General features: G+C 49.4%; 225 protein-coding genes, 6 tRNA genes, 1 pseudogene and 1 CRISPR repeat array (1 of these 233 only partly in view). Of the genes and pseudogenes, 112 read left to right on the top strand and 120 right to left on the bottom strand.

Translation table 11 applies throughout. The annotated features are described in order from the left end of the window. Positions 1-295: 295 nt before the first annotated feature. Positions 296-2,077, top strand: coding sequence for a DUF4062 domain-containing protein (locus tag MLAB_RS04505; RefSeq protein ID WP_011833231.1), 1,782 nt, complete (start codon positions 296-298; stop codon positions 2,075-2,077). Positions 2,078-2,484: 407 nt separating this feature from the next. Here MLAB_RS04505 and MLAB_RS04500 read toward each other — a convergent pair whose 3' ends face one another. Then, complete coding sequence (locus MLAB_RS04500; protein ID WP_011833230.1) at positions 2,485-3,897, bottom strand: DHA2 family efflux MFS transporter permease subunit; 1,413 nt, start codon at positions 3,895-3,897, stop codon at positions 2,485-2,487. Between the two features lie 168 nt (positions 3,898-4,065). Between MLAB_RS04500 and MLAB_RS04495 the strand changes: the two genes are divergently transcribed. Genes MLAB_RS04495 through MLAB_RS09830 form a run of 3 tightly spaced genes read left to right on the top strand, consistent with a single transcriptional unit; the run spans position 4,066 to position 6,408 of the window. Continuing rightward, complete coding sequence (locus MLAB_RS04495) at positions 4,066-4,311, top strand: FeoA family protein (RefSeq protein ID WP_011833229.1); 246 nt, start codon at positions 4,066-4,068, stop codon at positions 4,309-4,311. Next, the gene (feoB, locus tag MLAB_RS04490) at positions 4,308-6,257 is read left to right on the top strand and encodes a ferrous iron transport protein B (protein ID WP_011833228.1); all 1,950 of its coding nucleotides are present in this window, start codon (positions 4,308-4,310) and stop codon (positions 6,255-6,257) included. The genes MLAB_RS04495 and feoB overlap by 4 nt, the downstream gene beginning before the upstream one ends. Then, complete coding sequence (locus tag MLAB_RS09830; RefSeq protein WP_187146139.1) at positions 6,244-6,408, top strand: hypothetical protein; 165 nt, start codon at positions 6,244-6,246, stop codon at positions 6,406-6,408. The genes feoB and MLAB_RS09830 overlap by 14 nt, the downstream gene beginning before the upstream one ends. A gap of 233 nt (positions 6,409-6,641) precedes the next feature. Here the strand turns inward: MLAB_RS09830 and MLAB_RS04485 are convergent, their stop codons facing one another. The 5 genes from MLAB_RS04485 to cas4 all read right to left on the bottom strand — a co-directional run bounded on the left by MLAB_RS04485 (position 6,642) and on the right by cas4 (position 11,629). Further along, entirely contained in the window at positions 6,642-7,079 is a 438-nt protein-coding gene (locus tag MLAB_RS04485; RefSeq protein WP_011833227.1) for a GxxExxY protein, read from the bottom strand. Positions 7,080-7,427: 348 nt separating this feature from the next. Next, positions 7,428-7,832, bottom strand: coding sequence for a metal-dependent transcriptional regulator (locus MLAB_RS04480; protein ID WP_011833226.1), 405 nt, complete (start codon positions 7,830-7,832; stop codon positions 7,428-7,430). A 406-nt stretch (positions 7,833-8,238) separates the two neighbouring features. After that, positions 8,239-8,924: a CRISPR direct-repeat array (repeat unit 32 nt; unit sequence ATTTCAATCCACGTGCCCACGGGGGGCACGAC). 718 nt (positions 8,925-9,642) lie between these two features. Further along, entirely contained in the window at positions 9,643-9,933 is a 291-nt protein-coding gene (cas2, locus tag MLAB_RS04475) for a CRISPR-associated endonuclease Cas2 (protein WP_011833225.1), read from the bottom strand. A 3-nt stretch (positions 9,934-9,936) separates the two neighbouring features. Next, entirely contained in the window at positions 9,937-10,971 is a 1,035-nt protein-coding gene (cas1c, locus tag MLAB_RS04470; protein WP_011833224.1) for a type I-C CRISPR-associated endonuclease Cas1c, read from the bottom strand. Beyond that, complete coding sequence (cas4, locus tag MLAB_RS04465; RefSeq protein ID WP_011833223.1) at positions 10,955-11,629, bottom strand: CRISPR-associated protein Cas4; 675 nt, start codon at positions 11,627-11,629, stop codon at positions 10,955-10,957. The genes cas1c and cas4 overlap by 17 nt, the downstream gene beginning before the upstream one ends. A 103-nt stretch (positions 11,630-11,732) precedes the next feature. Between cas4 and MLAB_RS04460 the strand changes: the two genes are divergently transcribed. The 4 genes from MLAB_RS04460 to cas7c are packed head-to-tail and all read left to right on the top strand — an operon-like array spanning position 11,733 to position 17,850. Further along, complete coding sequence (locus MLAB_RS04460) at positions 11,733-14,237, top strand: CRISPR-associated helicase/endonuclease Cas3 (protein ID WP_011833222.1); 2,505 nt, start codon at positions 11,733-11,735, stop codon at positions 14,235-14,237. 28 nt (positions 14,238-14,265) lie between these two features. Further along, positions 14,266-14,979, top strand: a complete 714-nt coding sequence (gene cas5c / locus MLAB_RS04455) for a type I-C CRISPR-associated protein Cas5c (RefSeq protein ID WP_011833221.1) — start codon at positions 14,266-14,268, stop codon at positions 14,977-14,979. Beyond that, positions 14,976-16,925: a type I-C CRISPR-associated protein Cas8c/Csd1 gene (cas8c, locus tag MLAB_RS04450; protein ID WP_011833220.1), complete on the top strand. Its 1,950-nt coding sequence runs from the start codon at positions 14,976-14,978 to the stop codon at positions 16,923-16,925. The genes cas5c and cas8c overlap by 4 nt, the downstream gene beginning before the upstream one ends. Position 16,926: 1 nt before the next feature. Continuing rightward, positions 16,927-17,850, top strand: coding sequence for a type I-C CRISPR-associated protein Cas7/Csd2 (cas7c, locus tag MLAB_RS04445; RefSeq protein ID WP_011833219.1), 924 nt, complete (start codon positions 16,927-16,929; stop codon positions 17,848-17,850). A 599-nt stretch (positions 17,851-18,449) separates the two neighbouring features. On the opposite strand, the gene MLAB_RS04440 is transcribed toward cas7c, so the two are convergent. Continuing rightward, positions 18,450-19,766, bottom strand: coding sequence for an AIR synthase-related protein (locus MLAB_RS04440; protein WP_011833218.1), 1,317 nt, complete (start codon positions 19,764-19,766; stop codon positions 18,450-18,452). A gap of 91 nt (positions 19,767-19,857) precedes the next feature. Between MLAB_RS04440 and thiD the strand changes: the two genes are divergently transcribed. Together thiD and MLAB_RS04430 are read left to right on the top strand one after the other, a co-directional pair. Continuing rightward, on the top strand, positions 19,858-20,679 hold the full coding sequence (gene thiD / locus MLAB_RS04435) for a bifunctional hydroxymethylpyrimidine kinase/phosphomethylpyrimidine kinase (protein ID WP_052288979.1): 822 nt from the start codon (positions 19,858-19,860) through the stop codon (positions 20,677-20,679). Positions 20,680-20,747: 68 nt separating this feature from the next. Beyond that, positions 20,748-22,508, top strand: a complete 1,761-nt coding sequence (locus tag MLAB_RS04430) for an AMP-binding protein (RefSeq protein WP_011833216.1) — start codon at positions 20,748-20,750, stop codon at positions 22,506-22,508. 380 nt (positions 22,509-22,888) lie between these two features. Here MLAB_RS04430 and MLAB_RS04425 read toward each other — a convergent pair whose 3' ends face one another. The 5 genes from MLAB_RS04425 to MLAB_RS04405 form a co-directional block, all read right to left on the bottom strand. Further along, positions 22,889-25,840 (bottom strand): type I restriction endonuclease subunit R, encoded by a 2,952-nt coding sequence (locus MLAB_RS04425; protein ID WP_011833215.1) that lies wholly within the window; start codon positions 25,838-25,840, stop codon positions 22,889-22,891. Between the two features lie 70 nt (positions 25,841-25,910). Further along, positions 25,911-27,251, bottom strand: coding sequence for a restriction endonuclease subunit S (locus MLAB_RS09400; protein ID WP_011833214.1), 1,341 nt, complete (start codon positions 27,249-27,251; stop codon positions 25,911-25,913). Positions 27,252-27,255: 4 nt separating this feature from the next. Continuing rightward, entirely contained in the window at positions 27,256-29,082 is a 1,827-nt protein-coding gene (locus tag MLAB_RS04415; RefSeq protein ID WP_011833213.1) for a type I restriction-modification system subunit M, read from the bottom strand. A gap of 399 nt (positions 29,083-29,481) precedes the next feature. Further along, positions 29,482-30,198, bottom strand: a complete 717-nt coding sequence (locus MLAB_RS04410; RefSeq protein WP_011833212.1) for an epoxyqueuosine reductase — start codon at positions 30,196-30,198, stop codon at positions 29,482-29,484. Positions 30,199-30,202: 4 nt separating this feature from the next. Continuing rightward, a complete protein-coding gene (locus MLAB_RS04405) occupies positions 30,203-31,366 on the bottom strand; it encodes a cofactor-independent phosphoglycerate mutase (protein ID WP_011833211.1) in 1,164 nt (387 codons plus the stop codon). A gap of 107 nt (positions 31,367-31,473) precedes the next feature. Here MLAB_RS04405 and MLAB_RS04400 point away from each other — a divergent pair, with 107 nt between their 5' ends. Then, on the top strand, positions 31,474-32,349 hold the full coding sequence (locus MLAB_RS04400; RefSeq protein ID WP_222702368.1) for a DUF368 domain-containing protein: 876 nt from the start codon (positions 31,474-31,476) through the stop codon (positions 32,347-32,349). A gap of 270 nt (positions 32,350-32,619) precedes the next feature. Here the strand turns inward: MLAB_RS04400 and MLAB_RS04395 are convergent, their stop codons facing one another. Further along, positions 32,620-33,546, bottom strand: a complete 927-nt coding sequence (locus MLAB_RS04395; RefSeq protein ID WP_011833209.1) for an NAD-dependent epimerase/dehydratase family protein — start codon at positions 33,544-33,546, stop codon at positions 32,620-32,622. A gap of 123 nt (positions 33,547-33,669) precedes the next feature. On the opposite strand from MLAB_RS04395, the gene MLAB_RS04390 reads away from it, so the two are divergent. Beyond that, complete coding sequence (locus MLAB_RS04390) at positions 33,670-34,104, top strand: hypothetical protein (protein ID WP_048062027.1); 435 nt, start codon at positions 33,670-33,672, stop codon at positions 34,102-34,104. Between the two features lie 31 nt (positions 34,105-34,135). Here the strand turns inward: MLAB_RS04390 and MLAB_RS04385 are convergent, their stop codons facing one another. From MLAB_RS04385 to MLAB_RS04355, 7 genes are all read right to left on the bottom strand, one after another. Continuing rightward, the gene (locus tag MLAB_RS04385) at positions 34,136-34,423 is read right to left on the bottom strand and encodes an OadG family protein (RefSeq protein ID WP_011833207.1); all 288 of its coding nucleotides are present in this window, start codon (positions 34,421-34,423) and stop codon (positions 34,136-34,138) included. Positions 34,424-34,450: 27 nt separating this feature from the next. Further along, the gene (locus MLAB_RS04380; protein ID WP_011833206.1) at positions 34,451-35,410 is read right to left on the bottom strand and encodes an asparagine synthase C-terminal domain-containing protein; all 960 of its coding nucleotides are present in this window, start codon (positions 35,408-35,410) and stop codon (positions 34,451-34,453) included. Next, positions 35,411-35,611, bottom strand: coding sequence for a hypothetical protein (locus MLAB_RS04375; RefSeq protein WP_048062026.1), 201 nt, complete (start codon positions 35,609-35,611; stop codon positions 35,411-35,413). Positions 35,612-36,114: 503 nt separating this feature from the next. After that, the gene (locus MLAB_RS04370) at positions 36,115-36,936 is read right to left on the bottom strand and encodes a TatD family hydrolase (protein ID WP_011833204.1); all 822 of its coding nucleotides are present in this window, start codon (positions 36,934-36,936) and stop codon (positions 36,115-36,117) included. Beyond that, a complete protein-coding gene (locus tag MLAB_RS04365; protein ID WP_011833203.1) occupies positions 36,936-37,259 on the bottom strand; it encodes a dihydroneopterin aldolase family protein in 324 nt (107 codons plus the stop codon). Before MLAB_RS04365 ends, MLAB_RS04370 begins: the two co-directional genes overlap by 1 nt. Before the next feature lie 5 nt (positions 37,260-37,264). Next, the gene (locus MLAB_RS04360) at positions 37,265-39,418 is read right to left on the bottom strand and encodes a minichromosome maintenance protein MCM (RefSeq protein WP_011833202.1); all 2,154 of its coding nucleotides are present in this window, start codon (positions 39,416-39,418) and stop codon (positions 37,265-37,267) included. A 416-nt stretch (positions 39,419-39,834) separates the two neighbouring features. After that, a complete protein-coding gene (locus tag MLAB_RS04355) occupies positions 39,835-40,251 on the bottom strand; it encodes a PaaI family thioesterase (RefSeq protein WP_011833201.1) in 417 nt (138 codons plus the stop codon). 89 nt (positions 40,252-40,340) lie between these two features. Between MLAB_RS04355 and MLAB_RS04350 the strand changes: the two genes are divergently transcribed. Then, on the top strand, positions 40,341-41,708 hold the full coding sequence (locus MLAB_RS04350; protein ID WP_011833200.1) for an aldehyde dehydrogenase family protein: 1,368 nt from the start codon (positions 40,341-40,343) through the stop codon (positions 41,706-41,708). A gap of 452 nt (positions 41,709-42,160) precedes the next feature. Here the strand turns inward: MLAB_RS04350 and MLAB_RS04345 are convergent, their stop codons facing one another. After that, entirely contained in the window at positions 42,161-43,885 is a 1,725-nt protein-coding gene (locus tag MLAB_RS04345) for a hypothetical protein (protein ID WP_011833199.1), read from the bottom strand. Positions 43,886-44,582: 697 nt separating this feature from the next. Beyond that, positions 44,583-45,377, bottom strand: coding sequence for a TrmB family transcriptional regulator (locus tag MLAB_RS04340; RefSeq protein WP_011833198.1), 795 nt, complete (start codon positions 45,375-45,377; stop codon positions 44,583-44,585). Between the two features lie 245 nt (positions 45,378-45,622). Between MLAB_RS04340 and MLAB_RS04335 the strand changes: the two genes are divergently transcribed. Beyond that, positions 45,623-46,399 carry an SDR family NAD(P)-dependent oxidoreductase gene (locus tag MLAB_RS04335; protein WP_011833197.1) on the top strand — a complete coding sequence of 259 codons (777 nt, stop codon included), beginning with the start codon at positions 45,623-45,625 and terminating at the stop codon, positions 46,397-46,399. Between the two features lie 35 nt (positions 46,400-46,434). Here the strand turns inward: MLAB_RS04335 and MLAB_RS04330 are convergent, their stop codons facing one another. Next, a complete protein-coding gene (locus MLAB_RS04330; RefSeq protein WP_011833196.1) occupies positions 46,435-47,190 on the bottom strand; it encodes a winged helix-turn-helix domain-containing protein in 756 nt (251 codons plus the stop codon). Between the two features lie 143 nt (positions 47,191-47,333). Here MLAB_RS04330 and MLAB_RS09955 point away from each other — a divergent pair, with 143 nt between their 5' ends. The 9 genes from MLAB_RS09955 to arsB all read left to right on the top strand — a co-directional run bounded on the left by MLAB_RS09955 (position 47,334) and on the right by arsB (position 52,983). Then, on the top strand, positions 47,334-47,735 hold the full coding sequence (locus tag MLAB_RS09955) for an MTH865 family protein (RefSeq protein WP_245525983.1): 402 nt from the start codon (positions 47,334-47,336) through the stop codon (positions 47,733-47,735). Positions 47,736-47,877: 142 nt separating this feature from the next. Beyond that, a complete protein-coding gene (locus tag MLAB_RS04320; RefSeq protein WP_342606842.1) occupies positions 47,878-49,425 on the top strand; it encodes a serine hydrolase in 1,548 nt (515 codons plus the stop codon). Between the two features lie 46 nt (positions 49,426-49,471). Then, positions 49,472-49,708: a hypothetical protein gene (locus tag MLAB_RS04315; RefSeq protein ID WP_048062024.1), complete on the top strand. Its 237-nt coding sequence runs from the start codon at positions 49,472-49,474 to the stop codon at positions 49,706-49,708. A gap of 114 nt (positions 49,709-49,822) precedes the next feature. Beyond that, positions 49,823-50,152, top strand: coding sequence for an arsenic metallochaperone ArsD family protein (locus MLAB_RS04310; RefSeq protein WP_083755051.1), 330 nt, complete (start codon positions 49,823-49,825; stop codon positions 50,150-50,152). Continuing rightward, the gene (locus MLAB_RS04305) at positions 50,145-50,498 is read left to right on the top strand and encodes an ArsR/SmtB family transcription factor (protein WP_048062023.1); all 354 of its coding nucleotides are present in this window, start codon (positions 50,145-50,147) and stop codon (positions 50,496-50,498) included. Before MLAB_RS04310 ends, MLAB_RS04305 begins: the two co-directional genes overlap by 8 nt. After that, positions 50,495-50,668: a hypothetical protein gene (locus tag MLAB_RS09825; RefSeq protein ID WP_187146138.1), complete on the top strand. Its 174-nt coding sequence runs from the start codon at positions 50,495-50,497 to the stop codon at positions 50,666-50,668. Before MLAB_RS04305 ends, MLAB_RS09825 begins: the two co-directional genes overlap by 4 nt. Then, entirely contained in the window at positions 50,665-51,546 is an 882-nt protein-coding gene (locus MLAB_RS04300; RefSeq protein WP_011833192.1) for a permease, read from the top strand. Before MLAB_RS09825 ends, MLAB_RS04300 begins: the two co-directional genes overlap by 4 nt. Further along, a complete protein-coding gene (locus MLAB_RS04295) occupies positions 51,543-51,920 on the top strand; it encodes an arsenate reductase ArsC (protein ID WP_011833191.1) in 378 nt (125 codons plus the stop codon). Before MLAB_RS04300 ends, MLAB_RS04295 begins: the two co-directional genes overlap by 4 nt. Before the next feature lie 4 nt (positions 51,921-51,924). Beyond that, positions 51,925-52,983: an ACR3 family arsenite efflux transporter gene (gene arsB, locus MLAB_RS04290; protein WP_011833190.1), complete on the top strand. Its 1,059-nt coding sequence runs from the start codon at positions 51,925-51,927 to the stop codon at positions 52,981-52,983. A 1-nt stretch (position 52,984) separates the two neighbouring features. On the opposite strand, the gene MLAB_RS04285 is transcribed toward arsB, so the two are convergent. Then, positions 52,985-53,383: an ArsR/SmtB family transcription factor gene (locus tag MLAB_RS04285; RefSeq protein WP_011833189.1), complete on the bottom strand. Its 399-nt coding sequence runs from the start codon at positions 53,381-53,383 to the stop codon at positions 52,985-52,987. 99 nt (positions 53,384-53,482) lie between these two features. On the opposite strand from MLAB_RS04285, the gene MLAB_RS04280 reads away from it, so the two are divergent. The 6 genes from MLAB_RS04280 (at position 53,483) to MLAB_RS04255 (ending at position 57,386) form a co-directional block, all read left to right on the top strand. Further along, positions 53,483-54,556, top strand: a complete 1,074-nt coding sequence (locus MLAB_RS04280; protein ID WP_011833188.1) for a permease — start codon at positions 53,483-53,485, stop codon at positions 54,554-54,556. A gap of 57 nt (positions 54,557-54,613) precedes the next feature. After that, a complete protein-coding gene (locus MLAB_RS04275; RefSeq protein WP_011833187.1) occupies positions 54,614-54,850 on the top strand; it encodes a thioredoxin family protein in 237 nt (78 codons plus the stop codon). Between the two features lie 7 nt (positions 54,851-54,857). Continuing rightward, a complete protein-coding gene (locus MLAB_RS04270) occupies positions 54,858-55,307 on the top strand; it encodes a putative zinc-binding protein (protein WP_011833186.1) in 450 nt (149 codons plus the stop codon). Positions 55,308-55,323: 16 nt separating this feature from the next. Further along, positions 55,324-55,665 (top strand): putative zinc-binding protein, encoded by a 342-nt coding sequence (locus tag MLAB_RS04265; RefSeq protein WP_048062022.1) that lies wholly within the window; start codon positions 55,324-55,326, stop codon positions 55,663-55,665. Continuing rightward, on the top strand, positions 55,665-56,063 hold the full coding sequence (locus MLAB_RS04260) for a DUF2703 domain-containing protein (RefSeq protein WP_011833184.1): 399 nt from the start codon (positions 55,665-55,667) through the stop codon (positions 56,061-56,063). Before MLAB_RS04265 ends, MLAB_RS04260 begins: the two co-directional genes overlap by 1 nt. 117 nt (positions 56,064-56,180) lie before the next feature. Next, positions 56,181-57,386 carry a lysophospholipid acyltransferase family protein gene (locus MLAB_RS04255; RefSeq protein WP_011833183.1) on the top strand — a complete coding sequence of 402 codons (1,206 nt, stop codon included), beginning with the start codon at positions 56,181-56,183 and terminating at the stop codon, positions 57,384-57,386. A gap of 16 nt (positions 57,387-57,402) precedes the next feature. Here the strand turns inward: MLAB_RS04255 and MLAB_RS04250 are convergent, their stop codons facing one another. Both MLAB_RS04250 and MLAB_RS04245 read right to left on the bottom strand, forming a co-directional pair. Next, positions 57,403-57,984 (bottom strand): hypothetical protein, encoded by a 582-nt coding sequence (locus tag MLAB_RS04250; protein ID WP_011833182.1) that lies wholly within the window; start codon positions 57,982-57,984, stop codon positions 57,403-57,405. A gap of 4 nt (positions 57,985-57,988) precedes the next feature. Continuing rightward, complete coding sequence (locus MLAB_RS04245; protein ID WP_048062020.1) at positions 57,989-58,732, bottom strand: hypothetical protein; 744 nt, start codon at positions 58,730-58,732, stop codon at positions 57,989-57,991. Between the two features lie 170 nt (positions 58,733-58,902). Between MLAB_RS04245 and MLAB_RS04240 the strand changes: the two genes are divergently transcribed. Together MLAB_RS04240 and MLAB_RS04235 are read left to right on the top strand one after the other, a co-directional pair. Next, positions 58,903-59,541 (top strand): type 1 glutamine amidotransferase family protein, encoded by a 639-nt coding sequence (locus MLAB_RS04240; protein ID WP_011833180.1) that lies wholly within the window; start codon positions 58,903-58,905, stop codon positions 59,539-59,541. A 159-nt stretch (positions 59,542-59,700) separates the two neighbouring features. Then, positions 59,701-60,204 carry a DUF7000 family protein gene (locus tag MLAB_RS04235; protein WP_011833179.1) on the top strand — a complete coding sequence of 168 codons (504 nt, stop codon included), beginning with the start codon at positions 59,701-59,703 and terminating at the stop codon, positions 60,202-60,204. Between the two features lie 131 nt (positions 60,205-60,335). Here MLAB_RS04235 and MLAB_RS04230 read toward each other — a convergent pair whose 3' ends face one another. Next, the gene (locus MLAB_RS04230) at positions 60,336-61,340 is read right to left on the bottom strand and encodes a D-isomer specific 2-hydroxyacid dehydrogenase family protein (RefSeq protein ID WP_011833178.1); all 1,005 of its coding nucleotides are present in this window, start codon (positions 61,338-61,340) and stop codon (positions 60,336-60,338) included. A 1,410-nt stretch (positions 61,341-62,750) separates the two neighbouring features. Then, positions 62,751-63,788 carry a hypothetical protein gene (locus MLAB_RS04220; RefSeq protein ID WP_011833177.1) on the bottom strand — a complete coding sequence of 346 codons (1,038 nt, stop codon included), beginning with the start codon at positions 63,786-63,788 and terminating at the stop codon, positions 62,751-62,753. Positions 63,789-63,836: 48 nt separating this feature from the next. Between MLAB_RS04220 and pth2 the strand changes: the two genes are divergently transcribed. From pth2 to MLAB_RS04205, 3 genes are all read left to right on the top strand, one after another. Beyond that, positions 63,837-64,202, top strand: a complete 366-nt coding sequence (gene pth2, locus MLAB_RS04215; RefSeq protein ID WP_011833176.1) for a peptidyl-tRNA hydrolase Pth2 — start codon at positions 63,837-63,839, stop codon at positions 64,200-64,202. Between the two features lies 1 nt (position 64,203). Next, on the top strand, positions 64,204-65,472 hold the full coding sequence (truD, locus tag MLAB_RS04210; protein WP_011833175.1) for a tRNA pseudouridine(13) synthase TruD: 1,269 nt from the start codon (positions 64,204-64,206) through the stop codon (positions 65,470-65,472). An 85-nt stretch (positions 65,473-65,557) separates the two neighbouring features. Then, a complete protein-coding gene (locus tag MLAB_RS04205) occupies positions 65,558-65,992 on the top strand; it encodes a hypothetical protein (protein ID WP_011833174.1) in 435 nt (144 codons plus the stop codon). On the opposite strand, the gene MLAB_RS04200 is transcribed toward MLAB_RS04205, so the two are convergent. After that, a complete protein-coding gene (locus tag MLAB_RS04200; RefSeq protein ID WP_011833173.1) occupies positions 65,989-67,089 on the bottom strand; it encodes a TIGR04013 family B12-binding domain/radical SAM domain-containing protein in 1,101 nt (366 codons plus the stop codon). The genes MLAB_RS04205 and MLAB_RS04200 overlap by 4 nt on opposite strands. Continuing rightward, entirely contained in the window at positions 67,080-67,475 is a 396-nt protein-coding gene (locus MLAB_RS04195) for a DUF126 domain-containing protein (protein ID WP_011833172.1), read from the bottom strand. Before MLAB_RS04195 ends, MLAB_RS04200 begins: the two co-directional genes overlap by 10 nt. A gap of 640 nt (positions 67,476-68,115) precedes the next feature. Here MLAB_RS04195 and MLAB_RS04185 point away from each other — a divergent pair. Continuing rightward, complete coding sequence (locus tag MLAB_RS04185; RefSeq protein WP_011833171.1) at positions 68,116-68,748, top strand: formate dehydrogenase accessory sulfurtransferase FdhD; 633 nt, start codon at positions 68,116-68,118, stop codon at positions 68,746-68,748. A gap of 450 nt (positions 68,749-69,198) precedes the next feature. Here MLAB_RS04185 and MLAB_RS04180 read toward each other — a convergent pair whose 3' ends face one another. From MLAB_RS04180 to MLAB_RS04170, 3 genes are all read right to left on the bottom strand, one after another. Then, a complete protein-coding gene (locus MLAB_RS04180) occupies positions 69,199-69,768 on the bottom strand; it encodes a flavodoxin family protein (protein ID WP_011833169.1) in 570 nt (189 codons plus the stop codon). Positions 69,769-69,820: 52 nt separating this feature from the next. After that, positions 69,821-70,231: a hypothetical protein gene (locus tag MLAB_RS04175; RefSeq protein ID WP_011833168.1), complete on the bottom strand. Its 411-nt coding sequence runs from the start codon at positions 70,229-70,231 to the stop codon at positions 69,821-69,823. Positions 70,232-70,298: 67 nt separating this feature from the next. Continuing rightward, positions 70,299-71,147, bottom strand: a complete 849-nt coding sequence (locus MLAB_RS04170) for a geranylgeranylglycerol-phosphate geranylgeranyltransferase (RefSeq protein ID WP_011833167.1) — start codon at positions 71,145-71,147, stop codon at positions 70,299-70,301. Between the two features lie 70 nt (positions 71,148-71,217). Between MLAB_RS04170 and MLAB_RS04165 the strand changes: the two genes are divergently transcribed. Together MLAB_RS04165 and MLAB_RS04160 are read left to right on the top strand one after the other, a co-directional pair. After that, positions 71,218-71,292: transfer RNA gene (locus MLAB_RS04165), tRNA-Arg, on the top strand. A 22-nt stretch (positions 71,293-71,314) separates the two neighbouring features. Then, positions 71,315-72,454: a tRNA (guanine(10)-N(2))-dimethyltransferase gene (locus tag MLAB_RS04160; protein ID WP_011833166.1), complete on the top strand. Its 1,140-nt coding sequence runs from the start codon at positions 71,315-71,317 to the stop codon at positions 72,452-72,454. Here the strand turns inward: MLAB_RS04160 and pyrI are convergent. The 6 genes from pyrI to MLAB_RS04130 all read right to left on the bottom strand — a co-directional run bounded on the left by pyrI (position 72,445) and on the right by MLAB_RS04130 (position 77,513). Continuing rightward, positions 72,445-72,912 (bottom strand): aspartate carbamoyltransferase regulatory subunit, encoded by a 468-nt coding sequence (gene pyrI / locus MLAB_RS04155; RefSeq protein WP_011833165.1) that lies wholly within the window; start codon positions 72,910-72,912, stop codon positions 72,445-72,447. The two genes, MLAB_RS04160 and pyrI, sit on opposite strands and share 10 nt — an antisense overlap. Beyond that, the gene (gene pyrB / locus MLAB_RS04150; protein ID WP_011833164.1) at positions 72,912-73,823 is read right to left on the bottom strand and encodes an aspartate carbamoyltransferase; all 912 of its coding nucleotides are present in this window, start codon (positions 73,821-73,823) and stop codon (positions 72,912-72,914) included. Before pyrB ends, pyrI begins: the two co-directional genes overlap by 1 nt. Before the next feature lie 70 nt (positions 73,824-73,893). Beyond that, complete coding sequence (locus tag MLAB_RS09820; RefSeq protein ID WP_048062017.1) at positions 73,894-74,577, bottom strand: hypothetical protein; 684 nt, start codon at positions 74,575-74,577, stop codon at positions 73,894-73,896. A gap of 52 nt (positions 74,578-74,629) precedes the next feature. Next, positions 74,630-75,379 carry a hypothetical protein gene (locus MLAB_RS04140; protein ID WP_011833162.1) on the bottom strand — a complete coding sequence of 250 codons (750 nt, stop codon included), beginning with the start codon at positions 75,377-75,379 and terminating at the stop codon, positions 74,630-74,632. A 204-nt stretch (positions 75,380-75,583) separates the two neighbouring features. After that, positions 75,584-76,363 carry a hypothetical protein gene (locus tag MLAB_RS04135; RefSeq protein WP_011833161.1) on the bottom strand — a complete coding sequence of 260 codons (780 nt, stop codon included), beginning with the start codon at positions 76,361-76,363 and terminating at the stop codon, positions 75,584-75,586. 70 nt (positions 76,364-76,433) lie between these two features. Beyond that, positions 76,434-77,513 (bottom strand): GHMP family kinase ATP-binding protein, encoded by a 1,080-nt coding sequence (locus MLAB_RS04130; protein WP_011833160.1) that lies wholly within the window; start codon positions 77,511-77,513, stop codon positions 76,434-76,436. A gap of 893 nt (positions 77,514-78,406) precedes the next feature. On the opposite strand from MLAB_RS04130, the gene xerA reads away from it, so the two are divergent. From xerA to glmM, 3 genes are all read left to right on the top strand, one after another. Beyond that, on the top strand, positions 78,407-79,321 hold the full coding sequence (xerA, locus tag MLAB_RS04125; RefSeq protein ID WP_048062016.1) for a site-specific tyrosine recombinase/integron integrase: 915 nt from the start codon (positions 78,407-78,409) through the stop codon (positions 79,319-79,321). 177 nt (positions 79,322-79,498) lie between these two features. Then, entirely contained in the window at positions 79,499-80,104 is a 606-nt protein-coding gene (locus MLAB_RS04120) for a DUF5806 family protein (protein WP_011833158.1), read from the top strand. Between the two features lie 73 nt (positions 80,105-80,177). Further along, on the top strand, positions 80,178-81,554 hold the full coding sequence (gene glmM, locus MLAB_RS04115; RefSeq protein ID WP_011833157.1) for a phosphoglucosamine mutase: 1,377 nt from the start codon (positions 80,178-80,180) through the stop codon (positions 81,552-81,554). Positions 81,555-81,594: 40 nt separating this feature from the next. On the opposite strand, the gene MLAB_RS04110 is transcribed toward glmM, so the two are convergent. Next, positions 81,595-83,187, bottom strand: a complete 1,593-nt coding sequence (locus tag MLAB_RS04110; RefSeq protein WP_011833156.1) for a hypothetical protein — start codon at positions 83,185-83,187, stop codon at positions 81,595-81,597. Between the two features lie 147 nt (positions 83,188-83,334). Between MLAB_RS04110 and MLAB_RS04105 the strand changes: the two genes are divergently transcribed. Beyond that, positions 83,335-83,589 (top strand): hypothetical protein, encoded by a 255-nt coding sequence (locus tag MLAB_RS04105; protein ID WP_011833155.1) that lies wholly within the window; start codon positions 83,335-83,337, stop codon positions 83,587-83,589. Between the two features lie 7 nt (positions 83,590-83,596). On the opposite strand, the gene MLAB_RS04100 is transcribed toward MLAB_RS04105, so the two are convergent. From MLAB_RS04100 to lonB, 7 genes are all read right to left on the bottom strand, one after another. Further along, positions 83,597-84,343, bottom strand: a complete 747-nt coding sequence (locus tag MLAB_RS04100; protein ID WP_048062015.1) for a hypothetical protein — start codon at positions 84,341-84,343, stop codon at positions 83,597-83,599. A gap of 72 nt (positions 84,344-84,415) precedes the next feature. Further along, positions 84,416-85,132 carry a KaiC domain-containing protein gene (locus tag MLAB_RS04095; protein ID WP_011833153.1) on the bottom strand — a complete coding sequence of 239 codons (717 nt, stop codon included), beginning with the start codon at positions 85,130-85,132 and terminating at the stop codon, positions 84,416-84,418. Position 85,133: 1 nt separating this feature from the next. Then, positions 85,134-85,994, bottom strand: a complete 861-nt coding sequence (locus MLAB_RS04090) for an RAD55 family ATPase (protein WP_011833152.1) — start codon at positions 85,992-85,994, stop codon at positions 85,134-85,136. 50 nt (positions 85,995-86,044) lie between these two features. After that, positions 86,045-87,337: a TldD/PmbA family protein gene (locus tag MLAB_RS04085; protein WP_011833151.1), complete on the bottom strand. Its 1,293-nt coding sequence runs from the start codon at positions 87,335-87,337 to the stop codon at positions 86,045-86,047. Next, positions 87,330-88,667 (bottom strand): TldD/PmbA family protein, encoded by a 1,338-nt coding sequence (locus MLAB_RS04080; RefSeq protein ID WP_011833150.1) that lies wholly within the window; start codon positions 88,665-88,667, stop codon positions 87,330-87,332. Before MLAB_RS04080 ends, MLAB_RS04085 begins: the two co-directional genes overlap by 8 nt. An 87-nt stretch (positions 88,668-88,754) precedes the next feature. Next, positions 88,755-89,333 carry a hypothetical protein gene (locus tag MLAB_RS04075; protein WP_011833149.1) on the bottom strand — a complete coding sequence of 193 codons (579 nt, stop codon included), beginning with the start codon at positions 89,331-89,333 and terminating at the stop codon, positions 88,755-88,757. Positions 89,334-89,507: 174 nt separating this feature from the next. Continuing rightward, entirely contained in the window at positions 89,508-91,529 is a 2,022-nt protein-coding gene (gene lonB / locus MLAB_RS04070; protein ID WP_245525982.1) for an ATP-dependent protease LonB, read from the bottom strand. Positions 91,530-91,621: 92 nt separating this feature from the next. Here lonB and MLAB_RS04065 point away from each other — a divergent pair, with 92 nt between their 5' ends. Both MLAB_RS04065 and MLAB_RS04060 read left to right on the top strand, forming a co-directional pair. After that, a complete protein-coding gene (locus MLAB_RS04065; RefSeq protein ID WP_011833147.1) occupies positions 91,622-92,467 on the top strand; it encodes a ribose-phosphate diphosphokinase in 846 nt (281 codons plus the stop codon). After that, positions 92,464-92,940 carry an NOB1 family endonuclease gene (locus tag MLAB_RS04060; RefSeq protein WP_011833146.1) on the top strand — a complete coding sequence of 159 codons (477 nt, stop codon included), beginning with the start codon at positions 92,464-92,466 and terminating at the stop codon, positions 92,938-92,940. Before MLAB_RS04065 ends, MLAB_RS04060 begins: the two co-directional genes overlap by 4 nt. Positions 92,941-92,948: 8 nt before the next feature. On the opposite strand, the gene MLAB_RS04055 is transcribed toward MLAB_RS04060, so the two are convergent. Then, the gene (locus MLAB_RS04055) at positions 92,949-94,010 is read right to left on the bottom strand and encodes an MBL fold metallo-hydrolase (protein ID WP_187146137.1); all 1,062 of its coding nucleotides are present in this window, start codon (positions 94,008-94,010) and stop codon (positions 92,949-92,951) included. 164 nt (positions 94,011-94,174) lie between these two features. Here MLAB_RS04055 and MLAB_RS04050 point away from each other — a divergent pair, with 164 nt between their 5' ends. From MLAB_RS04050 to MLAB_RS04025, 6 genes are all read left to right on the top strand, one after another. Further along, entirely contained in the window at positions 94,175-94,771 is a 597-nt protein-coding gene (locus tag MLAB_RS04050; protein WP_011833144.1) for an orotate phosphoribosyltransferase-like protein, read from the top strand. A gap of 80 nt (positions 94,772-94,851) precedes the next feature. Next, entirely contained in the window at positions 94,852-96,438 is a 1,587-nt protein-coding gene (gene thsA / locus MLAB_RS04045; RefSeq protein WP_011833143.1) for a thermosome subunit alpha, read from the top strand. 84 nt (positions 96,439-96,522) lie between these two features. Continuing rightward, positions 96,523-96,606 (top strand) — tRNA-Ser (locus tag MLAB_RS04040). 208 nt (positions 96,607-96,814) lie between these two features. After that, complete coding sequence (locus MLAB_RS04035) at positions 96,815-97,075, top strand: hypothetical protein (protein WP_011833142.1); 261 nt, start codon at positions 96,815-96,817, stop codon at positions 97,073-97,075. A gap of 74 nt (positions 97,076-97,149) precedes the next feature. Next, on the top strand, positions 97,150-97,584 hold the full coding sequence (locus tag MLAB_RS04030; protein WP_011833141.1) for an FKBP-type peptidyl-prolyl cis-trans isomerase: 435 nt from the start codon (positions 97,150-97,152) through the stop codon (positions 97,582-97,584). Continuing rightward, complete coding sequence (locus MLAB_RS04025; RefSeq protein ID WP_048062014.1) at positions 97,577-98,392, top strand: DNA-methyltransferase; 816 nt, start codon at positions 97,577-97,579, stop codon at positions 98,390-98,392. Before MLAB_RS04030 ends, MLAB_RS04025 begins: the two co-directional genes overlap by 8 nt. Before the next feature lie 22 nt (positions 98,393-98,414). On the opposite strand, the gene MLAB_RS04020 is transcribed toward MLAB_RS04025, so the two are convergent. The 8 genes from MLAB_RS04020 to MLAB_RS03985 all read right to left on the bottom strand — a co-directional run bounded on the left by MLAB_RS04020 (position 98,415) and on the right by MLAB_RS03985 (position 106,652). Further along, positions 98,415-99,014 carry a nicotinamide-nucleotide adenylyltransferase gene (locus MLAB_RS04020; protein WP_011833139.1) on the bottom strand — a complete coding sequence of 200 codons (600 nt, stop codon included), beginning with the start codon at positions 99,012-99,014 and terminating at the stop codon, positions 98,415-98,417. After that, positions 99,011-99,766, bottom strand: coding sequence for an aspartate dehydrogenase (nadX, locus tag MLAB_RS04015; RefSeq protein ID WP_048062013.1), 756 nt, complete (start codon positions 99,764-99,766; stop codon positions 99,011-99,013). The genes MLAB_RS04020 and nadX overlap by 4 nt, the downstream gene beginning before the upstream one ends. A gap of 153 nt (positions 99,767-99,919) precedes the next feature. Then, positions 99,920-100,591: an NADPH-dependent F420 reductase gene (npdG, locus tag MLAB_RS04010; RefSeq protein ID WP_011833137.1), complete on the bottom strand. Its 672-nt coding sequence runs from the start codon at positions 100,589-100,591 to the stop codon at positions 99,920-99,922. 85 nt (positions 100,592-100,676) lie between these two features. Continuing rightward, entirely contained in the window at positions 100,677-101,750 is a 1,074-nt protein-coding gene (locus MLAB_RS04005; protein WP_011833136.1) for an NAD(P)-dependent alcohol dehydrogenase, read from the bottom strand. 276 nt (positions 101,751-102,026) lie between these two features. Next, on the bottom strand, positions 102,027-102,314 hold the full coding sequence (locus tag MLAB_RS04000; RefSeq protein WP_011833135.1) for a putative quinol monooxygenase: 288 nt from the start codon (positions 102,312-102,314) through the stop codon (positions 102,027-102,029). Between the two features lie 645 nt (positions 102,315-102,959). Continuing rightward, positions 102,960-103,730: a TrmB family transcriptional regulator gene (locus MLAB_RS09395; protein WP_011833134.1), complete on the bottom strand. Its 771-nt coding sequence runs from the start codon at positions 103,728-103,730 to the stop codon at positions 102,960-102,962. A 430-nt stretch (positions 103,731-104,160) separates the two neighbouring features. Beyond that, positions 104,161-106,293, bottom strand: a complete 2,133-nt coding sequence (locus tag MLAB_RS03990; RefSeq protein WP_011833133.1) for a DEAD/DEAH box helicase — start codon at positions 106,291-106,293, stop codon at positions 104,161-104,163. After that, positions 106,290-106,652: a thioredoxin family protein gene (locus tag MLAB_RS03985; RefSeq protein ID WP_011833132.1), complete on the bottom strand. Its 363-nt coding sequence runs from the start codon at positions 106,650-106,652 to the stop codon at positions 106,290-106,292. Before MLAB_RS03985 ends, MLAB_RS03990 begins: the two co-directional genes overlap by 4 nt. A 119-nt stretch (positions 106,653-106,771) precedes the next feature. On the opposite strand from MLAB_RS03985, the gene MLAB_RS03980 reads away from it, so the two are divergent. Continuing rightward, a tRNA-Met gene (locus MLAB_RS03980) sits at positions 106,772-106,846 on the top strand. Positions 106,847-106,922: 76 nt separating this feature from the next. Here MLAB_RS03980 and MLAB_RS03975 read toward each other — a convergent pair. Continuing rightward, a complete protein-coding gene (locus MLAB_RS03975) occupies positions 106,923-107,645 on the bottom strand; it encodes a tRNA(His) guanylyltransferase Thg1 family protein (RefSeq protein WP_011833131.1) in 723 nt (240 codons plus the stop codon). A 9-nt stretch (positions 107,646-107,654) separates the two neighbouring features. Next, positions 107,655-107,927: a PRC-barrel domain-containing protein gene (locus MLAB_RS03970; protein WP_011833130.1), complete on the bottom strand. Its 273-nt coding sequence runs from the start codon at positions 107,925-107,927 to the stop codon at positions 107,655-107,657. Positions 107,928-108,029: 102 nt separating this feature from the next. Between MLAB_RS03970 and MLAB_RS03965 the strand changes: the two genes are divergently transcribed. Further along, positions 108,030-108,485, top strand: a complete 456-nt coding sequence (locus tag MLAB_RS03965) for a GNAT family N-acetyltransferase (RefSeq protein ID WP_011833129.1) — start codon at positions 108,030-108,032, stop codon at positions 108,483-108,485. Here the strand turns inward: MLAB_RS03965 and MLAB_RS03960 are convergent. The 3 genes from MLAB_RS03960 to MLAB_RS03950 are packed head-to-tail and all read right to left on the bottom strand — an operon-like array spanning position 108,482 to position 112,239. Next, on the bottom strand, positions 108,482-110,137 hold the full coding sequence (locus tag MLAB_RS03960; protein ID WP_011833128.1) for a radical SAM protein: 1,656 nt from the start codon (positions 110,135-110,137) through the stop codon (positions 108,482-108,484). The genes MLAB_RS03965 and MLAB_RS03960 overlap by 4 nt on opposite strands. Continuing rightward, positions 110,127-110,756 carry a 6-hydroxymethylpterin diphosphokinase MptE-like protein gene (locus tag MLAB_RS03955; protein ID WP_011833127.1) on the bottom strand — a complete coding sequence of 210 codons (630 nt, stop codon included), beginning with the start codon at positions 110,754-110,756 and terminating at the stop codon, positions 110,127-110,129. Before MLAB_RS03955 ends, MLAB_RS03960 begins: the two co-directional genes overlap by 11 nt. Further along, the gene (locus tag MLAB_RS03950; protein WP_011833126.1) at positions 110,746-112,239 is read right to left on the bottom strand and encodes a DHH family phosphoesterase; all 1,494 of its coding nucleotides are present in this window, start codon (positions 112,237-112,239) and stop codon (positions 110,746-110,748) included. Before MLAB_RS03950 ends, MLAB_RS03955 begins: the two co-directional genes overlap by 11 nt. A 124-nt stretch (positions 112,240-112,363) precedes the next feature. On the opposite strand from MLAB_RS03950, the gene MLAB_RS03945 reads away from it, so the two are divergent. Beyond that, positions 112,364-112,437 (top strand) — tRNA-Lys (locus MLAB_RS03945). Positions 112,438-112,555: 118 nt separating this feature from the next. Here the strand turns inward: MLAB_RS03945 and MLAB_RS03940 are convergent. From MLAB_RS03940 to MLAB_RS03930, 3 genes are read right to left on the bottom strand one after another with little or no spacing between them, the layout of a single operon-like run. Beyond that, the gene (locus MLAB_RS03940) at positions 112,556-112,948 is read right to left on the bottom strand and encodes a Zn-ribbon domain-containing protein (RefSeq protein WP_011833125.1); all 393 of its coding nucleotides are present in this window, start codon (positions 112,946-112,948) and stop codon (positions 112,556-112,558) included. 3 nt (positions 112,949-112,951) lie between these two features. After that, positions 112,952-113,320 carry a DUF2073 domain-containing protein gene (locus MLAB_RS03935; protein WP_011833124.1) on the bottom strand — a complete coding sequence of 123 codons (369 nt, stop codon included), beginning with the start codon at positions 113,318-113,320 and terminating at the stop codon, positions 112,952-112,954. A gap of 5 nt (positions 113,321-113,325) precedes the next feature. Continuing rightward, positions 113,326-113,952 carry an Era-like GTP-binding protein gene (locus MLAB_RS03930; RefSeq protein WP_011833123.1) on the bottom strand — a complete coding sequence of 209 codons (627 nt, stop codon included), beginning with the start codon at positions 113,950-113,952 and terminating at the stop codon, positions 113,326-113,328. A gap of 304 nt (positions 113,953-114,256) precedes the next feature. Between MLAB_RS03930 and MLAB_RS03925 the strand changes: the two genes are divergently transcribed. Both MLAB_RS03925 and MLAB_RS03920 read left to right on the top strand, forming a co-directional pair. Beyond that, entirely contained in the window at positions 114,257-115,132 is an 876-nt protein-coding gene (locus MLAB_RS03925) for a CBS domain-containing protein (RefSeq protein ID WP_011833122.1), read from the top strand. A 147-nt stretch (positions 115,133-115,279) separates the two neighbouring features. Then, on the top strand, positions 115,280-116,053 hold the full coding sequence (locus MLAB_RS03920) for a CBS domain-containing protein (protein WP_011833121.1): 774 nt from the start codon (positions 115,280-115,282) through the stop codon (positions 116,051-116,053). A 42-nt stretch (positions 116,054-116,095) separates the two neighbouring features. Here MLAB_RS03920 and MLAB_RS03915 read toward each other — a convergent pair whose 3' ends face one another. The 4 genes from MLAB_RS03915 to MLAB_RS03900 form a co-directional block, all read right to left on the bottom strand. Next, positions 116,096-116,749: a hypothetical protein gene (locus MLAB_RS03915; RefSeq protein WP_011833120.1), complete on the bottom strand. Its 654-nt coding sequence runs from the start codon at positions 116,747-116,749 to the stop codon at positions 116,096-116,098. Further along, positions 116,749-118,431 carry a glutamate--tRNA ligase gene (locus MLAB_RS03910; protein WP_011833119.1) on the bottom strand — a complete coding sequence of 561 codons (1,683 nt, stop codon included), beginning with the start codon at positions 118,429-118,431 and terminating at the stop codon, positions 116,749-116,751. Before MLAB_RS03910 ends, MLAB_RS03915 begins: the two co-directional genes overlap by 1 nt. A gap of 74 nt (positions 118,432-118,505) precedes the next feature. Further along, positions 118,506-119,108 carry an NTP transferase domain-containing protein gene (locus MLAB_RS03905; protein WP_011833118.1) on the bottom strand — a complete coding sequence of 201 codons (603 nt, stop codon included), beginning with the start codon at positions 119,106-119,108 and terminating at the stop codon, positions 118,506-118,508. After that, positions 119,096-120,091 (bottom strand): pyridoxal phosphate-dependent aminotransferase, encoded by a 996-nt coding sequence (locus MLAB_RS03900; RefSeq protein WP_011833117.1) that lies wholly within the window; start codon positions 120,089-120,091, stop codon positions 119,096-119,098. The genes MLAB_RS03905 and MLAB_RS03900 overlap by 13 nt, the downstream gene beginning before the upstream one ends. A gap of 203 nt (positions 120,092-120,294) precedes the next feature. Here MLAB_RS03900 and MLAB_RS03895 point away from each other — a divergent pair, with 203 nt between their 5' ends. From MLAB_RS03895 to MLAB_RS03880, 4 genes are all read left to right on the top strand, one after another. After that, positions 120,295-120,480, top strand: a complete 186-nt coding sequence (locus MLAB_RS03895; RefSeq protein WP_011833116.1) for a ribbon-helix-helix domain-containing protein — start codon at positions 120,295-120,297, stop codon at positions 120,478-120,480. 28 nt (positions 120,481-120,508) lie between these two features. Then, on the top strand, positions 120,509-121,666 hold the full coding sequence (gene ftsZ, locus MLAB_RS03890; protein WP_011833115.1) for a cell division protein FtsZ: 1,158 nt from the start codon (positions 120,509-120,511) through the stop codon (positions 121,664-121,666). A 420-nt stretch (positions 121,667-122,086) separates the two neighbouring features. Beyond that, positions 122,087-122,968 carry a coiled-coil protein gene (locus MLAB_RS03885; protein ID WP_011833114.1) on the top strand — a complete coding sequence of 294 codons (882 nt, stop codon included), beginning with the start codon at positions 122,087-122,089 and terminating at the stop codon, positions 122,966-122,968. A gap of 77 nt (positions 122,969-123,045) precedes the next feature. Continuing rightward, on the top strand, positions 123,046-124,227 hold the full coding sequence (locus MLAB_RS03880) for a DUF373 family protein (protein ID WP_011833113.1): 1,182 nt from the start codon (positions 123,046-123,048) through the stop codon (positions 124,225-124,227). 868 nt (positions 124,228-125,095) lie between these two features. On the opposite strand, the gene MLAB_RS03875 is transcribed toward MLAB_RS03880, so the two are convergent. The 12 genes from MLAB_RS03875 to MLAB_RS03830 all read right to left on the bottom strand — a co-directional run bounded on the left by MLAB_RS03875 (position 125,096) and on the right by MLAB_RS03830 (position 134,836). Beyond that, a complete protein-coding gene (locus MLAB_RS03875) occupies positions 125,096-125,647 on the bottom strand; it encodes a hypothetical protein (RefSeq protein WP_011833112.1) in 552 nt (183 codons plus the stop codon). A 39-nt stretch (positions 125,648-125,686) separates the two neighbouring features. Continuing rightward, complete coding sequence (locus MLAB_RS09950; protein ID WP_245525981.1) at positions 125,687-126,682, bottom strand: adenine deaminase C-terminal domain-containing protein; 996 nt, start codon at positions 126,680-126,682, stop codon at positions 125,687-125,689. Next, positions 126,577-127,290, bottom strand: coding sequence for an amidohydrolase family protein (locus MLAB_RS09945; protein ID WP_245525980.1), 714 nt, complete (start codon positions 127,288-127,290; stop codon positions 126,577-126,579). The genes MLAB_RS09950 and MLAB_RS09945 overlap by 106 nt, the downstream gene beginning before the upstream one ends. Then, positions 127,287-127,673 carry a hypothetical protein gene (locus MLAB_RS03865; RefSeq protein WP_011833111.1) on the bottom strand — a complete coding sequence of 129 codons (387 nt, stop codon included), beginning with the start codon at positions 127,671-127,673 and terminating at the stop codon, positions 127,287-127,289. The genes MLAB_RS09945 and MLAB_RS03865 overlap by 4 nt, the downstream gene beginning before the upstream one ends. Before the next feature lie 8 nt (positions 127,674-127,681). Then, the gene (locus MLAB_RS09815; RefSeq protein WP_011833110.1) at positions 127,682-127,858 is read right to left on the bottom strand and encodes a hypothetical protein; all 177 of its coding nucleotides are present in this window, start codon (positions 127,856-127,858) and stop codon (positions 127,682-127,684) included. A gap of 83 nt (positions 127,859-127,941) precedes the next feature. Beyond that, positions 127,942-128,199, bottom strand: coding sequence for a DUF7123 family protein (locus MLAB_RS03860; RefSeq protein ID WP_011833109.1), 258 nt, complete (start codon positions 128,197-128,199; stop codon positions 127,942-127,944). A gap of 102 nt (positions 128,200-128,301) precedes the next feature. Then, complete coding sequence (locus tag MLAB_RS03855; protein ID WP_011833108.1) at positions 128,302-130,140, bottom strand: DHH family phosphoesterase; 1,839 nt, start codon at positions 130,138-130,140, stop codon at positions 128,302-128,304. Positions 130,141-130,144: 4 nt separating this feature from the next. After that, complete coding sequence (locus MLAB_RS03850; protein ID WP_011833107.1) at positions 130,145-131,353, bottom strand: potassium channel family protein; 1,209 nt, start codon at positions 131,351-131,353, stop codon at positions 130,145-130,147. 133 nt (positions 131,354-131,486) lie between these two features. Further along, complete coding sequence (locus MLAB_RS03845; RefSeq protein WP_011833106.1) at positions 131,487-132,377, bottom strand: hypothetical protein; 891 nt, start codon at positions 132,375-132,377, stop codon at positions 131,487-131,489. A 43-nt stretch (positions 132,378-132,420) separates the two neighbouring features. Next, positions 132,421-133,206 carry a hypothetical protein gene (locus tag MLAB_RS03840; protein ID WP_011833105.1) on the bottom strand — a complete coding sequence of 262 codons (786 nt, stop codon included), beginning with the start codon at positions 133,204-133,206 and terminating at the stop codon, positions 132,421-132,423. Between the two features lie 55 nt (positions 133,207-133,261). Continuing rightward, positions 133,262-134,134, bottom strand: a complete 873-nt coding sequence (locus MLAB_RS03835; protein ID WP_011833104.1) for an Mrp/NBP35 family ATP-binding protein — start codon at positions 134,132-134,134, stop codon at positions 133,262-133,264. A gap of 327 nt (positions 134,135-134,461) precedes the next feature. Beyond that, positions 134,462-134,836 carry a DUF134 domain-containing protein gene (locus tag MLAB_RS03830; protein WP_011833103.1) on the bottom strand — a complete coding sequence of 125 codons (375 nt, stop codon included), beginning with the start codon at positions 134,834-134,836 and terminating at the stop codon, positions 134,462-134,464. Positions 134,837-135,002: 166 nt separating this feature from the next. Here MLAB_RS03830 and atwA point away from each other — a divergent pair, with 166 nt between their 5' ends. The 5 genes from atwA to MLAB_RS03805 all read left to right on the top strand — a co-directional run bounded on the left by atwA (position 135,003) and on the right by MLAB_RS03805 (position 148,110). Continuing rightward, positions 135,003-136,640, top strand: a complete 1,638-nt coding sequence (gene atwA / locus MLAB_RS03825; RefSeq protein WP_011833102.1) for a methyl coenzyme M reductase system, component A2 — start codon at positions 135,003-135,005, stop codon at positions 136,638-136,640. 567 nt (positions 136,641-137,207) lie between these two features. Continuing rightward, the gene (locus MLAB_RS03820; RefSeq protein WP_011833101.1) at positions 137,208-137,546 is read left to right on the top strand and encodes a cupin domain-containing protein; all 339 of its coding nucleotides are present in this window, start codon (positions 137,208-137,210) and stop codon (positions 137,544-137,546) included. A gap of 1,117 nt (positions 137,547-138,663) precedes the next feature. Beyond that, positions 138,664-142,377 (top strand): tetratricopeptide repeat protein, encoded by a 3,714-nt coding sequence (locus MLAB_RS03815; protein ID WP_187146136.1) that lies wholly within the window; start codon positions 138,664-138,666, stop codon positions 142,375-142,377. Positions 142,378-143,222: 845 nt separating this feature from the next. Beyond that, the gene (gene metG / locus MLAB_RS03810) at positions 143,223-145,244 is read left to right on the top strand and encodes a methionine--tRNA ligase (RefSeq protein WP_011833099.1); all 2,022 of its coding nucleotides are present in this window, start codon (positions 143,223-143,225) and stop codon (positions 145,242-145,244) included. Positions 145,245-145,449: 205 nt separating this feature from the next. Beyond that, the gene (locus MLAB_RS03805; RefSeq protein ID WP_011833098.1) at positions 145,450-148,110 is read left to right on the top strand and encodes a cation-translocating P-type ATPase; all 2,661 of its coding nucleotides are present in this window, start codon (positions 145,450-145,452) and stop codon (positions 148,108-148,110) included. 927 nt (positions 148,111-149,037) lie between these two features. Here MLAB_RS03805 and MLAB_RS10000 read toward each other — a convergent pair. Further along, positions 149,038-149,172 (bottom strand): hypothetical protein, encoded by a 135-nt coding sequence (locus MLAB_RS10000; RefSeq protein WP_281034015.1) that lies wholly within the window; start codon positions 149,170-149,172, stop codon positions 149,038-149,040. 80 nt (positions 149,173-149,252) lie between these two features. Next, entirely contained in the window at positions 149,253-150,473 is a 1,221-nt protein-coding gene (locus MLAB_RS03800; protein WP_011833097.1) for an MFS transporter, read from the bottom strand. A 121-nt stretch (positions 150,474-150,594) separates the two neighbouring features. Here MLAB_RS03800 and MLAB_RS03795 point away from each other — a divergent pair, with 121 nt between their 5' ends. The 9 genes from MLAB_RS03795 to MLAB_RS03755 all read left to right on the top strand — a co-directional run bounded on the left by MLAB_RS03795 (position 150,595) and on the right by MLAB_RS03755 (position 159,624). Continuing rightward, complete coding sequence (locus tag MLAB_RS03795; protein ID WP_011833096.1) at positions 150,595-152,178, top strand: ABC transporter substrate-binding protein; 1,584 nt, start codon at positions 150,595-150,597, stop codon at positions 152,176-152,178. A 146-nt stretch (positions 152,179-152,324) separates the two neighbouring features. Further along, positions 152,325-153,893, top strand: coding sequence for an ABC transporter substrate-binding protein (locus MLAB_RS03790; protein ID WP_011833095.1), 1,569 nt, complete (start codon positions 152,325-152,327; stop codon positions 153,891-153,893). A gap of 5 nt (positions 153,894-153,898) precedes the next feature. Continuing rightward, positions 153,899-154,576, top strand: coding sequence for a class I SAM-dependent methyltransferase (locus tag MLAB_RS03785; protein ID WP_011833094.1), 678 nt, complete (start codon positions 153,899-153,901; stop codon positions 154,574-154,576). Beyond that, the gene (locus MLAB_RS03780; protein ID WP_011833093.1) at positions 154,573-155,277 is read left to right on the top strand and encodes a class I SAM-dependent methyltransferase; all 705 of its coding nucleotides are present in this window, start codon (positions 154,573-154,575) and stop codon (positions 155,275-155,277) included. The genes MLAB_RS03785 and MLAB_RS03780 overlap by 4 nt, the downstream gene beginning before the upstream one ends. Then, a complete protein-coding gene (gene nikB / locus MLAB_RS03775; RefSeq protein ID WP_011833092.1) occupies positions 155,271-156,221 on the top strand; it encodes a nickel ABC transporter permease in 951 nt (316 codons plus the stop codon). The genes MLAB_RS03780 and nikB overlap by 7 nt, the downstream gene beginning before the upstream one ends. Next, positions 156,205-157,053, top strand: coding sequence for a nickel transporter permease (gene nikC, locus MLAB_RS03770; RefSeq protein ID WP_011833091.1), 849 nt, complete (start codon positions 156,205-156,207; stop codon positions 157,051-157,053). The genes nikB and nikC overlap by 17 nt, the downstream gene beginning before the upstream one ends. Continuing rightward, the gene (locus tag MLAB_RS03765) at positions 157,050-157,988 is read left to right on the top strand and encodes an ABC transporter ATP-binding protein (RefSeq protein WP_011833090.1); all 939 of its coding nucleotides are present in this window, start codon (positions 157,050-157,052) and stop codon (positions 157,986-157,988) included. The genes nikC and MLAB_RS03765 overlap by 4 nt, the downstream gene beginning before the upstream one ends. Further along, complete coding sequence (locus tag MLAB_RS03760) at positions 157,981-158,898, top strand: ABC transporter ATP-binding protein (protein ID WP_011833089.1); 918 nt, start codon at positions 157,981-157,983, stop codon at positions 158,896-158,898. The genes MLAB_RS03765 and MLAB_RS03760 overlap by 8 nt, the downstream gene beginning before the upstream one ends. Before the next feature lie 186 nt (positions 158,899-159,084). Beyond that, on the top strand, positions 159,085-159,624 hold the full coding sequence (locus MLAB_RS03755; RefSeq protein WP_048062012.1) for a hypothetical protein: 540 nt from the start codon (positions 159,085-159,087) through the stop codon (positions 159,622-159,624). A 79-nt stretch (positions 159,625-159,703) separates the two neighbouring features. Here MLAB_RS03755 and MLAB_RS03750 read toward each other — a convergent pair whose 3' ends face one another. The 5 genes from MLAB_RS03750 to serS form a co-directional block, all read right to left on the bottom strand. Next, positions 159,704-160,936: an ArsB/NhaD family transporter gene (locus MLAB_RS03750; protein ID WP_011833087.1), complete on the bottom strand. Its 1,233-nt coding sequence runs from the start codon at positions 160,934-160,936 to the stop codon at positions 159,704-159,706. A gap of 6 nt (positions 160,937-160,942) precedes the next feature. Then, positions 160,943-161,212 (bottom strand): DNA-binding protein Alba, encoded by a 270-nt coding sequence (gene albA / locus MLAB_RS03745; RefSeq protein ID WP_011833086.1) that lies wholly within the window; start codon positions 161,210-161,212, stop codon positions 160,943-160,945. 22 nt (positions 161,213-161,234) lie between these two features. Continuing rightward, positions 161,235-162,251: an aspartate-semialdehyde dehydrogenase gene (asd, locus tag MLAB_RS03740; RefSeq protein WP_011833085.1), complete on the bottom strand. Its 1,017-nt coding sequence runs from the start codon at positions 162,249-162,251 to the stop codon at positions 161,235-161,237. A 459-nt stretch (positions 162,252-162,710) separates the two neighbouring features. Then, on the bottom strand, positions 162,711-163,415 hold the full coding sequence (locus MLAB_RS03735) for an endonuclease/exonuclease/phosphatase family protein (RefSeq protein WP_048062011.1): 705 nt from the start codon (positions 163,413-163,415) through the stop codon (positions 162,711-162,713). Positions 163,416-164,158: 743 nt separating this feature from the next. Then, positions 164,159-165,436, bottom strand: a complete 1,278-nt coding sequence (gene serS, locus MLAB_RS03730) for a serine--tRNA ligase (protein ID WP_011833083.1) — start codon at positions 165,434-165,436, stop codon at positions 164,159-164,161. A gap of 107 nt (positions 165,437-165,543) precedes the next feature. On the opposite strand from serS, the gene MLAB_RS03725 reads away from it, so the two are divergent. The 4 genes from MLAB_RS03725 (at position 165,544) to MLAB_RS03710 (ending at position 168,772) form a co-directional block, all read left to right on the top strand. Further along, positions 165,544-165,816, top strand: coding sequence for an acylphosphatase (locus tag MLAB_RS03725; RefSeq protein WP_011833082.1), 273 nt, complete (start codon positions 165,544-165,546; stop codon positions 165,814-165,816). A 4-nt stretch (positions 165,817-165,820) separates the two neighbouring features. Beyond that, the gene (locus MLAB_RS03720; protein ID WP_011833081.1) at positions 165,821-166,408 is read left to right on the top strand and encodes a pyruvate kinase alpha/beta domain-containing protein; all 588 of its coding nucleotides are present in this window, start codon (positions 165,821-165,823) and stop codon (positions 166,406-166,408) included. Position 166,409: 1 nt separating this feature from the next. Beyond that, positions 166,410-167,258: a hypothetical protein gene (locus tag MLAB_RS03715; RefSeq protein ID WP_011833080.1), complete on the top strand. Its 849-nt coding sequence runs from the start codon at positions 166,410-166,412 to the stop codon at positions 167,256-167,258. A gap of 263 nt (positions 167,259-167,521) precedes the next feature. Further along, positions 167,522-168,772, top strand: a complete 1,251-nt coding sequence (locus MLAB_RS03710; protein WP_011833079.1) for a Glu/Leu/Phe/Val family dehydrogenase — start codon at positions 167,522-167,524, stop codon at positions 168,770-168,772. Positions 168,773-169,034: 262 nt separating this feature from the next. On the opposite strand, the gene MLAB_RS03705 is transcribed toward MLAB_RS03710, so the two are convergent. Continuing rightward, positions 169,035-169,925, bottom strand: a complete 891-nt coding sequence (locus MLAB_RS03705; protein WP_011833078.1) for an adenosylcobinamide amidohydrolase — start codon at positions 169,923-169,925, stop codon at positions 169,035-169,037. 498 nt (positions 169,926-170,423) lie between these two features. Between MLAB_RS03705 and MLAB_RS03700 the strand changes: the two genes are divergently transcribed. The 4 genes from MLAB_RS03700 (at position 170,424) to MLAB_RS03685 (ending at position 176,222) form a co-directional block, all read left to right on the top strand. Beyond that, positions 170,424-172,085 carry a cache domain-containing protein gene (locus tag MLAB_RS03700; RefSeq protein WP_011833077.1) on the top strand — a complete coding sequence of 554 codons (1,662 nt, stop codon included), beginning with the start codon at positions 170,424-170,426 and terminating at the stop codon, positions 172,083-172,085. Between the two features lie 3 nt (positions 172,086-172,088). Further along, entirely contained in the window at positions 172,089-172,520 is a 432-nt protein-coding gene (locus MLAB_RS03695) for a hypothetical protein (RefSeq protein ID WP_011833076.1), read from the top strand. A gap of 180 nt (positions 172,521-172,700) precedes the next feature. After that, positions 172,701-174,395 (top strand): cache domain-containing protein, encoded by a 1,695-nt coding sequence (locus MLAB_RS09390; protein WP_011833075.1) that lies wholly within the window; start codon positions 172,701-172,703, stop codon positions 174,393-174,395. Between the two features lie 129 nt (positions 174,396-174,524). Then, positions 174,525-176,222: a cache domain-containing protein gene (locus tag MLAB_RS03685; protein ID WP_011833074.1), complete on the top strand. Its 1,698-nt coding sequence runs from the start codon at positions 174,525-174,527 to the stop codon at positions 176,220-176,222. A 440-nt stretch (positions 176,223-176,662) separates the two neighbouring features. On the opposite strand, the gene MLAB_RS03680 is transcribed toward MLAB_RS03685, so the two are convergent. The 11 genes from MLAB_RS03680 to MLAB_RS03640 all read right to left on the bottom strand — a co-directional run bounded on the left by MLAB_RS03680 (position 176,663) and on the right by MLAB_RS03640 (position 181,829). Continuing rightward, positions 176,663-176,941 carry a hypothetical protein gene (locus tag MLAB_RS03680; RefSeq protein WP_011833073.1) on the bottom strand — a complete coding sequence of 93 codons (279 nt, stop codon included), beginning with the start codon at positions 176,939-176,941 and terminating at the stop codon, positions 176,663-176,665. A gap of 5 nt (positions 176,942-176,946) precedes the next feature. Further along, positions 176,947-177,312: a cupin domain-containing protein gene (locus tag MLAB_RS03675; protein WP_011833072.1), complete on the bottom strand. Its 366-nt coding sequence runs from the start codon at positions 177,310-177,312 to the stop codon at positions 176,947-176,949. Between the two features lie 449 nt (positions 177,313-177,761). Then, a complete protein-coding gene (locus tag MLAB_RS03670; RefSeq protein ID WP_083755085.1) occupies positions 177,762-178,253 on the bottom strand; it encodes a glycerol permease in 492 nt (163 codons plus the stop codon). A 367-nt stretch (positions 178,254-178,620) separates the two neighbouring features. Continuing rightward, complete coding sequence (locus tag MLAB_RS09685) at positions 178,621-178,806, bottom strand: hypothetical protein (protein ID WP_143702767.1); 186 nt, start codon at positions 178,804-178,806, stop codon at positions 178,621-178,623. A gap of 3 nt (positions 178,807-178,809) precedes the next feature. Further along, entirely contained in the window at positions 178,810-179,310 is a 501-nt protein-coding gene (locus MLAB_RS03665) for a hypothetical protein (RefSeq protein WP_011833070.1), read from the bottom strand. Further along, positions 179,297-179,557 (bottom strand): hypothetical protein, encoded by a 261-nt coding sequence (locus MLAB_RS03660; protein ID WP_011833069.1) that lies wholly within the window; start codon positions 179,555-179,557, stop codon positions 179,297-179,299. Before MLAB_RS03660 ends, MLAB_RS03665 begins: the two co-directional genes overlap by 14 nt. Continuing rightward, positions 179,554-180,081, bottom strand: a complete 528-nt coding sequence (locus MLAB_RS03655) for an HNH endonuclease (RefSeq protein WP_011833068.1) — start codon at positions 180,079-180,081, stop codon at positions 179,554-179,556. Before MLAB_RS03655 ends, MLAB_RS03660 begins: the two co-directional genes overlap by 4 nt. Continuing rightward, positions 180,078-180,332 (bottom strand): hypothetical protein, encoded by a 255-nt coding sequence (locus tag MLAB_RS03650; RefSeq protein WP_011833067.1) that lies wholly within the window; start codon positions 180,330-180,332, stop codon positions 180,078-180,080. The genes MLAB_RS03655 and MLAB_RS03650 overlap by 4 nt, the downstream gene beginning before the upstream one ends. 109 nt (positions 180,333-180,441) lie before the next feature. After that, complete coding sequence (locus MLAB_RS03645; protein WP_011833066.1) at positions 180,442-180,807, bottom strand: hypothetical protein; 366 nt, start codon at positions 180,805-180,807, stop codon at positions 180,442-180,444. Further along, a complete protein-coding gene (locus tag MLAB_RS09810; protein ID WP_187146135.1) occupies positions 180,800-180,949 on the bottom strand; it encodes a hypothetical protein in 150 nt (49 codons plus the stop codon). Before MLAB_RS09810 ends, MLAB_RS03645 begins: the two co-directional genes overlap by 8 nt. Positions 180,950-181,634: 685 nt before the next feature. Continuing rightward, positions 181,635-181,829, bottom strand: a complete 195-nt coding sequence (locus MLAB_RS03640; RefSeq protein WP_048062007.1) for a hypothetical protein — start codon at positions 181,827-181,829, stop codon at positions 181,635-181,637. 931 nt (positions 181,830-182,760) lie between these two features. Between MLAB_RS03640 and MLAB_RS09385 the strand changes: the two genes are divergently transcribed. The 3 genes from MLAB_RS09385 to MLAB_RS03620 all read left to right on the top strand — a co-directional run bounded on the left by MLAB_RS09385 (position 182,761) and on the right by MLAB_RS03620 (position 186,688). Beyond that, positions 182,761-184,455, top strand: coding sequence for a cache domain-containing protein (locus MLAB_RS09385; RefSeq protein WP_011833064.1), 1,695 nt, complete (start codon positions 182,761-182,763; stop codon positions 184,453-184,455). A gap of 112 nt (positions 184,456-184,567) precedes the next feature. After that, the gene (locus MLAB_RS03625) at positions 184,568-186,265 is read left to right on the top strand and encodes a cache domain-containing protein (protein ID WP_245525979.1); all 1,698 of its coding nucleotides are present in this window, start codon (positions 184,568-184,570) and stop codon (positions 186,263-186,265) included. 54 nt (positions 186,266-186,319) lie between these two features. Further along, positions 186,320-186,688, top strand: coding sequence for a hypothetical protein (locus tag MLAB_RS03620; protein WP_143702766.1), 369 nt, complete (start codon positions 186,320-186,322; stop codon positions 186,686-186,688). A gap of 70 nt (positions 186,689-186,758) precedes the next feature. Here the strand turns inward: MLAB_RS03620 and MLAB_RS03615 are convergent, their stop codons facing one another. Together MLAB_RS03615 and MLAB_RS03610 are read right to left on the bottom strand one after the other, a co-directional pair. Beyond that, positions 186,759-187,580, bottom strand: coding sequence for an amino acid kinase family protein (locus MLAB_RS03615; protein WP_011833061.1), 822 nt, complete (start codon positions 187,578-187,580; stop codon positions 186,759-186,761). A gap of 17 nt (positions 187,581-187,597) precedes the next feature. Beyond that, positions 187,598-187,825, bottom strand: a complete 228-nt coding sequence (locus MLAB_RS03610) for a hypothetical protein (protein WP_048062005.1) — start codon at positions 187,823-187,825, stop codon at positions 187,598-187,600. A gap of 119 nt (positions 187,826-187,944) precedes the next feature. On the opposite strand from MLAB_RS03610, the gene MLAB_RS03605 reads away from it, so the two are divergent. After that, positions 187,945-188,124 (top strand): hypothetical protein, encoded by a 180-nt coding sequence (locus MLAB_RS03605; RefSeq protein WP_048062004.1) that lies wholly within the window; start codon positions 187,945-187,947, stop codon positions 188,122-188,124. Positions 188,125-188,144: 20 nt separating this feature from the next. Here the strand turns inward: MLAB_RS03605 and MLAB_RS03600 are convergent, their stop codons facing one another. The 8 genes from MLAB_RS03600 to nifB all read right to left on the bottom strand — a co-directional run bounded on the left by MLAB_RS03600 (position 188,145) and on the right by nifB (position 196,949). Then, complete coding sequence (locus tag MLAB_RS03600; RefSeq protein WP_011833059.1) at positions 188,145-189,374, bottom strand: ornithine cyclodeaminase; 1,230 nt, start codon at positions 189,372-189,374, stop codon at positions 188,145-188,147. 570 nt (positions 189,375-189,944) lie between these two features. Then, complete coding sequence (locus MLAB_RS03595; RefSeq protein ID WP_011833058.1) at positions 189,945-190,913, bottom strand: polyprenyl synthetase family protein; 969 nt, start codon at positions 190,911-190,913, stop codon at positions 189,945-189,947. 9 nt (positions 190,914-190,922) lie between these two features. After that, complete coding sequence (locus MLAB_RS03590) at positions 190,923-192,266, bottom strand: RNase J family beta-CASP ribonuclease (RefSeq protein ID WP_011833057.1); 1,344 nt, start codon at positions 192,264-192,266, stop codon at positions 190,923-190,925. Between the two features lie 19 nt (positions 192,267-192,285). After that, entirely contained in the window at positions 192,286-193,353 is a 1,068-nt protein-coding gene (fni, locus tag MLAB_RS03585) for a type 2 isopentenyl-diphosphate Delta-isomerase (protein ID WP_011833056.1), read from the bottom strand. Beyond that, complete coding sequence (locus MLAB_RS03580; RefSeq protein WP_011833055.1) at positions 193,350-194,105, bottom strand: isopentenyl phosphate kinase; 756 nt, start codon at positions 194,103-194,105, stop codon at positions 193,350-193,352. The genes fni and MLAB_RS03580 overlap by 4 nt, the downstream gene beginning before the upstream one ends. Beyond that, positions 194,098-194,970 carry a mevalonate kinase gene (mvk, locus tag MLAB_RS03575; RefSeq protein ID WP_011833054.1) on the bottom strand — a complete coding sequence of 291 codons (873 nt, stop codon included), beginning with the start codon at positions 194,968-194,970 and terminating at the stop codon, positions 194,098-194,100. The genes MLAB_RS03580 and mvk overlap by 8 nt, the downstream gene beginning before the upstream one ends. 1 nt (position 194,971) lies before the next feature. Further along, positions 194,972-195,811, bottom strand: coding sequence for an AmmeMemoRadiSam system protein B (gene amrB, locus MLAB_RS03570; protein ID WP_011833053.1), 840 nt, complete (start codon positions 195,809-195,811; stop codon positions 194,972-194,974). A 205-nt stretch (positions 195,812-196,016) separates the two neighbouring features. Continuing rightward, entirely contained in the window at positions 196,017-196,949 is a 933-nt protein-coding gene (nifB, locus tag MLAB_RS03565; protein ID WP_011833052.1) for a nitrogenase cofactor biosynthesis protein NifB, read from the bottom strand. 118 nt (positions 196,950-197,067) lie between these two features. On the opposite strand from nifB, the gene MLAB_RS03560 reads away from it, so the two are divergent. The 4 genes from MLAB_RS03560 to MLAB_RS03545 all read left to right on the top strand — a co-directional run bounded on the left by MLAB_RS03560 (position 197,068) and on the right by MLAB_RS03545 (position 202,314). Continuing rightward, positions 197,068-200,289, top strand: a complete 3,222-nt coding sequence (locus MLAB_RS03560; RefSeq protein WP_011833051.1) for a tetratricopeptide repeat protein — start codon at positions 197,068-197,070, stop codon at positions 200,287-200,289. Then, positions 200,290-200,766 (top strand): 23S rRNA (pseudouridine(1915)-N(3))-methyltransferase RlmH, encoded by a 477-nt coding sequence (gene rlmH, locus MLAB_RS03555; protein WP_011833050.1) that lies wholly within the window; start codon positions 200,290-200,292, stop codon positions 200,764-200,766. A 73-nt stretch (positions 200,767-200,839) separates the two neighbouring features. Further along, positions 200,840-201,520, top strand: a complete 681-nt coding sequence (locus MLAB_RS03550) for a phosphoribosylaminoimidazolesuccinocarboxamide synthase (protein ID WP_011833049.1) — start codon at positions 200,840-200,842, stop codon at positions 201,518-201,520. Between the two features lie 53 nt (positions 201,521-201,573). Then, positions 201,574-202,314, top strand: a complete 741-nt coding sequence (locus tag MLAB_RS03545; protein WP_011833048.1) for a protease inhibitor I42 family protein — start codon at positions 201,574-201,576, stop codon at positions 202,312-202,314. A 38-nt stretch (positions 202,315-202,352) separates the two neighbouring features. Here MLAB_RS03545 and MLAB_RS03540 read toward each other — a convergent pair whose 3' ends face one another. The 5 genes and pseudogenes from MLAB_RS03540 to MLAB_RS09805 form a co-directional block, all read right to left on the bottom strand. Then, on the bottom strand, positions 202,353-202,646 hold the full coding sequence (locus tag MLAB_RS03540; RefSeq protein WP_011833047.1) for a hypothetical protein: 294 nt from the start codon (positions 202,644-202,646) through the stop codon (positions 202,353-202,355). A gap of 14 nt (positions 202,647-202,660) precedes the next feature. Then, complete coding sequence (locus MLAB_RS03535) at positions 202,661-204,877, bottom strand: DEAD/DEAH box helicase (protein WP_011833046.1); 2,217 nt, start codon at positions 204,875-204,877, stop codon at positions 202,661-202,663. After that, on the bottom strand, positions 204,870-205,067 hold the full coding sequence (locus MLAB_RS10070; RefSeq protein ID WP_394295756.1) for a ribonuclease H-like domain-containing protein: 198 nt from the start codon (positions 205,065-205,067) through the stop codon (positions 204,870-204,872). Before MLAB_RS10070 ends, MLAB_RS03535 begins: the two co-directional genes overlap by 8 nt. A 44-nt stretch (positions 205,068-205,111) precedes the next feature. Continuing rightward, positions 205,112-205,627 (bottom strand): annotated as a pseudogene (locus MLAB_RS10065) (ribonuclease H-like domain-containing protein); the annotation flags it as partial. Between the two features lie 195 nt (positions 205,628-205,822). Then, positions 205,823-205,975, bottom strand: coding sequence for a hypothetical protein (locus MLAB_RS09805; protein ID WP_187146134.1), 153 nt, complete (start codon positions 205,973-205,975; stop codon positions 205,823-205,825). A 240-nt stretch (positions 205,976-206,215) separates the two neighbouring features. On the opposite strand from MLAB_RS09805, the gene MLAB_RS03525 reads away from it, so the two are divergent. The 8 genes from MLAB_RS03525 to glmS are packed head-to-tail and all read left to right on the top strand — an operon-like array spanning position 206,216 to position 214,528. Next, entirely contained in the window at positions 206,216-206,944 is a 729-nt protein-coding gene (locus MLAB_RS03525) for an ABC transporter ATP-binding protein (RefSeq protein ID WP_011833044.1), read from the top strand. Beyond that, entirely contained in the window at positions 206,932-208,041 is a 1,110-nt protein-coding gene (locus MLAB_RS03520; protein WP_011833043.1) for a SufB/SufD family protein, read from the top strand. Before MLAB_RS03525 ends, MLAB_RS03520 begins: the two co-directional genes overlap by 13 nt. Then, the gene (locus MLAB_RS03515; protein WP_011833042.1) at positions 208,042-208,572 is read left to right on the top strand and encodes a cyclase family protein; all 531 of its coding nucleotides are present in this window, start codon (positions 208,042-208,044) and stop codon (positions 208,570-208,572) included. After that, positions 208,569-209,159 carry a hypothetical protein gene (locus tag MLAB_RS03510; RefSeq protein ID WP_011833041.1) on the top strand — a complete coding sequence of 197 codons (591 nt, stop codon included), beginning with the start codon at positions 208,569-208,571 and terminating at the stop codon, positions 209,157-209,159. The genes MLAB_RS03515 and MLAB_RS03510 overlap by 4 nt, the downstream gene beginning before the upstream one ends. A gap of 36 nt (positions 209,160-209,195) precedes the next feature. Next, positions 209,196-210,455 carry a phosphopentomutase/phosphoglucosamine mutase gene (locus MLAB_RS03505; RefSeq protein WP_011833040.1) on the top strand — a complete coding sequence of 420 codons (1,260 nt, stop codon included), beginning with the start codon at positions 209,196-209,198 and terminating at the stop codon, positions 210,453-210,455. 3 nt (positions 210,456-210,458) lie between these two features. Further along, positions 210,459-211,658: a bifunctional sugar-1-phosphate nucleotidylyltransferase/acetyltransferase gene (gene glmU / locus MLAB_RS03500; RefSeq protein WP_011833039.1), complete on the top strand. Its 1,200-nt coding sequence runs from the start codon at positions 210,459-210,461 to the stop codon at positions 211,656-211,658. A 1-nt stretch (position 211,659) separates the two neighbouring features. After that, positions 211,660-212,784 (top strand): sugar phosphate nucleotidyltransferase, encoded by a 1,125-nt coding sequence (locus tag MLAB_RS03495; RefSeq protein WP_011833038.1) that lies wholly within the window; start codon positions 211,660-211,662, stop codon positions 212,782-212,784. Position 212,785: 1 nt separating this feature from the next. Beyond that, positions 212,786-214,528 (top strand): glutamine--fructose-6-phosphate transaminase (isomerizing), encoded by a 1,743-nt coding sequence (gene glmS / locus MLAB_RS03490; protein WP_011833037.1) that lies wholly within the window; start codon positions 212,786-212,788, stop codon positions 214,526-214,528. Positions 214,529-214,530: 2 nt separating this feature from the next. Here glmS and MLAB_RS03485 read toward each other — a convergent pair whose 3' ends face one another. Then, a complete protein-coding gene (locus tag MLAB_RS03485) occupies positions 214,531-215,556 on the bottom strand; it encodes a glycosyltransferase (RefSeq protein WP_187146133.1) in 1,026 nt (341 codons plus the stop codon). Positions 215,557-215,785: 229 nt separating this feature from the next. On the opposite strand from MLAB_RS03485, the gene MLAB_RS03480 reads away from it, so the two are divergent. From MLAB_RS03480 to MLAB_RS03425, 13 genes are all read left to right on the top strand, one after another. After that, the gene (locus MLAB_RS03480; protein WP_011833035.1) at positions 215,786-218,392 is read left to right on the top strand and encodes an oligosaccharyl transferase, archaeosortase A system-associated; all 2,607 of its coding nucleotides are present in this window, start codon (positions 215,786-215,788) and stop codon (positions 218,390-218,392) included. Between the two features lie 50 nt (positions 218,393-218,442). Next, positions 218,443-218,718, top strand: a complete 276-nt coding sequence (locus MLAB_RS03475) for a DUF2098 domain-containing protein (RefSeq protein ID WP_011833034.1) — start codon at positions 218,443-218,445, stop codon at positions 218,716-218,718. Positions 218,719-218,786: 68 nt separating this feature from the next. Further along, positions 218,787-220,022, top strand: a complete 1,236-nt coding sequence (locus tag MLAB_RS03470; protein WP_011833033.1) for a translation initiation factor IF-2 subunit gamma — start codon at positions 218,787-218,789, stop codon at positions 220,020-220,022. Further along, on the top strand, positions 219,986-220,399 hold the full coding sequence (locus MLAB_RS03465; RefSeq protein WP_048062002.1) for a type II toxin-antitoxin system VapC family toxin: 414 nt from the start codon (positions 219,986-219,988) through the stop codon (positions 220,397-220,399). Before MLAB_RS03470 ends, MLAB_RS03465 begins: the two co-directional genes overlap by 37 nt. A gap of 24 nt (positions 220,400-220,423) precedes the next feature. After that, positions 220,424-220,996, top strand: a complete 573-nt coding sequence (locus MLAB_RS03460) for a DNA-directed RNA polymerase (RefSeq protein ID WP_011833032.1) — start codon at positions 220,424-220,426, stop codon at positions 220,994-220,996. After that, positions 220,996-221,214, top strand: a complete 219-nt coding sequence (gene spt4 / locus MLAB_RS03455) for a transcription elongation factor subunit Spt4 (RefSeq protein ID WP_011833031.1) — start codon at positions 220,996-220,998, stop codon at positions 221,212-221,214. Before MLAB_RS03460 ends, spt4 begins: the two co-directional genes overlap by 1 nt. Beyond that, positions 221,215-221,700 carry a GTP-dependent dephospho-CoA kinase family protein gene (locus MLAB_RS03450; RefSeq protein WP_011833030.1) on the top strand — a complete coding sequence of 162 codons (486 nt, stop codon included), beginning with the start codon at positions 221,215-221,217 and terminating at the stop codon, positions 221,698-221,700. 44 nt (positions 221,701-221,744) lie between these two features. After that, a complete protein-coding gene (locus MLAB_RS03445) occupies positions 221,745-222,038 on the top strand; it encodes a 30S ribosomal protein S24e (protein ID WP_011833029.1) in 294 nt (97 codons plus the stop codon). 2 nt (positions 222,039-222,040) lie between these two features. After that, positions 222,041-222,223 carry a 30S ribosomal protein S27ae gene (locus tag MLAB_RS03440; RefSeq protein WP_011833028.1) on the top strand — a complete coding sequence of 61 codons (183 nt, stop codon included), beginning with the start codon at positions 222,041-222,043 and terminating at the stop codon, positions 222,221-222,223. A gap of 12 nt (positions 222,224-222,235) precedes the next feature. After that, positions 222,236-223,813, top strand: coding sequence for a bifunctional N(6)-L-threonylcarbamoyladenine synthase/serine/threonine protein kinase (locus MLAB_RS03435; RefSeq protein ID WP_011833027.1), 1,578 nt, complete (start codon positions 222,236-222,238; stop codon positions 223,811-223,813). Continuing rightward, on the top strand, positions 223,810-224,367 hold the full coding sequence (locus MLAB_RS03430; protein ID WP_011833026.1) for an XTP/dITP diphosphatase: 558 nt from the start codon (positions 223,810-223,812) through the stop codon (positions 224,365-224,367). Before MLAB_RS03435 ends, MLAB_RS03430 begins: the two co-directional genes overlap by 4 nt. Positions 224,368-224,417: 50 nt before the next feature. Next, positions 224,418-224,561: a 50S ribosomal protein L40e gene (locus MLAB_RS09565; RefSeq protein WP_011833025.1), complete on the top strand. Its 144-nt coding sequence runs from the start codon at positions 224,418-224,420 to the stop codon at positions 224,559-224,561. An 86-nt stretch (positions 224,562-224,647) separates the two neighbouring features. Beyond that, on the top strand, positions 224,648-225,196 hold the full coding sequence (locus MLAB_RS03425; protein WP_011833024.1) for a hypothetical protein: 549 nt from the start codon (positions 224,648-224,650) through the stop codon (positions 225,194-225,196). Here MLAB_RS03425 and MLAB_RS03420 read toward each other — a convergent pair. Next, positions 225,184-225,858 (bottom strand): putative phosphothreonine lyase domain-containing protein, encoded by a 675-nt coding sequence (locus tag MLAB_RS03420; RefSeq protein ID WP_011833023.1) that lies wholly within the window; start codon positions 225,856-225,858, stop codon positions 225,184-225,186. The genes MLAB_RS03425 and MLAB_RS03420 overlap by 13 nt on opposite strands. Positions 225,859-225,952: 94 nt before the next feature. Between MLAB_RS03420 and htpX the strand changes: the two genes are divergently transcribed. From htpX to MLAB_RS03405, 3 genes are all read left to right on the top strand, one after another. Next, entirely contained in the window at positions 225,953-226,867 is a 915-nt protein-coding gene (gene htpX, locus MLAB_RS03415) for a zinc metalloprotease HtpX (protein ID WP_011833022.1), read from the top strand. A gap of 63 nt (positions 226,868-226,930) precedes the next feature. Next, positions 226,931-227,001 (top strand) — tRNA-Gly (locus MLAB_RS03410). Positions 227,002-227,020: 19 nt separating this feature from the next. Then, positions 227,021-227,092 (top strand) — tRNA-Val (locus tag MLAB_RS03405). A 120-nt stretch (positions 227,093-227,212) separates the two neighbouring features. On the opposite strand, the gene MLAB_RS03400 is transcribed toward MLAB_RS03405, so the two are convergent. The 4 genes in view from MLAB_RS03400 to MLAB_RS03385 are tightly spaced (at most 49 nt apart) and all read right to left on the bottom strand, a layout consistent with a single transcriptional unit that may run on beyond the window. Beyond that, positions 227,213-228,052 (bottom strand): hypothetical protein, encoded by an 840-nt coding sequence (locus MLAB_RS03400; RefSeq protein WP_011833021.1) that lies wholly within the window; start codon positions 228,050-228,052, stop codon positions 227,213-227,215. Next, positions 228,053-229,114, bottom strand: coding sequence for a polymer-forming cytoskeletal protein (locus MLAB_RS03395; protein WP_245525978.1), 1,062 nt, complete (start codon positions 229,112-229,114; stop codon positions 228,053-228,055). Between the two features lie 26 nt (positions 229,115-229,140). Beyond that, a complete protein-coding gene (locus tag MLAB_RS03390) occupies positions 229,141-230,361 on the bottom strand; it encodes a 2,3-bisphosphoglycerate-independent phosphoglycerate mutase (protein ID WP_011833019.1) in 1,221 nt (406 codons plus the stop codon). Between the two features lie 49 nt (positions 230,362-230,410). After that, positions 230,411-230,686 carry the 3' portion of a peroxiredoxin gene (locus tag MLAB_RS03385; protein ID WP_011833018.1) on the bottom strand. The gene runs 192 nt beyond the window's last position, so the window shows 276 of its 468 coding nt (coding positions 193-468); its start codon lies off the right edge, out of view — the gene reads right to left on this strand; it ends in the stop codon at positions 230,411-230,413.

Here is a 230,686-nt window from a genome sequence, read left to right as displayed (position 1 = left end):
TGAACAAGTCACCCCGCTCAACAAATGTAAGTTTGAATGTAAATGAGGGCTTGTATTGTTTTGAGTACGTAGAGATTTATATAAACAACTCTGTTTAGAATTTGGGCAATGAAGGTGCATCTGGGATTTTATAGTGTATCTTTGATGCACCTTATGATAGCATAACCGAAAAATCATATTTTTTGTAATAAGGGGAATTATTATCAAATTTTGATTCATAGCAAGTAGTTTTATCATATTTCCCAACCAAAATAGAAAATACAACTTCTCGCATTCAAGTTTTGACCAGTAAAAGATGATGATTAATAGTAATAATCTAAATATAAAGCAAGAAGCAGAAGAAACAATCGAAGATTACATACGAAATACCGTGGGTGATAATAAATTTGACAACCTCTCCATTCCAGTATTTCTCAGTTCCACGAAAGATGATCTTCAAAGTGAAAGATTTGCAATAACTCTTCTCATTCAGCAGATGGGATTAATCCCAATTGCAATGGAAGAATTCGGAGCCAGACCTGAATCACCCTTGGATACATGTCTTGGAGAATTAGATGAAGCAAAAATATTTGTTTTAGTCATTGGGATGCGATATGGTTCGCCATATATCAGTGATAACGGAAATAATGGTGAACTCAATGGAAAATCATATACAGAAATCGAATATGATAATGCATTAAAAAACGAAAAAATTCGTATTCTTGCTTATTGCATTGATGAAGAAAAGGCAGTGATACATCCAATATATGTTGATAAAGATGTTAATGCTAAAAAACTCATCAAATTCAAAGCTAAAATCAAAAAGAATCATCATATTAAAAAATATGCCAATACACAGGAATTGGTTTCTGCAGTATTCCATGACATATCATATCAGATTAAATTATTAACAAGAGATAGTAGCACTCCAATTTCATCACAGCAAACAGAAATATTAAAGCAACTAACGATAGCTGGGAACACTGATAATCTCTATACTCATGAGACGCTTCAGATAAATGGAACGTCAACTTATTTAGATAGTGATTCTGTTTACTTGTATCTCACGAAAAACGGGAGCACTAATACACCATTGACTCAAAATGAGTTTCTCCCTATTGGTAAGCATGGGGAAAAATTCCTTCAGATACCAGTTCTTAATGATTTTTCATGGGCGACCCTTTGGAATCCACGAGATACATTCACTGATCGTGATGTGAGAAATAGATTGGTGCATGAAGGAGGGATATTAAAATTCATCGTTTCTCCTTATCCGATTAACACACAACCATTTCATGATTATAAAACGTTCTTAATAACGCTAAAAACACCATTCCTTACCGCAACAAGCAATACATCACCTCTAATTCCAGGGGTTCAAACATATGTTCGGGGAAATGCACTAACAAAGCAGCCATCATTACTCGCTTGGTTATGTACAAAAGATAAATTAATAGATTATTTTCCAATTTCCATCCAAAATGATGATTATATTTATACCTTCCCATATGAACTCTTAAAATCTCTTGAAGTAGGAATGACGTATTTATTAATTCTTCAGATGCCAAGTACATCTAAGTATGGAGATGTAAGACAATTCTACTACTCACCGACTCAACATGGCATTGGGAAAGTAAGTACGGATAATTTGGACAAAATAGAATCTGAATCAATGATACTGCTTGATGCAAACAATTCAACACCCGGAATTGTGGACAAAATATGCAATCTTATTGACTCTACAGAAAATGATATTTATGTGAGATTAGCCTTTGTTCGTCAGGATCCTGAAATAAATAATTTTATAATAAAGCAGAAAGCTGGTAAACTAGAAATCTCGGGTCAAACAAATTTACCAATAGATACGCAACTTTCTGTAGAAATAACTACAAAGGAAATTCCACAAAGAGCAATATTTGCATTTAATCAACTTCGTAACCCACGTATATTTTCCACAATGAAAGTAATTAGATCGGGGGGAAGGAATGGTTTTTCCGTTATTATTGCTACGCCAAGAATACTAGTAGGTGAATACACGGTAGTGTTAACTCTCTTAACAACTGGTAAAAAGGTATTTGAAAAGTCAATTAATTTATGAAGTGATTCTATAATCTTATTTTATAATGGATACGAGTGTGTCCAATATTCCTCGAATGCTTTCGTTGAATATGCTATGAATAGTTATTCCATTTCCCAATAACATTCATCATCAATGATAATTCCAGATTGGTTAATTGAATCATCTGATTTGAAAACATATCATCAGTCTTATGAGCAAAAATTATAATGATCAAAGAAAAACCCGCACGCGGGTTTTTCCGTCAGCATTTTTCCAGACGGCGTGCGATTCCTGCGCAGGCGATCAGACGGAGCAGAGCACGACGGCGCAAGAATAATGCGATTCGCGTTAATTCGCGGAGATTCGCGGTTCAGTATTTCATGTGTCCATATCCAACCTTACCCTTCCAGTATTGAATCCACCTCAACAACGCGTAAGTGCTTGTTCTATTTGGCCCGCGGCGGATCTTTTACGACGGCCGAGAGGATCAGCGCCGCGGCGGCGACGAAAAAACCGACCGCGTTTGTGATATGGAATCCGTACATAAACGTCGCGTAATCCAGATCGGCAAATGAAACGATCCCGCCGGCAGTTGACGTTGCCGCGGTGAATACCGCAGCATATAGCGCGATCCCGACAACGCAGCCGAAGTACATCGTCGTCATCATCAGCGAAGAGCCGGTCCCTTCTTCCCCTTTCGGCATCTGTTCAACGACCCGGCTGGACGCAGGTCCGCCGCCGATACCCCAGACAAGACCCATGAGAACAAGACTTCCCGCAAGCGGGATCAGACCCCATGCGGGAACGATGAACGCGTAGATCAAACTGGTCACGGCGAGAACACCGAACGCGGCGACCGCGAAGATGCGCCGTTCGGTAACATCCGACCAGTGACCGAGCGGGATACTCAGCGCTGCGGTGATCGCAGGCGGGATAAAAAGCACCAGCCCGCTTGTTGCCGAATCAAAGTTCATCCCTGCCGAAAGATAGAACGGCAGCAGATAGAAAAAGCCGGCACTGGTGATCTGGCTGACGAGAAACGCCGTCACGACAAACGTCAGCGGCCGCTTTTTGAACACGCGGATGTTCAGGACCGGGTGACTGCTTCTCAGCTCGGCTGCACAGAAAATGATCAGCGAAACAACGCATACGCAGACCGACGCGATGATCAGCGGATCGGAGATGCCCAGATGGGGAAAACGCTCCAGCGCGAAAACGCCTGCGACCATCAGACAGAAGAGAGCGGCCGCTCCGGCGAAATCGAAGGAGGAACGCTCCGGGACACGGGCACGCGGGATGATTTTCACCGCAAACAAAACGGCGAAGATCCCGATCGGAATATTGATGAAAAAGATCCAGTGCCAGGAAAGGAACTGGGTGATCACGCCGCCGATCGCCGGACCAACCGCAAACCCGATGGAACTCGCCGCGGTCAAAACCCCCATCGAGACGCCGAGCATATTTGCCGGGAGATACTTCACGCAGATCATCGGCGTGGACGCGGCGATCATCGCGGCGCCTACCCCCTGGAAGATCCGGGCGACTATCAGAAACGAAAGATCGGGTGATAAGCCGCAGACGATCGAGCAGAGCGTAAAGAGAACAAAGCCTGCGATGAAGAGGATTTTTACATATCCGCGGTCGGCAAGTTTGCCGAAGATCAGGATGAGACCCGCAAGCGTCAGAAGGTACGCCAGACTCACCCAGGAGATCGTTCCGGTGTCCGCCCCGAATTCCGCCGCGATCACCGGAAGAGCGATATTTACGACCGAGCCGTCGAGAGCGTCCACGAAAACCGCAATGCCGACAGCTAATAAAAGCAATTTCTGGCGCAGCGGATCGGTGATGACCTCGGTCATAGAGCAGTACTAGGTTGATCTGCGGGGATATAAAGCCCACCAAAGCTCACGGATCCTGCGCAAAATTTCGGTTTTCGGCCCGATTTGCCGTAATTTTTCAGGGCGGAAAAAAGGCTCCAAAACTCCTTCGGCGCTCCGATATACGTCCCGAAGAAGAGAGTAATTTGTATGCAAACTGAATCAGTACGGTTATGTGATATTCCGAAAGGAAAATCCGCATCGATCCTTGGATTTATCGATGGAACAAACCTCGGCTTCCAGAGCAGACTTCTCGAACTCGGACTTACCCGCGGCTGCTGCGTGCGGGTCACCGGCGTCGCCCCGCTTGGAGACCCGATGATGATCTCAGTCAGAGGATGTCAGCTCGCCATACGAAAAGATGATGCCGCAGACATCTGCGTGGCCGCCGTATGAAAAAAATCACCGTTGCATTAGCCGGCAACCCGAACTGCGGGAAGACGACCCTTTTCAATAACCTCACCGGGATGCGTCACCATGTGGGAAACTGGCCGGGTAAGACCGTCACGATCGAAAAGAAAGAGGGACGGATCGTTTACGACGATACGACACTCGAGATCGTGGATCTGCCTGGAACCTACAGTCTGAGCGGACGATCGCTCGAAGAAGAGATCGCGGTCGGTTATCTCTTACACGAAAAACCCGACGTCGTCGTCAACATCGCTGACGCCGCACATCTGGAGAGGAATCTGTACGTCACGCTCCAGCTGATCGAACTCGGCGTCCCGATGATCCTTGTTTTGAACATGAACCGGTATGCGGACGCGGAAGGCGTCGTCATCAATACAGGTCTTCTCAGCGAAATGCTCGGCATCCCGGTCATACGGATCGAAGCGATCGATGAAACCGGAAAAGACGAGCTCATCAAAGCGATCCTTGCACGCCCCGCTCCCCCTGAAAAGACCATCCGGTACGACCACGAGCTTGAGGAACATATCGGCGAAGCAACCAAAATCACCGGATCGCGCTGGTCTGCGATCCAGGCTCTTATCCACGGCTCGGCAGAACCCAAAATCGAATCGATCAGGACCCACCTTGCAGGCATCTACGGGACGAAGCCCGGAGAGATCTTTGCGGATCAGCGGTATGGATTCATCGCCGGTCTTCTGCACGAGAGCGTGGATCATATGGATGCCGGCGGCAAAAACCAGTCGGAGAGGATCGACAGGCTCGTGACCAGCAGATGGCTCGGGTTCCCGATTTTTCTCGCCGTGATGTATCTGATCTTCCAGATCGTGTTCGCGGTCGGCGCTCCGGTCATGGATCTGATCGACGAAGGGTTCGGGCTGCTTGGAGAGGCGGCATCGGCGGGTCTTGCCGATATCGCCGCTCCCGACTGGGTCACGTCTCTGGTTTGCGACGGGATCATCGGCGGCGTTGGGTCGGTCGTGATCTTTCTGCCGAATATCTTCCTGTTGTTCCTGCTTCTCGCGATTTTAGAGGATTCGGGATATCTGGCACGGGTTGCCGTTATCATGGACCGGGTCATGCACAAACTTGGTCTGCATGGAAAATCCTTCATCCCGATGATCCTCGGATTCGGGTGCAGCGTGCCGGCAATTATGGCGACCCGGACGCTGGAGACAAAACGCGAACGGTTCTTAACGATCCTGATCACGCCGTTTATGTCCTGCGGGGCACGGCTGCCCGTGTATCTTCTGCTTGTTGGGATCTTCTTCGCGGCTGAAATCCAGGGGCTCGTGATGTTTTCCCTGTATCTGCTGGGCATTTTCGTGGCGCTGATCACCGGGCTTCTGCTTCGAAAGACGCTCTTTAAGGGCGAGTCTTCGGCTTTCGTTCTGGAGATGCCGCCTTACCGGCTTCCGACAATCAAAGGTGTTTTGATCCATGCCGGAGAGAAGTCCTGGGAGTTTCTGCGCAAAGCCGGGGTGATCATTTTCCCGGCGGTGCTGCTGATGTGGCTGCTTGCTTCTCTGCCGTTCGGCGTCGAGTATGCTTCGGCTGATTCGCTGATAGGTATGGCGGGGTCAACGATCGCCCCGATCTTTGCACCGCTCGGGTTCGGATTCGCCGAGGCGGGAGTCGCGATCCTGATGGGTCTTCTTGCAAAAGAAGTGGTTGTCGGAGCATTTGGGACGCTTTACGGCGTGGGCGAAGAAGGGCTAGGCGATGTGCTGATGAACGTCTTTACGCCGCTTTCGGCCTACTCGTTCATGGTGTTCATCCTGCTCTATATGCCCTGTCTTGCGGCGATGTTTACGATCCGGCAGGAGACCCGCTCGTGGAAGATGACGGGGCTTGCGGCAGTAGGCATGTGCGTGATCGCGTGGATCGTTTCCTTCATCGTGTATCAGGGGGGTGTCCTTCTTGGTTTTGCCTGAAGGATTCTGGACGATCCTTTTTATTTTTATCGCGGCAGGAATCGTTCTTTTGTTTCTGTGGGCGGTGAAGAAGAATCTGCGGGGGGAAGCATGCGGCTGCAGAGCAAAATCATGCAAAAACTGCAGCATGTGTAAGATGAATCAGAAATAAGGGGATTTAATCGGGGTTGGTGTGGATACATGAGATTATTTAACCGCGAATCTCCGCGAATTCCCGCGAATCGCATTTTTCTTGCGTCGTCGTGCTCTGCTCCGGCTTATGCGTGCAAATCGAAGATTTGCGTGCCGCCTCAAACAGGCTTTGCCTGTTTGGGCTTCGCCTGCGCAGGAATCGCACGCCGTCTGGAAAAATGCTAGGGAAAAACCCGCGTGCGGGTTTTTCTTTTACTCGCTTGGAATATTAGCATTATTCAGATATCGTTCATCGGAATATATGACTCGACGCCATTCGAGTTTCCGTTTTTTTCCAAAATTTATGAGAATCCCAAGTTTGATTCCGGTCGCTTTCAGATAATTGATGAGCTGTGCCTCGTCCTCTTTGACTAACTCCGTCTCAGTTTTCAGCTCAAGGATGATCTTATTATAACAGACAACATCCGCCTGATAATAACTCGGAAGTTTCACGCCTTTATAGAAAATATTCAGATGTTTTTTGTGTTCAAAGGGAATTTCCTGCAATTCCAGTTCTACTTCCAGGGCGTCCTGATAGACGGATTCCAAAAATCCGCGTCCCAAGGTATTATAGACGGTCATGGCACAGCCGATTATTTTGTGAACTTCATCTGGATAGAGAATCTCGGGGTTTTCCACAATATGATCCATGATTCTTTTTATTTTCTTTCAAAAATATATGATTTTCCCTAAAGAAAAACCGGCACGCCGGTTTTTCCCATAGCATTTTTCCAGGCGGCGTGCGATTCCTGCGTAGGCGAAGCCCAAACAGGCAAAGCCTGTTTGAGGCGGCACGCAAATCTTCGATTTGCACGCATAAGCCGGAGCAGAGCACGACGACGCAAGAAAAATGCGATTCGCGGGAATTCGCGGAGATTCGCGGTTGAATTATTTCATGGGTCCGCAAAAATCAATAATCCTTCACCATGATTGAGGATACAAAATCATTTCGTTTAAGTTCGGTCGAGATCGTGCCGTGTAAGGAATAGGATAAAAGAATTAGTTTCGTTTTTTTGCGGCGACGAACTCACGGATCTTCTGGATCGTTACGGTGCTGAGTTCATGTTCCATAAAACAGGCGTCTTTGTTGGCGATGTCGCAGGGAACCCCGACCATTTCCAGAAACTCGACTAAGACGTCGTGGCGGAATTTGACCTGTTCGGCGATGATCCTGCCGGATTCGGTGAGGGTAACGCCTTCGTATTTTCGATACACGACAAGGCCTTTTTTATCGAGTTTTGCAAACATTTCCCCAACGGACGAGGGTCCGACGTCAAGTTCGGCGGCTACGTCGCGGCTTTTGGCGTATCCTTTGGTGAGGGAGACGTTGAGGATCGCTTCGAGGTAGTCCTCCTCTTTCATGGTGAGGCGGTGATTGTATGATGCCTGAGGTATCGGATCCATGGTAGTATATTGGGAGGATTGGGTAATCAGGTTTTGTTTATGGGGGGGACATACGTTTACCACGGGATAGGCAGGCGTCCCTCATCATATGTCGGGGTGCGGGAGGTGACTGCGGGCTGCCCCACAGGGGCGGCCTCAGCTGAGCAAGTTGATAGACTTGCGATCCGGCGCGGAGGCGGATCGACGGCATAGTCGGCGATCTTAGCTGAGCAAGTCGTTAGACTTGCGAGTCGGCCCGCGGTGGAGATATCCTCTATGCTTGATTCTGTAGAAAAGAGTTGCATTGACATTTTGGGATGTTCATCGATTTCGTGTAAGGTTTGAGTTGAGATACAGTATGTAAAAATGATTGGAGTGCCCACGAGGGGCACAACGCGGCGAATGCATCGATACTGCGCCCATCATTATTTCAATCCACGTGCCCACAGGGGGCACGACGGACTCCAAGGATATCTCCCTCGTTGATGTTGAGATTTCAATCCACGTGCCCACAAGGGGCACGACGATACCGCTTTACCCGCGGCATGAACTCAGATTCATTTCAATCCACGTGCCCGCGGGGGGCACGACTATATTTCGGCTATATCTATACGCGAGTCTTGATTTCAATCCACGTGCCCACGGGGGGCACGACGTCTAAACTTAACGGTATATCAGGCGTCGAAGATTTCAATCCACGTGCCCACGGGGGGCACGACTGGAGATTAGAATGACACAGAACAAAGAAGACATATTTCAATCCACGTGCCCACGGGGGGCACGACTTGAATACTATTATTACTATACAAGAAAGGAGATATTTCAATCCACGTGCCCACGGGGGGCACGACTCAGATGTGGCACCAGTCCCACCGAAGGAAACAGATTTCAATCCACGTGCCCACGGGGGGCACGACCGGGATCGGTTGTCATTTTGTCCTCTTTGTCTTGATTTCAATCCACGTGCCCACGGGGGGCACGACTGATGGTTTTGATGATTCCAACACCATATATATATTTCAATCCACGTGCCCACGGGGGGCACGACATAAAAAAGGTATGTCTTATAATCAGATCGCAAATTTCAATCCACGTGCCCACGGGGGGCACGACGCGGGGCGGTTGTGTCCGGATACGGCGCCCAGTATATTTCAATCCACGTGCCCACGGGGGCACGACTACAGTTCAAGGATATTCAGGTACATACACTGTATTTCAATCCACGTGCCCACGGGGGCACGACTACCACTGTTTAGCGACGTATGTATTACCGGTAATTTCAATCCACGTGCCCACGGGGGCACGACTTGATCGTCGTGGCTTTGGATTCAATCGTATCATTTCAATCCACGTGCCCACGGGGGCACGACTTTTGCCACGCGAAGAGGTCGTCAGAGACAACAATTTCAATCCACGTGCCCACGGGGGCACGACAAGATGATAGATTAGTTAATGCGATAATTTTGAAAACAACAATTTCAATCCACGTGCCCACGGGGGCACGACAGGTCGGATCACCCAGTTCATGCCTTTGAATTTGGATTTCAATCCACGTGCCCACGGGGGCACGACTCTGATCCAGCGCGAACAGAATATCCTCGCAGCATTTCAATCCACGTGCCCACGGGGGCACGACTCTAAATCTAATATACTATAACTCCACGCATATAATCCTCTCCCTTCCCCCTCTGAAGAAGATTCCACACGCAAACGTGGATTTTCATATGGAAATAAATCAGAAATAACTCACACCAAAAAACAAACCAAAAACTGCAGACACCGCGAACCCCCCGGAAAAATCATGGGCACAACACCTTCGCGAAAAAAAGATTCAAAAAATCAGCGCATCATCCACATTCAAACCCGGCTTTGCGCCCACATGCTCAACATGATCCCTGCCCTGCTTTCCGAGATTATAATATCTAACACTATCCGTCTCAGAATTAATAACCTCTCCTATCTTGAACTTCAACTCCATCAGCTGCACTGAATCCACTACACACTCAAACACCGAATTCTGCACCCTGACCCCGTAATTTTTACAGATCCGTGCCACCTGGCGAAGCCGGCGTCTTCCCTCCGGCGTCTCCGTATTCACATCATACGTAACCAAAACAAACATCTCTCACCTCACCACAAACGGCGGATACCCGTCGATATCTCCCCGGAGAAAACGGGCGAGAAGCATCGCCTGGGCATAGGGCAAAAGACCCACAGGCATCTTCTCCTCCAGATACCCATGCATGACCTCCTCCTTCTTTCGCTTCTGCCATGCCTGCAGGACCGTCTTTCGGGCATCATCCGTCAGCAAAACCGCTCCGTTCTCCTTCACCGCGAAATCATCGGCTTTCACCACCCGATTATTGATGAGACTCAGCACAAACCTATCGCCAAGATACGGGCGAAACTCCTCCATCAGATCGAGAGCCAGACTTGGTCTTCCAGGCCGGACCCGGTGCAAAAAACCGACCTGCGGATCGAGACCCACCGACTCCAGAGCAGACGCACAATCAGCCGCGATCAGCGTATAGGAAAATGAAAGCAATGCATTCACCCGATCCAGAGGAGGACGCCTTGACCTGTTTTCAAACGAGAACTCCGGTTCCGTTGACAGGATCAGATCATTGAAACTGTGAAAATAATACTTAGACAGGATCCCCTCAAAGCCTCTCAGCTCATTCAGCGAACCACAGGTCCCAGCTCGGATTTGGAGGATCCCCTCAGACAGCCGTTTGAAATTCTGCTCGAACTCCCTCGACACCATATCCGGATAATCGCGGGAAAACCGCTGAAGGACCGTCCGGCAGTTCATCAGTTTCCCGAGAATGCAGTATGCCGCGATCTTTTTCGATGCTTCCTCATCATCCGAAACGGCGTACTGACGTTTCCGGAGCAGCACATTTCCCGAAACATTTCCACCGATCCGTGCCATAAATTTTCCATAAGGCGAAACAAAACACATGCCCACATCATTTTCCGTGCAGAGCGCCATCATCCCCGGACTTGCCCCCATATACCCGAAACAAACGACCCCCTCCAGATTACGGATCGGGACTCTGGCAAGTTCCTGGTTTTCAACGGATACAACGATACTTTCCCCGTCCCGCGAAAGATAGGACTTGGGATTTGTCACATACAAAACATTACGTAGTTTTCTCATGAGAATACCCCTGTAGTACCGAATCAAGATACCGGTCGACTGATTTTTTTCGTGAAGATATAGTTGGAACGCAAAGATCCCGGATCGAACAACTGTCACACTGCTTTTTCAGCTCGGCAGCGGGCGTGATCCCGTTTTCGTAGAGTGCATACATTTCCCGAATAAGAGACACGACACGTTCCCGTAATTCTTCGTCAAAGATCACCTCCGTTCGATGCCGGGTTTTTCCGTAATACAGATATCCGGCAGGAATTTCCGTTTCGTACATCTCTTCGAGGCAGATCGCCTGACAGCAGAGCTGGACCTCGTCACAGTCATCCGCTTTTTTCTTTCCGCGTTTGTATTCAATGGGGACGACCTCCCAAAATCCGTCTCTGTTTGCAATACGTACCCCGGATGGCGAGCGGTGAAACTCGACGACGTCGGCGATCCCATAGATTTTCAGATTGTGGGATACGAGTGGAATGCTGCGGGAAACGAGGGTATCGCCCCGCGCCTCCACGAAAAAGGGATCGTCGGCATTGTCGTGCATCAGTTTTCCCGAGAAAGTAAGTGAGTTTTCCGCCCAGAGTTGTTCTACGTGGATCAGTGCCCACTGACGCGGACAGAAGGCGTAATGCTGGATCCCGCTTAACATGAGGTAGTCGTCCGGGTTCATAATGGATAATACAGAGTGAGAATACTTCAAAGTATCCCGGGAAGTACTATAGAATTTTATCTCGTTTCGAATTTCAGTAAGTTTTTGCAAAACTACTTCGTTTATGCAGGATAAAGTGATACTACTTGGAAAAATTATGTACCTTGCCCATATTAATCATGAAACAAAGCTGGAACAAACATTAGCTGAACACAGCACAACGGTCTCCGATCTCTGTAAAGGATATGGAGAAGGAATCGGCTGTCCAAATCTCGCAGCGTTATGTGGTTTACTTCATGATACGGGAAAGGCAAAACAGGAGTTTCAGGAATATCTGAAAATCAATGATCCGGAGATCAGAAAACGCTATCGGGGAAAAATAAATCACTCAACCGCCGGGGCAAAATATATTTTTGAAAAATATGATAAATCAACCGATAATTTTGAAAGATTCACTGCACAACTCATAGCACTGGGTATTTGTTCCCACCATGGCGGCTTGATCGATTGCATTGATCTGGAAGGACAGGATCTATTTTTCAAGAGGATTAACCCTGAAAAAGAAATCTATTTTGAAGAAAGCATACACAACTTTGAAAATGACTGCGTATCCCAAGATGAGTTGGAAACCCTGTTTCTCAAAGCGGTAGATGAAGTCAAAACCTTCAATGAAAAAAACAGATCCAGATTAGGGATATCCGGAGATGAAATCACATTTACCAGGGGAATGCTGGCCCGGTATCTTCTAAGCTGCGTCATAGATGCAGACCGTTTCGATTCATTTTGTTTTGAAGATAACATCGTCACTAAAGATACACCGAAAATCGCTGTGGAGAAATGGGAAAAACTTGCAGAAAATCTGGATGAATTCCTGGATCAAAAACCCATAATATACGATATTGATGAATTAAGAAAAGAAATCTCGCTTTCCTGTAAGGCATTCGGGAAAAAAACCAGCGGTATCTACCGACTGAATGTACCAACCGGGGGAGGAAAAACTCTCTCCAGTCTGCGTTATGCTTTGGCTCATGCCGCAGAATGGAACAAAGAAAGGATATTCTACGTAATTCCCTTTACTACGATCATTGATCAGAATGCTAAGGTTATCCGCGAAGCTCTCCGTGAAGATGATTTGATTCTGGAACATCATTCGAATCTGGTCTATGAAGATCCTCTTGATGAAAACGATGAAAGTATAACCGGCGCTGATGAAGGACGAAACTATCGTCTGCTTACCGAGAGATGGGATTCCCCAATCATTCTTACAACAACGGTCCAGATGCTCAATACCTTGTTTCTCGGAAAAGCTGGTTCAATCAGGAGGATGCACAATCTCGCAAACAGTATTATAATTTTTGATGAAGTCCAGATGATTCCGGTAAAATGTCTTCGCATGTTTAATACAGCTCTGAATTTCCTCTCAGAAATATGCGGAACTACGATCATTCTCTGCACCGCAACACAGCCGAAACTCGATAAAGTCAATCCCCCGATACGCCTGTCGGCTCCTGCCGATATGGTATCAGTCGATTTCGGCAAGTTTCGGAGAACCAATGTCTGCGATGAACGTTTGCAGAATGGATACTCTGCCCCTGAACTTGCGGAATTTGTGGAAGATAAGCTAGAGAATAATGAGAAGATTCTGGTCATTCTCAATACGAAAACTGCAGTGAAAAATCTCTATGCACATTTATCTGCGAAAAAACTGACTGATTTCACTACCTACAAAGATCTCTCTCTCTATTATTTAAGCACTAATTTATGCCCGGCACATCGTCGGAACCGCCTGGAGAGGATAAAAGACGATCTTAAGATAAAGAATCACCGGATGATCTGCGTAAGCACTCAGTTGATAGAAGCCGGAGTGGACATCTCCTTTGATTGCGTCATCCGTTCCGCTGCCGGAATCGATAGTATTGCCCAGGCGGCAGGAAGATGCAATCGTAATGGCGATGTCCAATGTCGGGATGTATTCATCGTAAACAGTTCTGATGAAAAACTCTCAGGACTCAAAGACATTGACCTCGGGAAAAAAAGCGCAGAGCATGTTCTGAGTGATTTTGCCAAAAATCCTGCGGGATTCGATAATGATATCCTATCCCAGAAGATGATCGATACCTATTATCAAAAGTATTTTACCTCGCGGGATGGGGAAATGGGATATCCAATTACCAAAGAGATGATAAGCAAAAAACAAATGGATCTTCCGCTTGGTCGATCAATATTTGAACTTCTATCAGTAAACGAGAAAAGCATTCAGGCATACAATACAGATCAGCACCTGCAGACCCGTCAGTCCCCCTATTATCTTTGTCAGGCTTTTTCTACTGCCGGAAAATTTTTTGAGGTGATTGATCAGAACACAACAACCGTAATTGTGCCCTATGATGAAGGTAGCGATATCATCAGGGAACTTGGGAGTAAAGCATCATATACGGAAAAACTCCGACTTTTAAAGAAAGCTCAGCAATATTCAGTAAACCTTTATGGTGATTTGGAGCAATTACTCACTAAGGAAGATATATCGCCTATTGGGGATACCGGATCCTACACTCTCAACACATCGTCGATTTCCTATGATGAAGAGTACGGCGTGATCTCCTCAAGTGATGCAGAATTAATTTTTTAAGCTTACTCTAAGGAGGAGAGAAGGAAACGTGATATTTAGAAACACCGTCGAGTTTCAGGTTTACGGCAAGCTGGCCCTATTTTCAGATCCGCTCACACGTGTTGGCGGGGAGAAATTCACCTATCAGATCCCGACCTATCAGGCATTGAAAGGGATTTTAGAAAGCGTGTACTGGAAACCCACCTTTGTGTGGTATATTGACTCGGTACGTGTGATGAATCAGATCCAGACCCAGTCAAAAGGGATACGCCCGATCAAATACACATCCAGTGAAAATGAACTTGCGATCTACACGTATCTTACTGATGTAAGATATCAGGTTAGGGCACACTTTGACTGGAATTACGACCGACCTGAACTTGAAAAAGACAGAGATGAAAACAAACATCATTCTATTGCAAAAAGAATGATTGAAAAAGGCGGCAGACGTGATATTTTTCTTGGAACACGGGAATGTCAGGGGTATGTTGAACCATGCACATTCGGCGGGGATCCGGGGGCATATGATGATTGTTCCGAACTCGCTTTTGGCACAATGTTTCACGGCTTCACCTATCCCGATGAAGGCGGGAATGGGAAACTTATTGCCAGATTCTGGAATCCGGTTATGAAGAGGGGTGTCATCGATTTCATTCCACCAGGTGAATGCACATTTACCCGGGAAATTAAAAACTACAGCCTGAAGAGGTTTACGATCGGAGATAATCTTCAGTCGGTCCAGGAGTTGGCAGAGGAAATATGACCTGGATAACCAAACTCTACGAGACATATGAGAACTGTGGAAATACCGTCGGTATCGACAATGCAGATGGCAACGCGCCGCTTTTGCCAATTGGACATACCGCGCAAAAAACTCAGATCGAGATAACGATCGATGAGGATGGTACTTTTCAGTCTGTATCGATAGACCCGCCGAAAGAGACAAAGACTATCATTATTCCCTGTACTATGGAGTCGGAAGCACGCAGTAGTGGGAATACCCCTCATCCGTTATTTGATAATCTTAAGTATCTTGCTCCAGATTTCCAAGATACAAAGAAGAATGATGGAAATTTTTTTGAGAAATATCTGATTCAGCTTGAAGACTGGTGTGAATCGGAATATTCCCACCCCAAAGCTCAGGCAATTTTAAGGTATGTGAAAAAAGGGACGATCATTTCTGACCTCAGGAATGCACACTTACTCAACGAAAAAATGGAGAGTAGTCCTCAGAATTTCTATGTGAGATTTAATATCTATGAAGGCGATGTCCAGGAAGGATGGAAAGATGTCTCCCTTCGTAACAGATATATTGCGTATTATCTGAATTCGGTGATTGGCAAAGGCCCTCAGTCCCTCTGTTATGCATCGGGAAAATCTCTCCCTGTGTCCCGTCTAAGTCCACGTTCCGTTCGCAGACCAGGTGATGGAGCATATCTTATCTCTGGAACTGATGAATCGAATTTTACTTTCCGCGGACGGTTCGCCACAAGAGATGAAGCATTATGTCTCAGTTACGATGTCTCGCAAAAGGCACATAAAGCTTTGAAATGGCTGATAGACAAACAGGGGTATAAAAATGGAGATCAGGTATTTGTTGTATGGGGAACCAAAGATCAGCCCATTCCCGCAATCTGGGATCCGGATGATGTTTATGCAAATATCCCGGCAGATGAGCAACTCCCGGATACTGCCGAAGGATTTGCTCGACGTATGATCACAGCTCTTTCCGGTTATTCGCAGTCACTTACTCCTGACTCGAGTGTCGTGGTCATAGGTCTTGATTCCACGAACGGAGCAAAGGGTCGTCTTTCCATTACCTATTATCAGGAGTTGGCGGGTTCAGAATTTCTGAAACGTATTTGTCACTGGTATCAGACAACAAAATGGTATCCAATCTATTATGTAAAGAAAAATAATGGAGAGAAAGAGGGGAAAAGTATAGCAATTACCGGGGTTCCGACGCCGAATGATATTTTCTTTGCAGCATACGGCAGAGAAACCGAATCAACCAAAAAAATAAAGAAGGCAACTGTTTCGAGGATTATGCCCTGCATCATTGAGGGAAAACCGATCCCTTATGATTTAGTTCATTCCTCCGCCAATCGTGCGGCAAGACTGATCCTTGCAGGAAAATCGGACAAACAGTGGGAAACGAATAAAACGCTGAACATTGCGTGTGCATTGATCAGAAAGTATTACAATGACCAAAAAAATGAAAGAAATGATTTCGAACATTACAATGAGGTATGGAAAATGGATTTAGACATAATGCAAACCGACCGAAATTATCTGTTTGGCAGGTTACTCGCGTATGCACGAACGATCGAAGAATTTTCGATAAAAAGCAGCGGAAATGGTTATCGGCAAACAAATGCCGAGCGGATGATTCCAAGATTCCGCCAGCATCCAGCTGAAACATGGGAAAAGCTCTATGAAAAACTTCTACCTTATATGGCTAAGTTTCGAACTACAAGCCCGAATTCGCTCGGGAACAGACTTGAAGCAGACATGAATGCGATACTTGACCTGTTTAAAATCCAGCCGGACGGCTTTTCGGATGAGGCGCTCACTCCCATCTATCTGCTTGGCTACCAGAGCCAGCTGACTCAGTTCGATAAGGAGAGAAAAGAAGCGATAGCAAAGAAAACGGCCAGACTTGAGGCGGAACAGATAACTGACGATGATTCTACAAATGGAGGTAATTAACATGACAGCACTTAACAACAAAATTGATTTTGCAGTAGTTATTTCGGCAAAGAATGCGAATCCGAACGGAGATCCTTTGAATGGCAACTGTCCGCGTACAAACTTCGCCGGGATCGGCGAAATGTCCGACGTCTGCATTAAGCGGAAGCTGAGAAACCGGTTACAGGATATGGGGCAACCCGTTTTTGTTCAGTCTCTGGACCGCAGAACAGATTCTTTCCTGAGTTTAAAGGACCGTGCGGATGGTTGTGAGGCCTTCAAAACGGCATTAGCTGATAACAAAAAGGATGACGCTGAAAAAATTGCCTGCAAAGAATGGATAGATGTCCGAAGTTTTGGTCAGGTATTTGCCTACAAGGGAAAGAAACAGAATAAAAAAAATAAGAATGAGCAGAAGAATGATTCCGAATCCGAAGATGGGGAGGAGGGATGCGTCTCAATCGGGATCCGCGGCCCAGTTTCAGTTCACCCGGCATTCAGCGTAGATGCAGTGGAAATTACCTCTCAGCAGATCGTCAAAAGTGTGAATGGTGAAACTGACAAAAAGAATCCATATAAGCGTGGTTCTGATACGATGGGTCTGAAACACCGTGTCGATTTTGGTTTATATGTGTTTTACGGCAGTATCAATTGTCAGCTTGCCGAAAAAACAGGGTTCTCTGATGAGGATGCCGAGTCTATCAAAGAGGCTTTAATGACATTGTTTGAGAATGATGCCTCATCCGCCCGCCCGGAAGGAAGTATGGAAGTCGTTCAAGTAGCATGGTGGAAACATAACTCAAAGAGTGGACAGTATTCTTCAGCAAAGGTCCACAGAACATTACACGTAGAAAAGAGGAAAGAAACCCCGATGTCCGTTGATGATTATGCTATTAAAATTGATGATCTTGAGGGACTGAAACCTGAAATTTTCGAGGGAAGATAATAATAGAGAAAGAACAGGTTCAAATCTTTTTTCCGATTCTGAAAATAAGAATAAATTTTTTGTCCATGTTGGATACATAGGCAAAAATATATGAGTCGTGTCCAAGATGGCACGTGGATTGAAATTACGGAACCGTATCGAAATTACGCGAATCTACTATCGTGCCCCCCGTGGGCACGTGGATTGAAATGACAAGAGCATTGACAAGGCCGTCCTGGACCGGGTCGTGCCCCTCGCGGGCACTCAAATCATTTTTAGATTGTATATCGCAAACACGAATTCAATGAATATTCCAAAATGTCAATGTCTGCCTCTTCTCCTGAATCCAACATAGAGGATATTTCCACCGCGTCGGGCTCCGCGCCGGAGTCGCGGCCCCGCACCCCGATAATATATTCTGGCAAATTCACACCGATTAAAGAAAAAAGAGATTCTTCTTTGGTTATTTGTGGGGTGCGGGCGGGCGACTTCGGCGTGGAGCCCGACGCGGTGGAAATATCCTAATTTAATCCGGGGGTCTCATCTCTACTCTGCGAGGAACTCGCAATCGCAAATCAGATATTCGCTCCGGTGAGATCGCCCCCTATGGATCAGTCCGCTTATAATAGTCTCTTCAGCACCCGTTCCTTCTTCGCCCGTGCCGCGTCCGCCGCCCGGTCGATACCCTTCTTCATCTCCTCGAAGTCCCTGCCCGGCCGGTCCACCACCTTCTTCACCGGCGTATACGGAGCCTCACGGAACTTCGGCAGGAACTCTCCCTCCACACCGTCCTTGATCAGGCGGGAAACACCCGGACCCTCACGCACGAACCCGATCCGCTCCATCGGAACGTCCGCCGTTCCGACGACCCGGATGACCTCATCCGCATACTCCGGCGGCACGATCACGAGAAGGGCATCCAGACTCACGCCCAGATAATCGATGCCCAGCTTATCCAGCAAAGCAAGCACCTTCGGCGCGATAAGACCCCGAAGCGGCGCATCCTCGACAACGACCGTCGCTTTCGCCGTTTCCGCGATCTCGAACACATCGCCCCGGAGACCCCCGTTCGTAATATCCGTCATCGCGTGGATATGCGGGAACACATCCGACCGGATCAACGCATCGCAGGCTTTCAGGAAATGCAGATTGATCGTCTCCTCGACCACGTCCGCGTTCCCGGAATACAACGCCGCCGTCGCGATCGTTCCGCCGCCTGCTCCCCGCGTCATCAAAAGAACATCCCCCGGAACCGAAGACCTGCGGGCCGTCACGTGATTTGCCACGCCCACAACGCCCACGCATCCCGTCATCCGGTCGCCGAGAACCATGTCCCCGCCGATCCGAAGCGTCGAGCCTGCAACAAGCGGCACGCCCAAAGCGTCCGAAACCGTCGTGATACCTGCCGTATAGTCGAACAATTTCGCCACGTCACCGTCGTCAGCGATGTGCACGTCCGAGATCAGCCCCACCGGGCGGGCACCCATCACATACACATCGCGAAGCGTCGCCCGGGTCGCATGGAATCCCGCAAGGAACGGGAAATCCGACAGGCGCGAGTGCATCCCGTCCACCGTCGTAATAATATACTGGCCATTCGCCTCGACGACCCCGCCGTCATCCATCTGATCGACGCCGACCTGTGCGGAGGTCTGCCCGATCACGTGGGCGATCTTTCGGTGGGCGTAAAAGTCTCCCGAGCCGCGGGAGCCCACACCGAACTCGCCCATCGAAACGCCGGCGTGTTCGTATTCGAACAGATCGCCTTTCAGCCCGCTCGTCACCTTCACCTCTTCGATGACGGCCCGTGCGAAATCCCGTGCAAACCCGTCATCAATATTCTTTATATCCAGAATGCGTTCCTGAAGAAGTTTCTCGATCTCCCCTTCAGGGATATCCTTATGCATGCTCCGCCGAACGAAGCCTTCCACGTCCATACAAAATAGATGTGAAGGGACAGACCATAAAGACATGAGGTTAAACTCCCGAAGAACTATTTTTTCAAAGGAGCACACTAATATATCTGATATGAATTCCCGCGAAAATACGATGGCCTTCGCCGCCACGATCGCAGGCTCCGACCCCTCCGCCGGCGCAGGGATCCAGGTCGACCTGAAAACCATGGCAGCCTGCGGCGTCTGGGGGATGACCGTGATCGCGGCCCTGACCGCCCAGAACGCCACGCACGTTCTCGATTCATCGAGCGTTCCCGCCGCCTTCATCAAAAAGCAGATCGACGCCCTCGAAGAGGATTTCCCTATCGGCTGCTACAAAACGGGCATGCTCAAAAATGCGGAGACGGTGAATATCGTTGCCGCCTCCATTCCCGAAGGGCGAAACCTCGTCGTCGACCCGGTGCTTCTCGCGACAAAAGAATACCGGCTTCTCGACGAGGCGGGCCAGGAGCGGCTCGTTGCCGAACTTCTGCCGCGGACCACCGTGATAACTCCGAACATCCCCGAAGCCGCGGCCCTTTCGGGAATCACCATCACCGGGTCTGAGTCGATGGAAGAGGCGGCATACTGGTTCATAGATCACGGGGCAAAGGCCGCGGTGATCAAAGGCGGCCACGCACATTTCCGGCTCGGGACCGACGTCTTTGCCGACAAAGACGGCATCATGCTGGTCGAAGGGGAAGTCGCGCCTTTCACGGACGTTCACGGATCGGGTTGCTGCTATGCGTCCGCGATCGCGGCCCACATCGCTCTCGGCTATCCGGTCAGGGATGCCGTATTAGAGGCAAAAAAGTTCGTTACCGGCGCAATAAAATACTCATGGGAATATGCTCCGGGCCGCAGGACCATGAATCCCGGCTGGCAGCAGCACAAAACCTATTATACAAAATTCTGACATTCTTTTTTCCGTCGTGAAAAAACCCACCTCTATCTTTATGATAAAATAAAGCAAACTATAACCCCATGACCGAAACGGCACGCAAAGCCGGGCGCAGTAATCGTCCGGCCGAACGCGAGCATAAATCCGAGGGATTTGTGCCCCACAACATGATGGACTACGAGGAAACCTATTCCACGTTCTCTATTGCGGTGCCTGAGTATTACAACTTCGGCTTCGACGTTGTAGATGCATGGGCGAAAAAAGATCGAAATAAACTCGCCATGATCTGGACAAACCAGGAAGGAAAGGAAAAATACTACACCTTCCGGCAGATGATGAATCTGTCCAACCAGATCGCGAATATGATGTTCAAACAGCATATCGGCAAAGGCGACAGAGTCATGCTGCTCCTGCCGCGTGTCCCCGAGTGGTGGACCTTTGCTCTTGCTGCAATCAAAATCGGCGCAGTGATTTGCCCGTCCCCGGTCATTCTAACTCCTCATGACCTCAAATACCGAATAAACCAGGGCAGATTCAAGATGATCGTCACGAACACCGAGAATGCCTGGAAGATCGAGGAGATCGCAAACGACTGCCCGTCCCTGCATGTCAAATTCTTAACGGACGGCGATGCGCCCGGATGGATAAACTATCAGAAGGAACTGATTCACCCGGCACGTGCCTCGACCAAGCTCAGTTCGATCGTCCGGAGCGTTCGCACCAAAGCGACGGACCCTATGCTCATCTTCTTCTCGTCGGGAACGACCGCGGACCCGAAGATGGTGCTGCACAATCATGCCTATCCGCTCGGCCACATCGTGACCGGCAGGTTCTGGTATGATCTGACGGAAAACGATCTCCACTTCACGGTCGCCGATATGGGCTGGGGTAAATCCTCGTGGGGTAAGTTCTATGGTCCGTGGATGGAAGGCGCCTGCGTCTTCGTCTACGACTACCGCGGGAAGTTCAACGCGACGGAGCTTCTGCCGCTGATCGAGAAATACGAGATCACGACGTTTTGTGCCCCGCCGACGATCTACCGTATGCTGATCCTTGCGGATCTGGAGACCTTCGACTTTTCCGAGCTGCGTCACTGCCTCTCTGCAGGCGAGACGCTGAACCCGGAGGTCAACCGGGTTTGGGAAGAAGGCACCGGCAAGAAGATCTACGAGGCATACGGTCAGACGGAAACGGTGACCGTGATCGGCACGTTCCCGTGCATGGAAGTCAGACCCGGTTCGATCGGCAAACCGGCTCCGGGCTGGAAGATCGAACTGCACGACGATATGGGCAACAAGGTCCCGCCGGGAGTCGAGGGCAGGATCGCGATCAAGACGAGCGACCCCTCACCGGTCGGTCTGTTTACGGAATATCTGGATGACCCGAAGGCAACCGCGAAGGTGTTTATCAACGGCTGGTATTACACGGGAGACAAGGCGACGGTCGATGAAGACGGCTACTTCTGGTTCATGGGCCGCGACGATGATATGATCAAGTCGTCCGGATACCGTGTTTCTCCGGCAGAAGTCGAGTCGGCGCTGATCGAGCACCCGGCAGTCAAAGAGTCGGCAGTTGTCGGCAGCCCCGACCCGATCCGCGGCGTGATCATCAAGGCGTTTGTCGTCTTAAAAGACGGATATAAGGGATCCGATGTTCTGATCAAAGAGATGCAGAACCATGTCAAGACGACGACCGCCCCGTATAAGTATCCGCGTGCGATCGAGTTCGTGGAGGAGCTTCCAAAGACGATCTCCGGAAAGGTTCGGAGAGTTGAGCTCCGCAATCTCGAGATGAAGAGATATCAGGAAGCACACCACGAAGAAGTCCCTGAAAAGAAGGACTAATTTTTTTTCTTTTTTTTACATTTTTTTAGATGGGATATACGCTACGTGATCTCAACCGAAAAAACTGACATACGTTGAGATGTACTTCGATTTCGTGTACGGCATTAGTGCGGACACAAGAGATAAAAACCAACCGCGAATCGGCGCGAATCCCGCAAGCCTTTGGCTTGCTCCCAGAATCGGATTTGCTTTTCCTCACTTGAACTCGGCGGTCCTTATCGTCCCGCCGGTTCATCCCTCATCGGGAACGTTCGGGCAAATCCTGTCGCCGCCCCAGCGGCTCCTGTGAGGAGGAGTGAAAGATAGTAGAAAAATAGACAGATGGATGGCTGATTTTGGATATTAAAAGTGTTAAATGGTGAGAGGATTAACTCCAGAAACTATGCTTTTGAGCAGTCTTTCTCATAGGTTGCGTTGAAAACCAGACTCTCCAACTCCTTCCTGAAAGATAGATTATCGACATATAATCTGTAAAGTTCCAAATTATCTTCAATCATAGAATCAATTACTTTCTTCAGTGCTCTCTCACTTTCCAGACGTGCATTTTCTCTGTCAGAGTTTTTGATTGCATTCTGATAGGCTTCATCTTTTGCAACACGTCCCGGAATTTCTTTGATGTCTCTGATAATTCTGTCTTTATCATTCCATTTGATGTTACCCCAGAGATTCTGGAACTCTTCTAATATGTGTGATAAGCGATCCATTTCAGGCTCAACTATTCCTTTAGGGTCTTTTGTCGGGATCGGATTTATTTCAGCGTCTTCATCTTCGAGGATTATATTTATTGTTGTCAAAGCTTCAGCACGATAACTTTCCAGATCAACCGCACTCAGAATGCCTTTTGCGAGATCATCATCATCAGGTGACTTTAATTTTGGCAGCAGATAATTCAGGAAGATTGATAGTTTTTCCCACTCTGGATTTCCAATAGGGAGAATCGAAGCAAGGAATCCATATGTCCTCAGATATGATTTTACTGAGCTCTTGAATTTAATCTGACCGTCCAGATCAAGATAATTTTCATAGTTTGCAGCGCAGGAGTCAAGTGTTGGATCAAATCTGTTTCTTTCTACTCCGCTGAGATAATCAGTGACAACTTTATTCACGTCATTGGTTGTGAATACTTCAGCATCTTCCATCTCTCTAATTAAATCATAGAGTTTGTTTACATCTGTTTCATCAGAGAGTATGGTGGTCTTATAATATCTGTCAAAGGCTTGTTTGATTATATCGCTGTCATTGAAAAAGTCAAGGACGAATGTATCATATTTGCCAGGGTATGCCCGGTTGAGTCTGGATAACGTCTGGACTGCTTTTATATCAGAGAGAGGTTTGTCAACGTACATCGTATGAAGAAGAGGTTCGTCGTATCCGGTCTGAAATTTGTTTGCAACTACTAAGAAACGATAAGGTTCTTCTTTGAATTTCTTTTCGATTTGACTGCTTGGGAATTTGTTTATTGATGATTCGGTGAATGTTTCTCCGGCGATCTCTTTTTCGCCGGAAAATGCTATTATTGCTTTGTACTGACTTTTTCTGTTTTCAAGGGCTTTGCTTATTGTGTTGTAGTATTTTATAGCTGCGTCGATGTCCCTGCAGACAACCATACACCGGGCTTTTCCATGAATTTTCCCGGGTGAAATCACCTGTGTGTGGAAGTGTTCAACGATGATCTCTGCTTTCTGAGAGATTGGATAAATGTCTCTTTCCACGAGTGCCTTTAATTTTTTCAGGGCTTTTCTTTTGTCAAACTCAGGATCATTTTCAACTTTCTTTATAAGTTTGAAGTAGCTTTTTACAGGTGTGTAATTCTGAAGAACGTCAAGGATGAATCCTTCCTGAATTGCCTGTTTCATGGTGTATTCGTGGAAAGGTCTGTGTTTGATTTTTCCTTCGTCTTCGTAGGGAACACCGAATGTTTCGAGTGTTTTGTTTTTGGGTGTGGCGGTAAATGCAAAATAGCTTGCATTTTTGAGCATTTTCCGTTTTTCAACTATGTTGTTGATTATGTCTTCAATGGATTCTGTTTCGTTTTCGTATTCAGGGGCGCTGTTCAGAACCACGTTCATTGATCCAGCCATCCTTCCGCTCTGGCTTGAATGTGCTTCGTCTATTATGATCGCGAAGTTCTGTCCTTTGTGTTCGTCTTTAATGCTGTCTAATATGTAGGGGAATTTGTGAATTGTTGAGATAATGATGTTTTTTCCGTTGGTCAGGAGTTTTCTTAGATCTTCGGCGCTCTCTGCATGACCAATGGTATTCGACATCTGGGTGAAGCCTTTGATGGTTCCTTTTATCTGGTTGTCGAGGTTGACTCTATCGGTAATTACGATGACAGAATCGAAGAGTGCTTTCCCATTTTTTTCAAGTGATACGATTTGAAGAGCAAGCCAGGCTATGGAGTTGGATTTTCCGCTTCCTGCGGAGTGCTGAATGAGGTATCTTTTCCCGACTCCGTTTTCTTTTGCGTCGGCGAGTAAGGCTCTGACGACTGACAGCTGATGGTATCTGGGGAATATTTGTTTTCGTTTTGTTTTTCCTGTGTCAGGATCTTTTTCTTCAAGTATCTGAGCATAGTTTTCTATGATGTCGGATAGTTCATTTTTTGTGAGTGTATGGGTCCAGAGGTAGTCTGTTTTGAGTCCTGCGGGATTTGGGGGGTTGCCGGCTCCGTCTTTGTATCCTTTGTTGAAGGGTAAGAACCAGGAGTTTTGGCCTTCCAGTTTTGTACACATGTGAATTTCACTGTCATCAATTGCGAAGTGAACTATGCATCTTCCAAAGTGAAACAGTAATTCACGGGGATTTCTATCTTTTTTGTATTGTTCGATCGCGTTTTCGTAATTCTGATGGGTGAACTGGTTTTTGAGTTCAGCGGTTATTACCGGGAGTCCGTTGATGAATATGCAGAAGTCGAGAGCTTCATTTGAGCCGCTCTGGGCATACATCAGTTGTCTTGTTACACTGAAGATATTTTTTTCAAAGTTTGCTTTGGCAGCCGGATTTTTTTCTGAGGGCTGGAAGTAGTAGAGGTCGATGTTTCCAGCGGGATAGAAGTTAACACCATTTCTGAGTACATCGATCGTTCCGCGTTTTTCAATTTCCCCTTGTATTCTTGTTGCAAGTTGTTCTCTTTTTTTCTCGCTTTCGAGTATTCCGTATTGTGAGAGTTTGGTTCCCTGGGTCGTTTCAAGGAATCTAAACAGCCTTCCTTCATCAAAGGCCGAAGACCGGATATATTCACTTGCGATCCCCAGTTCGTATCCGTTCTGACTTGTGAGATGTTGTACGATCAAGTCTTCGAGTCCGATTTCTTTTGTGTTGGTTGGCATTGTTATTTTCTTTAAAAGTTATCAGTAATTCATAATATGTTGTTGTGAGAGATTATTGTTTGGGGTGATTTTATTCAGTATTCTCTTCTTCGGATGTTTCATCATCGAACTCGGCAACAATTTCTTCGTCCATTTCCTCAATCAATTCAGCTTCCGGAACTTCTTCAACGTGTATCCCGCGAACGTCGACTTTTCCTGTGACGCACTCGTAGATGAGGCTCTGATTATACGCGGTCAGCTTTTCGATAGCAAGCTCCCGTTTCTGGATCGTCGCGTCGATAGCAGAGCATTTTGCGTCGAGATACGAAACAATCTGTTGTTGTTCACCTATTTGACCAAATACAACTGGGAACTCTAATAACATTGGAAGTCTGACTGAGTCTACGGTAGACTTTGCACTTGCCTCCTCAATTTTTCTCCAGAAATTCTCTTTTAAATAATAATATATGTATTTTCCACATACATCCTTGAAATAATGGAGATTGTAGACTCTTTGATGATAGTCAAATTTGCCACTAACGTAATGGAATACTTTTCCAGCCCCAACCCCGTCTCCTGCCATTAACACTGCTTCTCCATCAAATGAATATGTGTCAATATGCTCAATTTTTGGAGAACGTACATAGAATGGATATAACCCATCATCATTTCGATTAATTGTGTCTTTGTCCCCAGTATTAATTGAGCATAAATACTTCAATTTTCTTTCTTCCCACCCCTCCGGTATCTCCCCGATCCACTCGACCCCGCTCTCCTTCATGGGAACGCCCGCACAGATCCCTTTCGTAACCGCCCTTGTAATTATTGCCTGCTTATACTCCTTCAGCAGCGCGATCTCTTTTTTCTTTGCAGAAATAAGGCGGTTGATTTTTGCGACTTTTGCATTGAGATAGCGGACGATTTGGTTTTGTTCGTCGGATGTTGGCAGATATATTTTCAGATTTTTCAAATCATTATATCGTAAATCCCATTGACCAACTCTTACACCATATGAAATACGATTGTAAAATATCTTGAAGTGAGATGACCGAAGAAGATAATGGAGGTATTTTCCAATTATATCTTGATCCACTTTACATACAATATATGCAGGACTGACTATGCCCTCATATTGTGAAATCCCAAGAGAACCTTGCCACATTTTCATTTTGTTCATTACAAGATAACCTGAATTGACATACTTGTAATTAGACAAATCTTGACTTTCAACATTATGATTATCGTCACGGGATGATTTTTTGATTACTCCAAACTCCCTGTAAACAGACAAAAGCTCCAAATCTTTTCTCTTTCCATTTCGTTCGTTAGACAGAGTTGTAATTGAATGAATTGGTCTTTGCTCCCATGTTTTTGGAACCTGAGGAATCCAATCATATCCAGTATCCATATACTCCTCATAACCTTTCAGCATCTTTTTAATCCCTCAGGATGTCTTCAAGCATACCATCAGATTCCTTTTCAAGAGCACGAATATCGGCAACTATCTCATCAAGAGAACGAAGTTCGACCGGCTTATAGAAATACTTTGTAAAACTCAGTTCGCATCCAGTTTCTGTCTTCTTATCGTCGACCCATGCATCCGGAGAATACGGCAGCACTTCATTTTTCATAAATGCCTCAATGCCTCCTTCATACACGTAAGGAACCATTTCAACGTCACGCAGATCTGCATCCGCCTTCGGGCTACCTTTCTTATCCTTCACCACATTTCCTGCTTCATCTACTTTCGGTCTTTCAACAGTGATGCTCCAGTAAAGGAACTCCTCGTTCCTGAAAATTTTTGAAAATTCGTTCTCTTTGAAGTCGATTAACAGTTTAACGATCTCGTTCTTCTGTTCAAATGAAACTTCGCAGTTTTTCTTACCAAGGTTCTTTCTAAGCGGGGTCTTGAATGATGTTGCATCGATCAGCTGAACTTTTCCACGGCGTGATTCAGATTTTTTATTCGAGAGGACCCAGATATATGTTGCAATACCTGTGTTGTAAAAGATGTTTTCAGGCAAAGCAATAATGGCTTCAACCAAGTCATTCTCAATAATATAACGCCTGAAATTACTCTCACCAGAACCGGCGTCCCCTGTAAACAAAGACGAACCATTATGGACCTCTGCAATACGGCTTCCAAGCTTCGTCTTACTCTTCATCTTGCTCACATTATTTGCAAGGAAAAGCATCTGACCATCGCTCACCCTAGGAATCAGAGAAAGCTCTTCGTTTTTGTGCAGAACAACAAAACGCGGGTCTGAAATATCTTTTTTACCGCCCATCTTTTCAGCGTCGGTCTTCCACGACTTACCATACGGGGGATTTGAGATCATAAAATCAAACTCGTGCCCTGCAAATCCATCGTTTGACAACGTCGAACCATAGAAAATATGTTCAGCCTGTTCGCCCTTACCCTTCAACAGCATATCTGACTTGCAGATCGCATACGTCTCAGGAACTGTTTCCTGACCAAACAAATGCACAGAGAACTTTTTATTGTATTTTATTGCCAGTTCATTCAGACGCTGCTCTCCAACCGTCAGCATACCGCCGGTACCACACGCATCATCATAAAGAAGATACGTGCCGTCCTCGATTTTATCAGCAATCGGCATGAACACCAAATCCGCCATCAGCTCAACAACATCACGCGGTGTAAAATGCTCTCCGGCCTCCTCGTTATTTTCTTCATTGAACTTTCTCAAAAGCTCCTCAAAAAGAGTCCCCATCATATGATTATCGAGACCCGGCATTCTCACTCCCCCCTGCTTATCCAGAATATCATTCATGCTCAGGTTGATTTCTGAACTCACAAACTTCTCAATGACAGCCCCTAAAATACCGGCTTCGATCATTGTATCGATCTGATTTCTGAATTTGAACTTATTCAGGATCTCCTGAATATTTGGAGAATATCCATCCAGATATGCAATAAAATCAGCCTTAAGCTGCTGAGGCTTTGCACGAGATGTCAGATCCTTCAAACAAAATGGTGAACTATTGTAAAATGCCTGACCCGAAGCAAGACAAAGAGCGTCAGATTGTGCCTTTATATTGGCTTTATCCAGCATCTTCTTCTGTGCTATAACCTTCTCCTTAGTTGGTTCAAGGACTGCATCTATGCGGCGGATGACCGTCATTGGAAGAATTACATCCCGGTATTTTCCGCGGGAGTAAACATCTCTTAGACAATCATCTGCAATATTCCAGATAAAACTCGCGATCTTTGAGACCTGTGCAGCATGTATTTGATTCATTTTTGGCTATCCCTAAATTATTCAATAGAAATCTCTGTAGTATTAATTGGGGTGTGGCAACTTATAAAAACCGCGAGGATTACTTTTTGTATCGCGAAGTATTGATATATTATACATTTTTACAGCAATCAATAAAAGGAGCCGCTGGGGCGGCGACAGGATTTGCCCGAACGGTCCCGATGAAGGGACGAGCAAGTCGAGGGCGGGCTGACCCGCAGGGGAGGCCTCAGCCGAGCAAGGCTTTGCCTTGCGAGAGACTTGCGAGAGTGAGGAGAAGCAAATCCGATTATCTCGCCCGAAGGGCGGATTTGCGCCGATTCGCGGTTGGTTTTTCTCTTGTGTCCACAACCAGCCATACCCTTCCCGAATTAAACTCGCCCCAACACCGCCCAAACCCTTTCAGAGAAACCCGCACGGGATATCCACGGCGCATTTCCCGCAGTCATTCGCCCCGTATCGCATCTCATTTTCCTGACACAGCGAAAAGCAGACCCACCGGTCAAACTTGTCCTCGGTCAATGCTCCCGTCGGGCAGTTTTTCACGCACTTCAAACACTTGCCGGTCAGCTTATACAAACACCGTTCTTCCGTTTCCGGCACATCCGGCGTGATAGGCAGATCCGTAACAAGCGAACCGAACCGGCCGCACGAACCGACCCGGGTGATCAGAAGATTGTTCAGACCGAATTTCCCGAGACCCGCGATCTCCGCGACGTGCCGCTGGGACCAGCAGCTCATCAGGGTCTGGTCGTCCAGATGTATAGCATTCTCCGAATATGCTGCCCGAAATCCGCGATCCTTCAGATAATCGATCAAAGCGGCATTCAGGTAAGCGATCAGCCGGTTCGTCTCGACATAACACTCGGTCCAACGCTTCGAGGCGTATCTCCCGGAAACATTCGAAAGGGCAACCTCCTTTTGAAACGGCAAAAAATAGGAAATGACGACCGTCGGATCGGAAAGGATCTCGGCCGGCATAAGATGTCCCGGCATCACGACGTTTTTCAGGGCCGGAAACATCGGGGAAGCGCAGTCGGCAAAACCGACCAGCGGTTTTCGTAAGTAGGAAGCGTCCTTCACATACGCTTCGATGAAGGCTGTGACCTCTTCCCGCATCCGCCTACTCCTTGAACACCATATCCAGGAGATCGACCGCCTGGATCAGTCCGTAGGAACCCTTCGCCTGCACCTCTTTTTCGGTGTAGACAGAGACTTCGTCCGGCTCGCCGAGTCCGCGGATCGCGAACGGGACCGGGTCGTTCGTGTGGGTCTTTTTCGCGATCGGGGTCGGGTGGTCGGGCATCAGCATAATGCAGCCGTCGAAGTTGTCGAGGATATACCCGATCGCCTTGTCCAGATTCTCGATCGCTTTGATCTTCTCTTCCAAGCTTCCGAGGTGTCCTGCCTCGTCGGTTGCCTCGACATGCATGTACACGAAGTCCGCATCGCCGTTCGCGGTCTCGACTGCCGCCTGTGCTTTTCCAAGGAAGTTCGTATCGAGATACCCGGTTGCTCCGGGGACCGTGACGACTTCCATGCCGGCGCATTTTGCAAGACCGAACAGCAGATCGACCGCAGAGATGACCGCTCCCTTCTTGTGATATTTTTCAGAGAAGGGCGGCATCGCGGGCTTCGACCCTCCGCTCCACGGCCAGATCGTCGTCGCCGGGTTTTTCCCTGCGGCGATACGCTGCTTATTTACCGGGTGGTTCTCGAAGGCATCGGAGGCCCGAACGATGAAGTTCATCAGACGCTCGGCATCCTCACCTTTCGGGAGATACTCATTGATGACCTCGCCGACGATGTCGTGGGGTGCGGTCGTATCTGATCCTTTGCCGTTTGGAAGCATCATGACATTTCGGTAGGAGACGCCGGAGTACCAGCCTGCTTCTGGAATCTTCTCTTTGAGCGTCTCGAAAAGCTGTGCTCCCTCAATACTTGTGATATGGCCGGCGGCGAAATCCTTCATCTTCCCATTCTCGACCGTGACCAGATTGCACCGGTAGGCAAGGTCGCCCTCTTTAAAGGGAATCCCCATGCTGAGCGCTTCGATCGCTCCGCGGCCTGTATAGTATTTCATCGGATCATAGCCGAGGATCGACATATTGGCGACATCGGATCCCGGGGACAGCGAGTCGTCCACCGTTTTCAGCATGCCGCATCTTCCTTCGCGGGCGATCCTGTCCATATTGGGTTTATTTGCCGCTTCGAGCGGGGTCTTGCCCCCAAGCTCTGCAAGAGGCTCGTCTGCTGCACCGTCAGCCAGAATTAGAATATATTTCATGGGAATCTCTCTTATATATCTGGGCGTTCGCGGAATAAATTACTTGGTTGCGACACAGAAAGAACGAACGATAATTATGGAAGGCACGTCCAATACATATGATAAGTATGGATATCATCAGAGGAGCGTGCATGGCGGTCGCCGACAGCGTGCCGGGAGTTTCCGGCGGGACGATCGCATTTTTACTTGGATTTTATGATAAATTCATCTCCTCGGTGGATGATCTGCTGACCGGGACGATGGCGGAAAAAAAGGCGGCGCTTCCTTTCCTGCTGAAACTTGCCGTCGGCTGGGCCGCTGCGTTTCTCATTTGCGCCGTGATCCTCGCAAATCTTTTCGATACGTATGTGTATGAAATAAGTTCGCTTTTCATCGGTCTGACCGTCTGCGCCGTTCCAATCGTGGTGATGGAGGAAAAAGAGGTCCTGAAGAAACACTATCTGCACAGTATCTTTGCGGTGATCGGCGTGGCGGCGGTTCCTCTTCTGATGTACTTCAATCCGGTGACCCGGGAAAGTTCGGTCGATCTGACCCAGATTTCTCCCCAGCTCGGTCTGTTTCTTTTCATTGCCGCGGTGCTTTCGATCTCGGTGATGGTTCTTCCAGGGATCTCAGGCTCGACGATGCTTCTGATCATGGGGCTGTATGTCCCGTTGATCTCGGCAGTGAGCGCAGTCGTTCATCTCCAGTTCCAGTATGTGCCGATGCTGATCGTTTTCGGTCTTGGGATGATCACGGGGCTCGTTTTTATCGCGAAACTTCTGCGGCACTGTCTGGAAAAATACCGGTCTCAGACGATCTATCTGAGTATCGGGCTTCTGATCGGCTCGCTGTATGCGATCGTTCTGGGCGCGACCACGCTGGATGTGCCAAGACCTGCAATGAGTTTTGAAACGTTCAGCATTCTGTTCTTCTTACTTGGAGCGGCGATCCTTGCCGGACTGCAGTTTATGAAGAAGAGAGCAGAGAAGAAATCGGCGTAAAAACCGACACTGACTTTTTTGGTCAAAATACTTTTTTGATAATGAGGAATCACACGTTGTAATCTATCTCTCTTTTTCGGGGTGCGGGGACGCGACTTCGGCGCGGAGCGTCCCGCGGTGGATATATCCTTGGGCTTTGTATTCGGAAAAGGTATTTTTTTGTTAGAGTATATGACAAATTTCGCTTGAAATAAATTAGATAATGAATAGTTGGAAAGTATATTCAAAAATAGGATGGATTGAATAGAATTTTCTGAGTATTTTTATTCTTCACTCAGCAATCGTGGCCCGGATCGCACGCCGGACGCTCTCTTCGGAAGTGATCTCCGGGTCCCAGCCGAGCGACTTCATTTTGTCGACGCCGAGTCTCATCAGGGGAACATCTCCGACCCACCCTCTGTCGCCGCCGGTGAAGTTGAACTTCACATTTTCCAATCCCATCTCCTCGACGATCAGTTCTGCGATCCTTTTCACGTTCACCCAGTCTTCCGATCCGATATTGAAGAAGTTGAAGGTGTCGTTCGAGACCTCGGGTGCGAAGATCATCGCCTTCACGCAGTTTTCAACGGCAAGATAGGATTTGCTCTGCCGCCCGTCGCCGAGGATCTCCAGCTCCTTAGGGTTCGCTCTGAGTTTCTGGACGAAGTCATAGATGATCCCGTGCGTACTGCGGGCGCCGACGATGTTTGCAAACCGGTAGACCCAGGCCTTCCAGCCGTAGGTCGCAGCATACGAAGAGATCATCGCTTCGCAGGCAAGTTTGCTTGCCCCGTAGATCGAGATCGGGATCATGGGAGAGTAGGTCTCGGGCGTCGGGATCACCGAAGCTTCGCCGTACACGGTGGAAGTCGACGTGAAAACGATCTCTTTCACGCCGTGCTCCTTCATCGCTTCGAGGACCCGGATAGTTGCCGTCACGTTGTTCTCATACACCTCAAAGGATTTGCGTGCGGAGCCGCGGACATCCGGATCGGCCGCGATGTGATATACTCTGTCGGCGCCGGCGAAATGCTTCTGCCAGCCGTCTTCAAGCAAGTCGGCCTGAACGAAGGTTATCTCTGCAAGATTCTTTTCGATATTGGCCATTCTTCCGGCAACCATCGAGTCGATCACAATGACCTGATGATGGTTTTCAACAAGGAGATCCACCAAATGCGAGCCGATGAATCCCGCTCCTCCGGTGACAATACAAATCATGCGTTCCTATTGGTTTTTTTGCATGATAAGGGAAGCGGAATACCCATTCGTACCTGATATTTCGCGGAATCGAAAGTGTCTGTAAGAGAATGTTTATAGTTAATTAACTCCAATTCCGTGACAGTGGCAACGTTCCTTGATGTCTTTTGGGACTATTTTTCCGGAAAGACCCTTCCTGCTCCGACACTGATAGGTTTTGCTTTAGGTTTGGCCATCGCGATTCTTTTGACCATCATCGTAAGTATGTTCATCCTCAATACCTACAGCGGCGGCGCATATATCATAAAAATCGTAGGACTGACCGCAAGCTCCGATGATCAGCAGATCGAACTCGAGCTCGTAAGCGGCAAGGATATGGCAGGTCTTGTACTGCTGGACGTTTATATCAACGGAATTAAGGCCGAACCGGTCAATCTGCCGGAAACCTACAGTCCGGGAATCAGAATCACCTATAAAATTCCTCCAAATATAGGCGATACGATATACTCGGTGATAGTTGTCGGGACGTTTAAAGACGGCGTCGTCGCCGACCTGTATAACTCCACAACGGCAGGGTAAGGGGTTCCACCCTCATCTCAAATTTCCAGGATCACTTCTCTTTTATTTTGCGAAACGTCCCGTCAGCGGCATACTCTGCGAGGGATCCGTCCTCCATCTGATACACCTGGCCGACGATGAATACGGGCTGTCCCTCCTCGGAGGGAGCGGATTCGTTTTCCTTTCGTGGCACCTCAGGAGCGGGCTGCTTGTTAGAAGCAGGTTTTTTGGCGAATCTCTGTTCCAGTTTTGTAAACACGATGACGAGGATGAGACAGATAAGGATGAAGCCGATTATACCTGCGAGGCCGGTCAGTTCAAATCCGGATATATCAGTCATTTCTTATTGATATTGGACCGGGCCAACTTATAGCTTATCCGGGACGAGTTTTTGAATCAGTTCCCGGCATCCTTTGCATCCTTCCGATTTTGCGATTTTTGCTAACGCCGAGGAGATGCCGCTTCCATACTGCATGGCTTTTTTTGGTCTCCAGGCGATCTCTTCCGGGAGATGTTTGGCGGCAACACTTCGAATGGCGATCTTTCGAAGGTCGCCCTTTACCAGTTCTTCGGGGCTGAACGTCCGGGATGCACGAACGACCCGCTCGTCCATAAAGGGCAGGGAATACCAGACGCCGAAATGCGAGGCAACCGCCGCGTCCCTTTCCCTTTGCTGGACAAGGCCGGCAAAGTCGGCTTCAAGATCGGCACGAAGATCGGAGGATCTGCCGTATCGTGCGTATCCGCCGAAGAGTTCATCGGCTGCCTGACCGGTAAGTATCCTTTTTGCCCCGGTCTCTTTTGCGAGAGCGGCGATGAAGTATCCGGTGATCCCGATCTCGACGTCGAGCGGTGTGACCCGCGGGATGATTTCAAGAACGTCGTCGAGTGCCGCCCGAATATCGTCGATACCAATCTCTTTTACGGTGATCGGGAGGTCGAGGATCTCGGCAGTCTGTTGTGCGGCGATAAGATCATGCGAACCGGAAAGCCCTACCGCGATGCAGGGGAGTCCGGCAAGGGCAGCGACGAGGGATGAGTCCACGCCGCCTGAAAGCGTGGTCACGGCGTCATCGGATGCCCGGAGCGAAACGGCCGTTTGGATCGCTTCATCGAGGGACATGCCGGAAACTATTGGTTCGGCGGTGATGACCGGCTTCCCTTTTGGGTTCCCGGGCATGATGTGGTATTTGTCGCGGATGAAGCAATCATCCGTCTCCAGAAGAAACTCGCCGCCGCATGCCGAGAGTCTGGATACAGAAAAGATTTCGATCTCGGCACGGTCGAGCAGCCGGCCGTTCTCTTCCATCCAGCCGGTAAGCTGCATTCAGTACCCCCTCTGGAGGTTTTCAAACTCTTCGGCGATGCAGTCTCTCATCATCTTCTCGAGAGCTTTCATATCGATCTGCGGCGTGCTTTTTTCCTCAATGAGTTTCTGCATCATCCGGATCCCTTCGCTGATGTCTTTGGCATATCTGCCGGTGATCTCGATTGCATCCTCTGAGACGCGTACGACTTTCGTTGCCATGCTGTATCTAATATTCGAAGCCTGATGATTTATATGTAACATTTTGTAACCATCTGTTCGCAAGTATGTTACAAAATGTAATTGTGGTGAAAAATAGCGTTACGATTTGTAACATTATAAATAAACAGCATTCAGAAAAGAGAAAATGATACGTAACGTGGAGATTGGGTGTTACCCTCCCCCCAATGGGCTGGCTCACCCGCAAATGTTTCTATCCATCCGTTATAAGTTTTGAATTTATCGCCTTCTTTTCAGGCGCGGTTATCGCAATCAAACAACAAATGAAGGGGCATCATTGCTTTTTGATCGCCGCGGGATTTCTCCGGGCGTAAACCTTAATGGCATAACTCAAGAGCACATGCCAAACATTTTATCTCCAATTGACTAATAGACCCGCATCTACATAATACTATTTGTTGTGAACAAAATTCAAAATTATTCTCAAACAATATAAGACATACCGCGAAAATAAAGAAAAATAATATCGAATTATCTTCTAACTATCAAATATCGAAATAGACGCCGTATATCCGTTTCGGCACCGAGCCGTGAACACGCCACATATCCTCGGGATTTACTGCGCCTTCCTGAAGAAGTTTCTGCATCCTGCGAGGGACCGACCGAGGTCCGTTCACCGCACCCGGCCTTGATAGATCATCCATATAATCACTCTCGAGCGTGAACTCCCGTTTTTCCGCAAACCACTGATTCAAAAACGGCTCTCTGACCGTGATCGATGGATGAAGCGGCGTCTCGCAGGTCGCAAAATGCTTCACGACCCGGGACGGATCCATCCCGCAGGATTTTGCGAGATCCGGCACGTCCTCGCACGGGCCGGACTCGGCATGGATCTGCAGAGAACAGCCAAGCTCGCCCGACAGCGTAAGGGCTCTTTCAAGAACACGGTTTGACGCTTCCCAGACATCGGGCGTCACCGGATAATGCGGCCGGCCGGACTTCAGCCCGATACATTTGCCCTCGCGGACATACTCGGCGGCGACATCCAGCGCCCCGCACATCAGCTCCTCGGCAGCCGAAAGTCCGAGCCTCTCTGAAAGCCGCCCGATCTCGGCCGGGTGGACGCCCGCGACCGGATAACAGACGCATCCGAGTTCGTTCACCATCGCCGAAACCGTCAGCAGCTCGTCGAAGACCTCACGGTAGTCATCGGGCGTGACCGGCGTAACACCGCACGACCAGGAGGGGAGCGAAACGAGCACTATGTGCGTCCCGCCGGAACGCATGAACTCTTTCACGACCGACGGGCCGACGCCCGTTCTCCGGTTGATATGAAAATGATCGTCGAGGATCGGAAATTTTTCCATTACTCGATGATCTTCATCAGCGGATAGCCGTTCTCGAACTTCAGGCTTGCACGGCAGACCGCGTCGCCGTACTTCGTTTCGATAACGGCATCGTACATCGCCCCGGTAAGTTCCGAGTAGCCGAACGGATTTTCATTCATTAAGGATTTGTCCAGCCGGACCGTGATCTTCGTCACATACGGCTGAAGAGAGACCGCACTTTCGATTGCGGCCTCAACGATCTCTGCGGTCGAACGTGAGATGGGCGTTCCCACGAACTGATGGTAGAGCGCCCCGAGTTTGATTGCCGCTTCGAACACGGCGTTTTCTCTGTCTGTTGCCATTTATATTACCTCATGGGTGCGGTGAATTTGATCAGGCCGTTCCTCGGCTGGAACACTTCCCCGTCCATCCTCATTCTTTCGAGAATGTGTTCCACCTCATCCCTCTTATAATGATACTTGTTCTCCATCGTCTCCATGATCTGATCGACCTTCGCGACCCGGTCGTCGCTTGCCTGGATCAGCGTCTCGATCGTCTCTTTGAGTTCGCGGCGGATCGCACGGCCCGATCTGGATGTTCCGGTGGTGATCTTGTCGATATCAAGAGAGCCGGTCTTCGCATCGTAAGCCACCTGTCTCAGACAGGCATCCACGATCTTGACCACGCGTTCCGCATCCTCCTGCTCCACCTCGTCGGCCAGCCGGACCCGGGCGCTCGCTTCTGCGAGACGGACGAGTGCCTCCAGCTGACGGGCGGTGATCGGGACCGGTTTGTCGGAGTTTTCGTAGGCGACGCTTCGAAGGCTCTGATAATACTGGACGAGAACTTCCTTCGCCTCGTCTTTTAAAAGCGGGAAGCAGTTTCGTTTTGCGTAGGCCAGATATTTTCGAAGCATCGCGGCGTCGATCTCCGGCGTGACCGGAGCAAGTTCGCGCTGGAAGTACTCGTCGTCCGCTCCCGGGATCGGGTACTTCTTGTGCCGCATGATCTTCTCACCGGCCGAGTGGGCCTTTAAGATGTGCCGGGCGATGTTGAGATCCCTTGTAGCGTCCGGTTGATCCTTCATGATGAAGATCAGATCGAAACGGGAGAGAAGGGACGGCGGCATGTTGATCTGTTCGGAGATGTTGGCATACTCGTCGAATCTGCCGAGCTTTGGGTTGGCCGCGCCGAGCAGGGAACAGCGGGTCCTTAGCGTAGCATTGATGCCGGCCTTCGCGATCGAAACGGACTGCTGCTCCATTGCTTCGTGCAGAGAGGAGCGGTCGTCTTTCTGCATTTTGTCCATTTCGTCCACCGCGGCGATACCTTTGTCCGCGAGAACGAGTGCTCCGGCTTCAAGCGTCCAGCGGCCGTCTCCAAGATCATCTTTCACGGCGGCTGCCGTCAGACCTGCCGAGGATGCGGATTTTCCGGAGGTGTAGATCCCACGCGGAGCGAGTTTGATGACGTAGCGAAGCAGCTGGGATTTTGCAATACCCGGGTCACCAACGAGGAGGATATGGATATCGCCTCGAAGACTGGATCCGTCCGGCATTTCCTTTGGGATCCCGCCGAACATCTGGAGAGCGATGGCTTCCTTGACCTCGTCGTTTCCGTAGATGGTCGGGGCGATCGATCTGGCGATCTTCCCGTATACGCCGGGGTCGGCGGCCATATCTTTGATCGTGACCTCATCCTCTTCGGAGATGTTGACCTCTTCGAACTCTTTTATGGAGATCTCGATCGAGTTGCATTCGATGTAGAGGTCGAAGACGGTGCTTTTCTGACCGCCGACGACTCTTTGCACGCTTCGAAGGATTCCGTTCACGATAACGCGGTCGCCCGGCGAGACTTTGCCGCAGAGATCGTCGATCGTGTCGATGTCGATGTTCTGGGGCTGCTCGCCGCCGCGAAGTCCTTCGGGCGTCTCCTGGACACGGAGTTTCTGCGAGTCGATGAAGGTCGATTTGCTCTGCACGAGTTCGAGCTTTTTCAGCGTACACTCGGCATGCCCACACATGTCCGGCTCGGAGTAGGAGCCGTACTCCTGTTTTTTGTAGGTGATGTGCCCGTTCACGCACCGGAACGCTCCGGTGACGAGCCGGGGGCGGACCTCGGTGACCCGGCGCACGATCCCGTCGATGCTGATGAATTTATTGATGTCGTCTGCCCGGATGTCCCTGATCTGGGTCTTTCGCGGGAGGCGGACGAACCGTATATTGACTTTCCCGATTATGGTGTCGGAGATGTCGTTTCCTTCGACATCTTTGCCGGTGATGAGGCGCGACGTCCTAATCGCGTCTTTGACGTCCTCGAGGGTTTTTCCCGGGTGTTCGAGGAGTTCGTCGGCGAGAACGACACCGATCTTTCCGTATTTTTCCAGAACGCCGTAGTCTATTTCCAGGGAACGTTCGCTTGGGTATTCACGGGATATTTTATTGAGTTCGCTTTTGTATTTCTTTTTCAGAAACCCGGTCCACTCTTCGACCCGGTCTACGACTTCCAGTTCAACAGCCATGCTCCTCCATAATCGTTATACTTTGGCGTGAGGTGATATGAATCTGTCATTTTTTCTAGGAAGGAGGGATAGGGCCACGTGGTGATGGATGAGAAAGAACCAACCGCGAATAAGGGCTGAGATTCGGAAAGGGTAAGGTTGGGTGGGGAGACAAGAGATTATTTTACCGCAAATCTCCGCGAATCCTCGCGAATCGCATTTTCCTTACGTTCGGGTGCTATGCTCCGGCTTATCGCCTGCGCAGGAATCGCACCCTCACTTGAAAAATGCTATCGGAAAAACCCGCGTGCGGGTTTTTCTGTTGAGGTATCATTCATTTTATTTTGATTTGGGGTGCGGGGACGCGACTCCGGCGCGGAGCGTCCCGCGGTGGAGATATCCTATTTCTGCGTCCCAAAACCATTTCAGGTAGTTCGTCAGCACTGCGTGACCAGATACGAGGCCGTGGTTTTTGAAAGGAGATCGCCTTCGACGCTGCCGCGTCTGACTTCCGCTTCGGCAAAGACGATCCGTCTTCCTTTCTGGATGATTTTTGCGACGGCGAAGATCTCGTCATCTTTCGTGCCGCGGATAAATTCCGTCGTTTCGGAGATGGTCGTGGTGCCGGATCCGGGATCGAGCTCTGCTAATACGGCCAAAGCGATCGCCTCGTCGGCGAGGATGACGTAAAACCCTCCCTGCAGGAATCCAACACCGTTGTGCATTTTATCCGAGGCTTTCATCTTGAGAACTGCCTGCCCGTTCCCCCATGAGACCGGGGTGATCCCAAGGGTCATGAACGTCGGGTTGGCAGCGGCACCTATCGATGCGATCTTTTCAGCGTATTCGTGCATGTGAATAGATTCTCTTTCCGCGAAAAAGAGATTTCCGATTTTCTGCTTCGACGGACAGGTCTAAATAGGCTACGGAATAATACTCCAGCATGCAATCATCTCTCGACGTGAGAAATCCTGCCACGAATGAAGTCATCGGCACAATACCAAACGCCGCGCCCGATGATGTGGACAATTTTGTGAATGCGGCCGCCGATATCCTGCCGACCTGGGAGAAGACGGCAGCATCAAAGCGTGCCGTGATGTTTGTGAACGCCGCGTCTTTGATGCGGGCACGGGTGGAGGAACTTGCCGTTCTGCTGACGACCGAACAGGGAAAACCGCTTCGGGAAGCACGTGACGAGATCCTCGGGTCCGCCCATGTATTCGAGTATTATGCCTCGGTCTCGGGGAGTATCCCGGGTGATGCCCGTAATCTTCCGGGATACGGCTATCTGAACGTTGTTCGAAAACCGCTCGGGGTCTGCGCCGCGATCATTCCCTGGAACATGCCGGTGATGATCTTTGCGTGGAAAGCAGGAGCCGCACTTGCCTGCGGGAACGCGGTTCTTGCAAAGCCGTCGAAGACTGCGTCTCTGACGATCTTAAAGATCGCCGAGGCCCTGTACGAAGGAGGCTTTCCCAAAGAAGCCCTGCAGATCGTGACGGGATCCGGCGGAGAGGCCGGCGCCGCGCTCGTCTCGCACCCGGATGTCCGTCACATCTCGTTTACCGGATCGGTCGTTTCTGGAAAGGCGGTTTCGCTTCTGGCCGCCCCGCATCTGAAAAAACTGACGCTGGAGCTTGGCGGGAACGACAGTTTCATCGTGACGAAGACGGCCGACATCGACGCCGCGGTGAAAGCGGCGGTCAGAAACCGGTTCTACAACTGCGGCCAGGTCTGCACGTCTGCCAAGCGGATCTTGGTCGACGCATCGCTTGCCGATGAGTTCGTGCACAAAGCCGAGGTTATGCTTTCGGGCTACGTTGTTGGAAACGGTCTTGAAAAAGTGAATATGGGACCGGTGAACAATCCCGATCAGCTGGCCCAGATAGAAGCGTCGGTGGAAAACATCCTCGCTAATGGCGACGCTCAGCTGGTTTACGGCGGGAAGAGACTGGAGATACCCGGCAACTTCTACGCGCCGACCCTGCTGAAAAACGTGAGTCCGCTCGCGGTCTCGGAGGAGATCTTCGGACCGGTGATGTCGGTGATCCCGTTCAATACTCCCGACGAGGCGCTCGATATCGCAAACTCCACCCAGTATGGCCTGGGGTCTTCGGTCTGGACCACCGATATAGGAACGGCCCGTACGTTTGCCGAGTCGCTGAAGTGCGGGGTCGTCTGGGTGAACAAGCATCTGACGCTTCCACCGGAGATGCCGTTTGGCGGGGTGGGGAACTCAGGATTCGGACGGGAAAACGGACGGGACTTCGTGTATGAGTACACGGAGCCGAAGAGTATTCTGTTTGGGTGAAGCGGGGTGAGCCGATAGGCTCGCCCTCAGCTGAGCAAGTTTTCGAAGGAAACTTGCGACTGCGGGTTGGCGACGAAGTCGACGACCTCAGCTGAGGCGGGGATCTTTAGATCCCTTAGCCGAGCAAGGCTTTGCCTTGCGATTCGGCGCGGAGCGTCCCACGTCGGGATGTCTTTTTATTTGATTCGGAAGAGGTTTTTTCTCTTTTTTGCGGAAGTGCACGTTGGTTTCATGTACGGGATTGTTGTGGGTGCATGAGAAAAACCAACCGCGAATCGGCGCGAATCTGAGCCCTACGGGCTCCCAGAATCGGATTTGCTGTTCCTCACTCTCGCAAGCCTGCTTTGCAGTCTTGCTCCTCCCTCATCGGGAACGTTCGGGCAAATCCTGTCGCCGCCCCGGCGGCTCCCATAAGAATCAGTTAGCATCCTTACCAAACAATATGATGATTTTTATATTTTTTTATCATTATATTTCAGAATATAGTCTAATTTATCTCTAGCCTTACTTTTCCAATTTTGATCCCAGTATATCTTTTCAGATAATACATCATACTCACCTATAACCACATCACCTCGAGAATGCTTCTTTTTTAATTTATTGTAATTGGCAACTTCCGTCTCAGATAATTCATCAAAAAAGAAGAAATGTCCCATTTTATTACCAACGTTAGGTTGCCAATTTTTCATTTTATTAACCAGATTTTTCATCTCTCCATCAAGATCAGTTGTCTTCGCTGAAACCTTGCATTCCCCAAAGATTACGGTATCATCATTACGCACATAGGTTACATCAATTTCATGTTTATTTTGAGCAATATTCCAATCTAAGTTCTTTGAAGTGTCGGGATTGCGAGATAAATCATAATATGTCAGCAATTCCATTATCAATCCCCTTGCAGAATGAAGTACATCTTGTGTTCTTTGAAGCTTGTTTTGGATTTCACGTACTTTCTGATTTGCTCGCTCTATTTCTTTATCTTGGCGTTTAATGACCGTAACCGAATGTCCATTTTGGGTTGCAGCATCAATTCCCATAACATAATCTTCAAATTTCTCTTTTTTAACCTCAAATGAAACAACATTAAGATATTCCTTATATCGTTGAATATCGTTATCAATCAACTGATGATAATGACCACTTGTTCCCGAATAATCAGTATCAGTATCAAAAAATACAATCCAACCAGAATAATCCATTGCGAAGCCATACCCTTCCATCAGAATTGCATAACTATAATTATAACCCGCAAAACATTGATGTTTGAAAATGCGAATCTGAATTGGTTCTGAAATTTCCCTTTCCTTTTGTTTAGTAACTGCTCCTGTCAACAATGTCCTGAGAGCGATCATTCCAGAGAAAGGGCCAGCTGAAGCATCAAGAAAACCCACCTCATACCAAAGAAAAATTTGGTCTAGTTGTTCTTTTAATGATTTTTTAGGTAGTTTTATTGATTTGTCAAATATAGTTGAAAGTGACTTTTTTGAAAGTTTCTTATCATTTTTGAATGAAGAAATATACCAGATATTTTCATGGATTTTATCAAGATTGATAAATATTTGTTTATATAAATAGTCAAAAATATGATTGATTTCATTCCAATTATCAATATTATGTAAATAGTTCAAAGATTCTGTATCCAGTAAATTTGGAGATAGTTGATCTATCAGATATTCCAGAGAATAACAGTAACCTCGAATAAGAGTGTCCTTCGCCCCATACTCATCTGATTTTATGTATTCCTCCCATTCAGGAGTTTCCTCTCTTATTACATCCTTCTCATTAGCGGAACGTAATGGAGTTGATGCCTCAGCGTATGGAATCCCACGACCCACAATATTTGAAAAATACAGCCATACAGTTCCTTCAATTAAATATGAATATAACTCGTTTTTAGGATTAGGAAGATTTGAATAGGCATTTTCTTTGAGATGATTGGCAAAGATATCCAGAACATTACGCTTTAAGTCGTTGAGTGGATGTCGGGATTTTGAAAAGTTTTTTGATGAATTGATCTTTGTAACATTGTCCTTCAGGATATAAAGTAAACGTCCTTTTTCACAGTTGAGATCCATTTTCTCAGGAGGAATTCCATAGAACACAGCGCGGTCAAAAGCAATATCAGATGTTAATCCAAATGTTTCGTCATCATGAATTCCTCTAGCAAACAGCCCCACAATTAAATCAATGCAGTATGAATAACCGGGAAAGAGTTCGTGTATATTGATATCCGGATATTATTTCTCTATCCAAGAAGTAAATGCTCGGGCATCAGAAAGAATATCATAACAACCAATTGCTCCATATACTTTATTCACTCCGAGTGTGCCCAATTCTGACTTTGAATCATTTTTTATTGTACCCATAATATGTATTGTGTTGTTTAAGCAAGAGAAATAGATTTACGTTGATTGAGAACATAATAAAGAAAAGTATGAGCCGCTGGGGCGGCGAAAGGATTTGCCCGAACGTTCCCGATGAGGGGGGAGCAAGACAGCGTAGCTGGATTGCGAGAGTGAGGAATAGCAAATCCGATTCGCTCGCCCGAAGGGCGGATTCGCGCCGATTCGCGGTTGGTTTTTCTAATGCTTCCACACCCTCCCATACACCATCCCGAATCTCACACCCAACCCCCCTATACCTCCACCCCCTGCCCCCCCTTTTCGTGCATTTCGTTGATTTTCGAAAATTTCGTGTGGGGGCGGGTTGGCGACGAAGTCGACGACCTCAGCCGAGCAAGTCGATAGACTTGCGAGGGATGGGGGAGAGCACTACATCTTTCCCACCGTATTTTATTCTTTATATTTTCGTGTTTTCGTGGGCTTTTTTGTGAAGTTCGTGTGATGGGCGGGTTGGAACGAAAAGCTGCCGAACTCACTCTTCCGGATCGATCCGTTCGATATTTTGAAGAATACTCTGCGCCACAAACACCGAAACATTGTTCACAAGACCAAGACAGATCATCTGACCCTTATGTTCAAGAATCGCGATCGTGCCCTGACGATCGTGATAGAACTGTGCAAGGACGGGGAGCCGCTGTTTTTTGGAGGAGACCGGCATCTCCATCGTCGTCATAGGGATCCCGCGTTTGACCATATAGCATTTTATCGGAGAGAACTTTGCCATTTTCTTATCTTTAACGACGACATACACCGGGATCCGTTTTGCGGCTTCCTTAATATCATCGGCATACCTTTGCAGGATCCGCTCATCGAAACAGAGAATCAAAACTTCCTTGCAGGAACGTCTGAGTTCCATCCGGATCTGCGTGTCGATCGCAAGATCGGTCTGGAATTCATGCACGCCGACGATTTTTCCTCCCAGGGGATAGCAGACATCCTGAAGTTCGTTGAGACAGTCGGTCATATGTTCCAGATTTGCCAGCGTATCCTTCACCAGACGAATCGAGACCTTTTCCACCGGCTCGGCAGTATAATAGACCGGTTTCTCCCATGAACGTGAAATGAAGCCTTTCTGCTCGAGAGCCGTTAAAACATCGTACACTCTGCCGCGGGGAACACCGCTGAACTGATGGATCTCATAAGCGGTCAGAATCCCGCGGCTGAAAATAGTCACATAGATTTTGGCTTCATACTCCCGCATCCCGCAGGAGATCAATCTCTGCTGGATCGACAGAAGGGGATCTTCAGACATACCAGCGTCCGTCATACCTGCCTATCTCTTTCATTATATCTCATAAACACACTGTTTCGAGATAAAGTTTCTGAATTCGCTTCAGGGCCCCCGGTGCCGGTCCGCAAAATTGCGTTTTTCCTGCCGCTGTTTTGTATTTCAGGCCCGTATTCTCCGGAAAAATCCCCATGTGATTCTACATGGAAAAACGCTGTGTATTCCGGTTTTTCAGTGGCATTTTCTTTATTATTCCAAACGGGTAAGTATCAGCTTGACAGAAAATGATTAACTATTGTGATTTGACAGGAAAAGTGGCGGTCGTCGCCGGAGCTTCCAGCGGTCTTGGCGCCGACGCGGCAAGAGCATACGCAGAAGCCGGAGCAAAAGTCGCCATGCTTGCACGCAGAACAGACAAACTCGAAGCAGTCGCAAAAGAAATCGCCGAAAAAGGCGGGGACGTTTTCACCTATCCGTGCGATGTAACGAACGAACAGAGCGTGAAAGAGGCGGTTGATGCGATCGTCAAACATTACGGAACGATCCACATCCTCTTCAACAACGCCGGAATCGCCCAGCGCGGAACCGTCGAGACCCTCACCGTAGAAGAATGGGACAGATCGATGGACACGAACGTCAAAGGCATCTACCTCATGAGCAAGTATGTCGTGCCGCACATGAAAGCCCAGAATTACGGTAAGATCGTCAACACCGCCTCGATTAATGCGATCATCGGCGACAAAGGAGACATGTTCGTCCGCCATGTCTACAACACGTCGAAGGCCGCCGTGCTTGGTCTGACCATGGGTATGGCAACCTCCTATGGACAAAACAACATCACGGTCAATGCGGTCGGTCCAGGTCTCTTCGAATCCGAGATGACGGAAGGCACATTATTCAAATCATCCGAGTTCCTCGCGCAGTACAGCAGAGTCTGCCCGCTGAACCGCCCGGCAAAACGCGGCGAACTGAACGGAACGATCCTCTACTTCTCAAGCGACATGTCAAGCTACGTCACCGGCCAGTTTGTGGTCGTGGCAGGCGGAACCGAGCTCGTATAAATCCAAAAAAATATTTTTTCCTTTTTTTGAACGCATTAGGCGTGATGGGTCTCGCGGTAGAGCGCCGAAACGGCGTTCAGCGCTTTGAATCCCTTATCCGTGATCACGTAATCCCCACGGTCATGACTCTGCAGGATCATGCCGGATTCGGTGAGTTTTTTGATATGAAACAGCAGGTTCCCGCCGCGAAGCCCGGTCAGGCCGGAGAGATCAGAAAATGTCCGCGTTTGTACCGCAAGCGATTTCAAAATCTGGAAACGCAGGACGTTTGCGATCGGCTCCAAGAGTTCACTGACCGCCGTTTCCTCCGGGATATCGGTAATGCTCTCCTGTTCCCGGCTGCTGTCTTCATAAATGCCGAGAGACTGCATGAGATCGACCTGCTTTTCAAAAAGCCGGTAGACCTGCGAAAAACATGTGTCGCACCGGTCGAAAGGACCCGCTTCCCGCATGTTTTTCAACTGGTCACGATAGGACTGAATGATCTCTTCAGAAACACGGCCGTCTTTGATATGCTGTGAGGTGTTCTGCAGGAACTCCAGAAAAACGCCGTAGCATTTGTCCCGCATCCCGCAGTCTGCGACCATATTCGAAGAAAGCTCGGATTTTGCCGTTTCCACCTGATCGTTTGCGAAAAGACCGGCATAATTCTGTTTGAGATCGGTAAGGGCGTTTTGGACATGCTGCTGGTTCGCATGCTCGATAAAGCGCTTCAGATCCATACGCAGCCCGGTGACCTCCTTTTTCAGTTCTCGGATCTCCGTCAGTGATGAACTCAGTGTTGTTGCCATGATCCCTCCTTTGCTGATTGATATATTGGTAATGCAGAATCATTAACCCGCAGGGTCATAATTCTGTATCAAACAGTGTTATATATTCTAATGACGATTTTGTATATAAATATAACAAGACAATAGGTATCCGGTGAAACAAGATGCCAACATGGAGTTACACAGGTAAAGACGTCTCGCAGACAAAGGCAGAAGAGTCCCTCAAAGCAATCAAGGGAGCATGCTTCGGATGCGAAACCCACAGCGCCGACTGCCCGATCGCAAAAGCCGCGGGAGAGGTTGCCGGCATGCCCGGATTTGTTCCCCTTACCGTAAAAGAGCAGATCCATGCCCAGATCAGCGGGGCACTCGCGGGAGCATCGTTTCCGATCGACACCCCAGCCGCTCTCATCGTCGCGTTTCCAGACGGTGCAGACACGACCTGTCAGGTCGGCGATCTGAAGATGACCGCAGGCGAAGCAGGCACCCTTCTAACGAGCGCAGATTTCCCGTTCACGAGCGCGAAATCGGTCGCCGACGTTATCGTCGAGCGGGCCGGCCTCTAAGAAAACAGAACATCCATTCGATCCCTTCGGTATCCTGCCGAACCGGATCCGCTTTTTTATTTTTCCCATTCACCCGATCCGGCAAAAATACCGCAATACAGATATATTGTGAAGATGGAAGTTACTTTACTTATCAGAGGGGATTATCATTATTTTTAAACCGGTTACAGCACTAATTCTCGGATTATTCTGTATAATCCTGGTATCGGGATGCATTACGGCGGCCTATGACCAGACGCCGGCGGCAGGAGATCTCGATAAAACGATTCCTGAGTTCGATCTCTACACAGAAGAACTCTTCAACAAAAGCGGCATCCCGGGCATGGCGGTCGCGATTATTCAAAACGATACGGTCGTCTACGAAAAATGCTTCGGCGTGATCAATCTCACGACGCAGGAGCCGGTAAATGCCGATACGCGGTTCCAGCTCGCCTCCATCTCGAAGTCCTTTACGACCGCGACGATTGCGTCGATGGTCGGGACCGGCGATCTTGCATGGGATGATTCGGCCGTGGAAATCAATCCTGACCTTCAGTTTTCGGATCCATGGATCACGGAACATGTGACCATTCGCGATCTTCTTTCGCACCGGACGGGACTTCCCGAGTATGCCGGCGACGAGCTGGCCGAGTTCGGATACAACCGTTCGGAAACCCTCTTTAAACTCAGATATCTTGCACTGACGGGCGCGTTCCGCTCGAGTTACGCCTACTCGAATCTCGGGATCACTGCAGCCGCCGAAACTGCGGCGATAAAAGCCGGAATTCCTTGGGATGAACTGATTTCTGAGAGGATCTTCATCCCGGCAGGTATGACGAACTCGAGTGCGGTCTTTTCCGACTTTGCCGAGGCCGAGAACCATGCCGACACCTATGTCGTGACGAACGGCGTTGCGGAACAAACCGCAGTTCTGTTCAACGATGATGCGAACAGTCCGGCCGGGGGAGTCAGTTCGACGCTGAACGATATGATCAGATATCTCCGCCTGCAGTTGAACGACGGAAATCTCGACGGCGTGCAGGTGATCGATGCCTCTGCGCTGAGCGAGACCCACAAAGCCCAGAACATCCTGCTCTCCGACTATACCACCATCTCGGCATACGGTCTTGGATGGGACGTGGTATCTGCGGACGGCAGGGTCAGGGTCGAACACGGCGGCGACTTTACGAGTGGTGTCTCCACGCTGATCACCCTCTACCCGGCAGAAGGGATGGGCATCGTTGTTTTAACGAACGGCTTTCCTGGAGGGCATGTCCTGAAAAAAGCCGTTGTGCGGGGCTGGGAAGATATGTACTTCACGGGTTCCGTGCAGAATGACTGGTACGCGGAGATCGAGGAGGAGATCAATGCAGCCATGGAGCCGGGATCTTCGGTGCTGAGTCCATATTCAACGCTTCCAGAGGCTCCGGAAAATGCGTCATCGCCCCGGGATCTGGTAAACTACTGCGGATCGTATTATCAGGATTATTACGGTACGATAACGGTCGAAGAGGGAGACAGCGGCCTTAATCTGTATCTCGGACCGGCCGAAATGCAGTACGTCCTTACGCCGTATGACGGGGATGCCTTTTACGAGCCGACGACCGGCACCGGTGTCTACTTCACCTTCGATAGTGACGAGAACGTGCAGAGCGTGAATATTACGATGCTTGATCTTCCGGGAAGGACGGGCGTGTTTACGCTGATTTAGACCGGGGCAATCTTTTTTTCAAGAGGCAACGATACCTTCAACAACCATGCTGCAGAAAATACTCCGAATCTTCGCCGATCCACCCCAGCCGGCAGACGCCGGTCCCGCGCCCGGCATTCCCTTTGAACCGGTAATTTCCCGGCTGGAGAGAGAAGCGGGCGAAGGAAACGTTGACGCGATCTACCTACTCGGCGTGGCAAAGGACCCTGCAGTCGCAAATCAAAGATTTGCTCCGCTAAGGCCGCCCCTGCAGGTCGGCCCGCCAAAGAAAAAGAGTGGCTGAGAAAAGCAGAAGAGATCGAGATCATGCTCAAAGCCATGGGCCTGGTCTGGGGTGTCGCGGAATAACCAACACATTTGAAAATTATTATATACAAATATGTGAATATACTCTTTTATGTCATCAATGTGTCTTTACGAAGCAAAAGACCCGGATACGACCCACCCCGAGTACATCAGGATAACCGAACTGATCGAAAAACTCAAACCCAAAGGCATTCTGATCGAGCGGGCAAGATACGACACCAACCCAAATGTTGCCCGTCTCATATCCCTGAACGGGGAAAAGCTCCTTCCGGCCGTCGTCGTCAACAACTTTGTGATGATCACCGGCAGGTATCCAACCGATGACGAGGTCAGACAGATCCTCCACGTTTCCGACAGCCTTATCGAACGAAAAACGCATTGCGGCTGCTGCTGCATTCCCGGATACGAATGCGATGAGTGATCCGGAAACGATCTTCAAAGCCTGCGGCGACACGACCAGACTTCGGATCCTTGCCCTTCTGCAGGGTAATGAGTTATGCGTCTGCGAGATCGAAGCGGCGCTTTCCCTCTCCCAGCCAAACGCCTCGCGCAGTCTGACGATCCTGAAAAACGCCGGCATCATTCAGAGCAGAAAACAGGCGCAATGGACCTACTACAAAATCAGCGATGATTTTGCCGCCGCATTCCCGGATCTTTCCAAAGCCCTGGAAAAGATCTGCGCCGGTCTCCCGACAACAAACGCCGACAAAGCCCTCTTACAAAAACTCAGAGAAATGCACTCAAGTACACCATGTGATGAATCATGACCGAAGAAAAAAAGACCTCGATATTTGGAAAGATGAAGAAAGCGATCACCGCAGAAAACTGTTCCTGCTGCTGTAATATCAAAATCGTGCCGGAAAAGCCCTGCTGTGACGAAAAAGACGAATCAAACGGAAACTGTAAAGAAAACTGCTGCTCTGGAAAATCCGAATGAGTTTTACGGAAACACTCCTCGCGGCCGCCCAGTATTTTCTGGTCATCGCTCTGGAGCTTACGGCACTCTTTATCGTCGTTTGTCTGATAGTTGGGGCTCTAAACGTCTATGTCCCAAAAGAGAAGATGCAGAAAGTGCTCGGGCACTCCGGCTCGGTCAGGGGAAGCGTGATTGGGGCCGCGTTCGGCGCGATCACGCCGTTTTGCTCCTGCTCGACGATCCCTGTGACACTTGGATTTCTGAAATCCGGCGTGGCGTTTTCGAGCGCCATGTCTTTTTTGTTCGCCTCCCCTCTTCTGAATCCGGTCATTCTTGCGATGATGCTCGTCGTTTTCGGTCCCGAGATCACGGTCGTGTATGCCGTCATGATGTTTACGGCGGCCGTTCTTATCGGTCTCGTGCTTGAGCGGCTCGGGTTCAAAAAATACGTCAAGCCCGTCGCCGTCGAAGGAATGACCGAAGCAACCGGCTCGAAACGGAAAAGGATCATTATGTTTGCCTGGACGACATTCCGGCAGATGATCCCCTACCTCCTCCTCGGAGCCGCGATCGGGGCATTCATCTACGGATTTCTGCCGGCCGACTGGATCTTAGCCGTCGCGGGACCGCAGAATCTGTTTGCGATACCCGTCGCCGCGATCATCGGGATCCCGCTCTACATCAGAGCGGAGACGATCCTTCCGATCAGTGCTGCCCTCTTGAGTAAAGGAATGGGCGTTGGTACCGTGGCCGCCCTTTTGATCGGCGGGGCAGGAATGAGTATCCCTGAAATCACCATGCTTTCGGCGATATTCAAAAAACAGTTCGTGATGGTTTTTGTTGCGACGATCTTTCTTGCGGCCGTGCTGACGGGAATTACTGTCCAGGTGATCGTATGAAGCGGGTCGCCTTTCTCTGCATCAAAAACTCCTGCAGATCCCAGATCGCAGAAGCGCTCTGTCGGCATTTCACAGGGGACAGGTTCGCCTGCTTCTCGGCAGGCAGCGAGCCGGGAGACAAGGTCGATCCGACAGCCGTCCGTCTTATGCAGGAGATCTACGGGATCGATCTTGCAAAAATGCGGCCGAAACACATCTCCGACCTGCCGGATATCGACATAATCGTCACGATGGGATGCGGGGTCGCCTGTCCCGTGATCCCCGGGGTAAAGCGGATCGCATGGCAGATCGACGACCCGGTCGGCAAAGGAGATGAGGCATATTTCCAGGCGATCGCCGAGATCGAAGCAAAGATAAAATCATTGAAAGAGTGATGCTATGACAAAAAACAATTCTGCAGGTCTTGGGATGTTCGGCAAATACCTCACCCTCTGGGTGATCATCTGCATGATCGTCGGTGTTCTGATCGGCAGGTTCCTGCCGTCCATCCCGGCATTTCTTGGCACGTTCGAGTATGCGAACGTCTCCATCCCGATTGCGATACTCATCTGGGTTATGATCTACCCGATGATGCTGAAAGTGGATTTCAAGAGCGTAAAATACGTCGGAAAAAATCCCAAAGGACTCATCCTTACCTGGATCGTCAACTGGCTGATCAAACCGTTCACCATGTTTGCGATCGCGGCATTCTTCTTCTACGTCGTATTCAGCGCCCTCATCCCTCCGGAGCTCGCCCAGGATTATCTGATCGGCGCAGTTCTTTTAGGCGCCGCACCCTGTACGGCGATGGTGTTTGTATGGAGTTATCTAACAAAAGGGAACGCCGCCTACACGGTCGTCCAGGTCGCGACCAATGATCTGATCATTCTTGTCGCATTCGTTCCGATCGTCGCGTTCCTGCTCGGAATTTCCGGCGTCACCGTTCCCTGGGCAACGCTGTTTCTTTCGGTCGTCCTGTTCGTCGTGATCCCACTTCTCGGCGGGGTCCTGACCAGAGTGTATCTCATCAGGAAAAAAGGCGAGGAGTATTTTACCCAGACGTTCATCCCGAAGTTCGACCACATAACCATCGTTGGTCTGCTGCTCACGCTCGTGATCATCTTCTCGTTCCAGGGAACACTTATTCTGGAAAATCCGCTGCACATCGTTTTGATCGCCGTGCCCCTGATTATTCAAACCGTGCTGATCTTCTTCCTCACCTACGGGGCAGGCAGAGTGCTGAACCTTCCCCACAGCATCGCCGCTCCGGCAGGCATGATCGGCGCCTCGAACTTCTTCGAATTAGCCGTCGCCGTTTCCATTGCACTGTATGGAACAAACAGTCCGGTCGCTCTCGCAACGATCGTCGGGGTTCTCGTCGAAGTGCCGGTCATGCTGATGCTCGTAAAGATCGCGAACGCCACGAAAGACCGGTTCCCGAATCGGGAACTGGACTGACCTACATCCTTACCGGTTCTTCGGCGAAGATGCCGCCCTTCGCCGTGATCCGGTAGATGATCCAGTTTCCCTGCTGCTCTGCGGTGATCAGGCCGTTCTCTTTTAAAATATTCAGATGGTAGGAGAGTTTCGAACCTGAAATCCCTATGCATTCCCGTATCACGCAGACGCAAAGCGGCTGGACTGCAAGGAGATGCAGGATCGAGACCCGGACCGGATCGGAAAGCGCGTGATGCGTCGCGCTGATCTCGCCGATACGTTCCGGAGATGGGAGACGTGTCTTCAGTCCCGGAATACCGCCGATCTGAACCAGGTCATCTCTGATTACTTCCGGAATCTCGCACCGGACACTGCACTCTTCTTCAGCTTCGCTTGAAACGGGTAATGGCGTATCGGTCATCTATTTCAAAATATTATGAAATGCATAACTATATATCTTTTGTCTGTCAATAAGTGATTCAACAAAAATTGAAATGATGATCCATGAGGTTAAGAAACGATGATTGACATACTACTCGGTTCGCTCCTTCTCGGTTGGGACACGCTGATCGGCTATCTTTCACAGCACGTTATTACATGCCTTGTTCCGGCGTTTTTCATCGCCGGCGCGATCGCGACGTTCGTCAAAAAAGATGCCATTCTGAAGTATTTCAGTCCTGAAACGAAAAAGACCGTATCCTATGGGATCGCGTCCATATCGGGCACGGTGCTTGCCGTCTGCAGCTGCACGATCCTGCCGATGTTTGCCGGCATCCTGAAAAAAGGGAGCGGGCTTGGCCCGGCAATAACGTTCCTCGTCGCAGGACCGGCGATCAACATTCTGGCGATCGTCTATACGGCGCAGGTGCTCGGTCTGGATATCGGCGTCGCCCGGGCAGTGGCTGCGGTCGGCATATCGATTTTGATCGGTCTGATCATGATGAAACTGTTTCCCGCCCACGACACCGAGACGAAGAAAACCTTCGGCGCCGCACGAAAAGCCGTTATGGCCCAGGAGGCGACCCGGCCCAGATGGGTGGTCCCGCTCTTCTTCGTCATGCTCGTTGCGATCCTTCTGGTCGGGACCTCAGCCCTTGATGCGTTCATCCGCCTTGGAATCGTGTATGCCCTTTCGATTGGGATCGCCCTTCTGCTGATCTACTACTTCACGAGAGATGAAGTCACCGACTGGGGAATGGAGATCTGGGATCTGACGAAAAAGATCTTCCCGATCCTGATCATCGGGACCTTCGCGCTCGGTGTGCTTTCATTCTTCCTGCCGGCAGAGTTCTTCAGACCGTACTTCGGCGAGACCTCGCTTATATCCACGTTCTTAGCGTCCGTGGTGGGAATGATCCTCTACATCCCGACCCTTTTGGAAGTGCCGGTGATCGGAACGACGCTTGGATACCTTAGCGGAGCAATGGCAAAAGGCCCGGCCCTTTCCCTGCTTCTCACCGGACCGACGATCAGTCTGCCGAGCCTGCTGGTTATCTACCGGCTGATCGGCGCGAAGAAAACCCTCGTATATACCGCCCTCGTGGTCGGTTTTGCGACGATTGCGGGATTCCTGTTTGGGATATTCTTCCCGTGAGGTTTCCCGATCACAAACATCTAATACAAAAAAAGTTGAATATCCATTGGAGCTATCATGACGAAAATCGAAGTACTTGGAACCGGATGTGCGAAATGCAAACGGCTTTTCGCCAACACCGAACAGGCAATTAAAGAACTGAATATCACGGTCGATCTGGTAAAGATCGAGACGCTCGACCAGATCGCCGAACGCGGCGTGATGATGACACCGGCATTAATCATCAATGACGAGATCGTGGCCGAGGGTCGGGTCCCGGATGTAAAAGAGATCAAAGCATTGTTATCGGAGTGAAAATATCATGACAGAACAAACAACCTGTTCCTGCGGACAGAACGAAAAGAAACGCTTCATAATCCCCTGCGCCGGACAGGCAAATACCGGTCAGATCACGAACGCTGCTGCGATCCAGCTGACCGATGAGGGATTTGGAAAAACCATCTGCGTTGCTCTGCTCGCAACCGGAAACGAAGGACTGGTCGAGAAACTGAATGCAGCCGAAGACGTGGTCATCCTTGACGGCTGCAAGATGAAGTGTGCAGCAAAGATCGCCGCAGCACAAGGAGTCGTTCCTACTCAGAATCTTGTGATGACGGATCTTGGATTCGTCAAAGGACCGTCGCGTTCGTACACGGACGATGACGTCGAAAAGGTCGCGGCCGCCTGCTGGATGGGCAGAGGACGCGAGAGCGAAGAAGAAAAAGAAGGACATTGTACCTGCAGCTGCGGATGCGGCGGATCCTGCGAGTGAGCGGACGGAGTCAAGCTTGCCGATTACGCTGATTACCTGCTCGGGCGTTTCAAACACCGGCAAACTGACCACCCAGGCCGCTCTCGCTCTTCTGCAGAGAAGACCGGGCGGTTATGTCTGGGTGCGTGCCCACCAGGGCACGGAAACGTTTGCCGACGAGATCGAAGATGCGGACGAGGTGATCGTGCTCGACGGATGCACGGACTGCTGTGCGGAAAAAAAACTTGCCGAAGCCGGATTCAGACCCGATCACCATCTCGTCGCAACGGAGATCGGAATCACGAAAAACGGCATGGCCGACGTGCAGTTCGTCGAGATCGAGAAGGTCGTAAACAGTGTTCTGCAGGTAAAACGCTGATGATCCCTAAAATCAGGCGGCTTGAGATCGAATGGAAACATTTCGCAGTTGGAGACGCCACCTGCGAGAGGTGCGGACAGACGGGAGAGGCACTCCGTGCCGCCGTTGGCGAACTTCGGGAGGAGTTTTTCTCCTTAGGCGTGAAGATCAATCTGACCGAGACGCTGCTTGACAAGACCCGGATCGCGGAGTCGAATGAGGTCAGGATGAACGGAGTTCTGCTGGACAAACTGCTCTCTGCCTCGGTGGTCTCTACGGACTGTCCGTCCTGCGGGGAACTTGCAGGAGAAAGCACATGCTGCCGGGCGATCGGGATCGGAGACAAAATTTTCGAGGATCTGCCGGTCGAGTTGATCAAAGCGGCGGCATACCGGGCACTGGGCGTAGAGAGCCGGTAATCGGTGGCCATCGGCCTTCTTCTTTTTTATCCGAATACGCCCGGAGAAAAGCTAACTCCATTTTCCTTTTGTTGTACCCTCAGCTATATCATGGGTAAATTCCTATAATATAGGTCAATGCAGAGCCTTCGCGTTTGCTGGTATAAGAGCGTGTATATGACCGCACGTTTCCTTGCCAGTCCGGCCATTGGACGGAAATTACAGTATACCTACGATATCGTTATTCCAAAGCATACCCCCTATATGGTCTTCTCCAACCACACAACCCTCTGGGACCACCTGATGATCGGCATGGCGGTCAAAGGGCACATGTTCTATGTGGCCGGCGAACATCTTTTCAGAAAAAAATCGACACGGTTTATCGGAGCGTTTCTGCTCGATCCGATCATCCGCAAAAAAGGAGCCCCGGCTGGTGAAGTCATCCGCGATATCAAAGAGCGGCTCGGTGCGGGAAATAACGTCTGGATGTCTCCCGAAGGGGTCAGATCGATCAACGGCGAGACGGCGTTCATCTCGCCGGGGACAGGAAAACTGGTCAAGGAGTGCGGAGAGCTCGGCGCCGCTCTCATAACCTACCGGATGCACGGCGGATATCTGCGCCGCCCAAGATGGGGCAAGACGCCGCGTGACGGCAAGATGTGGGGGGAGTTCGTGCACGAATACTCGCCGGATGAATTGAAGGGCATGACAGTCGATCAGATCAACGAGGCGATCAACCGCGATCTGTATGTGAATACCTTCGACGACCAGAAAAAGAACCCGCTTCCCTACACAGGGACGGATCTTGCCGAATATCTGGAGACGATCCTCTACATCTGCCCGGAGTGTAAGCAGATGGGCAAACTTCACAGCAAAGGGGATATTCTTTCCTGCGAATGCGGCTACTCGGTGAAGTTCAACGAGTTCGGTCTGTTCGAGCCGGCGTCGGGTCATCCGCTGCACCACGACAATATCGTGTCCTGGGATCACTGGCAGCGTGATCTGATCAAGGAGAGTCTGCCGGCGTATCTGACAACCCCGAAAGATGTCCCGATCGAATCGGACGAGGGACAGATCCTTGGAAAGATCGGAGCGCTGAAGTCGGTGGAGGATCTCGGCACCGGCAAATTTTCGATCTATGTGGACAGACTCGAGTTCGACGGGGACAAGGGGAAGTTCGTGTTCCCGTTCGCGGATATCGAAGGGTTCGCGTTTTCCCTGCAGATGAAGATCCTTTTCTCGCTGCACGACGGGACGTATTACGAGGTCGAGTCGAAGATCCCGCGGTCGGCGGCAAAATACATGGTGCTTTACCGGTTTTTGATCGGGAAAGAGTATAAGTAGATATTTTCTCTTTTTTTCATTCCTCTACAATTGCCGGAATATCAGGCGAATCCGGTGCGAAAAACATGCTCCCCCACCCAAGCCCCCAGCCGTCTTCGGTCCCGAGATAGATAATCGTGTAGCCATTCGTTTCGCCTATCGGACCGTCGGATTCGAGAAGCAGATACGTATCCACGCTCTCTCCTTTGGGTATGTGTATGACGTCATCCGGCAGGGAAAGATGCAGGCCTTCCGGGAGGTCGACGATTTCTTTCAGATACACATCGATATCCTGCTCGGGGGCAGAGATACGGATCGCGATCTTTCCCGGCGATTCAGGATCCACCACGAACACCGGAACGCGATTTGAGACCGCATCGATGCGGCCGAACTTTTCAAACCCGGAGCAGTTTTCAAGATCGAACCGCCATTCCAGGGCGGAATCCACGGGTGTTCCGGCAACATCTCTGGGAAATATATAGAGCCCTTTGTCAAGGATGCCGGGCATAAAGTCGGGGAGGTCCGGTTCCGGGTGATCGGTCCAGGGAAAAACACAACCCGCCGTGCAAAGCATGCCAAGACACAGGAGGGTGATGAAGATCGGAATGATGCTTTTCATGCGGTCACGGCTTTGGAGGCACCGGAACCACCCTTACAATCGTGAAGTTTACGGTTTGTTCCGCGGTGTTTCCAAGAACATCGGTTACCACAAGCGTGATGCTGGTATTACCCGGAGTTGTCGGAAAATCGCCAACGACGCAAGGATAGGGATCCAGATGCGTGATTTTTTCCTCACCGTAACTCATCGACCGGACGAAGACGTCGGCGATCTCGTTTTTCGACGAGATGAACGCCCGGACAACTCCCCAAGGCGGAACTACATCGCCGTAGGAGGCTTCTCCGCCTTCGGTCGGGAAGAGGATGTTTATGGAAAGATCCTCCCCCCCCGTGGGGGGAGTATATGCCGGGACGAGCCGGTCGAGTGCTGTCGACAGGTTTTCGCCGGAATCAGAAATATATTTGAGCGGGACCATGATTCGGTCCGGAGGGGTGTGGGAGATGAGGTCGACATATTCGGCGGAGTCGATTTTGAGAATCACGACGGGATCGTTTGGCCCGAGCATTTTTGCAACGGAGATGTCGTATTTTCCAGAGGTGCCTTCAAGCATCATGTAGGGCACGAGAACAGAGGACGCCGGAAAGGAACAGATCGTCTGGTTCTCCTGTATCTTCCCGTTCATGACCGAGGCCGGCAGGATCAGGGTCTGGAGGTTTTCTCCCGGCTGGGGGTCATTTACTGCGGGAATCAGGCAGCCGGCAGAGAAGATGATAACAAGAATCAGGAGAAACGCAAAGATTCGTCTCATGAATCTCATGTAGGACGAGAGGCACCTTAAATATATTGAGCGTCGTATCCAATTGTTCGCGGGGGAGGAGGTTTGGGTGGCGAGGTGTAAACGGCTGGAGAATAGAATGAAACAAAGCGAAATAATTTCAGGACCTAAAAATATACATACAGTAAAAATGAAGGGAAGATATGTTTACAATCTATGTGTATGTTCTTGATACGTTAGCCGACTGGGAAACGGGGTATGTTACTTCGGAGCTGAACTCCGGGCGGTTTTTCAAAAAAGGTGCGGAGCGTGTCTCGCTCAAAACGGTGAGTTATTCTAACGAGCCGATCACTACAATGGGCGGGATGACGATCGTGCCCGATTGCTTGATTGATGATATTGTTGTGAGTGAAACTAGCGTGCTGATTTTACCGGGCGCAAATACCTGGAACGACCCAAAGCATTCCGCAATTCTCGAGAAAGCCGGCGAATTTCTTTCGATCGGCGCTACGGTGTGTGCTATCTGCGGGGCTACTGCTGCACTTGCCAACCTCGGGCTTCTGGATAAGCGTCCGCATACCAGTAACGGACCGGGATTTCTTGAGATGTTTTGTCCCGGGTATAAAGGGCAGAGTTTCTATGTAGACGAGCCGTCCGTAGCAGATAATAATCTGATTACTGCAGGTTCCACCGGAGGTTTATTGTGGGCCAAACAAATTATTGAGCATTTAGGTGTTTTTGAATCAAACACGCTGGAAGCCTGGTATGATTACTTTAGTACCGGTAAGCCTGAATATTTCTTTGCCCTCATGCAGAGTTTGCCGTCCGGCAAGGAAAACTGATCCGCTTTTGTCATAAACAAAACGGGGAAAAATCCCCTCTACATTCAGCTCCATTTTTATAATCGGCGGGCTGAGATGTGTTCTAGCAAATCAGAGTTAAGTGTTATAATAGTACAAAGAGATATAGCTATAAATCGAATTTTTTGGAGGGAAGAGGGAATGAATTTCGATAAAAATCTCTTAATGACGTATAAGAAATTAGTACAGACAATGGAACTGGAAAAAAGCTATCAGGAGTTTCTCAGACTCTTTCGGTTTTTACGGATCGAGCTGGAAAAAGAGATACCTGACTATCGGTTTCAGGGAAATATTGTAGAGAACGGTATGGATTATTCCTATTTTCAGTTTACCAACGATACGCTGAAAAAGAAAGGATTGAAAATTGCGGTTACTTTTGTCCACAGAAATTTCCAATTCGAAGTCTGGCTTTCCGGATTCAACCGTAAATTTCAATGCAGATATTATGAACTGCTGAAAGATACGAAACAGCCCTTTTTCCTGACCGAGGATCCCAAGAGAAGTGATTACATTTTGAGAATTCCCCTGGATCAGAGTATGGATATATCCGATGGAGGGCGGGTTCTTTTAGAAATTAAGGAGGCTTCATTACGGCTTTTGGCATATATTGAGGGCGTTGAAGCGACGCAGAGTGATTTTGATTGAAGATTTCCTGTGAGAATACTGCGTTCTACCTTCTCTGTTTCGTTCTATAAAGATTGAATGAGGCTTGTAAAGAATACAAATATTATTTGGAATAACCACACGTTTTGCAGTAATTTTCAGGTGTGACGGAGTTACATTACCTGATTCGTGCAAGATCCAGTATTGAATATATCCACAATATTTTGCAAGGCGATCTTATCCACCTCTGTATTACTGTTCACCGTGTTATATGCGGCATGCGGGGTAAGAATGAATTTATCGTCCGGCAAATTCAGCAGACCAAAGGTATCTTCTGATGGATCAGAGGGCACCTTTCCGGAATAATAACAGTCAAATGCTGCCGCATTGATCTTATTAGAAAGTAAGGCGTCTCGTAAAGCAATGGGTGATACCAGCTCGGCCCTGGCGGTATTGATTAAACATGTGTCCGGACTCATTTCATGAAAACATTTTTCATCGATTATATGCCGAGTCTCTGAAGTGTAAGGGAGGTGCAGCGTAATTACATCCGATAAACGACATAAGTCATGCAATTCTACAAATTTTGCATCTAATTCCTGTTCAATGTCAGACTCACGGGTTCTGCTGTAATAGAGTATTTTACACCCAAACCCGTAGTACATTTTCTTTGCAACCAACCTGCCTATACTTCCCATGCCAACAATACCAATGGTTTTATCAGACACATCCTGGGATATATATTTGTGCCATAAACCGGATTTCGTTTCTTTATTCATAATAGGTATTTTTTTCATGAGGGTCAGGATGAGAGCCACGGTGAATTCAGAGACTGCTAATGAATTGGCATGCGGGACATTGGTCACGGCGATATTATGTTTTTTTGCTGCCGGTACATCCACATAATATCCATATCCCACACCGTTAAACGATATTACTTTGAGGGTGTTCTTCGCAGAGGCGATTATTTTTTCAGTAACCACTTCTTCCCCGCCGGGAATGTATGCATCGACTCCCGCTAATGCTTCGATGATCTCGTCTTCCTTTAGCACTCCGGGAGAGAGGATCTCATAGCCCTGATTTTTCATAAACGTCTTCATTTCGTCTGAAGGGGGCAGGCCGGTTATTAGTATTTTTTTCATTTCTGTTTTCGTGGATGCGGGGGGTGGGGTGGTCATGTGTTTGTTTCGTATTGATTAGTTTCTTTGATAAAAATACTATCTGGCTTTTTGATCCGAGAAGTATTTCGCAGCGAGATGCTCCTGATGCATATTTCTGTCCTTTGCATTGTATGCATTCTCATTCTCCCGCAATTCGTTGTATCCATCTATGTGTCTATCTATGTGTTTATCTATACAGATTGAAAAAATGATGTCCCCCTCCAGACTACGTCCGGACGGAAGGAAAGACGTACTTACATACACACATAAATGTGATTTCTCTCTCTCTCTCTCTCTCGTCTGTACTGTACATAAAATAATAATAATACGACTATACTTATAAAAAAAAAGTGATTGATGAGCACTTTTTCTTCCCGTATTTACTTACTTACGGACGTAGTCCTTACCCCCTGTCTTTTTTTTCAACACGTATAGATATGTAGATACACATCTGTATAGGGGATTTTCCCAGACGAAATACGGATTCAATGGGCGGAAATCGAGGAGATCGGCGGGAAAGATGGCCGCTGAGTGGGCTTTTTCCGGGCTTTCGCTAAGAGAACGTGTGTGGAGAGATGCGGGATTTTCCATTCGCAAATTGGGTTTTCGAGTTGAGCTTGAGGGGGTGAGGGCGGAGTTGATGGGGATTTGATGAGGGATTTTGGTTATGTGAGAATGTTTTTGGATAGAAGTGAGCCACCAAGATTGTTCATTAGTCCCAAAAATTAAGATATTTCCACCGCGGGACGCTCCGCGCCGAAGTCGCGTCCCCGCACCCCAAAATATGAAAAAAAAATCTCCCGGCCTTCCGCCCAAGTCCCCCATTTGAGGTAACGTGTTGGGAGGGAGCGGCCTCATGGTAACGAACTCAGCGAAGCAAATCTCAGAGATAGTAAAGCACACTCAGTAATATCAAAAAATTAAAAGTAATATTACGATTTAAAAAAAGTTGAGAATTATAATACCCTATTTTTTAAAAAGTTGATCAGTTAACTGATTCAACAGAGATATGATCCTAATAATAATTATTAAGGAATATACTAAAAGAAATATTAGCAGAACACAAAAGGGAATCTCAAAACGGCTATGAAGTACGGGAAATAATAACCCAGTAAATGCTACAATTAAATATCCAACAATAACATATAGTGCAAGGATAAAATAGCGATATAAGAAGGGGTAATTGGGGTGAAGAGTGATCAAGTTCATGTAACCCTCTTTTGGGAAGGCAAGAAGCAAGGCATACGCAGCTAACAAAAATCCAAGTAATGTGGCCGCAACCGTGCAACATATTTCCAAGTATGTGAGTATCATATACAGTGAATTCATGTTGGATAATATGATACAGACTAAAATTGTGAAAGCTATGGCTAATATAAAATCAATTTTTGCTTCTTTTATTTGATAAATAGATAGAATATGTGTCATTCAACGTATTTCTGAGAGAACATAATAAGGTTTTCTTGCAAGTATTTCTGTTTTAAAATCTTCATATGTATTATTAATTTGTTCATACATTGACTGGGAACTTACACCTTTTGTCTTACTGTCTAGTTTTATAACACGTTTTTTTGCAATAAGAAAAGAGTCTAAAAGATCAATTTCTTCATATTTTCCAGAACCATTTTGAACAACAGCCTCAATTTTTAGGAGACTTAACTTTTCAACGGCATTATCATCTGCAAATTGAGCTTTCACCCACTCAATTGCTCCTTGAATACCTTTCTTTTCTTTTTTATCCTCACGAAGAGTTATTTCAATCCCCGAATCATCATTCATAGCAAAGAGTCTTCCAAGTTCTTTAACATTTGGATTATAATTTTCACTAATGTTTGGAGACGTGCGCAAGTGAATTTTTCGTATTTTTTGTAATTTATCCAAATCTATCCTACTTCGTTTTATTGGATTTATATTTACTCCTTGTAATCCTGCTTCAGGATGTTCACGACACCATGTAGAGATTGAAATTGTCAAGGCTGTGGATATTGATCCTGCCTGTTGGCAAGACTCAACACCAATAACCGCACCATCCAAAAACATCATAAAGTGTGCTGTATCGCATATTCCTTCATCCTCTCCCAAGGGGATTTCTTTTGAATTATGTGCTAACATATCAGATATTCTTGGGATATCATGCTGACGAATCCGTGATACTGACCAGCAACTAATCCCCTCAACATCTGATAAATAATCCTTACAAGGAGTTATCACCCTGCGCTCAGCATTTCCAAAATCAATAATATTCTTCTCTAATAATATCTTTTGTACGGATTTCTCGGGTAAAGAACAATGGGGATGTTCAGCATGAATAAAATCTAACTCAAAAAAGCGGACTGTACGAGTTAACTCTATGACCATGTGTAGTATATTCATCTGTCGAAATACATATATGTAACTTCCAAATCCCCCATACATCTTATCTAACTGTATATCCTGTTTTAGCCAAATGTCTAAAGTTTTCTTCATTTTGAATGTACTACTTTATCCCCCTTCACCCCAAATAGTACCGCACCAATGAAAGGCGGAGAAGAAGAATTCAAATATAAACAGTGCCTCATCCTCAGAAGCGACCTAAAACTCAGCTGCGGAAAAATGTGTGCCCAGGCAGCCCATGCCTCGATTGGCGCCTACGAAAAAGCCTCCCTTGCCGACAAAAAAGAATGGCTCCGGGAAGGCCAGAAAAAAGTCGCCCTCAAAGCCCCAAGCGAACGTGCCCTCTACGAACTCAAAGTCGTCGCCGAAATGCACGGCGTCCCCGTCTCTTTGATCGTTGACGCCGGCTACACCGAAATCCCCCCGGGAACGGTCACGGCGCTTGGAATAGGACCCGCAAAAGCCGAAATCATCAATAAAATAACCGGACACCTCCCCCTCCTCTGACATGAAACCATCCACCCACCCCCTCGAAATCGACCTCGGCATGCGGTACTACGCCACCAGCCAGCCCGGAATCGGCGGACGTCTCCGAACCACCCCCGAAGACTTCGTCGTCGAAGAACTGCCCATCACCTTCACCAACACCGGCCCCTACACCATCTGCAAACTCACCAAACGCTCCTGGGAACACCAGCACGCCATGCACGAAATCACCAACCGGCTGCGCATCAGCCAGAAACGCATCGGATGGGCAGGCACCAAAGACAAAAACGCCGTCACCACCCAGTACATCTCCCTCTACAACGTCCCCGCCGAAGCCGCCGCCAACCTCAACATCAAAGACATGACCATCGAACCGGTCGCGACCCACCAGTTCTCCCTCGGCCTTGGAAACCTCCTTGGAAACAGATTCAAGATCACCCTTCGGGACTGCGAACCGAACGATCTCGCAAAAAACACCGCTGAAATCTCCGGCGAAATCGCTGCAGGAATCCCCAACTACTACGGACTCCAGAGATTCGGCGCCCTCAAACCCGTCACCCACAAAATGGGTTACCACATCCTCAGAAAAGAATTCAAAGAAGCCGTCGATCTCTACGTCGGAGGCTGCTTCCCCTACGAATCCGAACAGGTCCAAACCGCCCGCAAAAACTTCGCCGAGACCGGCGACGCAAAAACCGCCCTCTACGAACTGCCGCCCTGGCTCTCGTATGAGCGGATCATGCTCGACTCCCTCGCCAAAAACCCCGGCGACTACGGAGCGGCCCTTCAGGCAATGCCCCCAAAACTCCTCTCCATGTTCGTCTCGGCATACCAGTCCTGGCTCTTCAACATCGCCCTTTCCAAACGGTGCGAAGAAAACGCCCCCCTCAACGAGCCGAGAGTCGGCGAACACCTCGAATTCACCAACGGACGCGTCGACACCGTCACCGAGAAAAACATCGCGACCGCCCGCCAGCACATGAAACGCGGCCGATGCTTCATCGTCGGCTGGATGCCCGGAAAGACCCTGCCCGTGGCCCCCGGTCCTCTCGAAGAAACGATGTTTGCCCAGATGGAAAAGGACAACATCTCCATGCAGAGCTTTGCCGACGCAACAGAGTTTGTAAAAACCAACTTCGACGGCGCCCACCGAAGGATCTCCCTCGCAACCGAAGTAGAAACCGCGGTGTTTGAAAACAACGTGCAGCTGAACTTCGTTCTGCCGCCCGGCCATTATGCGACCACCGTCGCACGGGAGTTCATGCAGGCCGCTCCCGAAAAAATGGTCTGACGGCCAATTCCTTTTTTGAAACAGTCGGATTTCGAAAACCCGGATTCGCGATACATATAAGGTGCCTGCAGGCAACTCTACACCTATGAGGAAACGTGCATTTCTCCTGGCGGTCATCCTGATTTTTGCCGTAATTTCGACAGCTGGATGCACATATCAGGCCATACATCTCGACACGGACAAAGAGCCTTACACTTCAACGACGCCGGAGATAGGCGGGCTCTTCAACATGTACGCCTACGATGACTTCGTCATGTGGGAGTACATCGATGAGACAGCCGAGAAAATAATCTACGGAATCAATTTTAACGAAGGAGTCATCCCGGAGAATGACTGGCAAACGAAGTGCGAAGAGGCACTCACCGCGGTCAGAGAGTATCACGCGGCCAAGTATGGGGACGCACTCGAAATAAAAGACGTGACGATCCGCGAACAGTACGAAGACGGCCTGCATAAAGCCTATTGGACCTATTTGTCGCCCAATGAGCTGACATTCTCGGTGTTAACGGGGACAACTTAGAATTTATCGTGCCAGTATCCGGTGACCCGGCCGCTCAGCGCGAGCTGCCCAAGCCGCTTGTCGACCTCCGGCAGGATATCCCGGGGGGTGGACCCCTCAAGCGGCGTTCCCGGAAGGGGGGTCAGATAATGCACGTGGGCCGTACCATAACGGGTCACTTCGCGAACGAGGGAGAGGGTCGCCTCCTCATCCTCGTCTGACGCAAACGGGAAGCCGAAGATCACGTCGACCACGGGAGTCAGCCCGACTTTTTTGCAGGTCTCGAGCGCCGAATAGACATCGACGACCGTATGCCCCCTGCCCATCTTCCGTAAAACGGCGTCCGAACCCGACTGTGCCCCGAAATGGAGCTTGGTGTTCGAACAGAACTCCGTGATGAGTTCGGCGGTCTCCTGTATGACAAACTCGGGCCGGACCTCGGACGGAAACGTGCCGAAGTAGATGTTGTTCTTCGGCATCGAAGACAAAAGCCGGCGAAGTTTTTCCACATCCGGAACCCGGCCGTCTGCAGAACCGTAGGCGAAGGCGTTCGGCGTGACGAACCGGGCATCCTGATATTTTTCGGCCATCGAAACAATCGCCTCCCGGGATCGGTGACGCATTTTTCTTCCGTGCAGGCACGGGGTCTGACAGTAGGCACAGGAAAAAGGGCAGCCGCGGGAAAGTTCGATATACCCTTTCATCCGGGAAAACGAAGGGAACGCATCCAGTCTGACCGCATGGTCGATCGGGATGGGGGCGGAGCCACGGAAGGCAACGCCCGGTATTTTCGTCGCGTCCTCTCCCCTCTCGAGAGCGGCAAGAAGACGCGGCAACGTCCGTTCTCCTTCGCCGACCACGACATAGTCCGCGATAAGAGAGACCTCGTTTGGGCAGGCAGAAGGATGCGGCCCCCCGACAATCGTGATCTGCTCGGCGGATTTGATCTCGTCGACGTATTTTGGATAGTCGAGACTATTCAGACTATAACAGATCACGTCCCCGCCGTCAGCGGGTGAATCGACCGGTTCGAGGATGTAGCCGTATTTTTCGGACGCGGCATACAGGGCAGCATACGAGTTTCGGGCCGCTGCGATGAAACGCCAGGTTACCCGCATTGTGCGAAAGAGACCGTCCCGCTGGTTCCGTCAACGGTGACGATCCCGTCTTTTGGAAGATCGCCCTTGAGGCGGTCGACGGTCGGGATCTCCGCAATGATCGCCCCGGTCGCGATGATCGTTTCGCATTCGGTGTTGATGATCGCGGCAGGAGCGACATGGTTTTTCGCGAGGGCATATAAGACATAGGAGCCGACGGTCGAACCTTTTCCGTACGGGAATACCAGGACTTTTCCGGCGACCGATTTGCCGAAGAGGGGGTGGGTTTCGTCGATGACGATGCCGGTTTTCGGATCGACGCCTCCGAGGAAGGATATGGGTGTATCGGTTATCAGGAGAGGGCCGGTTCCGGTCCCTTTTGCAATGCTTCGTCCCTGTATTAACATTGGTTAATAATATGAGAGGGGACATTTTATAGTTTTACTAAGCCAATATCCGGCTTCTTACTTCTACTTCTTGGAGAAAAAGTATTACTCCTGCTCCTATTATTTTTTTAGTTTGCAGGCAGTTGGACAACAGAATAGGTCAATGCGCAATAAGATCTTTCGTAGTTTTTCATTTCTTGGGTGTACTTTGGTTTCGTGTACGGGATTCTTTAGGGTGGTATGAGTCATCACACGAAATTCACGAAAAATACACAAAAACACGAAATATAGATAGATCGGTTGTAAGGTGATTGTACATCGTACCCTCCCCCGTCCCCCATTTCGTGCCTTTCGTTGGCGGGTTGGACGCTGAAAGCGGCCGACCTCAGCCGAGCAAACCGAAGGTTTGCGGTTTGGTGGATTTGGTGCGGGGGACGGGGGAGGGTGCTTCAGGGGCCCACCCAACAAATATTTCTTTTTTCGTGTTTTTGTATATTTTTCGTGGATTTCGTGTGATGGATGAACACATTAAAAAGAATTCCGTACACGAAATCGAATTACACCAACAACAGATTATGTATAGGATGGACATACGTAAAGATACCACAATGATACACCCGCCATTCTTTTTAATGTACTAAACCCATACTCTATCATAACAATGACAGCATTTCTGAATGGTTTACTGAATGAACAGCCGGTTTCCCTGACGGTAAACGGACGGGGGCTTGTGACCGTGATGATGCTGAAAGACATGACCGAGGAGTTTGCGGCCGGGTATCTGACGACGGAAGGGATCGTGCCGTATGCGGATATCGAGTCGGTGATGCAGACGGAAACGGGCGTGAGCGTGCTGACGAAGAATCCGTTCAAGGTCCTGCTGCCGAAAAAAAGCGTGGTCTCGGGTTGCGGGGGGACGGCGTCCTATCTGGATCCGGAGAAGCTGCCGGTGCTTGAGTCCTGCATCCCGGTCCCAAAGGATATTTTGAACCATACATTTTCCAGCGAGGTTATCAAAGCAGGAGGGTTTGGGGCGGCGGCGTTTGCCGAAGGAATGGGCGCGGCATGTGCGGAAGATATCGGGCAGTTTACGGCTTTGGACAAGGTGGTCGGCCGGCTCCTTTTGGAAGGGATCCCGCCGGAAAGCACCGCAGTCCTTGTCTCGGGAAAAGTGACGGCAGACCTCGTTAGAAAATGTCTGCATGCAAAGATCTCGGTGCTGGCGTCGAAATTGCCGCCGACCCATCTCGCGGCCGAAGTGGCCAAGAACGGCAAGCTGACGCTGGTGTATTGAGCGTAAAATAATAGTCAATCGCCTTGTTAAATTCACGTGTGCGGTACGTATTATTCAATTAGCGAAGGGCATGGTTCTGTGTGGACACATGAGAAAAACCAACCGCGAATCCTCGCGAATTAACGCGAATCGCATTTTTCTTGCGCCGCCGTGCTCTGCTCCGGCTGATCGCCTGCGCAGGAATCGCACGCCGTCTGGAAAAATGCTGGGAAAAACCCGCCCGCGGGTTTTTCTTTTTGTTTGTTATTTTTTTCTCATTCCGGGGTGCGGGGGGTGACTGCGGGTTGGACGCTGAAAGCGGCCGACCTCAGCTGAGCAAACCAAAGATTTGCGATCCGGCGTGGAGCGTCCCGCGGTGGAGATATCCTGTTAACCGTCAGATTTAGGAGGCTCTAAATTTTCTTCGTCAGCATACGCTGTATCCCATGCAAATTCTAAAAAAGAAAAGGATTATTTTCTCAGCTGAATGATCAGCTTCGCAACATTATCGCCGAACTTCTCCAGCGTTGCCATGCCTTCTGCATCCTTAGCGACATCGCCCGGTGCATGGCCGAATGCGATATTCCAGTAGGAAGACCCGCAGACGATCATATCCGAAATAAAAAAGGACATCAGCATCTCCTGCAGAGTCGAGGTCAGACCGCCGCGGCGTGCCACGACAACCGGACCGCCGACTTTTCCTGAAAGCCAGTTCCCGTTTGCTCTCGCAACCATCGAAACACGCTGGATAAGATTCATCATATCCCCGCGGGCCGTTCCGAAGTAGACCGGTGCTCCGAGAATAAGACCATCCGCCTCTTTGATATCATCGAGCATATCGTTCAGCCCGTCTTTCAGGCAGCATTTTCCGTTTTTGCCGCACTCGCCGCAGGCAATACATCCCTGGATCGGATTCCCGCGAAGAGAGATGATCTTTGCCGAGAGCCCTCTCTTCTCGATCGCATCTTTGCAGACATTCAGTGCAAACTCGGTGTTTCCTTTCGCCCGCGGGCTTCCGGAGATCAAAACGACATCTGTCATACCTAATACTTGTCCCGCAGAAGTAAAAAAAAGATGGATGTTAGTTCGTATGTTAGTTCTTAACAACGCGGGTATTTTTGCCCATCAGTTTCCCGCACTGGACCTTGCCCATCACCAGAATATTAACACCGCGGACCTCGGCTGAAACGACACCCGGGCGAAGCAGAACGTTCCCGTCCGACCTAATAACCCGGACTTTCGCATTATCGCACACGGTAAGCTGCTCAGCTCCCGAATTCAGCTCCCCTTCGATGATCGAATCATGACAGATCACCGCACCATTACAGGTCACGTTGCCGGCAACATGGGACTCGGGGCATAACAAAAGTCTGCCGGTAACGACAAGATCACGCCAAAAATACGTACGGGGCGGGACAAGAAAGTCCCCTTCGATTCTAACCGAGCCGCGAAAGTACGATCCTGCCTCTGCAGTGTGCAGATTATCTTTTACTACTACCTTCATGCTACCCCAAGTATGCTTATTAATCCTTCTACCTCAGGCATATTAATATGTTCTGAATTATCGTGCTTCAAAGAAAAACCGCCAGGATTTCCATCAGCAGAAACACAAAGAGGGCCGCAAACATCCCATACTTCAGATACGTCGTGCAGTTCGACGCGGTCAGCTCCGTGGACGTTTCAAACTTCAGCGCCCTCAGTGTTACAAGAAGGATGAACGCATCCACGACGCCGATCAGCACCAAATACACGACCCCCCAAGTCAGGAACGGAACGAAACTGCAGAGAACGGCGAACAGAACAAAGATCACGGCAAGGACTGAGGTTTTTCTGACCCCGATCTGCATCGGAAGGGTCCGGGCCCCGCCGAGCCGGTCCCCTTCGATGTCTTCTGCATCCTTGAGAAGTTCGCGGGCGAGAGTGCCAAAGAACGTGATGGCAAACAAGGGCAGCATCACAAGGAACGACTCCGGCCCGACCAGGAATCCTCCGAAGAGAAAAATGCTGCCCGAAAGATAGGCTACGCTCAGATTACCAAGGAAGGGGATCCCCTTGAACTTTGCCGCATAGATGATCAGAAGAACGACATTGACAAGAGCGATTGCCAGACACCAGATGTTCGTAAAGCAGGCGGCGGCGACGCCGGCAGCAAACAAAATCCCTGCCCAGACGACCGCTCCTTTCGGAGAAACTTTTCCCGACGGGATCGGGCGGTCCGGCCTGTTCACTTTGTCGATCTCCAGATCGAAGTAATCGTTCAGGACGTTCCCTGCCCCGCAGATCACCAGCACGATAAAAAACAGCAGAACCGAAAACAGCGGCTGCGTGCCCCCGGCGATAAAGTAGGCGATTCCTGCCGTAACTCCCGAAACGCCCGCGTTCATCGGACGGATGATTTTTCCATAACCAGCCAGACTCATGTATCTGTATGATTGGGTGTGCCGCTTCGAAAAAGATATCCCCCCGTGCCGCACATATGTATTGGAATCAGGACATGTAGCCAAGCCAGGATATGGCATCAGCCTCCTAAGCTGAAGATCTAGGGTTCGAATCCCTACATGCCCGTTTACATTTTTGGGGTTCAATCATGGAATGCAGGGAGATCACGGAAGGGAGCACTACGTTTACCGCTCCGGTGCAGGATGAAACTACGCAGTTTCCACCAGGGTCGGCGCCGGTTTTTTACAATACCAAAATGGAGTTCAACCGTGATATGACGGTGCTCTTAACAAAAATCGTTCAGCCGGAGGATTATCTGGACGCGATGGCGGCGACGGGAGTCCGCGGACTTAGGATCGCCAACGAGGCAAAGATTCCGGTCACGATCAATGACCGGGACGAGCAGGCGGTCAAAATCATCAAATACAATGCAGAGAAGCTCGGCGGCGATATCAGTGTGACCTGCGATGATGCGAACCGGCTGATGTGCACGTCCCGGTTCGATTCGATCGACCTCGATCCGTTCGGAACGCCTGTTCCTTTTCTCGATGCCGCGTCCAGGGCCGCAAAACATTATCTTTTTGTCACGGCGACGGATACGGCCCCTCTCTGCGGAGCTCATTTCAAAGCCGGGTGCCGCAGATATTTTGCGACGCCGAGAAACACAGAGTATCACGCAGAAGTGGGCCTTCGGATGATGATGGGGACGATGGCCCGGGAACTCGTGAAATACGACCGCGGCATGAAGCCGATCCTGAGTTATGCGAAGTCCCACTACTTCCGCTCGCATGTCAGGGTTTTAGGCAAAGTCACGGCCGCCGACGAAACACTTGCACAGATCGGTTTTGTCATGCAGTGCCCAAAGTGTCTCTACCGGGAAGAACAGAAAGGCTCTCTCTACCCGAAAATGCATATCTGTCCCCACTGCGGCGTCGAGACCGTACCTGTTGGGCCCTTGTGGATGGGACCTCTGCAGGAAAAGGAGATCCTTGCCGAAATGCAGACCGCCCTCGCAGAGCTGCAGTTTGGAACCAAACGGCAGATGGAAAAAATGCTGACGTTTCTGCTCGCAGAACCCGAGACCTGCACGTATTACGATTATCACATCATTTCCCGGAACATGAAGGTCTCGCCGCCCAATATGGAAGAGCTGATCGCAAGCCTGAATGAGGCCGGGTATTATACGACCCGAACCCATTTCTGCGATACCGGGATAAAAACGACGGCTCCTCTGCCTCTTATCGAGGAGAAGATCCGTCTCTGGAATGCCAAAAATCTTCAGATGTAGTCGCCGATGTCCATCTCGCAGGAGATGAGGGAATCACAGTACTGACAGCGGAATCCCCGCGGGTGTACTACGAATCTGCTCTGGACCGGCTCTTTGGTATTGGTAATACAGTTCGGATTCGGGCATTTGATCACGCCGATGATCTGCTTTGGGACCTCGACGGGTTTTTTGACCGAGACTTTGAAGTTTCTGATGATACTGATCGTTGCGTCGGGAGCGACAAGAGCGATCTTATCCACTTCGTCTTTTAAGAGTTCGCGGTTCTCGATCTTGACCATGTCTTTTCTGCCCCCGCGGGAACTTGGGACATTGGACGCTACGATGACCGTAACATTTGTTCCGTCGCGAATTCCAAGGATGCGAAGAACGGTAAGCCCCTCGCCCGGAGTGATGTGGTCGATGACCGTACCATTTTTGATCGGCGAAATCACGATTCCGTCGGATATTGCCCTGACCATTAGTTGATCACCTCGTTCAGCATCGCCATTCTAATCGGCACTCCGTTGTGCGCCTGTTCGAAGTATTTGGCACATGGAAGGGAATCGACCGCCGGATCGATCTCGTCCACACGGGGGAGGGGATGGAGCACGATCATGCCGGGTTTGGCACATTCCAGAAGTTCGGGCGTGATCCGGTAGGTGGAGGCATAGTTTGCAAAAGCAACCGGGTCGGGGAAACGTTCCCGCTGAAGACGGGTCACATACAGGACATCGAGTTCGGGAAGTGCCTGCTCGATATGGTCATGGGCGATAAGTTCGACGCCGATATCGCGAAGATCCTCTTTAATATATCTGGGAAAATCGAGTCCGTCGGGAGCGATCGTATGGAGCCGCACATTATTGTATTTGGCCAGGGCGAAAGCAAGAGAGTGGACGGTCCGGCCATACCGAAGATCGCCCTGGAGTCCGACGTCGATGTTTTCGATCCGCATCGACTCGCGAATGGTAAAGAGATCGAGTAATGTCTGGGAGGGATGCTGACCTGCTCCGTCCCCGCCGTTGATGACGGGAACGGAAGCGACCTCGCTTGCAAGACGGGCGGCACCCTCTTTGGGGTGGCGCAGAACGATCGCATCGCAGTATCCGGAAATGACGCGGATCGTGTCGGAAAGAGTCTCACCTTTAGTGATGGAGGTAGCTTCAACCGAGCCGAGATTCAGAATTTTGCCCCCAAGACGCATCATCGCAGCGGAGAAGGACATGCGGGTCCGGGTGCTTGGTTCGAAAAAGAGGACGGCCAGGATTTTGCCTTCCAGTTCGCGGCCGGTATAATTTCCACGATCAAATGCGGCAGCGGAACAGAGAAGTTTGTCGATTTCTTCACGTTCCATATCCCGTACAGAGAGGATATTTTTTTGTTCGTGTGTCATGAATGGTGCCCGAGAATTTCAGTGTTCAATATATGAACTGCACGGAATAAATAACCCGCGGAAAAATGATTTACACTTTTCGGAGCTCGACATCGATGTTCATATCAAGAAACTTATTCTCGGTAAGGCCAAGATCATACGGGTTTACGGTCATGGTCATGAGATCCCCCTCAATCTCAAAAATGATCGATTTGTCACCATAGGTTCCGCGGTATCTGCCGTTTCCAAGGTAGGACCAGGTGAAGGATTTGGCAATGGGGACATTATCGTAACCGGGCGCATCCAGCGTTCCGGTCAGATGAGCGGTATTGTCGGCGTTGAAGACAACCTGGAAGTCGGCGGATGCTTTAAGAATGAACAGGTTGATGGTCTTGGAACCGACCCAGGTGCCGACGATCTCTTTCGTTCCTTCCGGCAGGGGAACGGGTGTTACGACCGGAGTCGGGGTACTGGTAGGCGTTGGTGAGACCGTTGGTGTAGGGGTTTTTGTAGGAGTTGAAGTAAGAGTAGGAGCCGCAGTTTTGGTCGGTGTAGGGGTTGGAGTTGATGTACTGGGTGTTTTCGTTGGTGTGGGCGTGGGCGGTATTGTTTGTGTGGAAGTTGGCACAGGCGTGGGGGAAGAAGGGTCATCCGATCCGGTAAGATCCTGCAGGAATGAAGGTAGATACGGGGAAATACGATCATAATTCATCCCTACTGCTGCTCCGGCGGCAATACAGAGGAGGCAGAGCACGATCGTCAGAACTTTTCCCATTGATACTTTTCTCTAGGCTCAGAGACGAAAAAAAGTTTGGGTGATATTTCCTTCAGACGGGAGATTCAATATATGGAGTAGGGAGAATAAACGATTTGGTTAAGACAGTGACCGGACTATTTGATGTTCCTGGAATAAACTCTGATGGGATCAGACTGATCGTCAGCACGTCGCCAAACAATTCGAGGGACACAGTATTGGAATCATACGTTGCCTGATACTTGTTTCCATCAACATACTCCCACGCCATATCCTTTTTTTCCTGCTTTTCAATGCCGTCAAGATAATAAATCACGCTGATAGAGCCGGTTCCATCTTTCAGAAAGTCGATCATAACTTCATTTGAGACAGTACCCTCTATTGTACCATTCCAGAGTCCGACAAGTGCATCGGGAGAAGAAGCTAAACGATTCATGGAGAGCTCATAATCGATATCAATGTCGGCAATACCCAGCTTTTTCGGGTTTACCGTAATTTTAATGGTATTTCCTGACAGTGAAATCGGAAGTGAATTGTCACCACTCTTTCCAACATACTGGTTGCCTGACACATACTCCCATTTAAGGTTTGCATTCAGGGTTTTGCTCATGCCTCCGCCGCTGATACTTCCGATTAATTTTGCCGTACCATTGTCATAACATACAAGAGTCAGATCAGAGATTACAGGCGAACCACCATCTACGCTCACCCAGGTGCCGGCTAATTCATACGGGGCTGGATCGTTGGGCGCTGCAGTACAACCTGCAGCACTTATGCAGACAATGAGCGTGATAAGCATTCCAAAAAGCAGTTTACTATTCATAGGAGTTATTTTTGGAAGAGATGGGGGTTAATACTTTTCTCGGTAACATGAGTCAAAAACATTGCGGCAGTTATTTTATGATGCTACAGATCCCGGCATTACTCCATTTCGTGTTGACGGATATCATCAAGACAGCAACGCAGATACCTGTCTCACGATCACCGGACTCAATGTTTGAGGAAAAGAATGTGAAAAAAGATTGGGTTATATTTTGCTCGTCGGAATCGAGAGCGGGTTGTCCATTCCCTCGATGCCGAGCTTGGACGGGACAAGCGTTACAACAAGTTCCGTACCGATGAGCTGCAGAGGCAGCGTTTCAGAGCCGTAGTTTGCCTGATACTTGTTTTCGTTCAGATACTCCCAGGTCACATCTTTGGTAAAGGACTTTTTCTGTCCCATTACATCAAAGGTACCGGTGATCACACCATTTCCGTCTGCCGTGTAGACCATGGTGAGCTCGTAGGAAACAACACCATTTTCAGAACCTTTCCAACTTCCAACAACCGCATCGGGGGTCGTGGTGGTTGGAGCTACCGTGGCCGTAGTCGTTGGAGTTGCTGTCGAAACAGCACCGCTCGAACGGGTCATGTGGACATCGTAATCAATATCGAAGTCTGCAATACCCATCTTCTTCGGGTTCACCGTAATGGTAAGGGTATCCCCAGTCAGATAAATCGCAAGTGAATTATCACCGCTCTTTCCAACATACTGGTTGCCCGATACATACTCCCATTTAAGGTTTGCATTCAGGGTTTTGCTCAAGCCTCCACCACTGAAACTTCCGGTAAGTTTTGCCGTACCGTCTTCATTACACACAAGAGTCAGATCATAGGAAACGAGCAGACCACTTTCTACGCCTACCCAGGTACCTACCAGGGCATCCGGAGCAGTTTCCGCTGGCGGGGTCTGGGTCCCGATGCAGCCTGCGACACACACGCAGACTACTAAGACGGCAAACACACCTCCAAGAAGTTTAACATTCATACATTCTATTCTTGGAAGAGATGAAGGTTAATACTTTTCTCTGTGGTATTATTCAGGCGTCAGGTTGTAGTTAATTTTGCGTGATTTTCATCCCGGTGTTGTCGACTTTCGTGCTGACGGAGATCTCCAGGCCGAGAGAATCAAGGATCGGTTTCATCTCCTGCTCGGTTTTTGCGGTGACCACACAGATCGAGGGACCGACCGAACTCATTGCCACGAACTCGAGTCCGGCCTGCCTGAGGGCATTCATGTGCTGATATATAATAAATGTGTGATGCTGGACCTCGGCACGTTTCGAACCGCGGAACTCGATCTCCCACATGATATCTCCCATTTTGATAAGATCGCCTTTTTCGATCGCGGGGATCATATCCATCATAATCATGTAGGCTTTGAGTTCCCGATCACGGTAGTCAAGGGTCCGTGCCCGGTTCATGAGAAGAGAGAACTCTTCCAGACCCGCATTGTCGTCCTCGGCATGAATGTTCGGCGTGATGATGAAGACGTTTTTGTCTTCAGCGAACGGGTGCTGGTATACATGAGTCAGCTGATCGCCGAGGATGTTCATGCCGCCGTATATCGATGTTGCCGCACCGACACCCGTTTCAAAGCCGAATGCGATCATTCCCGGCTCATTGGTCTCTTCAACATAGTTGTGGCCGATAAGTCGGCGGATGGTATCATTAGTTAGCGGGCATCCCGTTGCTTCATTCATTGCAGCAACGACCGCCGAAGCAATTGTACAGGTGGAGCCGAGACCTACGTGTTCTTTGCCGTGATCCTGAGTCTGGATGATGAAGCCTCCAGCATAGCCGGTAACCGCTTTGAATGCGGCAACCAGATGCTCGATCAAAAGAATACGCGGGGAGTCAATGACGTTGTCTCCAGACGTACAGGACACGGTCGCATTGCTGTAGATCTGTAAAGCGAATCCGAGTCCCCCCCCTCCAGGCATGCCCGGAGAGAAACGGTTCATATCCAGAACAGAAAGGTGGATACGCGATGGTACGGTGACATTGAATGATCCTTTTTGCGGAATTGGAGCTTTTACGACAGGAATGTCTGTGTAAATGTGTTCTCCGGGACGAAAGGAGGTGAAGTCATACTCGACGAGGTCGAGATCCCCTCCCCTTATTTTCAGGATTGCCATGATGTTCTTCGTTAGATGATGCGGGAGAGATAATAATGGTTTTCATGCACGAGATGAGCAGAAGAGGAGTTGTTTGAAAACACGAGGCGATATAGCATCATATGGTTTATTAGGTAACCCCACAAGGATTGTTCCAGTGGAACTTACGAGAAAAAACAAAAAAATTACACAGTTGCCCCGACATCGGCAGAATACAGACCAATCCACAAAGGAAAAACCACATGAGGGTATGGAAAAAAAACCCGAATCATCGACAGCACCCCATAATGACGGATTTCATACAGTTTTTTGCTCTTCGAAGAATCAAGTGGAAACCTATTGGGACACATACTTCACCCGATCGATGAAAATCAGATTATAATCAGACGTTGAGCAATTTCATAGTTTTTGATCAATTGTTTGAATCTGCCCCATATTTGAAGAGAACTTCCAATCTCCCGACATTCTAAATTATTGAAGAGGGATTCACCCCTCGTTCATTTCCACTCAAACCATCGAAGATCTCGTTTTTCAAACTAAACAAGGAGGAAGGAAAAACTATCACCCCCCCTGCTGCAGAAAAATTTCCGGATCGCGAAAAATTGCTCTTTCATATCTTCGTTTTACAGCCCTTTCGAGACCCCAGCAATATGATCCATCGTTCAAAGCATCACAACCTCTCAAAACCCCGTTATTTCCCTAAAGCAGCAGGACGAGAAAAAACGACCCGGACGGACCTTAGGAATTATGCCGATTTCCATCAAAAATCTAAAAACCGTTTAAATCCATTTGTTTTTAAAATAAAACTCATTTTGAGCTTATTTTTGATTCGAAAAACAATCAAAATATTGCGCATAATGTCTATTATGCGCAATCATTATCTACACCAAGAACCAAGAAGTAATCAGACGGAAATGGCACCCCCAAAACGAACCTTCAGCATCTGGATTCCGAGATACCTCAGCAATCTGCAGACGAAGAATTATGCAGAAAATACCATCGAGGCATACGGGAGGATCCTGAAACTTTTTGCAACATACGAAACCTACCTGAAAGAAAACGACGGAAGCGTGCCGACATCCAGCGAAGAGCTGAATAATTTCGGCATGGGAGCTGAAATCGACACGAACTCCTATGAAATCGGGGATTTTTTTACCCTTCTACGAAATGAACGGCAGTTAAGCCCGGCGAGTCTGCGCCAATACGACTCTGCTCTCAGCTCATTTTACGGATATCTGATCAATCAGGACATCACAGAAGCAAATCCCATGACCAAAGTAGACCGACCGAAAATCAAGGACCGGGAACTCAAATACCTAAAGCACAATGAAGTGGTGGCGTTCATCAACTCGATAGAAAATCCGAGAAATGCCCTTCTCATCCGAACGATCTACGCCACCGGAATGCGTATCTCCGAGATATGCGGGCTTCTTGCAGAACACATCGACTTCGAAGAAGAAACGATTCGCGTTAGGGGAAAAGGTGGAAAGATCCGCATCGTATTTTGCGATTCAGACACGCTGAACAAAATCCGCGAGCATCTGAACGGCAAAAAAAGCGGCCCGGTTTTCGAAGGACGAAACGGGAACGCCATCTCCCCCAGAACCGTTCAGCATATTTTCAACATCTACGCACCTCCGGGAATTACTCCCCATAAAATCCGGCATAGTTATGCCAGCGAACTCTACAAACGTTCGCACAATCTCCGTGTAGTCCAGGAAAATCTCGGACACAACTCCATCCAGACAACAGAAATCTACATCCATACCGACATCGACGAGCGTAGAAAGGCGTACCGCAGCTACTTCCCGCTGGCAAACGGCGAATAATCCTCTCTTTTTTTTGAATACGTATTGTGAATTACCCAACTGGACACCACATTTCCACGCGAATGCACCTTATCAACACATGAAATAAACCATATGATGCGATATGAAAAATGACCTGCATTTCCAAACCGGCAAACCCTAAAATATACTTAGAACCCCTATATTCTGATAACAGCAATGGACGAATACGAACATCTCATTGAAGACACTCCTTTGGTGCAAAACGACCGCTTTGCCGAGGAAGACCGCAGCGAAGAGATAAACAAGTATCAGAAATTCAAAAAAGTTGACGGAGCCACCTATCGAAAAGTCAACGTCTTCCTCAGAAAAAGAACCTATATAACCGCCCGGGAATGGGCGATCGCACGCCTCTGTTCCGACTTCAAAACACCGTACGGCGCAGAGATGACGTTCATCGGAGAACACCTTCCCGAACTCTGTCCGTTTATGGAAGAAACATACAGCCCCCAGGCCGTCAATCAGGCACGCAACTCGTTCAAAAGAAAGGTCAGAAAATCAGGAGCGACCTTCTTCTACGGAGCGATGTGCGGGTTTTTCACACTCGATGAACTCGATGACATCCTCTTCGAATCAAGCGAAGTCGCCAGATTCCTGCTGGAGATCGAAGGAACATCCCTGGAAATCGATGATGAGATCGACATCGAAGACAAGATCAGCGAGATCATGCGTAAACTCGGCGAATCCGCAAACGTGCTTTTAAGCAGCAGACGCGGCGAATCCGAAAGCGATGACGAGGAAGATGAAGACGAAGACGCACTATAATATCTAACCCGCCTCTTTTTCTCAACCCTTATAATTATAAACCGCCCATACTCTTACACAGACGGTTGTAAATATGGCATTCGAAAAACGCGAGAAGAAATACTTTGGTACAAACGGTGTCCGCGGAGTGACCGGAGTCGATATGACCCCGGTATTTGCTCTCAGTGTCGCCGAGGCATTCGGAACAATGCTCGGCGAAGGCAAAAAGGTGGGGGTCGGCCGCGACACCAGAACCTCGGGACCTGCGCTGAGTTCTGCGGTCCGCTCAGGGCTTATGGCATGCGGATGCGACGTTGTCGACTTCGATGTGATCCCGACACCGGGCCTCCAGTACCTCGTTCTTGATCACAAACTTGACGGCGGTGTCATGATCACCGCATCCCACAACCCGCCCGAGTACAACGGCATAAAAATCATCGAAGCTGACGGAACCGAGATGGGAGACGAACGAACACTCGAACTCGAAGAGCTCATGATCCAAAACGGCTCGGTCGTCTCCGCCTGGGACAAAGTCGGTGAATGCACGGAAGAACCAGAGGCACGTAAACTCTATATCGATTCAATCGTCGCACAGTTCCCAAAAGACTGCGGCAAAGGGATAACGGTCGTTGTCGATCCGGGAAACGGTCCGGCAGCCGCTACGACCCCCGAAATCCTGCGCAGACTTGGATGTAATGTTCACACCATCAATGCCGAGTTCAACGGACTCTTCCCGGGCAGACTTCCCGAACCGAGTCCTGAAGGACTTGCAAATCTCTCAGCCCTGGTCCAGGCAACCGGCGCAGCATTCGGAGTGGCGCACGACGGGGATGCGGATCGGGCGATCTTCGTTGATGAAAACGGGACTTTCATGGACGGAAACATCACGTTTGCCCTGCTCGCCTCCTACTTCTGCGAGAAAAACCCAGGAGGTACGATCGTAACTCCGGTCAGCACATCCGGCATCGTCGAAGAAGTCGGGAAAAAATACAACTGCACGACCACCTACACGGTTGTCGGGAGCATCTACGTGGCACGGACCATGCGCGAACTCATCGCAAACGGAGAAAATGTCGTCATCGGCGGGGAAGGAAACGGCGGGATCATTTATCCAAAGCACCAGTTCTGCAGAGACGGCGGAATGAGCGCTGCAACGATGCTCGGATTTGTTGCCGGAAAGACCGAGCCGCTTTCAAAACTCATCGCAGAACTTCCGTCATTCACCATGTATCAGGAAAAACGAAAAACCGCACAGGCAAAAGAGATCGTAATCCATATGAAAACCTATTTTGCGGACTGCCCGATCGACGACCGTGATGGGATGCGGATAACACGCGGCGGGGCATGGGCCTTGATCAGACCATCCGGAACGGAACCGCTGGTCAGGGTCTTTGCCGAGTCACAGGATCCGGCAGAAGCGAAAACCCTGCTCGATGAAATTTTTGCCGAGATAAAACCCTATCTCGAATAACTTTTTTTATCCGGACATCCTGATGAAAAAGAGGGATGGCCTATAATTTTCGGATAGTGATTACCGCTGCTCCCATTGTAATTCCTGCTAGAAGAATGGAAAGCGGCAGGATAAAACCCGTTGGGGTGAACGTTTCCGGCACAACCGTGATCGTGATATTCAGACTTGTATTCTCCACATATGTGCCGTTCGCATCATACCCTTTCACCTCATAGACATTCGTTCCAATGGGCATATTTGCTGTATCTTCTGCTGTGAACACATGACCGAACTCATAGTTCGTATTCACCGCCGCATAGAGTGAACCATCAGGATTCACAAACACTCGGTTCAACAGGCCTTCAAAGGTATATTCAGCATCACCGCATGTATAGGTGAACCCCATAATTTGGTCATCAACGTTATATCGGTAAGGTGTCCCCGCATCAGACAATGTCGTTGCAATAGGCCTGGTCAGTCCGTAGAGAGCCAAATACTCGCCTCTTGTCACGGTGACCTCATATGGCGAGGTATCAACCGATTTCGTCAGATTCGGTAGAAGTGATATGGTGTTTTGCGGGATTGGATCCTCTGAACTGTCTGCATGTGTATAGATCACACGGAAATCCGGCTCGGCCATATCCGGATATGTCGTGATCTCCCCGGAAAGCGTCTTCGACATCCCGTCATCCGCATCTATCCATGTGTACGAGATTTCTCCGGTGTCATAATACGTGTACGTCGTTTTTTCGCTGTCCTCCAACCCGGCGCGAAGGATCTGGGCGAGCTCCAGCTGAACAGTGGTACTTGAACTGCCGAGATTGTACATCAGCAGAGTGTTTTCTGCATACTCCGGCGTGTCATAAATCGTTCCTTCAAGAGAGTTAACTACCTCGATACCATTGTTCGGCTGCCACACGGCAGGTATCTGATACCCAGCCAAACCACCGGAGATCTGAAAGTACCCGGGGAACCAGTCAATATATGACCGCAGATCATTCTGCCGTGCATAGCTGATCACATTCTCACGATTTTCATCCGGCCGGAACATGCCAAGTGAGGCATGCGTCAGCCCAAACGAGACCGGAAGTTCGATTGAGTCGACCGACTCCCCATTTCCATCGATAAATCGGATATTATGTCCGTTTTTATCCAGAACATCGACAACGATTCGATAAATCCCTGAGGTGAAATCCTCGGTGTACGGGAACACGTTCCCGTCCTCATCAGCTTCACCGTACATGCCGGAATAATTCTTGGTTACGCCCCCCTGAACAAAAGCAAGATAGTAACCCCACTTTTTACTTACTAGGACCTTATTACCTCCGTTTGCAGACCCATATGGGTCGGTGATGCCCTCAACAGCCAAAATATCACCCCACTGCAGGTTCTCCGGAACCAGACTCATATCGACCGAAGACGACGGGGTTTCACCCGTCATATCAACATGGCTCTGCAGTGTTCGTATAACCTCACCTTCCGGGTTGTAGACCCGCACGCGGACATCAGCCGGATCGCCGGTATTTGCAAAGCTGCCGTACACATACAGATCACGCATCTCGGCAAAATAGGTTTCATCGATAGAAGGCTGAAGGATATTCAGCGACACGGTGCCGGCTGCAGGAAGGATAAACAGGGCTGCCGTCAGAATCAAAATCAAAAGAAGATAGTTGGCTTTCAGGATAAGACACCTCGAGAGAGAATAAATGATACTTATACTGATGCTATAATTATACCTTCCGGGCGTGATAAAGCAAATCCAGCCAAATCCTTTATATTCTGGTCAGTTGAATCTACTTACATGGATATTTTTGCAACAGTCATTATGATCATTATTGCGGTCGTGATCTGCGCAATACTGTTTTTCATTCTGAGAAACGGACTAAAACTCCTGATCAATGCAGTATGCGGTGTCATTATCCTCTTTATCGTTTCCTGGCTGAATCTTGCACCGATCGGAGATCTTTCGGTCGCACAAGTGATCGTATGTGCGGTCGGAGGTATTCTCGGAGCTGCCCTGCTTATCATCCTTTCATTCTTTGGAATCGTGATTTGAACAAACCTTATTTTTCGATGATGGAAACATTGAACTCGATCCGCTTTCCCGTCATCTCGATTGTGTAGTTTCCTTGGGTTAAGAAAGTTATAACATCCGTCATGCCGGTATCATACTGACCGGCAAATCCTTCAACGGCCACCAGATCCCCAAACGCATTGTAGACCTTGATCTCGAATCTGGCTTCCGGATCGGGATAGGTCACATACACCGTTTTGTAGGTCGTATCCGTCAAAACCCCGTTTGTAATGATCCGTTTGTCAACAATCACTTTTTTGACCGTGACGTTTGGAACATTATAATCAATGATCAGATCGGTTACAGGGTAGACATTTACTGCTTTGAGAGTTGTGTTTCCATACGTTGAGTAATACGGATACGATATATGATTGAAGTAGAGAAGCGTTGCATTTCCAAGAACTGTGTCGATAACTTCCGGCTGGAATACAAATGACGGATCACTGATATCACATATCTGTCCTACAGCTGAACACGGAGTGACGTTTTTCGGTATCTGAATAGAAATTGTTGGAGATGGGACGGGTGTAATATTAAGTGTGCTTGGCATCGGGTATTGCTGCGGGAAAAAACCGGTCGTACTCGTCATTATCAGCAAAACCCCTATAAGAGCAACAAAAACTGCAGTTAGAAGCAGAAGAACCGGCGGTGTAAAAAAACCTTCCTTTCTCCTTCTTTTTCTCCGAAACGGATCATTCAATCTTGTTTGTTCGGACCCGCCCTTCTGCTGAACCATACGTGATATTAGATTGTTTCTAATGTATTAATAAGATATTTCTGACGGCATGCGGCTAAAATAAGGAGTGTTTTATTTTATCGGCGAGTGCAGTGTAAACAGCCCGGACTCGTCATACTTGATAAGTTTCGCCGTTTTCGTTATAAGACCGCGGGATTTCAAAAGAACAAACGGCATGCGGTATGGTCTCATATGATCGTTATCCGGGAACTCTCTGAACATACATGCGACCCCGTCGGCAAATACCTCGGAAAAACCGAATTTGCTGGCGAAAACATTCGTCTGACCTGAATTGACATGCAGGATTGTTGTTGCCCCGGTCGAACGCAGAGACGAATACACCATGTTTAGATCGGTTGATCGAAATCCTGTCGAAGTGACCAGCGTCTCCTCAAGAACAGAGAACGGATTCACGACAACACGGCTCACTCCGAGCTCCTGAATCATGATCGCAACATTGTTACCGAGACGCGAGGAGAAGGTCAGAAAAATTTCCGGAGGCAGCTGTACAATATAGATATCCTTGTTGATCCGATCCCGCATCTCGGGATACATCGAGAGGAAGTTTCCCGTCAGCTGTTCCACCGGATTGAACAGACTGATGTACATCACTTTCTCGCCGTTAAGAAGGCCCTGATATAAATACTGCAGAGAGAACATCGTTCTGCCGGTACCGGTCTCGCCGATCAGGACGAAAACCGATCCCTTGATGAAACCTCCGCCGATCATGTCATCCAGTCCGGGGATGCCTGATGGAATCATTACTTTTGACTGCGGTTCGTAATCCATTTTATGCCACTCTCCTGAGATTGGATATCTCAAAACCGGTTTCCGGGGCTATCGAAACGTTATAGGTGGCAATATCCCTTGATGAAAGAAGAGGAAGAACGCTGGCAAACTTTTCGATGTACATCTGCCGCTGCCTTGACATTGATTCCTGACTTTTCTGCCACACGAGACGAATGATCGCATCAAATGAATTGCCGAGGGATATTTCCTTGCTCGCAGGGAGAATCCCAGCAGTCAGTAATATTATGAACGTGATGTTCCGTTTTTTTGCCGCACGGGAGAGACCATATATCAGAAAGATCAGATTTCGCCATTTGTCCTGATCGCTAAAGTACGGGAGATACGGCGTCAGTGAATCGATATACACCATTGAATTCTCAGGGGCAGTCTCCACCATCCCTGCGAGATAGGCAAGACCGCCGTAATCATCGTACGGCGGCAGATCCATGAGATGCTCCGAAAGCGTCTTCTGTGAATACCAGGAAAGCGGAACGATGGATCTCGCAAAATAAACATCACCCACATCCATATGAAAAACACATTTATCCAGCAGTTCCCCTTCGAAATCAATATTATTCAGGAAACTGAACTGCTGCTTCATCATATTGACAAACTGAATCCGGGATGTTTTTGGTGTAATATAATATATTGCATCAGGCCGATTGGAATTTTTCGTCAAAGGGAGATCGCCTTTAACCTCCCTGCAGTAATTTACCAAGGAGGTGAAGAGGAATTCAGGTCCTCCCGCACCGGGCTCGGTGATAAGTAATATCGTTGACCCGATCGGAACGCCGCCGCCAAGAATTTTATCGACTGAGGTGATGTACGTCGGAACACGCATCATTGTATGATCGTCTGGCATTTATGTGATTGATACTATCTGCATGAATAGGGATATAATTAACCCCTATTCTATCCAATTACCTGCATACTATCTATGCGCATCTTCGGAACAACTGCACCTTCAAACGTCTTAGTTTCAGAAGAGATGTTCACACCGCTTCTGAGAATATCGAAGACGTTCCCTGAGATCATCGCTTTTTTCACCGGACGGACAAATTTCCCGGACTCGGCAAAGAATGCATTGGCCACTTCAACCGAAAATTCGCCGGTGAGGGAGTTTGCCGTATGCGCTCCTATAACCTCGCGAACAAATAGACACGGTTTGTCCATGACATCGGATACGGGGGCTTCGATCCGAAGACAGTGTGGGTGGATATAGGTCGCCCCGTTTCCGGCACGGTGGGCATGTCCCGTCGAGACCGTTTTTGCCTGAGATGCGGTTTTTACATCGTACATAAATGCAGAGAGCACGCCGTTTTGAACGATCGAAAGGTCGGAGGTTACCGTTCCTTCAGAGTCGAACCGCTTCCATGCAGAACCGGCCGGATCCATGGGAACGTCCGAGATCGAGACCGATGGGTGCATAACATCTTCACCCAGTTTGCCGGCAAAAACCGATTTTCCGGAAAGAACGTTCTTTCCATTCACGGCCTCGATAAAGAGATCGAGAATAAGCGATGCCACCACATGTTCGGAGAAGACGACGTCATATTTCTTTGTCTCGACATCCGCGCCGTTTCGGGAGGCTGTCGCCCAGAATGTGGTTTCTTCACCAATCTTTTCCGGATTGATTCGGTCTAAAAACGGACTTGAGTCATAGTCATACCCGGTCGAGTTTTCGCAGATGGCATCCATCCCAAGAGAAATACCGGAAATCTGACGCGTGTAATGAACACCGTTCGAGTTGGCGATGACCGCCGTTCCTGTCGAAAGGGAAACACCACCGGTGACCACGCGTGCCTCGGGGTGTTTGGCGGCTCCGGCATTCATCCGTTCCAGATATTCGGCAGCCAGATCCGGCATAACAGAGATCTTTGGATCGAATGGATCGCGGCCGTCCGGCAGCATGGATTTTGCCGGGAAACCGGTCCATCCGGGAACCGGTTCTGAAAGTTTGGCCGAAGACATAGCCACGTCAAAGCAGTCCTTCCAACGCGTCGCATCGGAGGTGCCGGATATTCCAATGCGGTTATCCTTTACTACCCTGATATAGATGGATTTGCCAGCATGTTCGAAAACCGAAGAGACGGCCATCTCCCGCTGTTCAAGGGAAATGTCGGTGTAATCGAGCATGAACACCTCCACCTCATCGGCATTTTTCCCGCCGTAGGAGAGAATCCGGTCAATGTCGAGCTCAGACATTTCCGCCGCCTCCAACTAAAGCCTCGGTCAGATATACATGGGGAGCTCCGTCAGATACCGGAACCGACTGACCTTTGCCGCACATTCCCGAAGACATTTTCCGTTCTTTGCCGCACAAAGCGATGTTGTGCAGCACCGAGAGAATATCCCCTGAGAGGGAGACGTCACGAATCATTTTTCCAGTTTCTCCATTTTCGATCAGATATCCATACTTTGCATTGAACTGGAAGGCCCCGCGGCCCGGATCGACCTGTCCACCCCTTGAACCGATCAGAAGAACGCCTTTTCTGCATTCGGCGATGATCTCGTCATACGAGGCATCGCCTTCTTTGATGTAGGTATTACTCATACGAACCAGAGGCTGCATTCCAGGTTCGGCTCTGGCATGACCCGCGTCACCGGTCTCCAGACCAACGGCGGCCAGGGTCTCGCGGGAATGCATATATTTGTGCATGACCCCGTTTTTGATCAGTTCTGTCGGTCCGCAGGCAACACCTTCAGCGTCGAAGGGTTCGTACCCGTATCCGTGCATGGAAGGATCATCGATGATGGTGACGAGAGACGAGCCGACCTGCTCACCCAGTTTGCCGGCAAGAACGGAAACGCCATCTCTTACGGCGTCTCCTTCGCTTGCATGACCGACCGCTTCGTGAGCAAATACGCCGCCGATCGCCGGATCCAGGACGGCAGGCATGCGTCCGCCGGAAACGACGGATGCGTCCAGAAGTTCAACTGCGCGTTTCGCACACTTCTCGCCGTAGGGAATATACTCTTTTAACGAGAGGGGGCCAACCACCGCCTCCTGCTCGTAGTTCATCTGCATGTCGGCTCCGCGGTTTGCAACCGCCGAGATGGTGAAGAGCGTGCGGCAGACCGAAGAGGTTGCCGAGTAATCATTACAGTCTTCAAAGATGACGTCCTGATACTGTTCGGAGTATCGTGCCGAGGTGCTGCAGATCTCCGGTATTTTTGCGGATCCTTCGAGAAGAAGAAGCTGCGCGGCTTTCTCCTCAAGAGGAGTTTCTGCCTGCTCCTTTGCAGAACATACCCAGGAACGCGGGGATCCAAGCGGCACATCGGCGATGTCGGTATGGACGCCGGCAAGACGTGCCGAGGCTGCGGCTTTCTGGATGCAGGCATCTTTCGATTTTTTATCGTCCATATCGATGGATGAAGCGCAGTAGTATCCCCAGCCATTTTCGCCTAAGACCCTGAAGAGAGCTTTACCATAAAAAGAAGAGCCGGCATTTTCGATCACACGGTTTTCCGTCTGGATGGATGTAACTGTCCCCCGAACATACCGAATGTCGTAGTATCGTATTTTTTCCATGATTTTCCAAGAATACTATTTGGTTCTGAAGAATAACATATCTTCTGCTATTTCAGGCGGAACGGTTTGGTAAAAAAAAGAAAAAAATCAGGAATCTATGACATCGGCATCGAAGACATCTTCCTCTTCCCTGAGAATGGGAACGGCCTTATCAAAAACGATCGTCTCATCCTCCGGAGGTTTCATCTCAAACCCGATAAGCCCGACGACAGCGTTTCTGGTCGCATACGGATCAAGGATTGGACCGAACTTTATCACTTTGGTCCCTCCGGCGGATATGATGATGGTATGTTTTTTAATTTGGATCGCATCGATCTTGTCGAAACGCACTTCCTTGTATGAACCAATGCCTGACATCAGACAGATTCTCCGGGGCGTAAGATACAGACGCGGACGGTTGAGTTCCACCAGTCCCGATATGAGAATGATCAGAGCAATAACGCCGGACACTGCTGAAACAAGAATACGAAGCAGGAGATCGGGAGATATGAGCCAAACCGGAAGATACGGCAGTAACGCAGGAAGAAGAGCGAGGAGTGGTGCTGTGATCCAGATCAGTACCGCGATCACTGCAAAGATGATGAAGAAGATAAGATATGGAACCAGATACGACCCCTTCCGGCGGTCTTCCCAAACAATGCCTTCGTTGAACAAATATTTCGTCATAGCATCACGCAAATGAAATAAAATACGACGTGGTGATAGATATACCTTAGGTTATTTACGCAGTATGAGGTAATCCTGCCGTAACGAGGGTGCAACTCAGGATGTTTTTGCAGCCGGATGAAAAGCTGTCAAAACGGCGTCATCAAATGTAATAAAAAAAGAGGAGGGGCGAGTTCACGCTGCAACGTTGTCGGCGGGCATCGGCATTTTCGGGATATCCATATGTTTGCCGATCTGGAGGAGTTTCTGTTCGAATGCCTCCTTGTCCTCGGGAACGAGTGCATATCTGAGCACTTCTTCGATTCTGGTCACCGGAATGATGGAAACCATATCGGAATACCGCTCTTCGATAAGAACATCGGCAAGGTTCGACTGCGGGATAATGATCGTGCGGATCCCGGCTTTTGCGGCTGCCTCGATCTTGTAGGTGACACCGCCGATCGGAAGAACATCTCCTCTTACCGACAGGGATCCGGTCATCGCCACATCCTGCCGGACCGGAATGTCTTCAAGCGCACTAATTACCGCCGTCGCGACGGTCACGGATGCCGAATCTCCCTCTACCCCATTGTATGTTCCAATGAACTGGACATGGATATCGACTTTGCGGATGTCAGTTCCGGAGAACTTCTTGATTAAGGCGCTCACGTTCTTGATTGACTCCTGGGCGATTTCTTTCAAAAGACCGGTCGCAATAACCATCCCTGCGCCCTGCGAGGGGGTAACCTCGGCTGTGATCGGAAGGACCGATCCTGCATCGTTGCCGACAACGGCAAGTCCGTTCACCCTTCCGACAAGATTGCCGGAAACGATCGTCAGATCATAATCCCGGGTCCGACGGATGTACTCGTCGGATATCTGATCCTCAACGGATCTTGCGATCTGTTTTGCCGAGACAACATGATGGACCGATGTGACCGGGGACCCTTCCTGAATGGCGAGATCACCGGCGACACGGACAAGACCGCCGAGATCTCTCAGCTTCACTGTCAGGTGGCCTTTTCTGCCGGACCGGCGTTTTGCCTCGCGAAGGATCTCGGATACCGCCGATGGGTCGTAATGCGGGATCTTACCATCGTTTTTAACTTCCTGAGCTACGAACCTGACGAGCTTTGCCCGGTTTTCAGGCGTATCATTCATGGTCTCGCTCATGTAGACCTCGTATCCGTATCCGCGAATACGGCTCCTAAGTGCAGGGTGCATATGCTGGACAGCATCGAGATTTCCTGCTGCGATCATCAGGAACCGGCATGGAACCGGTTCGGTTCTGACCATGGCTCCAGATGAACGCTCGGACTGACCGGTGATCGGGAACTCGCCTTCCTGAAGTGCCGTCAACAGACTCTGTTGGGAAGAGAGTTCAAGGGTGTTCATTTCATCAATGAACAAAACACCCTTGTGTGCCCGGTGAATTGCTCCGGCCTCTACACGGTCGTGGGCAGGGGTCTCGAGACCTCCCGACTGGAACGGGTCGTGGCGAACGTCTCCGAGCAGTGCTCCGGCGTGGGATCCGGTCCCGTCCACGAAAGGTGCGGTCGAGTCTGGTTTGTTGGAGACGATGAGTTTTGGAACCATCGCAGTTTCTTTGGGCATGAATGAACGAAATGCCATGAAGATAAAGGCCACGGCGACGATACCCATCAGAAGCTGGCCTGAAATCAGAGCGATCCCAAGAATACCAATGACGAGGATGAGAAGCATCGTGTTCTTCGAGGAGGCACGTTTGCGGGCCTCTTCTTTGTGGGCCGCGACGATCTCTTTTCCTCTTCCTGCAGGAACCACCCGGATGATCGGATTATTGTTATCCTCAGGATTCGGGTACGTCAGGATGTCCTGCATTTCCTCTTTCGGGAGGAGTTCGGACATGGCCTTAGCAAGCATCGACTTGCCGGTACCGGGACTTCCGATCATCATGACGTGCCTGCGCTGAGTGGCGGCTTTTCTGATAACATCCACTGCGTGTTCCTGACCGATGACCTGATCGATCAGGGACGGGGGGATTACGAGATCCGCCGTGGTGTCAAACCGAACGCCGCCGAAAAGGTCGGCATCATATCCGTCAGAGGCATACACCTCTTTCACGGGCGAAGTATCCCGCGCCGGGATTTCTTCCGTGACTTGCGCCGGGTTTACATCCAAAACTGTCCCCATAACAGTTTCTTCTGTTTTTTGTCCCGGATTATTCTCATGTTCCATATTGTGTTCCATACCTCAATTAAAGATGCTAATATTTGTACTTGATTATGCTTTAAGTAGTTTCAGTAAGAGATAGTTGTTAGAGTCTTATCATGAAAGTAGTTTATACCGAAAAAAGCCAGGTTCTCGCGGCACGCACGGCGCAGAAGCTCGGCTGTCATCTATCTGAAGTAAAATACACTACATTCCCGGATGGTGAGCAGTCCATACGCATAATGGATGATGATGACCAGATGATAATCATTGCAAGCACGGTCGATCCGGAGTCCACACTGCAGGCAATTCTCCTGCTCGATGCATGCGAGGGAAAAGAGACAACGCTTGTTCTGCCATATATGGGATACGCACGGCAGGACAAGAAGTTCAATGACGGCGAGCCGATCTCAGCACGGGCAATGGCACGGGCACTCTCGACCGGCGCAGACAGGGTCTTTACCATCAATATCCATGATACCTCGATTCTCGGACATTTCCGCTGTCCTGCAAAGAATCTGACGATTGCGCCGGAGATCGGAGCATACATCGGCACAATGGCTCTGGACAATCCGCTGATCCTTTCTCCCGATGAGGGTGCATGGGAGTTTGCCAAAGGCGTGGCGGCGGTTGGAAAATGGGACTGTGATCATCTGGATAAGACGCGGCTCTCGGGTTCGGAAGTTACTATGGCCCCAAAACACCTGGAAGCAAAAGGAAGAGACTGTATCATCGTGGATGATATCATCGCGACGGGCGGTTCGATGGCAAAGGCCGCCGGAATGCTGCTCGAACAGGGGGCAACCTCGGTCCGGGCCGCGGGTGTTCACGGCGTTTTTGCTTCCGGCGGATACATCAAACTTATGCAGGCCGGCCTTGCCGACATTGCATCCTCGGACACGATCGAGCGTGCCTCAAGCAGGATCACGGCATCGGGTGTCATAGCAGACGCCATACGTAAATGAAATATATTCTGGATTCATCCTATTTTTTCGGCGATTATACGCTTGACGGAGAGCTTTTTACCACTCCCGAGGTTGTCAGCGAACTTAAGGATCTGGCATCTAAGATGCGGTTTGAGATCCTTACGGAGAAAGGACTCGTAACGACCGAGCCGGAAGCGGAACACATATTTGCAGCGACAAACGCGGCACTCAAAAGCGGGGATGCAAGAGTTCTCTCAGATACGGATATTTCGGTCATCGCTCTCGGCCTGACACTGGATGGCACGGTGATTTCCGATGATTTTGCCGTACAAAATGTCTGCCGGCATCTGAAAATATCAACCAAAGGTATTCTGCAGAGAAATGCCAAGAAAAAGGTCTGGAAAAAAATATGTTCGGGATGCGGAGCAGAGATTCCGGCAGATGAGGAAGACTGTCCTATCTGCGGTTCTGCTCCGATCCGGCGCGGGACGGAAAAAGGAAAACGACGGTAACGAATATTTCAGATCAGCCGTCTTCTGATAAACCAGGATATTTTAGCAGCAAGGTTGTGCAGTCCCTCAGTGTATTTTCTTCTGGAATAATGGATCACCGGATCGAGTATGCTGAGGTTTCCCTTCTCGTCAATGACTGAAACTGCCCCGTGACCGCAGCATAATCTGAGACACTTCCCATTTTTCCTTAGTTCGGCATCGAGCTCAACAGCTAGTCTCGTTAGTTCGGTCCTTTCCTTTCGTCCGATCTCACTGTTGATATTGACGGAATTGATAAGGTAATCCGGGATCGACCCATAGATCAAACGCCAGGGGGAGAGCGAGGCAAAGTTCAGAATGGCATCGCTCGTAAAGAGCAGACCTTGTGTTGGTTCGTAGAAGAAGAGCTGACCGGCAAGATGACCGCCGAGACTTTGCCAGACCTCGAAGGTAAGTCCGGCAAACGTGATTATGTCGATGACCGGAAAGATCCCCCGCATCTTCAGCGGCTCGGTTTTGGAAAGGATATACTCTTTCGGGTATGCCAGTTGGGAAAAAGTGTTCACCGTAGTTGTATAGACATGCTCCAACAGCAGAAGATCATTCGTGGAGGAAAAGGAGCGGGAGCCGTTTTCCAGAAGCTCTTTCGTGATCGGATGAACAAACGGCGGAACGGGCAGCAATCCGGTTATTCCAACATGATCGGCATCCCCGTGAGTACAGAGAACATGTTTTACATCGGAAAAATCGCCGAGACCAAAATCGCCGAGCGTCTGTACCCAGTCAGCATAATTGACCCCGTATCCGGCATCGATGAGCAGTTTTCCTTCTTCAGTCTGGAAAAGGTGGATACATCCTCCGCCGGGCGGCTGCATCGACCAGAGAACACAGGTGTCCGAGAGAACGATCTTCTGGTAATCGACATAGAAATTTTTCCCGGAATTTCCATAGAGGTACAGACCTATACTCTGCATGACCCAGAGAACCTGCTTGGGGTCTTTCCCCATTGAAACAAGTTCCTGTACGGCCGCATCTGCATCAAGGTAGAACTGCTTTTTTTCAGCATCGTTGAACGTGGTGAGATATGGCATGACTTTCTTCTGAAATGATTCAGTCACATATTTTGCCGACATATCTATGTGAAAGATTGAACTTTTCACTTTTAGTAGGTTTCCCATCTTTTCTGCCGGAAGAACCTGCTTTTCAGCAGAAGTTTCACAAAAGCATATATGCGGAAAAAGCGATTACTTCTCATATGTCTTCCTTAGAAGAGCTCATGGCAAAAGCAAAAGACCTTCATGCTGAAGGCCACTCATCCGGTCAGATCGCTGATGAACTCAGCCTCTCGGTCGATACGGTCACCTGGCTTCTGACGCAGGGAAAGGCCGGGATCGCGGCACCGAAAGATGTACATATCGACTGGACGAACGTCAGTTCGAACACCACACTCCTTGGTGGAATCTCATCCATGATGCTGGCCCATTTTGAGGCAGCAAACGAAGAGGAGGAGGGAGTCGACGCCGTTATCGGAATATCCGTATCGGGTGTACCTCTCGCAACGATGATCGCCGCAGAAGACGGACTCAATCTCGCCATATACCATCCTTCAAAACACAATCCGGAAGGAAAAATCGGATCGATATCCGGAAACTTCAGCAAAGTCTCCCAAAAACGCTGTTTAATTGTGGACGACTGCATCACAACCGGCAACACTCTTACAGAGATCGTAAATTATCTGCGCCGCCACAAAGCCACCCCGGTTGGCATCTGTGTAATCTTTGATAAGCGCGGTGTCAAGGAAATAGAGGGCGTTCCGGTCTACTCGCTGTTTACAATTAAACGTATCGACTGAAGAGTCAATAACCAATACAACATATTTATATAGAAGTCCAATCCACTTTTTTAACATATTAGTACAGGAGAATAACGATTATGGCAAACAACTCAGGTCAGCAGGTCGTCATTTTACGTAATAACGTAGAACGCGTTCCGGGACAGGAAGCACTCCGCTCCAATATCATGGCAGCAAAGGTCCTTGGCAATACAGTGAGAACAACTCTTGGCCCCCGCGGTATGGACAAGATGATGGTTACCCAGGGTAGCGACGATATCGTCATCACCAACGACGGAGCAACAATCCTGCACCAGATCCATGTTGAACACCCGGGTGCAAAACTTGTCGTCGAAGTAGCTGAAACCCAGGACAATGAATGCGGCGACGGCACTACGACCGCAGTTGTGATGGTCGGTTCGTTTATGGAGCAGGCAGAACACCTGATCGACAGCGGTGTCCACCCATCTGTTATCGCAAAAGGATACAACCTTGGTATGCTCAAGGCGCTCGAACTCCTCGAAAAACTTGCGATCGACGTCACGCCGAAAGACAAAAACATGCTGAAACTTATCGCCAAAACCGCGATGACCGGAAAATCCATCGAAAGCATCATGGATCAGGCATGCGATGTTGTTGTCGAGGCAGTTTCCGGTGTTGCAGAAACCTCCGGGAAAAAGACGCAGGTCAATGAAGATGACATCCTTGTCAAGACAAAACGCAGCGACACGATGAGTGCCGAACTCATCAAAGGTGTCCTGATTGATAAAACCAGACTTGACTCACTGATGCCGAAAAAGATCAAAGGCGTCAAAGCAGCCTTCATTGCCGGCCCGCTTGAGATCACCAAGACCCAGACCAAATCCAAGATCAAGATCACTTCAGCAGAACAGCTCTCGGCATTTTCCTCTGCAGAACGTGCGACCCTCAAGGCAATGGCAGACAAGTTTGCTGCGAACGGCGTAAATGTCGTCCTCTGCCAGAAAGGAATCGCCGACCCGGTACAGTATTACCTTGGCGAACACGGCATCTATGCACTTGAGTTCGTTCCGGAAAAAGATATGAAGTATGCAGCAAAAGCACTTGGCGGTCAGGTCATCAACAAACCCGAAGACCTCGCCCCCGAAACTATTGGAACTGCAGGCAAACTCGAGATGCTCGAAGATCTCGAGATGACGAAACTCTCCGAGTGCAAAAACCCGAAGGCAGTGACCATCCTTCTCCGCGGCTCCTCACAGCACCTTGTCGATGAACTCGAACGTGCGATCGAAGATGCAAAACGTGTCGTGCAGGACGTCGTCGAAGATGGTTCCTACACAATCGGCGGCGGTTCTGTTGAGACCGAACTGTCCCTCAGACTCAGGGAATACGCAGCAACCGAAGGCGGCCGTGTCCAGCTCGCCATCGAAGGCTATGCAAAAGCATTCGAGATCATCCCGAAGACTCTTGCAGAAAACTCCGGCTTCGACACCGTTGACAAAGTCATCGATCTCCGTCAGGCACACGCGATGGGCCAGAAGTATGCAGGTCTTGATGTGTTTACCGGCACCGTTGTCGACATGAAGGAACTCGGCGTTGTTGAACCGAAGAGAGTTAAACGCCAGGCAATTCAGAGTGCCTCGGAGACCGCCATGCTTCTCATCCGCGTTGATGACATGATGATCTCCAAAGGCGCCGGCCAGATGTAAATCCGGCCACCAATCCCATATATTTTTTACATTCAAACACGTATGCTTACTACGCGCATACCATAACGTATCGTATAGACACCTGCCGAGGTAGTCTAGTCCGGAAGGGCGGTGGCCTCGAAAGCCACTGGTGGCGACACCTCGGGAGTTCAAATCTCCCCCTCGGCGTTCTTTATTTTTCATTTTAGCTTATATTACCAGAGATATCGATTCTCGGGCAGCTGGATCCCGACGTGTTAACTAAGTTAATAATATTTGAAAAATTAGACTTTTTCAAAATAAAATCCAAAAATTAACCAGAAAAAATATATAGTGAAACTTCGCATTCTCAAGTATACCACATTAAACAAGGTAATATAGATATTCGGAGGTAAAGATGGAATCATACGCGATCCAACAAAACAGCGAAACAAGCTTTACCGTTATCATCACGAGTCCTCATAGTCTTACATGGAGACCCCTTGAATCTGAGGGGATAAGTATCGTCGGGAATGATTGTACTATTGATGAGAATGGGAGTAACTATATCTGGACCGTTGAAGTGGAAAAGCCCGGGACATATGAATTTCGAATCCTGCATCAGAGCGGCGACGGCGTGTATAAGAAACTCGTTATCCCCCTGATTTCAGCCACTTAACCCTATTTTTGGATAATTTGATCAAAACGATAAACGCGATCCATTAAAGTATTTCTTCAGTCATACAGATAGGTATGTCTGTCGTAAAATCCGGTGATACGCTGCAGCTCCACTTCGTCAGCAAACGTCCGGACGGAGAGATATTCGAGAATACCCGCACACAGGAACCGGTAACCGTTATTATCGGAAATAAACAGATAAATCCGGCATTTGAGGAGGCGTTGATCGGAAAAAACGAAGGGGACACGGTGACTGTTGTTCTTCCTCCGGAAAAAGCATACGGGAAATATCTGAAGCGTCTGGTTCTTTCGATAAAACGAAAAAAACTCAAACTCGAACATGCACCCAGTCCCGGCGATATCATCACGGTAGAAGTATTCGACCGGCCATGCAGGGTCACCGTGGTTGACGTTACGGATACGAAGATCACCGTGGATGCAAACCACCCGCTTGCAGGGGAAACCCTGACATACGAAATCACCATAGTCAAGATCGTGAAACATGACTGAACTCAACAGGATTTACGACATGGACTGTGTCGAGGGAATGAGTACGTTAACGCCCGGCATGGTCGATGTGATCGTGACCTCGCCGCCATACAACATCGGGAAAGCCTATACGACCTACGACGATACGATCCCGCGTAATACCTATCTGAAATGGATGAGGACGGTTGCCGAAGAGTCATACCGCGTTCTTTCGGATCACGGTTCCTTCTATCTGAACATCGGCGGGAGCCTGAAAGACCCGTGGATCCCTATCGATGTGGCGCAGGCGTTTCGGGAACAGGGATTTGTTCTTCAGAATATGATCCACTGGATCAAATCCATCGCACTTCCAGATGAAGGAGTGGCAGCCGGACATTACAAACCGATAAACAGTAAACGATATCATAACGACTGTCATGAATTCATCTTTCATTTCACGAAAAACGGCACGGTGCAGATCGACAGGCTCGCAACCGGCGTGCCGTATCAGGATAAGAGCAATGTGAACCGCTGGGGAGGGGAAAAACGCGATCTCAGAGACCGGGGAAACACCTGGTTCATCCCGTACGAAACGATCCGGGAAAGCCGGCCGCATCCGGCGACGTTTCCCATTCAGCTTCCCGTGATGTGCATAAAAGATCACGGATTAGATAAATGCCGGCTGGTGATGGATCCATTTATGGGGATTGGAAACACGGCGATTGCCGCGATCCGCCTTGGCGTCCCGTTTATCGGTTTCGAGATCGATGAGGGCTATAGAAAGGTCGCTAACGAACGAGTTTCAGCAGAACTTCGCAGGGAATCGAATAATCAGGAAGATTGCATTTGAGACTACATCATCTTAAGATTCGTTAAGATCTGTCTGTTGACGGAATTCCATTTGGTTCACAGCCTGAAAAAGAAGAGATGGTCTGAGGCTGCATATTGCCGGATACGACCGATTCATCCGTTTGGGTAATGAGTCTGATCCTCTCGACTCCTCCGACATCTTCGATTACCCGCACGGTGTCCGATGGGACGTACGATGCCCAGTTATCTCCTGCTTTTACCAGAGAACACCACTCTTCGCTTGACAGCACTTTATGGGGACAAAGTCCCGATGGACATACGACATGCCTGCCTGCTTCCAGAAACAGCTGAGATATCAGCGGATTGGAGGTATAGATCTGAGTTACCGGAGGACACATCGAAATCACATGCGAAACCCACAATGAATTCCGCTTAACATCCTCAAGAGGGATGATATATATTGGAATATCAAGATGTATTAGGTCCCTCGAGATCATTAAAATCCGTTCTCCCGCTGTAAACGGATGGCGAACGGTATGACTCATTTGCGCACTGCCGATGCCGATGACAAGTTCATCGACCTCTTCGGCGATTTTTTGAATGAAAGCTTTATGCCCGTTATGATAAGGCTGAAACCTTCCCACATAAAGTCCGCGTATCATGCACCGATTACCAGTGGGCTGTCCAGAGATTCCAGAAGACTCAATACGGACAATGCAGCAAGATAGCTGGTTGCCGGATTTTCCGGAGCCGGAAGATTGCGTATCCGAATATACGCATCTCCAAACTCCCCTTCGAAAAAGATCTCATGCATATTCTGTTCCGCTTTCGGATCGACCCACAACTCGACATCGGCCTCTCTTCCGCATGCAAGCGAGAGAGAGATGGCAACATTCGTATTTTTCGGATACAACGCTACGCAGTCACGGGCTTTTCCGGCGAAAAGACATTTGAAGACGGATTCATTTGAGTTAAGAGAACGGGAAGGTTTTGTCGTTTTCAAAAAAAGCTTATCGACCCGGGAGATTTTCCCGACACGGACATTATCCAGACCCATAATGGCTCCGGATGGAATATGAATCCTTCTATGAAGTTGTTTTGCGGTAGTCAGCAGCTCTTTTCGAAACGCGTCATCTGCAAGAGCTCCAACGCTGAGAAGGATGAGATCCCTGCCGGCAAGCAAAACTTTCTCTGCAAGGTCTTTTACGGCATTGATCGAAGCAACTTCCACAACGATATCAAGCGGCTCCTGCAAAAATGCATCGATATCGGAAAACGGTTTCGCCCCGTATTTGTCAGAAAATGCAGCGACCCGCTCGGGAATAGAATCGTAGGCGGCGACGATTTTGAATGATTTTTGCCGTTCGGCTAATATTGATCCGACATTACCACAGCCGATAACCCCAACTTTCATTGGACTTGAGTATATAGGAGTCATAATTTACTTTTCACCGATTATGAATAAAAGAAAAAATGAGCGGGTTTTAGCGCTCATTTTGGCCCTTTCCTGGCGGAAAGAGAGGTTTTACCTAAGAGAAATTTGACAGACACATTCAGTCTTGAGATGTTATTTGAAGTAGACCCCTACGTCCTTAAGACCATTGTTCATTGCAAGAGTAATTACAAGCGGCGTAATACTTTCAATTACCCCTGAAACTGCCAGTGGTCCCGCATCAAGCGGCTTGAGTTTCGAGACGCTGGATACCAGGTCCATGACGACCTTCTTTGCTTCCTTGTCATCTCCGCATACACAAACACTGTAATCAAGTTCTTCATCAAGTTCCATCCACTTTCCTGATGCAACATTGTTGAACCCTGTACAGAGTTTTGCAGACGAAGGCAGCATTTTCTTTACTGCAAGGGCTGCGGATCCTTCCGCCGGGCGGTCCGGCAGGAAGTATTTTTCTTTCGGGAACCGAAGCATCGGGTTGATGAGTGAAACAACGATCTTGTTTTCAAATGTTTCCTTGCCGATTGCATCAATAGTCGATTCGATTTTGTCGAACGGAACTGAGAGAATAATGATATCAGCATCACAAACACTTGCATTCGTCCCACCATTGCAGACCCCGCCGGTACAACAGCGGTCGTTAAGGCAGCAGGTAACTCCGTCTGCAGCAACGATCGCTTTTGACGGGTCACGAGATCCAATTGCTACGTCGAATTTACCACCGATACAAATTCGACGTGCGAGACCTTCACCGATATTCCCAGTCCCTCCAATTATTCCAACTTTCATGATAGCATTTCCTGATCTAAGGGTGTTTCTATGAAGATAGTTACTAAAAAAATTTGATTTTTATGAGGCTTACCACTCATGAAGATTACTCTTTGATGGTGACAACCGGTTTGATAAGGTCACTTGGTTTGTCTTTCATCAAGAGAAGTGCTTCTTCAATCTTGTCAAAGCCCTTGAATCTGTGGGTGAGTAATGGTGAAAGGTCAAGTTTGCCTACTTCAACGAGGCTGGCGAGCTTCTCCATCCGCAGCCTGCCTCCGGTCATTAATCCGCAGTGGATAAACTTGTTGCTCATACCGCAACCCCACTCGATACGCGGAATCGTGACGAATTCGCCTTTACCAAGGTAGTTGACGTTTCCGATGATTCCTCCGGGCTTGACCATCTTGATTGCTTCCTGCATGGTGTTGACATCTCCACCGGCGATACAGACTTTGTCTACACCTTTGCCATCGGTCTTGTCCAGAACCTGCTCGACAATGTCACCGTTCTTGTAGTTGATGATGTCGGTCGCTCCATATCCGCGTGCTGCATTTGCGCAGTCTTTTCTGCTGCCGACCGCAAGGATGTGGGATGCTCCCATGTGATTTGCTCCGGCAACTGCCATCAGCCCGACCGGGCCGATACCAATACAGCAGACGGTGTCGCCGAGCTTCACATCGGCAAGTTCTGCTGCCTGGAATCCGGTCGGGACCATGTCTGCAATCATTGATGCTTCGGCTACCGGGATAGAGTCCGGAAGAATTGCAAGATTTGCATCAGCTTCGTTTACATGGAAAAGTTCACCGAAAACACCGTCTTTAAAGTTGGAAAACTTCCACCCGGAAAGCATTCCTCCGGAGTGCTGGGCAAAACCGTCCTGTGCTTCAATGGACAGCCAGTCAGGGGTGATTGCCGGAACAATTACACGGTCACCTGGCTTGAAGTCTTTTACCATGGATCCAACTTCCACGACTTCTCCAACAGCCTCGTGGCCGAGAATCATGTCGTGGCGCTCTCCAAGAGCCCCTTCCCAGACGGTGTGAACATCCGAGCTGCACGGTGCAACTGCGAGCGGCGCAACGATTGCGTCAAGCGGTCCGCACTTTGGAGCTTCTTTCTCAACCCAGCCGATCTCTCCGATCCGCTTCATTGCAAGTCCTTTTATTGTTTTTTTCATTCGTGTCACATCCAATAGATATGTATGGTTCTGTCGATTGATGCCTTCAACCACTACTGCCACATGTGATCAAACTGCCAACCAACGAATAACTCTTATGAAGTAGCTTAATAAAAGAATGATGTAACCGAAATTCCGGACACAAAAATAACAACAAATTATTATAAATAATTGTGATTAAATTGGAACTATTAGATTAATTAAGACAAAAATTTCAGAAATTATGCAGAATACGAAAAATATATGTTTTTTGGTTGGGAAAAGAGAGAAATGAAGTTACGTCAGCTTTCTGAAAAGAGCTACATCCAGGGGTCCGGCGAAGATCCGACCAGTCTTCTCCACAAAATGATTGAAATGCGGCGTTGCATTGTGTGAGTCGATTGCTGCCGAATCCTTCCAGCATTCGATAAACGTAAATTTCTCCGGGAACGTTATATCCTGATAAAAATCATACGATACATTTCCTTCCTCTTTTCTGCTGAATTGAACCAATTCCAACGCTAATTCCAATAAATCATCGACAAATTCTTTTTTAGCGGTACATTTCGCGATAATTGTTATCATAAATAATTACTCCATTGCCCATTTGGCAACGGTTCTGTTTTTTCGAGAGTGAAATATAAATCTATTCACGAGACCTGCAAAAAACGTTGTTCGGAAATCAAGGAGCAGATCTATTAAATTAGTTTAGAAAAAATAGTATTAGATTATCGATGTTTGCGCAGTATTGATTAGAGAAAATGAAAATAGTATCCTGACAATACGGACATATACAAAATACCCTTACATTTCCTGCCCAGGCTGAATCAAAAATTTCCAGAAACATGGAAAATATCCATTAAAAATCCTAATAGCCAGAAATACCCACATTGCATTCATTTTCATTACGGAAAAACTAGAGACGTTTCCGTATCCGCACACCGAAAAAAGTATCATCTGTATTTCAGAAATACCTCGGATGAGTCCTGGGACAAGGGGACACACATGGTTTCTCGAGGGTCATTTTTCCGATGAAAATCGATGGATGCCAAATTGAGTGCAGGCCGGATACAATTTCATAGTTCGTAAACAAGTTCAACCCAACCTGCGCGTTGAAAATATGCAGGATAAAGACATGTATATTGAGAGTATAGCATCCCGCTTCGGTAATTTCCAAATAATGAATCAGTCGACTGAAGTGGATAAAAAAATAGCAACCGCTGATTTCAGTCACTTAACGGGTTTAATCGTCTTGAGAAAATTTTTGACGACGAACTCTGCGTAGACATCCGACTCGGTCGAGAAAGCAAACTCCTCGTTATTCGACCTTAAGATGCCCATCGTTGAACTTCGGTCGCAATAGAAGTAGATCAAAAACGGAAGCGTTTCTTTTCCGGTAAAAAAAGAGACCTGCATGAGATTTCTCTGCAGAGTATCATTCGTCATGTAGCATTTGATTGGAGCTGCTTGTGCTATTTCATCATTCAGCACAACCAGATATACCGGGAGGCGTTTTGCGGTCTCTGCAATGATGCCCGCATATTTATGCAGTGTGTCTTTATCATTACAGACCACAAGCAGTTCAGACTTTATTCGTTTGAGTTTCAGTTCCACTTGCGTAGAAATAGATTTTGGTGTATGGAACTCGGTTATGCCTGAGACTTCGTAGGGACGGTGAAGATTCTGTATATCAAGGAGGCATGCCCGAAGTTTGTCAAGTCTCTGCAGCTCAAGACTTAAGACACGCAGATAGGTGCGTTCAGCATCATCGGCCCGGTAGTAAACTGGATTTGTACCAAATTCGGTAACAAATCCCTGCTGACTCAGATCATCAAGAGTTTCATAAATACGTCCCCGGGGGATACCAGTTAATTCATGGAGTTCGGTTGCTTTCGCAATACCGACGGAAAATAGTGTTGTATATACCTTAGCAGAATACTCCCGCATTCCGCAGGCAACTAATCGATCCTGAATCGCTTTTATAACATCATCTTCTACCAATTAACTATCCCCCTATGACAAACATAGTATCAGGGTTTTTCGTTTATAAAGTTTGTACTCCTCGAATTTCGTACATGAACAGTATCACTGAATGTGAATAGAAACTCCATTACTCACTCCTCGTAGGCGCAAGTGGAAGGATTCATGACATATGATTCCAATAACCTGAATAATCCAAACGTATTCAAATAATTTGGAAGTATTTTGAGAAAATGTTTCAGGAATCAAACAAATCAGCAACGAATGAAAATATATCTAAATTGAGTCCTTTGATATATCCAAGAGAGATTTTGTATAATATTCTCCGAGGATTCCATCCTAAAACGTGAAAGATACTCTATTTCCCCCATTCCTCCAGATTTATTCCGCCCAACTAGGAGCGAAACCATAATAAATCATACCTATAATTCCTGCAGGGATATAACAAAAATTATATATAGTATTTTCGAGTCCGGAACCATGATAATGCAGTAAGCAGAGCAGGAAGATCATAATAATCATATGCCGCCATCTCCAGCCGAAGATCCTCTGGGAGAAGTTCTCCAAATTTCCAGGTAGATGCCGGAAGGCGAGGGAGTGCCTCTGCAAGAGAAAGAACAGACATCCCACTCAATTCTTCAAGGATTACGGCGACAGATTCACCGGCGTCTGGCGTTTCCCAGTCGAAGATCCTAATCGCAAACTGCGTATAATGAACGGCATGCTTGCCGTCGAGCCTGGTTTTCAGGAGATGAGCGAGAGTCTGATTTGTCCGCGTTCCGAGGAATGTGGAAACAACGACCGAGTAACCGTTCAGTTCCGGTTCGGTGCGAAGATGAATGGTCCCGGGTGAAAAATCATCAGGAAGCATTCTGATAAGATCCTCTACCATAGTTTTTTGTTCGAGAGGAAGAGGAAGAGAGGGAATACCTCTTCCAAGAACAGCGGCAACCGACTGACAGACAAGAGTGCTTGCATAACTTCCCCCGTCACCGCCGCTCCAGAACGGACGTTTCACATCCCCTTTGGCGAACGCCGGTTCGATGAGGACACGTTTATGCGCATCATCGCGGTGAAGCAGGCGCCAGGTTTTTCCGGTAAATGAAAATGTCTTTCCCGGATCTCCCGCCACGAACCGCGGGTCCAGTGTCCCGACCACCGTCCCTTCCGGCAAAACGGCAAGAAATCCTCCTGCATCGCGGATAACAGATATGAGAGCAAGCCAGTTGGAACGTCCAAGTTCCATTTCTGCTTTGGTTCCGGCAATATAGAGATCACCGGAACAGGTCAGATAATTTTCCGCAACGAGATATTCCAAAACTGCAGAAAATTGAGCGACGGAGAAATCCTTAAACGGTGTCAATGCGCGAAGCGAATCGATGATGCTTCGAATGCTCATCCCAGTTCTGCCTTTCAGAAGGAGAAACAACTGCTGGACGAGAACATGATACGGACGAGACGGTGCTTTCAGTGACTCGACCGAATGCTGCATCGCCGCCTCGATCACCGAAACGGCGATAAGAAGATCGCACGCATTTGAAACGATAAAGATCATCTTTGCGGGACTTCCACGCCGACCGGTACGTCCAAGCCTCTGCAGGAACGAGGAGACCGAACGAGGAGGACCATACTGAACGACAAGATCGAGCTCCCCTATGTCGACGCCGAGTTCCATCGTGCTCGTACAAATAACACACGTTCCGCCGACCTGCCCGAACGAAAGCTCTGCGGCCTCGCGGTCCTGCGGCGAAACCGAAGAATGATGAAGGAACACCGAAGGAAGCTCCTCGCGTAAAGGAAGAACCAGTTTCTCTGCCAGACTCCTGCTTTCGGTAAACATCAAGGCTTTTTTTCCTGAAACATATCCCGCGATCGCCCGCACCTGACCGGTAAACTCAGGTTCCACCACAAACGTAAACTGTTTTTTCGAAGGAGGTGAAGGAATAGAAACAAGATGTTTTTTTCGATTTGGTCCTGAGAACCAGTCGAGAAGTGCTTCGGGATTTCCAACCGTTGCCGAGAGACCGATCCGAATCATACGCTTTTTTCCAAGAAACTCCAGACGATCCATCAGACAGCGAAGATGAACGCCGCGATCCGACTCCATAAATGCATGGATCTCGTCGATGATGAGGTACCTGACCTCTTTAAACGCGTTTTTAGTTTTTGCATCACTTAAGAGAACCTCAAGTGATTCCGGTGTGGTCAAAAGGATATCCGCATGCTCGGATCCGGCAAAATCAAACCGATCCCGATCGGACACATCACCGTGCTGAACCGCGGCACTAAGTTCGGTACGGGCGCACAGGAAAAGGATTCTGTCCAGCTGATCGTTAATGAGAGCTTTAAGAGGAGAGATATAGATCGCAGACAGATGCTCCGACGGATCCTTTAAAATCCCGTCAAGAACCGGGAAAAAAGCTGACTCGGTCTTACCGCCGGCAGTCGGGGCAAGGACCAGCGTATCGGCCCCGCTGCTTACCGAGAGGTAGGTTTCCTCCTGGACCAAACGAAGATCGTCCCAGCCAAGACCGGTAAGAAGCAGCTCCTGCAGGGTTGGATGAAGCGAAGTAAAGACACTCATGCGCGAAATACGGAATTGAGGTCTTCCCTGAACTCTTCTTTTGACAGGGCGCCGTTACGGATTTTAACAACGGTCCCGTTTTTGATGAACATAAGAGTTGGAACGGCGCGGATGCGAAGTTCAGCTGTGATATGACTGTTCTCTTCAGTATTACATGTACAGAACTGAACCTCGGGATATTCAAGAGAGACATCAAAAAATATCTGAGCGAAAAATCGACATGATCCGCACCAGTCATTAAAAAAATCAATCACAAGAGCAGAAATCTGCAAAGTAAAGGTATTGAAGTTCGCTTCGGTCAGCGTAAGTATAGGCAATGCCTCCGTCGGCGGTGCGGGCAAATCGCGATTATTCGTCATATTCTGATCTTAGATAGGTGACGATCCCTTATCACCATATTGGATATCATTTACAAATCTATTTAAGTTCCACTTGTGTATATTATAAGGCACACGAAGTAGGTGTGAAGCTTTTTGGAAGCGAGGTGGGGTAGTCAGGAAATCCCGACGGGCTCATAACCCGTAGACCGATGGTTCAAATCCATCCCTCGCTATGATTGTACATTATTTTTTTTAACAGCAGTAGCTGCAGATTCATCGTAACTAAAAATAAAATGAAAATTGATCGGGTCAGCGAATCTTGGAAAGGACCCAGGCCGTTCCTTCTGGCGATTTGAAGAGCGGAACATCCTCATCAATGACCGCGATGGTTCGTTCAACCGAGACTTTTTCATCTTTGATCGGATTATATCCGTCACGCATCACGACATCCCGATAAATGCATATCCCGCGCCTCTCCCATGCAGGAGTCAACGCAAGATTCACGCCGCGCGAGAAGGCAAATTCATGCAGCGCGGCGGCATTCATTCCATCCAGCTGTTTCTGCGCATTTGTCGGGGACACCCCTTCGTCCTGAAGAATTTTTTGAGCATAGCCGTTCATATGATTTCTCCACGCCTCCGCCTGCCGCCATGAAAGATAGGCGGGAAACAGTCCTTCCTCGATTGGAATGACCCGGGCATCAAATGCCAGCGGTTCGGAGGCACCTGCATACAAAGTAAATGCCGAGGCGGCAAAAGCCGCCGAAACGGACGCCAGTTTTTCTACCCGGCAGTCGAAAACCGGAGCCGGCACATAGAGACTGATCTCGTCGGAGAATGTGTAGGCAAACGAAGGAGAAAGACCGCTGTCGGTCACGAGTGCACGGGCCGTTTTCACCATTGCATCGGAAAAGACCTTGTCGTAGGGTTTTTTGTACCGGTCTTTGGAAAAACGATGAAAGGATCGGCCGTCAAGCCGCAGCACAAAAGGGACGGTTGTGGAAAGACCGGCAAAAATCTCACGATCTTTCATAATAGAGTATTATTCCCCGAATAAGGGTTCGCCGGCGACCTTGAAGGCCCCGGGGATGTGCCGGACTATGATGATGTCGCCGACTTCTTTGACGATCCGGTAGGGGATGATGACTCCCAGATAATTCTTCGTGTCGATAACATCTTTATTCACGTTTGAGAGAGCGAGACCGCTGATTTTTTTATTGGTAACATCCAGTACAACATCCTCCACCTTGCCGAGGAATACTGCTTTATCGGAATAGACGCTCATCCCGAAGAGTTCTGATATCTGCCACTTCATAGTATTGAATGATATCTGCGTTCCAGCATAAGTAATTTCCTATTTCCGGACAATATACCGAAGATATATTCAACTCATCTGAAAACCAAATATTACGAAATCATGGAATATTTCCAGGTCAGAACCTATACTTCTGCAGATTATGAAGCTCTTTGCCGACTGGATGAACCGCTTTTCGAGGGAATGGGAGGGCATGTCCTCTTTCGCCACATTGAAGAACTCTTCCCGAACCTGTTTTTTGTTGCAGAAAACACACAGACGCATGAGATCATGGGGTATATTCTTGGAGGCATCCATTTCAATGATCCAAAAACGGGAAAGCTGATCAGGATCGGGGTGAAAAGCGACTGCCAGAGAATGGATGTCGGTAGCCATCTTGTAGCCGCGCTATTTACCGAGATGAAAAATCAGGGAGTGAATAAAGTCCATCTTACCGTGGCCGATACGAATACCGCCGCGATATCGTTCTATCTGAAAAAGGGATTTCAGATTAGAAAAAGAGAGGAAAAATATTTTTACCCGAATGCTTCAAGGCTCATTCTGGAAAAAGAGCTTTAAAACTCCATCAGCGGCAGAAGAGGGTCGATATTTTCTGACGTTATCACTTTTTTGAGATCGACAGGTCCGGCATACGGCATTCCTGCAACCACTTTCTGTGCAAGTTTTTTGGATACGCCGGGGATCCATTTGAGAGCGGAAGCCGGCAGCATGTTTATTTGAATCGGGACCGAAAGGGCGGTCAGACTTCTGGCCCCATACGACACGACGGCGGCATTCAAAAGAGTACCGCAGGGGATCTGCATCGGGATCCCAACCAATACAGGATAGGTCCCCATCTGGCGGCCGAAGGAGACAGGGCCTGTTACTTCAATGAGAACACGGCGAAGAACGGTCCCGACTGGAAAGACCCGTTCGAGCATCGGAACATCGAACGTACTTCTGACGTCGTCCTTGAACTGATGGAAAAGTTTGTCGTGCATGCCAAGACAGTTATTTTCATAGGCCTTCGTCCCTTCAAACGGCATGAGTTGGCGAATGTTGACCCGCCGCACGAGAAGACCGGATGCGAGGATCTTATCCAGAAAGGCTTTGTTCAAAGCAAATGTCTCCACCGTTTCTCCGGCAAGTCCGCCGATGAAGTTCAGGCCTGGGAGAAGTTCCGGAATACCGTTTCTTCGCACGGCGCCGACTTCGTTGACGATCTCGATCGCTCGGAATATCTGTTCCGGCGATCCTTTCAGATTGTTTGCCTCAATCACCGCGGGATCGACCGACTCAACACCGAACGCAGCGATGTCTCCTTCGGTATGCCCCTCGACGATGGCGAGAAGTGCTTCGCGGGATGCTTCTTCGTGGCGGGCGATCGTCCCGGGATTCACGTTGTCGATATGCAGGGTCAAAAGATCGGGCGAAGCTTCGCGGATGCCGGAAAACAATGCACGAAGTTTGTCGGGTTCTGGTTTTGGATACTCGGAACCTGATGTTCCAAAAGCCAGCAGATCGGGCTGACGGCCCAGCCGGAAATGTCTGGCGCCGGCTTTTGAAAGAGCAGAGACCTCGGATACGATGCCTTCGATACTCCGCATCCTCGGCATTCCGTAAAACGGTTCCGTGCAGAACGAGCAGCCGCCCGAAATACAGCGGAAGCATCCCTTCGCCGTCTCAAGTTCGCACATCACATGCGGAAAAAACGGATGCCTGCGGATTATCTCGGCGCCAAGAACTGCCCACCGGTCGTAATCGGGATAGGACAGTATTCCATTCGGTTCGCCTCCGGAAAGATACGAGGAAAGAGCCGCTGCCGGTTCTCCGGAAAGCATCGCCGTCCAGCCGGATACCGCTTCTTTTACCGCACGGGCCCCGCCCTGAGGCGAATAGCCGAATCCTATCGGACCGCCCAGAAGCGACACGGTTTTTCCGCGAAGCGTGAATCCTATCTGCTGGAGTTCGCTAAGCGTGGCAGGGGTTCCGGAAAGATATTTTCCCGGAACGGTGACACCGGCGATCATCACGACAACAGGCGCTTCACGGAGTTTTGGAACGCCGAGCGGATCTTTGCGAAGTTCGTCGATCATCACGTACCGAACAGAGTACCCGTGCTCTTTTAGGACGCCCGCAACGGTTCGAATATACGGGGAGATGTAGGGCGGGACCCCAAGGCACGCCGGTTCATCCACATACCCGTCGATAATTACCGCATCAGACGTCATGACCAGCCAGTTTGAGCAGCTTGCGGGCGATCATCAGTTTTCCGTGTTTGATCGGATCCACACTTTTATCGTCAAGATCGAATCCGATCAGCTCTACGGAAGTTGCCCCAAACTCATGAGCTGCGAACACGCACCTGTCCCCGTCGGAGAAGCCGCCGAAGTTATAGACGTTTGAAAGCGGCGTACTCTGCGTTGTTCCAACGATTGGACCGCGGACCTTCGGGACCCATGAACGGATCAGCGGGATGTTGTCCCCGTGAGCATGTAAAACCAAGATCGTTCCGGCATCGTTCATTTTCAGGAAATCCTCGTCCATCCCGTCGATATCCGAGAGAATGATGTCAGGTCTGATTCCCTTCGAAAAAAGTACGCTGGCCGCCGCATCGGCCGCGATCACGACTTTACCAGTAAAATCGGTTTTTTTTATCTCGGCTGGAAGTGACGGAGCGTTGCCGCAGACGATACAGTCTTTCCCGCGAATCGTGTCCTCTAAAAGCGCAATATCATCTCTTACCAGGAGAGATGACAAAATCTCGGCCGAACGCTCATCATCCTCGCGCGAGAATCCAAAATACGCTAGGATACGAACGTAATAGGGTTCCCAGTCTTCAGATCTCATCCCCTTCTCCATCGGAAATGCCAACGAGTTTCATGAAATTGGAGAGAATAGGGTCGATGACCATGGAAAGGAGTTCTTCTTTATCTTTGACCAGGGAAAAAGCGTTCAGCGGGATGGAAAGAGCAGCCATTGTCGCATGACCTCCTGCAGATGCGCCGGGGATCTTGGCAAAAGCCTCCTTCATCACATCCCCGACATGCAGACGGATATCCTTGTTTCTGGCTGAAAGGGTGATGTGCGTATCGGTGATCCCATACACCATGGACGTAGTGACCCCTTCAAGGGTCAGAAGCATATCTGCGGCCTGGGGGATGGCATCACGGTTTCGGACATACCCGACGTTGGAAAAGAGATAGCCCTGCCTAACCTCGCGGTTCATGATCGCAGTTCCTAAAACCTCAATCGTTTCCTGGGAGAGGGACGGGGCCATGATGATTTCAAGGAGGGCACGGTCGGCGTGCGGCAAAAGGAACGCCGCGTTATAGAGATCCTGGGATGAAATATTTCGCTGGAACTCATGCGTGTCCGCACGGATCCCGTAGAAAAGAGCGGTCGCCACTTTCGTATCAATCGGGAGATAGAGTTCCTGAAGGTACTGTGTGAGAATGGAAGCGGTCGCGCCGGCATCGGGCCTGGATTCAAGGAACTCGGGTTTATACTCGCGAACCACACCCTCGGCGCTGTGATGATCGACGATGATGTTGATCTTGGTACTTGGCGGAAGATCGTTGTTCATCCCCGGACCAACGCAGTCGACGAGAGCCAGATAATTGCACTCTGCAAGGATCTCTTTTGTCAGATGCTCCATCTTGATCTCGAGAAGGTTCACGAAGGCACGGTTTTCCTGATGGCCGATGTTGCCTTCGTAGAGGATCCTGGTCGTGAGTTTGCCGTTCGAGGCATCATTTGCGATCACCGATAAGGCCATCGCACTGGAAATCGCATCCGGATCCGGATTTTTATGCGTGATGATGCCGAGTGTCCCCGACCATGACGAAAGAAGCGAGTAAAGTCTCTGCGCATTTCTGGATGCGATGAGATTCGTCATATGATTTACTGCAGATTTCGCCACGACCTTCTGCGGATATAATACGACATCGGCTCCGTTGTCGGCTAACTGATCGGTTGAAAAAAGATCCACGGCACGGGCGATGATGTTTGCATTGGGGTATGCTTTTCTGATGTTCTGGACCGCGGAAAGATTCGCGTCTTTGTCCGAGGAAAGAATGAAAACCACTTCTGGTTCGGGTAGCTTCAGGAGAATCTGCGGATCGCTGATGTCCCCGACAGTTGCCTGGTGGCGGTGGTCACGGAGATCATCGATCCGTTTCTCATCGGAATCAATAATCAGGATGTTTTCATTCGATTCACTCAGCTCTTCAAGTACATTATACCCAAGACTCCCGCATCCCAGCATGAGATATTTTATCTGTTTATTTTTATTCTTGGGGGATACGGCCTGAGTCCCATCAGTCTCAACCATGAGTATCTTATTGGTATTGGTTGGATATTAATGATATGGAGATTGGACGGCCACATAAATGACGGAAGAAAATCTATAAATATTCCCATGACATATGTAATTAGGTCAAACGACACAGAAAACGGGGCCTATAGCTTAGTCAGGAATAGCGACGGACTCTTAATCCGTAGGCCAGGGGTTCAAATCCCTTTAGGCCCGCTTTGTTTTTTACGATTTTTTTAGTATTCATATGATTTTTCGACATCGTTATCAAAAATGACACCGCGATTTGCGGCATGAAAAATCAGTTCAAGAGATCTGAAAAAATAGACGGATCCTATTTCTTTTTAGGATCGTTCTTTCTTTTGGACATGGAGGGAAGATCCAGCATATATTTGCCGTCATCCCCCATACCTATGATAATATCCTGAGATTCTGCAAGCCGTTCGAGGTTCAGTTCATAGCTGCCTTTACTGACGATTCGAACACTCTCGACACGCTCTAAAATATCGGTCGGACGGGTAGCCGGACCCTGGTGTTTTACTTCGAGCACTTCCTGCTCGGTCTCCTCGGCGATTTTTTCGATAGACTTCTCTTCTAAAACATCCGCGTTTTTCACACGGTCACTTACGTAGAGGAATTTTTTTCCTCCGCAACTCGGACATCCGCGAAGGATCTCGACCGATCCGTCACGGAACTCGCGTCCACATTTTGTACACTTGTGCGGCATGGATTACTGTGCTGCTGAAGCCCAAGCAATAAGTCTGTCTTTTTCCCGGGAAAGCATTTTGAGCTGATCGACCGGACCGATGACCATCAACCGCGGAGCATTGCTCTTTTTACCGAATACCTTCGTAAAGAATCCTTTGTCGCCTCCAACCGACGGATAGGTTTCGATCTCGATCCCGGAAAAACCACCCGGCGTGATCTCCATCATGGTCGTCTCGAGAAGCTTACCCTGTTCTTCCGGAGTAAGACCCTGCTCGAGAACAACCACGCAGCCCTGTCGAACATCGTCCAGAATCAGCCGTATCTTTTCATACGACGTCATCTTGGACAGACGATCCGCGGACAGCATATCAATCTGAACACCCTGAATCATTTACCTCACCTGAAAACCTCGGCGATCTTCGAATAAAGCTCGTCCATGTTGTGGCCCTCGAGACCGGAGACCTGAACCACAGGGTGCTGGGGGAATGCACTCTTGATCCTTTGCGGAGCTGCATCCGGCAGATCGATCTTGTTTGCGACGATAATGACCGGGAGTTTGCGGGATTCGATGATACCCACCATCATGATGTTCACATGCATGAACGGATCCTGGGTACTGTCGAGAACATAGATCACGCCGTCGATATCCTCACGCAGCCAGTGCATTGCTTCGGCGACGCCTTCGGTCGCTTCACGGGCTCGGGCCACGGCTTCGTCCTGATCCATACCGTATTCCAGAAACTCGTGATAATCGATCTTTGTGGTGACTCCAGGCGTATCGACGATATCGATCAGCAGCTTGCTGCTTCCCGAGTTGATCTCGACACCTTCCTTTCTTCTCGCACGACGCGTTTCGTGAGGAATTTCGCTGACTGGGCCAACTGCCTCACCGGTCACATCGCGGACAATACGGTTGGCAAGTGTGGTTTTACCCGCATTCGGCGGACCGTAGATGCCCACCCGCGAGCGTTTTTTGCCAAACAGCTTTCCGAAAAAGCTTCTGATACGAGAGAATGCTACCATTAAAACACCTAAATTGGACTATGTAGTATATTCTCCCCTAATGTGATATAAACCTCATGCTATTGTCTGGGGAAAAATGTACGCCTATATGGGGAGAAAATCATCTCCTTTCTCCATGGGCGGACCCTTGGAATAGTGAACCTTCAGCTATGCGACGCATGACCAAAAATATTTAAAAGGATTAAGCAAATACCCCAAGAATATTCGCGAATTTTCGCGCGATCGTAAAAAATACTCAAATCATAAGCCTATTAAGTCATGACAGAGCATTAACTCATTATACCACCCTAGCGTTGGTAAAAACATGACATCACCAGCAAAACAATCCAAAGGAAAAAAGAACAGCGTTCTTGATATCGCAAGTCTGAATGTCATCTCGGTGCCTCCAACGATGAGTATCATCGAAGGGATCCAGATGATGAGCCGGCACAACTTTCGTCGCCTGCCGATCACGGATCCCGGAACCAAGAAACTTATTGGGATTGTAACGATCACTGATGTTATAGACATGATGGGAGGGGGCAGCAGATACAACCTTATTGCAAACAAGCATAAGGGAAATCTTCTGGCCGCCTTGAATGAGAGCCTGCGGGAGATCGCCACGGAAAACGTGACCGGCTTTTCGCCGGCGACGACCGTAAAAGAAGCGGCAAACATCCTTCTGGAAACAGGACATGGAGGTTTTCCGATTCTGAACCCCGACTCCACGATTGCGGGCATCGTCACAGAATACGATCTGATGCGGATGCTTGCCGGAACGGAGTCGGAACTGGTGGTCGACGAGATCATGACCCCGTGTCCGAAGAAGGTCTCGCCCGATCTGCCTCTGAGCAACGTAACAAAACAGATTGTGGATGACGGATACCGCCGGTTACCCGTAGTAAAAGACGGGATCCTGCTCGGTATGATCACGGCAACGGACATCATGGGCTATCTTGGAAACGGCAGAGTCTTTTCCGAGATGCACACCGGAACCGTTGATGAGGTCCTCAGCCTCCCGGTAAGGGATGTAATGACGGCTTCCGACATCAGAACGGTCGCAACCGACATGCCGATCAGCATTGTGGCACAAGAGATGCTGAACCGCGGGATCGGAGCCTTCCCCGTTATGGACGGAGGAAAGCTGAGCGGAATCGTGACCGAATTCGATCTGGTAAAGGCTCTCACAGGAACGATCTGAACATTTCACCAAATGGCGCCTGAGAATATATGCAGGCGATTCACCTGGTGGAAACCCGAAAACATCCTCTGCAGGCGTTGGACTGCAAAGCAAAACGATGTTTTCCGCCGCACGATTGAATAAAACTCTTCAAAGGAGGAAGCAAACATGAACCAGAAACTAACCGTAAAAGACGTAATGTCCAAACCCGTTTCGATTGCAAAATCTGCACTGATCCCGGAAGCTCTTTCAAAGATGCTGGCAGAAGGGATCGATCCGATCGTCGTCACTAACGACCACGTAGTCGTAGGTACGGCAGCACGTAGGACCATCGCAGAAAAGATGGGAAGCAAAAAAACCGGCAATATTCCGGCATCCCAGATTCGCGTTGCAAGCGTCACGAAAGAGGACTTTACCTCGGTTTATCAGGATCAGGACGCGGAGTTACTCGTCCCGCTTCTCCAAAGATACAAGGTTGTTATTGTTTGGGATGAAGAACACCGTCTCATAGGTCAGGTCACGAAAGGCGACCTGCTGAGACATATGGTTCCCGAAGGACCGCTGGATACATTCACCGAGATTGCTCCCCGTATCACGCCGGACGACCGCCTCGTCCAGCTTCACCGCAGAATGGCAAACAACGGCGCAACCCGGTTTATCGTGATGGACGGAAATAAATCCGTCGGTATTGTCACGGAAACGGATATTGCAAAGGTCCTCGTAAAACTGAAAAGCGAGATCGACAAACACTTCGACAATGCGCTCCGAAACGTAACCGCAGGGGACATCATGTCAACACCCCTCATTACTGTGCAGACGAACACCCCTGTCTCCAAAGTAGTGGACATGATGCTTACGAAAAATATCAGTACCGTTCCGATCGCTGAAGGTGAGAAGGTCGTTGGATTCATTACCAGAAAATCCCTGGTGAATGCACTCTGACCACCTCTCTTTTTTTATATAATATTTGTATCCGGCGAAAAATTACCAGACCCTGCCGTCCACGCGTTTCGAACTCTTTGCCGGGGAAAGTTTTCGCATCATCACCTCGGACTTTTGCACATTTTTGTAAAGAGTATCTCCACCCGAGATGACCGCGAAGGCATCGTTCTCTCCCACGCAGCGAAGACCGGAGTGCGGCTCGTAGGGAAGGACTAAAAGAAACTCGACCGGATCGCCGTATATCTCGGACAAAAGTGATTTTTTCGCTGCGATCTCGGAGAGGAAACCTTTGGTCCCCGCAGAACCTGAGATCACTTCGCCGAAGATCCGAACACCGTCACTGGTTTTAATAAGAAGATCCATCTCCGCAGCGACACGGCCCTTCATTTTAAATCGAATGCCGCCGTCCCGCGAGTACCAAAGACCGTCGGGGGAGTATTTATCATAGGGAATATACTCCGCATCGGCAAGTTTCGCAGCAATAGAGACAATTAAAGAGGAATTCTCCGATGCGCTCAAAAGAAGTTCATAGGAAAGTGCTTCAAAAAATTCGCCGACCGCAGAAGGATGGAGGGGATGTGCCTCGTCGTAAAGAACGGCGCGACACGATTTGGGGAGATGATGGACCGCACGGCGGATATGGGATAGCGTGACCTCCTCCGCAGACAAAAGCCCGGCAACCTCGGACGCAGACATCAGCGGTGCGTGAAGTAGGCGATCACTTTTCCATCATTCACGGCATCGATCTTGGAAAAGCCGACTCGCTCGAACTGAACGATCCGGCCGAGATACCCAAGAACTGCCGGCTCAGAGAAGCCTTCCTGGATGCCTTCCGGCGTAAGGAGCGAGCAGGGAGCTGCCGTTTCCGTTGGGAGCCACTGAACGATCGCCGCCTTTTGAGAACGGGCCTCGGCAAGCGAATCACCCGCATACTCGGCAGAGTTCGGACCTGTGATATTGATATTGAACAGATCCTTGAGTCGAAGCATTCCGCCTTTTTCCATCTCACTCTTCGGCAGAAGAACGCGGCCCGTGAACGGAAGAACGCGTTCTCCCCGCTCGGGCTGATTCGGATACACCGGAGCATGGGCCTCGGTCTTTGGGGCGCCGGCGATTTCCACTTCAACAGCATCCGGAACGAAGAAATACCGATCCGCGCCGGCATCGATCACCGCTTTGTTCTGGGCAAACAGATTTTCCCAGGAGAACGAGATATCCGTATCACCCATACCGATATCGATCGTGGCAGCGCGAACTGCCTCCGGCTGGATCCCGCGGCGGGCAAGAGCGCGAAGCGTTCCAAGATGGATATCGTCCCAGCCGGTGTAGAGACCTTCGTTGATCCCTTTGCGCATGCCGGAGGTGGAAAGTTCGAGTCCAGCAATGGACATCCTTCCATAATGATAGAAGTACGGCATCTTCCAGCCGAAGTAGTTGTAGATATACTCCTGACGACGGGTGTTTGCGATATGATCCTTGCCGCGGATAACATGCGTCATCCCAAGCAGATGATCGTCGACCGCCACCGAGAAGTTCATCAGCGGGTAGACGAAGATCGCCGGCTTTCTCGGGTGGGGCGTGCTCGTTAAAACACGCATCGCGGCAAAATCACGGACGGCCGGATCCGGATGGGCGATATCGGTCTTGACCCGGAGCGTGATTTCTCCTTCGGCATACTTTCCGGCAAGCATGTCGTCGAATCTTTTCAGATTCTCTTCAACGGAGATCTCGCGGCAGGGGCAGGCGATCTTCTTGAGCTTTTTCTCGCGGAACTCGTTGTTGTCGCAGGTACACATATACGCCCCGCCGAGTTCGAGGAGTTTTCGTGCATATTCATAATAGATCGCAAAACGATCCGACTGATAAACCACATCGGTGATCCCGATCCCAAGCCATGCAAGATCCTCGGAGACCATCTCGTATGCAGACGGGTCAACGCGTTTTGGATCGGTATCTTCGACACGGTAGTAGAATTTCCCGCCGTATTTTTTCACGTAGTAGTCGTTTAGAACCGAGGCGCGGGCGTGTCCCAGATGAAGCGGACCGGATGGATTGGGCGCAAAACGCATGACGACCCCTGATTCTGCGTTTGGAAGATCGGGAAGTTCATGGCTCCTCTCCTTCTTCTCATGCATCTTTTCTATTGCTCCGGGATTGAGAGACATCAGTTTCTCTTCGCGTTCTTCAATCGAAAGAGCGGCGACTTCTTCAAGGATCTCCGGGATGAGAGCATTGATCTCTTTTGCCTTGCTTCGAAGTTCGGGGTGGGCACCCATCACGCTTCCAAGAATCGCGCCGGCACGGGGAACGGCCTTGTGTTTAACCGCGTTTTCCAGTGCCAGGACATATATATCGTTTCGAATATCTGCATCTGCCATGTTGAGTAGATAGTATTGGCGGGATGGAGTGTTTATACTTACGGCTTTTCGGGTTTGCAGAAAAAAGGTGTTCGCTAACAGGGTCGAACAAAACAAAATTCGCGTTCTAAAACCGCCAGCTCTTCACGCGTGTTGATATTGAACGCGAGACCAGGTTCATCGAGCAAAAGACAGAGTTCATCCTGCACCTCGGCAACGAGACTTCCCATGAAAATATTGAGCGCACACGGCGTTGCTGCGACCCCGTCGATCTCCTCGCGGTATCTTGGCTGCATGCCGTATCGTTCGCAGAGTGTAAGCGGGACCCAGGTCGAACATGCCGGTTTGTCCGAGGAACGATATGAATCGAGCACATGTTCGATAATATCGGCCGTGAGGCAGGGGATGTCGGCCGCTGACGTAAAGAGCGGGCCGTCTTCTCCGGAGATTTCCACCGCTTCACAGAGATCCTCGACATAGCCAGTTCCCTGCGTATCGATGAACGCAACATCGTTTGCACGGCACCAGTTCCGGGTAAACGGGGTTTTATAGGACGTGACGACGATCGGCTCACACCCCGCTTCGGTGAATGCTTCAAGCACCCAGGCGATCATCGGCCGGTTATGGACCATCACAAGAGCTTTCTCGCCGAGGCGGAGCCTGGAACCCTCACCGCCGGCAAGGATCAGCGCAAGCATTCTCTCAGTGCCTCCACGACACGGAGGTTCTTCTCCCGGGTTTCGATCGAGATACGAATCGAGTCGGGCAGACCAAAGGATGTGCAGTCCCTAACCAGAACACCGTGTTTCAGCATCGCCTCGGTGAACGCGGCCGCATTCCTGCCGAGATGCACTAGTATATAGTTTACCGAACTTGGTGCAAAAGTAAGCCCGAGTTCAGCAAGGCGGGCGAAGTACCACTCCCGTTCCCGCGATATTTTTTCTGCAGAATCGACGAGTTCATCGTAGTGGTCGAGAGCCTGCATGGTAAAGGCTTCTGCAAATGCGTTCACCGCCCAGGGGGTTCGCACCGTTTCGATTTTCTCAATCAGATCCGCCGGACCGAACCCGAAACCAAATCTTATACCCGGCACCGAGAAGCATTTGGTGATCGAACGCATCACAAAAAGATCGTCCGACCTGATATCCGAAATAGACTCATCGCGTGCGGCAAGTTCCATAAATGCCTCATCCACGAAGAGACGGGAATTCTTTTTCGTACAGTCATCCAAAATAGCAAGCATTTCATCACGGGATGTCAGAATACCTGTCGGGTTGTTTGGATTACAGATGATCCGAAGATCCGCATCCCTGCCAGGGATGATAAGAGCGCCGGCAAGTGTTGCGGAAAGCGCATACTCACCAAATGTCGGCGGATCAATCCTGACGGGAGATTGACCGGAGAGAACAACGCTGCAGTAGACGCGAATAAGCTCCGCCGAGCCGTTTCCAACGCAGATCTCATCGCTGCGGCGGGAAAAGACACGACCAATTTTATCCTTTAACGCACTATATGTATCATCAGGATACTCGCAGAGATCAACATCCCTGAAATCACAGGAGATATGAGGTAAAAATGGATTCATGCTTGCACTCACATCAAGAAGATCGGGGCCGTATTTCTGGCGTAAAGCGATAATCCGGCCGCCGTGCACCGCTTTCTCAGGGAAATATTTCTGCATTTTGTACTATAAACTTGGTTTCTTGCGGCATAAATAGACCACATATGGAAACTGATTTTGTTTTAACACACGAATATCACACGATACATTTATATATACTAACATCCAATTAGATTTTGTCCAAGATCAGACGTCAGCTTAATGTCTTACAAATGTCAGACAAATGGCAGACAAATGACAGACATTTGTCAGAATGGAGTAAAATGGACCGAATCACCATACGCCTACCCCCGCAGCAGGTCGAACTGCTTGAAAAACTTGTCGAATCAGGCGAGTTTCCCACCGTTTCCGAAGCAGTACGATATGCAGTAAGGGAGTTCCTCTCCCAGAGAGGAGATAGGATTATGCGTGACAGTGATCAGATCTCCACGTTTGACGCACGATTATAAGAGTAAAATTATTGGGGTGTTTACAAAAATGCAGAGTATTATCAATGAGGCACTGAAGAACTCGGAGCTCGAAAAAGGAATGCAGACGACATCGATCGTCGATGACGACGACATGCTCGGACAGCCGAGAATCGTCATTGTCGGATGCGGAGGCGCAGGAAACAACACGATCAACAGACTTCACAACATGAAGGTCGCAGGATCCGAAACCATCGCAATCAACACCGATAAGCAGCACTTGGACATGATCCAGGCAGACAAGCGCGTTTTGATCGGCAAATCCCTGACCCGCGGACTTGGTGCAGGAGGATTCCCCGATGTTGGCCGCCGTGCCGCCGAGATGGCACGCCCGACCCTTGAAGAGATCTTGAAAGATGCCGACCTCGTTTTCGTCACCGCAGGCATGGGCGGAGGAACCGGAACCGGATCGGCACCAGTAGTCGCACAGATCGCCAAAGAGCACGGAGCCATCGTCATTGCAATGGTAAGCTATCCATTCCAGGTAGAACGGGCGAGAATGCTGAAAGCGGAAGACGGTCTCGAGGCAATGCGCCAGGCAGCAGACTCCGTAATCGTTCTCGACAACAACAGACTCAAAAACTTCGTACCGAACCTGCCGCTCGGCCAGGCATTTTCCGTCATGGATCAGCTCATCGCCGAGACTGTTAAAGGCATCTCCGAGACGATCACCGAGCCGTCCTTAATCAACATCGACTACGCAGACGTTCGCGCCATCATGAGCAAAGGCGGCCTTGCAGTCATGCTTGTCGGAGAGTCAAAACAGCAGAACAAGGCCGAGTCCGTTATCCGCGACTGTCTTGCCCACCCGCTTCTCGACATCGACTTCCGCGGAGCAACCGGCAGCCTGATCCACATCACCGGCGGAAACGATCTCACGCTCCACGACGCAGAAGAGATCGCACAGCAGCTCACCTATGAACTCGACCCGCACGCAGATGTCATCTGGGGAGCAAGAGTCCGCAAAGATTTCGAAGGAAAAGTTTCCGTCATGGCAATCATGACCGGCATCCAGTGTCCCCAGGTCCTCGGCGGCCACTCGGTCAGCACGTTCCAGGTCGGCAACACCAGCTCAAACAAATCCTCACAGAGCCCCTCGGCATCTTCCACCCATCAGCAAAATACCGCGACTGCACGCAGCGGTTCCTCGTTTGACTGGATCATGTAAACCAACTCAACCAAACATCAGTTTCACACACCACTCATACATACACAAGGGGGAAATCGGACGCCAAAAGATATACCGTCACCATACCCCCACAGGACATATATCCGGGCAGATACATATCAATAATCTGCCCGTAAACACCCGACCCGCCGATATATGGGTTGAGGTGAAAAGACTGTTTTTCACAGGAATTATACGACACCTTTATTTCTCCATACCACCACTAATTATAGGAAAGTCGTATATCTGCGGAGTCGGGTGATTCCAAAGGATCGGCCGCCGGTACAGGAGATTGAATACTATCATTGAAACTTTGCACTTGTTTTTACGTCATTTTTCATGCATTTTGGTATCTTCTCCAGCGCGGGCGACCTTTGGGACCACCCCTCTGCGGACGGCTGCTCAGGATAGGTAAGAACGTTGACCGAAGATCTTGTCGATAAAAGAAAATTACTCCTTGAAGAGTCTGAAGAACACAAAGCAAAGCGTAACGAGTTAAACTCCCAGGCAAGCCAGTTTGCCCGCGAAAGAAACGAGTTAAACAACGCAACCCGCCAGTATGTCGAGGACGCACAGAAAAACAAAGAGCTCCGTGACCAGTCCAATAACGACGTTCAGTCCCTGAAAGAGAAAAGGAACGAGTTAAACGACAAGGCAAACACCCTCTTTGAAGAAATCGATGCCCTCAGAGGAGAGCAGGGAACCGGTTCGGCGGCACAGAGCCACGAAAAGAAGCCCTCGGCAAAAGACATCCAGCGTCAGATCGACCAGCTCGAAGAGAGACAGCAGACTGAGTCGATGTCCAAAGAGAAGGAAAATGAGCTTGTTGACAAAATCAAACAGCTCAGGACCGAACTCAAGGACCAGGAAGTCGAGCACGAACAGAATAAAGAAGTCCGCACCCGCTTAATCGAGGCACGCGAATTCCGCAAGCAGGCATCCGCAATCCACGCTGAAGTAACCGAGAAGGCCGAACTTGCCCAGAAACACCACGACCTCATGGTCGAGTGCTACAGGAAGGCAGACAAATCACGGGAAGGCGCAGACGCAAAACACAAACAGTTCGTCGAGGCACAGGAAGCTGCAGATGCAGAACACAAACAGTTCCTCGAATGCCAGAAACAGCTCCGTGACTATGACAAAGTCTTAACCGGCATCCGCTCAAAGCAGAAGAAAGTCAAGAGCGTAAAAGAGAACAAGTCCGCAAGGAAGGAAGCAGAAACCATCTTCAACGCATTCAAGAGCGGAGAGAAGCTCACCACCGAGGACTTATTAAAACTTCAGCGCTCAAAGCTTATCTGAAGTTTTCAAATATAACCTATATTTTTTCCCGCTTTTTTCCCACAGATATTTAATCCATAAATGGTAACTGTATAACAATGAGGGCACGGACTCTTATTCTGAGCATTGACAGAGATGACGACGTGGGATATAAGGCCGGCGTGGAGAGCCCCGCGGTTGGAAGGGAAGCCTGCCTCGATGCGGCAATACGCCTTGGAACAGCTGATCCTGAAGATTCCGATACGAATGCCATTTTTCAGGCCATAAAAACCTACGATGAGCTGAAGGAGAACGGCGAAGACGTGGAAGTCGCCGTGATCGGTGGAAATCACATGAACATGCTCGAAGGGGACAGGAGAGTCAGCGAGCTTCTTGAACAGGTCATCGAAACCACCGGTGTGACCGAATGTATCCTCATCTCCGACGGAGCGGAGGATGAATACGTCCTCCCGATCATCCAGTCCCACATCAAAGTGGCGAGCGTTGTCCGGGTAATAATCAAACAGCTCCCGAACATCGAAGGCACATATTATATCATCAAGAAACTGATGAACGATCCAAAAATCGCAAAAAGCGTTCTGCTCCCAATCGGTTTCGTCCTTCTTCTCTACGCTCTTGTTGCCCTGCTTGCACCCGGCGTTTCCGCAACTCTTGTGGCGGTTGGAATCATCGGTATATATCTCCTCTTTAAGGGATTCAATTTTGACGAGTACTTCATTTATGCAGGACATGCGGTCATCGAATCATTCAAAAAAGGCCAGTTCTCCTTCGTTGCCTATCTGGTAGCCGTGATCCTGGTCATCGGAGGTGTCATCTCGGGACTGATGAGCGTAATTACCAATTACCCAAACTCGGGAGATGTGGGTGTCCTCTACCTTGCACTGACATTCCTCTTTGGAGCGGTCATCTGGGTCATCATCGCCGCCCTTGTCGCCGCCGCCGGAAAGATCACGGATTACATCCAGAATAATCAGGAAGGTATTTCCAGAATATTCGTCGTGCCGTTCTTTGTCGTTGCCATAGGAATGATCACTTACGGCGCCGTGATCTACTTCCTCTCCATCGCACCGGTAGAACCATTTCCGTTCACCACTACAGACGGGATCATCGCAATGATGCTTCTTACCGTCACCGGCCTTGCAGTCGCTTTTATGGGCATCTACTTCAGACCCCGGGTGCAGAAAAGAGTTCAGACCTGGATGGAGATCCGGGAGAGACTTGAGGAAGAGGAAACATCAGGAAATAAAGGAAAACCCGTATATAAAAAAGTAAAATACTAATAGGACTTACGCGGTGTTAATCACAATTCAATTCGGAAGGGAGATTGTCCGGTTTGGACACCTGAATTTGACAGTTTGTGGAAATACCACTTAATGAATACCCCGAGATTTTTTTTCAAAAGCCTTGATAACCGCTCTCGTGAGTCACCTACTTTTCAGAATAAATCTCCAATATTCCATATATTTTTTTGATTAATGGGTGCGGGGTGTGACTGCGGGTTGGACGCTGAAAGCGGCCGACCTCAGCTGAGCAAACCAAAGGTTTGCGATCCGGCGCGGAGCCCGACGCGGTGGAGATATCGTATGTCGAGGGCTCACGTTAACGTTCTGCTTAGCTAATCTGTCGTTGAATAGTTAGAATGGAAGGGATTAGGGGTTATGAAATATATTTTGAAGGGAAGTGGCTTAGGAGTATTATCTCAGTCTCATACTTCCCGAATTGAATCTCCACCCCAACACCGCATACGTAATATCTGAATATTCCATCACCATAGAACTACACGGAAACATATAGGGCCATGGCAGATAGGATATGACCGCCGCGTCGGGCTCGCAAATCAGATATTTGCTCAGCTAAGGTCGCCGGCTATGCCGTCGATCCGCCTCCGCGCCGGAGTCGCCCTCCCGCACCCATTAATCAAAAAAATATATGGAATATTGGAGATTTATTCTGAAAAGTAGGTGACTCACGAGAGCGGTTATCAAGGCTTTTGAAAAAAAATCTCGGGGTATTCATGAAGTGGTATTTCCACAAACTGTCAAATTCAGGTGTCCAAACCGGACAATCTCCCTTCCAAATTGGATTGTGATTAACACTGCGTAAGTCCTATCCTAAATATCCTTTTTTTCGAAGACGGTCACGGATAGTTTACTGGAAGTATCCGAAACCTTTCGGCATGACCTGCATATTGGTATAAGTCTTGGTCTCGGTCGGGCCAAGGACAAAGGTCAGTTTCGGGATGACGGTGCCAAACGTGTGAGCAGGATACCAGTACGATCCATCCCCATAATCGATCACTGCATTTTTCACAGTGATAATCGCACGGCTGTTGTCGACATATGCGTAGGTCACGACCTGGGAATCTTTTCCCGTCTCCGGATAGCCTACCACGGAGAGGACACGATTTTTCAGATCCTGTTTGCCGAAAAGAAAGACCAGAAAGGCGATCCAGGGAGTAACGGAATAGTGCACGGTAATCTCGACATCAGTTCCCGAGGGAATCACCTGCATCGAGTCAACGGTCAGATACCCGTACCGGTTAGATCCTTCCACAAACACGGAGGTGTTATCATCATTGACCGTCTGATTGTCATCGGGAAGCGTGATGACCACACCCTGGTCTGCCAAAGCCTGACCTGGAACGAGCAGAAGCAGGAATGCGGCAATCATGAATAACGACAGGAACCGGGTGAAGTTCATTGTGATACGTATGTCGCGATAAGCAGATAGTCTTTTTCCCTACTCGAAAAGAATCGGCACGTCTTTGAACGAATCTCCGTCAAAAAGGCCGCGAGGCGTGATTCTGAGATGAGGGATCACCGTAAGAGAAAGGAATGAAAGGCTCATGAACGCAGTGGGGGAGGCGCCGGTCGCCTGCAGTCTCTCGGCAAGCCCATCCATGCGGACAAGGAGTTCTTCATACGAAAGGGGCGTCATCAGCCCACCGCACGGAAGAGGGAGAACGGTGGTAATTCCGTCGCAGACGACCGCCATTCCCCCGCCGCTGTCTTTTACCGCGGTGACGGCTGAAATGATCTCCTCATCCGTGACACCGGCCGAAATGATATTGTGGGCATCGTGCGAGATCGAAGCGGCGATGGCCCCTTTCACAAAGGAAAATCCTTTCACGAGTCCCACGCCGAATCCTGCGGACCGGTAGCGGTCGACACTCACGACCTTATGAACGCTGCCGACCTTCGAGCTTTCAAGAGCCTCGGTTATGATCTCTCCCGGGACAAGTCCTATGACCCGGAGATTTCCCGTTGGAAGAGCAAGTTCCTCTTTTGTCGGGATACGGCAGGAAAACGGCGGGCAGATACACTGACCTGCCGGGCCCGGTTTTGGGATGGAAGAGGCCAAAACGCCGCGTTTATAGACGCTCGAGACGCAGAATTCCGGGCCGTCCTGCAGCACGCAGAAATCCGCGAGGCGACCGGGGGCGATCATCCCGCGGTCGGCGAGACCAAAACAGTCGGCCGCAGAAAGGGTCGCAAGCCGGAGAGCCAGCTCCAGACTCATCCCGGATTGTACCGCGATTCGGATACAGTGGTCGATCGAACCTTCCCGGACCCGGGAATCCGCATGCCGGTCGTCCGTGCAGAAACAGCACCGGGCGGCGGTCACATCGTTCACGATTTTTGAGAGAGCGGCAACATTTTTCGCAGCATCCCCTTCGCGGAGAAAAACACACATCCCAAGAGAGAGTTTTCGTTTGCTTCCAGAGCGGAGATACACTCATGATCCGTTTTTATATGGTGAGCTGCGTATCTGCAGAGCGCTTCGCCGGAGAGTCCCGGTGCATGCCCGTCGACGTGATCGAAGACGGCGAGTTTAGCGAGAACTTCCGGATCGTCAAAAAGAACGCCCGGAACATTCATCATCTCGCCAAGACCGATGACTGCTGGAGTATTTTTGTATGAGGCCACGTCTTCTGACGAGACGACGGCCCCTCCTTTGTCCAGCGGCGTCGCCGGAACGCAGGAAGGGATCATGAAGAAGATATCCGCCGGAGAACTTTTTGCATCCTCAAGCATGAAATCGATACCGGCGCATCCGGACACATTTGCGATCTCGTGAGGATCCGCGATCACCGTTGTCACGCCGCTGACAAGAGAAAGATGACCGAACTCGCGAGGGGTAAGAAGAGAACTCTCGATATGCACATGGGCATCGATCAGGCCCGGGACAACCTGTGCTCCGCAGAGATCATGCACGGTCTCCCCAGTTAGGGACCCTGGTTTTCCAACGAGCTTCACCATACCGTCTTCGACGGAGAATGATGCCTGCTGCCACTCGCCGACGGCAGGATTAAAAAGAAGGGCATTATCGAAGATCTGCGTCATGCAATCACAATGTTCTGGATAAATCCGGTGATCCGGCGGGTTCCGTCATCACGCTCGAGAACATAGATGAACACCTTGTACTCGCCCGGGGGGAGATCGATCTGGAAGTCGGTGGTAAAGTCGCCTTTGGTCAGCGTGCCTAAGACCGACTCGGATTCACAGACCTGCGTGGAGCCAAGAAGCGTGTCCTGACGGAAAATATTGTACTGGAACCACACATCTTTTTCTTCACCGTCGTAATGGATCGGTGTCGTCAATACGCCGTTTTCATAGACCGAAGTCCCTGCTGTAAGCGTGGTCCCTCCGGTCAGTATCAGGATGAGAGCGATGGCGGCAACAATACATACAACGCCGCCGATGATCAGCAGATGCTTTTGTTCCATATCCCGGCTCAGTCAGCCCTCTCAACGGTAATTTTGACTTTGTCGCCTGCTTTGAGACCGGAGCCTTTGGGGACATCGATGTTGAACCAGTGAGGACCCTGCTGCGCCATAAGGCAGTCCTTTTCCCCGTCGATATCGGATACGAATTCTAGGGTTTCCACTATCTCAAAAATTTTAACAGCCATACTAACATAGAGGAAAGGAAGAGTAATTAAGTTTGTTGTTTTCGACGGAAAACAAAAAATGAGGGGATGGATGATATGGATTATTAATATTGCATGGATTTGCTCGTTACCATCCAGGTGGTACTGTTGGAGTAACTCCAGCGGCTGATGTCCAGCTCGTCGCAAATTTCGGAGAGGATGGCGAGGTTGGTCCCGACTTCCTTCGAGGAGAGACCGAGATCTTTAGCGATATACTTCGCTTTAAAGAATCTTCCACCCTTGGATACACCTGCTTTCAGGTATCCGAGGATCTTCGCCTGGGTTTCATTGTATCTTTCAAGAATTGTTTTAGGTTCGGCCATTTTGACTTACCTCACGTAAGTATTGAATCTTTTACATTATAAAGATATTGTTACGTTCTTCGTAACATGTATGTATAGAAGAAAAAAAAGAGATCCGGGTGTTTAAAGGGAAGTTACGGGGAATTCCGAGATCTTCTCGATCATCTTCTCGATTACCTGGGCACGCATACCCTCGACAAATTTGATACTGCCGACAACGAGGTGACCTCCGCCCGAGATTCCGGCTCCCGGCATTTCGTCACGCATGGATCTGACCATCTGCGGAATGTTCATTCGAACACCCCGGGATCTGATGACCGCAAAGTCCGGGCCGAGACCAAGCGTGACGACAGGTTCGTCCACGTACTTCTTGCAGAGGATATCGTGCACTTCGCCGGAGGATTTTCCCGGAGGCGGGAAGGTGAACCGGTGGGCAAACATCTCCACATCGGCAAGGAACAGATTCGCACCTGAGGTGAGTTTCTGATCATGGATGTGGGGCATCATCGTGTTCATCTGATCCTCGATCGCGGCATTCGCCTCGGTGACGAGGAGGTTCACGAGTTTTGCATGACGTTCGGGAGCGTTGTTGATATTGAGGATGTCTTTGACGATCTCGCGTCCGTCATTGAATCTGAGCCAGTACTGCTCGTAATCAAGAGACAGGGCCATGTCTTTGCATTCATCGCGGGTGTATTGTCCTTCGATTAAGGCAAGATAGGAATCGAGTTCTGGGGCCTCGCTTCTGTCTGCGACTCCGGCTACCGCCGGGAAGTGAAGAATGCGGGACTCGACGGCCGGGTTGATCAGCCGGGCGATTTCCGTTCCAAGCATACCCGCGGTGACGCCGAAGTCGCCGCCGACATGATACGGGTTCACGTGGGAAAGGAGATACTTGTCGATGGTGTCGTCAGGGTGGTGGTGGTCGGCAACGATCACGTCGAGACCATACACCTCAGTCATCTTGTAGGACGGCATGTCCTCTTCGGTCGAGCCGTTGTCCATGAGAAGAATGAGCGGAAGTTTCTGACCGAACCGGACATTGTCTTTGAGCATCATGTCCAGATCTCTGGTCACGTCCTCGATCTCATAGAAGGGAGCTTTCGAGGGCGAGCGGCGCAGAAGGAAGTTGTCCTGATCCGGATCCCCGCCGTTGTCCCGGATGAACTGGGTCACGGCAGTTTCGACGGAGACGGCGGCACAGATTCCATCGGCATCCGCGTGGTGACGGATGATGATCGGCTGCTGGGTCAAAACGGCGCGGCGGACGATCTTGGCGAGTTTGCGCATCTCGGGCCAGAGTGCTTCGATAACTTCGCTTTTAACGAGGGGGGTGACTTCCGGCGGCTCAGCGCGTGCTTCAAGAGCACGGTTGATCCGTCCGCGGACATTGTCGGCTTCCTCACCCTTAAGGACCTGCATCCCGGAGACCTCGATCTGCATCTGGTTGTTTCTGCGGGTGGCTTCGCCGAATACTCTGACGATGTCGCCGAGATTTACTTCGGGATAGGAGCGGACGCCTGCTTCGGTGAAAGCCGCCGCATCCTCGACACCCGAGTCATCGCAGATGGTAAAGATGGTCGGGCCCGACGTCTGTTTGATCTGGACGACGTCCGCTTCGATCGTCACGTTTCTGCCGATCTTTGACACAAGATCGGAGAGTCTCGTAAGCGTGATCTTCTTTGCAACGAGCTGGGTCTCGTAGCTTCCTTCGGGGATCACAACCTCTCTGAGATCGATGTTTCCGTTGGGGCGGACCTGATTGACAAGAACGACGATCGAATCGCGTTCATGTTTTTCGGTCAGGACATTGCTTTTATGCAGGAGACCTTTGGTCCTGTCGTTTAACTGGACGAAGGTGCCGAACGTCGCGAAACCCTGGACTTTGCCGATGTACATGTTGCCTTCAACAATGTCATCCACTTCACAACCCGGGCCGAGCCGGTATACGATATCTTTCATATTTTTACTCCTCTTCAAAATTATCTATTTCATCGGTATCTGCTCCGCAGAGACCGTAGAGCTTTTCTTCACCATCACGTCTGCCGCGGGCGACCAGAAGATCGCCAGCATACAGGCACACATTTCTCGCCGGACGATAGATCCACCGGTTTTCATGTTTGACGGCAAAGATGACCATTCCAGTCACCGTGCCTACATGAGACTCGGCAAGGGATTTTTTGTCAAGAGTGGATCCTTCATGGACCGTGACCCACGCAATGATCTCATCGGATTCACGAACGATGCGTTTGATGATCGGCGGGACCTCGATCTCACGAAGCACCACATCGGCAATCGAGCTTGCGGCGTCCGAGATCGATTCGGCGAACGAGGACATATAGAGCATGCCACGCAGACTGGCAACGTCCTCGACCCTTTTCGCAGCTTCGAGCGTCCACAGATCGAGCCGGAGCCGCATCTCGTCGAGCTCTTCTTCAAGAGCCACGACCTCGTTTGCCAGATCCAGATTGTCGTGGAGAAGAGCCGAGTAGGCAAGCCCGACGGAGAGTTCGCTGATGTTTTTCATCTCGATCATGAGAGCGGCCGCACGGTCGAGATCGTTGATGGGGGACGAGGTCAGGTCATTGTCGCCCGGAACCGGCTGACCGGCGAGTTCGCAGAGTTCGGGGAACCCGTACTCCGGCCCGCGGCCGACAAGGACATCGCCGGAACGAAGGACCGTATGCTTGTCGGGATCGTAGAATCTCTGACGCATCCTTCTGATCATGATGATCCGAATCCCGGTGACCGACTGAAGTTTGATATCACCGAGGCGTGCGCCGTCAAGGGGACTGCCGGCAGCAACGACGGTTCGGTGGGTGGCTTCTTCAGCCTCGGGAAGGGCTCTGCGGAGATTTGCGGGGAAGGATACATGCCGCATGATATTCTTCGCAATATCGGCCGCATGGTTCGAGATCCTTTCCGAGGCTTCGGCGAGCTGGAGAAGACCGCTCATCGGTTCGGTCTCTTCGATACGCCGTACACTCATCATACTGGTGATTCGTGCCTGGTAAACGAGGTCATTCATACGTTCTTCGAGTTCTATGACTTCATCTGCTATGGCGTTGCTTTCGAAAAGCACCGCAGAATAAGCCAGATCAACCATGAGTTCGCTGATGTCCTTCATCTCGATGAGTACATCTTTGAGGTTGATCGGTTGGTTTTCACGGTCCATGATAGTGTGTATATTAGTGAGAGTTCTGACTACTTAATAAATAGGATGCTAAGATCGAAGGGTAAAACATAGTGAAGATGGGATTTACCGGCGGCGAAGAGATTTGGGGGCCGGCAGGCCGGGTCCGGCGGGTTCAGCCGAAGAAGTCCAGCTGCTTTTGTCGGACCCCGATCTTGCCTTTGGTCATCTCGTCGAATGAACGGCGGACGGAAAACTCCAGATCGGCATTCCGGGTTTTCACCCATGCGATCATCTCCGGCCAGCTGCTGACAGGGATCCGGTAGCCGAATCCGGCTGTCATCCGGGAAAAAAGTTCAAAGCCGAGAAGTCCTGCTTCGGGAAACTCGGCCAAAAATGCTTCGTAAAAGAGGAAACACTGTTCAAAGGGATGAGCGTTCTCCTTGATCTTCTGATTGAATGAGGAGAGAAGTGCGGCGAGATCCTTTTTCGACGAGGGGGTGAGGGGAGCCTCGTCGATATTCTGGTAAAGAGTGCTTTGAAGCCGGTACACCGCTTTCGGGGTCAGGCGCTCTTTTTTTCCGTGCAGACGATAGGCGTTATGCAGGTTCTGCACGACGTTCACATCAAAGAGCCGTTTGCCGCGCGGGATCTCGCCTGCGGAGAAGAGACGGGAGACCTCTGCCGGCGTAAATTCCACGGCGGCCGTGCATGCGGCGGCGGAGATGTATGCCGCCGATTCATGATCCAGGTCTCCCGGGGGACACCTGGCAAGCAGATAGCGGAACTTTTCCAGTTCGAAGTATTCATCCTCATCTGCGTACCGCTCGAAGGTGAACTTTCCCGCACGAAACTTCGCCACTTTGTTCATGCATTTCATCTCGAGGTCGAAGCCGAAAAGTGCGATCGTCCGGGATATCTCGGCTTTGGTCGGTTTCGTTCCTGATTTGATAACGCGGGTTGCCGCAAATTTTTTTGCATCGGTGTTGACTTCACGCACCAGATAATATCTTTTCAGACCATTTCGGACACGGACTTCAACGCGGTACAGCTCATTCGCAGACATATGATGTACAGATATTAGGCGGGAGGGGATGTGTATGTTTCGCTTATTCGGTGGATTCAACAGAGACGGCGGCAAGTTTTTCCCAGTATTCTGGCCTTCCTTCTTCGGGTCCGACACCGCAGACCTGGATATATTCGGGATCGATGTGCCGGAGAACAGACCGAAGTGCCGCCGGGTCGGCATCACGGATGTAGATGTTTCGAATCTCGAAGGAGTCGAGAAGGTCGGGTAGGAGCGAAACGCCTTCAGCCGTTATGACGATGTCTTTTTGGATCTCGAGTATCTCCGGAAGAGCGTCGTTTGAAACCGCCCAGAGATACCGTTTGCCGGAAAAATACTCCAGCTCGATCTCGTCGGGCCGGTCCGCGGTCAGGATGTGGCCCGGGATGCCGGCATCCCGCATGCTGCGGCAGAGCGTGGAGACAGTTTCGAAAAGAGCGGTTTTGAACTCCTCGGGATCCCCGAAGTATGCATCACCGACGTCAAGCGCCGAGGGGGCGGGTATGCTCCACCAGCAGTTTTTCCGGCGGGCCTGGACGAGAGAGACGTCGGCAAGAATCGTGCCGAAATCAGGATCGAATTCATGAGATACGTTCCCGTCGACCACATTCCCGCAGGAATCGAGGATCCGGTCAGCGTAGAACTCCCCTCCTGCCGCAGGAAAATCGACGAACTCAAGCTGATCAGTGAGGGTCGTTTCGACATTCCAGGTGGTAAGATCGGTCTCTTTGCCGCGCCGCTTTGAAAGCCATTCGGTAAGAGCGGATGGATCGGTGTCCATTGGAAGAACGGAACCAAGGGACCGGACCGGAAAAGTGAGGGTACGCATTACAGTATTAGATACGAAGCCGAACCCTAATACAGTTTCTTCAAAAAAAAGAAGATTATTCTTTGGCCTCGATAACGGCGATCAGATTTTCCATAACCTTATCGACGGCATCCCAGGTAGGGCTGGTCTGGCCTGGTGTTCGGACGATGAACGGCCTTCCCTCATCGGCGGCTTTCCGCATCTCGATATCCAGCGGGATCGCGCCGAGATAGGGGACCTTATACTGCTCGGCAGCCTTTTCGCCGCCGCCTTTGCCGAAGATGTCCACGATCTCGCCGCAGTGCGGACAGACCATGCCCGACATATTCTCGATCACGCCGAGAACGGAAAGATCCATCATCTCGACAAACTTGATCGCCTTCGTCGCATCCAAAACCGCGACATCCTGCGGGGTCGTCACGATCACGGCGCCCTCCACATTCGGCGCGAACTGGATGATATTCAGTGCCTCGTCGCCCGTTCCCGGCGGAAGATCCACGATAAGATAATCCAGGTCGCCCCATTCCACGTCGCCGAGGAACTGTTTGGTGGCGGCCGCCTTCATCGGTCCGCGCCATACGACCGGGCTGTCGGTCTCGTTCAAAAGAAGGGCCATCGAGACGACCTTCAGCGAGCCGGTCACCTTCACCGGCATAATGCGCTCGCCGATCGCCTGAAGACGCAGATCCTCGATCCCGAGCATCTTGCCGATCGATGGGCCGTGGATATCGAGATCCAAAAGACCGGTCTGATAACCGTGGTTGGAAAGCGCGTAGGCGAGATTCACCGAGACGGTACTCTTCCCGACCCCGCCTTTTCCGGAGAGGACGAGAATCACGTGACGCACGCGGATATCGGACTTCTCCGGCATCTTTGCGGTCGATTCGGGTTTATGTGAACAGGTTTCACAGTTTTCTGTGCAGTTTTCAGGACATGTTTCAGTGGTCATGTATCATTGCTCCGTTTTGGTTCTGCTGCAGAATCATTTGTACATACAGCAGAGATTGAGAGACGCATATTGGAGAAATAAGATGGTTCGGGGATCGACCCAAACCGGAATGTGCTGAGGGATCCAAAATCCCGGGAATAGATAAGAATCGAATCTATTTCAACGGCATTTGCAGCGGGACGAAGAACGGATCCTCTCTTGAGAGTTTAGAGGGACGTGGATGTGATAACGTTTTTTTCAGGAAAACACAAGGCGGCGGTCATCACCCGCCGGTTCCTTCCGTTTTACCGGAAATAATGAATGGATATGCCGGATAGACCCTGAAGGTTATTCCTCATTGCCCTGCATACGGCAGCCATCCGGATGGACTGTGCCGTCTGCGTGCGGGCAGCAGGATACCTTGATCATTTTTCCGTTGGCCAAAGCATCGGCGACTTTATAGCGTGCCTCGTGAAGGTCGCGCCATGCCGTTTTTCTGGACACACCCAGAACACCGGCTGCGTCCTCCTGAGAGAGCCCTTCGAGATCGACAAGTTTCAAAACCGCGATCTCTTCGGGATACAAGGTAACCATCTCGATCTTAGCCTTTCTTCGCGGACAGACCGGTGCGTAACAACCCGGCGTTTCATCAAGTTCGACGCAGCGCCGTACCCGCGGTCTTCCGCATCTACCTTTTGGACAAATCTCTGGGTTCTCAGGCATATCTCAACTCGTACTGGATATCTTCTCATGCCATACCTAAAGCGTTTTCGTTTGTCCGGTCTGGTTTGGGAAAATATGCAGTGAGTACTCATATGCGCCAAAATATATTAATGTATGCGACACGAATCAATCAGGTACAATTAGTATCCGAATTTTGGAGATGAGCATGTCGACACCGTTTATAACAATAGAAAATGTATGTATGGACTTCGGCGAGGAAGAGCGGATTCGCGTTTTAGACGATATCTGCCTCGAAATAGCCGAAGGAGAGATCGTGGGCGTGATCGGAAGATCGGGATGCGGAAAGACCGTTCTGATCCACCTTATACGGGGTATCGACACCCCGCCAACCAGCGGCAAAATCATCTATCATATTTCCCGCTGCAAAAAATGCGGCAGGATCGAGTTTAGAAGCGATGAAGGAAAACCCTGTCCGGTCTGCGGTGAAACACTCGCGGCCGAAGACATCGATTTCTGGGCGCCGGAAAACGCGGCGGTCAAAGCAAAGATAATGGCCAGAACCTCGCTGATGTTCCAGAGAACGTTTTCGCTCTACGGCGACGACCGCGTGATCGAGAATGTTCTGCGGGCACTCGACGATATCAACTACCCGGCAAACCAGGCACTTTCCCGTGCGGCAGATCTTGTTGACGAGGTCCGGCTGAGTCACCGGATGATGCATGTTGCCCGCGATCTTTCCGGCGGAGAGAAGCAGCGCGTGGTGCTTGCCCGGCAGCTGGCCCGCGAACCGCTGTTTTTGTGCGCCGATGAGCCGACGGGGACGCTGGATCCGAAGACCGCGACGATCGTGCACGAGCTGCTGAAAGCCGCGGGAACGGAGAAGAAAATGGGTATGGTTATCACGTCCCACTTTGCCCAGGTGCTGGAAGATGTGTGCGATCGTGCAGTCCTGATGGATGACGGACGGATCACGAGGATCGGCAGTCCGGAAGAGATCGTTGCCGAGTTCATGAAAGGATGCAAGGATGACTGTACCTATTCATGTGCCGACTGCGGGAGTGCGATCGTTCGGGCGAAGGATCTGTCGAAGAAGTTCATCGCAGTGGACCGCGGCGTGATCAATGCGGTGGATAAGATCACGTTCGAGGTGTATGAGCGGGAGATCCTGGGTATCATCGGGGTCTCCGGCGGAGGTAAGACGACGCTTTCAAAGATGATCGCGGGTCTGTATGAGCCGACAGGCGGAACGCTGGAGGTCAGGGTCGGCGATGAGTGGGTGGATATGCGAAAACCTGGATACGATTTCCGCGGGAGAGCGAAGAAGTACATCGGGCTTTTACATCAGGAGTATGATCTGTATCCTCACCGGACGGTGATCGATAATCTGACGGACGCGATCGGGCTGGAGTTTCCAAAGGAGCTTGCCGTTCGTAAAGCGGTGATCACGCTTCGGATGGCGGGTTTTACGGAGAAGAAGGCGAAGGATATCCTGAACCGGAAGCCTTCGGAGCTGTCGGAAGGAGAGAAGCACCGTGTGGCGCTGGGTCAGGTCCTTATCCGGGAGCCGCGGATCATTCTTTTGGATGAGCCGACGGGAACGATGGATCCTATCACGAAGATCGATGTGAAGCATTCGATCGTGCATGCACGTGATGAGATGGATGAGACGTTTATCATCGTTTCCCATGATATGGACTTCGTCCGGGATGTGTGCGATCGATGTATGTTTATCCGCGGCGGAAAGATCATCGCGGAGGGTCCAACGGCAGAGGTGCTTGCGCAGATCTCCGAGAAGGAGGTCAAGAAGATGGCCGCGGATCTGGAAAGCGGGGTGAACCGATAGGTTCGCCCTCAGCGGAGCAAGTTTTCGAAGGAAACTTGCGACTGCGGGCTACCCTGAAAGGGTAATCTTAACTAACCAAACCGAAGGTTTGTGATGGCGGGCTGGACGCAACGCGGACGGCCTAAGCGGAGGCGGGTTGGCGACGAAGTCGACGACCTCAGCGGAGCAAATCTTTGATTTGCGACCAAACCGAAGGTTTGTGACTGTGGGTTGGACGCAACGCGGACGGCCTAAGCGGAGGCGGGTTGGCGACGAAGTCGACGACCTCAGCGGAGCAAATCTTTGATTTGCGACCAAACCGAAGGTTTGTGACTGTGGGTTGGACGCAACGCGGACGGCCTAAGCGGAGGCGGGTTGGCGACGAAGTCGACGACCTCAGCGGAGCAAATCTTTGATTTGCGACCAAACCGAAGGTTTGCGACTGCGGGCTGGACGCTGAAAATGGACCACGGTCGGCAGTGCTCGAACTTTTGGGGATACATCAACATACTGGTAAAACAGACATAATACATATCCCATCGTCTCACCGGAGGGAAGAATGTCGAAGGAGAAAAGGAGGACACTGGAATGGACAATTTCCCAGAATTTATGAAAAGAGGTGTAAACCGTGTGCCAACTCTGCAGCAAAACACGCCGGATGTCGACGGTTACTATTATACCGCTCAGGATGGAAGTCAAATGGCCTTTTGGACATGTTCATCCGACAGAATCTCGAAAGAACACAGGCATGATTATGATGAATACATGATCTGCGTAGCCGGAGAGTATATCATCACGATAAACGGCAAAGAAACGGTCCTGCACCCCGGTGAAGAAATTTTTATCCCGAAAGGAACCCTGCAGGGCGGTAGATGCAAAGCCGGAACGCGAACGATCCACGCATTCGGCGGTACACGGATCATTTGAGTGAAGCAGGATTCGGCAGAATCAGCGATATGCTTTGTCTGACAGGGATAGATCTGTGTATCGTCATGTTCTTTACTGATATGAGGAGAAGCGCCTACCAACTCATTCCCAGCACATCCAGCTCACGAAGATCCACCTAGATTAGAACCCACCTTCATGGTTGACATCAGACGGCAGACGTCAGACGTCACCTGTCTTTTCAGAAAAAAAGAACTACCCTGAAAAATCGAGCCACACTCTCCCGAGAGAGATGTGATGCCAAAATACTCTTGTGTTATTTCTTTCTTTCTAAAACTATATATATTTAACACAAAGTCAAAAAATGAAAGAAGAAAAAAGTCCCAAAAAATTCCCGGGGTATCTGTTTTCCATAAAAACAACCTGACGTCTGCCGTCTGACGTCAACCCACACAGCAAAAATATGACAAAATGGGTATATCTAAACAATTGCATATCAATGTGACCGCTCCACTCCGAAGTCACGGCCTTGTCCCCCAAAAATATGATCAAAAACTCTCATATTACCATAAGGAAACAGGTTGCCCAAAAGATGCGGCCAAGGCCGAGTAAGTTTTCGAAGGAGACTAGCAGGCATGCAAGGGTATGGAAGAGTTTGCGGCTGAACAGTGCCAACAATGCGGAGAGTTATGTCGTCCTGGCGTGATTTTTGGATATGAGCAACTCTTTTTTAATGTATGTTACTAGATGATGCAATATGCTTTTCTCATGATATAATTTCATCTTTTTCAAACGTACATTTTCAGTCTGCCAGATTTCCTTACAAAAATGGCTCTATTTTGTACATCAATATCATCTGATGCGGATTGAATGATGAAAATCTCTTTATAGCAAAACTTTATTGTAGAATACTTCTAATTATAGCCTGTAGATCAACAATATGTTTCAAAAAAAAGGGATAATTATAACTATAATAGTAACATTGTTAGTTATTATTATTAGTAGTATGATATTAAATTATTATTTTAATATTTTCAGTCAAATAATCCAATTCATCCAATTTCTTATTATATCTTCAATAGTTATCACAATTATCATAGGAATTATCACAGGAATTACCACTGATTTATTGAAAGAATTTTTAAAATATATTCATAATATGTGTAAATCCTCCAGAAGAAATGGAGAGAATAAATGTGATAATGGGAAAAATTATGCTTATGGAAAATTAGTTAAATATAATATTCATAAAAAAAGTGATTTGAATAATTTGATATCAAATAAAGATTTTTTAGAAAATCTCCCAATCGGTAAATTTATCGAAAATGAGACCGATAAAAATTGGGATAAATTTAAAGAAGTTATTGATTTTTCAAATATTGATCCGATTGATTTTTATGATGACGCTAGAATTATATTTATAAAAGGGAGAGCAGGCATTGGTAAATCAATATATTTATTGTGGAGTATTGAGCGTTTTTTTGAAAATAATGAATCTCTTCGTCAATCTACTAATAAAATAAAAAACATAATATTTCTCAATCCAAATTCAGATGCAATATCAAAATGGGATGATAATTTAGGCGATTCTGATCCGAAGACTACTATTTTAGTATTAGATGCATTATATAGAGATGGTGATACAAGTGAAGAAGTAAAGAACAGATTTGAAAATTTAATAAATCTGTCATTAGGCACGGACAATAATGGTAATTGGATAGGCCCATTCAAAGTGATAATTACTTTGTGTAATGATGAATTTGACTCCCTTAAACAACTCTCAGATTTATTTAGAACAGCAGTTAACGACTATGTTGTCCTCGAACTAAAATCAGACGAATTAAATCTATATCAGATATTAAACAATTATTTAAAAAAATACGATGTAGAAAATGATACACTCCCAGGGGATAAAGATGATATTTTAACTAAAATACGCGAAAAAAGTGAAGGATTGCCATTTTATATTCACCATTTAGTTATATTTCTTAAACAGTCAAATCAAAAGTTTTCAGTAGACACCCTAAATGAATACCCACGCGGAATGTACTGTTTAATGTGGTTAACTATAAATAAATTTTATCATATTAATTCTGATATAACTATTCCATTGATATTATTATTTTTAACCAAAAATGATTACTTTGTTTCATCATATTTTTTAGATGAGATTATAAATGAATATGCATATAAAGAGCAAAAAGAAGATATTAAATTAAAAATAAAACATTTAAAAACATATTATTTTGAAAAGAAAATAGTTGAGAACACTCCTGAAAAAATTTATTCTCTTAATAGACAATGGAAGAAGGGTATAAGAAAAGGAACGAATAATGAAAACTATGATATCATAAGTGAATATAATCAGATAATAAATACTTGCTATAATAAATCTGTAGATAAGATCATCCAGAATATTAAAGGAAAACTAGATACTAATGTTATTGATATCGCCGATGTTTTCTTATGCATCGATTTAGGTAAGATTTCTTATGAAAATCTCAAGTATGCCACTGATATATATATAAATACTATTAAAAACTCAAAAATAAACCCAATATATATAACATATGCTCAATCTGAGTTATATAATCATTGGATTGATTACGCATGGAAATGTCGATATATCCCATATTCTGATAATAGAGATGAGAGAATTATTGAATGTTATACATATGCTTTTGAAAAATTAAATTATAGGGACGATGTTAAAGAAATACATACTTACGCAACATTTTTAAGAGATAATATTATTAGAAAATATGATCACAATTCTGAAGAATATAAGATGTATGGTAAAAAAATAGAAGATTTATTTTTAGAAAATATCGAAACACAAAAGAAAAGAAGAATAATAGATCCATCAAATTATTCCTCTCTCGCAATTCATTATAGGAGAGCAGGAAATGATAACTCTGCAGAATCAATATATCAGCGATATTTTAGGGATAAAAATGAAATAGGTATTGGAGATAGCTTTCATGGAAATGATGTTATTTGTAGATTATCATATGCAAATTATTTGAAAAATAAGGGATCTAAAGCAACTAATAATCAATGTAAAATAGATTTCTTTAATATATCTGAAAATGAGATAAATAGCTTATTTAAATCATTGAGTGAGCTTGAAAAGGTACTAATGCCTGAAAAATTTACTAATTTTGAAATAGTATTAGAAAATTCATATATTAAATTATTGATAGAAAAATCAAAATTATGTCGCGATAAATCTGATAAAATTAAGATGGATATATATATAGATAATAGATTAGATGAGATAATCAAAAAATATCCTAAAGCAGGATCGCTCATAGTAACATATGCTAATTTTTTATTACACTATGGAGATATCTTAGATAAATATAATAATGGTAGCCATCTCACCAAAGCTGCTCAAATATTATCTGAATATATAAAATATAACAATAAACAGGACAAATCCAATTATTATGCTTTAAATATGTTGGCTTCCACTAAAATAGATATTTCACGAAATAATCATACTCCTATAAACTATGAAGAAGCCACCTCTCTTTATCTTGAATCTGCAAATAGTTTTGATAGAAAACACAATGCAGTTGCCCTAAATGAACTAGGAAAAATGTATTTATCGTGGGGAATAAGTATCCAAAACAGTCCAGAATTCACTGAAAAATTAAATAAATCCAAAGAATATTTCAACAAATCATTGAAATTATCACCTATGAATGGACAAAATATGAATCACATCAGTGGTGTTCGTCTAGATTATGCCAGAGTTTTGATATATCTAGGAAAAATCAATGAAGCTCAAAAATGTATTATTGATACCATTACTAATAATATGAAATTCTCATATTCCCTAGCAAAATCCTTAAAAAAAATACAAATAATTATACAAACCATGATAGAGAAGGGATATAATAATAATGCTACAGAAATTATTGAGTTGAGTCGCAACAAAGCAGAAAAATACAAATTAAATTTAGGTCGCCTTTACTCAGGAGTGGCAAAGAGTTACGCAGATTCAGGGGATCTTATAAATGGAGCAAAATATTACATTGAAGCTGCAAAAGGTGAATCTAATCCGCAACATCTGTATAATGACTTTAATTATGCTGGAGGGTGCTATGAAAAATTAAAAAAATATGATGAAGCTATTAATTGTTTTGATTCAGCAAAGGAAATCGCTAAAACAGATGATAACTTAAATTTGGCACATCCATTATATCACATGGCATATAATTATGAAGAAAAAGGGGATCTGATAAATGCAGCAGAATATTACATTGAAGCTGCAAAATATGAATCTAATACGCAATATCTGTGTGGGGACTTTACTTCAGCTGGAAGGTGCTATGAAAAATTAAAAAAATATGATGAAGCCATTAAATGTTTTGATTCAGCAAAGGAAATCGCTAAAACAGATGGTAACTTAAATTTGGCACATCCATTATCTCGCATAGCATATAATTATCAAGAAAAAGGAGATCTGATAAATGGAGCAAAATATTACATTGAAGCTGCAAAATATGAATCTAATCCACAACATCTGTATAATGACTTTAATTATGCTGGAGGGTGCTATGAAAAATTAAAAAAATATGATGAAGCTATTAATTGTTTTGATTCAGCAAGGGAAATCGCTAAAACAGATGGTAACTTAAATTTGGCATATCCATTATATCACATGGCATATAATTATCAAGAAAAAGGGGATCTGATAAATGCAGCAGAATATTACATTGAAGCTGCAAAATATGAATCTAATACGCAATATCTGTATAAGGACTTTACTTCAGCTGGAAGGTGCTATGAAAAATTAAAAAAATATGATGAAGCTAATAAATGTTTTGATTCAGCAAAGGAAATCGCCAAACAGATGATAACTTAAATTTGGCACATTCATTATATCACATGGCATATAATTATGAAGAATAAGGGGATCTTATAAATGCAATAGAATATTATATTGAAGTTGCTACATATAATATGGGATATCAATATCAGGACGTTATCTCTGCAGAGAAGTGCTATAAAGATATTATGAAAATATTCAAATTTATATTAATGAGACACTACATTCACTCTAGAATTTTAAAATAAATTATGATACATGCATTTGTAATCAATCAATACATCAAAAATTATAAAAATGGATAATTAGGATTAATGTATTTATGTAAATCAGTTTAAATTACACATAACCTGAACGCTACACCAAAATATCATTCTCACTAGAATCCACTGGTGAGATAAGAGATTTTTCCAAAAACAAAAAAAAAGATTCCGATTTCTCGCAGAAATATTCCCCTGTGCAAAATGATTTACTGCTCCTTAGACGTGATCCATCACTCGAGGTAATCCTTCGGAGTCAGGATTTGTTCTTTCAAACCCTTTCTCTTTCTGATACCCCTAATGATTTCTGACAGCATCTCAGGGGAACCGGAAAGAAGCCGGCGAACTCAGTAAACTAAGTCGTAACCCTTCGGTTTGCTCAGCTGAGGGACCTAAAGGTCCCCGCCCGCAGTCGCAAATCAAAGATTTGGTCGCAAGGCAAAGCCTTGCTCGGCTAAGCCCGCCCCTATGGGTCGGTCCGCCTCCGCCAAGGTCGTCCGCGTTCCGCGTCCAACCCGCACTCGCACGTTTCCTTCGAAAACTTGCTCAAGCTAAGGCAACCCCTTCGTCGCCAACCCACGAAATCAGTATTTAATACCAATCCGCTCCAAATAGTACCGCATGACCAATAAGCCCACTGTCGTTACGTGCGGTTTGCCCTATACAAACGGTTTTTGCCATCTCGGGCACCTCCGGACGTACATCCCAGGCGATTTCTACGTACGATACCTCAGGCGTCTCGGCGACGACATCGTCTTCATCTGCGGATCCGACAACCACGGGACCCCCATCGTCGTCACGGCCGAGGCCGAAAAAACCACGCCGCGTGCCGTATCCGAAACATACCACGCCCACTTCGACAACGTCTTCAAATCCATGGGCATCGCATTCGACCGGTTCGGCATGACCGACGACCCGACCAACCACCACCGGACCGTCTCCATCCTCCAGACCCTCATCGACCGCGGATATGTCTACGAACAGACCATCCAGCAAAGCTACTGCCCCAAATGCAAACGCTTCCTCCCCGACCGGTACGTCGAAGGAACCTGCCCCTACTGCGGCAAACATGCCCGCGGGGATGAATGCGACTCGGGATGCGGCCGGCACCTCGAACCCGGAGAGATCCTCGATCCCGTCTGCGCAACCTGCGGGACCAAAGCCGAACTCCGCGAACAGAAGCACTACTACTTCAAGCTCAGCAGCTTTAGGGACTATCTTCTGGAGTATCTGCCGACCCTCGGCGGAACGCTCAACGCCAAAAACTACGCCATCGGCTGGGTAGAAAACGAACTCAAAGACTGGTGCATCACCCGAATGATGGACTGGGGCGTCAAGTTCCCGGGATCCGACGATCTCGTCTGCTATGTCTGGGTGGATGCCCCGATCGGATACATCTCGTTCACTGAAGAATGGGCGAAAGCCACCAACAACAGCTGGCAGAAATACTGGTGCGAGGGAGATAGAGTCCACTTCATCGGGTCCGACATCATCTATCACCACTGTGTCTTCTGGCCGGCAATGCTTCACGGGGCCGGCTATCAGCCGCCGACCGCGGTCGTAGCGAGCGGCATGGTCACGATCGACGGCGAGAAGTTCTCCAAATCGAAAGGAAACGTCGTCTGGACGAAAGAGGATTACCTTGACAAGGGACTGCCGGCGGATTATCTCCGGTATTATCTCCTCGCCTATACGAGCCACACCCGCGAACTGGACTTCTCCTGGAAAGAGTTCCAGGCACGGATCAATAATGAACTCGTGAACACGTTCGGGAACTTCGCGAACCGGAGCATGAGCCTGGTCAAGACCAAGTTCGGCGATGTGCCGCAGGTCCCGGTCGAGGCAGAGATCTTTGCCGAGATCGAACGTTCGCTCGCTGCAATTGAGGAGTCCGTCCGTGCATACGAGTTCAAGGCGGCCGTCGACGGCATCCTTCTTCTCGCGGCATACGGAAACAGCTATATCTCGAACGCGGCTCCCTGGAAGCTGATCAAGGAAGATCCGCAAGCGGCCGCACAGATATTAAAGAACTGTCTCCAGATCGTGAAGGCGTGTGCTCTTATCATGCAGCCGGTGATGCCCGAGTCTTCCCAGAAACTTTGGGAGATGCTCGGCTATACGGACAAGATCGAGAGCCGCCCGATCAGCGATGCGCTGGTTCCGTTCGAGAACACAACACTTGGCGATGTGAAGCCGCTGTTTGCGAGAATCGAGGACAAGCAGCGTGAGGAGATGGAGGCCGTGCTGACAAAGCGGGCCGAGGATTCGAAGAAGAAAGCAGCAGGAAAGAATACTATGGAAGCAGTAATAGAACCAATCTCGGAAGAGATCATAACAATAGACGATGTAGCAAAGCTCGATCTCCGCGTGGGTCGGGTCGTGAAAGCGGAGAGAGTGCCAAAGACGACGAAACTTCTGCGTCTGCAGGTGGATATCGGAACCGAGGTCAGACAGATCGTGTCAGGCATCGCCGATGTCTATACGCCTGAAGAGATGGTGGATAAGAAGATCATCGTGGTCGTAAACCTGAAGCCGGCAAAGTTCCGGGGCGAGGAGAGCAACGGGATGCTGTTTGCCGCAGGCGAAGAGGCATCGCTTCTTGTTCCGCTGAAGGATGTGCCGGAAGGAACCAAAGTCCACTGATCTTTTGGCATACCTACATCACCCCCATTTTTTTTAAGTGCCGGAATAGACTGGCTTTATGTCTTCTTCCAACCATTCATTGATTATAGGCATCGGTTAGGTATGCTTTTTCGGGGCAGGCGCAGCAAAATCCGTTGTTTCCAGAATGAATACTGCATGATCACGGCGGTTATTTGGACCATCCACGCTTTCCTGGAGAGAGGGAATGTACAAAAAAACGATAGAGGATGTGCTCACAGAACTCAATACTGACAGAGTGTTCGGGTTATCCGAAGAAACAGCACAGAAAAGACAGCAGGAATACGGAAAAAATGAGCTGAAAAAAGCCAGGGGCGTTTCAGCCTGGCGTATTCTGCTGCATAATATCAATAATATCATCGTCTACATCCTGATCGTCGCCGCGGTCCTGTCTTTTTCCATGGGGGAGATCATCGAAGGCATCGCTGTTTTGATCGCATTGATGATCGCCGTACTTACCAGCTTTTTTACCGAATATAAGGCACAGAAATCGATAGAATCCCTCCAGCGGATGATCTTCACCCATGCCAAGGTCGTGCGGGGCGGCGTCTGGCAGGAGATCAATGCCTCGAAACTGGTACCCGGTGATCTGATCTTTATAGAGGAGGGCGATTCCGTTCCGGCGGATGCACGACTTATCCGCAGTATGAATTTTGCCTGTATCGAGTCCGCCCTCACCGGGGAGTCGGACGCGGTCGAAAAGGATGCACTGGCACTTTTTTCCGAGGATACCGGACTTGGGGACAGGATCAATATGGTCTTTGCCGGCACATCCGCAACACGGGGTAATGCCCATGCGGTCGTCACCAGTACCGGGATGTCGACGGAAGTGGGAAAGATCACCGGGATGCTAGAGAGCGGCATCAAAGAGAGGACGCCGCTTGGTAAAGAGATGAACAAGCTCAGCAAAATCCTCATCCTCGTGGCATTGCTGGCCGGCATTGCGGTATTGACCGCCGGGTTTGTGACGAACCATCCGATTGAGGCCATTCTTCATACGGCGCTTATCCTCGCCGTGGCCGCGATCCCCGAGGCGATGCCTGCAGTGTCAACGATGACATTGTCCCGCGGGATGCGGACGATGGCGGAACATAAGGCGCTGGTCAAACACCTGCCGGCCGTGGAGACCCTTGGTTCGACAAACGTGATATGCACGGATAAAACCGGGACACTCACCGAAAATCAGATGACGGTCGGAAGGATCGTGCTGACAAACGACCGGTCATATACGGTTGAAGGAAACGGGTATCAGCCGGTCGGAAATATTCTCGCCGATGAGCGTGCTGTCGATCTTTCGGATGACGACCGGCTTTGGGACATCATCGCCGCCGCGGTCCTCTGCAGCAATGCAGTGCTGAAAAAGGATGAGCTGGAGTATTCCGTGATCGGCGATCCGACCGAAGGAGCTCTGGTCGTGTTGGGAGCTAAAGCGGGAATAAGCAGGGAAAGTCTTCATGCGGGCGGCTGGGTTAGGATCGGCGAGATGCCGTTCGATTCCGCGAGGAAGTATATGATCACGGTGTATGAACACGGGGAAACGGTCCATGCGTTTATCAAAGGAGCGCCGGACGTGCTTCTTGCGATGTCTCTGCAGTCAAGAGAAGAGAAGGAAAGGCTGCAAGACGCAAACGACCATCTGACGGAAAAAGGTCTGCGGGTTCTTGGGGTCGGCAAACTCAACGGATATAGCGGAGACGGGAGCAGAGTAAGCATCGTTTCGTATCTCGATCGGGTGGATCTTTTCGGGATCGTCGGGATCACGGATCCCCCGCGAAACGATGTCAGAGAAGCGATCGGTATCTGCCAGCAGGCCGGCATCCAGGTGAAGATGATAACGGGCGATGATCCGAAAACCGCCTCGATCATTGCCCGGGAGATAGGTCTGAGGGAGGCAAAGGCGGCGATCACCGGAAAAGAGCTTGATTTGGCGGCCGGGACGCCGGAGTTCGGCGATCTTGTGAAAAAGACCGCGGTGTTTGCCCGTGTTTCGCCTGAAAATAAGATGCAGATCGTGGATGCACTGCGAAAGGAGGGATCCGTCGTGGCAATGACCGGGGACGGGGTGAATGATGCGCCGGCGTTGAAGAGTGCGGATATCGGCGTGGCGATGGGGATCCGGGGTACGGAGGTTGCCAAAGAGGCGTCGGATATGATCCTGACGGATGACCGGTTTTACACGATCGTGGACGCCGTGAGAGAGGGAAGGGTCATCTTTTCGAACATAAAAAAGTATGTTTCGTTCCTTTTTTCCTGCAATATGGTCGAGATCATCACGATTTTTCTGAGCGTCAGTTTCCTGAAACCTCTGCCTATCCTGCCGCTCCATATTCTCTTCCTTAACCTTGTTATCGATATTGCGCCGGCTATGGCCTTGGCATATGAACCGGCAGAGGCAAACATCATGAAAGCGCCGCCGAGGAGTACACATAGCGGCCTGATCAATAAGCGGTTTCTTGGAAGGATCCTTTTCAGCGGTGCTGTTCTCGGACTGAGTTCCTTTTTGATCTTTAATTTCTTCTTAACCCAGAATACTTCGCTGCTTTACGTGCAGACGGCGACTTTTACGTTTATGGTTCTTGCCCAGCTACTCCATGTCCTCAACATCCGCAAAGAAAACGGGTTCGGCCTCACAACGCTGATACGGGAAAATAAGGTCCTGGTCGGCGCTGTAAGTTTATCCCTGCTCCTGCAGATCATGGTGATCTATGTTCCGTTTATGCAGCAGACGATCGGAACAACGCCCCTTACGGCAGATACCTGGGCGGTGATCCTGCTGGCGGCATTTGCCACGACCGGCGTCGTGTATGCGATCAAGAAGGTGATGAGACGAATCTACCCGTCGGAGTAGTCAGCAGCAGTATAATGAGTTCCGGATACGAAACGGAGAAAAAAGATGTTGAATAAGACTTACGCGGTGAGATCCTACCGGAAAAAACTGAAGTTCTTATGAGATGTACTTCGATTTCGTGTACGACATTCGTTTTGACACAAGAGAAAAACCAACCGCGAATCGGCGCGAATCCGCCCTTCGGGCGAGAAGAATCGGATTTGCTTATCCTCACTTTCGCAATCCAGCTTCGCTGTCTTGCTCATCCCTTCATCGGGACCGTTCGGGCAAATCCTGTCGCCGCCCCAGCGGCTCCCATGATTGATTTGCCTCTTGATTTTATATCGTGACTGTCAGTAAAGAGGATATTTTTCATATTGAGACCTGGTCAATGAATCTCTTCCATATAGGAGGCGCTGGGGCGCCGACAGGATTTGCCCGAACGGTCCCGATGAAGGGACGAGCCGTCGTGTCTTAGCCGAGCAAATCTTTGATTTGCGAGGGATACGACGAGCGAGAGTGAGGAAAAGCAAATCCGATTCGCCTCGCCCGAAGGGCAGGATTCGCGCCGATTCGCGGTTGGTTTTATCTCAGGTTTCCACACCCAACAACCTCCTTCCCGAATTGGATTGTCATTAACACCGCGTAAATCCTATTTGAATAGAAAAGACGACTTGGTTCGTGAACCACGTACTTTTCAGACTATATCCCAACATTCAATATTTTTTATTTGATTTGGGGTGCCGTCGATCCGCCTCCGCGCCGGGTCACAAACCATCGGTTTGCTCAAGGCTCTCGTCGCTTTCGCTCCCCTCAGCTGTCCCCTCCCGCACCCCCTAAATCAGAAATAAGTAATGAGATGTGGGAGATGTATATTTGCCAACGGTCAAATTTTGGTTTCAATTCGTTCCGGATACGGAAATGAGAAAATAGATTTTTGAAAAAAAATTACCTGCGTTTATTCTTGGTTTTCATCGCTTTGATATCAGCCTTTTTCGGGAAATGTTCGCCGGATTTCTTTTTGTCGGTCTTATCTGCAAATCGGATGGAATCGTCATCGTAATCTACAAAATCAAATGCCATTATTTTCTGTATAGCTGTGTTTGAAGATAAAATTATTCTCGGATTTTTGCCGGAGATTCAGCAGTCAGTGAGACGCCGCCTCACTCTTCGGCGACCGCAGCGGGCTTATCCGAGTATTTGATAAACAGCGCGAGAATCGGACAGAGGATCGTTGGAATAATCAGCAGAAACATCGCGTCCGGCAGGGAACCCATGACATCCGCTACCCACCCGATCAGGGCCGCTCCAACTCCGCCGATACCCATCGAAAGACCGAGCGTGAGGCCAGACGCAAACCCGACGCTGCCCGGCAGAAGATCCTGAGTCATCGTCACCGAAGCCACATAACAGAAGCTCGCAAAGAATGCATACAGCATGATCCCGGCATACATCGTCCATCCGGTCGTGAGGAATATCAGACAGAAACACGGGATCGCACAGAGGAATCCAAGCACCAGGACTTTTTTCCGTCCAAAACGGTCGGAAAGATAGCCGCCGGCCACCTGCCCGAACACGCCGGTAAAGAGCATGGCCGTGATGATGACCGAGACCGTGAACGTGTCGATCCCCTGATTCCATAAAAGGAGCAGGGTCGGCAGATACGTAATGACCCCAACATACGCCCAGGCCCGCAGAGCACACACCGTCACAACCAGACCGGCCGGGATCCACCAGTACTTCCCGTGGACCTGTTTCTTTTCGACCGGCTCTTTTTTGATCGGCTCAACCGTTCCGGTGCGGCGGTCGTTTCGATAGATCCAGGCAGCCCCGACGATCCCCGGAACCATCATCCAGGCGACCGACGGCAGACCGCCGAACGTGATGAAAAAACCGGCGATCATCGGGCCGAGCGAATAACTGATGCTGCCGCTTGTGGTAAAAATCGAGTTGTACAATCCCTTTTTGGCAGGCGGACTCAGTTTATGGACGAGGGCCATCGCGGAAGGATGGAAGAGGGCATGACCGACGGCCGCTCCTCCGACAAGGAACAGAACGATCAGGTAATTGTTCGCCAGAACCGAGAGTGATATTCCTACGCTGCCGATCAGAACACAGAACGGCACGCTCACCCATTTACCAGTCCGGTCTCCGTAAAGCCCGATAAACGGCTGGGTCACGGACGAGACCACATTGAATACGGTAACGACAAGCCCTGCAAGAAAATACGAGAGCCCCAGATTGACAATGAGAAGAGGGAGGATCACCGGCAGGATCGGCGTATACAGATCGATCAGAAAATGACCGCTGATCGCCCCGGTTATTTTTGTATTGTAGGTATGACGCATGGAGTCGCCTGAAGATGAGTATTGATAATCACGCATTCTATTTATTTGTTTAATCTTACGTTCATCAAATTTCAACAAATATTTAACATATAATTATTCTGAATGTATTAATATAGTATTACAAATATAAAATTATTCATAACTTTGGTGTGTTGATATGAAAAAACGTATTTTAGAGGGCTTATCCATCAACGGATTCGCCGCACTGTGTATTGCAGGCGTACTGATCGGCGCCATGGTGATTTGCGCCGGATGCGTCCAGTCAGGAAATGATGACAGTACGCTTCGCGTCGTCATGAACTTCGGTCCCGATTCAAGCGGCAGTCTCGACCCGGCCAATGGGTGGGAAGGCTGGTATGTGCGGGAAGCGGGCCTCTTTGAGACGCTTTTCTATGATGATCAGAACATGGAACTCAAACCCGAACTGGCAACCGGCTACAAAGCATTGAGCGATACCGAATGGGAAATCACGCTTCGCAAGGGCGTAGTCTTCCACGACGGAACGCCGTTCAACGCCGACGCGGTGATATATTCGTTCAACCGGGTCCTCGACCCCGCAAACAGCCGTTCATCCGAGTACTCATTCATTAAAGAAGTGAGAAAGACTGACGACTATACGATCGTAATCGAAACGACCGAACCGTATGCTCCGCTGATCGCATCGCTCGTTGATCCGGTCATGTCGATCATCAGTCCGAACATTGTCGATGTGGACAAACAGCCGGTCGGTACCGGACCCTATGCATTCGTTTCGTTTGAATCGGGTGCAAGCATGGATCTCGTCAGAAACGACAAGTATTGGGGCGGCACGCCGAAAGCTGCGAAACTCTCCATGACATACAACGCCGACGCGACCGCACGGACGCTTATGCTGAAGTCCGGCGATGTCGATATCGCAAAGGATATTCTCCCAAGCGAGTATGCTTCCCTGAAATCAGACTCCTCGACCGATGTCGAATCCAAGGAGACGCTTCGAGCATACTTCATCTACATCAACGGCGGAAAAGCTCCGTTCGATGACGTGAACGTTCGTCAGGCACTCAGCTACGCACTGAACCGTCAGGAAATCGTGGATACCGCGCTTGAAGGCGTGGCGGGTTCTCCTGCGGTAGGTATGTTTACGAATACCATGCCGTGGAACGCAAACGACAAGATCGCCAGCTACGACAACGATCAGGCAAAAGCCCTTGAACTCCTGGCCAAAGCAGGAATCACCAAAGGATCCGACGGAAAACTGTATTATAACGGCGAACCGTTCACCATCGAGATAATGACCTATACGAACCGTGCGGCCCTTCCGGCAAGCCTGGAAGTGATCGCGGCCCAGTATGAAAAGCTCGGTATCACGGTCACGACGAAACACGCTGAATGGAGCGCGATCAAATCAACCGTGACATCGGGAACCTATGATATGGTACTCTATACCTGGGTCACGGCACCGACCGGAGACCCGGACTACTTCATCAGCGGTCACTATCTCTCGACCGGGGCATACGCTTCCGGCTGGACCCATTACTCGAATCCGCAGATGGATGAATGGATCCTTGCCGCACGGTCGACCTTTGATCAGACCAAGCGAGCCGAGCTCTACGACAAGATCCAGGAACAGGCGCAGATCGATTGTCCGATCATCTACGTGTTCTATGCGATGGAAAACGATGCGATGAGTACCTCCGTTAAGGGATTCACCATCTACCCCAACGACTACACGCTCGTCACAAAGAACATCGCGGTCGTATAACAGAGCGATTGCCGGATGAACCCGGCAGCTTCTTTTTTATTATTACGAATATAATATTTGTAGATTTTAAAAACATACGAATAAAAAGAGGCAATTAATATAATATTACAAACATAAAATTTGTTCATACTTTTCGAGGTAAAAACATGCAGAGTGGTTTCCAGAAAATAATCTTGCTCATAAGTATCGCGGTCCTCCTTATCGCCGCGGTTTGCGTGGCAGGATGCGTTCAGTCATCCGATTCCGGAGAAAAAGTTCTTCGTCTCGTGGAGATCGAGGGCCCGGACACGGGCGGCAGTCTCGACCCGGCAAACGGCTGGGAAGGATGGTATGTCGATAAAGCAGGCATTTACGAGACCCTGTTCGCATACGACCCGGACATGGTCCTCCAGCCCAAACTTGCGACCGGATACAAGCTTTTGAACGACACGACGTGGGAGATCACTCTGCGTAAAGGTGTTACGTTCCATGACGGGACGCCGTTCAATGCCGACGCGGTCATTTTCTCGTTCAACCGTGTCCTCAATGCATCAAACAGCCGTGCTTACGAGTATGCGTTCATTGAAGATGTCAGAAAAACGGACGACTATACGATCATCATCGAGACCAATAAACCGTATGCTCCGCTGATCGCATCCCTCGTCGACCCGATCATGTCTATCGTCAGTCCGAACATCGTCGATGTCAACAAACAACCGGTCGGAACGGGACCGTTCGTTTTCTCCGCGCTTGAATCCGGCGCAAGCCTGGACGTCGTGAGAAACGAGAATTACTGGGGCGGCAAAGTAGGACTTGCCGGAGTGAACACGACCTACATCGGTGATGCCACCGCACGTACGCTTCTCATCAAATCTGGTGATGCCGACGTAGTTCGTGACATTCTCCCAAGCGAGTATGCAGCCGTGAAAAACGCGGCAGACACGCATGTCGAATCGAAAGCGATGCTCCGTACGTACTTTGTCTACATGAACGAAAACAAAGCGCCGTTCAATGACGTCCGCGTCCGTCAGGCACTCAGTTACGCAGTGAACCGTCAGGAGATCGTCGACACGGCGCTTGAAGGCGTCGGCGGCGTTGTCGCGGTCGGTCCGTTCTCATACTCCTCGCCGTGGAACGCAAACGACGAGATCGAATCATATGCATACAACAAAGAAAAGGCGCTGGCTCTCTTAGCCGAGGCAGGGATCCTGCCGGGGGCTGACGGGAAACTGTATTACAACGGCAAACCGTTCACCATCGAGATAACGACCTACTCCAAACGTGCGGCTCTCCCGCCGACACTGGAAGTCATCGCAGCCCAGTATGAAGATCTGGGTATTACCGTCAACACGCGTATCATGGAAAGCAGCGCCATCAAAGTCGATGTCGCCGCCGGAAATTACGACATGACGATGGCCGCCTGGTCGACCATGCCGACCGGAGACCCGGATTATTTCCTGAGCAGAATGTTCTTCTCGACCGCCGCGTATGCTTCCACCTGGCTGCACTACTCCAACCCCGAAGTCGATGAACTCATCCTGAAAGCAAGCACGACCTTCGATCAGGCGGAGCGGGCTGAACTGTACGACGAGATCCAGAACATCACCCAGAACGACGCAGGACTGATCTATCTGTTCTATGAATCGCAGAACTGGGGAGTCGGCAATGATGTCCTGAATCTCGAGATCTACCCGAACGAATACACGATGATGACCAAAGACATCACCATCACCTGAATCCCATGTCGAACGAAACGATCCGCAAACACTGGAACGAGCTGAGTCCGGGATATCGGAAACGATATCATGCATATCTCGACGAGGAGATCGTTTTGATGCAGAGCTACTTCAAAGAGTATCTCCCCAAACAAACACCCCTGAAAGTACTGGATATCGGGACCGGTTACGGGATCCAGGCGATGACCTTTGCGGAATTAGGTCATCGGGTCACGGCTCTCGATCTCTCCGAGGAGATGCTCGCACGGGCAGAACAAGGCGCTGCGGCCCGAGGTCTTTCCATCGATTTCCATCAGGGAGATGCAGAAAACCTTCCGTTCGCGGACAACAGTTTCGACGTTGTCGTGAACATGCATCTTCTGTGGACCCTGACGGACCATGAAAAATTTTTCCAGGAATGCAAACGTGTCCTCGTCCCCGGCGGCAGGATCTTTGCGATAGACGGTCACTGGTTCAAACCCGATGACCAGGAAACCGAAGAGTGTTCGGCAAATATCCGGCAGTATCTTCCTCTCTATAATGCGAACACGCCGGAAAGGATCGCAGGCCTCGTGGAAACCGCAGGTTTCTCCGAGGTCTCCTGGAAATATCTCCCCGAGTATGCCGACTACATGCAGAGATGCGACCCGAACGGACGGGATTATCAAACGACACCTTACCTTGAAACAGGAGTTAAATCATGATCAAAGACAAAATAGCTGATTACTGGAACTGGCGAAGCACAAGTTATCACCAGGAATATATGAGCCGAATCACCGATGAGATCGAGTTCTGGGAACGAATCTTTACGCCGATCATTCCGGCGGGAAAGCATCTCAACGTCATCGAGGTAGGAACCGGACCCGGCATTTTAGCGCTCGCTCTTGCAAAGATGGGGCACACTGTTACCGGGATCGACCTCTCTCCAGAAATGGTCAAAAAAGCACAGGCCAATGCGGAAAAACTCGGAATTACAGCAGCATTCCGCGAGGGCGACGCTGAAAATCTCGATCTTGACGCAGGTTCCGCCGATCTCATCATCAGCAAATATCTGATGTGGACCCTGCCGCATCCTGATGCTTTTCTTAACGGAGCAAACAAAATCCTCACACCGGGCGGCCAGATAATAGCCGTAGACGGGGTCTGGTATACCGACACACAAGATCATACCACACCAAACAAACCCTACTCTGAATTCTTCGACGAATGCTACGAGGAAGTCCGTCCAAATCTCCCGCTCGGCAAAAACAACACGCCTGAAAAGGTCGTCTCCCTCATTACGGGTCACGGATTTTCCGACTCGACATGGCGGTATCTTGACGACTATCAGGCGTTCCTGAAGTCGATCGATATCGGCGAAACTACGGTCACCCCCTACATAGTCTCTGCAAAGAAATCATGCTGAGAGAGTATTTCATCAGAAGACTTCTGTATCTGATACCGATACTTATCTTCATCTCATTTTTGAGTTTTTCTCTTATCTACATCGCCCCGGGAGACCCGGCGGAGATCATGATGACGAGCCCCGGCGGGGGCTACGATGAGGCGGCCGTCGAACAATTCCGTGTGGCCCACGGACTTGACCAGCCGTTCATCGTCCAGTATATGACCTGGCTGAAAAACGCAGCGACCGGCGATCTTGGGTACTCCTACATGAGCGAACAACCCGTCTTTGAGACCGTGATCAATGCATTCAAAAATACACTGACTCTGTCGGCCCTTGCACTCGTCATCGCACTTATCATCGCGATCCCGCTTGGCATCATCTCGGCGGTCAAACACAACACGATCTTCGACAGTTTATGCCGGTTCGGCGCCCTTATCGGCGTGTCGATGCCGAACTTCTGGCAGGCATACCTTATGATCATCGTGTTTTCCGTCATCCTTCACTGGCTGCCGGGCGGCGGGTTCGGGCACGGGACCGACATCTCGTATATGATCCTCCCCGCCCTTGTCCTTGGGACGGGATCGGCCGCCGTGATGATGCGCATGGTCAGATCGAGTATGCTCGATGTGCTTGGAAAAGAGTATATCCAGACTGCCCGGGCAAAGGGTTTGTCCGAGGCGACGGTTTTGATGCGGCATGCGCTGAAAAACGCCCTTGTTCCGATCATTACCGTTGTCGGTCTTTCGATCGGATTCCTCTTAAACGGGTCCGTCGTGGTAGAAACGATCTTCGGCTGGCCGGGTATCGGAAATCTCGTCGTAAGTTCGATTCTCTCGTATGATTACATGATGATCCAGGGTTCCATCCTCTTCGTCGCAATCATATTTTTAGTCATCAACTTCATTGTCGACCTGCTCTATGTATGGGCAAACCCGGAGATACGATATGACAGAACTTCGTAAGTATCTCAAAAACCGGCAGATCATGATCTCCCTCATCATTCTTGGGCTGCTCATCTGTATGGCGCTTTTTGCGGATGTTCTGTCACCGTACGACTACACCAACAAAAATCTCTCGGACCGTCTGCAGTTCCCGTCTTTGGAACACCCGTTCGGGACCGATCATTTAGGCAGGGACATCCTTACCATGACGATGTACGGAGCACGTGCCTCGCTTTCGGTCGGGTTCATCGTTGTCGGAGTTTCGCTCGCGATCGGCCTTACCCTTGGGATCCTTGCGGGATATTACGGCGGGTGGCTGGATGAAGTCATCATGCGGCTGACGGACAGTTTCCTCGCGTTCCCGTCGATGTTTCTCGCCCTCGCGATAACTGCGTTCCTGGGACAGGGAATAGAGAACATGATCCTTGCTCTCATCATCGTCGAGTGGACCTCGTTTGCCCGGGTCGCACGCGGAGCGACCCTCGATATCAAATCAAAAGGATATATGCACGCGGCACGATGGGTCGGCGGTTCCAACTTCTATATCATGGGAAAGCATCTGATGCCGAATATCATCTCGCCGGTCCTGATCATGGCGACGCTTGGCATCGGAAACGTTATTCTCGCAGCTGCGGGTCTGAGTTTCCTTGGACTCGGTGTCCAGCCGTCTACTCCCGAGTGGGGAGCGATGCTGAATGCGGGCAGGACCTATGTCACGACCGATCCGTATTTGATGTTCTTCCCGGGTCTTATGATCATGATAACCGTGCTCGCCTTCAATTATTTCGGCGACGGACTGCGTGATGTTCTCGACCAGAAGATGACCAAAACCGAACTCGAGGGGAGAATATGACCTGCATACTGAAAGTGACGGATGTCTGCGTCCATCTGACCACGGAAAACGGATCGGTCCGGGCAGTGGACAATGCCTCCTTTTCGATAAAAGAGCATGAGACGTTCGCCCTTATTGGAGAATCGGGATCCGGCAAGTCGGTTCTCGGCCTTGCGGTGCTGCGGTTACTTCCCGACAATGCAATTTTTTCCGGCAATATCTCTCTTGACGGGATCTCTCTTACGGATCTTTCAGAAAAGGAGATGCAGAAGATCCGGGGAAAAACGATCGGTTCGATTTTTCAGAACCCGTATCTCTCGATGAACCCGGGGATCCGGGTCGGAAACCAGATCGCGGAGCCGATGTGGACGCATCTGGGGATAACAAAAGAAGCTGCCAGAGAAAAAGCCGTGTCGCTTCTGGAAAGGTTTTCCATCGTGCCTGGAAAGACCCGTGCACGCGAGTATCCTTTCCAGTACAGCGGAGGTATGCTCCAGCGGGCGATGGTCGCCATGGGAACGGCGGCAAATCCTCAGCTGATCATCGCAGACGAGCCGACGAAAGGGGTCGACTCTCTCAAAAAACAGGAGATCGCGGAGACTTTTAGAAGGGTCTCTGCCGAAGGATGTGCTTTTCTTTTGATAACGCACGATATTGATTTTGCCAAAGCGATGGCAAACAGGATCGCGGTAAACTACTGCGGCGAGATCCTCGAAATCGCTCCAACAGAGATGTTTTTCAAAGAACCTCTTCATCCTTACTCCCGGGCCCTGCTCGATTCCCTGCCGGAACGCGGGATGCATCCGATCCCCGGCCCCTCCCCGTCGATGATCGAGGTCCCGGACGGATGCAGATTTAATCCGCGGTGCCCCTTTGCCGACAACAGGTGCCGGACGGAAAAACCGCCGATGACCGAAACGAACGGACGAACCGTGAGGTGCTGGAAGTATGCTTAGAGGAGAGGAACTAAGGAAAGTCTATACGTCCGGTATGATTTCCGTGACGAAGAAGGTGGCCGTGGACCGGGTAAGTATTTCGATCGGCAAAGGCGAGACGATCGCGATCGTCGGGGAGTCGGGATGCGGGAAGAGCACGCTCGTGAAAATGCTCACCATGCAGCTTCCGGCAACCGAAGGCGAGGTGTACTGTTCCGGTGAGAAACTGACCGGGATGAAGTGGAAGGAGCTTCGGCAGCACATCGTGAAGTTCCAGATGATCCCTCAGAACCCTGACGATGCGGTGGATCCGCGGTGGGAACTCGGAAGGTCGGTGGCCGAACCGCTGGTTCTTTCCGGGAAGTATTCACGGGGAGAGATCGCCAAGATGGTGCCTGAACTTCTCGCCGAGGTCGGACTCGGACCGGAGTTCATAACAAGGTTCCCGCATCAGGTGAGCGGCGGCGAACTGCAGAGGGTGGTTATCGCCCGTGCCCTGGCACTGAAACCGGATCTGCTGATCTGTGACGAGGCGACCTCGATGCTGGATGTCTCCGTGCAGTCATACATCATGTCCCTGCTGAAGGATATTCAGAAGAAGCGAAATATTGCTCTTATTATCATCACACACGATCTGGTGTTTGCAAACGTCGTGGCTGATCTGACGTATGTGATGTTCGGGGGAAAATTCGTCGAGATCGGGGAGGATGTGTTCACTCATCCCCTGCATCCCTATACGCAGGCGTTGTGGGATGCGGCGCATTACCGGGAAATGGCGGTGCTTCCCAGCGAAAAACCACCTATTCCTGAAGAGGGCTGCAGATATTTTGACCGCTGCGCTTTCCGCGATGATCTGTGTAAGGAGATGCAGGTCTTACGAAACATCGACGGAAGAAAGGTTCGCTGTGTCCATCCGCTCGGATATACCTGACCGGATACAGGCCCTGCAGCAGGATTGAGCGAAAATCACCCATATTTTTTTTTGAAACCACCCTATTTCATGGTTTTTTCCGATTTTCTCTAGTATTATCGGATGATCAATATATTGTAAGAAAAAGATGAGTTAAATATATATATACGAATATAGCTATCACTACAATTATTGAGGACTGAAAACATGACAGAAACTCAGAACCCGGAAGCACAAAATGCAAATCAAGCGGGGGCAAGCGAACAACACAGCGGAACAAATGCTAGTTACGGTCTCTACATCGCGCTCGTAGGACTGATAGCATCATTACTGATTGGATGTTTGATGATATTGGTCGGCATGAGAACAGCGAGTGATATCGTGGCAGTGATCGGGGCATTCACCTCGGTCACCGGGACGCTTACAGGGTATTTCTTTGGCCAAAAAATCGAATCGGCCAACAGAGAAAACACGGAAAACAGGATTTCGGCATCTATGGCTGATTTGAGCTTGGAAAAGACGAAAAATACAGAAATAACAAAGAAATTATATGAGTCAGAGAATAAAAGTAATCTACTTATTCAACATGCGAGTAATTATGAGAATGTGATAAAGATAGTCAAGAAGAAGAAATTAGAATTAGATAATAAAAATAAAGCGACGAGGATAGAGAACGGCGACGCTGAAAATCTACTTAACGAGATAATGGATTTATTGGACCTACCAAAGATGCCAGAAGATGTTTAGAAAAGCCTTAAAATCAAAGATGACTAAGTGAAACCATCCTAACGAAAATCCAGATCCCCCCGCCTTTTTTAGATCAGGTTCAGCCCATCAGCAGCCCGATACAGAAGATCCACCCAATGTACACCGCGGCCGCGACCAGGGTCATCGGCAGCCCCATTCTGAAAAACTCCAGGAAGGAAAAGGTCTTGCCGTTTTTTTCCGCATGCTGGAGAATGATCACGGTCGAAGCGGCGCCGATGATCGTAAGGGAGCCGGCGGCCGTGCATCCGGCAACGAGCGTCATATACAAAGGAATGCCCGACCCTTCCAGGAGCGGGAGAACCAGTGCCACGAAGGGCACGTTCGAGATGAACTGGGACACGATGACCGCCGATGCGAACAGGACGGGGATCGATGAGATTTCCGACGGCAGGATGGTCTGGATGAAGCCGGAGTTCCAGACCGCCGCCATCAAAACGAACATGGACGCAAAGAACAGAAGCGTCGACCAGTCCACGGCCCGGAGAAGTTCCACCCGTCTCCGGGAAAAAAGGAGGAGGGGCAAGGCCGCCGCGGCCGCGATAATCACGAACGGCATCTCGATCCCGACAAACGAAAGAACGATCTGGCAGGCGACCGCGATGAGGACAAGCCTCAATGCGATCTTCGTAAGCCGGGTAAGACTCTCATCGAAGATCACCTCTTCACTCTCCTGCACGACCGACGAATCGGGATCGGTGATCGTCAAAAGAAGGATCCTATACAAAATATACAGGCAGATCACCGACGGAACGACAAGATAGAGCAGGAACTGCAAAAACGCAAACGGCACTCCTCCGGAAAGGGCTACAAGCAGGTTCTGCGGGTTTCCAATAGGGGTCATGCAGCTCCCAAACGTTACCGCAAAACACAATGCAAAGAGCATCGTTTTGACCGGCATCTTATATTTTGCCGCACAGAAAAGCGCGACCGTCGTTCCGATTATTGCCACGGTATCATTCATCAGAAATGCTGAGAAGATCGCCATTAACAGAATAAACCAGAAAAGAACCGCTTTTTTTGTCGCTGCACGGGCAAACCCCTTCAGAGATGCCAGATGCAGGAGACCGGACTTTTCGAGAGCCGCTCCGAAAACGAACATCCCCAAGAGAAAGAGGATGACGATGTAATTGATCGAAAAAAACGCATCCCGAATCGAGATCGTGCCGAGGATCAGGGCGGCAAAAGCTCCGGCAGTCATGATCCCCCAGATCGGAAGACGCACCCCGCCGATACGCCTGACAACGATCAGACAAAAAACAGCTGCAAGGATCCAGACGGCGATCGGGACCATAACCTGTTACGACTTCTGCAGAACGATCTCTATCGAAGAGACATTTGCAGGTCCCTCGTCTGTTTCAACCGAATCCGTAGATATTGAGATATTTTTTTTGACAACACCGGTAAGGAACTGGCGGGTCGACACCTCCGCAGTATCGACCGCCCGCACGATGGCTTTCCCCCTTGCTTTGATAACGACCTCGGACTTCCCGTTGTTGAACTGCGTAACGACGGCAAGTACATAACTCATCAGGGGTTTTGTGCCGATTAATACCGTGTTGTCGTCCATTTATCTAGTATATTGGGGATTCTCAGATATATTTCATCGTATGCAGCAGTTCTGCATTTAAGACGGAGGCGCCGGCGGCACCGCGGATGGTGTTGTGACCCATCGCAACGAAGCGGATTCCTTCCCGGACTCTGCCAACGGAGACCGTCATGGCATTTCCGCGGTTCCGGTCGAGTCTTGGCTGCGGGCGGTTTTCCTGATCGAGGTAGAGGACGGTGTGGTCCGGCTGGGTCGGCAGACCCGAGAACGGAGGCTGCCAGGTCTTGAATGCGTCAATGACCTCTGCAGGCGTTGCCTTGATGTCGATCCAGACATTGAGCGTGTGTCCGTCGATGACCGGCACGCGGTTGCAGGATGCGGAGACAGTGAACGGAGCACCGGTGATCTTGCCGCCTTCGAGGATCCCGAGGATCTTATTTGCCTCGCGGGCCATCTTCTCCTCTTCGCTGCCGATATAGGGGATCACGTTGTCGTAGATGCTGAAAGCAGGCACGCCCTCAAATCCAGCACCGGAGATCGCCTGCATGGTTGCGACATTGATGTTTGTGAAGGGGAACTTCCGTAACGGAGCCAGCGCCGTTGCAAGCATGATGGTCGAACAGTTCGGATTGGTTACGATGAACCCGTCGCGGCCCTTCTTACGCTGCACGTCGATGAGTGCGGCGTGTTCGGGGTTGACCTCGGCGATCATCAGCGGGACATCGGCTTCCATTCGGTGGGAACTTGCGTTACTGCAGACACCGACTCCGGCATCGGCGATGTCGGTCTCGAGTTTGGTGGCGATATCAGCCGGCAGAGCTGAGAAGACAACATCGCAGTCTTTTACCGCGTCGACGGTCGTCGGCGAGACGATGAGTTCGGCTGAAGAGTCCGGAAAGGGTGAGTCGAGCCGCCAGTTTACCACCGAGCCGTAGGTTTTTCCTGCCGAACGGTCGGAAGCCGTAAGCGTGGTCAGGTTGAACCAGGGGTGGTCTGCGAGCAACTGTACAAACCGCTGACCGACCGCGCCGGTCGCGCCAAGTACACCAACATTTATCATAGGAAGATATAGGGTGCGGCTCTTATTTAAAGACGTGTTAGATAGAGTCTGTCCTACGAATAGGACTGTCGAGTGGGATTTGTCCGATCATAGGTTCTGTAAAATATACCTCCATTCATTTTTCCGACGTTGAGCTTTTTTGATTGTACTTTGGTTTCGTGTACTGGACTCTTTTTGATGTGCGCATTCTCGCAAGGCATTTGCCATGCTCAGCTAAGTTCGTCGACTTCGTCTCCAACCCGCTCATCACACGAAATTCACGAAAAACACACGAAAACACGAAAAATAGATAGATTGGTTGTTAGGCAGATGCAAATTGTACCCTCCCCGCCCCCACACAAAACTCACAAAAATCAACGAAATGCACGAAAAGGGGGACGGGGGCGGATGACTAAAGGAAGAGGTTTTTTTAGTTGCTCTTATTGCTTCTAATTCTCTGGAATCTATCTCGATACCAACTTATATATCCAGATTTACACCTAAAGGCACATGATCGCTTATATTCTTCCCACTTACTTTAAAATTATCGAAATCATCAATGAAAAAACCTGAATATTCCATGTTTGTAAAAATATAATCAATATGATACCTCTTTCCATTCGGGGATATGAAAGTTTTTAACTCTTCTTTATCCCCGAGTTCTTTATCGTATGTGTAATGATAACAACTATGAATATTCATTTCATATAATTTTTTGAAATATGTTTCAATGTTTTTCGTTTTCGAGGTATATTTATCCTTTTTAAATGAGTTTAAATCACCACATAAAAGAACATTCTCAGATTTATTCGTAAACAATTTCTCATACATTTGGAGATACACACATGCATCCCGAATATATCCCGGATTCTCCGTCCATATCCCAATCAAATCAAATTTATTTTCAATTTTTACAGCAAGATAATGATTCAGACCAAATGTTTCCCAGTTTTGTTTCTTAAATACAACGCCTTTTTTAAGAAATATGCCAAGCCCTTTATCGGTTCGCTGAGAGCCGTCATTAATCCATTCAACATTGTACTTGATAACTATTGTCTGATTAGCAGACTGTATTTTATCTATAGATTCACATTCCTGGATTACTAAAATATCAGCATTATACTTTTCAATATACCTGAATTTCTTTCTAAAATTACCACCACAATTCCAAGTAATTATTTTCATTATATTACCAATCTGATTATGTCTATTCTTATCAAAATAATAATTTGGATTAAAATTAGGTCTCAAATAACATCTGCTTTTCCCAGATTAAATCAACGGTAATTAGAATATTCCATCCAAACCCTGACATCTGATTTGAAGTCCCACATATTTCCCGTAACAATTATGAGATATAATGAAATGATAGAAAAACCGGCACGCCGGTTTTTTCGACAGCATTTTTCCAGACGGCGTGCGATTTCTGCGCAGGCGATACGCCGGAGCAGAGCACGACGGTGCAAGAAAAAATGCGATTCGCGGGAATTCGCGGAGATTCGCGGTTAAATATTCTCAAGCATCCACACTTATCTCAACTACTTTCTTCTGAGAGCTTACTGATCTCCCCATCCATCCTCCCCGATCCCCCTTCTTCGTGAATTTCGTTGAGTTTAGTGATTTTTGGTGTTGGGGGGCGGGGGAGGATACGATTTGTACCCCACTCAACTGATTCTTTTATTTTTCGTGTTTTCGTGTGTTTTTCGTGAATTTCGTGTGATGAGCGGGTTGGAGACGAAGTCGACGAACTTAGCTGAGCATGGCAAATGCCTTGCGAGAATTCGTCCATCAAAAAGAACCCAATAAACCAAATCTAAAAGCACACAATAAACGGTATCTTCAATCAACACAATTCTGCCTAACGGATCAACATATCGATTGGACAGACTCAGATACGCTTTAGATGGAGAGAAACAGAGAAAAAAAGATTAGAGATACTCCAGACCGTTCATGTACGGGCGAAGGACTTTGGGTATCTCGACTTTGCCGTCTTCGGTCTGGTAATTTTCAAGGATGCAGCGCAGGGCGCGGGAGGTAGCGACCGCCGTCGAGTTGAGGGTGTGGAGCCACTGTTTGGACTCGAAATCATGCGCATCCCGAACGCGGATGTTCAGCCTGACCGACTGATAGGCCGTGCAGTTGGAGCAGGAAACGACTTCGCGGTACTCGTTGTCCCGCGGCATCCATGCTTCCATATCGTATTTTTTGGCGGCCACGGTTCCGATATCTCCGGTACAGATGTTCACGACCCTGTAGGGTAACCCGAGTTTGGTGAAGATTTCTTCGGCATTGGCGAGAAGTTCCTCATGCATCTCCCAGGATTTTTCCGGCATGCAGTAGATGAACTGTTCGATCTTGGTGAACTGGTGGACACGGAAGAGACCGCGGGAGTCAAGTCCGTGAGCGCCGATCTCACGGCGGAAACAGGGAGAGATCCCGACCATTTTCAAGGGAAGGTCCTTCTCTTCGAAGATCTCGTCCTGATACATGGCCGCCATCGGGTGCTCGGCTGTCGCGATGAGATAGGCGTCGTCATCCTCGATCTTGTACATAACCTTCTCGAAGTCGCCGAGATCGGTGACCTCTTCGTAGGATTTCCGGTTCATCATGTACGGCGGGATGATCGGCGTATAGCCTTTGGCGATGATCGTGTCCAGAGCGAATCTCTGGAGGGCCATATCGAGAAGAGCGAGGTTGCCTTTCAGGAAATAGAATCCGGCGCCGCTCGTCTTTGTGGCACGTTCAAAGTCGGCCCAGCCGTTTGCCGCGGCGAGTTCCCCGTGGTTCTTCAGCTCGAAATCAAGGGACCTGGGAGTTCCCACTTTCTTCACGACGACATTTTCCGTGTCGTCTTTTCCGTAGGGAACGCTCTCGTGGAGGATATTTGGCAGACGCATCAGGTAATATCTTACCTGTTCGGTCGCCTTTTCCATGATATCGTCGTTATCCTTGATCAGTCCCGGCAGAGCCTTTGCTTCGGCAAAGAGAGGAGCGGGGTCCTTCCCCTCTTTTTTGTAAGCATTGATCTCTTTTGCTATCTGATTTCTTCTGGCGCGAAGTTCATTGTTTTTGACGGTGAGTTCGCGGAAAAGTTTATCCTGTTCAAGAACCGTATCGACCCAGAGAAGTTTCTCGGCATCCTGGCGTTTTTCCAGATCTGCCAGCACGACCTCGGGGTGGGCTCTGACGAATTTGATATCGAGCATGATTGACTAGTAATGTTTGTGCTTTTAGATGAAGAGGGTTTTTGTTGCACAAACGAGTTATTAAACATCGAATGACATACTAAAGATAATAACCGGGTCAGACGCTCATGAAACAGACAATGGAGATCCTCTTCTCGGGAAGAGTACAAAAAGTCGGCTTTCGCGCCTGTGTAAGAAATGCAGCATTAAACTTAGGATTGTGCGGAGAAGTGGAGAATTTATCCGACGGCAGGGTCAGAGTCCTTGTGACAGGCGAGGAGGTCATCATCGAAAAGTTCCTGGCCATGACCTACTCCTGTCCGCGTGCAATCATCAGGGATGTGAAATGCACAGGTTATGTTCTGACCGATTTTACAGATTTTACAATTAAACGGGAGTAGAGACATGAAAATCGAGAAAACCATCACATACTTCAGCGAACCGGGAAAAGAAAATACCCGGGACTGCGCAGAGATCGCCGTACAGCGTGCCAAGGAACTCGGGCTTTCAACGATCGTTGTGGCAAGTACCGGAGGATACACGGCAAAAATATTTTTCGAGGCGATGAAGGGGACGAACCTTCGTCTCGTGGTCGTGGCCCACGCGGTGGGATTTTCAAAACCAGGGGTCTGGGAGTTCGATCCCTCCCTTGCAGAGGAGCTTAGAGCTGCCGGCGTCGTGATCGTCTGCGGCACACATTCTCTTTCCGGTCTCGAGCGGGCGATCTCGCGGAACCCGAAGCTCGGCGGCAGCAGCCGGACCGAGGCCATTGCTGAAGCTTTCAGGAGAACCGTCGCGATCGGAATGAAGGTCGCCGTCGAGTGCGTGCTGATCGCTACAGATCAGGGAGTGATATCCGTATCCGACGAAGTCATGGCGGTTGGAGGGACCATCGAGGGAGCCGACACGGTAGTCGTGATCAAACCTGCCCACACGGCTGCTTTCTTCGATCTGCAGGTCAGGGAATTTGTCGCGATGCCACGGGACCGCTGAGATGGCACTCAAATCGTTGTCGGAAGCGCTTGGCCTGCTCGTCAAAAAGCCGCTCGTCTGGATGCCGGGGCTTTTTGCCGCATTTTCCATCCTGTTTACCTATTACATCATCACGCTTTTCGGGTCGGTAGCGGCATTAGCGGCAGGGATCATCCTTCTGCTGGTCTTCCCGGCATTTCTCGCAGGAACCTACGGGATCGTCATCGGGGAAAAATCATCCTCGGCCGATTTCAGAAAATATGCGGTTTACGGATACTTCAGATGCCTTATCCCGAATGTTGTCGTTCTCATGATCGGATTCGTGCTTTCCAACACGCTGACGTATATTCTGCTGATGCTCGGCATTTCCGTCGATACTGCGTTCTACTTCAGTATATTCCTGATCATCCCGCTGGTGTTCTTCTTCTACTTTGCCGACATCTCGGCAATGGTGAATAATTACGCGGCATTTCGGGCGATTAAAGACAGCGCACTCCGCGTGACCACGGGTTCGATCTCGGTCACGGCGTTCTATCTATTTAACGTCGCGATCTTTTTCGCCGCGTCCTTTATCTTTTCCGCGATATGGTCGCTTTTAGCAGTGGATGTACTGACTCCGATCACGCAGATGACTGAATCCGAGATTCTGGCTATGTCCCAGGAGGAACTTCTGGCTCTCTTTACCAGCCCGGAGATCATTTCATCGGGTTGTATGGCCCTCGCGATCTGTGCGATAATATTCGTGCCGATTTTTGTAACCTATAAGGCCTGCTTCTACAAACGCAGCCTCCTCAACCTGCCCGCGCAGCCTTCGCAGCAAACACAGCAGGGCACGGTTGACGAGAAGGGGCGCTGGTATAAATATTCATAATCCTATTTTTATGCGCGTTTTCCAATCTATTTTCTCTTTATTGCATCCGGGTGAATGGTGCCATGCTAACACGTATCATGCAAATACCTCGCTCAAAGCCTGAAATAAAAATCCCGGCAATTATAGAGTATTTTTAGAAATGCATCGAGAATCTCGGCCTGAATCGGAAATAACACGATATGTTTTATATGTGAGAATCCCAACATTAATTGTCACAACGCAGTTGAACTCCAGAGTTCCGTGCGATTGGCAGGAAACAAACCATGTCGAAGGTAAACCCGTTTGAAATGGCCCAGCATCAGCTTATGGATTGTGCAAAAATCCTCAAGCTCGACCAGGGCGTTGTTGATATCCTCATGCAACCGCAGAGACAGATTCAGGTATCTATCCCCGTCAAGATGGACGACGGCACCACCCGGGTTTTCCAGGGATTCCGTGTACAGTACAACAATGCACTCGGACTCTATAAGGGAGGAATCCGGTATCACCCTGAAGAGACGATCGACACCGTTCGTGCTCTCTCAGCATGGATGACCTGGAAATGCGCAGTACTGAACCTTCCGCTCGGCGGAGGAAAGGGCGGTATCATCTGCAACCCGAAGGAAATGTCCAAGGGCGAACTTGAACGCATGAGCCGCGGTTATATCCGTGCAATCTGGAAGAACATCGGTCCCGACACTGATGTCCCGGCACCGGATGTATACACCGACGGTCAGATCATGGCATGGATGATGGATGAGTACTCCACCATTCAGGGCAAGAACCAGTTCGGTCTTCTGACTGGCAAACCACTCGTTATCGGCGGCTCACTCGGCCGCGGTGACTCCACCGCAAAAGGCGGTCTGTTCACCCTCCGTGAAGCAGCAAAAGAACTCAACATTGACCTGAAGACTGCAAAAGTCGCAATCCTCGGATACGGAAACGCAGGTGCATTCGCATCCACGCTCGTCCAGGAAATGTTCGGCTCCAAAGTCGTCGCAGTCACCGATTCGAAAGGCGGTATCTACGATGAGAACGGACTTGACATCGCAGCAGTCGCAGCCCACAAGGCACAGACCAAATCCGTCGTCGGCTACAAAGGTCTCAAGACCCTCACCAACGATGAAGTCATGGCACTCCCTGTTGATGTCATTGTCGCCGCAGCACCCGATGAGGGAGCAATCAACGAGAAGGTCGCCCCGACCGTCAAGGCAAAGGTCATCTGCGAACTCGCAAACGGCCCGACCACTCCGGAAGGAGACGCAATCCTCTACAAGAACGGCGTTCACGTTATCCCCGACTTCCTGTGCAATGCAGGCGGAGTAACTGTATCTTACTACGAGATGGTCCAGAATATGTATATGCACTACTGGACTCTCGACGACGTCTACGCAAAACTCGATGCAGCAATGACCAAGTCCTATCACGAAGTCCTGAAAGCATCCAAAGAATACAAGATCAACATGCGTCAGGCAGCATACGTTGTTGCAGTCTCCCGCGTAGTTGAAGGTATGAAAGTCCGCGGCTGGGTCTAAAACCCCCGCAAATTACCTTCACTATTTTTTTTATTCTTTTCTCACTCAACTGTAGTCAGAGAGTTGCCTCTGCAAAAACAGGAATATCAGCCCAATTTAGATATAGCCCATTTCTGGTTCTTATTTAGGGGTGCGGGAGGGCGACTTCGGCGCGGAGCCCGACGCGGTGGAAATATCCTATTTTCAAAAATCAATTAAGCAGTCGGGAGACATTCCCTGTCGTGGAATATTCTGCAACTGTCAAATTCGGGTGTCAAAAAAATTATTGATTTGTATCTTTGTCTACTTTTTTCAATTCATCAAGCGTTGCGTCTGGATGTTTTTTCAGATAATCGGCAACGTTTGGTTTGTGGAGAAGCAGGCAGTTAGTACATGCCCACACCTTCTGACCGTTTGATGAACTGTCGATCCATTCCCCGAGGGATTCATCATGACAGGGATAGAACGGGCAGTAACAGAAATCACAGGACTGGCCGGGGAAATGACAGGGATAATACGGACATCCCTCTTTTTTCCATTCGAACCATCCGTGATCATTGTATCTGGAGTAGATGAAGTAGGTGGGAGCGGTCGCTTTAACCGTATCCTCGTGCCGCTTGACCGCTTCCATAACACCATGGAGGGCGGCAGCGTAGATGCGTTTTCCAGGCTCGGTGAAGGTCCCGGCATACGTATGCTTGATCTCGCCTTCGGATGCGATTATGACAGCGTCTGATGTTGTACCGGTGAAATCCCTGCCCAAAAGCCGCAGGGCATGAGCTTTCGCCTCGGTGACGGTGATTATCGTTTCAAGAAGAGCGGCATCGGAAAAACCCTCGTTCGAGGTGACGATGATATTGATCGTATGCGGTTTGGTCGGATCCGGATTCGGATTGGAAACCCCTGCGGTAACGAAAACCGTGATATAATCATACTGGAGAATACAGAGATCCTTCATCGAAACGGCGGTGAGAAGGCCGAATCCATCATCTGCATACTTTGCATCGGCCAAGAGACCGCGGATGAATGCAAGCGGATCGTTATGATCGAACTCCTTGTCAACAGTGTGATTGAGAAGCGTGGAAACATCCCTGAGACCGCCGTCGACACCGGTACTGACCGCATGGAATGTTCCCCTGACATAAAGGGTGTTTTTTGTATAATGATACCGCATGGGATTACTCTTATGTTATTTTCATCCAGGGCCTATTATTTGTACTGTATTTTCCAGCTGTTGGAAAGGACATCCCCCAATACTTTCCCTATGCGGCACATTAAAATGCATTTCCCAAATCACATTCGAGGGAAAAACCACCGCGCAGACGCGCAGTGCGAATAAGGCCCATGACACTCAAAATTGGTTTTCAACTCATTTTTGAAGGTTTGCGTGTGAGTAGTAGATCAATTATCGGTATATTCCGTCCCATTGCCTTTTTATTCAAAATTACGGCCGAAATTTCCCATTTGAATATAAGGTTTCCTCTCTGCATATGTCACCCCCAACTCGAAAATAACACAATTATGCCGCGAAATAGGAAATTGAAGCTCCATTCAAGAAGGTGGAAGAACCTAATGCTCCTAAAAAAATGGACAAAAACTACATGAGAATAAACAAGATATAATATACCGGAAGGCGTAAAAAAGTAAATATATAGTTCTGGATCATGACACAATGAAGCGGCAAACAATACATTTTATCATAATATGTCTGATCCTGGCACTAATTCTCGCCACCGGGTGTATTACAACCCGACAGCTGGAACCGGTCTCCACTGCAAAATTGGCCGATATGCAGAGTTCATTGGACGAGTTTATCCCGACAATCGAAGAACAACTCAACGAAATATTCATCCTTACAAACAGCACTGCAGGTAATCTTACGGGAACCACACCAGACAGCCAAACGTTGAACCAGGCCTTATTACAGCTTCGCCGCGACATCCCTGCCGCATATGACGTATATGTCGTCAGTGCAGACAACACCTTTCTTGCGGTGATCAGCAAACAGGATAAACAGAATCTTATCGGGAAACAAGCTGGAATCTCGACCAGCGATGCGGATTTCACCAATACGACGAATGGCTGCATTATCACAAAACCCATCACATTTATCACCGGAGAAAGAGGTGTTCTCATCATTGCCCCGATCTATGACGAAAACGGCACATACATAGCGTCGCTTCGCGTCTCGCTGAACCCAGTCTACCTTTTTTCCGGACCGGTGAACGAACTCAAAATGCAGGAAGGATACACCGTCTGGTCGATCCAGCCGGACGGCGTACAAATCTATGATGAAGATATCGAAGAACTCGACAAAAACGTATTGACCGACCCGTTGTACAGTGAACCGACCATCAGCAGTGCGATGCACCTTATAGCTGAAGAAAAACAGGGGAACGTATCATATATGTTTCAAAATGTCGGATGGACCGATTACGTACAGGCAAACGCCGTGTGGAATACGATCGATCTGCCAAACGGCATTGAATGGAGAGTTGTTCTTAGTGACAATTCCAACTTCGATCCGAATCAAAACAGAAGGCCTACCGTCGATGATCTGAAAGCATTTGTTGAAAAAGCATACATTTACACCCAGACTCACACCAAAGAAGAGGCACTCCGTGTGTTCAATGACCCGAATGGGGAGTTCATTGACGGTGAACTCTACATCTTTGCCTACGATATGAACGGAACGACACTTGCTCTGCCGTATCAGCAGAGCCTTGTCGGAACAAACCGATGGTACGGAGAAGATATCGTCGGAGTGAGACCTCTCCAGCGTTTTATCGACAAAGCGAAATTCGGAGGAGGGTTCGTGTATTATCAGTATCCAAACCCGAGCGACAAGTTTCTGCCTGAGTTGAAGTTGTCATATGTCATGTCCGTCGATGAAGACTGGCTGATTGGAGCTGGAATCTATCCGGGAACCATGTCCCTCAACTACAGCTGGGAAGACCGAAATCAGCTGATCTCCCAAGTCAGGGGACTCCAGTATCTTTCCACCACCCTCCAAAAAGAGGAGTTGCTGCAGATGATCAATGATCCAAACAGTACGATCCAGGTCGATGGGCTGTATCCTTTTGCTCTGGATCCAGAGGGAACCGTCCTTGGCAATGCACACAACCCGTCGATGACGGGAAAGAACCGGCTTGGGTACACAAATTCCTATGACATGTCCCCGGTACGGGAGATCATCTCTCTGGCAGAATCAGGAGGGGGGTTGATGTACAGCCTTGTTTGGGACGCAGATCTGAAAAAAGAGGTGTATGTACTCATTTATGTGGAACCCGCCGATGAAGAGACCTACTACGGCAGTATGATGCGTTTGGAGTGAACAATGGCGCTAAAATATAAGAAACAGAGTCAAAAAGAGAAACGCCTGGTGATGGCAAGCGTTTTAGCTATTGTTTCAATCATAATCGTAGCGGCCTGTGCCAGTGTCGCACTTCTTGGAACCGGATACGTCATCGATAAATCACTTGAAGACCCGGACGTACTTCTGCATGTGTTTGTGGTCGGCAATGATGTGATCGTTACGATCTATGAAGGACGCAGAGTTGATGAACTTACCATGGTCTCTCTTGAGATCGAAGGAGTTTCGCTGCCGCAATCAGTCAGCCTAAAACCAGCACCAAATTCAGGGACCGGAGAAATCTACTTTACGGAGGCATGCGCCGGCGTAACAGGTGTAAGGGATATTGCCGTTCGCGGTGTATTTTCAGACGGAAAAACGCAGCTCCTAAAGCTGACTACCATAAAATTCACATAAATCAATCCTTTTTTTCTAAAGTAAGTGATTACACTCTCTTCGATAATAGTATGAGTGCCCTTAGACGCAAAAATTTCCACATTTTTTATTACCTCAGCTCCGCTGATCCTCCCAAATAATACCCCACAACAAAAGCTATAAGAACTTTCCCCCTACAATTGTTCACTAAGGAGTCTGATTATGCTACGACATGCTTTTTCGAAGATCCTCTTTATCCTAGTCGTTCTTCTTTTCATATCCGCATCCGGCTGCATTCAAGAGAAACAGGAAACCCCGGAACTTCAACCAGTCTCAGATGAATATTATGCCAAGATGGATACGGTTCTGTATCCTTACATGCAGACCGTCGATGAGCAGATGCAGGAAATTACTGCATTGGTTTGGGAGACGGCACGGGAACTCGACGGCGTGCCGATGGACGATCCTGCGGTCGATCTGGCATTACTGAAACTGAAAAGCGAGATACCGCTGTCCTTTGATTCCGGACGCCTCGACAAAGACAACGTCTTACGGGCCGTTACCAATGAACAGTATATCGAGTGGTCTGTCGGGACATATATCGGAGAAAACCAATACACCGAAGAAGAACTCAAAGCTGCAGGTGAGAATTGTACGATATCCCCGTTCACCCTCTTTGATAACGGCGAGCAGGGGGTTATGGTCATCGCACCGGTCTACGATGCAAACGGGAATTTTGACGGTACCCTTCAGGTAGCTCTGGATGTAGGGTATCTCTTCTCCGGACCTGCAGAGGAACTGAGAACGAAATACGGGTATACCGTCTGGGCCGTTCAGGACGACGGAATCGTGATTTATGACGAGGACACGCAGGAGATAGGAGTAAACCTCACGAAACCCACATCGGCATATACCCCTTCATTGAACTCGGCGATCGCAGATATCCTCGCAAACGAATCAGGACAGACATCCTACATATTCTATACGCTAGACTGGCATGATATCAATCAGACGAATGCCGTATGGAGTACTCTCGACCCAGGATACGGACAGAACTGGCGGGTCGTGCTTATCGACAACGTCCCGATGCCGCGTATGACGAGCGAACTCACGGTTACCCAGGACGAACTGAAAGCCTTCGTCACCAATGCCTATGTCTATGCACGGACACATGAAAAAACCGAGGCCTTGGCGGCGTTCAATGATCCAAAAGGAGAGTTTATCGATGGAGAACTGTACATATTCGCCGAAACTCTGAATGGGACAATGCTTTCACTTCCATATCAGCCGGCTCTTATCGGAACGGATCAATGGATGGCAGAAGATACAACTGGGGTTAAATACATTCAAAGACAGATCGCACGCGCAGAACAGGGCGGCGGATATGTCATGTACCTCTATCCAAATCCGACACAGGATTTCGCAACCGAATTAAAATTGGCCTATGTGATGCCGATAGATAACGAGTGGTTCATCGGTGCGGGAATATATGAACACAACACCTTGCTTGCCCACTCGACCAGTGTTGACTGGCAGAAGCGAAACGAACTTATCAAGCAGGTTCGAACCATGCAGTATCTTGCAGAAGTCGAGGGGGTCTCTGCAGTTACTGACATGATGATGGATCCAAACAGTGATATCCAGGTCGAAGGATTATACCCGATGGCGATCACCGAAAACGGGACCGTACTGGCATTTGCAAGAAATCCGGACATTGTAGGTACGAATCAGCTTGGGAGAGTAAATTCATTAGACATATCACTCATACGGGAAGGCATATCACTTGGGAAAGAGGGAGGAGGACTGATGTATACTCTTCTCTGGGATTCCACACTAAACAAAGAGATTTTTATACTGGTATATGTGGTTCCGGCAGATGACGATGCCTACTTTGCAAGTTTTATGATTCTTGAATGAGGAATACAAGAGAAAATAACCTAATTTTTTTATCTCTCGAAACATTTCCAAGAAAAATCAGAGAGATAGTCCCACGATAAAAAGATATAAGAACTTTCCCTTTACTATTGTTCACTAAGGAATCCGATCATGATACGACATGCTTTTTCAAAGATCCTCTTTATACTGATAGTTCTTCTTTTCATCTCCGCATCCGGCTGTATTACTCCCGTTCAGGAGGGCCCGACACTCCAGCCGGTTTCCGAGGAATATTATGCCGAGATGGACGATGTCCTCGACCCGTATATTCAGACGATCGATGATCAGATGAAGCAGATAACCGCATCGGTCTGGAATGCCGCACGGGAACTCGACGGCGTGCCGGCAGATGACCCCTCAGTATATCTGACCATAATGAAACTCAAAAGTGAGATCCCGCTTTCCTATGATGTCGAACGCATCGATAAAGATAACGTCCTGACGATGATTACCGGGGAATCAGATAAACTTTCGCTGATCGGCGTGGAGATCATAACTAACCAGTATGCCGAAGAAGAGTTCAAAGCCGCCGGATCGCAGTGTATCATATCCAAATACACCGCATTCCAAAACGGTGAAAGCGGAATAAAGGTCAGCGCACCGATCTATGACGCAGAGGGTAATTTTGACGGGACCCTGCAGGTAATTATGGATTCAGGGTATCTCTTCTCCGGACCGGCGGAGAGACTGAGAACGGAATACGGGTACACCGTTTGGGTCACTCAGGACGACGGGAGCGTGATCTATGATGAGGATACGCGGCAAATCGGGGTCGATCTCACGAACCCGTCACTAGGGAATACACCTTCATTCACCAAAGCAGCCGCAGAGATCCTCAAAAACGAGTCGGGAGATGTATCCTACATTTACTATTCAGCCGAATTGAACAATACTTCTCAGAGGAACGCCATATGGAATACAGTAGAACCCGGATATGGACAAACATGGCGGGTCGTGCTTGTCGACAATTTCCCAAAACCTGGTGAAATTGAAGAGAGCACAACCACCCCGGAAGAGATAAAAACCTTTGTAGTGAATGCCTTCGTTTATGCCAATAAAGAGGGAGAAGAGAAGGCACTTGCAGCATTCGATGATCCAAACGGGGAGTTCATTGACGGCGAGATGTATATCTTCGCCGGAGATATGAACGGCACGATATTGTCACACCCGTATCAGCCGGCCCTTGTCGGGAAGGATTCCTGGTCAGCAGAAGATTCGACCGGAGTGAAATATATACAGAGACAGATCGCCCGGGCACAACAGGGAGGCGGATATGTATTTTATCTGTATCCAAATCCAAACCAGAATTACATAACAGAATTAAAACTGTCCTATGTACTGCCCATTAACAACGAGTGGTTCCTCGGAGCAGGAATGTATGAACATAATGCCTCGTTTTCCCATACGGTCAGTATCGACTGGCAGAAACGAAATGAATTGATCAGCCAGGTAAGGACCATGCATTATCTTGCAGCAGTCGATGGTATCTCTTCTGTAACAGAAATGATGATGGATCCGGAAAGTGGATTCCAACGAGAAGGGCTCTATCCATTTGCGGTCACGGGAAACGGCACAATTCTTGCTTTTTCCAGCGACAAATCGCTTGTTGGAACAAATCAGTTAGGTTTAATCAACTCATACGGCATGTCGTTTGTCCGGGAGGGGATATCTCTCGGTATGTCCGGCGGAGGTCTGATGTATATGCTCACTTGGGATCAGAATTATCAAAGGGAAGTGTATGTTCTGGATTACGTCGAACCAGTGGGGAATGATACCTACTTTGCCAGTTACATGATCCTGGAGGATTGAAGGGGGGGTGTCATATTTTTTTAAATAGGAGTTACGCGGTGTGCTCTCAATCCAATTTGGGAAGGATACGGCTAGGTGTGGAAACCTGAATTTATGTAACCGCGAATAAGCCCAAATTGGCTTTGCCCATTTGAGGCGGCACGCAAGCCTTTGGCTCTCACGCCTCCGCGATTCCTCCCACTCGCAAAGCTTCGCGTTGCTCTCCGACTCGGGTCTTCGAGCCTCGTTTGAATCGCATTTTCCATGTGTTCGGGTGCTCTCTCAGGCTAATGCGTGCAAATCAAAGATTTGCGTGCGGGTTTCTCTGTTGTTTCGTTATCATTCGATTAAACAAAAAAAGAGAAGTTAGCGAAGAGAAAAACCGGCAACATTTTCCCTCCTGTCGAACTGCCGTTCCTTCCCGGGTTTTTCCAGGATCCGGGGAAGGAACGACCAAGGCGTTACTGCGTTGTATCTTTATATTCCTTCAGCAGAGCTTTCTCATATGCCTCTGTCTTTTTTGTGGGAACGTAGTTGAGCACCTTTGTCCGTTTGAGCAGTTCTTCGGTGATGGCGGTGTCATCGGTAAGATGTAATTTTTTCACCTCGGCAATGATCCAGTCCAGTTTGTCGATCCCGGTTGCTTTGTCGTCTACGAGTATATGCCGGATGTGGATCCTGTCCGGCGGGATACCTCCGCAAATCGTGCAGTAATATCCGTCTGTATCATTCCCGCTCATCTCAGTTACCCCCGGATCATGGTCAGAGTCATTTTGAATTTTGTTATGGCACTGAGCGCGTGGGGGGCATTTGCCGGGAATATGATAGTATCGCCCGTTTTCATCTGGAGGGTATTGCCGGCGATCCATACCTCGCATTCGCCGTCGATGATCGTGACCACGGCGTCATATGGAGCGGTGTGTTCGGAAAGTCCTTCATCTTCATCGAACGAAAAGACGGTGATGCTCCCTGATTTATTACTGACGATCATCCGGCTCGAAACCGCCCCTTCCTGATAGGAGACCAGTTCTTTGAGGTCGAGGACTTTTCCCAATAATTCTTCCCGCTTTTTGACGGGTTTGTTTGTCATTTCCAGTTCAAAATCTGCCATCGTTCCTTCCTGTTATCTGCATTGTCATATCTGTCCTGCTATTAAATCAGTATTTCACCGGCCGATTATAGCAGGCAGTCATAGTATCTTTGGAGCGTGATGAGATAAATCAGAGGTAAGGGGATCATCTGACGTTCTCCCGTTAGGGGCGGCCTCAACGGAGGAGGGGGCCTTAGATCCCTCAACCGAGCAAGGCTTTGCCCTGCGAATCAGTCTGCAGTGGGGATATCGTTGATTTCCTGTATGGAATCCGTATTGAAAAAATAGAAAAATCGCCGGGAGAGGTGTGTTCACCTCTGCCCAGCGACAAAGCTCGCAACCCCGTTTTTATGTTATTTTCCGGATTCTACAAACCCCTCGACGAGTTTCCCAAAAAGCATGATGAGAAACCCGAGGAAGAGCATGATGAGCTTCCGGAGGCGTCTGGAGATCTGCATCTCCGCCTCCCGTTAGTTCAGGGCCGGCTTGGTGTCTGCCCAGGCATCGACCGCTGCAAGGGTGGCGTCATCGGCATAGCCGGAGACGGTCATCGAATCGCGGTTGAGACTGATCTGGAAAGTATCGGTCCCAAGCTTCGCGGAAATGCGGACGTTCCAGGTCGCTTCGGTACCGATCTCGGAGGTCTCTGCCGTACCGCCGTTCCCGAATGCGGTCTTGAGATCCGCACTGCCGGTAAGGGCGGTAATTGCCGCGGCATACTCAGCACGGGTGTATGCCGTGACCTGAACCTTGCCGTTCATCTCGGAAGTGTTCGGGTCGAAGTAGCCGACATAGGTCTTGTAGGTCTGCTTCCCGAGTTCGACTTCGGCAAGGCCGAGGGGGTTATCCACGCCGGTAATTTCTGCGACGATCGCATCATACGCGGCGGCGTTCGTAAACTCTGCGGTGAAGATCCGCTTTGCGGACTTCGAGATTGCTGTCTGAATGAAATCTGCTGTCATGGTGGAGGTGATGAGCAAGTCGATAGGCTTGCGATCGCTGAGACCGCTCACGGCGGTCGAAGCGAGGAGCAAATCTTTGATTTGCGAGCGGGCAACCCCATAAGGGGTGGCCTTAGCCAAGCAAATCTTTGATTTGCGATCCATCGAGGTCATCAAAGATGGCTAAGACAAGGCGCTTGTCGATAGACTTGCCGTACATATGCAGAACACACGTGATTTTTTCTGCCCTATTGGGAGGAGATCGTTGATCGGAATTCACGTGCCGTTTCACACATGCTATGTGATTATTGGACGGAAAAGAATAAAAAATAGAGGAAATTTGCTCTCGTTCAGACAAAAACGAGAGATTCCCTCACAACTCTGATGGTTAGAGAATCTTATCCGCCATACACCCGGACGGATACTCGATCCCGTGCCGCATCATCGCCGTCTCCACCGAATGCCGGCTGCATCCAATCTGCAGAGCGACCGCCGAGACCCTCTTATGCTCTGCGAGCAGGGCCTTCAACTTCTCCTTATCTAAAAGCTCCGGATAACTGTACCAGTATCTCATCGGTCAGTTCCTCCTCCTCTGGCTCACCCTTTTCACCACATACCCTTTCGGGATCGTTATTATCTTCATGTATTCCGAAAGTTCCGGCTCAGGCAGCCTCGCCTCCAGATCATCCACATTTACCGCGTCATAATCCGTGATCCGGTCCCCGATCTTCTTTTTCACCGCTTCATAGATGAACCGGTTCGACAGAAGTTTCGCCGCGTCCGATGTCGTGACATGCACCACCTCCTGGAAAAGATCCGGCAAACCGTTTCTCAGCGCCTTGATATCGACCTCCTTTCTCCGGGATTCTTCCTGCACCAGAACAAAATCCTCAGAAAGAAGACCTCCGGCCTTGATCTCATCAACGGTCTCGTTAAACCGGCGTTTGTAGACCTTCGCCAGATCGTTTAAGGAACCGGCCATCAGCTGACAGTAGAACGCATCTTCGTATTCGTCCATCGGCACGGGAAACGCCGTCTCCAGAGCTGCCCGGATCTCGTCAGCATTAAAGATAGTCATAGGTATCCTCCTGCTGTTCATTGATCCGTTCAATAATTGTCCTTCGCATATCCAGATAGGCGAAGAACTGGATGTCGTCATCCGGAGAATCAATCCGCATCGTCGGCGAACCGCAGACCGGGCAGTTTAGAACCGCCTGTTTCAGATCGCGTTTGTCCTCGACCCAGATCTTTTCCGTGACCGAGTTCAGGCAGACCGGGCAGGAGAACTTGATCCTTCGCAGGTATTCCGTTCCGGGTTCGCTCACAGGCCCACCTCCGCATAGGTCCGCCGGGAAACGATCCGGTGGATCGTGCTCTTGACCACACCAAACTCCGGCGCAAGAACCCGCGGTGGTTCGCCTTCCGCATACCGTCGTCGGATCTCAGCGACTTGTTCATCGGTAAAGATCCGCTTTTTTTGTCCCGACTGCGGGTGGTTGTTGTCCCAGAAGGGGATGAGCCGAAGGTTTGCGAGCCGGCAGTCTTCGATGTTCCCGTTGATATGGTCGATGTGAAGGTTCAGGTCGACCGGTAGATCGTCCATAGTTTTACAGGTTCCGGCGATGAAGACGGCCCGATGCTTGGTGATGGCGACGTTATGCCCTTTGTACTGGGTTGTCATCGAGAGATACCCGTTGTTCTTATGGACAAATCTCAGAGGCTTCCCGGTGTTCCGCGAGATGATCTCGCCGTTTTCCGCATCGAGTTTCCACGTGCCTGTAAGGATCTTTGAGAGGATCACCCGGTCGGCGAGCCGGAGACCCAGGCAGGGTTTCCTGTCAGGGGTCATGGTTCCTCCGGCACTTCGCTGAAAAATCTGATGGTGAGAGTAAATGTTTCGCCGCTGATGGCGGCAAAGGGAATGCCATGATCCCTAAGATGATCGGTGATAAGACCGACAAGGAGTTTGTGCATTACATTGATGAGCCGGGCTGCACGATTGTTCCTTTTGGGATTGAGGGACGTGATGATCGTGTCGAGATAGGGCGATGCGTCGTAATCGGCTCTGCTCCATATCTGGTTTTTGGGCTCAAAGGTCATGGTCCACCTGTCGTGGGGGCGGTTGCTTTTTCTCTTTGCAGTGCAAATTGTCTATTGCCTGTTCCCTGATTAAGTTTCCAGACCGTCATCGGACAGGCATGTTTTTTGGTCATTTGATTACTCCAGTGATTTTTTCGAAGTTTGGATGGTTTTCTTTGAACTTTTCTATGACATCACCTGAGATGTCCGGGTATTTTCTGCTAAGTTCTGCACACCGGTTGATGACGGCGGCTTCCGCGCTTTTTCTTCCGCCGAGAAGTCGGACGAATTCACGTTCGTTGGTTATGTCGCCGAAGTAGAGGTCGTAGATGCGGGCGGTTTTTTCTTCTTGATTTTCGGGAGCGGCCACATTTCCATTCAGGGATTCTTCCATGAAGTTTACGATCATGGGTGATCCATCTTTGCCGAACTGTTCTTTGAACTGATACATGACCCCGGATTTTGATTCTGGGACGTAAACTCTAAAGTCAGGCATTTCTCTGTGGTTCTCCTTTCATGTGTTCTCTGATGAGAGCGAGGATGACTTTCGAAGTCCTCGGGTTTGGATACTTTTTCGTGAATGCAGCGAACGTCTTTTTGTCAGGGTCGCTGATCGTGAGGTTGAAATGGTTTTTCAATTTTTTATCACTTCCCCTCTTTTGCAGAGGTTTTTTCCAGCAGTTTCACCGGGGTCATTTCCCCCTCAGTTGCATACAAAATAATTATTTTTCTATGCATATTAGTGTATGTTTTTTTGAAAAACGAGAAATTATTTCAAAAATTGCATCATAATTTAGAGAAGATAAGGGGGGCTGAGGTAACGTCGAAGTTGGGGGAAAGAGAGTCCTTTTGGCCGGTCGGATTATGGCCGGCGGTTTGTTGATTTTTTTCTTGGTATCACGCTTGCTTTGGTGTTTTTGGTTTTCGGGAGAGGTCCCCGGAATATATCTTTTGTTGGATTGTGAGTATTTATACCCCGAACCGCGCGGTGCGATAATGCCTCCTATTTTTGCAGATCCGTGGTGGTCAGTGAGTGAGAAGAGGATTTTACGATGCAAAAAAATCGTATTAGGAGGGGGGAGAAAAACGTGAAGATTCGGGAAGGAGTTGGTCGGGTGTGGACACATGAGATATTCCACCGCGAATAATCGCGAATCTCCGCGAATCGCATTTTTCCTGTTCCGCCCTCTTGACCTTCGGTCGCGTCCCTACGCTCCGCCTGATCGGCTCCGCGTGGTCGGGACGGCGAAACGAAAAATGCTGGAAAACCCGCGTCGCGGGTTTTCTATAAAGAGTCTGAAATCCTTGTAATTACAAAATAGATCAATAAATTATCAGGAGAAAACCCGCGACGCGGGTTTTCCAGCATTTTCCACGCTGGCGTTCCGGCCACGCGGAGCCGATCAGGCGGAGCGTAGGAACGCGGCCGAGGAGTGAAACGACGAGGACAAGAAGACAGCGTAAGGAAAATGCGATTCGCGGAGATTCGCGATTATTCGCGGTGGAATTCTCATACATCCAAACCCGGCCTTACCATTTCCGAATTGGATCGGTAGTTCCGGGGTCGTTTTTGGGACGATCTTCACGGACGAAATTTTGTTCATTTTTCCATTCGCAAATAGGTGTTTCGATTCCAAAATCACCTCCCGCCGATCAATTTTGACCATTTTTTAATGATGATTTTCGGTGGTCGAAATTGTAAATCGGCAAGATTCGACGTATTTTCTCCCCCATGCGGTCATTATATATAAATTAACAGGGAGGCGCCTGGAAAAAATGATGACCCGGGTAAAACTACCTACCTACTGACGTAGTAATTTATATAGGAGTAATTTTTATTTTGATTCTTCTCTCTCTCTCTCTCTCTCTCTCTCTCTCTCTCTTCTGCAATGTACATAAAATAATAATAATAAGAGACTAGGCGCCTAAAAAAAAAGTGATTGATGAGAGATTTTCTTCCGCTGTAGCTACATACGTAGGTAGGTAGTCTGCCCCGGGTCATCGTTTTTTCCAGGCGCCTGGGTATTCCTTTATATAGTTTTGAGGTTTTGCCGGCAGAATCGCCAGCATACGGCGTATTTTTTGTCTGGGGTATGGTATTTTGCTGTCGGCAAAGGGGTGTTTTTGCTTGGCAGACGGGTATTTTCCAATCGAAATTGTGGTTTTCGAGTAGAGACGCGGAAAAATCCGGGGTATTGAGGCGGGTGATGAGGAGGGAAAAGGTGGAGGAGAATAGTTGAGCGTACCTCTCCATCGCAAAATGTCTGCAAAAATGATTCTTGGAGTGGTAGGTCGATGGATTTTTTCCATCTCATGATGGTCACCGGCGGGCAATGATGCCTGCTTTGCATGTTTTATGATTCTCGAATGAGAAAAAACTGAAAGTAATTCCCACGATAAAAAGATATAAGAACTTTCCCTTTCCTATTGTTCACTAAGGAATCCGATCATGATACGAAACGCGTCTTCGAAGATCCTATCCATACTGATAGTTCTTTTTTTTATATCTGCATCCGGCTGTATTACGCCAGTTCAGGAAACACCGACGCTTCAGCCGGTATCGGATGAGTACTATGCCGAGATGGACGCAGCTCTGGACACCTATATCCTAAACATCGATGAGCAGATGAAGGAGACGACTGCAGCGGTGTGGAATGCAGCAAGAGAACTAGACGGCATGCCCAAAGATGGCCCGGAGGTAGATCTCGCTTTACTGAAACTCAAAAGTGAGATCCCCCTCTCTTACGAAGTCGGCCGCGTGGACAAGGACAACATTCTTACAGCCATTACGGGAGAACAGAATAGTCAGCAACTCGTTGGAACAGAGATCATAACTACGCCATACACCGAAGAAGAGCTAAAAGCTGTCGGATCTGCCTGTGTAGTATCCAACTTTGTCACATTCCAAAATGGAGACAGAGGAATAAAGGTTATTGCACCAGTCTACGACGCAGAAGGCAATTATGACGGGACCATACAGGTATCTCTCAACATAGAGTCTCTTTTCTCCGGACCGGCGGACGAACTGAGGACAAAATACGGATATACCGTCTGGGCCGCTCAGGAAAACGGACAAATAATATATGACGAAGAAATGACCAAAATCGGATCCGACCTCACGAACCCTTCATCGGCGTACACACCATCATTCACTGCAGCAACTAAAGATATTCTCACAAACGAATCAGGACACACCTCCTACATTTTCTATTCAGCAGCATGGAACAATATTTCCCAGACAAATGCCGTATGGAGCACACTTGAACCAGGATACGGACAGACATGGAAAATTGTACTTGTCGACACAGTCCCGCCACTCCACGAACTTATGGAGCCGATAGTTACTCCAGACGAACTGAAGGTGTTCGTTATGAAGGCCTATATCTATGCCCTGACCGAAGGTAAAACAAAAGCCCTCGCCGCATTCAATGATCCAAAGGGGGATTTTATTGACGGAGAGCTGTATATCTTTGCAGGAGGTATGGACGGGACCGTGTTGTCGCTTCCCTATCAGCCGGCACTTATCGGAGAAAATTCCTGGTTTGCAGAGGATCCTGCCGGCGTAAAATATGTACAGAGAGTGATCGCACGGGCAGAGCAGGGCGGAGGGTATGTTCTGTACCTGTATCCAAATCCAAGTGTCGGTTACTCTACCGAATTAAAGCTCTCCTATGTGATCCCGGTAGACAACGAATGGTACCTTGGTGCTGGTCTGTATGAACATAATGCTCCGTTTTCCCATACGACCAATGTCGACTGGAAGATGCGAAACGAACTTATCAAGCAGGTTCGAACCATGAAGTATCTTGCAGCCGTCGAGGGTATTCCTGCCGTTACCGACATGATGATGGATCCAAACAGTTCATTCCAGCGGGATGGTCTGTATCCGTTTGCGATCTCTGGAAACGGTACTATTCTTGCCTTTTCCAATGACCCGGCGATTGTCGGGACCAATCAGCTCGGCAGTCTCAACAGTTACGGAATGTCGTTTGTCAGGGAAGGAATATCCCTGGGTCAGGAAGGAGGCGGTCTGATGTATACGCTTGCCTGGGACGCGGAAAAACAAAAAGAGGTGTTTGTTCTGGATTATGTGGAGCCGGCAGGGAACGACACCTACTTTGCCAGTTATATGATCCTGGAGTGAGTGGAGGCGGAAAATGATCAAATCTTTTAGAAAAACGAGGACTGATGCTCCATACGGAAAAAGACGGAAACTCTTCAAAGAGAGGGGTCATCATCAAAACCCTGGTGAAAAAATGACACGGCATGTAATTTCGGGTGTCAGTATAATTGCATTACTCCTATTTTGCATTTGTACCTCCGGGTGTGTTATATCTGCACAAAATACAACCGAACTGCAGCCGGTTTCCGCTGAACACATCAGTGAGATGGATGCGGCCCTTTATCCGCTCACGCATTTGATCACCAAAGAGATGGAGCAAGCGTGCTGTTTAGTGTGGAAAACCGCGAGAGACCTTGACGGCGTACCAATCGATGATCCGAAAGTCGAGCTTGCACTTCTGAAATTGAGACGGGACATCCCGTTTTCGTTCGAAGCAGGACTGTTTGATACAAATAACACGCTCATTGCGTCAACTGAAGATCTCAGTCAAACCATGGAGATCGGTGTCAGCAAGGCAACAACCCATTATACCAAAGAGGATTACCAGGCCGCAGGATCACAGTGCATAATATCAGGATACTCGCGTTTGCTCAATAATGAAAGCGGGATCGTGATCACTGCGCCGTTGTATGATGCAGAGGGTACGTTTAACGGTACTCTACGGGTCGGGATCAATACATGGGCGCTTTTTGCCGGACTCAATGAATACGTCAGACACATATATGGATACACATTGTGGGTCGCTCAAAATGACGGCATAGTGATTTATGATAAGGACTCGCAGGAGATCGGTAAAAACATATTTACTGATTCCTTGTATCAGAGCGACACCTTACAGAATGCAGCGAAGATAATTATTGATTCTTCGTCTGGAAATGTCTCGTATCTGTTCTATGACTCCACGTGGGTCGACATGATCCAGATCAACGCGGTCTGGGACACGGTGTATCCAGGATACGGCATGGAGTGGAGGATGGTCGTTACCGACAATGCCGAAGTGAAGACCACAAACGAGACAAAAACAAACCTGACGATAGAAGATCTGAAAAGTTTTGTCGAGAAGGCGTATGTCTATGCTCAGACCCATACCAAAGAAGAGGCCTTGAATGCGTTCAATGATCAAGAAGGTGAGTTCGTCAATGGGGAGCAGTATATCTTTGCATACAGCATGGATGGAGAAGTGTTGGCTCTACCCTATCAGCCAGGCCTTATCGGCGAAGACCGATTTTTCATGGAGGACCCAAATGGAGTCAAGGTTCTGCATAGAGTGATCGCCAGAGCAAAACAGGGAGGAGGGTATGTCTGTTATCTGTATCCAAACCCGGATCATGACTTTGCGCAGGAGTTCAAACTTTCCTATGTTATGCCGGTGGATGATACGTGGTTGATCGGATCTGGCATATATATACAGGAAAACCCCTTGTCCCAGGACCAGTACATCTCCTGGACCGAACACGAGGATTTGACGTATCAGGTGAGAAACATGCAGTATCTTGCGAAGACGGAAGGAATCGAATCGGTGATTGAGATGATCAAGGATCCAAACAGTGAACTGCAGATCGAAGGATTATATCCGTTTGCCGTCACGGAAAACGGAATTGACCTTGCGGATGCGATGAACCCGGAGATGGCGGGAACTAACCAGCTGGGCATGATAAATTCGCTTGGAATGTCGATAGCCCGCGAGGTCATTTCCCTTGCCCAGGCAGGCGGGGGATGGATGTATTGTCTCTGGGGTATCCCGCCCTCAAACGAAGAACAGTACGTGCTGATCTATGTTGAACCGGCTAATGCCTCGGTGTATCTAGGTAGTCTCATAATTCTCGAGTGAACGTAAATGGTTATCCGCTACAAGAAAACAAGCCCAAAACAGAGAAGGATAGTTATGGCGATATCTCTCGTGATAACCATCATCGTGATCCTGGTTGCTTCTCTTGGCGGATTACTTTTTGGAGCCTCCTATATTCTCGACCAGTCCCTCAAGGATCCAGAAGTTCTTGTACATCCTGCAATATCCGGAAACGACATCATTGTCACGATATATGAAGGAGAAAAGGTCGGCGAACTTGTCCAGCTCTCTCTGGAGATCGAAGGATATGCGCCCGTCGTGCAGAATGTTCCAAGCGGCGCAACCCAGATCGTCTATGTCGGTATTGCTTCCCAGGTAACGGGAACGAGAAATGTCGGCGTCCGGGGAATCTTCACAGATGGATCGGTAAAACTCCTGAAGGTAATCGAACTGAGATTTACCTAAAAAAACAATCTATTCTTGTACGAAAGTACTCAATCCAAAGCTGCCTACTTGAAAAGGGAGGGAGAAAGAATCAGCCGCGGCGGATTATCGTTCCGGCTTTTCCTTCACGTAAAACCGCAGTCAGTTCACCCGGGTTGTGTCCATTGACGATTTTGACCTCATGCAGATTTTTACAATGAGACAGAATCTCCACGGCCTTATGTTCCATGACCATGTCATCCATACCCATATCCATTAGTTCGGTCGTAGTAATTGAAGGGATCAACTCGGCATCCTCACATAAAAATGGATTTTTATCAAAGAGGCCGGCGGTATTCTTCACTAAGATGCAGGATTTCGCTCCAAGAACTTCTGCCGCGATAAGCGCGCCGCAGTCGGTCCGATACTGAGGCAGCATACCCTTTTCGGGGGGGACCTCAAAAAGGCCAAACGGCGGAGTCCCCTGAGTCACCGGCAAAACACCCTGTCTGAGGAGGTTTGGGACCTCCAGAATATCGGCAGTGGAAATGGCCTGCCCTCCAACATCTGCAAGCAGAATAGAGAGCATAAGAGCGTTCTGTTCGCTGATCTTCCCTGCAAGGGAGGCAAGAACACCAGTCGGCATTCCAAGATCCAGACCGATGTCCATTATATGACGAACGCGTGCCCCGCCGCCGGTCATAATGAGCATAGGAAAATCGGCACACAGTGCCTTTATTTCAGTAATAAGAGGGTGGACCGCGATCGATCCATAATCAATAACTCCGTGTCCGCCGATCTTGACGACGTTAACTTCCGGAGCAATACGAAGAGGGGTGATCCCCTCCTGCCCGGCAAGAAGACCGAAGCGGGAGAGGGTTTCATCCTTAAGATTAGATTCCAGACTTTTACGTGTATAGGGCGTTATTTTCATACGTACTATACATAAAGTCAGTCAGAGTATTTCTTTTTACCGTGTTCTGCCTCGTCCATCGGGGCAAGATAGATGAGTTCGCAATCGGTACCCTGCAGAATAGCCTCAAGTTCGGTTTTTCTGAAATGACTGGCAGAAAAACGAATATCGCTGCGGTCTCCGGTGACGGCGGCAATCCGATATCTCGGTTCCTGTACTCCAGTTCCGACCTTGTTGCGTTCCCTTACATAAATTTTCGTGGTCATTTCTGATTTCACCTTCCGTGTTCGATGATATATCAGCTGGTATAAGTAATAAACATATGTATTCAGAGAAAAAAATATCACACATAGATTTATCATTCAATAATGACAATTAGAGTTCTATGGAAGAAAATCCAATCATGTATCAAAAAGCACTTAAAGCATTAGGTGTTCAGGATTCGCTCAGTTGTGACAAGGCCATTGCCATCTGTAAAATTTTCGAGTTCAACCGTGAACCTTTTCAGGAATACTGTGACGCGCACCACGTCGCCATTACCGGCTGCAGCACCGATTTTTTTTAAGTAAGTAATTTTTGGAGAGATCAGTGCTTCGACTGATTTCTCAACTCTTCCAAAAGAAGCGGCATAAATGTTCCTGCATCGCTTATCAACCCGATCGCCTGGGAGGTTCCGCGATCCATGAGTTTTGTGACGGATGCCGGGTTGATGTCCACACAGATGGTTTTGACGTGTGAGGGAAGGAGATTTCCAACAGCCACGGAGTGCAGGAGGGTTGCCACCATCAAGACCATGCCAAGTTCAGGAATATGCCGGCGCATGGCGTCCTGGGATTCCATAACATTCTGGATAACATCGGGCAAAGGGCCGTCGTCACGGATCGAACCGGCAAGCACATAGGGGACATTATTTTTGATGCATTCATACATGATCCCCCGGGTAACCAGGCCGGATTCAACAGCGGCGCGAATCGATCCTGCATTCATGATCTTATTAATGGTATAGAGGTGATGCCGGTGTCCTCCGCTCACCAGTTCACCGGTCGCAAGGTTCATGCCAAGCGATGTGCCAAAGATGCTGCTCTCAAGATCGTGTGTCGCAAGAGCGTTTCCAGCGAAGATGACGTCCAGATAACCTTCGCGGATCATGGCGGCCACCGAGTCGGATGCCCCTGTATGCACGATCGCGGGTCCGCCGACAAGCGCGACCTTTTTTCCCGAGGCTTTGACCGCGAGGAGTTCTTTGGCGATCCGGCTGATGATGGTCCGGCTTGGCCGCTCGGAAGAGACATTGCCGCCCATGAACTCGAAAACGCCGATCTCACGCGGACGTTCGGGGAAGTCGACCTTGACGCCTTCTTCGCCGACGACAACGGTGTCTCCCGGCTGAAGTTTGCCCTGGACAACGCATTTTGCGGTCATATTTTTCGTGTCGACCGAGATCAGCGCATCCATTTTCATGGTGTCGACCGGGATCCAGGTATCCAGATAATGGACATACGTCGGGTGATTGGTTGTTGAGTAGAATCCCTCCGGCGCTACTTTTGCTTTTACAACGGAGACGAGCTCGACTTCGGCCTCCCCGGATACAAGCACACCTAACCGGCGAAGTTCGCTGATCAGGGCACTAAGCTGCTCAGGCGTCTCTGCTGAGATCTGCATTCTGGCATAACTCGGATCCGTCTTCTGCCGGCCTAAAGTGAACTCTTCCGTTTCAAAATCACCATTGTATTCAACCACGGTGTCCATGACCTTGGCAAGGATACCGGAATCTACAATGTGGCCCCGAAGTTCAATTTCCCGCGAAAACTTCATGGGATAGTATTTGGACGTGATATGACATGAATTTAGGGGGCGGGGCGGACGCTGAAAGCGGCCGACCTCAGCGGAGCAAATCTTTGATTTGCGACTGCGGGTTGGATGCGAGCGAAGCGAAGCAGACGACCCGTAGGGGCGACCTTAGCCGATATTTTTCGATTTGGTGTATGGGATTTTTTGAGTGATACCAGCCATCACACGAAATGCACGAAAAACACACGAAAACACGAAAAGAAAAAAAACAGTTGGATGGGCTCCAGGTAGTACCCCCGTCCCCCACACCAAATCCACAAAAATCAACGAAATGCACAAAAAGGGGGACGGGGGAGGATATGATGTACAATCGCCTAACAACCGATCTATCTATTTTTCGTGTTTTCGTGTGTTTTTCGTGCATTTCGTGTGATGAATTGTACCATCCGAAAGAATCCCGTACACGAAACCGAAGCCTTCAGGCGCAAATCAAAGATTTGCTCCGCTGAGGTCGGACGCTTTCAGCGTCCAACCCGCCACCCAAAACAAGCTCAACATATGAGAAAATGCAGGACCGCAAAAAGGGGAATAATATTAGTATTTTCTTGCAACGAAGAAGTCGGCCATCTCAAGAATGAGAGTCTTTGCTTCCGAGTCAGGAAGAACGGAAAGCCCTGCTTTGGAATCATTGATGAGTTTTTCAGCCATGCCCCGGGCTTTGTCCAGAACTCCCGAGGTCTCAAGAAGGCTGATTGCTTCACTGATCTCCTCTTTGGAAAGTTCCGGCTTGTGATATGCGGAAAGGTCAATGCCTCCGTCGCGTGCAAGGATTGCAAGAATGCTTTGTTTGTTTTCCCGGAGGTCCGATGCCTGATCTTTACCGGAGACTTCCGACGGTGCGAGAAGATCGATGATATCATCCTGAATCTGGAAAGCGATACCGGTGTTCAGGCCAAGCGTGTACAGAGCGGAAATCTGTTTGACATCCCCGCCGGCAAGGGCGGCTCCGATTCCGGCAGCTGCCGCATAAAGGACACCGGTCTTTTTCCGAACCATCGAGAGATACTCTTCCAGGGTCACATCGGATCTCGTCTCGAAGGAGACATCCTCCTGCTGGCCTTCGCAGAGTTCATGGCAGGAGTGAGCAAGCATCTGAACTGCGATGACTTTGGACTCGGCCGTGGCATTTTTCACGCGGCAGAGATATTCAAACGCGTTCGCATACAACACATCGCCCGCGAGAATCGCGGTGGCCTCGTTCCAGACGACATGGACCGTGGGTCTCCCGCGGCGGAGAGAATCGCCGTCCATGATATCATCATGAACCAGCGTGAAAGTGTGGGTCCATTCAAGAGCGAGAGCTGCCTGGAAGATATCTTCCGATGCTCCTTTCCGGATAGATTCAGCCGAGAGAAGCACGAGAGCCGGCCGCAGACGTTTCCCTCCGCTTACGAGGAGATGGGACGCAGCTTTCTGCAGGGTCGAATCGACGGCTTTACTATACTCATCCGCCTCCATATCGACTTTGGCGGCTACAGATTTCAGATATTCATCAAGTTTCATAAGATCATCTCATTTCGGAAGGACCAGACGGTCGCCGTTCTGCATAATATGGACCTCCTTATTCAGGGTGTATCCAAATTCGGAACCAAGCGCCACGTATCCGCCTTTCATAGCGAAAGGACCGTGGGACGGAATGATGTGTTCAGGATTCAGCATGGAAAGCAGATCGTAATGTTCCTGATAATAGGCGTGACCGGTCACGTGAAGTCCGTCGAAGATACGGGCACCCTGCCGCATCAGAAGCCGGTCGACCTCGGCACGCTGGGCATAGTTGGTCGGATTGGGGATGATGTTTGCAGAAAACATAACCTTATCTCCCCTCTCGATCTTAAGAGGCGTCTCGCCGAGTGCGATTCTCGAAAGCATTGATCCCGGCTCACCCTGGTGACCGGTCGCAACGAGGAGGAACTTGTCCTTGCCTTCTTTCAGAACGCGGCGGAGCATCCGGTCGGTGGTTTTTCTGTTTCCATAAATGCTGGTCCCCTGCGGGAAAGCGACCTGCTTTAAAATCTCTGCAGTGGTGTTGTACCTTTCCATACTGCGGCCGAGAAGCACCGGGATCCGGTCGATCTCGCGGGCGCATTCGGTGATCGTCTTGATCCTCGCGATCTGCGAAGCAAACGTCGAGACGATGATAGCGTTCTTGTCGTCCTCGCACCTCATGATCGCATCGCGGACCCGCAGACGGGCAACCTGTTCGCTTGGAGAGTAGCCGCGGTCATCAAGGTTCAGCGATTCAACGATCAAAACCTTGACGCCCTCTTTCCCGATCTCACGCATGCGGGCGAGATCCGGAGCTTCACCGATCACCGGCGTCATATCGAACTTGAAATCGTTTGCATATACGACGCAGCCGACCGGGGTGTGGAGAACGGCCATGACCGAATCAATGATACTGTGCTGAACGCGGACGAACTCTAAGGTGAGGTTCTGGGAGATGGTGTATTTCCCTCCGGCCTTCAGTGCAAAGGTCTTGTTCATCACCGAGAATTTGCGTTCGCCTTCGATCTGCTGTTTGATCAGCTCATTCGTATATGGAGTCGAGATGATCGGGCAGTTATACCGGTGGGCAAGTTTCTGGATAGCACCGATGTGGTCCAGGTGACCGTGCGTACAGACGATCGCTTTGACGGTCCCTTCGACCGAGTTCATTACAGTGTCATCGGGAATGGCACCCATCTGGATAAGATCCAGCGAGTGCATATTCTCCATATCCACGTTGTTGTTACCCGTGATCGGGTCCAGATATAAGCCAATGTCGAAAATGACGATTTCTTTGCCGACGCGGACCGCGGTCATGTTTCTTCCGACCTCGTTGTACCCGCCTACGGCTATTACTTCTATGTCAACCATATTTTGTTTCCTGATTTTTTTATGTCCGAATCATCTGCCTGACGTTTCCAAGGAGGTAATACCTGACCTTTGCAAGGGAGGCAATATCTTGTGCCCCGCAGAGAAACATCGAAGCCCTGAGTTCCGTGTGAATTTTGTCTATTGCAGATCCAAGGGTTTCCTCGCCGGAAAGTGCCGGGCTAAGGAGGGATAAAGCCATCCCTCCAAGCGTGGCACCAAGAACGATCCCTTTTGCAATATCAAGACCGGTCTTCAACCCGCCTGTTGCAATAACCGGTCCTTTACTCACCTTCGCTACCTCAAAAACGCTGACTGTGGTAGGAATTCCCCATGTATGCAGAGAATTTCCAAGTCCGGCCAGAGCTTTATCACCGGCAGCATCCCTTTTCTGTGCACGGGCCCCCTCGATCTTTGCCCAGGAGGTCCCGCCGTATCCGCCGGTATCGATTGCTGAAACACCGGCATCGAAAAGCCGGGCGGCAACTTCAGAGGAAATACCGCATCCGGTCTCTTTTACGATTATAGGAACGTTTGCTTCTTTGCAGGCCGTTGATATGGCATCGAGACACGAGGTCGCATCATGGTCGCCTTCGGGCTGGACGGCTTCCTGAAGGAAGTTTAAGTGGATACAAAGTGCATCGGCGTCGATCATATCGACCGCGGCATCCACCCACTCCATCCCGTGGCTGGCCAGCTGGACCGCCCCGATGTTTCCGCAGAGGAAGGCATGAGGTGCGGCGTCTCTGACGACACTGAAACTGTCTGCAAGCTCGGGATTTTCGAGAGCAGCACGCTGAGACCCGACCCCCATCGCAAGACCGTATTTCTCCGCGGCACTTCCAAGCACGCGATTCACTTCGGCGGTGTCCGGATGGCCGCCGGTCATGGCGGAGATAAACAACGGCGAGGATAGATTTCTTCCAAGGAAATCGACGGAGAGATCGATCCTGTCAAGATCGCATTCGGGCAGGGCGTTATGGACGAGAATGATGTCTTCAAATCCCGCACTTCCGGCGGTTACGTCGGTTTCGCTGCAGAGGCGCAGATGATCCAGTTTTCGTGATGAGGTAGGTGTATTCGGGGTCATTTTTTCACCAGAGTTCCGCCGTAATTGTGTCCTGCGAGGAAGTCTCCCACACGGTTCGCGGCAAAGATGTGTGAGTCGACCCCCTCGTCGGCGAGAAGGAGAAGTTCATTGATCTTTCCGCGCATCCCGCCGGTTATATCGGTGCTCGACGACCCGCCGAGATCGATTTCTCCGACGTTTTTCCGGTTGATCTCGGAAACGATCTCGCCGTTTTCAAGAACGCCGCCGACATCGGTCGCGATCCCTACGCGTTCTGCGCCGAGTTTGACTGCAAGGTAGGGGACGATCTGATCGCCGGAAATGATACATGCGCCGCGTTTTGTGTCCATGACCACGTCACCGTGCAGAACCGGGATTATCCCAAGAGCAAGCATCTCTTTGATCTGCGAAACGCCTGCCGAGACGAGCCGACCGTTTTCCGCAAGACAGCACCCGAACGGATGGAGAGATACAGCTTCCATGCCGGCTTTGCGAAGCGAGGCGACCACTGAGCGGTTGAGCGTGGAAACTGCCGTGTGGGTTACATAAATTCCTGCGGCGTTTTCTTTCGTGACGCCGCCCGGGATATCATAGGCCTTTGCCTCGGGGTGACCGCAGGAGCCTGCCCCGTGCACGATGATGAGGGGGAATTTCCCGGCAAACGGGGCGATCTGCTCTGCCAGAAGGGTGATCTTTGCCGAATCGACGACGCCGTCTTCGGATTTTTTCGTTACAATACTGCCGCCGAGTTTGATAATTACCAGTTCACTCATCTTTTTCCCTCCGCGCCCCTTCCGTATCTATGGACGTGGTTATCGGACGGGCATCGCAGTCTTCGATCGCCCCGGCCACCCGGTTGCGGGAACCCTTTGAGCAGAGAGCCCAAATGCATCCCCCGCCGCCGGCGCCGGAAAGTTTTGCTCCGTATGCACCGGCATTCCTGGCCGCAAGAACCAGCTGGGACAAGACCGGGTGACCAACGCCGAGCGCGTCGAGGAGAGCATGGTTCCGGTTCATCAAAACACCCAGCTCTTTAGGATTTTCAAGATTGTGCATGGCTTCCATGGTCACGCCGCCGATCGCATCCATGATCCCGTTTGCAATCACGGGCGAGGTTCGTCTGAGTTCGGCGACTTTCTCCACCATCTCAGCGGTGTTGTGCGAGATAAGCGAGTTACCGATCACGATTGAGAGATTCTGCGGGGGAAGAAGACGGCGTTTTTCACTGCCCCGGATAAAGACCAGGCCGCCGAATGTCGAAACATACGTGTCGGTCGCACTGGCACGCCCGCCCTGCGTTGCTTTTTCCACCTCGAAGGCCAGATCCCCGACTTCTTCGCGGGTGTATCCCAGTTCAAACTCATCGTTGATCGCAAAAAGCGTTGCTACCGTCACGGCCGCCGAAGACCCGAGGCCCGAGGCGCTCGGCAGCTGGGATCTGACATACACACTGCCTTTCACATCGGTGAGCCGGAAACATTCCGAGATGTAAGGGGAGTTTGGTTTCTGATAATAACGGGAATGCCGAACCGTCACCTGAACCCGGGGTTTTATCGCCATCGCGATGGCAGGTTTTCCGTAAACAACTGAATGTTCCCCAAAAAGGATGACTTTTCCCGGAGCACTCCATGTTGCCATGTCAGACAACCTCCATGGCAGCATATCCTACTACTTCGGTCAGATCGCCGGTGACATCCCCAGATGTCTGATATAAAAGAACACGGGCCTCTTTTGCACCAAACGAGGAACAGATCAGCGCCATGGCGGCAATACATCCGTAGCCGCACATAGAGGGGCGAAGCCTGAACAGTGTATCGTAGAAGACGGAAACATCCAGATGCCTTACGGCTGCAAGGACGGCCAGATCTTTTTCTGCGGCAATCTTCGCCGGCACATAATGCGAACCGTCGCCAGATGCGATGATAATCGGACGGATCCCGGTGGTTTCTGCAGCAGACAAAACCGCCTGTGCAACCCTGACTGCACCGTTTGGCGACTGGTCTCCCATCAGGATCGGAACGATCCTGGCTTTTGGGAACCGATACCGGATGAAGGGCAGCTGAACTTCGAGGGAGTTTTCCTCTGCCGAGATCAAATCGTTCCGAACAGGAATCTGCGCCGAAAGGGCCTCGATAAATGCCGAGTCCGGGAACACGTTCCCAAGCGGCGTTTCCCAGATCATATCCGCGGTGGATGTTTCGAGCCCTGCATGACTTGGACCGAGCAGAACAAAGGTCCCGTTAAATGCCGGAGATATCGCGGCATACCCGTATGCGGCCGTTTTCCCCGAATACACATAGCCTGCATGAGGAACGAGTATCCCGTACGGATCCGAAACAGACGTTTCCGTAGCTGCAAAAAGAGCGGACAACAGTGCATCCAGCTCCTGCTCATTTTTTGGATAGAATCTACCCGAGAGTGTTGAGAGCCTCGCAGACTTTTCCGTAGCCTTGGGCTCTGCCGGTATTTTTGATATCATTGTTATATAATGGGAAGATTTCCAGATTCCCCATCTAACCGTTTTTGTCCGCCGAATGTGTGAAGCGTGGGGCGGGTGTATGTAAGGTATATTATTGTTGGTAGGGAAAGGCTTTAATTGTTGGGGTAGTGAGAGAATGAAAGCCGGAAAAAAGCAGATACGCCGAAAAAAAAGAGAAGGAGGGAAGCCGGTTTTCGGAAAGGAATTACTCGCCGCTGCAGCCTTTTCCTGACCCGTCGCCTTTGCCGCAGCATCCGAATTCGTTCTGGACATCTTTTCCAAGAATGCCGACGGCGTCAGCCCGGCATCTCTGACAATGACGCATCTGACGGACATAGGGTGCGCAAAGTTCGTGCATTTTTGCCTTATCAGCAGGCGTCGGCGGCACGACATCCTTGAATTTATACTGCGGGATAAGCGGTATGATATTGAAGTTGAAAACTCCCATGGCTCCAACCTTCTTTGCGATCTCCGGGATATGCTGATCGTTTACACCCGGGATGTACACAGTGTTGATCTTGACGAGCATCTTTCGCTTCACGGCTTCTTCGATACCTTTCATCTGGTTTTTCAGCAGAAGTTCGGCAGCTTCGCGTCCATGATACTTTTTTCCTCCATACTCGACGAACGTGTAGATCTTTTCACCGATGGCAGGATCGATCGCATTCAGGGTGACCGTGATGTTTCTGACACCGTATTTTTCCAGAATATCGATCTTTTCCGGAAGAAGAAGACCGTTCGTACTGATACAAAGAATCACATCAGGATACTTTTCATGGACGAGACGGAGCGTCTCGAACGTTTCCTCGTTTGCAAGCGGGTCTCCGGGCCCTGCGATTCCCACGACTTTAATGTGTTTCATCCGTGAAACGACTTCATCGATCCGCTCCAAAGCATCACCGGGAGCAAGGATCTCGCTCGTTACCCCCGGACGGGATTCGTTGACGCAGTCATAATCCCTGACACAGTAATTACACTGAATATTACATTTCGGAGCGACGGCAACATGGCACCGGCCGAACACGTGTCGTGCATCCTGACTGTAACAGGGGTGCTCGTTGATTCTTCGAAGCGTATCAGGATCATACGGCAGATTCTGGGCATCACGCAGATCTTTGTCGGTTTCACGGGAATCCATAGTAAATCTATTGTGTTTCGTTCTATAAAGTCCAAACGTTTCTGGCACTGATGATTCACAGATAGGCTTTATATTCACTGGGCGGAAATAGTTTAAACAGAGTAGCAAGGAGGAAGGAATGGTAGATATTGGCGGTCTTTTCGGCAAAAACGACAAACAGAATCCGTGGATAGCACGCGGGGAACAGGCATACGAAAAAGGAATGTACGACGACGCAGCCCAGCATTTCACAAAAGCTCTGGAACTAGAGCCGGGTTCGGCAAAGCTCTGGACAAAACTTGCCGCCTGCCAGAAATTTACTCAAAAATACGATGCAGCCTCCAGATCATACGCCAAAGTTGTGGAACTCAACCCGGATGATTTCCATGCCTGGACCTCGCTCGCGGTTATTCTGGGAGATTCTGGAAAATACGAAGAGGCACTCTCTGCCCTCGGCCATGTCGTTCTCCCGGAAAGCGAGGTATACCTCAAAGACAGAAAATGCGAGTGGCTTTTGCGTTCCGGAAAATACCGGGAAGCTGCCGCCGTCTGCTCGCAGCTCATCTCCCATTTCCCGGGAAATATCCAATACCGGATCCGTTATGCCGATCTTTTGATGCGAAGCGGAATGTTTGCCGAAGCACGATCGGTTTACGACGATCTCTCCTCCTCTCTGGGGCAGACGGACCTGATCTCCAACGCCGCATTCTGCAGCGAGATGACGGGAGATGTCGAAGGAGCGCTGAAACGGTATGCCCATCTTGCCGAAAACAACATTGTCGGCTGGTACCGCAGAGCCCGGCTCGAAGAGAGTCTTGGAAACTTTAAAAGCGCCGCCGCAGCATACGGTATGATCCAGCATTATGCGACCGGCGATGATATTACCGTCACAATCCGCCGGGCTTTATCATTTTACTGGGACGGAAACGGGAAAGAAGCCGCGGTCCAGCTGGAAAAGATCCTGGCAAAAGGCTACGCAAACGCTGAACTCTGGCATCTGCTTGGTACAATCTCGTTTTTGAACGGAGAATTCAAACGTGCCGTCGAAGCATTCGTCGAATGCATTCATCTGAACCAGACGAATTCTGCGGTTTGGTATATGAAAGGATGTGCCGAGTATCTCTCCGGAAAATACAAAGAGGCAGTCGAAAGTTTTGAGAAGATGGGAAAAATTGGAACCGCTGGACCATCGCCTGCGAAAATGAAATGGTTCGAGGACAGCGACCTTGATCTGTTCGATAACGCTCCGGCCCAGAAAGAACAGATTAAAGTCGAGGTCGGCGTCGTGAATGAAGGGCTTTTGGCTATGCAGGGATATGCCCTTGCGGCACTCGGCCGATACGCAGACGCAGACAAAGCCGCCGGCGTTGTTTTAAGCCATGCTCCCTCAAGGCTCGACATGGAACTTCTGCACAGTAGGTGTCTTGCCGGACTTGGGCGTTATCAGTATGCTGGAGACGCGGCAGCACGCGTACTTGCAAAATCTCCCGATAACATCGCGGCTTTGGAACGGCACGCCGAGTCCATGATGCTTGCAGGGAAATATAAGGAAGCCGCCGGATCATGGCAAAAACTCGTTGAAGCGGCGCCGGAAAACACGCTTGCCTATATCGGCCTCCTCAAAGCATGCAGCGGGACCGGGAAATATGCTGAGGCGGAGCAGCTTGCAGGCCATCTGTTAAAAGAGTATCAGCCCCGCGATCTTACAATCACCCTGCTTGCGGGAGATGCGGCCCTTTCCGCCGGAAATTACGAAGAGGCCGTTACCCATTACCAAAATGCCGTAGCCTTATCGTCCAATACGCCGGCACCATACATAGGTCTTGGATCCGCATATGAGATGCTCGGCGATTATGAAAAAGCCGTGGAAGCGTTTTCCTCAGCAGACGAAATCCTGCCGGACCGGCCGGGAATCCTTCTCAATCTTGGAAGGGTTCAGGCAGAGGCGGGACAAAATAAGGCTGCTGCACAAACCTATCTTGGAATCATGAACAACCACCCCGACATTGCCGGAGCGGCAGTTCATGTCACGACACTCTGCGCCGATCTCGGACGAAATGAAGAGGCGGCAAATGCGGCTTTAGCTGCATTATCCAAAGGAGAGGGGGGCAAAGCTCTTCTTACTCTTGGAGGAGATCTTTGTACCTCGGCAGATATGCTGGATCAGGCGCAGGACTGCTATACTGCAGCACTTAAATTAGATCCGGACGATATCCACTCCCTTTACTCGCTTGGACATGTCCACTTGTTAAAGGGCGAGTTCAAGCTCTGTGTCGACTACATGGATCGGTGCCTCAGCCTTGATTCCGATCACACCAAAGCTTTAGCTGACAAAGGATCGGCCTATGTGAACCTTGGCAGACTGGAAGATGCGGAAAAAGTACTTCGGCATCTGACGGATATCGACACCGCCAACACCAAAGCCCTGCTGGAACTCGCAGATGTTCTTGAGCAGCTGCAGAAGTATGACGAGGTCCTTGAGGTGTATGCAAAATACCTCCAGGCAGGCATTCCAAATGCGGATGTCATCAGAAAACTTGCTTCGATATATATCATGAGGGGTGAATATGACGAGGCACTCTCCGGATACGACCTCCTGCTCGAATCAAATTCAGACGACATAGTCACCCGCCGTCTGAGAGCCGAGGCTCTGCACTTCCTTGGGAAAGACATTGAAGCGGCAGAAGCCTGTGCAGAAATGCTGACTCTTCGCCCGCATGACCAGAGTATAAGATCCCTCTATGCCGCATCACTTGCCAACATCGGAAAAACGGAGGATGCCCTTAAACAGTATGCCGAGCTGACCCTCAAAGACCCGGAAAACACCGCAGCCCTCTTCGGATATGCCGAGATGCTATCACGCATGGGTAAATATCCGGAAGCAGTCAGACATTTCGACAAACTGATCGGAAAATACCCGCGAAACAGTCTGCTCCATATCGAAAAAGCCCTTGCTTCGATCAAGATCGGCGAACCGGCGGATATCACGAGCGACATGACGACCGCGGCCCAGGCCGATCCGAAAAATCCCTATGTCCTTTCCGGTCTTGGATTCATGCAGATGGTCACCGGCCACCCGACCGAAGCGCTCGCCGCATTCGACAAAGCGGAAACTGCGGGATGCAAAGACCCTGACCTGAACTTCTGCCGCGGGCTCATCTATCTTCAGCAGAACAGATTCGATATGGCGGAAAAAGCCGCCGACCACATCCTGAAAAACGATCCTGATCATATGCCCGCCATGCATCTCAAAGCTCGGTCTCTCGAGTCTGTGGGCAGACTCAAAGAAGCCATCGGGTATTACGACAGAATCGTGCAGCTCTCGGAGATCGATAAAGAGATGGGACCATCCGAGGACTGAATGCAGATTCAGATCGTCTGCGTAGGAAAGATCAAAGACGCCTATATTTCATCCGGGGTTGTCGAGTTTGAAAAACGTCTGCGGCCTTACGGGAAGATTTTCATCACGGAACTTGCCGAAGTGAAAATCCCGGATAACGCCTCGGCATCGGATGAACTCCGCGTGAAGGAGAGAGAAGGAGAACTGATCCTGGCAAATGTCAAGGAGGGATTCTTTAAAATCGCTCTTGACCCGAACGGGATGTCTCTCTCGAGCGAAGAGTTTTCCGATGTATTTCGCGATGCGAAATTATCCGGAAAGAACCTCTGCTTCATCATCGGCGGACCTCTTGGCCTGTCACCAAAATTGCTCCAATCGGTCGAAAAAAAACTGTCATTATCCCGTATGACCTTTACTCACCCCATGACCAGGCTTATTCTCCTCGAACAGGTGTATCGCGCGTTTCGGATCCTGAACGGCGAACCCTACCACAAATAACAGCGTATGGCCATGTTACCTGTTGTCATGTAGCATCAATATTATACGTGGTTAGTTCCAACATATAAGTACCATGAAATTGGTATACACCGGCAAAACAAAGGATGTATTCTCACTAGAAGATGGGAACTATCTGCTGAAATTTAAGGATAACTGTACTGGTGCTGATGGGGTATTCGATCCAGGGATGAACACAGTTGGCCCAACTATTGAAGGTGCCGGACGTGCTGGTCTTAGATTAACTGAGTACTTTATGAAGATCCTGAACGAAAAAGGGGTCCCAACTCACTTCATCAGTGCAGACATCGAAAATGTAACGATGACCGTAAAGCCCGCCAAGACATTCGGCAAGGGACTTGAAGTCATCTGCAGATTCCGTGCAGTCGGTAGCTTCTACCGTCGCTATGGCGACTACATTACGGAAGCAGCAGTACTGCCGGCATTTGTCGAGACAACGTTCAAAGATGATGCACGTGAAGACCCGCCAGTAACCAAAGATGCACTTGAAATTCTGGGCATCATGTCCCCCGAGGATTATGAGAGCCTGAAAGTTCTCACCCAGAAAATCGCCGGCATCATGAAGGAAGAGCTCGCAAAGAAGAACATTGAACTCTACGACATTAAGTTCGAGTTCGGTAAGATCGGCGACCAGGTTGTTTTAATCGATGAGATCTCCGGCGGAAACATGCGTGCATACAGAAACGGCGAGTACCTTTTACCGCTCGATCTGACAAGCAAGGTTCTCGACGAGTAACCATCCCTTTTTTTCTAAAAAAATACTTATATTAGTCTGGTCCATCATTCAGTATGAAGAAAATCAGACTGATGATTCTTGGAGCATGCATACTTGTCATCTGCATATTTGCAGCGGGTTGCGTATCTCCGGAAGTACCGGTGAACACGGATGATCCTGTCCTGACGGTTATTGTCGAAAAGGAAGGCATACTGATTCCGGCAAATGCTGCGATGACATTTATTCTCCCGGCAAATCCCACGACCGGCTACACCTGGAACGTAATGGAAAGTTCCGGACTGAATGTCACCGATGAGTATAAGTCGACACCTGTTCCCGAAGGGTGGACAGGCGGAGGAGGCTATCAGTATTACACATTAACCGCTGAAAAGGCAGGGACCTATACGTTCAAAGCAGCATATGCACGTTCCTGGGAAACGGATACCGAACCGATCTATACCATGAAGCAGATTCTGGTCTTTTCAGAGGCAGAGAACGATGATTATGCCGGCGATGTTATGCTGAGCGTACTGTTTGACGGGACGGTCAATCCGAAAGCAGGCGACGTTGTCAAAATCTGCACGGAAGGAAACCCGACAACCGGGTATTACTGGACAGCCGTAACGCAGGATGGATTAAAGGTCGTAAAGGATGATTATATCACTGATACCACCACCGGACTTGTTGGTGTCGGCGGAACATACGTTTGGTATGTAACGGCAGAAAAAGCAGGAACGTATGAGTTCAAAGCAACATATCAGAGATCAGGGCAGGATCCGGCAAATGTGTTCTTTTTCGATCTGACGTTTACGTAAATTCGGAAAGAGGTAAAATAAAAAGAAAAAATATTTTTTTATTCTTTCACTGAAATTTCAAGTCCGCCAAAGAGTTTGACGGTTTTGTTGTAGGCAACTGCAGAAATTGCTCCAGCAATCATGCCGATGATGAAGCCTGCGAGTGCGTAGATGATGAAATAGGCGAGGATGTCGACAACACCTAAACCAAGTCCAACTGTGAATCCTACGTCAAGCTGAAGATTGAACATCAGCAGAACACCTTTAAGTATTCCAAGGATTGCCCAGAGGACGGCCAATACTCCTCCCACAACAAATGCTGCGGATGATACACCAATATGCTCGATTTTCATGGTTTAAACCTATATTAAGAATTCACATCAGGATTATTTATAGACAACGGTTTTTTGGATTCAACCTCAAGGTATTTTAGAAGTTCAGCCGTACCGGCTTTATTCAGGGGCTGATTATTATTTCCGCATTTTGGAGAGTGAATACATGACGGGCAGCCGTCCATGCAGGGACAACCGGTTACCAGTTCATGGGCAAAAGTAAGAATATCCGGAAAAAGGTCCGCTGCTTTTTCAGTGAGACCTATGCCGCCTTTCACTCCATCATACATGAAAATGGTTGGAGCAAGGGTGTCACTGTGGAATGGGGTTGCCACCCCGCCGATGTCGGACCTGTCACACAATACATAATGCGGCATTGCAGCTATGAGGGCATGTTCAACACCGTGAAGGGATCCGGGAAAGGCTTCGGCATCAATTCCGCATTCCTCATCAATCGTAATCCAGCAGGCTTTCGTCGTGAATTGTCTTGGAGCAACGTCGAGCTCACAGGTGGTTACGATCTGATCATATTCGATCACTGAATACCCACGTAACTGTGATGAAACCAGGACTTCTCCATAATTTACGATAAGATCATTATGTCTTCTGGTTTTTTCTCTGGAAGTAATGGATATTTCCGTACTTATGATCGGCCGGGTAGAATAGATATCGTACGTTTTTACTACTCTGATAATGCGGAGTTCTGCATCAATGGTTTCGACACGATAGCGTTCCCCCTGGTGAAAAATGACTGCGCCAAAATATGCTTCCCGATATGCCTGATTTTCATCCATGGTCTCAAGGGTAGTATTTTCATAGCGTACCGTCCAGGATTCTGCGTCCATTCCAAAGAACGGTGTATTCTGTACCGGGTTATCTCCGCCGCAGTAGACATACCCTTTCGATGTACTGGCGAGGAGATGGGCATCCTTGAGAGAATCAATGATATCGGAGGCCGCTTCCCCGAAGTATTCCTGGTCACGCTCAATCCTGTAAGGTAATTCTGCGGCGGCACACAGGAGATGGGCTGAGAGTAGATAGGGATTATGGATTCCAAGAATCACTTCTTCCTGAGGAGCATTGAAAAAGGCCTCGGGGTTTCTGGCATAATACTGATCGATAGGATTCTGATCGGCGATAAAGGTGATGACCGCATCCTTTTGATTTCTTCCGGCACGCCCGGCCTGCTGGAGAACAGATATCATGGAACCCGGAAATCCGCTTATAACTACAGAGTCAAGACCGCCTACATCTATGCCGACTTCCAATGCATTGGTGCTGATAACGCCGGACATGTTTCCCGTTTTCAGAGCCGACTCGATCTCCCGCCGCTCTGACGGACGATATCCACCGCGGTACGATGCGATTTTACCAGCAGGCAGCTCCTCCCTGCATCGTATGGCAGTGATCTCTGCGGCTTTTCGTGAACGGGTAAAACATAAGGTCTGCATCCCTGCATTCATTTGAGAAGTAACCAGCTCGGCAGCGGCCGAGATACTGTTTTTGTTTTGCGGAGAGTATATGCGGAATGTGCGTTTTGCCCGCGGTGAACCGTCATTATCCACTTCGACAAACGGCAGGCCGGTTAATGTCTCGGCAAACGTCCCGGCATTTCCCAGGGTAGCAGTTGAAAGAAGAAACCGCGGGTCGGTATCATAATAATTACAGACGCGACGCAGTCTTCTCAAGAGAAGAGCGGTATTGGATCCAAAGATTCCCCGGTATCTGTGTGCCTCGTCTACCACAACATAGGAGAGATTGGCCCAGAAATCACCCCATTTTGCCCGCCATGCAAGAATATGGTGGAGTTCATACATGTTGGTGAGAATGATCCGCGAACTGGACCTGATCTTGGAACGAAGTTCCTGCCGGGTGTCTCCGTCGTAGATCGCCGGTTTTGTGCGTGCGCGAAGATCGGTGTCAAGAGATTTCAGGAAAAGCAACTGATCGCGGGTGAGCGCCTTTGTCGGATAGATGAACAGTGCCGTCGCTTCCGGATTCGCGATCAGACCTTCAAAAACGGGAAGCGCGTAGGCAAGGGTTTTGCCGGACGCGGTTGGAGTGGTAATAATGACATTTTTCCCCTCAAAAACGTGATCGAAGGTATCAGCCTGATGGGTATAGAGTTGAATATTTTTCTCTGCAAGGTAGCAGCCAAGCTTCTCCGAGACAGGAGAGTGAGGATTTTGAAACTTTGGCATTTTTGCCTCCTCGCATTTTATGTACATATTGTCTTTATTGTCTTCATCCATAGATGGCCTCACATTCAGTTCTGAGGAGGAAAGCAAGATTTGCTACATCAAGTTGGTTATGTTCAACGATCGGGACGAGTTTTGAAACGTTTCGGGTACGAAGATAATTCTGGTAATACTCCGGAACCAGATAACCCGGCAGGTCATCGGTTCTCGGTCTCTGGAGGATATATTTTTCGACTGTGCCCAAACAGCAGTTTGGAATATTCCTCCGTATAATCTCCGGGTGGGATACAGTAGGTCGAAATGGAGGTTGGGGGTTACCGTTCTCTCCCCGTAATAGGAGAGGCGATTATTCAGATACGGAACATCGAACCCTTTTCCATTATAGGTAACCACATGGGTATGTTCACAGAACAGCTGATTCGTCAGATAGAGAGCGGCAGGCTCATCCTTAATATCGCGAAGCAGATACTGAATGACGGTAAGTTCGTTTTCTTTCCAGAACCCGCATCCGAAAAGGATGATCGGCGACTGAAACATGCCAAGGGTTTCAATATCGAAATACAGAAGATCCTCTTTTGGAAAAGCATGAGAAAAACCCAGAAGGAGCGGATCATTTCCCCTGCGGGCATCCTGAAACAGGCGGCATATATCTTTGGGAGCATCATTTTCGATCACGTCCGCGATCTCTGATGCGCTGTCCCCCCAGCAGGTATCTCCTAAATCTGTCAAATAGAGATGTCCTTTTCTGCGAAGTTCAAAGGCGCGCCGTGGACCAATGCCGGGAATGAGTGTCAATTCACGCATGCACCGATCCCGAACCTTCTCCTCTGGAATACAATAATCGGAGTACTTCCATGTGGTTTTTTTCGCAAGGCAGACACCCTCCGGTGTCTCGATCTCATATGTTCCGGGAATCCCTCCGTAACCCGCCTTTGGCGTTTCGGTTTTCAGAAATACTCCCGGTATGAATGCCTTGCTGAGAGTCTGCATTGGACCGGATCAGCAGATAAGGTAATTCTGATCTTTTTCAAAGGACACTGATTCAGAGTTGTCGGATGCAAACCAGCAAAGCTTCGAAAGCTGATTTCTTCTCTGAATAATGGTGTATCCTTCTGCACGTTTTGCGATTGAGTTTAACGCAATGCTCGTCATAAACAAAAATCAACGTCAGAGTATATATATCCCGGACCGCGCGGTGCGATAATGCCTCTGCGGTCCATTTAAAGATCACAATTTAATCGCATATATTCATTATTTTCAAAATTTACGCAGATATTGCGTCCAAAATTGAATGCAGAAAAATGCTAGATAATCCAGCTGAACTCCGGGAGATACACTGATCAAATACACATCTTTACAATTACAGACGACATAACACGTACGTGATTTTTCATGCTTGAAATCGAAAACCTGCATGTGGAAGTTGGCGGACGTGAAGTTCTGCACGGCATATCATTAACCGTGCCTGACGGACAGACCCATGTCCTCCTTGGCCCGAACGGGTCAGGAAAAACCACCCTTCTTCGTACAATTATGGGCTTTGCTTCTTCCAAAGTAACCTCCGGTAAAATAATATTCAACGGCGTTGATGTCACGAATAAACCGGTTCACGAACGTGCAAAACTTGGAATGGGCATCATGTTCCAGCGCCCGCCTACAATATCCGGTCTGAAACTCGGCAAATTCATCACTGCAACAAATAACATCGATGAAGCTCGGATCCCAATAATCGTGGAAAAACTGCACATGACGAAATTCCTCGATAGAGACGTCAATGCGGGATTTTCCGGCGGCGAGATAAAACGCAGTGAAATTCTGCAGCTTACTGTTCAGAATCCGTCTTTTGTGATGCTGGATGAGCCGGAAAGCGGCGTCGATGTGGAAAATATGGCCCTTCTTGGAAATGCCGCGGCATCCCTTCTCGAGAAGGAGATCCACATGAAGAACCGTACCAAATCGGGACTTATCATCACGCACACCGGATATATCCTCGATTATCTCGAGGCGGATGTCGGATATGTTCTGATCGACGGATATCTGCAGTGCAGCGGGAACCCGCGTGAAATTCTCAAAAGTGTGAAAACATCAGGATACAAGGACTGTATATCATGCAGGAAATGAATGGATTCTCAGGGATCAGTCCCGAAGATAAAGAACGTCTTGCCTTGACCGGAATCCACACGGATTCCATGGAAGGACGTGCAGGGAGTTTCCTCCTCGTCAACGACCATATCCTTCACGCAGGTTCCCAGACGGAAGGCGTTGAAGTACTCATGATCGAAAAAGCCCTCGAAAAATACGAGTGGCTCAAGGAGTACTGCTGGAAGATCGTCCCGGCGGATAAAGATCAGTACACGACGTACGTTTCTGAACATCCTCAGAGAGGATACGTCATCATCGCCCACAAAGGGGCGAAAACCACGTTTCCCCTTCAGAGCTGTATGTTTATGCAGGGTGATACGATCCAGACGGTCCACAATATCGTCATTGCCGAAGAAGGATCCGAGGTCCATCTGATCGCCGGATGTGCGAGCTCTCTGAAAACAAAAGAAGGGGCACACTACGGAATCAATGAGATATATGTCGGGAAAAATGCCAAAGTGACCTCGACGATGATCCATACATGGGGCGAAGAGATCGAAGTCTTCCCGCGTACGGCAACCATTGTCGAAGAGGGAGGAACGTTCCTTTCTAATTATGTCTGTATGCGCCCGACGAAAATGGTCCAAATGTATCCAACCGCTTATCTCAAAGGCGAGGGTGCGGTCGCCCGCTTTTCGAGCGTGATCGTCGCCGGAACCGGATCAAACATCGATGCCGGATCAAGAGCGGTTCTTCAGGCGCCGAATACCAGCGCCGAACTGATCACCCGCGCCATTACAAACGGCGGAACGATCATATCCAGAGGAGCCATCATTGCCGAAGTCCCGCAGACGAAAGGACACATCGAATGCCGCGGCCTGATCCTAAAAGACGGCGTAATGCATGCGATCCCTGAGATCGACGGACGCGTTGTCGACATTGAACTATCCCACGAAGCGGCTGTCGGAAAGATCGCCAGAGATGAGATCGAATATCTCATGGCACGCGGACTTTCTGAAGAAGAAGCTACCGCCACCATTATCCGCGGGTTCCTGGATGTCAGGATCGAAGGTCTGCCTGATGCCCTCCAAAAGCAGATCGAAAATGCAATCGATTCGGCTGATCACGGATTTTAGATGAAGATCCATGATGTGAGTGTCGGCCTGCACCCCGGGATGTATGTATATCCCGGGGATCCTGAATTTTCTTTGATCAGGATGAAATCAGGAGATGCCGTCATCTCATCACTTTCCCTTGGCACGCATACCGGGACCCACATCGATGCGCCCGCACATTATTTCGAAGAGGGAATTTCCGTCAACAAACTGGAATTAAATAACCTGATCACGTCTGCCGAGGTCGTAACCTCGCCTCAAATGCCTGCAAAAAACTGTAAAGCGGTTCTTTTCAAAAATGCCGTTCCCTTATCTCTTGAGACGGCAAAACACCTTCTTCTTGCCGGCATCAAAACAATTGGCTGCGACACTCCATCCATAGGAGATGATGATGTTCATCGTTTTTTGCTGAAAAACGGCATCATCATCATCGAGGTGCTGGATCTTTCGAATATTCAGGATGGGGTGTATCGGATGGCAGCCCTGCCGCTGAAAATTGAGGGGGCAGATGCCTCGCCTGCAAGAGTTGTGTTACTTGAGGATAGAGTATGATACTACACGATGCTGTAAAAAAACTTCATGACGTTGCGCATGGAATGGGTACCGAAGACGGGGACCTTGTGTATATTAGCAAACCTGAAAACCACATCTGTCAGTTCTGTTCGGGCAGCTGTCTTCAGGTTTGTTTTGGAGGACGGGTCGCCGAGATTGCATCAACCGAACCTTTCTGCGCAAAGATGCGCCTTGAAAATCTCTATGATGCACCGCTGAAATCGCCGAAAACAAAAGCAGCTGCGGCAGGGGCGCTTACCGTAGTTACCGGTTTTCTGATGCTGATTCGAAACCTTGGTCCCTGTCCAACAGTGAACTTCGAAGACTGCCATGAAGAACTGGTCCAGCATCTTTCCGGGAAAAATGTTTACATTCTCGGTAGTGACATTCCAGGGATACAACAGGCCTTACTTCTGGAAGATGCCGACGTGGTTCTTGTGACCGGCGATGCACTTTTGAATACTGATCATCTCGAAGAAATAGATGAAGCAATCCTTCTGAAAAAAGAACTCCTATTTCTCGGGCCTTCATGTGCCGGCGTTGCCGCTCTTCTTGGAAAAAAGGCCTGGTGTCCCTATGGGACCTAATAATTTAACTCCATTCAGCACATAAAATAATTCATTATGCTTTTTGGTTCGTCCGGTATCAGACAATTGTTTGATCAGCACCTACTTTCTCTTGCACCTATCGTTGGGGCGGCAGTTGCAAAAAATGCAAAACATGTCGTTCTTGGGACAGATTCACGAACCAGCAGAAATGTTCTCGCGCACGCCGTAATCTCGGGACTGATCAGCGGCGGAGCAGACGTTGTCTACGGAGGAATCTGTCCCACGCCGACCGTTGCCTTCGGCGCCGGATTTGCCGATGCGGGAGTTATGATCACGGCTTCACATAATCCGGAACCCTATAACGGCATCAAACTTTTCCGGTCCGACGGCTCGTCCTACACCCTCGCTCAGCAAAAAGAGATCGAAGAGGAAGTAGATTGCCCCGTCTGGAGCTCATGGGATGAGCAGGGTTCCTTTACGGATGCCGATCTAATTACGCCGCATAAAGAAGCGATCCTTACCTCGGTTTGCATTCCAGAAGATATCACCATAGTAGTGGATTGTGGAAACGGGGCCGGCGGGCAAATCACGCCGAAACTCTTTGAAGAGTCGGGAACGGCAGTTATTCCGGTAAACTGCGATCCTTCAGGAAAGTTTGCCCGGCCATCCGAACCTCTGGAAAAAAATCTCCTGCACATCCCGAAACTGATGAAAAAAATCAATGCCGACTGTGCCGTCGTAAATGACGGAGATGCAGATCGGATGATGGCATTTGACAATCTGGGGCGGTATATCGACGGGGACCATCTGCTTATGCTTTTTGCAAAATATCTCGATGCAAAACAGGTTGTGACGACAGTTGATGCATCTATGGCGATCGAAGAGATCGCCGAAGTTCGGCGAACGCCGGTCGGTGATAGTTTTGTATCCGAGGAACTTATCTCATGGGGGACGTTCGGCGGGGAACCGTCGGGAAGCTGGATCTTTCCCAAGCACTCCCTTTGCCCTGACGGACCTTACGCTGCCGCACTTTTTGCCGAGATATCAGGTGAATGGAATGTTGCCGAGGAACTGGATGCGATGCCAAGATATACTATTCTTCGTGATGCTTTAGAGACAAAGAATGCAAAAGAGATCCTTTCCGGACTTGGCGCAGACAAACCAACTGACGGTATCCGAATCTCCGATGAAAACGGCTGGTGTCTGATTCGTGCAAGCGGAACCGAGCCGAAGATCCGCTGTACCGCTGAAGGAAGAACAAAAGACGATGCAAAACGGATGCTGGAATCAGGTATGAACAAAATCCGTGATTCAATGCATCAGATCAGGGAGTAATATATGCAGTGTGTAATTCTTGCAGCAGGTGAAGGTTCGCGTATGCGGCCCCTCACGACGTCCCGCCCGAAGGTTATGCTGCCTTTAGCGGGAAAGCCGATGCTTGAACATCTCATCTGTAATGTGCGTGATGCCGGCATTACGGAGATTCTTGTTGTTGTCGGCTACCATGAAGAATCGATCCGGACATGGTTTGAGAGCGGTTCAAAATTCGGTGTGTCGATACAGTATGTTACCCAGCGCAGACAGATGGGAACGGCGGATGCCCTGAAAACGGTCGAGCCGTTCATCCATGATACATTTCTCATGCTGAACGGGGACATGATCCTTGAAAGATCCGATTTGACAAATATTATTGATCTTCCAAGTCCGGTCATGGCCACCTCGACAACAACACATCCGGAAAGCTTCGGCGTGGTGACGGTAGCAAACAATAAGATCACCTCGCTGGAAGAAAAATCCCTTCACCCAAAATCAAATATCATTAACGCCGGGGCATATCTCTTCGATGCTGAAATATTTGCCGTCCTAAAAAAACTTTCACTGTCAACCCGGGGGGAGTATGAACTGACCGATGCTTTGACCGATTATATCGGTGATGGAAAACTTACCGCGTATCCATTGTCCGTCTGGATGGATGTGGGCTATCCCTGGGATATGCTGACGGCAAACGAACATCTCCTTGAGCGTATTTCGAGCGAATTAAACGGAACGATTGAAGAAAACGTGATAGTAAAAGGTCAGCTGATTCTTGGAAAAGGATCGGTCGTCAAATCAGGAACATACATCGAAGGTCCCTGTATTATCGGCGAAAACACCGTTGTCGGTCCAAATGCCTACCTTCGCCCGGGAACGACGGTTGGAAACAACTGTCACATCGGTCACGCCGTCGAGATCAAAAATTCCATCATCTTTGATGATACAAAAGTCCCGCATTACAATTATATCGGCGACAGCGTGATTGGAAGCGGATGCAACTTCGGCGCCGGCACAAAGATCGCAAACCTTCGTCATGACCATGGTCCGGTAAAGGTAGGCGGAAGATCAACCGGCAGAAAGAAATTTGGGGCAGTCATTGGGGACGATGTACTGTTTGGGATCAATTGTTCCGTAAACACCGGGTCTTCGATCGGCAGCGGGACGAGAGTCGCACCCCATACTCTTGTCACAGGGATGATCGAAGATAAAACGGTGGTGAAGTAAGATGACGGATATTCAGGCAGTGATCCTTGCTGCTGGTGAAGGGACGAGGCTTCGACCCTTGACGAAAAACCGCCCGAAGGTCATGCTGCCTGTAGCAAACCGCCCGATTCTCGAGCATGTGTTAAATTCGGTCGTTGCCGCAGGTATTCGTGACATCACGGTGGTCGTCGGGTATAGAAAAGAACAGGTAATGACGTTCCTAAACACCTATCCAATTCCTGTGAATGTGGTCGTGCAGGATAAGCAGCTGGGAACGGCGCATGCCCTTTCCATGGCAAAGGAGTATGTACATACAAAGACCCTCGTCCTTGCCGGAGACAACTACATCGATCCCGAGTCGCTGCGGTCCATACTGGACAAGGATAATGCCCTGCTGGTTGCACGCCACATCTCGCCTTCGAACTTCGGCGTAATTTTTGGAGACGACGGGAATCTTACACGTATCGTGGAGAAACCGGCAGATGTTCCGCCCGGGGCTCTCGTAAGCTGCGGTGTGTATATTTTTACGCAGGAGTTCATTCAAAAAATACGTGAACAAACGATTCCCGAATCCCTGCAGAATCGAATAAAGGAGGGGATGCAGATATCCATCGTTGCGGCAAGCGACTGGCAGGACGCGGTCTCTCCAAACGATCTGCTATCAGTAAACAAACATCTGCTCAGACAGGTGGTGGATTCTGTATCCGGTACGATCGATAAATGCGTCACCGTGCAGGGGCATGCCGTTATCGGAAAGAAAAACAGTCTGGGTCCGGGCACAGTGATTCACGGTCCGGTCGTTATAGGAGAGGGAGGTAAAATCGGACCGCACGTATATATCGGGCCGAACACCTGCATCGGATCGCGCGTTACGATCGAGCCGTTCACCTGCATTGAAAACAGTATCATCATGAACGATTGTGTGATCGGTTCTCACTCCCGGATCGTTGATACGATCATGGGAGAGGGGTGTATCTGCAGGGATCATCTCTCGTCATTCTCTGAAAAATCCAGTTCCGTTTGCGGGGATCGCGTAACTATCGGACCATTTACCGCCATCAAGGACGGGGTTATTGGAAACAATGCCAGCATCGAAGGCGGAAAGCTCCTCGAAAAAGAGATTCCCGATAACACTCTGGTGATGTAAAATGTGCGGGATTGTCGGTTATATCGGGTATCATGAGGCAGCTCCCATATGTACGAACGGCCTTCTTTCATTAGAATACCGTGGATATGACTCATTTGGGATCGCTACTCTCGCTCCCAGCCTCTCTGTCTACAAACATCTTGGAAAAATCTCGGATGCCAAAACATCTGCCAGTCATCTGACGGGAACTATTGGTATAGGGCACACGCGCTGGGCCACCCACGGTGTTCCAAGCGAGATAAATGCGCATCCTCACCTCGATGAAGCAGGAAAGATCGCGGTGGTCCATAACGGGATTATTGAAAATTATGCCGAACTGAAACGCGGGCTGGAGGAGCGTGGGGTCGTGTTTACATCCCAGACGGACACAGAAGTCATCCCCCACCTGATTGCCGAAAAGTATTCGGGAAACCTTTTCGAGGCGGTATCAGGCATCATTCCGCTTCTTGAAGGGTCGTATGCTTTGCTGATACTCGCCGAAGGTGAAGAGAAGATCGTTGCCGTCAGAAAAGGCAGTCCTCTGGTTCTTGGAATCGGTGATCAGGAATTCATTCTGGGGTCAGACGCGCTTCCGCTTCTGGAGTATACACGGAATGCGGTGTATTTCGAGGACGGCGATATCGCTGAAATCGGCAGAGGTGAATATAGAATCCATAATACCGGAGTTCCGGTGTCGCGCGAGATCACCGAAATCGAATGGAGCGGCGATGAGGTCAGGAAAGGAGGGTTCCGGCATTTCATGCTCAAAGAGATTTATGAACAGCCGGATGCTTTTGCCAACACCCTCTCATCAGTCAAACGTTGTTCAGAGATAGTTGATTCAATCAAAAAGGCCCGTTCCATAACGGTTGTTGCCTGCGGAACCTCCGCAAATGCATCTCTGGTCTTTTCCTATCTGATGGAGAGCGTCTGTCACATCCCAACCCGCGTGGTTCTTGGATCAGAGTTCAAGTACTTCCCGACTCCAGGCACTGATCTGGTGATCGGGGTTTCACAGTCCGGAGAGACGGCGGATACGATAGCGGCGCTGAAACTTGCAAAAAGTCTCGGGGCACAGACCATCGCAGTAACAAATGTTCTGGGGAGTTCCATCACACGCGTGGCTTCCTCCGTCCTGTATACGAGAGCGGGACCCGAGATAAGTGTCGCGGCAACAAAATCATTCATATCTCAGGTTGCTGCATTTATGCAGATCGTAAATCTCCTCACTGACCATTCCCTTGAGGCGGAGTTAGCTGAAGTTCGCCGATATATTCCGGACGTCTTCACCATTGATCTTTCAAAGGCAGTCGATATATGCAAAGATGCCGCAACTTTGCTGTATATTGGAAGGGGGATGTTCTATCCTGCAGCATTGGAGGGGGCATTAAAGATGAAAGAGATCTCCTATATCCATGCAGAAGGATATGCGGCCGGTGAGTTGAAGCACGGGCCGTTTGCATTGCTTTCTTTGGAAACGCCGGTCATCGGGCTATGCTTTTCAAGTACCGTTTATCCCGTGATGATGTCAAACCTGAAAGAGGTAAAGGCCCGCAGTGCACCCCTTATCGTGATTGGAAAAGAACATGATGCCGATCTTGAAGAGGTGGCCGATGTCTGTATTATGCTTCCCGACGTGTCAGAATACGGTTCGGTTATTCTGTCTTCGATCATATTACAGCTGCTCGCATATCACACCGCAGTCGCTCTTGAAAGAGATGTGGATATGCCGAGAAATCTGGCAAAAAGTGTGACGGTTGAATAAAATTACTCTCCGACTTTTTTCGAGGTGCTTTTCCAGAGAACAGCATCTTTGCGTCTGGAATACAGACCGGCCAGAAGATAAAACTGATTCGTCACAAAAGCAGTGAAAAGATTTCCTTTTCTGATAACGCTGAACAAGAGAAATGCAGCAATTAACAACAGAAGCAGCAGAGGGACATTGAGAATCAGGCCGATCGAGAAAATAAGGCAGCCAATCAGAAGCATCGTCGGCGTTACCACATACATCCATAGGCGGAGGGGATAAAAGACTCTACAGAAAGGGCGGTCAATTTTCAGAAGGTCAAGGTTGGCAAGCGTCGTCTGGATAAGACCTTTGGCCCGCCGTACTTTTTGGGTGTACTGTTTTTTGAGATTTTCCGGAAGTTCCTCATAGATCGCGGCGCGTGTTTCATAAAATGTCCGATACCCTTTTCGTATCGCTTCATAGGCAAGATTTGCATCATCCGCCCCGTTTGTTTCGTTCACTCCCCCGACAATACTTTTTCTCAGGATTAAGAGACAGCCGTTGAATGCCGGCGTGGCGTCGTGAGCCGATTCCCATTCTGCCATTCTGCCGAAGTAGGATCTGTAAGTTTTTTCCATTGAAGTGACACGGTCGGCTCCGGGATTCGGCTGAAGATCGCCTGTTCCTGCAGCAAATCGATCATCTGCCAAAATCCTCAAAACGAGTTGTTCAACGCTACGATTATCCCAGACCAAATCTGCATCCGTTGCGATGACAAGCTCGCTCTCAGTGAGCCCAATCCCCGTATTGAGTGAGGTGTTTTTCCCAGATCTCTGTTCATTAATATGTATTTTCCAGGAAAAGTCGACATTCGCCAGTTCACTTCGTGCGACCTCTTCAGTTTTGTCATCAGAACAGTCGATAACAAGGACAACTTCCATCAACTCATTTGGATATGTGCAGGAAGAGATACTTTGGATCTTTCTGGCGATGGTTCTTTCTTCGTTGTAGGCACAGATCACAATGGAGATGGCAGGAAGGGTCTTTTTTGTGTCCATATCCATTTCGGCTGGCTTTTTTCCGAATGTTACGCCGAATAAATATATTACGTAGGGAATGATTGCAAGAAGTATGATTCCCGCCCCGACTGGAAGGAGATAGAGATACATTATTTATTATTCATTGAACCTGTTCCATACTTAGAAATATTGCTGAGAACTGATTTGCTTTACAATTATTTTATCATATAAAACGCCCAGATAATACATATCTAATATCTACCAGTGAGAAACAATGGATTTTAAGAGTTTTTGGAACGATAAAAAATATCGTTATGGCATTATCGGACTCGCTGTCCTGATATGTACTTTAATTGCTTTCTGGATTAGAATAATCCCGATGGCAGGACTTGCCGGCACAGGAGATATGACGGCAGGTCCGGATGCCTGGTATAACCTGCGACTGATAGAAGTAGCACTTGCAAATAACTTTGGCTTCATCTTCTTTGAACCAATGACATTGTATCCGACAGGACAGGAGATTGTCTGGGGTCCACTCTTTACCTACATCGCTTCATTCTTTGCTCTTCTCGCAGGAGCAGCATCAAGGGTAGATGTGATCACTGCAGCTTCATGGGCACCGGCAGTTCTTGGAACACTGATGGTTCCCGTCATGTTCTTCCTTGGAAAAAGGATCGGCGACTGGAAAACCGGCATCATCTCTGCTCTTTTCATCGCAGTGATAGGAGGCCAGTTCCTTTCCCGCTCACTGTATGGACATCTGGATCACCACATCGCAGAAACATTTTTCTCCTGTTTGTTTTGTCTCTGCTATGTTCTCGCATTGTATGCGCTGAGCGATAAAAAAATCGATTTCAAGCAGGCCGCAACGTTAAAGTTGCCGGTCATTTACGGCGTTATTTGCGGTATCGCGTACTTCCTTGGTCTTCTTACCATGACGACCATGGTTGTCTTTGGATTGTTCGTCGCAGTATTTACGTTGATTCAGTTCGTTCTGAATCAATATTCTGGGAAACCAACGGAGTACCTGCTGACATTAAATGTGATAACGTTCATGATTGTCGCTCTGGGACTGCTATTATACGGCATACGTGATCTGAGTTTTGGCTTTGTTAACTATTCCTTAGGTTTGTTCCTGGTACATCTCTTCCTCGTTCTCGGTACGATAATATTGTACCTCATCTCACGTTTCATAACAAAGTTCGATAAACCATGGTATTATTATCTGATTACTCTCGCTCTGCTGTTGGCAGGAGGTTTGCTATGCCTTGCAGTCGTTCTTCCTGATCTCTTCAGTGCACTCATAGGAAATCTTGCCGGATTTTTCGCAAACAATACCACGGCAGCCACTGTACAGGAGATGTCGTCATGGTCTTTTGCCAGCGCTGTTTCATCATACAACTGGGGAATCCTGCTTGCCATCGGCGGCTTTGTATGTCTCCTCTGGAAGATCTGGAAAAACCAGACTCCCGGTCTTATCTTTGTAGTCATATGGTCCCTGTTCATGTTTTTTGCGACTTGTGCTCACATACGCTGGGAGTATTATTTTGCCGCAAATGTCGCATTACTCGCCGCAGTATTCGTAGGTTGGGCAATTACGTTTGCACAAAAAGATTTTGCTTTGCTCGTAGGAAACCAACCGGATACAAATACGCCGGTTGAATCTGCAAATAAGAATGAGATAAAGAAATCCAAAACCAAGGAAAACTCTGCAGCAGAAAAACCAAGTTCAATCAAACTTGGTATCTGTGCCATTATTATGATAATAGCAGTGGTATTTGTTGGATTATCTGCTGCATATGCCGTTGAACTAAGTTCTGCCTCTGCAAACGGAGGTACTCCACAGGACTGGATCGATGCATGTGAATGGCTTTCCGTAAACACTCCCGAGACTGGCGTAGATTATCTGACGATTTATGACGAATCCACATTTACCTATCCATCAGAGTCCTATGGTGTTCTTTCATGGTGGGACTATGGCCACTACATCACCACCATCGGTAAACGGATTCCAAACAGCAATCCGTTCCAGGCTGGGGTTACCGGTGAATACGGTGTTGCAGCCGTGTTAACCAATACCGATGAGTCACAGATTACGGAAAAGCTGGATTATCTTGGTACAAAATACGTGATGACCGATTATCTTATGGCAAACGGCATCTTCGGAGCGATGGCCATCTGGAATGACACCACATTACAAACAGCCCCGTATTACTATTCATTCCTTCAACAGGGCACGGATGGAACTTATTCCTATGTCTCGGCAGCGACACCTGAGTTCTACGACACTTTGACTGTCAGACTCCAAAACTTCGACGGCTCAATGACTGATGCAGGAAATGTTTATGTGGTAATCACCGATTCAACTGCAGGATACGGTGTCCCGGTGATCACATCAGTCAAAGCCTACAGCAATGCAGACGAAGCATGGGCAGCTGCAGAAAGCTACAATGCCAACGCGGCAACTGGAAAGCAGGCATACGTGATCTCGGCTCCCACGGACCTGACCAATTACGATCTCCCAAGTGTTGATGTGCCAGCACTTCAGCACTTCCGCCTGGTGCATGAAACCGCGACCTACGTAGTGGGCGGCTACGTTACTGGAGCAAATGAAGGCGGTACCGCATATGTCAAGACATTTGAATATGTTCCTGGGGCTGTCATCAATGGAGAAGGAATCATAGAAGTCGACGTTATTACAAATAACGGACGCACGTTCACCTACCGTCAGGAAAGCGTGAATGGACAGTTCATTGTACCATATTCAACCACAGGAAGCTCATATGATGTTAAGACTACGAGCCTCTACAGAATTGTTGGAACAGACCAGACGTTTACCGTCTCAGAAGAAGCAGTTTTGAATGGTCTGACCATCAACTAACTTTTTTCCCACACTTTTATCACAAACTACTTTCCATACTACTCATAAGTATGTTCAAAGTTGGAGAGACCGTACGTTACGGACGAACCGGTACGGTTGGAAAAATCGTGACGTTTTCTGAGGAGATGGGGGAGACCTTCGCCGAACTTGACAGCACAGGTATGTACTACCGCATAGATCAACTCACCGCAATCAAAGAAGAGAAAAGACGTGAGGAAAAAACCCGCGACTCAACGCGCGATTTCAAAGAGGAGCAGGAAAAAATACGTGATATGCAGGAAAATGCCTGGAGAAATACCGACCAAAGTTGTGAAGGCGGCGGATAATACCATTATCAAACACATATATCTGTGTTGAAGTCAACTATATAGGGTTAGAGGAGGTTTTGGTTTCTTTGCATGATCCTACAATACCAAATGTAAATATCGGCGTAGTTGGTCACGTTGACCACGGCAAGACGACATTAGTCAGCCAGCTTACCGGCTCGTGGACAGATCGCCACAGTGAAGAACTGAAGCGCGGGATCTCGATCCGGCTTGGGTATGCCGATGCAACATTTTATAAATGTCCAAAATGCGGGGGGGAGGAACTCTGGACAAATACAGAGACGTGCCCTACCTGCGGTGAAAAACTTGAAGCAGTAAGATCAGTCTCATTTGTGGATGCCCCGGGGCATGAAACCCTCATGGCCACGATGCTTTCAGGCTCCGCCATCATGGACGGCGCGATGCTCGTAATTGCAGCAAACGAGCCGTGTCCGCAACCCCAGACCAAAGAGCATCTTATGGCTCTGGAACTGACCGGCATAAAAAACATCGTCATAGTTCAGAATAAAATCGATGTTGTTCCGCAGAAGAAAGCACTGGAAAATTATAAGCAGATCAAAGCATTCGTAAAAGGCACGGTCGCGGAAAACGCGCCAATCATTCCGGTCTCTGCACAGAAGAGAATTAACTTCGGGATGCTTCTGGATGCGCTGAATACAACGATTCCGGATGTTGAGCGTGAAACAGATGTCATGCCGATCATGCTGATCGCCCGTTCTTTCGATGTGAACCGGCCGGGAAGTTCCTGGCGTGACATCAAAGGCGGGGTTATCGGCGGCTCACTCATTCGCGGCGAGTTCCACGAAGGGGATGAAATAGAGATCCGGCCCGGCAGACAATATATGTCGGAGAACAAAGCCAAGTGGGAACCGATCACAACCAAGATCACCTCGATGAACAAGGCATCCCACAAAGTTCCGACAGCAACACCGGGCGGACTGTCAGCAATCGGCACGAAACTTGATCCGGCGATCACCAAAAGCGATACGCTTGTCGGACAGGTCGCCGGTATGGCAGGATCTCTGCCGCCGGTTTGGGACAAACTCAAGTTCGATGTCACCCTTATGGAAAGGGTCGTCGGTTCATCTGCCGAGTTGAACATCGACCCCCTTCGACTCAAAGAACCGCTGATGCTTTCCGTTGGGACCGCCGTTACCGTAGGTATCGTTCTTGCAGTGAAAAAGAACCAGGCTGAAGTGATGCTGAAACGTCCGGTCTGCGCCGAAGTCGGGTCTCGGATCGCAATCAGCCGTCAGGTTGGAGGCAGATGGCGTTTGATCGGCATGGGTCTGCTGACCGAGTAACGGTCATCTTAGACACAAACGCTTTGATGATGCCGGCCCAGTTCAATGTGGATCTTTTCGAAGGTCTGCGTGACCTTTTGGGCGCCTATGACGCGCTCGTACCTGCCGAGGTGGTGTACGAACTGCGCGGTCTTTCGACGGGACGCGGAAAAGATGCGGCAGCTGCGCGGTTTGGTTTGACCGTCGCGGCACGCTGCACCGTCCTTTCGGAAATGGCAGAAGATATCTCTGTGGACGACAAAGTTATCCGTACTGCAGAGATGTTTAATGGTGTAGTAGTTACCAATGATAGAGAATTAAGAAATCGTCTGAGACAACGCCGTATTCCAGTTGTTGTTCTCAGATCGCGCTGCAAACTAGAATTAATCGGAAAATAAGCAAAACAGGCGAGGAGACAAAATATGTATTATAAACTGAAACTCAACGACAAAGTCAGAGTCCCCCCGGAACGCATGGGTGAAGATCTTAACACGGTTATCCTAGACGTCCTGCAGGAACAGTTTGAAGGAAGTGTCGACAAAGAGATGGGTATTTTCATCGCAGTGACCGGCGTAAACCGCGTCGGTGATGGAGAGATCATCTACAGTGACGGAGGGGCATACTATGATGTCGATTTCGAAGCTGTCGTCCTCCGCTTATCCCTTCAGGAGATTATCGAGGGTGTTGTTGTCGAGACGACAAGCTTTGGCGCATTCGTGTCTCTTGGGCCGATCGATGCCATGCTGCACATGAGTCAGATCTCCGACGAGTACATCGATTATGACGAGAAGAACTCGCGTCTGGTCTGCAAAGACAGCGGCAGAACGATCGGTGTCGGCGACACTCTGCGTGCACGTGTCGTTGCTCTTTCCTTAAACGAACGCGATCCCCGCGAATCGAAGATCGGTCTCACCATGCGCCAGCCAGGTCTTGGAACCCTGGCCTGGATCGAAGAGGACATGAACAAAGAGAAAGCCGAGAAGGAGCTCAAGTAATGGCAGCAAAACGTTCCACGCAAAAGAAAGTCCTGCAGGCTTGCCGAAACTGTCACAAAATTCTTGAGGCGGATAAAACCGTCTGCCCCGAATGTCAGGGAAACGCCCTGACGCCTGAATGGTTCGGGTATCTGGTCATCATCGACTCGCGCCACTCCGATGTTGCGGAAAAGATGAACATTGAATATAACGGCAGATACGCACTCAAGGTAAGATAAATGCTAACACTCCCGCCAGAAAACCGGTGGCTCTTCAGAGAGCCGTTCGGTACCGTTTTTTCAGATTTTTCCATGGTTCTGCCCTACATAGAGGGAAAGATATTCTGTACTGTCGGGGATGTTGTGACCCATAATGCCTTGTCGGCCGGCCTGATCCCGTCGATCGGCGTTATCGACGGATTTACCAAGCGTTCTCCGTATCTGAAAATGCCGGAGATTCAGGGCCATATCCTGCACGTGACAAATCCTGCAGGAACGATCACCGATGAGCTGATTGCCGCGCTCCGTCTGGCAATGGATGAGATCCCCTGCGTAGTCATGGTCAATGGAGAAGAGGATCTTGCGGTCCTGCCCCTAACAGAAATCCTGCCCGACGGCGCTGTTATTTTATACGGTCAGCCGGAAGAAGGGCTTGTAATCTGCGAAGTGAACAAGCAGCTTCGCGCGAATGCAAAAAAGCTTCTGACCTATTTTGTAAGTCTATGACGCCAGTATTAAATATACTGCATTCCAATAATTGTGGGATATCGATGGAGATTAAGATTACCTCTAATACCAGGAACGAGCTTTTAAGCCGTAACGAACTTGCCTTCACCGCAAGTTATGATGGTGCTACCCCGGCACGTTCAGACATTGGTGCAAAGATTGCAGCGATGCAGAATACCCCTGTTGAAAACCTGATTCTCTCCCCGCTGAAAGGACGTTTCGGAACCAGAGCCGTAACCGGCGTAGCCCGTATCTACGACACCCCCGAAGCACTCAAAGCAACTGAACGCGAGTTCCTGATTGCCCGCGGACAGCCCAAGGCAGAAAAGGAGGAGTAAAAATGGCAGCGAAGAAGGTCGTCAAAGCGACACCAAAACGCAGCGAACTTTACACTGTTGATGCCCAGGGAAAAGCAACCACCTCTCACCGTGCATGCCCGCGCTGCGGAGCCGGTGTCTTCATGGGCGAACACAAAGACCGGTTTTCCTGCGGAAAGTGCGGATACACCGAGTTTAAGCAATAAAATATTTTATCTATGCCCGAAAAAAGGGTCCTCGGCATTGAAGGAACTGCATGGAACTTCAGTGCCGCTGTTTTTGCAGAAGATTTAGTTTGTCTTCACTCTGCACCGTATGTTCCGCCAACCGGCGGTATTCACCCGCGTGAAGCTGCCCAGCATCATGCGTCTGTTGCGTCGGATGTTATCAGAAAAGCTCTGGATGAAGCGGGAGAGAAAATCGACGCCGTTGCTTTTTCCATTGGCCCGGGTCTTGGCCCCTCGCTTCGAATCGCGGCTACGACAGCCCGCACTCTTGCGCTGAAGCTTGGCGTCCCGCTTATCGGCGTGAATCACTGTGTGGCCCATGTCGAGATCGGCAGATGGTACACAAAATTCGCCGACCCTATCGTGCTCTACGCATCGGGTGCAAACACCCAGGTCCTTGGCTTTCTGAACGGAAAGTACCGGATCTTCGGCGAGACGCTGGATATCGGACTCGGCAACGCACTCGACAAATTCGCGCGGAGTCATAACCTCCCCCACCCAGGCGGCCCCATCATCGAAAAGATGGCGAAGGACGGATCTTATATTCACCTTCCCTACACGGTGAAAGGCATGGACCTTGCATTCTCCGGCTTGATGAGTGCCGCAAAGGAAGCGACCCAGCGGGGCGAATCCATGGAAGATGTCTGCTTCAGTTTCCAGGAAACGGCCTTTGCCATGTGTGTGGAAGTGACCGAACGGGCCCTTGCCCACACAGGAAAGGATGAGGTCATTTTAGTCGGCGGCGTCGGGGCAAACGCACGCCTCCAGGAGATGCTCGCAAAAATGTGCGAGGAACGCGGAGCGAAGTTCATGGCTCCCCCAAGAGTCTATATGGGTGACAACGGCGCGATGATCGCCTACACCGGAAAGATCATGCTCGAAGCCGGATCCACGATCCCGATTGCTGAATCCGTGGTGAATCCCGGATTCAGATCCGATCAGGTCGAGGTGACCTGGCGGCACGATGCCGGCCAGCTCTTCGCTCCCGGCCAATCGGAAACTGCCGAGCGCGGTGCGGAGGCTTCGGTCAATCTCACGGACAAGGACGTGGTGAAAACCCGTCTTGCCAAAGGATACCGGGTACCCGAACTCGACCGGCATCTCATTGCCGAACGAACCCGGGCCGAAGCCCGTGCGATTTCAGCAGCGAGACGCGGCGGCGTGCCGGTTCCGGTGATCCGCGATGTGACCGATCACGAGATCGTGATGGAAAAACTCGATGGTGATGTTCTCAAGTACGTCATGAACGAAGAGTACGCCAAAGGTGCGGGGCTCACGGTTGGTAAACTCCACAAGGCGGGGATAACGCACGGAGACCTCACGACCTCGAACATGATCTGGCATAACGACCGCGTGTATCTGATCGACTTTGGTCTCTCGCAGATGACGGAAGAGATCGAACCGCGCGGCGTCGATCTGCACGTTCTCTTCCAGACGCTGGAAAGCACGACCGAAAATCCGGAGACGCTCAAATCCGCATTCATCAATGGATACTGCGCGGCGTTTTCCGAAGCCGAAAACGTGATCCGGCGCGAACACGAGATCGAACTGCGCGGGAGATACTTATGATCACCGTTGTTACCGGAAATAAAAACAAAGCCGCGGAGGTCGCCGCATTCTTTGACGGGATCGCGGAAGTGTCCCACATCGCCTTCGACTGCATCGAGCCTCAGTCGGACAGCATTGCCGAAATTGCCAAGGAAAAAGCGAAGCAGGCCTACGCAGCCCTTAAAATCCCCCTGATCGTTGACGACACAGGACTTTTCATCGAAGCACTGACCGGATTTCCCGGGCCGTACGCCGCCTATGTTCAGGATACGCTTGGAAACGCCGGGGTTCTGCGCCTGATGGAAGGGCTTTCCGACCGCCGTGCATACTTCGCCACCTCGATTGCCTACATCGATGATGCAGGCATCGAAATATTCGAAGGCAGAGTCGACGGCGAGATCACCGATATTCCAAGAGGAACGGACGGATTCGGGTATGACCCCATCTTTTCCGTTCAGGGGCGGACCCTTGCCGAGATGAACATGCATGAGAAAAATACCGTTTCCCACCGCGCCCGTGCCCTGTTAGCCTTCCGCGAATGGTATATTTCGGCACGGTCTGAACGTAATCGTTAATATCAACAAGAGCATACATATTAGAACTCAATATACGGGGTTATTCATAGATGAGATTCCCAGAAGCAGAAGCAAGACTTCTTAATGTTAAAGTTTGCATGAAATGCAACGCACGTAACGCTGTTCGCGCAACGACCTGCCGTAAATGCGGCTCGACGTCCCTTCGCCCGAAGAATAAAGAACGTAAAGCATAATCTTTCACATACATCTGGTGCGGTATTTTTGCACCGTCCCATTTTTTGCATGAAAGTATCGTTCCTGAAATAAAGAGCACACCGACATGAAACCATCATTTTCCGATTTGACGATGTGGATCATCTCTATCTGTGTTTTTGTCGCTGTTTTTATCTGTATTCTCTGCAATATGGCCTTCACCAATACCATCGGATGGCTGGTGTATCCGGTCTGTTCGCTGATATTCGGATGGCTCGTTTTAATGCCGATTTTGTATTACAAAAAGCGCGGGATAAAAATCTCGTTTGCGATCATTACGGCCCTTGTAATGCCGTTTCTTCTGGTGATCGACCAGCTCGACGGCGGAGTCAGCTGGTTCCTTCCGATCGGCGTTCCGGTTTCGGCCACGGGAATCGTCTTCATGTGGATAATTTACGGTCTGCTGATCAAACCGCGGAGCATATGGTTCACCGTGCCGGCAGTTATTTTTCTCAGCGGCCTTCTGTGCATCTGCATCGACATGATCGTCAAAAATGCGCTCGGCGAAGGCGGATTTCCCTGGAGTTATATTGTTGCCAGCATTACGAGTTTCCTTGCCATCGTTATCTCGATTTTCGGCTTTGTAATGAAAAAAAGAAGTCTTCAGACCGAGTAATACGCGACCCGCTTGCCTTTTTCCCGGTATTCCCCGGCATACGTATCCAGATTTCGCTTGTATCCGATCCTGTCGACAAACCCGAGTTCCTTGAGTTCGGCACGAACCCGCATAACATCCGGCTCATCCGCCCAGTCTGCGGTAAAAACATAGATCACTTTCCGGTCATCGTGCGAGTCCTCATTTTCTTTTGCGGTACTCACTTTTGCTCCGATACCGAGCCGCCCTTCGATCGTCGCGTCCCGCACCTTCTGCCAGGCCGCATCGACTTCTTCCGGCCCGACAAAGATCAGCCATTTTCCGGCCTCTTCTGCGCCGGCTGCCTGGGATGAAGTTCCCGGCTTATCCTGCTGAATCCAGTATGACTTTACCGTTTTTGACGGGACGATGCCTTCACCGAAACGATAGAGATCTGCGATCTCCTGCGCGGTCCCAAAACGCTTGAGAGAGTCGGCGAGTGGAGCATATTCGGTGGTGAAGTCCTGCATAAGTTTTTGACAGAGTCCGTCTATATCCCCGCCGGACTCCACCTCGCGGAAAAGAAACGATCCTTGTGATTCCTGATGTTTTTCGATGAAGATGGTGAACATTCCAAATGCCAGATCGGCAAGTTCGTCAGCGGGGAACTCCTCTTCGATTATTTCGAAATCATCTGCAGTCATTATTCATTATTGTATCCTTCATGTAGTTTATATTTCGGATTGAATATGCGGGGTCAGGAAACCTATTATTCCGGCATTATCCATACTAAGTACAATGATTTGGAAACGTGACTGGGGGCTGGTTGGTCGTCAGGTTATAGCCTGGCTGATCATGCTCCTGTTGTATATGGTAATACTGACAGTGATCATGGTGTTCCTGAAAGGAACGATGATGTACTTCCTGGTCGGTCTGGTATTTATCATGGCGTTTGTACAGTACTTCTTCTCCGATAAGCTTGTGCAGAGGAGTATGCAGGTGATGCTGGTCGATGAGGACGAGGAGCCGCAGTTGTATGCAATGGTCCGGCGGCTGGCCGATGAAGCGGGCCTTCCGATGCCCAAAGTAGGGATTATCCAGCACAAAGCAATGGCAAATATTCCCAACGCCTTTGCGACCGGCAGAAGCCCGAGAAAGGCTGTTGTGGCCGTAACCCCGAAGATCCGGTATCTTCTGACCGATGACGAACTGGAGGCCGTTCTGGCACATGAAATGGCTCATGTAAAGAACCGGGACATGCTTACGATGACGGTCGGCAGTTTCGCGGTGATGATCGCTTCGATCATTTTGAACAATGCGTTCCTCATGGCCCTCTTTGGAGGGAGCAGGGACAGTGAAAACGGCGGCGGGATCATCATATTCATTCTGGCGATGCTCCTGACCTTTGTCGTGTACATCGTTGGAACGATCGTGACCATGGCGATTTCCCGGTACCGGGAGTTCTCGGCAGACCGCGGGAGTGCCTATCTCACCCGTGATCCGGATGCGCTTATCCGCGCTCTGAGAAAAATCAGCAGCGGCGTGAATGCAGCGTCTCCCGATGCAAAACGGGCGGTTTCCGGGACGAACTCGTTCTTCATCATCCCGGCGATCTCCGGCGAGTCGGTTATGGAGTTATTTTCCACCCACCCGTCACTTGAGAAGAGGATTGCCAATCTGGAAAAAGTCCGTGCAGAGATCAGAGGATACTGATCATCCAATATTTTTTCGACAGGTTTAATTAGATCAAAGAGAAACATAAGTGACGCAAAGACTGCACTGATGGTCTAGAGGTATGACTTTGGCCTTCCAAGCCAATAGCCCGGGTTCGATTCCCGGTCGGTGCACTTTTCATCCTTTTTGTATGGATTCGTGGTCTAGTGGTATGACGTCGCCTTCACACGGCGAAGGTCAGGAGTTCGAATCTCCTCGGATCCACTATCGCTTTTCTCAATAATTATGTTGTTTATCACGTCAAGCACGAAAAAAGTGCCATCAATCAAAAAAGAATACTCAACTCAATAAAAAATAAAAGAGGAAATTTCTTCCGTCCAACCTTCACCCGAAACAGACCCAGCGGTCGTAGATCGGATCACGTTCATTTTCCATGATCTCGAGCGTTTTTCCAACACCCTTTGCCCACTCCTTTACCCAGTGAGCCTCTTCTTCCGTTGCGACCGTGATGAGCGTATTCTCGGTGATCCCGGCAAGCTCCTCGATGATCGGCCGCCAGATATCCTTCGTATACCCGTAAATCTGCCCGAACATGATCCCAACCCCGTACGCCGCATCCGGAAGATACGCCGAGGCGATCCGTGCGTCGATACAGATCATCCGCTCGGGCGAAAGTCTGCCCGATGAAAGACCAAGCGCCAGAAGCTCGGGATCGTTATCATATGCAATAGGATGAGCTCCCATCTCACTCAAAAGGAGAGAACCGATTCCTGACCCGGCACACGCGTCCAGCGCGATTCCAGAGATCGAACTTCCCCACATCTCGTGAAGAAGATCGCGGACCTTGGCGATCCTGTCGGTGGTAAGGTCGTCTCCGGCCGGCGGGATGACCTTTTGGATCACGTCCGCATAATATGCTCGGCACGCATCCTCCACATCTTCGCGGTCTTCCTGATAGATATCCCCGTCCGCCGCTTCAAAGAGAGCCAGCTCTCCAGACGTCGGCGACCGGAAAAGCCAGGAGGTTCCGCACCACTCATCGCCGTTTTTCACCGCAAACAACAGAGGACTCTCCTCCTCATCGATCAGGAGTCTCGCTCCGTTTTCCACAGGCTCCGCCTCGCAGATTAAAACACCCGGCTCGCCGTTATTCACGAGCGAAGCATAATCCGGTTCAAGAAGTCTGAGTTCATCCAGCTCCAGCATTTCAGCAAGTTTCGACATTTATTTTCCCTCCGCATGACCTATGGTAAGCCCTTCGGTCGCTTTGATCACGCCGCTCACTCGTGCGTCCTCGTGCAGCCAGACCGTTTTTCCGGCCACATCGCCAAGCACATCCGCTCCCCGCTCGACCCGGATATTCTGTCCGACGACATCTCCGTGGATCGCCGTCCGCGGCCCGAGTTTTACTCGCTGGGAAGCCTGCACACTCCCAAAAAGCGTAGTGTCTTTGCGGATCTTGACCGACTGGGCACGGATATTTCCATGCAGACGGCAGTTTGATCCGATCTCCATCGGTGTGGGAACAGCGAAGTAGCGAAGATCCATGGCGGTTTTTGGAGGAAGTACCAGAGGTGCGGAGTTCGCTTCGGAGATCAGACTCTCGACACGTTTTCGTGCAGCTTCTTCTCCTTCCAGATGGAGCATCGTCATAACATAGAGCAGAAGATAGAGGACGACCGGCATCGGATTTCGAATCGCGATATCCCCGTATGCCTTGAACTCCTTGTCGATCACCACATTGTCCCCGATATCCAGATTGCCGCCGACATTCAGTTTGCCGTGGATCTTCACGCCTTCGCCGAGATACGCATCCCCGTTGCAAAGGACCGTCCCAAATACCTCGCAGAAGTTGTCGATACGGAGATCACCTTCCGCGACGATATCGCCGTGCATGGTCGAAAGTTCACTGATAACGATATCTTCTCCGTAGAGGCCGTATCCGATATCGCAGTGATCCCCGACAAGGATGTCGTGTCTGGTTTTGAGATTGCGTTCCTGCAGCTCGGTTTTATCTGGGAGATAACAGCTTTTAAAAAGATCAGAGGAGGATACGACCATCGACGCCGTCTCTTCGTCTACTTCGGAGAGATTCAGAGGGGGGAGCTTTTTTTCATCCGCGGCCACCTCGGAAAACAGAGGTTCAGGACTTTCGTCGGCATCGTTTGATGCCTGCTCCTCGAGTTCTTCCTCTTCTTCGGGGGTGAGTTGCGGCAGAGTCAGGTACTTTTCCTCCTCTTCGGGCAATGATTCAGCTATTATTATCCGTTTTTTATCCTCCGCCATGCTCCACCACGTGTATTAGTATATCGTTATGCTCCGTACTTATGGGTTTTGTCAATGAGGTCCAGAAGGATCGGCATCAGACTGCCGCCGGATATCCGGCAAAGACCGCCTGCCGCACAGGAGATCTCGTCGTAGTTTGTGACGAGATCAATACGGGTCCCGTCTCCGTGAAGGATCAGCGGAACCGGATCTGCGCTATGTTCCTTGATCGTGCAGGGCGTTGAGTGATCCCCGCAGACCGCGATCATCAGCTCGGGCATATCAAAGAACGGCAGAAGGGCCGCATCGACCTCCTCGAGATATTTCGTCTTCTCGACGGCTTTTCCGTCATGTCCGTACTCGTCGGCCGTTTTGACATTGAAGAGAACGAAATCCTTTTTCTCCAGCTCGCGGCACACAAGACGCACCTGCTCATCGAGCGGCGTTGTGGGCAGAACGGGGATGCGTTCAAGACCGACGGAACTGCCGATCCCGGCGATCAATGCCGCGGCCGCGACCACACTGCCGGAGAGTTCATGTTTTTCTTCAAAGGTCTCGTAAACGCCCATCTCTCCGGCTCCCCGGATGAGAACTACGTTAGCCGGGAACTCGCCGCGGGCTTTGCGTTCGAGGTTGACCGGATGGTTTTTCAGGATCTCGGCTGCCTGTCGGGAAAATTCATTACATACCTCGGCGGTAAAGGCCGCCTCTTTGCTGTCGTCATCTGGATGAATCGTCTTCGGCTGGACACCGGTTTTCTTCGGGTCATTGGACGAGACGGCGGCGCTGAGTCCTTTTCCTTTGAGGGCAAGGGCTGCCCGGTGACCGGTTCCAGGCGAGAACTCGATCTCGACACCGTATTTTGAGAGATCGACACCGTTTTTCACGGCGGCGGTGATCTCGGTCGTGTCGGGGATACGGCCGGCACGCCGGTCGATCACATTGCCGTCATCATCGATCGTGGCGTAATTCGCCCGAAATCCGATCATGCCGGGTTCCATCTTTATGCCGCAGCCTGCCGCTTCCAAGGGTCCCCTGCCGGTGTAATAGATATGGGGGTCGTATCCGAGAAGGCTGAGATGCGAGGTGTCCGAGCCGCCGCGAACGCCCGGAGCGATCGGATCCATGATCCCGCAGATCCCTTCAGTTGCAAGACGGTCGAGATTTGGGATTTTTGCCGCCTGAAGCGGGGTTTTATTGCCAAGGACCCCGCACGGTCGGTCACCCACACCGTCAATGATGAGAAGAAGAATTTTCGATGCTGTCATTATATGATGTATTTGACTGAATCCCACTTATTGTATTCTGTTTGGGAGCTCAGACGAGTGTCTGAATCTTCTGCAGTACCTCCTCTGCATGTCCTTTGACTTTGACCTTATCCCAGGCGGCAAGGATTTTACCCGTTGAATCGATGACGAACGTGCTGCGCTCAACACCCATATACTCGCGGCCATAGAGTTTTTTCTTGACCCAGACACCGAATGCGCCGATCACGGTCTTTTCCGGGTCAGACAGAAGGGTCACGGACAACTCCTGTTTTTCAGTAAACTTACGATGGCTGGCGGCCGAGTCGGGACTGACGCCGAAAACCTG

Source organism: Methanocorpusculum labreanum Z, assembly GCF_000015765.1.
Classification (GTDB): Archaea; Halobacteriota; Methanomicrobia; order Methanomicrobiales; family Methanocorpusculaceae; genus Methanocorpusculum; species Methanocorpusculum labreanum.
The sequence above is the reverse complement of the archived record's forward strand: the minus strand, read 5'-3'. Positions and strand labels throughout refer to the sequence as shown.

Excerpts from the sequence above, each read along its gene's own strand:
- MLAB_RS03765 (WP_011833090.1), top strand. The coding sequence starts at position 157,050 with ATGACCTGCATACTGAAAGTGACGGATGTCTGCGTCCATCTGACCACG.
- MLAB_RS03800 (WP_011833097.1), bottom strand. The coding sequence starts at position 150,473 with ATGCGTGATTATCAATACTCATCTTCAGGCGACTCCATGCGTCATACC.
- MLAB_RS03615 (WP_011833061.1), bottom strand. The coding sequence starts at position 187,580 with ATGAAAATAACGCCCTATACACGTAAAAGTCTGGAATCTAATCTTAAG.
- MLAB_RS03560 (WP_011833051.1), top strand. The coding sequence starts at position 197,068 with ATGGTAGATATTGGCGGTCTTTTCGGCAAAAACGACAAACAGAATCCG.
- MLAB_RS03540 (WP_011833047.1), bottom strand. The coding sequence starts at position 202,646 with ATGAAAATCGAGCATATTGGTGTATCATCCGCAGCATTTGTTGTGGGA.
- serS (WP_011833083.1), bottom strand. The coding sequence starts at position 165,436 with ATGCTCGATATCAAATTCGTCAGAGCCCACCCCGAGGTCGTGCTGGCA.
- MLAB_RS04105 (WP_011833155.1), top strand. The coding sequence starts at position 83,335 with ATGGATATTTTTGCAACAGTCATTATGATCATTATTGCGGTCGTGATC.
- MLAB_RS03900 (WP_011833117.1), bottom strand. The coding sequence starts at position 120,091 with ATGCAGAAATATTTCCCTGAGAAAGCGGTGCACGGCGGCCGGATTATC.
- MLAB_RS04340 (WP_011833198.1), bottom strand. The coding sequence starts at position 45,377 with ATGACGGACGCTGGTATGTCTGAAGATCCCCTTCTGTCGATCCAGCAG.
- MLAB_RS04400 (WP_222702368.1), top strand. The coding sequence starts at position 31,474 with ATGGATATCATCAGAGGAGCGTGCATGGCGGTCGCCGACAGCGTGCCG.
- mvk (WP_011833054.1), bottom strand. The coding sequence starts at position 194,970 with ATGGCAACATGGAGTGCTCCGGGAAAAGTCATCCTTTTTGGGGAACAT.
- nikC (WP_011833091.1), top strand. The coding sequence starts at position 156,205 with ATGACAGAACTTCGTAAGTATCTCAAAAACCGGCAGATCATGATCTCC.
- feoB (WP_011833228.1), top strand. The coding sequence starts at position 4,308 with ATGAAAAAAATCACCGTTGCATTAGCCGGCAACCCGAACTGCGGGAAG.
- MLAB_RS03845 (WP_011833106.1), bottom strand. The coding sequence starts at position 132,377 with ATGTCTGCGAATGAGCTGTACCGCGTTGAAGTCCGTGTCCGAAATGGT.
- MLAB_RS03790 (WP_011833095.1), top strand. The coding sequence starts at position 152,325 with ATGCAGAGTGGTTTCCAGAAAATAATCTTGCTCATAAGTATCGCGGTC.
- MLAB_RS04335 (WP_011833197.1), top strand. The coding sequence starts at position 45,623 with ATGATTAACTATTGTGATTTGACAGGAAAAGTGGCGGTCGTCGCCGGA.
- MLAB_RS03760 (WP_011833089.1), top strand. The coding sequence starts at position 157,981 with ATGCTTAGAGGAGAGGAACTAAGGAAAGTCTATACGTCCGGTATGATT.
- MLAB_RS04395 (WP_011833209.1), bottom strand. The coding sequence starts at position 33,546 with ATGATTTGTATTGTCACCGGAGGAGCGGGATTCATCGGCTCGCATTTG.
- MLAB_RS04260 (WP_011833184.1), top strand. The coding sequence starts at position 55,665 with ATGATCCCTAAAATCAGGCGGCTTGAGATCGAATGGAAACATTTCGCA.
- MLAB_RS03715 (WP_011833080.1), top strand. The coding sequence starts at position 166,410 with ATGGCACTCAAATCGTTGTCGGAAGCGCTTGGCCTGCTCGTCAAAAAG.
- MLAB_RS04460 (WP_011833222.1), top strand. The coding sequence starts at position 11,733 with ATGCAGGATAAAGTGATACTACTTGGAAAAATTATGTACCTTGCCCAT.
- MLAB_RS03665 (WP_011833070.1), bottom strand. The coding sequence starts at position 179,310 with ATGACTATCTTTAATGCTGACGAGATCCGGGCAGCTCTGGAGACGGCG.
- MLAB_RS10000 (WP_281034015.1), bottom strand. The coding sequence starts at position 149,172 with ATGGCATTTGATTTTGTAGATTACGATGACGATTCCATCCGATTTGCA.
- MLAB_RS03475 (WP_011833034.1), top strand. The coding sequence starts at position 218,443 with ATGTTCAAAGTTGGAGAGACCGTACGTTACGGACGAACCGGTACGGTT.
- MLAB_RS03445 (WP_011833029.1), top strand. The coding sequence starts at position 221,745 with ATGGAGATTAAGATTACCTCTAATACCAGGAACGAGCTTTTAAGCCGT.
- MLAB_RS04090 (WP_011833152.1), bottom strand. The coding sequence starts at position 85,994 with ATGCCAGACGATCATACAATGATGCGTGTTCCGACGTACATCACCTCA.
- cas2 (WP_011833225.1), bottom strand. The coding sequence starts at position 9,933 with ATGTTTGTTTTGGTTACGTATGATGTGAATACGGAGACGCCGGAGGGA.
- MLAB_RS03725 (WP_011833082.1), top strand. The coding sequence starts at position 165,544 with ATGAAACAGACAATGGAGATCCTCTTCTCGGGAAGAGTACAAAAAGTC.
- MLAB_RS04120 (WP_011833158.1), top strand. The coding sequence starts at position 79,499 with ATGGACGAATACGAACATCTCATTGAAGACACTCCTTTGGTGCAAAAC.
- MLAB_RS03435 (WP_011833027.1), top strand. The coding sequence starts at position 222,236 with ATGCCCGAAAAAAGGGTCCTCGGCATTGAAGGAACTGCATGGAACTTC.
- MLAB_RS03875 (WP_011833112.1), bottom strand. The coding sequence starts at position 125,647 with ATGAACTTCACCCGGTTCCTGTCGTTATTCATGATTGCCGCATTCCTG.
- MLAB_RS03495 (WP_011833038.1), top strand. The coding sequence starts at position 211,660 with ATGACGGATATTCAGGCAGTGATCCTTGCTGCTGGTGAAGGGACGAGG.
- MLAB_RS04270 (WP_011833186.1), top strand. The coding sequence starts at position 54,858 with ATGACAGAACAAACAACCTGTTCCTGCGGACAGAACGAAAAGAAACGC.
- MLAB_RS04230 (WP_011833178.1), bottom strand. The coding sequence starts at position 61,340 with ATGACCACCCCACCCCCCGCATCCACGAAAACAGAAATGAAAAAAATA.
- MLAB_RS03720 (WP_011833081.1), top strand. The coding sequence starts at position 165,821 with ATGAAAATCGAGAAAACCATCACATACTTCAGCGAACCGGGAAAAGAA.
- MLAB_RS03930 (WP_011833123.1), bottom strand. The coding sequence starts at position 113,952 with ATGGTAGCATTCTCTCGTATCAGAAGCTTTTTCGGAAAGCTGTTTGGC.
- fni (WP_011833056.1), bottom strand. The coding sequence starts at position 193,353 with ATGACCCCGAATACACCTACCTCATCACGAAAACTGGATCATCTGCGC.
- cas7c (WP_011833219.1), top strand. The coding sequence starts at position 16,927 with ATGACAGCACTTAACAACAAAATTGATTTTGCAGTAGTTATTTCGGCA.
- thiD (WP_052288979.1), top strand. The coding sequence starts at position 19,858 with ATGAATTCCCGCGAAAATACGATGGCCTTCGCCGCCACGATCGCAGGC.
- MLAB_RS04370 (WP_011833204.1), bottom strand. The coding sequence starts at position 36,936 with ATGGAAAAATTTCCGATCCTCGACGATCATTTTCATATCAACCGGAGA.
- MLAB_RS04085 (WP_011833151.1), bottom strand. The coding sequence starts at position 87,337 with ATGTCTGAGCTCGACATTGACCGGATTCTCTCCTACGGCGGGAAAAAT.
- MLAB_RS03680 (WP_011833073.1), bottom strand. The coding sequence starts at position 176,941 with ATGAGCGGGAATGATACAGACGGATATTACTGCACGATTTGCGGAGGT.
- MLAB_RS09565 (WP_011833025.1), top strand. The coding sequence starts at position 224,418 with ATGAGATTCCCAGAAGCAGAAGCAAGACTTCTTAATGTTAAAGTTTGC.
- MLAB_RS09945 (WP_245525980.1), bottom strand. The coding sequence starts at position 127,290 with ATGACGCAGATCTTCGATAATGCCCTTCTTTTTAATCCTGCCGTCGGC.
- MLAB_RS04000 (WP_011833135.1), bottom strand. The coding sequence starts at position 102,314 with ATGATAACAATTATCGCGAAATGTACCGCTAAAAAAGAATTTGTCGAT.
- MLAB_RS04355 (WP_011833201.1), bottom strand. The coding sequence starts at position 40,251 with ATGCACGAATACGCTGAAAAGATCGCATCGATAGGTGCCGCTGCCAAC.
- MLAB_RS03865 (WP_011833111.1), bottom strand. The coding sequence starts at position 127,673 with ATGGAACAAAAGCATCTGCTGATCATCGGCGGCGTTGTATGTATTGTT.
- cas8c (WP_011833220.1), top strand. The coding sequence starts at position 14,976 with ATGACCTGGATAACCAAACTCTACGAGACATATGAGAACTGTGGAAAT.
- MLAB_RS04240 (WP_011833180.1), top strand. The coding sequence starts at position 58,903 with ATGTTTACAATCTATGTGTATGTTCTTGATACGTTAGCCGACTGGGAA.
- MLAB_RS04295 (WP_011833191.1), top strand. The coding sequence starts at position 51,543 with ATGAAGCGGGTCGCCTTTCTCTGCATCAAAAACTCCTGCAGATCCCAG.
- MLAB_RS04375 (WP_048062026.1), bottom strand. The coding sequence starts at position 35,611 with ATGGCAACGAAAGTCGTACGCGTCTCAGAGGATGCAATCGAGATCACC.
- MLAB_RS04360 (WP_011833202.1), bottom strand. The coding sequence starts at position 39,418 with ATGGCTGTTGAACTGGAAGTCGTAGACCGGGTCGAAGAGTGGACCGGG.
- pth2 (WP_011833176.1), top strand. The coding sequence starts at position 63,837 with ATGAAAGGCGGAGAAGAAGAATTCAAATATAAACAGTGCCTCATCCTC.
- MLAB_RS09815 (WP_011833110.1), bottom strand. The coding sequence starts at position 127,858 with ATGGCTGTTAAAATTTTTGAGATAGTGGAAACCCTAGAATTCGTATCC.
- MLAB_RS09820 (WP_048062017.1), bottom strand. The coding sequence starts at position 74,577 with ATGGGAAAAGTTCTGACGATCGTGCTCTGCCTCCTCTGTATTGCCGCC.
- MLAB_RS03440 (WP_011833028.1), top strand. The coding sequence starts at position 222,041 with ATGGCAGCGAAGAAGGTCGTCAAAGCGACACCAAAACGCAGCGAACTT.
- MLAB_RS04135 (WP_011833161.1), bottom strand. The coding sequence starts at position 76,363 with ATGAATGTTAAACTTCTTGGAGGTGTGTTTGCCGTCTTAGTAGTCTGC.
- MLAB_RS04050 (WP_011833144.1), top strand. The coding sequence starts at position 94,175 with ATGTCTTCCTTAGAAGAGCTCATGGCAAAAGCAAAAGACCTTCATGCT.
- MLAB_RS04100 (WP_048062015.1), bottom strand. The coding sequence starts at position 84,343 with ATGGTTCAGCAGAAGGGCGGGTCCGAACAAACAAGATTGAATGATCCG.
- MLAB_RS04480 (WP_011833226.1), bottom strand. The coding sequence starts at position 7,832 with ATGGATCCGATACCTCAGGCATCATACAATCACCGCCTCACCATGAAA.
- MLAB_RS04385 (WP_011833207.1), bottom strand. The coding sequence starts at position 34,423 with ATGACTGATATATCCGGATTTGAACTGACCGGCCTCGCAGGTATAATC.
- MLAB_RS04235 (WP_011833179.1), top strand. The coding sequence starts at position 59,701 with ATGAATTTCGATAAAAATCTCTTAATGACGTATAAGAAATTAGTACAG.
- MLAB_RS04175 (WP_011833168.1), bottom strand. The coding sequence starts at position 70,231 with ATGAAGGTAGTAGTAAAAGATAATCTGCACACTGCAGAGGCAGGATCG.
- MLAB_RS04485 (WP_011833227.1), bottom strand. The coding sequence starts at position 7,079 with ATGGATCATATTGTGGAAAACCCCGAGATTCTCTATCCAGATGAAGTT.
- MLAB_RS03815 (WP_187146136.1), top strand. The coding sequence starts at position 138,664 with ATGTGTAAATCCTCCAGAAGAAATGGAGAGAATAAATGTGATAATGGG.
- MLAB_RS03965 (WP_011833129.1), top strand. The coding sequence starts at position 108,030 with ATGGAATATTTCCAGGTCAGAACCTATACTTCTGCAGATTATGAAGCT.
- MLAB_RS04170 (WP_011833167.1), bottom strand. The coding sequence starts at position 71,147 with ATGAGTCTGGCTGGTTATGGAAAAATCATCCGTCCGATGAACGCGGGC.
- MLAB_RS03550 (WP_011833049.1), top strand. The coding sequence starts at position 200,840 with ATGAAATTGGTATACACCGGCAAAACAAAGGATGTATTCTCACTAGAA.
- MLAB_RS03625 (WP_245525979.1), top strand. The coding sequence starts at position 184,568 with ATGACACGGCATGTAATTTCGGGTGTCAGTATAATTGCATTACTCCTA.
- MLAB_RS03840 (WP_011833105.1), bottom strand. The coding sequence starts at position 133,206 with ATGCGTACCCTCACTTTTCCGGTCCGGTCCCTTGGTTCCGTTCTTCCA.
- MLAB_RS04060 (WP_011833146.1), top strand. The coding sequence starts at position 92,464 with ATGAAATATATTCTGGATTCATCCTATTTTTTCGGCGATTATACGCTT.
- rlmH (WP_011833050.1), top strand. The coding sequence starts at position 200,290 with ATGCAGATTCAGATCGTCTGCGTAGGAAAGATCAAAGACGCCTATATT.
- cas1c (WP_011833224.1), bottom strand. The coding sequence starts at position 10,971 with ATGAGAAAACTACGTAATGTTTTGTATGTGACAAATCCCAAGTCCTAT.
- MLAB_RS04380 (WP_011833206.1), bottom strand. The coding sequence starts at position 35,410 with ATGCAGCTTACCGGCTGGATGGAAGAGAACGGCCGGCTGCTCGACCGT.
- MLAB_RS04495 (WP_011833229.1), top strand. The coding sequence starts at position 4,066 with ATGCAAACTGAATCAGTACGGTTATGTGATATTCCGAAAGGAAAATCC.
- MLAB_RS03780 (WP_011833093.1), top strand. The coding sequence starts at position 154,573 with ATGATCAAAGACAAAATAGCTGATTACTGGAACTGGCGAAGCACAAGT.
- MLAB_RS03895 (WP_011833116.1), top strand. The coding sequence starts at position 120,295 with ATGGACCGAATCACCATACGCCTACCCCCGCAGCAGGTCGAACTGCTT.
- MLAB_RS03610 (WP_048062005.1), bottom strand. The coding sequence starts at position 187,825 with ATGACCACGAAAATTTATGTAAGGGAACGCAACAAGGTCGGAACTGGA.
- MLAB_RS04035 (WP_011833142.1), top strand. The coding sequence starts at position 96,815 with ATGGAATCATACGCGATCCAACAAAACAGCGAAACAAGCTTTACCGTT.
- MLAB_RS04185 (WP_011833171.1), top strand. The coding sequence starts at position 68,116 with ATGACAGCATTTCTGAATGGTTTACTGAATGAACAGCCGGTTTCCCTG.
- MLAB_RS03830 (WP_011833103.1), bottom strand. The coding sequence starts at position 134,836 with ATGCCTGAGAACCCAGAGATTTGTCCAAAAGGTAGATGCGGAAGACCG.
- MLAB_RS03855 (WP_011833108.1), bottom strand. The coding sequence starts at position 130,140 with ATGAAAGATATCGTATACCGGCTCGGCCCGGGTTGTGAAGTGGATGAC.
- MLAB_RS03735 (WP_048062011.1), bottom strand. The coding sequence starts at position 163,415 with ATGAAAATAATTACTTGGAATTGTGGTGGTAATTTTAGAAAGAAATTC.
- pyrI (WP_011833165.1), bottom strand. The coding sequence starts at position 72,912 with ATGGTCAGGGCAATATCCGACGGAATCGTGATTTCGCCGATCAAAAAT.
- MLAB_RS04505 (WP_011833231.1), top strand. The coding sequence starts at position 296 with ATGATGATTAATAGTAATAATCTAAATATAAAGCAAGAAGCAGAAGAA.
- MLAB_RS04330 (WP_011833196.1), bottom strand. The coding sequence starts at position 47,190 with ATGGCAACAACACTGAGTTCATCACTGACGGAGATCCGAGAACTGAAA.
- MLAB_RS04065 (WP_011833147.1), top strand. The coding sequence starts at position 91,622 with ATGAAAGTAGTTTATACCGAAAAAAGCCAGGTTCTCGCGGCACGCACG.
- MLAB_RS04410 (WP_011833212.1), bottom strand. The coding sequence starts at position 30,198 with ATGCGGGAAGAGGTCACAGCCTTCATCGAAGCGTATGTGAAGGACGCT.
- MLAB_RS04440 (WP_011833218.1), bottom strand. The coding sequence starts at position 19,766 with ATGGACGTGGAAGGCTTCGTTCGGCGGAGCATGCATAAGGATATCCCT.
- MLAB_RS03755 (WP_048062012.1), top strand. The coding sequence starts at position 159,085 with ATGACAGAAACTCAGAACCCGGAAGCACAAAATGCAAATCAAGCGGGG.
- MLAB_RS04130 (WP_011833160.1), bottom strand. The coding sequence starts at position 77,513 with ATGGCAATCCTGAAAATAAGGGGAGGGGATCTCGACCTCGTCGAGTAT.
- MLAB_RS04250 (WP_011833182.1), bottom strand. The coding sequence starts at position 57,984 with ATGAAAAGCATCATTCCGATCTTCATCACCCTCCTGTGTCTTGGCATG.
- MLAB_RS03850 (WP_011833107.1), bottom strand. The coding sequence starts at position 131,353 with ATGGACCGTGAAAACCAACCGATCAACCTCAAAGATGTACTCATCGAG.
- ftsZ (WP_011833115.1), top strand. The coding sequence starts at position 120,509 with ATGCAGAGTATTATCAATGAGGCACTGAAGAACTCGGAGCTCGAAAAA.
- MLAB_RS03675 (WP_011833072.1), bottom strand. The coding sequence starts at position 177,312 with ATGGCAGATTTTGAACTGGAAATGACAAACAAACCCGTCAAAAAGCGG.
- xerA (WP_048062016.1), top strand. The coding sequence starts at position 78,407 with ATGGCACCCCCAAAACGAACCTTCAGCATCTGGATTCCGAGATACCTC.
- MLAB_RS09825 (WP_187146138.1), top strand. The coding sequence starts at position 50,495 with ATGACCGAAGAAAAAAAGACCTCGATATTTGGAAAGATGAAGAAAGCG.
- MLAB_RS04405 (WP_011833211.1), bottom strand. The coding sequence starts at position 31,366 with ATGAAATATATTCTAATTCTGGCTGACGGTGCAGCAGACGAGCCTCTT.
- MLAB_RS04280 (WP_011833188.1), top strand. The coding sequence starts at position 53,483 with ATGATTGACATACTACTCGGTTCGCTCCTTCTCGGTTGGGACACGCTG.
- MLAB_RS03510 (WP_011833041.1), top strand. The coding sequence starts at position 208,569 with ATGATACTACACGATGCTGTAAAAAAACTTCATGACGTTGCGCATGGA.
- MLAB_RS04030 (WP_011833141.1), top strand. The coding sequence starts at position 97,150 with ATGTCTGTCGTAAAATCCGGTGATACGCTGCAGCTCCACTTCGTCAGC.
- MLAB_RS04075 (WP_011833149.1), bottom strand. The coding sequence starts at position 89,333 with ATGACGAAATATTTGTTCAACGAAGGCATTGTTTGGGAAGACCGCCGG.
- MLAB_RS03880 (WP_011833113.1), top strand. The coding sequence starts at position 123,046 with ATGAGGGCACGGACTCTTATTCTGAGCATTGACAGAGATGACGACGTG.
- htpX (WP_011833022.1), top strand. The coding sequence starts at position 225,953 with ATGATTTGGAAACGTGACTGGGGGCTGGTTGGTCGTCAGGTTATAGCC.
- MLAB_RS03915 (WP_011833120.1), bottom strand. The coding sequence starts at position 116,749 with ATGTCTGCGTCCGAGGTTGCCGGGCTTTTGTCTGCGGAGGAGGTCACG.
- MLAB_RS04195 (WP_011833172.1), bottom strand. The coding sequence starts at position 67,475 with ATGTTAATACAGGGACGAAGCATTGCAAAAGGGACCGGAACCGGCCCT.
- MLAB_RS03590 (WP_011833057.1), bottom strand. The coding sequence starts at position 192,266 with ATGGTTGACATAGAAGTAATAGCCGTAGGCGGGTACAACGAGGTCGGA.
- arsB (WP_011833190.1), top strand. The coding sequence starts at position 51,925 with ATGACAAAAAACAATTCTGCAGGTCTTGGGATGTTCGGCAAATACCTC.
- MLAB_RS04160 (WP_011833166.1), top strand. The coding sequence starts at position 71,315 with ATGGAATGCAGGGAGATCACGGAAGGGAGCACTACGTTTACCGCTCCG.
- MLAB_RS03525 (WP_011833044.1), top strand. The coding sequence starts at position 206,216 with ATGCTTGAAATCGAAAACCTGCATGTGGAAGTTGGCGGACGTGAAGTT.
- MLAB_RS04180 (WP_011833169.1), bottom strand. The coding sequence starts at position 69,768 with ATGACAGATGTCGTTTTGATCTCCGGAAGCCCGCGGGCGAAAGGAAAC.
- MLAB_RS03920 (WP_011833121.1), top strand. The coding sequence starts at position 115,280 with ATGAACCAGAAACTAACCGTAAAAGACGTAATGTCCAAACCCGTTTCG.
- MLAB_RS03515 (WP_011833042.1), top strand. The coding sequence starts at position 208,042 with ATGAAGATCCATGATGTGAGTGTCGGCCTGCACCCCGGGATGTATGTA.
- MLAB_RS03535 (WP_011833046.1), bottom strand. The coding sequence starts at position 204,877 with ATGGATGAAGACAATAAAGACAATATGTACATAAAATGCGAGGAGGCA.
- MLAB_RS04025 (WP_048062014.1), top strand. The coding sequence starts at position 97,577 with ATGACTGAACTCAACAGGATTTACGACATGGACTGTGTCGAGGGAATG.
- asd (WP_011833085.1), bottom strand. The coding sequence starts at position 162,251 with ATGATAAATGTTGGTGTACTTGGCGCGACCGGCGCGGTCGGTCAGCGG.
- MLAB_RS04425 (WP_011833215.1), bottom strand. The coding sequence starts at position 25,840 with ATGCCAACCAACACAAAAGAAATCGGACTCGAAGACTTGATCGTACAA.
- MLAB_RS09390 (WP_011833075.1), top strand. The coding sequence starts at position 172,701 with ATGCTACGACATGCTTTTTCGAAGATCCTCTTTATCCTAGTCGTTCTT.
- MLAB_RS03395 (WP_245525978.1), bottom strand. The coding sequence starts at position 229,114 with ATGGCGGAGGATAAAAAACGGATAATAATAGCTGAATCATTGCCCGAA.
- MLAB_RS03975 (WP_011833131.1), bottom strand. The coding sequence starts at position 107,645 with ATGAAAGATCGTGAGATTTTTGCCGGTCTTTCCACAACCGTCCCTTTT.
- MLAB_RS04200 (WP_011833173.1), bottom strand. The coding sequence starts at position 67,089 with ATGCGGGTAACCTGGCGTTTCATCGCAGCGGCCCGAAACTCGTATGCT.
- metG (WP_011833099.1), top strand. The coding sequence starts at position 143,223 with ATGACCAATAAGCCCACTGTCGTTACGTGCGGTTTGCCCTATACAAAC.
- MLAB_RS04095 (WP_011833153.1), bottom strand. The coding sequence starts at position 85,132 with ATGGATTACGAACCGCAGTCAAAAGTAATGATTCCATCAGGCATCCCC.
- nikB (WP_011833092.1), top strand. The coding sequence starts at position 155,271 with ATGCTGAGAGAGTATTTCATCAGAAGACTTCTGTATCTGATACCGATA.
- MLAB_RS04500 (WP_011833230.1), bottom strand. The coding sequence starts at position 3,897 with ATGACCGAGGTCATCACCGATCCGCTGCGCCAGAAATTGCTTTTATTA.
- MLAB_RS04245 (WP_048062020.1), bottom strand. The coding sequence starts at position 58,732 with ATGAGACGAATCTTTGCGTTTCTCCTGATTCTTGTTATCATCTTCTCT.
- npdG (WP_011833137.1), bottom strand. The coding sequence starts at position 100,591 with ATGAAAGTTGGAATAATTGGAGGGACTGGGAATATCGGTGAAGGTCTC.
- MLAB_RS04430 (WP_011833216.1), top strand. The coding sequence starts at position 20,748 with ATGACCGAAACGGCACGCAAAGCCGGGCGCAGTAATCGTCCGGCCGAA.
- MLAB_RS04315 (WP_048062024.1), top strand. The coding sequence starts at position 49,472 with ATGCTGCAGAAAATACTCCGAATCTTCGCCGATCCACCCCAGCCGGCA.
- MLAB_RS03640 (WP_048062007.1), bottom strand. The coding sequence starts at position 181,829 with ATGTATGAGAATTCCACCGCGAATAATCGCGAATCTCCGCGAATCGCA.
- MLAB_RS03465 (WP_048062002.1), top strand. The coding sequence starts at position 219,986 with ATGGCGTTTGATCGGCATGGGTCTGCTGACCGAGTAACGGTCATCTTA.
- spt4 (WP_011833031.1), top strand. The coding sequence starts at position 220,996 with ATGGCAGCAAAACGTTCCACGCAAAAGAAAGTCCTGCAGGCTTGCCGA.
- MLAB_RS03685 (WP_011833074.1), top strand. The coding sequence starts at position 174,525 with ATGATACGACATGCTTTTTCAAAGATCCTCTTTATACTGATAGTTCTT.
- MLAB_RS03580 (WP_011833055.1), bottom strand. The coding sequence starts at position 194,105 with ATGAGTGAACTGGTAATTATCAAACTCGGCGGCAGTATTGTAACGAAA.
- MLAB_RS03990 (WP_011833133.1), bottom strand. The coding sequence starts at position 106,293 with ATGAGTGTCTTTACTTCGCTTCATCCAACCCTGCAGGAGCTGCTTCTT.
- MLAB_RS04205 (WP_011833174.1), top strand. The coding sequence starts at position 65,558 with ATGAGGAAACGTGCATTTCTCCTGGCGGTCATCCTGATTTTTGCCGTA.
- MLAB_RS03420 (WP_011833023.1), bottom strand. The coding sequence starts at position 225,858 with ATGACTGCAGATGATTTCGAAATAATCGAAGAGGAGTTCCCCGCTGAC.
- MLAB_RS09685 (WP_143702767.1), bottom strand. The coding sequence starts at position 178,806 with ATGAGATACTGGTACAGTTATCCGGAGCTTTTAGATAAGGAGAAGTTG.
- MLAB_RS03950 (WP_011833126.1), bottom strand. The coding sequence starts at position 112,239 with ATGGTTGAGACTGATGGGACTCAGGCCGTATCCCCCAAGAATAAAAAT.
- amrB (WP_011833053.1), bottom strand. The coding sequence starts at position 195,811 with ATGATATCAAAAATACCGGCAGAGCCCAAGGCTACGGAAAAGTCTGCG.
- MLAB_RS03860 (WP_011833109.1), bottom strand. The coding sequence starts at position 128,199 with ATGGCCGAACCTAAAACAATTCTTGAAAGATACAATGAAACCCAGGCG.
- MLAB_RS03805 (WP_011833098.1), top strand. The coding sequence starts at position 145,450 with ATGTACAAAAAAACGATAGAGGATGTGCTCACAGAACTCAATACTGAC.
- MLAB_RS04220 (WP_011833177.1), bottom strand. The coding sequence starts at position 63,788 with ATGAAGAAAACTTTAGACATTTGGCTAAAACAGGATATACAGTTAGAT.
- MLAB_RS03450 (WP_011833030.1), top strand. The coding sequence starts at position 221,215 with ATGCTAACACTCCCGCCAGAAAACCGGTGGCTCTTCAGAGAGCCGTTC.
- MLAB_RS03795 (WP_011833096.1), top strand. The coding sequence starts at position 150,595 with ATGAAAAAACGTATTTTAGAGGGCTTATCCATCAACGGATTCGCCGCA.
- MLAB_RS09385 (WP_011833064.1), top strand. The coding sequence starts at position 182,761 with ATGATACGAAACGCGTCTTCGAAGATCCTATCCATACTGATAGTTCTT.
- glmM (WP_011833157.1), top strand. The coding sequence starts at position 80,178 with ATGGCATTCGAAAAACGCGAGAAGAAATACTTTGGTACAAACGGTGTC.
- lonB (WP_245525982.1), bottom strand. The coding sequence starts at position 91,529 with ATGGAACATGAGAATAATCCGGGACAAAAAACAGAAGAAACTGTTATG.
- MLAB_RS03960 (WP_011833128.1), bottom strand. The coding sequence starts at position 110,137 with ATGACGTCTGATGCGGTAATTATCGACGGGTATGTGGATGAACCGGCG.
- MLAB_RS03485 (WP_187146133.1), bottom strand. The coding sequence starts at position 215,556 with ATGGATATGGACACAAAAAAGACCCTTCCTGCCATCTCCATTGTGATC.
- MLAB_RS04140 (WP_011833162.1), bottom strand. The coding sequence starts at position 75,379 with ATGAATAGTAAACTGCTTTTTGGAATGCTTATCACGCTCATTGTCTGC.
- MLAB_RS03905 (WP_011833118.1), bottom strand. The coding sequence starts at position 119,108 with ATGCTTGCGCTGATCCTTGCCGGCGGTGAGGGTTCCAGGCTCCGCCTC.
- MLAB_RS04055 (WP_187146137.1), bottom strand. The coding sequence starts at position 94,010 with ATGCCATATCTCACCACGTTCAACGATGCTGAAAAAAAGCAGTTCTAC.
- MLAB_RS03520 (WP_011833043.1), top strand. The coding sequence starts at position 206,932 with ATGCAGGAAATGAATGGATTCTCAGGGATCAGTCCCGAAGATAAAGAA.
- nifB (WP_011833052.1), bottom strand. The coding sequence starts at position 196,949 with ATGGATTCCCGTGAAACCGACAAAGATCTGCGTGATGCCCAGAATCTG.
- MLAB_RS03650 (WP_011833067.1), bottom strand. The coding sequence starts at position 180,332 with ATGACCTTTGAGCCCAAAAACCAGATATGGAGCAGAGCCGATTACGAC.
- MLAB_RS04350 (WP_011833200.1), top strand. The coding sequence starts at position 40,341 with ATGCAATCATCTCTCGACGTGAGAAATCCTGCCACGAATGAAGTCATC.
- MLAB_RS04415 (WP_011833213.1), bottom strand. The coding sequence starts at position 29,082 with ATGAATCAAATACATGCTGCACAGGTCTCAAAGATCGCGAGTTTTATC.
- MLAB_RS03750 (WP_011833087.1), bottom strand. The coding sequence starts at position 160,936 with ATGGTCCCGATCGCCGTCTGGATCCTTGCAGCTGTTTTTTGTCTGATC.
- nadX (WP_048062013.1), bottom strand. The coding sequence starts at position 99,766 with ATGAAAGTTGGGGTTATCGGCTGTGGTAATGTCGGATCAATATTAGCC.
- MLAB_RS03430 (WP_011833026.1), top strand. The coding sequence starts at position 223,810 with ATGATCACCGTTGTTACCGGAAATAAAAACAAAGCCGCGGAGGTCGCC.
- MLAB_RS03955 (WP_011833127.1), bottom strand. The coding sequence starts at position 110,756 with ATGAGATCTGAAGACTGGGAACCCTATTACGTTCGTATCCTAGCGTAT.
- MLAB_RS09805 (WP_187146134.1), bottom strand. The coding sequence starts at position 205,975 with ATGACGAGCATTGCGTTAAACTCAATCGCAAAACGTGCAGAAGGATAC.
- thsA (WP_011833143.1), top strand. The coding sequence starts at position 94,852 with ATGGCAAACAACTCAGGTCAGCAGGTCGTCATTTTACGTAATAACGTA.
- MLAB_RS04300 (WP_011833192.1), top strand. The coding sequence starts at position 50,665 with ATGAGTTTTACGGAAACACTCCTCGCGGCCGCCCAGTATTTTCTGGTC.
- MLAB_RS03480 (WP_011833035.1), top strand. The coding sequence starts at position 215,786 with ATGGATTTTAAGAGTTTTTGGAACGATAAAAAATATCGTTATGGCATT.
- MLAB_RS03600 (WP_011833059.1), bottom strand. The coding sequence starts at position 189,374 with ATGAAGTTTTCGCGGGAAATTGAACTTCGGGGCCACATTGTAGATTCC.
- cas4 (WP_011833223.1), bottom strand. The coding sequence starts at position 11,629 with ATGAACCCGGACGACTACCTCATGTTAAGCGGGATCCAGCATTACGCC.
- MLAB_RS04275 (WP_011833187.1), top strand. The coding sequence starts at position 54,614 with ATGACGAAAATCGAAGTACTTGGAACCGGATGTGCGAAATGCAAACGG.
- MLAB_RS03985 (WP_011833132.1), bottom strand. The coding sequence starts at position 106,652 with ATGACGAATAATCGCGATTTGCCCGCACCGCCGACGGAGGCATTGCCT.
- MLAB_RS03670 (WP_083755085.1), bottom strand. The coding sequence starts at position 178,253 with ATGACAGCAGATTTCATTCAGACAGCAATCTCGAAGTCCGCAAAGCGG.
- MLAB_RS04080 (WP_011833150.1), bottom strand. The coding sequence starts at position 88,667 with ATGGAAAAAATACGATACTACGACATTCGGTATGTTCGGGGGACAGTT.
- MLAB_RS03710 (WP_011833079.1), top strand. The coding sequence starts at position 167,522 with ATGTCGAAGGTAAACCCGTTTGAAATGGCCCAGCATCAGCTTATGGAT.
- MLAB_RS04020 (WP_011833139.1), bottom strand. The coding sequence starts at position 99,014 with ATGATACGCGGACTTTATGTGGGAAGGTTTCAGCCTTATCATAACGGG.
- MLAB_RS03925 (WP_011833122.1), top strand. The coding sequence starts at position 114,257 with ATGACATCACCAGCAAAACAATCCAAAGGAAAAAAGAACAGCGTTCTT.
- MLAB_RS03645 (WP_011833066.1), bottom strand. The coding sequence starts at position 180,807 with ATGCCTGACTTTAGAGTTTACGTCCCAGAATCAAAATCCGGGGTCATG.
- MLAB_RS03835 (WP_011833104.1), bottom strand. The coding sequence starts at position 134,134 with ATGACCACTGAAACATGTCCTGAAAACTGCACAGAAAACTGTGAAACC.
- glmS (WP_011833037.1), top strand. The coding sequence starts at position 212,786 with ATGTGCGGGATTGTCGGTTATATCGGGTATCATGAGGCAGCTCCCATA.
- albA (WP_011833086.1), bottom strand. The coding sequence starts at position 161,212 with ATGGACGACAACACGGTATTAATCGGCACAAAACCCCTGATGAGTTAT.
- MLAB_RS03910 (WP_011833119.1), bottom strand. The coding sequence starts at position 118,431 with ATGGCAGATGCAGATATTCGAAACGATATATATGTCCTGGCACTGGAA.
- MLAB_RS04255 (WP_011833183.1), top strand. The coding sequence starts at position 56,181 with ATGCAGAGCCTTCGCGTTTGCTGGTATAAGAGCGTGTATATGACCGCA.
- MLAB_RS09400 (WP_011833214.1), bottom strand. The coding sequence starts at position 27,251 with ATGCTGAAAGGTTATGAGGAGTATATGGATACTGGATATGATTGGATT.
- MLAB_RS03655 (WP_011833068.1), bottom strand. The coding sequence starts at position 180,081 with ATGACCCCTGACAGGAAACCCTGCCTGGGTCTCCGGCTCGCCGACCGG.
- truD (WP_011833175.1), top strand. The coding sequence starts at position 64,204 with ATGAAACCATCCACCCACCCCCTCGAAATCGACCTCGGCATGCGGTAC.
- MLAB_RS03705 (WP_011833078.1), bottom strand. The coding sequence starts at position 169,925 with ATGCGGTATCATTATACAAAAAACACCCTTTATGTCAGGGGAACATTC.
- MLAB_RS03390 (WP_011833019.1), bottom strand. The coding sequence starts at position 230,361 with ATGACAGCATCGAAAATTCTTCTTCTCATCATTGACGGTGTGGGTGAC.
- glmU (WP_011833039.1), top strand. The coding sequence starts at position 210,459 with ATGCAGTGTGTAATTCTTGCAGCAGGTGAAGGTTCGCGTATGCGGCCC.
- MLAB_RS09955 (WP_245525983.1), top strand. The coding sequence starts at position 47,334 with ATGCCAACATGGAGTTACACAGGTAAAGACGTCTCGCAGACAAAGGCA.
- pyrB (WP_011833164.1), bottom strand. The coding sequence starts at position 73,823 with ATGACACACGAACAAAAAAATATCCTCTCTGTACGGGATATGGAACGT.
- MLAB_RS03595 (WP_011833058.1), bottom strand. The coding sequence starts at position 190,913 with ATGAAACTTGATGAATATCTGAAATCTGTAGCCGCCAAAGTCGATATG.
- MLAB_RS03425 (WP_011833024.1), top strand. The coding sequence starts at position 224,648 with ATGAAACCATCATTTTCCGATTTGACGATGTGGATCATCTCTATCTGT.
- atwA (WP_011833102.1), top strand. The coding sequence starts at position 135,003 with ATGTCGACACCGTTTATAACAATAGAAAATGTATGTATGGACTTCGGC.
- MLAB_RS03460 (WP_011833032.1), top strand. The coding sequence starts at position 220,424 with ATGTATTATAAACTGAAACTCAACGACAAAGTCAGAGTCCCCCCGGAA.
- MLAB_RS04365 (WP_011833203.1), bottom strand. The coding sequence starts at position 37,259 with ATGGCAACAGACAGAGAAAACGCCGTGTTCGAAGCGGCAATCAAACTC.
- MLAB_RS03400 (WP_011833021.1), bottom strand. The coding sequence starts at position 228,052 with ATGTCGAAACTTGCTGAAATGCTGGAGCTGGATGAACTCAGACTTCTT.
- MLAB_RS03970 (WP_011833130.1), bottom strand. The coding sequence starts at position 107,927 with ATGAAGTGGCAGATATCAGAACTCTTCGGGATGAGCGTCTATTCCGAT.
- MLAB_RS03695 (WP_011833076.1), top strand. The coding sequence starts at position 172,089 with ATGGCGCTAAAATATAAGAAACAGAGTCAAAAAGAGAAACGCCTGGTG.
- MLAB_RS03820 (WP_011833101.1), top strand. The coding sequence starts at position 137,208 with ATGGACAATTTCCCAGAATTTATGAAAAGAGGTGTAAACCGTGTGCCA.
- MLAB_RS03935 (WP_011833124.1), bottom strand. The coding sequence starts at position 113,320 with ATGATTCAGGGTGTTCAGATTGATATGCTGTCCGCGGATCGTCTGTCC.
- MLAB_RS04005 (WP_011833136.1), bottom strand. The coding sequence starts at position 101,750 with ATGAAAAAAACAATAAAAGGACTTGCAATGAAGCGGATCGGAGAGATC.
- MLAB_RS04310 (WP_083755051.1), top strand. The coding sequence starts at position 49,823 with ATGTCATCAATGTGTCTTTACGAAGCAAAAGACCCGGATACGACCCAC.
- MLAB_RS03700 (WP_011833077.1), top strand. The coding sequence starts at position 170,424 with ATGAAGCGGCAAACAATACATTTTATCATAATATGTCTGATCCTGGCA.
- MLAB_RS04285 (WP_011833189.1), bottom strand. The coding sequence starts at position 53,383 with ATGACCGATACGCCATTACCCGTTTCAAGCGAAGCTGAAGAAGAGTGC.
- MLAB_RS03620 (WP_143702766.1), top strand. The coding sequence starts at position 186,320 with ATGGCGATATCTCTCGTGATAACCATCATCGTGATCCTGGTTGCTTCT.
- MLAB_RS03505 (WP_011833040.1), top strand. The coding sequence starts at position 209,196 with ATGCTTTTTGGTTCGTCCGGTATCAGACAATTGTTTGATCAGCACCTA.
- MLAB_RS03605 (WP_048062004.1), top strand. The coding sequence starts at position 187,945 with ATGGAAGAAAATCCAATCATGTATCAAAAAGCACTTAAAGCATTAGGT.
- MLAB_RS03545 (WP_011833048.1), top strand. The coding sequence starts at position 201,574 with ATGAAGAAAATCAGACTGATGATTCTTGGAGCATGCATACTTGTCATC.
- MLAB_RS03940 (WP_011833125.1), bottom strand. The coding sequence starts at position 112,948 with ATGCCGCACAAGTGTACAAAATGTGGACGCGAGTTCCGTGACGGATCG.
- MLAB_RS04305 (WP_048062023.1), top strand. The coding sequence starts at position 50,145 with ATGAGTGATCCGGAAACGATCTTCAAAGCCTGCGGCGACACGACCAGA.
- MLAB_RS03785 (WP_011833094.1), top strand. The coding sequence starts at position 153,899 with ATGTCGAACGAAACGATCCGCAAACACTGGAACGAGCTGAGTCCGGGA.